Genomic DNA, 175,110 nt, shown 5'->3' on the forward strand with positions numbered 1-175,110 from the left:
GAGACAGACGACCCTAAATCAATACGACTCTAAAATATACGAAATGGTAACAGATCCACTTCCACTACAGATGGCCGCCGAGCTGTTCCCGAACGGGATCAGCCGCTACGCCGTCGGGGGATTCCTCGTCGGCCTCGGCGTGGTCGTCATCTACATCGGCACCGGCATCCCGGCCGGCGCGAGTACGTTCCTCGAGTCGACGCTGTCGTACTTCTCGGGCCAATCGCGGTTCCGGCAGTACGTCTCCTCGCGGAACTGGCGCGTCGTCTTCACGCTGGGCATCATCCTCGGCGCGCTGGCATTCGCCGCGACAGTTCAGTCCGGGCTCATCTCGACATCGCTCTACGAGCCCGGATCGACCGGGACACTGTACGAATTCGCCGGCATCACGCTCTGGACGACAGATGTCCAGCCGTGGCGGCTGTTCGTCGGCGGGATCTTCGTCGGGATCGGGACCCGAATCGGTAAGGGCTGTACGTCGGGTCACGGCGTCTGTGGCGTCGGCTCGGCGTCGAAGACGTCACTTGCCGGCGTGGGAACGTTCCTCCTCGTCGCGATCATAACGGCGCAGGTCGTCGCTGCGCTGGGGGTGAGCCCATGAGCGACCGTCATCCGCTGTTCATCCCGCTGATCCTCGTCGGCGGGCTGATCTTCGGCTTCGGGCTCGGGTTCAGCCATATGGCGCGGCCGGAAGTCGTGCTGAACTTCCTCCAGTTCGACGACCTCGGACTGCCGTTCGTGATGTTCGGCGCGGCGATCGTCTCGGGAATCGCCTTCTGGGCGATGCCTCGGATCCGCGACAGCGCGCCGCTCACCGGGAGTCGGTACGAGCGCCGGCTGAAGCCGTTCGACAAGAACGTCTTGATCGGCGGCGCGGTCTTCGGCGTCGGCTGGGGACTGTCCGGTATCTGCCCGGGCGCGGCCTACGCCAGCCTCGGCGTCGGTAACGTCACGATCCTCTGGGCGCTCGCCGGGATGTTCATCGGTGCGTACATCCAGGGCTACGCGCGCAGCTAAGACGCGCTGTTCTTCCGCGTTCGCGTCCGCTTCGGCCCCGAAGTCGCGTCGAAACTGCCGTTCTACGATCCGAGATCCAGCGGAGCGAGTACGACGACTCTGTCGCCGCATTCGGGCGTCAGACGCCACAAGTCTGCCTGTCGTCTGACGCGGTTTTAAGTGTGGTACGAAAGAGCACACGGTTGGGCGCGCACTGACGGCCAAATCAGTTCCCATCCTCCCACCGCGCGCCCAACACGCGGACGTTGCACCCCGGTACACGGCGTCGTCGTCCCCCGCGACGACGCATACAGTTCTCGGTTCCGAGTGTCGACTACGCAGTTGCGCTGTCCGGTCCGAGAAGCGCCGATTTCATCCGTTCGAGGCCGTCCTCCTCGACTACGAGCGCCAACTGGTCACCGGGCTCGATGACCGTCCCCGGGAGCGGAATCGTCATCGGCTCCCGGTCGCGGCCGTGTGCGTAGACGCGGCCGAAGTCGTCGAGGTCGACGTCGTTGACTTTCTGTCCGACCACCGGCGCGTCCTCGGGAATCGTCACCGTCGTCAGCCGCAACTGCTCGGTCAGTTCGCCGATGGCGTTGAAGCTCCCGCCGAGTAGCGCCGTCTTCGCGCCGGCCGCACCGAGGCGTTCCGGGTAGATGACCTCGTCGACGTCTTCGGCGTACCGCTCGTAGATCTCCTCTCTGTAGTCCTCGCTGATCCGCATCGCGACCCGGCACCCGAACTGCTTGCCGATCATACAGGCGGCGAAGTTCGCGTTCGGGTCGCCGGTGAGGCCGCCGAGCGCCGCTGCGTTCTCGACGCCGGCGCGCTTCAACACCGACTCGTTGCTGCCGTCGCCCTCGACGACCTCGAATCCGGCCTCGCGGGCCCGGTCGGCCTTGTCGGGGTCGTTCTCGACGACTACGACCGGGTGGCCCTCCTCGTGGAGAATCCGGGCCGTCCGCGCGCCCACTCGTCCGTACCCAACGATAATGAACGTCATATGACAACGTAACACACTCGGAGTACAAAAGCGTAGACCCGGTCACACCGCGAGCCGCTCTCGGAGCTGTTCGGTCAGTTCGGTGAGACGTTCGGTTCCGAACAGCGCGACGAGGATCGCGCCGACGGTATCGAAGACGAGATCGAGGATCGTATCTTCGAGTCCGTACTGGACGAGGACGTCCTCGATCCCGAGCGTCGCTGTGGCCTGTCGTGCCGCGAACTCCAGCACTTCCCAGAACACGCCGAGTGCGAGCGTGAACAGCAGCAAGAACAACGAGAGAAACCGCGGCGGGAACGAGACCTCCTCGGAGTGGAGGTCGATCGCCCGCGTCGCAGCGTAGCCCACGGCCGCGACGAGCATCGCCGAGAGCGTGTGCGTCAGGTGGTCGTACCACCAGACCTCCTCGTAGAGACCGACCATTCCCAGCGTGTGCAACGACACGGCGAGCGTCACGACGAACGTCAGTTCCGGGGAGAGGCGAACGTCCCAGTCGCGCTCTAACAGCGCTGGGAGGTACGTGACCGCAAGTGCGACGACGGCGTTGATGATGACGCTGAGGTTCCGCGTCGCGATGCCGTATCCGAGGATGATGGCGACGCTCATCCGCATTCCGCTGGCTGCCTGTCTCGCCGCCTCCGAACGGGATGGCAGCCACATACCCCTCCTAGACGTTCCGTAGTAAAAAGCCCGGCAGGTATTCTGACCTTCCTGCACCAACAGATATGGTATCGAGATACACGCAACGGTCTTAGGGCTCATCGCCCTATGCACCGATGATGATGGCTACCACGCACGCGCTCGCAGGCGTCGTGCTCGCCGTTCTCGTCGGCGTGCTCTTCCCTGAGAGCGCCGCTGGAACCTCGTCGATCCCCATCGCTGCCGCCGCCCTCGGTGGGCTGTTCCCCGACTTCGACCTCTATGCGGGTCACCGTCGGACGCTGCACTTCCCGGTGTACTTCACGGCCGCGGCAGCCGTCGCCGGAGCCGTCGCTGTCGCCGTTCCCACGACGCTCACCGTCGCTGCCGCGCTGTTCCTCGCTGCAGCGGCGCTGCACTCGGGGATGGACGCGCTCGGCGGCGGACTGGAGCTGAAACCGTGGCTCGGGACCTCCGAACGGGCGGTCTACAGCCACTACCACGGCCGCTGGATCCGTCCGCGGCGCTGGATCCGCTACGACGGCGCGCCCGAGGATCTGCTGGCCGCCGCCGTGTTCGCGGTCCCGGCGGTGTACGCCTTCGACGGCGTCGTCGAGACCGCCGTCTTCGTCGCTGTCGGTATCTCTGCAGTGTACGTCCTCCTACGCAAGCCGATGGTGACCGTCGCCCAGATCGCCGTCGACGCGCTCCCTCCGCACTTCGTCGACCGGCTCCCGGCCCGGTTCGTCGAGGACTTCCAGTAATTCGCTCTCGATCTGTTCCGTCCACTTTTTCGGCAACTTCTTTCGATTATTCGAAACGCGACCGCTCCCGTTCGCTCTGTCCCCAACCGATATTAGGAGTATGTATGTGTATGTCCAGAAGTATTTTGAGATAGTGTGTTGTTTACGGGAGTATGTCCTCGAAAAGTGGACTAACGCCGATCGAATCCCATACCGAGTACACGCACACCCGGTTTCGGTGTCCCCGCTGCGGGACCGTGGTACCGGAGGAAGACGAGAGCGCGCTGTGTGTAAAGTGCGAACGGGCGACGAGCGCGTGATCGGTCGGTCAACTCGACTCGTTTTGTCTGACGCCGCTCGATCGGTAGCGACGGGTACGGAGAGCACACGGCCGCAATTCACGGTCGCTGCCGGACACGACGGCTACAGACTCGAATAGCCCGAAAAATCCGAAGAAGCCTAGGCCGGGATTTGAACCCGGGGTCTCGTCCTTACCAAGGACGCGCTTTACCGCTAAGCTACCCAGGCGCGTTTCTCCGTAGCGCGGATTCGTCTTTAGGCGTTTCGATTCCCGGCGGTGACGTGTGCGATACGAACTCACGCGACAGGTCGGACTTCGGGCGTCAGGAGTCGGTCGCAGAAGAGGGTACGCGGTCGTCCGAACCGCCGCCGACGGTCGACAGCGACGCGATGCGCTCGGTCGTCGACTCCGAGAATGCGGCGTCGGCTGACTGGAGCCGTCCACCGCGGTCGCACTCGCGGCCCAACTCCGAGGCGTATTCGAGTACGGCGGGCGAGGGCGTCTCCCCGACGGCCGTCATCCCGGCGACGACGGCGAGCGCGAAGACGTCGGCTTCGAGGTTCCGGTCTAAGGAGTCGACGTCGGCGCCTTCGCCACGTCTGAGCGTCTGATCCCGCCCGAAGGCGCGGACGACGTCGACCGCGCGGTCTGCGGCGTCGGTCCGGGCCAGCAGGTAGAACCCACGCGAGACGAGCACGTCTGCGGCGAGCACGTCGAGGTCGGCGTCGATGTCGCCGCTGACGTCGCTCTCGTCGGTCAGCGTCCAGGGCTCGTCGTGTGCGAGCGACCGTGTGAGCCGTAGCCCCTCGTAGATCAACTGCACGCCGGCGGCGCGCTCTGCGAGCCCATCGGTATCGGTGTCTACTCCGGTTTCGGGTGCGCGAGCGCTCACCAGCGCCAGGACGGCTGGCGTCATCGGCGCAACAGAGAGGCGATCGAACAGCACCTCGCGGAGTCGGTCGGGCTCGATGTCGTCGACCGCCTCGTGCGCGGCGTCACGGACCCGCACGGCGTCGTCCATCGACCACTCCTAGCGGCGGGAACGGCAAAGACCTTTGGAAACCCACCGATCCGCTGGCGGCGCCGGGATGGACGGTGCCGCCCGCCGGTCGTCTGCACGGTCGCGAGACGGCTCAACGCCTGATGGTATGGTATCTCTTAGGTCGGTCGTTTGAACCCCGGGCCGGCACCCGGATTTGCGGCGCGGAACGCTCGCCACAGTTACTGCCGGTAGTCGGCCTCGACGTCGACCGCACCACCGTTCCGAGACGCTTTTCGGAACTGAACCCAACAGAGCAGTATGTTCACCGGCATCGTCGAGACGACGGGCACCGTCGTCGAGGCAACCGACGACGAGGGCGGCCGCCGCATCCGCATCGAACCGGACGAGGGGGCCGAGTACTCGGATCTCCACCACGGCCAGTCGATCGCCGTCAGCGGCGTCTGTCTGACCGTCGAAGCGTTCCAGACCGATCCCGCCCAGTTCGAGGTGTTTCTCGCCGCGGAGACCGTCGCAAAGACCTATCTGGGAACGGTCGCGGCGGGCGATCGCGTGAACCTCGAACGCGCCCTCGCCGCCGACGGACGGTTCGACGGCCACCTCGTACAGGGTCACGTCGACACGACGACCGAAGTCACGGGTATCGAGCGCGTCGGCGACGACTGGGTGTTCGAGTTCGACCTTCCAGAATCGATCGCGCGCTACGTCGTCGCGAAGGGGTCGATCGCACTCGACGGTATCAGCCTCACCGTCGCCGAGCGCGGTCCCGAGCGCTTCGGCGTCGCGATCATCCCGACGACGTACGAGTTGACGACGCTCTCGGAGAAGTCGGTCGGCGATCCGATCCACGTCGAGGTCGACGTGGTCGCGAAGTACGTCGAACAGATGGTGTCTGGGTACGCCGACGCCCTCAGCGACGACTGACGCCGTTCGGATTTCCCTACTCGAATTCGGTCAACTCAGAGTCGAAGTCCGACTCGGTCGTTTTCGGCGCGTGCGCCCGCTTGTAGCTGTCCCGATACCGCCGGATCTTCCGCAGCAGAAACAGCCCGAAGATGCCGTCGTAAATGATGACGTAGACCAGGTACGGCGCCAGCCCCGTGAAGCCGGTCGCGATCGAGATAGCCGCCGTGCCGATTCCGACGGTCGTGTTGTACGTCGCGTGGACGAACGACGCGAGTAAGATTCCCTTGACGACGATCGGGCCGCGCTTTCCGGGGTTGAACTTCGCGAGCCCGAGGTAGTAGCCGGCGATCGCCGAGTAGATCACGTGTCCCGGCCCCGCGAGCGCCCGGACGGCGGTGATCCCACCACCGGCGCCGATGAGCCCGAGCCCGAGGTCGAGGCCCTGATTCGGGAGTTGGCGAGTGATGTAGAGCGCGTTCTCGATGACGGCGAAGCCGAGGCCGGCCATCGCGCCGTAGACCGTCCCGTCGAGGACGGCGTCGAAGCGGGCGTCGGTGTAGGCGTACAGCCGCACGGCCAGGAGCTTCACGGTCTCTTCGACCGGCCCGACGACGAGGAAGAAGAACAGCGCCGAACCCAAGAATCCGAGGACGCGGAAGTACGGCTGGAGGACGGTGTTGAGCACGGCGGCGAAGTTCGCCGTCAACACGCCGAGGAGGAACGTCGCGACCAGGAGCGACAGCGGCTCGCTGGAGGTCACGTCCGTCGAGTAGACGTACGCCGCCAGTCCGATCGCGGGGATCGCCGAGAGGACCGTGAGCAGCCCCGTCTGCGGATCGGTCAAGGCCGCGAACCCGCCGATCCCGAGCAGAAGGAGAAACGCGAACAACACCACGGCGAGGCGGGCGGATCCGGCGACGACCCGCCAGATCAGCGCTGCGGCTCTGTCGACCAGCGTTCGCTCCTCCCACGTCGCGACGTCGTAGAGGTCCTGCGAGCCGTCGGACGCCTCCTCGACCGGATCCCGTCGCCTCGTCATCGACGGCGGCTTCACACCCCGCTACCTAAGGTCTTCGGCCCCTGGCAGCTCACAGCGAGTCTCACTCACCTGCGCGGCCGACAGGCTGGATTCAAAACCCGCCCGCTCCTAGCGACGCGTACCGATGCACTTCGACCAGCGGACACAGGCTGCGCTACAGGACGTCGGACTCTCTCGCGAAGACATCCGCGAGGCGTCACAGCTCGTCTCGGCGGCCGTCGAGCGCGACGCCGCCGACCTCCGCGAGTTCTTCGAGTGCGACGTCGTCCACTCCGATATGGAGAAGGCACACAGCACCGACGACATCCACGAACACGACGTCGAGTTCCTCGACCTCTTCACGCACGGGGGCGACCTCCGTGGCTACCTCCGTTTCGACACCTGGGGCGTCCCGGTCGAGGACGGGCGTATCCTCTCCGAGGAGGTCGTCGAGCTCTCGCTCGGTCCGACCGTCCACGACCGCGTCCGGTTCGCCCACGACGAGGACGCGTTGCGATGAGCCGGCCGGAGGATCTGCGCCGATGAGCGACGACGAGCACGGGGGCGAGCGTGCCGACGCGGCCGCCAACGATGCCACTGCCGACGCGGCCGCCAACGACGCCACCGACGTGGCGAACGTCCGCGTCCGCGGCATATACACCACCGCCGTCACGCATCTGCTCCTCGACGCGGGCCACGCGGTCGTCCAGGCCTCCGAGCCGATCCGCGAGCGGTTCGACGCCGACTTCGACGACGCGAGCCACGAGGTGACGGTCGCGACGACGAGCGACCGGCAAGGAGTGGGTGTCCACGGCGACGCCGACGCCGTCGCGACCGTCGACGGCGAACTCCGGGCGGTCGGCCGCGACACGTTCACGTGGGACGATCCGACGCCGCCGGGCGCGGTCTTCGACGCCCGCGTCACGGACACGCTCGGTTCCGGTGCGATCTGTGATCTCGGAGACGCCGAGGGATTCCTCCCGTACAGCGACACCGACGAGTACGTCGACGAGGGTGACACCGTCCGCGTGCAGGTCCGCGAGAGCGCGCCGCCGTGGGTCGACCACCGCGCGCAACTCGGCACCGAGATCCGGGCCGACGGCGGCCTCGCGTCGCTCGTTCGCGGCCGCGACGGCGTCACGGTCGACACCCGCGACGACGCCGCCGGGCGCGAACTCGCCGGGATGACCGAGTTCCTCTCGGTCGAGATACCCGACGGCTGGGGCATCGAGTGGTCCCACGCCGCCACCCGCGCCGATATGGACGCGCTCGAAGTCGCACTCGAACGCGCCGTCGACCGGACGGACGCACTCACCGCGGCGCTCGACGAGCCGTCCCAGTCCGACGGAACGGAGGTCGGCCTCCACGCCGCACCGACAACCGGCCGCTGGCTGTGGTTCGGCCGCGAGTCGCGCTTCGCGCTCGACGACGCCCGTCGCGCGGTCGCCGCGACGATGCCGGGCCACCATCGGACGAAGGCAGCGAGCGAATCCGCCAGCGCCGGCGTCGATCTCGCGGAGGCCCTGTGCGGCCCCGGTGAGGGAAGCGAGTTCCCGTTCGAGGTCGTGACCCGGCAGTTCGGCCCCGTCGAGGGTGACTTCGTCGAGATCGAGCACGGGAAACCCGATGGCCGGGCGTTCTCGCTCGGCCGGGGCGAAGTCACCGACTGGGACGCAGACGGGACGATCGCTGTGACGCGGACGCTCTCGGGCGGCGGCACCTACGACGCGCTCGGAACGACGCGCGAGGACGGCGACACCGCGCTGACGAAATTCCGCGAGGGCCGCTGGTGGTACCCGACCGTCTACCGGAGCGCCGACGGCCACGCGAAAGGCACCTACGTCAACGTCTGTACGCCCGTCGAGTGCTTCCCCGACGAGATCCGGTACGTCGACCTCCACGTCGACGTCGTGAAACACCCCGACGGCACGGTCGAGCGCGTCGACGACGACGAACTCGACGCGGCGGTCGACGCGGGGCTGGTCCCGGACGCGGCCGCGGAGAAAGCGCGGTCGGTAGCGATGAGTCTGGAACGCGCGCTCTCGGATTGAACTGGCGCGCGGATGCTACCTGATGCGGTGCGGGGATGCTATCTGATGTGGCGCGCGGATGCTACCCCGGTCGTCGCGGGTGGAAGCCGACCCATTGGTTCGGTTCCACATCACACGATCGACCCCTCTGACGGCCGTTTCTCCCCGTTCACGGACGATTTATGCTCTCACAGCGAGTAGAGAACAGCAACTTTATCAGTCGCTCGCGGCGAATTGCTCCCAAGATTACTCTCTAGGAGGTCAATGGTGACACAACAAACACAACAACCGGAGGTGAACATCGGGCTCGTCGGTCACGTCGACCACGGGAAGACGACGCTCGTGCAGGCGCTGTCCGGATCGTGGACGGACCAGCACTCCGAGGAGATGAAGCGCGGCATCTCCATCCGACTTGGGTACGCTGACGCCACGTTCCGGCAGATTCCCGGCGTCGACGCGCCGGAGTGCTACACGGTCGACGAGACCGGCCCAGACGGCGAGGAGACAGAGGTACTCAGAACGGTCTCGTTCGTCGACGCGCCGGGCCACGAGACGCTGATGGCGACGATGCTCTCGGGCGCGGCCATTATGGACGGGGCCGTGCTCGTCGTGAGCGCGACCGAGGACGTCCCGCAGGCCCAGACCGAAGAGCACCTGATGGCGCTCGACATCATCGGGATCGAGAACATCGTCATCGCACAGAACAAGATCGACCTCGTCGACCGCGAGCGCGCGGTCGAGTCCTACGAGCAGATCAAGGAGTTCGTCTCCGGCACCGTCGCCGAGGACGCGCCGATCGTCCCCGTCAGCGCGCAACAGGAAGTGAACATCGACCTCCTCATCGACGCCATCGAGCGGGAGATCCCGACTCCCGAGCGCGACGAGACGGAGTCCCCGCGGCTCTTCGCCGCGCGCTCGTTCGACATCAACCGCCCGGGCACGACCTGGGAGGACCTCTCCGGCGGCGTCGTCGGCGGGTCGGTCGTGCAGGGCAAACTCGCCACGGGCGAGGAACTCGAACTGCGCCCCGGCCGCGAGGTCGAGGAGGGCGGCTCCTCGGAGTGGCAGCCGATCACGACCGAGATTCGCTCGCTGCAGGCCGGCGGCCGCTCCGTCGAGGAGGTCCGCCCCGGCGGTCTCTGCGGCATCGGGACCGGACTCGACCCGAGCCTCACGAAGGGCGACGCACTGGCCGGCCAGGTCGCGGGCGAGCCCGGGACGCTACCGCCGACGCGCGAGAAGTTCACGATGGACGTCGAACTGCTCGACCGGATCGTCGGCGAGGACGAGGGCAGCGTCGAGGAGATCTCGACCGGCGAACCGCTGATGCTCACCGTCGGGACCGCGACGACCGTCGGCTCGGTCACGAGCGCTCGCTCCGGCGAGGCCGAGGTGGCGCTGAAGCGCCCCGTCTGCGCCGAATCCGGCTCGAAGATCGCCATCAACCGCCGCGTCGGCGCTCGCTGGCGACTCATCGGAATCGGAACGCTGCAGTGATCACCGCGAGCGACGCCGCGCGCCGGACGACGAACTGACGCGGAGAGCCACGAGATGACGCCGGGACCCCACGAGACGATGACGACGGTAATACTCGACACGAACGCGCTGATGATGCCGGTCGAACTCGACGTCCGGATCTTCGACGAGCTCGACCGCCTCGTCGGCGCGGACGCGGATCTGGTCACCACCAGATCGGTCGTCGCCGAGCTGGAGAAGCTCAGCGAGTCGGGCAACGGCGCCGAGGCGACGGCCGCGAGCGTCGGTCGGGACCTCGTCTCGCGGTGTCGCATCGTCGAGACCGGCGAATCGTACGCCGACGACGCAGTGGTCGAACTGGCGGAAGCCGAGGGCGATTACGTCCTCACGAACGACAGGCCGCTCCGGGACCGATTGCTCGAACGCGGAATTCGCGTAATCGGTTTAAGGGGCCGAAACACATTGGAAATAACAGAACCATAACGTATGTACAAACGGGTACGACTCAAAGACACAGTCGAGGTGCCGCCAGCGCACCTCGCGGACGTGACGCCACAGCGGGTCAAGCGGCTCCTGCAGGACAAACTCGAAGGACGGATGGACGAAGACGTCGGCAGCGTCGTCAGCGTCATCGACGTCCACGACATCGGCGAGGGGACGGTGCTCCCCGGCCGCGCCGGCGTCTACTACGAGGCGGAGTTCGACGCGATCACCTTCGATCCCTCGATGCAGGAGGTCGTCGACGGCGAGGTCGTCGAGGTCGTCGAGTTCGGCGCCTTCGTCGGCATCGGGCCGGTCGACGGGCTACTCCACGTCTCGCAGATCTCCGACGAGTATCTCGCCTACGACGGTGAGAACCAACAGCTCGCGTCCACCGAATCGAACCGGACGCTCAGCGTCGGCGACTCCGTCCGCGTGCGGGTAGTCACGAAGAGCATCGACGAGCGCAACCCGCGCGACTCGAAGATCGGCCTCACCGCGAAACAGCCCGGTCTCGGCAAGCACGGGTGGCTCGAAGCCGACCGACAGGCCAACACCGCCACGACCGAGGCGGAGGGAACGTAGATGGCGGAGTCCCGTCTCGCCTGCCGGGAGTGCCACTACATCAACCACGCCGACGCGCAGGCGTGTGAAAACTGCGGATCCAGCAGCCTCACCGAGGACTGGGCGGGCTACGTCGTCATCACGCATCCCGAGCAATCGGAGATCGCCGAGGAGATGAACGTCAGGGAACCGGGCGGCTACGCGCTGAAGGTCCGCTGAACGGATGCTCACCCTGCCAGCGGAGCTGCGTGGCGCGTTCAAAGAGCCGTTCGGCCCCGTCTACGAGGACGCCGAGGCGTTGCTGGCTGACGCCGGACGCCCGGTGATCGCCGTCGGCGACGTCGTCACCTACCACCTCCGGCAGGCCGGCCATATCCCCGCCGTCGCGCTCGTCGATGGCCGGACTGAACGCGAGGCGGTCGACGAGGAGATCAGCGACGCGCTCTCGGACCCCGAGCACCGTCGGGCGGTCGAAAACGCCCCCGGCGTCATCTCCGAAGACCTGCTCGTTGCGCTCGTCGACGCCCTCGACGCCGACGCCCCCATCACAATCGTCGTCGACGGTGAGGAGGACCTCGCGGCGCTTCCAGCCGTTCTCGCCGCCCCGACGGGCGCGACAGTCGTCTACGGCCAGCCCGGAGAGGGGATGGTCCGCGTCGAGGTGACGGCCGACGCGAAAGCCGAGATGCGCTCGCTGTTCGAGCGGATGGAAGGCGACGTCGACGCCGCGCTGGCGACGCTCGGCGTCGAGGACTGACCCGACTCCGACGCCGTGACTGTCGCGGCGCTGACAACAGCCGGTGGTCTGAGCTACTGACTCCGATTGCCAGTTCCGGCACTGGATCGGAAACGCGTCGTGAAAACGGCCTCTCGACCGATTTTCTCACCGCTCTACCCCTTCGAAATCCTTTTACTCCTTTCGGATGGATGGTAGAACAACTGAACCATGGAAATCGACATTATCTCCGAGGACGAGAACCCGATGTTGCATCGGTCCGACGTCCGGTTCGAGATCGTTCACGAGGATGCGACGCCGTCTCGACTCTCCGTTCGCGACAGTCTCGCGGCGAAACTCAACAAGGACTCCGACGAGGTCGTCGTCCACGAACTCGATACGAAGTTCGGAATGCGAAAGACCGTCGGCTACGCGAAGGTCTACGACTCCCCGGATTTCGCCCGCGACATCGAGCAGGATTATATGCTCGACCGGAACAAGATCGAGGCCGAGGAAGGCGGCGAAGCGGAAGCCGAAGAAGCCTGATTCGGCCCTAACGAGTACTTTTTTCGATGCGAATCGTCGGAATCGAAGGAACCGCGTGGGCCGCTAGCGCCGCGCTCTACGACACCGAGACCGACGAGGTCGTCATCGAATCCGATCCCTACCAGCCCGACAGCGGCGGTATTCACCCGCGCGAGGCGGCCGAACATATGGGCACGGCCATCCCCGACGTCGTCGCGACGGTTCTCGATCAGGCCGCCGAAACCGCCGATGGCGACGGTCTCGACGTCGACGCCGTGGCGTTCTCCCGCGGACCCGGTCTCGGCCCGTGTCTCCGCATCGTCGGGACTGCGGCGCGTGCCCTCGCCCAGACGCTCTCGGTCCCGCTGGTCGGCGTCAACCATATGGTCGCCCACCTGGAGATCGGTCGGCACCAGTCCGGCTTCGACTCGCCGGTCTGTCTGAACGCTTCGGGGGCGAACGCACACTTGCTCGGCTATCACAACGGCCGGTACCGCATCCTCGGCGAGACGATGGACACCGGCGTCGGCAACGCCATCGACAAATTCACGCGCCATCTCGATTGGTCCCATCCCGGCGGGCCGAAGGTCGAACAGCGGGCGAAAGACGGCGACTACTACGACCTCCCGTACGTCGTCAAGGGGATGGACTTCTCGTTTTCGGGCATTATGTCCGCGGCGAAAGACGCCGTCGACGACGGCGTCCCGGTCGAAGACGTCTGCGCCGGCCTCCAGGAGACGATCTTCGGGATGCTGACGGAGGTCGCAGAGCGGGCGCTGTCGCTGACGGGGACGGACGAACTCGTCCTCGGCGGCGGCGTCGGGCAGAATGCGCGGCTCAGAGCGATGCTCGCGTCGATGTGCGAACAGCGCGGCGCGGACTTCTACGCGCCGGAACCGCGGTTCCTGCGGGACAACGCGGGGATGATCGCGGTGCTCGGCGCGAAGATGTATGCCGCCGGCGACACCCTCGACGTCGCCGATTCCTCCGTCGACCCCAACTTCCGACCCGACGAGGTGCCCGTCACGTGGCGCGGCGAGGAGGAGTCGGTCGTCAGAGACCCCAGCGCGTCGGGGACGATCCGCGGCGCGGAGGCGACAGTCACCTTCGAGGACGACCGGGTGATCAAACGCCGCGTACCCAAAGCGTACCGCCACCCGGCGCTCGACGAACGTCTCCGTGCCGAGCGGACCCGCGCGGAGGCGCGCCTGACCAGCGCTGCCCGCCGCGTCGGCGTCCCGACGCCAGTCGTGTACGACATCGACCCGCAGGACGGCACGCTCGTCTTCGAGTACGTCGGCCACGACGACCTCGCGGCGGCGCTCACGGTCGATCGGTGCCGCGCCGTCGGCCGCCACCTCGCGGCGATCCACGACGCGGGCTTCGTCCACGGCGATCCTACGACCCGAAACGTCCGCGTCGGCGAGGAGCGGACGTACCTCGTCGATTTCGGTCTCGGCTACCACACCGGGCACGTCGAGGATCACGCGATGGATCTCCACGTGTTCAAACAGAGCGTCGCGGGGACGGCGGCCGAGTCCGCACCCCTGCTCGACGCCTTCGAGGCGGGCTACGCCGCTGCGGGCGACGCAGAGGTCCGTACCCGGCTTCGAGCGATCGAAGGACGCGGCCGGTATCAGTAACGGCCTCGATGGCGGGTCGACCGCCCTCGAGGCGCGAAGCGGAAATCGCCCAACGCGGCAACACGATGCCAAAACGATTTATTAGAGCCCGGCGTATGCTGTCGTATGGTAGACAAACCGAAACAGGGTGAGATTCTCGGGATCCCGTACAACTTCGAGCGCCCCTCGCTCGGCCGGATGCTGTCGTCGTACTGGCGGCCCGGCAAGGGAATGCTCGTGAAGAAGCCGTTCGGCATCGGCTACACGCTCAACCTCGCGAACTGGCGCTCGTGGGTCGCACTCGTCGTCGTCGGCGGACTGCTCTGGCAGGAGCAGAAGTCCCGCAGCGACGCCGAGGAAGCCGACGAGGACGAGGGCGGCCCGGTCGAAGTCATCGTCGACTGACCGTTCCACTTTCGACGCCGCCGTCGCCGCGTCGTCGCACCGCAGCGGACGGACGCGACGCGGAACCGACGACGCTTTCTCCCGACCCACCCGACCTCGGAGCGAATGCTCCGATACGTCACTACCAACGCGGGCAAGGTGCGCGAGGCCCGCGAGTATCTCGACGGCGTCGAGCAACTGAACTACGACTACACCGAGGTCCAGGCCTCGGATCTCGGCCCCATCGCGGCCCGCGGCGCCCGGGAAGCGTACCGCTACGCGGGCGAGCCGGTCCTCGTCGACGACGCCGGTCTGTTCGTCGAAGGCTTCGAGGGCTTCCCCGGTCCGTACTCCTCGTACGTCGAGGAGACGCTCGGCATCGACGCCGTCCAGCGACTCGTCGCTACCGAGATCGACGCGCCGCGCCGGGCCTCCTTCCAGTGCGTGCTGGCGTACTGCGACGGCGACGACTTCGCGGCATCGCCCGACCCAGTCGACCGCGCGGACCGCAGCGCCGCCGCGGCCGCTGGGGCGGCATCTGTCGACGAAGACGGCAATGGCGACGCCGCCGCGGACGCCGACGCACTCCCCGTGAAACTGTTCCGTGGCTCCGTCCGCGGCCGGATCGTCGAACCGCGCGGTGAGGGCGGCTTCGGCTACGATCCGATCTTCGAACACGACGGGACGACGTTCGCAGAGATGACCGCCGACGAGAAGAACGCCGTCTCACACCGCGGCCGCGCCTTCGCGAAGTTCGCCGAGTGGTTCGAAGACCGCGCGCCCTGACGCCGCCGCTGTCTCGGCTGTCGCCGGCTGACCGATTCTGTTCGAGGCAGCTGTCCACGTCACGTATCGAATCTGATAGCGAGAGGCAAACGTTGATTTAGACAGCTATCTCTCGGCAAATTCTGTTTTCATCTGATGAGAACGCAATGATAGGCTTATGGGATGCGTCCAGAGACGGTAGGGTATGTATCTGCTCGAATCGTACGAACGGCTCCTGTGGGGGACGATGGACGTCCTCGGCGTCTCCCGCTCGGTCGCCCGGAAGGTGCACGTCGCGGTCGGGATCCAGTTCGCGATCTCGGTCGCACAGGCGGCGCTTCCGTGGATTGCCAGCGGGGAGACGCAGACGCTCTTGTCGGCGCTGCTCCTCGTCGGCGCGGTCGTCGCGTTCCTCAATACGGTCCTGATCGTCCGGCGCGACGTCGTCACGCCGATCGATCAGCTCTCGACGTCCGCGTCCGCCGTCGCGGCCGGTGATCTCTCGACGCCGCCACCGACGACCGACGGCGACGACGAGGTCGCCCAACTGGTCGAAGACTTCGGAGATATGCACGAGCACCTCCAACTCGTGTCCGCGCAGGCGACGGCGATGGCGGATCGAGAGTTCGACGATCCGGTGCTCGAAGAACGACTTCCGGGCGAGTTCGGCGACTCGCTCGGCCGGATGGCCTCAGACCTCACGACGCACACGCGGGCGCTCCAGCAGTTGGTCGACGCCTTCGGCGACGCGACCGAGCGCGCCCGCGAGGGTGACCTCACGGCGCTGATGCCCGCCGAGGAACTCGCCGCTGAGGACGACCGCTACGGCGAAGTCGCCCGCTCGTACAACGAGTTCCTCCGGACGCTCTCGGCGACGCTCGGCGACGTCCAGACGTTCGCCGATCAGGTCGCAGAGATGAGTTCGGACGCTCAAACGCACGTCCGGCGTGCGACCGAAGCGAGCGAGGCCGTCGCGGCCGCGGTCGACGAGATCGAAGCCGGCGCCGACGAACAGACCGAACACCTCCAGACGGTCGCCTCGGAACTCTCGACGCTCTCGGCGACCGTCGAGGAGATCGCCGCTTCTGCGGACGAGGTCGCGGGGACCGCAGAGCGCGCCGCCGAACGCGGACGCGCCGGCCGCGACGTCGCCACGACCGCGATGGAAGAACTCGACGCCGCCGAGGCCCGAATCGAAGAGACGGCGGCAGCGATGGAGGAACTAGCGGCACACATCGAGGAGATCGACGAGATCGCCGAGTTCATCGACTCGGTCGGCTCCCAGACCGATCTGCTCGCGATCAACGCCTCGATCGAGGCGGCCCACGCCGGCTCCGCCGGTGACGGCTTCGGCGTCGTCGCCGAGGAGGTCAAATCGCTGGCCGAGGAGACCCGCGAGTCCGCCGACGAGGTCTCGACGCTCATCGAAGACGTCACCGAGCGCTCCGAGGAGACGCTCGCGACCGTTCACGAGACCGACCAGCAGGTGAAATCCAGCGTCGAGACCGTCGCGGAGGCCATCGAGGAGTTCGAGTCGATCGTCGACGACGTCGAGGGAATCGACGCGAGCATCCGTGAAGTGAGCAACGCGACCGACCAGCAGGCGGACTCCTCGCAGGACGTCGCCGCCCGCGTCGACGAGGTCGCGAACATTTCCGAGGAGACGACCGCACAGACCGCCGCGGCCGTCGAGGACGCGACCCAGCAGTCCGAGTCGCTCACCGAACTCGAAACGCAGGCAGATCAGCTCTGCGAACGCGCGAACAACCTCGACGACCTCGTCGACTCCTTCGAGATCCTCGAGGAACACCGCGACGAAGGGTTCGAGTGGACGGAGCAACCTGTCAGCGACGCCGACGGCTCCGTGGATGCCGGAGGCCCCGCCGCTAGCGCGGCCTCTGATGACTGACTTCTACGACCCCGTTTTGTCTCGCCGCTGATTGGTCCGCCAGCAGTCTATACCCTTATTTGTCCGCCGGTCGAATCCGGAGATATGAAGATAGTGCCGGACACGAGCGCGGTCATCGACGGTCGCGTGTCCGAGCGAGTCGAGTCGGACGGCGAGGTCACGGTTCTGGTCCCCGAAGCCGTCGTCGGAGAACTCGAATCCCAGGCCAACGACGGCCTCGACACGGGCTGGGCGGGCCTCGAAGAGCTCCAGCGCCTCGCGGAACTCGCCGACGAGGGCGACGTCGACGTCCGGTACGTCGGCCGCCGGACGAAACCCAGCGAGGCCACCGGCGCGCACGAGGGCGACATCGACGCGCTCATCCGCGACATCGCAGAAGAGGAGCAGGCGACGCTTCTCACGAGCGACGTCGTCCAGTCGGAGGTCGCGAAGGCGAAAGGGATCGACGTCGAGTACGTCGAACCGCGCGTCCGCGGTTCCGGCGAACTCGTCATCGAGGAGTTCTTCGACGACCAGACGATGTCGGTCCACCTCAAGACCGGGACGAAGCCGAAAGCCAAGCGCGGCGCCATCGGCGAGATGCACTACCAGACGATCGACGACGAGGTCTCCGACGAGGCGCAGATGAAAGAGTGGGCCGACGACATCGAGGAGACGGCCCGCACCAGTTCCGAGGGCTTTCTCGAACTCTCCGAACCGGGGATGAGCATCGTGCAGTTCCGCGACTACCGCATCGCGGTCGCGCGCCCGCCCTTCGCCGACGGCATCGAGATCACCGCCGTCCGGCCGATCGTCAAGACCGACCTGGATGACTACGAGTTCGCCGACGAACTCCGGGATCGGCTGAAAGAGCGCCAGCGCGGCGTCCTCATCTCCGGGTCTCCCGGAGCCGGGAAATCGACGTTCGCGCAGGCCGTCGCGGAGTTCCTCACTGAGAGCGACTACGCGGTCAAGACGATGGAGAAGCCCCGCGACCTCCAGGTCGGTCCGGACATCACCCAGTACACCGCGCTCGGCGGCGATATGGAGAAGACGGCCGATTCGCTCCTCCTCGTCCGCCCGGACTACACGATCTACGACGAGGTGCGGAAGACGAAGGACTTCGGCGTCTTCGCGGATATGCGCCTCGCGGGCGTCGGGATGGTCGGCGTCGTCCACGCCACGCGCGCCATCGACGCGCTCCAGCGTCTCGTCGGCCGCGTCGAACTCGGGATGATCCCGCAGGTCGTCGACACCGTCGTCTACATCGAAGACGGGCGCGTCGACACCGTCTACGACGTCAAGACGGAGGTGAAAGTCCCCGAAGGACTCACCGCGGAGGACCTCGCACGCCCGGTCATCCAGGTCACGAACTTCGAGACCGGAAAACCGGAGTACGAGATCTACACGTTCAACCGGCAGGTCATCACCGTCCCGCTCACCGGCGACGGAGAGAGCGAGGAGAGCGGCGTCGGCCGCCTCGCCCGCCAGGAGATCGAACGCGAGATCCGCTCGATCGCCCGCGGGCACGTCGACGTCGAACTCAAGGGCCAGAACAAGGCGGTCGTCTACGTCGAAGAGGACGACATCTCCTACGTGATCGGCAAGGGCGGCGGCCGTATCTCCGACGTCGAAGACCGCCTCGGCATCGAGATCGACGTTCGGACGCACGACGAGAAACCGGGTCGCGGCGGCGCGAGTGGAAGCGCCGGCGGCTCCGGGGGTGCAGGCGGCGGCGCCCAGTCCTCCGAGGGCATCGTCGTCACGCCCGAAGTCACCTCCCGGCACGTCGTCGTCCGGATGGACGAACACGTCGGCGAGACCGTCGAGATCCGCGCCGACGGCGAGTACCTCTTCACCGCGACGGTCGGTCGCGGCGGCGACATCCAGGTCTCCCGCGGCAGCGCCATCGCGGACGAACTCGAACAGGCGATCGACCGGAAACAGCGGATCACGGTCCACCCGGCCTGATTCACGGCGTTCGTCGGATCCGCTCAGTCGCGCCGGCCCTCGCTGAATCGGACGATTCTTCCCCCGACCGGTGTACTCTCGGGTATGGAATCGGACACGCCGCCGGCGGAGGTGCTCGACGAACTGTTCGCGACGATCGAGGACCGCAAGGAGACGCTACCCGAGGGCTCCTACACGACGTCGCTTTTCACCCACGAGAAGGGGAAAAACGCCGTCTTAGAGAAGATCGGCGAGGAGGCCACCGAGACGATTCTCGCCGCGAAAGACGAAAACGAGGAGGAACTGCTGGCCGAGAGCGCCGACCTCGTCTATCACCTGCTCGTCGTGCTCGCGATGGAGGACGTCACGCTCGACGATCTCCGAACGGAACTCCGCGATCGGTTCTGAGGCGGACCGCAGACCGGGAAAAGAACGCTATCGGAACGAAACGCCTAGGTCGTGCAGGCCGTCGTTGTTCTGGGCGACGTTGATCAACAGCGGCGTCAGCGACTCGACCTCTGCGGCGTTCGCGATGCCGCCGGCGTCGAGCGCGCGGAGGCCGTCGATGTCCTCTGCGATTCCGGCGACGGTGTCTTTCGCGCCCTCGTCCTCGCCAACGAGGAGCGTGTCGATGCCGAGGTCGGCGTCGAGGTTCGCGAGCCGACCGGCCGCGAGGTTGTGGAACGCGCCGACGACGGGCACGTCCTCGGGGGCGGCGTCGGCGACGAGTGCGGTCACGCTGCCCGCGCCCGGGGGGTGGTAGTGGAAGCCGTCCTCGTCGCGCTGCATCCCCGCGGCGGGGGTGACCAGCACGTCGTCCGCATCGAGGCTGTCGGTGACGGCGTCGACCGTGTCCGCGACGTGGTACGGCGGGACGCTGAGGACGACGACGTCAGCCCGATCGGCCGCCATCGCGTTCTCGAAGCCGGTGATCTTCGTCTCGCGGCCGTGTTCTGCAACGGTCTCTTGATACGCGGCGGCGGCGTCGTGTGCGGCGTCGGGGTCCCGAGAGCCGATTACGACGTCGTGGTCCGTGTGGTAGGCCCAGCGGAGCGCGAGGCCCTCGCCGACGTCGCCGGTACCGCCGAGAAGTGCAATTCGCATAGGTGGCCGTGAGGAGGCGGTCGGGTAAAGGGTTGCGTGACCGGGGATGGCTGCCGGTGTTCGCCCCTGTGTCGCGGTGTCGCTGGCCGTCTCGCTCACTCCCAGTCGTTCGCTCTCTCCTGTGCCGCCGTCGCCATCGGGAGGTACACGACGAGGAACCCCACGAGGGGAGCGACGATCAGCGTCCCGAGAAGCAGGCCCGTTCGGATCGAGGTCTCCGGAGGCAGCAGTCGCCACACGCCGAGTCCGAGGACGTCGACGACGATCACCACTGCGGCGAACCGGAGGAAGTTCGAGCGGACGTCGCTCATACCGTCTCACTCCCGTTCCAGCGCCGCGGATTCAGTCCTTTCGCCTGGGTCGCGACCAGCCAGCCGACTGCGAGCGGGACGAGGCCGCCGACCGGGCCGCCGACGCCGAGCGCACCAAGTGCGAGACGACCGCCGAGCGCGACGCCGAAGAAGACGAGATACTGGACGGTCTGATCGCCCGCTTCCGCCTCCGGCGAGATCGAATCGAGTGCGAACCAGGCGGCCAGCGGGGCGACGACGACGAAGGTGCCGAGGGCGACGCCGAGCGGCAGGAGGCCGGTCGGGTCGGGCGCGAGGACGGTCGTCACGACGACGGCGACGACCGCGGCGAAGATGCCGGCCCAGGCGAGTCGTTCGATGCGAAGCGCGTCCATCGCGTGAGGGTTAGACGGGGACGCAAAAAGCGTGCTCGTTAGGTGCTCGTAGCGCACCTGCCGAGGCGCGCTGCCGCCGCCGGACCTACTCGAAGAGCAATGTCGGGAGGTCGTTCACGGAGTCGACGACGGCGGCCGCGCCGGCGGCCTCGTACGCCCGTCGCCCCGATTCGCCGGTCAGCCCGCCGGTCAGGACGCCGATGCCGTAGTACTCCCGCTCGGGATCGCTCTCGGCGGCGTTGACCGCGGTCTTCACGTCGTCGAGGGTGTCGCCGGCGAAGGCGACGCTGTCGGCGTCGAAGCGCTCTGCGAGCGTCACGAGCGCGTGGGGGTGCGGCTTGCCCTCCTCCCAGTCGTCCATCGTGAAACGGTGCTCGTCGGGAACCGAGAGTCCGACGCGGTCGAGCGCGATGTCGGCCTCCGCCGCGGGGCGTCCCGTGAGGACGCCCACGTCGGCGCGCTGCCGCAGTCGGTCGATCGTCTCGGGTTCGAGAATGATCGGCTCGTCGTGGATGTATCCCGCGGTCTCGAACGGCGGCTCGCCGCCCTCTAGTTCTCGATACAGGTCCGCGCCGAGATACAGCGCCTGGAACGCCTCGCGGAGCCCCTCACGGTCCCACTCGTCGCGGACGGCCGCGAGCGCGTCGGCGTCGAGATGAGCGCTCGCGACCGCTTCGGCGGCGTCGAGACCGCCACCCTGGGATTCTATCTGGTCGGTGAACGCCGAGAGCCCGATCGGCGCGCGCGCGTCGACGAGGACGTACAGCGCCGCCGCGTAGGTCACGTCCCAGTCGTTGTTGAAGCCGCCGGCGTCCTTGAACAACTGAACGTCGTCGCGGTCGATCGTCCGGTCGTACAGGCGCTCGACGGACTCCACGATAGCGCGACGATACGAGTCGGCCACGTCGAGGAGCACGCCGTCGATGTCGAGGACGACCGCGTCTGCGTGCATACTCGTAGGCGGCCGGGCGGCGGCCTTAGCGTTGTCCCTTCCCTGTGCGGTCGCGCTTCGTGGGGACCCTCGACCGTGCGAACCAACTTACACCTCCCGACCGTGCGAACCAACTCACGCCCCGCGGCATCGAGTTAGGAGATATTTTACCGTGGGGTCGCCAGAGAGGAGATATGGACTACGACCCGCAGGAACTCGAAGCGCGGTGGCGCGAGCGGTGGGCCGAGGAGGGTCGCTACGAGGCCGACCCCGTCGGTGCCGACGACCCCGACACCGCCGCCGACGAGGACGCGACGTTCATTACCGTCCCGTATCCGTACCCCAGCGGCGGGATGCACATCGGCCACGCCCGGACGTACACCGTCCCCGACGTCTACGCCCGCTACCGACGTCAGCAGGGCGACAACGTCCTGTTCCCGATCGCCTGGCACGTCACCGGCACGCCGATCATCGGCGCGGTCGAACGGCTGAAGAAGGGGGAAGAAGAGCAACTGTCGGTTCTCCGCGACACCTACAACGTCTCCGAAGACACGCTCGCGGACCTGGAGACGCCGATGGGCTACGCCCGCCACTTCATCGAGCAGCACTACAAGAAGGGGATGAAGAACCTCGGGCTCTCGATCGACTGGCGGCGGGAGTTCACCACCAACGACGACCGCTACTCGCAGTTTATCACCTGGCAGTACGAGACGCTGCGGGACCGCGGCCTCCTGGAGAAGGGGCTACACCCCGTCAAGTACTGCACAAACGAGAAACAGCCGGTCACGACGCACGACTTACTGGAAGGCGAGGAGGCCGAGTTCCAGGAGTACACGCTCGTCCGGTTCGGTCACGGCGACACCGTCGTCCCGATGGCGACGCTCCGCCCCGAGACCGTCCGCGGAGTCACGAACGCCTACATCGACCCCGACGCCGACTACGTGATCGCCGACGTCGACGGCGAGGAGTGGTTCGTCTCCGCGCCCGCCGTCGAGAAACTCCAACTGCAGGGTCACGACGTCACGCCGAAACGCACCGTCGCCGGCGAGCACCTGGTCGGCGAGCGCGTCACGAACCCCATCACGGGTGAGGAGGTCCTCGTCCTGCCTGCGGACTTCGTCGACGCCGAGAACGCCACCGGGGTCGTGATGTCGGTGCCGGCGCACTCGCCGGACGACTACGTCGCACTCCAGGAGGCGAAAGCCGGCGACGAGCGGATGCGCGAGTACGGCATCGATCCCGCCGACGTCAAGGAGATCGAACCGATTCCGATTCTCTCGATCGAGGGCTACGGCGACATCCCAGCGAAGACCGCCGTCGAGGAGGCCGGCATCGAGTCCAGCGCTGACCCTGCACTCGAAGAGGCCACGAAAGAGCTGTACAACAGCGAGTTCCACAGCGGCCGCCTGAACGACGAGTACGGGGAGTTTGCGGGCGATATCGTCGAAGACGTCCGCGGCCGGTTCAGGGACGCCTACCGCGACGAGGGCGCGTTCGGCACGATGCAGGAGTTCTCCGAGGAGGTCGTCTGCCGCTGCGGCGGCGACGTCGTCGTCGCCGAGCAGGACACGTGGTTCCTGCGCTACAACGACGAGGCGTGGAAGCAGAAAGCCCACGACGTGGTTTCGCGGATGGAGGCGATCCCGGAGAACACCCGCGGTGAGTACGATCACACGATCGACTGGCTGAACGAGTGGCCCTGCATCCGGAACTACGGGCTGGGCACGCGCCTGCCGTGGGACGACGAGTTCGTCATCGAACCGCTGTCGGACTCGACGATCTATATGGCGTACTACACGATCGCCCACCGGCTGGACGAGATCCCCGTCGAGGACCTCGATCGGGAGTTCTTCGACGCGCTGTTCTACGGTGCCGACGCGGTCGACGACCCCGACGAGCGCGCGCTGGAACTGCGTGCGGAGTGGCTCTACTGGTACCCCGTCACCTACCGCTTCTCGGCGAACGACCTCATCTCGAATCACCTGACGTTCTATCTGTTCCACCACGCCGAACTGTTCGACGAGGCCCAGTGGCCCGCGGGCATCGTCATTATGGGGATGGGTCTGCTCGAAGGCGAGAAGATGTCGTCCTCGAAGGGGCACGTCGTCCTCCCCGGTGCGGCGATCGACGAGTACGGCGCGGACACGGTGCGCTTCTTCCTGCTCAACTCCGCGGAGCCGTGGCAGGACTACGACTGGCGCGCCGAACAGGTCGAGTCCGTGCAGACGCAACTGGAGCGCTTCTGGAACCGCGCCCAAGACGTCGTTGACGACCCCGGCCCGGAGGAACGCCCCGATCTGGCGACGGCGGACCGCTGGCTGCTGTCGCGCCTCCAGCGGACCGTCGCTACGGTCACCGAGGCGATGGAAGGCTCCGAGACCCGGACTGCGAGTCAGGCCGCCTTCTACGACTTCGAGGAGGACCTGCGCTGGTACCGCCGCCGGACGGACCGCTCGCGCCCCGCGGCGCGCTGGACGCTTCGGGAGGTCCTGGAGACGCGACTGCGCCTGCTCGCGCCGTTCGTGCCGTTCCTGACGAACGAACTCCACGAACAGTTGACGGGCACGCCTGCGGAGGACGCGCCGTGGCCCGAAGTCGACGACGACCTGCTCGACCGCGGCATCGAGGCCGCGGAAACGCAGATCGAACGGCTCGTCGACGACATCCAGGGCATCCGCCAGTCCCTGCAGAACGCCGACGAGGACGTTCCCGAGGCGGACCCCGACCGCATTCGGGTCACCGTCGCGGCCGACTGGAAGCACGACGTGTTCGGCACGGTCGCCGACCTCGGTGCGGACCAGGGCGCAGTGATGGGCGAAGTGATGCAGGACCCCGATCTCCGCGAGCGCGGCAACGCCGTCAACGACCTCGTCGGTGAACTGATCGAGTTCGCCCGCGGTCGCGACGACGACGAACTCGACGCGCTCGCCGGTCTCGACGAACAGGACGCCTACGAGCGCGCGGCCGACTTCCTCGGCCGGGAGTTCGACGCCGAGATCGTCGTCCAGAAGGAAGGCGAAGACGTCGAAGCGCGCAAGCAGGCGGTCCCGTTCCGGCCCGCGATCGAACTCGAAGCCGAGTAGGGTACATACTGTCGGACAGACGTTCGTGAATTATGTTGGCACCCACGGGGTGCCGATGATTTTCACATCGTTCCGTCCGACAGTATCAATCGTCGCTGCCGTCGCCGTGACAGTCCAAGTGATTACACGGGCGTAACCTGCTGTAGCACCGTAATCTGGCCGTTCTCTCCGTCCCGACTCGCGAAGGTTTATGACCGTTCGACTGCTCGAATTGTAACAATGGCAGAGGCAGAAGAGGAGAGTCTCGACGACCTCCCTCCGAGCGCGAAGTTGGTCTTCAAAGTACTCGAGTACAACGGCCCGCTAACCCAGAAAGGAATCGTCCAGGAATCGATGCTCTCGGCCCGGACGGTCCGCTACGCACTCGAACGACTCGAGGGAATCGACGTCGTCGACGAGGACGTCTACTTCGCCGACGCGCGACAGAATCTCTATCAGCTCACCGACGACGCACCGGAGACCCACCCCGCCGAGGGCGACGGCGACGAAGCGGAAGCCTGCTGCGCGGAGTAACCGCTCCCGTTTGGGGTTGGACTAATTTTCCACGAGAAGTTATCCCTCCCCACTCCCGAGTACGACTATGTCGCTCTCACTCGACGCTACGCAACTGGATCGCTACTCCAGACACATCATTATGGACGAGGTCGGTCCCGAGGGACAAAAGCGCCTGCTCGACGCCCGGGTGCTCGTCGTCGGCGCGGGCGGCCTGGGCGCGCCGGTGATTCAGTACCTCGCCGCCGCGGGGGTCGGCACGCTCGGCATCGTCGACGACGACGTCGTCGAGCGGAGCAATCTCCAGCGCCAGGTCATCCACCACGATGCCGACGTCGGCCGACCGAAAGTCGACAGCGCAGCGGCGTTCGTCGAGGGCCTCAATCCGGATGTCGACGTCGAGACCTACGAGACCAGACTGGAGAAATCGAACGTCGAGGAGGTGGTCCCCGGCTACGACCTCGTCGTCGACGCCTCGGACAACTTCCCGACGCGGTACCTCCTGAACGACTTCTGTCGGCTCCGGGAGATCCCGATCGCCCACGGCGCGATCTACAAGTTCGAGGGACAGCTGACGACGCTCGTTCCCGGCGGACCGTGTTACCGCTGTCTGTTCCCCGAAGCGCCCGAGCCCGGAACAGTCCCGGACTGTGCGACAACCGGCGTCCTCGGCGTCCTGCCCGGAACCGTCGGCTGTATCCAGGCCACGGAAGCAGTGAAACTCATCCTCGACGCCGGCGATCTGCTGACAGGACAACTGCTTTTTTACGACGCGATGGAACTCTCCTTCGAGAAGGTTCCGTACCGCGAGAACCCCGACTGTCCGGTCTGCGGCGACGACCCGATCGACTCGATCGACGAGGTGGAGTACACGGCGGCCTGTGCGGTCGGCGGCGACTGAATCCGTCGCTGCGAGGGCGTTCGAGCCCGCGCTTACGTTCTCCCGCCCGGAATCGCGTCGACGACGCGTTCCAGTACCGTCGCCTCCGCCTTTCGGAGGTGTTCGGCTGCGGTTCCGACGGCGCAGTCGAGTTCCTCGGCCACCGCTTCGAGCGTCGCATCCCGGGGATCGGCGTAGTATCCACACGCGACTGCGACGCGGAGCGCTTCACGTTGTCGAGACGAGAGCGCGGCGGTCGGGTCCGAGAGGCGGCCGTCGTACGGTTGGATCTGCTGGACGGTTACTCCGATTTCGCTCGGGAGTCCGTCGAGTGCGGTCTCCACTTCGCTCGCCGTCCCGACGAGCGAGACGTCGATACAGCGATCCTCGCGGTAGATGACCGGTGGAACGACCACGACGCCGGTTCCCAGGAACGCCGCGGTCAATCTGGCATCGGCGGCGCGTTGATCTTCGGTGACGGCGAGGTGGAACCCCCGCTGTGTCGGTTCAGTGGCGACTTCGTAATCCAGAATCGACGGCTGGTCGGCCAGCGCCGCCGTGTACGACGCGGGATCGTCGCCGTCGACGAAGAACACGAGCGTGTTTCGATCGCCGACTGCGGGATTCCAGTGCCGGAGGCGCGTCTCCCGGAACCCGGGTGTGTCGGCCACGAACGCGTGCATCGGATGAACGTACGGTTCGGGGAGGTCGAGCCGCAACCGCAGCGAGCGCATCGGAGGAGATTGGGTCTGTCGAAGGTAAAAGTATACCTCAGACGTGAGGCAGCAGTCCCAGGTGAGAGTCTTCCGAACACTGCGGTATGCAACACCCGTGCGAACCCTCCGCCGAGCCGACGCCGGTCGATACGCCGACCAACTCGACCGCCGAACGCGCTCTCGCGTCGCTGGAGCAGTCGTTTCACGTCCGCCGGGAATCCCACCAGCACGCGCCCGGCGTCGTGATCCGCCCGGATGCGGTGCAGGACGTGCTTCGACACCTACGCGAGGTGGCCGGGTTCGACCACCTCTCGTGTGTGACCGCTCAGGAGTATCCCGACCGCTACGAGACGATTTACCACCTGAAGCAGTACGCCGATCCGACCACGGAACTGAGCGTGATCGTCCCGGCGCCCAGCGACGCGCCCACGAGCCAGTCGGCGGCGCCCGTCTTGCCGACCGCTGGCTGGCACGAACGCGAGGCGTACGATCTGATCGGCATCGAGTACGACGACCATCCGGATCTGCGCCGCCTGCTCCTCCCCGAGACGTGGCAGGGACACCCGCTCTCGCTGGATTACGATCAGCATCGGCCACAGATCGTCCCCTACACCGAGAACGTCAATCCCGTCCAGGACGACGAGCGCGACGGCGACACGCTGCTTTTGAACATCGGGCCGCATCACCCGGCCACGCACGGTGTCCTCCACCTGCAAGTCACGCTCGACGGCGAGCAGATCGTCGACGTCGACCCCGACATCGGCTACATCCACCGCTGTGAGGAGCAGATGTGCCAGTCGAAGACTTACCGTCACCAGATTATGCCCTACCCCGATCGTTGGGACTGGGGCGGCGCGGGCTTGCTGAACGAGTGGGCCTACGCGCGGACGGCAGAGCACCTTGCCGACATCGAAGTCCCCGAGTACGCCCAGGTCGTCCGGACGATGGCAGCGGAGCTCTCGCGGATGCTCTCGCACTTTCTCGCCGTCGGCGCGTACGCGCTCGACGTCATCGGCGACTTCACGGCCACGTTTATGTACGCGATCAAGGACCGCGAGACGGTCCAGAACATCCTCGAAGACCTCACCGGCCAGCGGCTGATGTTCAACTACTTCCGCCTGGGCGGCGTCGTCTGGGACCTCCCCGATCCACGTGAGGAGTTTCTCGCGAAGATCTACGACTTCGTCGACGACCTCCCGGAGCGACTGGCAGAGTATCACGACCTGCTCACCGGCAACGAGGTCATCCAGCTTCGAACCGTCGACACCGGAGTGCTCTCGACGGAGACGGCGAAGGCCTACGGCTGCACCGGCCCCGTCGCACGCGGCTCGGGAATCGACTACGACCTGCGTCGCGACGACCCCTACGGCTACTACGACAAGCTCGAGTGGGATGTCGTCACCGAACCAGACGGTGACAATTTCGCTCGTCTCCTGGTCCGATTACAGGAACTCGAACAGTCCGCGAAGATCGTCGAACAGTGTGCTGACCGCTTGGCGGAGTGGCCGGCCGACGAGCGAACGATCCAGGCCAACGTCCCGCGGACGATCAAGCCCGACCCAGACGCCGAAGTGTATCGAGCCGTCGAGGCCGCGAAGGGCGAACTCGGGATCTACATCCGTTCGGACGGCACCGACACGCCCGCGCGGTTCAAGATCCGCGGCCCGTCGTTCTCGCACCTCCAGGCCCTCCCCGAAATGACCGAGGGCGAGTACATCCCGGACCTGATTGCGACGCTCGGCAGCCTCGACACGATTATGGGCGAAGTCGACCGGTAGCGTCGCCGACGAAACGGCGTCGCTCACTGAGGGTGAAGGCAAACAGTCGGCACACGCGTCACTGCCCGCGTCGACGTGCCGAACGACCGCTGCCCGACGCGGGACGGATGCTACGTCACGGAGACGCTGGCCTCTTCATGCGGTATAAACCCAGGGTCGCGCCGTGCTCATCTGCGCGCGCCGCCCGCCGGTAGTGTTCAGATTAGCTGGTTCTATGCGAAGGCGAACGCTTGAAGCCAATTTTCGACAGTGTCTGCTTCGGCGTGGCTAAAACAATTTGAGAACTGATTTGTTCGGCGTTTTAGTTCTCGGAAGACACGTTCGACGCTATTCCGATTACCATGTTTTTCATATCTGTAATCGAGGCCGTGTCGATGGAGTGCCGCTTGCAGCCACGGTGCAGAATCGACGAGAAAGAGCGCATCATCGACGAGATGTTTCTCGCGGAGTTCCGCAAGGAACATCTCGGTAATCGCTTGATTTCTCGTCGGAGAAAGCTTAATATGCAGCAAGCGGTTCGTTTCGGGATCGACCGCAGCGTACAGCCAGAACCGTTCGTCATTGAGTTGGATCACGGTCTCGTCGACCGCAACGTGATCCGGGTCGGCACCATCTGTGGGCTGTAGATCGGCCTTCTGCACCCAGTTATGAACGGTGGAGCGACAACGATCGACACCCAAACTATCAAGGATAGAGATGGTATTCGAAAGTGATAGTCCAGCCAAGTGAAGTCGAATACCGAGCTTCATCGCTGGCTCGGGTGTCGACTCTCGCTCCACAAATCCTAACTCGAAGCGGTTGCTACCACCGTTGAGGCGTGCGATTTCGAGCATTGATCACTCAAAAATCGCACCGCCTCATCCTTCATCCTTATCTGAACACCGCCGGTTTTCACTGGGCTGAACACTAAGAGTAGTAGGTAGTGTGACGACGATATCACCGCCGCTTGTGATGAGTTCAAGGACGTGGTCATGCGATGGGAGTTCGTATTGTCGCCAGTATTCCCTAGGGACATCTGTGTGAAGGAATTCGTCTTTGCGTTGTTCGAGGTCTCGGAGATTAACGAAGAGGAGATCGTAATCCCGTATATTAGCCGTCTCGTCCCAGTCAGCGTAGTCTGCAAAATCGAGTTCGGATCCTTTTGAGAGAATACGTGTCACTGTTGTTTTTGTCTGGGAGCGTCGGATTATTGGACTTATCGGTCGTTTACTGCAATCAGAAGAATTGAAGAAGTGCGTCGGCGACTGGAAGAAGACTTCGGGTTAAACTCGGGCGGACCGCAAGCGAACGCGGGCATCAGGTCGGGATTCACCAGAAAGTACGGAAAAGGATTCAGTATCGACGAACGATACTGGATGGGTGACCAGAATCAGTACCGTCTAAATGAGCAGTACCGCAGTGAGATTGAAGAGCGCTGGACCTGATTCACGCTCTCGCATAGCTCAATCTAATCAAAAGTAGTTGACTCACTGGTTTGCGTTTATTTTCCCCTCAAGGGGTGAGGGGTTCGCCGTGCTGGCGAATCTCCAGAAACTGGTGACAAAACATGGCGACGAGAGACATCTACGAGACGAGCTTCGACGAAGACGTCCAGACAAACTCCAGCACGAACCCATGTCCGGAGTGCGATGGCCGGGTGACTACCAACTCGGTCGAAACTATCTGTGAAGACTGTGGACTCGTTATTGACGAGCAGCGAATCGACCACGGGCCCGAATGGAGAAGTCACGACCAACACGAGCGAAAGCGGACGGGTGCTCCACTGACTGCAGCACGTCATGACCGGGGGCTTTCGACCGATATCGGTCGCTGGAAAGATGCAAACGGGAACGAACTCTCTGGACGAAAGCGCCAGCGACTGTCCCGAATACGGCGGGAACAGACTCGTGGTCGGTTCCAGTCGAAAGCCGAGCGAAATCTCGCACACGGCCTGGGTGAAGTTCGAAGAATCGCGAGCGTCCTCGAGCTCTCAGATTCGATTCGGGATCAGGCGTGCCAACTGTTCCGGAGCGCCCAGAACGAGGATCTGCTTCGAGGCCGATCAATCGAGGCGATAGCGGCAGCAAGCATCTACGGAGCCTGTCGCTGTAACGGTCACTCGCGGTTACTCGACGACGTCGTCGACGCAGCACGCGTCGAACAATCGAGAGTCGCGAATGCGTACAAGACGCTGAATACAGAACTTGGACTGCCGACCCAGCCTGTTCGACCGAGCGAATTCATCCCCCGTCTCGCGTCAGAACTTAACATTTCAGACGCCACCCGACGTCGAGCAGTGGCACTCTCGAAGCACCATCAAGAAACTGCTATTTCAAACGGGTGTCGTCCGAGTGGCGTCGCGGCGGCCTGCATATACAAAGCTGCACAGGAACACGGAAGACCACTCACACAGCAGAGAGTTGCGGATGCTGCAGGGATGTCAGCTGTAACAGTTCGTGCCAGGAGAGACGAACTCAACGCGGCATGAGCCGATTTGCATCGGCATCAACTTCATACGCTGCGAGATGAGTTACCCAATTATGACGCTCACAGAGACGGTCGATTATCTCGCCGAGGAGTTAGACTTGGAGCGGAGTGAACACGTCCGGCAGGTCGGAAAGGCAGTCGCAAGACTACGCGATTGACCAAGTCTGGTCCTGCCCTCCCAGTAACCCAGCACAGCACCCTTTGCATATATTTGAAGAATCCAAAGATATATTGAGAGTGGCCGCCTACAGGTACGTATGACCGAGTTCGATCCGGCCCCAACGTCCGACGATACGCAGCGCCGGTGGCAGACGGGGACAGACACGTTTGGTCGTGTCTACGACGTCGTCCTCGGCGTTACCGCTCCGACTGCCTACACCGAGATCGCTGAGCTTGCGGACTGCTCTCCGAATGCCGCGAAAAAGCACCTCGACCGCTTGACGGAGATGGGCATCGCCCGAGCCGAGAGAGACAGCCGTCCAGCAACATACGAACGTAACGAGGGGTATCTCGAATGGCAGGACGCCAGTCGAATCGCAACTGAGCTCTCTATCGAAGCGATCATCGACCGCGTGGAGGCGCTTGAAGCCCAGCGAACGGAATACGAAGCCCAATTCGAAACGTCAGACCCAGCGGCTGTCAACGTGTTTGATCACGATAGTCACGAAACCATCCACGAGCGGATGACCGCAGTCAGCGAGTGGCAGGGCGTGATTCGAGATATCCGGCTATACGAACTTGCTCGCCAGCTCTCCCAGAATGATGGGCATCTGATTCCGGCCTAAATGAGTCAGCCACCGGAGGATCCGGCCCCACACTCGACGGGCCCGCCGGATCGACAGACGCTGCGCCTGCTGGAGCGACACCTCTCGTCGGATTCACTCGTCGCCGAGACTGCGTTCGATCCGGATTCATACGAACCTCGACTGCTTCGTGGACTGCTCGACGCTGGACGATATCCTGACACAGTAACAGCGGCCCGTCTCGACATCCGATGGTTCACGACTGGCGATTTCTCGGTCCACTACGTCGAAGAGCACGAGGACAGGGAACGCTGGGAGTGTCGCTGGGACCGGCACCCGAACGCGCACAACACCCGGTTGCACTTCCACAAGCCACCGTCTGCCACCGAAATTACCGACCTCGAACTCCCGTCGCTCCATCCACTCGAAGTCTACTCCACTGTCCTCACGGCGATCGAACGGCGCATCGAGACACTGTGGTCGGCACAGTGATCCCGTGATGAAGGGAGCGTGAGTTCAAGTACGATAACGAGGGAAGCCATTCACAAGAGATGACGGACCACTACTCTGATTTTGAGGAACTACGACCACTTGGTGAAACGACCCACGTTCCCGACGACGAGCTTTCCAGACGGGGGAACCCTGGACGAGCAGAGCGAAAGGAAGGGCTCGGATCGTATCCTGATCGAGTGAGATCAACACCGATCGAATGTTCCTCGTGCGGTGCGTCGATTCCTGCGAACCGTACCAAGTGTCGGTTCTGCCTCTCAAATCATCTGGATGGGACCAGCGACGATAGTTGCACTCCGGATACTGAGTGGACACTGCTCCACGTGGACCATCTACTCGTCGAGGCGTCGACGTTCTACGCTGCCGTCGCGAAGGGTGCTGCTGCGGCCACGCTCCTCACGAAGGCCGATAGAGATCCAGCGATCGATGACTGCCAGCTGATCTACGACCTCAATGCAGAGCCCGCCGCACAGCTAACCGAGCAGTGGCCCTCGCTACCCGAAGCAGTTCGAGTCACCTCCGAAAGTGGCGAACAGCTTCTCGCAGCCGCTCGTGAACGGACGGGACGGACAAAGCCGAACCAGTCGCGGAGTGATGGGGCGCATACGACGTTCCTCTACAATGAGGGAGGCCACAACGTTCGTGAGGAAGATCGGCTTACAGCCCTACTGGAGAGCGCCGAGGACGATGTCTGGTTGGTGCCAGCGATTGCACTCCAGCGTTCCGTCGACGGCGACCACTCCGAGAATCAGCAACCCAGCGTTCCCTCAAAAACACGTCTTGGATGTCGCAGTTGCGACCGAACGACTGAGCATCAGTTCCAGGAGTTCGAGTCCATCCCAGTTGACGAGTGGGCTGGCCAGGCGATGTGGGAGTGCCAAGTGTGTCAGTCGCCTCGTCACGGACCAGATCCCGAGTAGGATACTCGGTTGAACAAGGGTTAACCAACGTAGGCTGCCTACACGAAATTGCTCTGTTGAATCCACCAAAGGTGTGGATCTCTGGGAAATATCCTCAGCAGAATGTTTCGGCCTAAAAAGCCGAGCAAAAGAGCGTCAGTTTCGGGTGATCTGGGAGCCAATCTACCGAGAATCCCCGTGCTGTCAGCGGATTCAACAGAATAGAGTGTGTCTCACGGAGTACACTTGGAAGCGTTGTAAGTGGTTACTGTATGAGTCGGAAACTCCTGATTTACCTTCCGTGAGTCCCAAAGTTTTCAAGTATAGTTCATTGGTTATCGCTATTAATGGTCGACAGTTTCGTCATTTCGCTCAGTAGTCTCGTGTTCGTGGTTGTTGGGCTGATCACGTTGAACAAGGGCCGTACGGAGCGGGCTGAAAGCACCCGGATGGAGGAAACCGAGACAACGGCGATTCGCGACCTGGAACCAGGGCCGGTCGAGGTTAAGGGGACTGTACACGGGACCGACGACGCGACCCTTCAGCAGTCGCCCATCGACGGGACAGAGGCGTTAGCTGTCCACGTCGAGGTCAAGGAATTGCACTCGGACGGCAATGGCCCGGGCAACTGGCAGACCATCTTCGAGAACCAGACAGCCGAACCCATGTTTATCGACGACGGGACCAGCGAGGTATTGGTCAACCTCCCGGAAGACGGCGGGTTGAACCTCGAGCAGTCGGAATGGAAAGTCGAAGCCGGCGACGAACCGCCGGAAGAGATCCGAACGTACGTCGAAAACGAGCCCGCACTCGACCTCCCGGATGGCGTCGACATCGGCCCATTGAGCACCGGCGAGCGCCGTCGCTACCTCGAAGGCACACTCGAACCGGGCGAGGAGGCCTATCTCCTCGGAACCGCTAGGGAGACCGAGGCGGGTTGGGACAATCGCGATTACGTAATCGACGAGCCGACGTCCGACGGTGACTTCGTTCTCTCGGACAAGTCGGAGGCCGAGCTGATAGAGGAGGGACGGAGTAGTGGCCTCGTCTTCCTGACCGCTGGCGCGCTCATGATAGTAATTGGACTGGCTTCACTCCTCTCGCCATTCCTACCAATATAGGAGTAGTTGGCACACCTGTTACTTTTATTTAATTATATCCGCCTTGTCGAATCCGGTGACGGTGTCGAGGGCACCATTTGAGGGTATCGAGGATTTTTCCCACCCTAGCCAGCATCGTCAGTACTATTTTTTGAGCGCCGGCGATGGCTGCCGGCGCATCACGTAGTGACGCAGTGTGCAGCCGCGTGCGTCGGCAGACAACGGTGAAAACCGATGCATATGGTCATTTACACTCTGGTAGAGGCATCGACGCGAGACGACGCAGTGGCCACCGGCAAAGCAGTGTTCGATCGATTGGTTGGAGCCGATCCGCACGCTGGCGCCGTATTTGACTACTTCGTCACGTTCGATCAAGAAGGCACGACGGTGGCAGGGAAAGCCCGTTGGGGCGACCTCCCAGTTGCAGCGCGCGTAGACTCTGACAAAGGCCAGGAACTCCTGGAGCGCGGTTGGGACGCGACGAAGAGCGAGTTCCAGCGGAATCTCAATCGAGTACAGGAGGCGCTCGACGAGCTTAGCGATGATGAGATAATGCGTGATGAGAACCTCGCCCGGCATGCCTTCCATCAAGTCGGTGCCTACGACGGTCCCTCGATTTTCCTGTACGACGAACACGGTTGCGGGATTCGCAACCGAGGCCAGCTGGATCGCATCGTCGACGAGAGTGACGACCTCTGGGTCGTTCCGGCGGACGTCCATTTCTAAACAATGTCCAGAATCACAAACTGGCGACGCGAGAGCCGCTCGCCAACGTTGGCGTATCGGAACACCGAGACTGGCGTTCGAGCTGTCCTGCACAGAGCGCCAGACTCCTACCGCTACAAGTGGCGTGGCGCAATCCTCGTCGACGGCTACCCAGTATGGTCGCGGGGGTACGAGACGAAGGACGCAAAATCGTTCCGTGACGAGCTCCGGAAGCGGCCAGCGCCCGAATTGAGTTGTCCCGAGTGTCTGAACAGCGGCGTGGCAATCGGTGGAAAAGCGGCTGATGGGGCGAAGGTCCAGCGCTGGTTCGACTGTCCCGACTGCGGGTGCGAAGCGCCCTCGCGAATCGTGTACGGCGCCGAGCGCTGATTGATGGGAACATATCTTCGGTGGCGTTTATTTTGGGCCGGAATGGGTGGCCCGTCTCAATCGGGCCAGATCCACAGATGAGTCTGGAAGTCATCGACCGCCACAGTGAAGCACTGTTCGAGTTCCTCTGGTGTCCCGTCTGTGGACACGAGATATTCAGTCACATTCCGTTCGAAGGTGTGTTCTGCAAGCACTGCAACACGCAGGTCGAACTCCAAGAATCCCGAGAGACACGCGGCTACGAGGAGGCTGTCCTCGCCTGCTTCGACACCGCCACGACCTAGAACCTCCACGTTGACGAGAAGCTCCGTCGCGATCTTCCGGATGGATCGGCGCGGGTGAAGGTCTTCGGCGCACCGGGCGCCTACGAGGTCGACTGGTGGAGTCCAGAGCCGAGTGAGGACTGGGAACCGGTCGAGCGCGGTGAGTTCGACGACATCGAAGAACCTGCTGAGGTGTCTCACTTGGCGTAAGGAGAGAGGTTCGGTGGAAGCCCTCAGATTTTGATAGATGTGGCGTGCTGAATATAGAGGGTGAGTTCAGCAGTCGTAGCGTCCGATCGGGCTGGAGGCGATAGGCGTTGGAACGTGGTTCTAGCGAGTGGAGTCGGGAGCTGGAACCGCTCAGTTGACCGCTTTCGACAGCTCCGCCCCTGCTTTGAACTTCACGTCGTTCGATGCGTCGGCAGCCCCGACAAGGTGCAGTACCGGTGCATCGAGCGCCGTTATAACGGCCGACGGGTGGATGTCGCCGCCCTCGTCGTCGCAGTCACCTGTGTCGTGCCTGGCAAGCGTTTCCCGGGACTGGACCCCCCAGCAGTACACCTCGCCGTCGTCCCTGCACGCCTTGTGAGCACCCGCGGGCAGGTACTCGGCGTTCGGGTCGTACTGGCTCTGTAGCGTGATGTTCGAGTATTTCGTCCGCCCGGGCTTTTTCCGAACGACTCCGTCGTCGTTTCCCATCCTCTCGAGGTCGATACCGCCGTCCTCGATGTCCGAGCGCGTGACGCCGGCGACGAGGTTCGGGCCGTCGGTCGTCAGGAGCGTCGCGCTGTTCTCGTAGAGCGCGCCGTCGTCGATCTGCCAGCCGCCGACGAACAGCAGCTGGTCGTCGTGGACGATCCGTCGCACGTAGAACAGGGCGGGCATCGGGACGGGACTGTCCGGCGGGGTCGCCGCAGCGGGGACGACGAACGTCTCGGACACGGCGCCCTTCCCGGAGGTGGTCTCCCCACCCCAGGCTTCCAACTCTTGGATGATTAGCGGACTCGTCTGCCCATCGTAGCAGCATCTGCCCGTGACGCGTGCCATCGGCTCGGAGCCGTCGAAATCCGGCGACGCACCGGTGACGACCACACCGCCCGAGGTTCCGAAGGCGGCGACGTTGCGAGCCGTCATTCCCCGCCGGATATCCTTCTTGTCGATGCCAGGGAGCTGTGACCCGACGGCGTCACCGACTTCGAGCGTCGACGTGAGGAGGTTCCGACACGCGAGGTCTCGATGGACCGCGACAGTCCGGTCGGTCTCGCCACAGCTATCGGCGTCCCGTTCGCCGAAGAAGTACGTGAGGACGCGCTCGGGCGTGAGTTCGTCGGCCAGTGCCGGCCCGCCGCCCCGGACGCGGGCGTCGGGGAGACTGACGACGAAGTGCTCGCCGATCGTCGGCTCCCCGCTGAGGTATTGGTAGAGGGGGTTGTTGCCGGTGTTGTCTGTCCCCTCGTAGAGGGGATTGTTGGCGAGTTCCTCGTCGATCCGCTCGATGTCACCCTGAACGATGCGGCGGGCCTGCTGTATGGACCGCCGCGCGCTGTCCCACTCGCCCGCGTCGACGGCGTCGGCCGCGTCTCCCGCCCGCTGTTGTACCGTTTCCACGTTCTCCTGGATCGTCCCGCAAACGTCGGTGGAGCAGCGCTCGAGCCGATCACCTTTCTTCAGCGCCTTCGTCGTCGCGTTGATGAACGCCTCGAGCGTGGCCGTCGCGTCGTCGTCAGACCGGTCGTCGATGGCCTCCATGGCGGCGTCGGCGTAGACCAATAGCGACCGCTCGATGTCGAGCAAGTCGACGAGGTCCCCGATACCGTCGGCGTCGGAGTCCACGTCGCCCGGGCCGGGCCACCAGATGCTGGTCGGTTTGTTCGACCGCGTGGCGTTGTAGTCCTGTGCCTTGGTGGGCGCGCTGGTACTCCAGCCGTCGATCTCGATGCGTTGTGAGTCGGCACGCAGCGTCGGTGGGACGAATCGCACGTCGACCGGGCCGCTTCTGTACGCCGTCACGTCGCCTGTCTCCCCGCCACTGTAGAAGCCGGCCGGCGAGGCCGTCTTGGTCCCGACAGCTTCCTCGCTGGCTCGGTCCATGAGTCCGTCGACGGCAGTACAGCCAGCGAGACTCCCGAGTGCAACAGTGCCAACCCCTGCGAGAACCCCTCGGCGCGTCCTCAGAGCGGAACTCCCGGTACTATCACCCGCATCGATATTCGTACGAAGTTCTGATTTCATTATGACTATTATATGCAATGCTTATATATAAAGTAGCAATAACATACCTCCCCCGGAATCATCGGATCGAGGACCTGCCGGATTTCGACCCGGTAAACTAAGGCTTCCCGATATTCGCGTTTCGAACGCGAGACACTCTGCAAGATACGCGCTCTGTATTCAGCACAGCCTCAATAACCCATCAGTAATTGAGGATTTCAACAGAGCCGGATAGCTGTTCGTTGGGCAGTTTTTCACCCCCAGAGGGGTGCGGGGTGCTCAAACGAGCATCTCGCGAACTGAACTATGACGAACACGGAAACACCGTGGAGAGATGAATCGCTCCTTTACGAACTCTACTGGGAACAGCATCTGAGTACGAACGAAATCGCCGACGAGTTGGGATGTGAGCAAGCGACCATCTGGAGTTGGATGGACTGCTTCGACATTCCCCGTCGCAGTGCGTACGAGGCAGCCACGAATAGACGTCTTCATCCAGCTGTTTTCACCGACCGCGGGTACGTGGTCTGCGCGTCGAATTACCGTGGATCGACCAAATCAGTCGGCATCCACCGGCTGGTTATGGTTGCCGAGTACGGATTCGACGCCGTCGTCGGGAAAGACGTCCACCACCGAAACGGGATTCGGTTTGATAACCGTCCGGAGAATCTCGAACTCCTCACCCGAGGCGAGCACGCCCAGCGACACGGCTTTGGGACGGATATTCGCCCCTCAAAAAAGGAATTAGGGGATCTTCAACGAGAACGCGATGAACGGGGGCGGTTCAAATGACACCAGAAGCCTACGCCGGCGAACGACGCCGAGGACAGCTGATTGTCACGCGAGTGCCTGAAGGAACACGGCTGACACCAGAGAGAAGCCTCGAACTCGCCGATCACAGTCCGAGTGGGTTCGAGTCAGGATACTGTGGCAGTGGCCCAGCGCAACTCGCGCTCGCTCTTTTACTCGATTACACCGACGACGAGGAGGTCGCTCTCGCGGAGTACATGTCCTTCAAGACCGAGGTCGTGAGCCAGCTGGAGTGTACAGGAGCCGACGGCTGCTGGCGGCTTACCGAGCGCGAGATAGATGCAGCCCTTCGCGAGACAGTCGACGAAGCAGTCGCACCGTCCACCTGAAATCGTTTACAGAGAGCAATTCATGACAGAACACTCGCAGCAGTCACGCACGAACGCTGAATCGCCACAGAACAACAAGCGACAGACATCGACCGAGTACGTCGAGCGAAGCGACGTTGGCGTCTCCCTCACGGTGAAACTCAAACGGGGGACCGGGACTCGAGACCAGGACGAGGTGATCGCGAAGGCAAAGGGCAAGACGCTCGAAGACGCCCGCGAGGACATGGAGACGCTTCGGGAGTACATCCACGACCTCGCCGAGGACGCTCGCCAGATCCAACCAGGAGACGACGAGTAGCGGGTCGACGCTGTTTTTCGTCGCCTCAGGAGGCGCGGAAGCGACCAGGAGTGAGCGATACAGGAGAGCACGATCCAGATTCAAGCGAACTGTCCCCTGAACAGCGTCTCGACCCACCGAATACGCGACTCATCAACGCCGGCATCGCGACGATCAATGACATGGAGACGCTGCGAGCGTGCGTTGCCTACGAGAACACCCACCAGAGCCGGACCCAGATTCTACGACGGCTCAAGTGGAAGGCTGAAGAGTTGCGTGAGGACGCGGAGTAAGCACCCATCTTAACCAACAATTTGCGAGCCACATCACTGATTGTTGGTTAACGTGGAGCAGTCCGGTTTTTCGACCCCCTGAATGGGCGCGGGGCGGCCAGCAGCGGCCTCGCAAACCCAGTCATGTCCCTCGATCTGAGTTCGAACACCAGCACAGCTAGCGAAATCGCCGTCGCCAGACAAACAGACTACGTGGCGTTCCTTCATCGAGCGCCGTTCGTCGCCGACGCGTTGACCCTCGGCTTCCTTCCCGGCTTCCGGGAGGACTGCGGGTATCAGGAGACCCAATATCAGAACCTAAGTCTCCCCGTCGGGATGCTCGACAACGACTTCCGAAACCCCGATCTGGATCGATTCGTCGATCGGTTCTACGAGCACGAGCCACAGGTCGGCGTCATCGGCGACATCTACGAACCCACCGACATCGACGACCACGTCGCTGCCGCTCGCGAGATTCAGGGTATCCACCCCGAGGCCGAGCTCATCGTCGTCCCGAAGTGCCAAGCAGTGATCGACGAGATTCCCGAGGACCTCGTGCTCGGATATTCGCGTGGCTACGCCGACCGGCTAGCGCACGAGTTTTCAGACCCGGCCGATTGGAGAGGTCGACGCGTCCACATCCTCGGCGGGAGTCCGCCCAAGCAGCTCGACGCCATTCGACAGCTGACCCGACCGACACTCACGGACGAGCCACCAGCCGACATCGTCGGCGTCGACTGGAACGGGCTGCATCGTGGCGCACAGTTCGGTGAGTTCTGGACGGCCGACGGCTGGGACGACAGCGGTCGTGACGCCGACCACGTCACCGTGCGAAAGACGGTGCGCCACAGCCTCGCTCGCGTCCGTGAGTTCTGGAGGACCCACGGAATCTGGCCCGAGACGACACCCCCAGACGAGGGGCTGGACGTCGAGTACGAAGGGCCGACCCCAGCTGATATCGAACAAGCTGCCTGTACCGAATGCAGGGCGAACGTCTGGCGAACACGTCGCGGCCCTTTCGTCGTTGAATACGATACCGGTGCAGTCTGTGGGTACTGCAGTTACGAATGCTACTTCACCCATCGCCATCGGAACAACCTCGAGGAGATCGCTGGCGAGCAGAGCGTCTACATCCCCTCGGCGTGATACAGCGTGTGCTGTTTTTCGAGCCCCGGGAGAGGGCGGAGGCTCGTTCGTGAGTCTTCAGCCAGAGGTGATTTTCCGTGAGTCAGCAACAAACTGCAGACGACGTTTCAGTGGATGAGATTCCGATCGATATCTCGAACACCCAGTCCGGGGAGATAGAGCCAGCCGATGTGCCCGGAGAAATCGAGTCGATTACCCGTGGTTTAGCAAGCGAACAGCCACCGACGAACCCACTGGTCGTCCTCAAAGGGGCTCGCTGGTGGTACATCCATGGCAAGGGCGGCACGGATCCCGCCTTCCAGTGGGCTATCGAGTGGACGCGGCACCTCGCAACCGATGTACCGACCGACGTCGAGCAGTTCGACGATTTTCTCGAATATCTCACCTCGCTCGGCTTCGCAGACGAGAAACAAGACCTCCGCTAGATAGCGTGTTTTTTTGCGCCCCAAAGGGTGCGGCGCGGTCTGAATCGGCGCAGTTGCGATAATTAAGTCCTGAAACCATGGCTACGACCAGTGACTCGTCGGTCTCCTTCGAGGAAACCGATACACGACACGACGAAATGCACAGTACCATCGAAGAGTGGATCGACGACCTCGTCAACCACGTCGACGATGCACAAGCGAGTGAGGAGTTCCAGGAGTGGTTGGACGTCCAGAGTTGTTTCCACGACTATTCACACCGAAATACACTCCTCATCAAATTGCAGTATCCAGAGGCAACGAAGGTTGCTGGCTACAACACATGGCGGAACGACTTCGATCGGCATGTCCAGGAAGGAGAACAAGCCATCTGGATCTGGGCACCGATCATCACCACACGCTGTCCCGAGTGTGAGAATTCGCCCAGCTACCACGAGAAAATCGGTTGTGAGTACGACGAGACATCGCCGGATGAGTGGTCGAAAGGCCTCGTCGGGTTCAAACCAGCATCAGTCTTCGACGTCTCCCAGACGGAAGGAGAACCGCTTCCCGAACTGGAGACGGCAGCGATGGGCGACACCGACGACCTGGTGCCAGCGCTCAAAGGAACAGCTGATGACCTCGGGGTGACGGTACGCATCGTCGATGCTGACGACTGGGACCATGGCGACGCGAAGGGAGTCTGTAAGTACCGGAGCCTACACGACCTCCAGCCAGTCGTCGAAGCGAAAGCCCGAGCGAACCAGGCAGATCTCGCTGTCACGCTAATCCACGAGTACGCCCACGCGTTGCTCCACTTCGACATCGAGGATGAACCCGAACGGGCAAAACGCGAGGTCGAAGCAGAAGCCGTCGCGTACATCGTCGGTCGGTATTTCGGACTCGACACGAGCGGATCTGCATTCTATCTCGCTGCGTGGCAGGGCGATGACTCGGAGGTAATTCAAGAGCGACTCGGTCGAATCAGTTCCACCGCTCAGGAGATAATTGGGTCACTCGAGGAGTGACGGTTCCGACACCTTCGGGTGCAATACACAGAGTCGCAACTAATCGAGTAATGTTCCAGGTGCGTTAGAAAACGGTTTTTCACGCCGTCGAAGGGCGACGGCGTGCGCGAACTCGTCACGTCGATTCAGCCGAAATCATGACCGAACGAACTGACGACGTCGAGACACGGAGCGAAGATGAAACAGAACACGAAGAGCGAGTGTACTCTCCTGATGGTGGAGTTGTAACATCGACTCCTGCAGCTTCGCCACCTACTGAAGCGATCCAACAACCCACCATTGGCGAAGACCCGTCTCAGGAGGAACTCGAGCCTCGCACAAAGCGAGCTCGAAACGAAGAGATGGACGTCTCGCTACTCCAGAAGGGAGGAATCTACGAGGTGCGATCGGCGTCAGGGAACATCTACGAGGTCGACATCGCGAGTGAGACGTGTACGTGTCCAGATTTCAAAAAGCGGAATCCAAGCGGTGGGTGTAAGCATCTACGACGAGCCGATCTCGAAATTCGGGGAGGGAACGCCCCTCGTCCAGATGGCCGTCTCCCGGAAACGACGGACGTGGTCGAACAACTTGCAACGGAGATTCGCGAGCTGGACCAAGAGATCGAAGAACGCGAGGACCGTCGGCAGAAACTCGAAGCCACGGTGGCGGTTATCGAGGAAGTCTCGTTGAGTAGACGAGAAAATTAACCAACAATTCTAAGATATTGCCCAACAACGTTGGTTAACAGAACCTGTCCAATGTCCTATTCTCCACCAGACCCACCTCGAGAAGTCCCAGCAGACATCGCTTCGAAGCTGGATGAGCAATCCCCGGAGGTACTCCGACAAGTCGCTCGATTCGCAGAGGAGCTTGCTGAGCATCGCGAGCGGGAGGCACGACTAGCTGAGAACGAGGAGGATAAGGAGGTCGAAGAGCGACCAGAGGATCTTCCTGATGACGTTCCGGCGAAGGCGACGATCACAATCAAGGAGATCAACGACAACCGCTACTACTACTGGCAGTGGCGGGAAGGAGATTCGGTGACGTCGAAGTACAAAGGGCCGGTGAATCCCGACGAGTAGACGAGATTGAATGTAGCCTGAAGTTTGTTACAGCACGATTCCTAGCGTAGCAGATGACACCCCCCAGAGTGTGAATGGGATCGGTTCACCCCACACCCCTCGGTGTGAATGGGCTATCAACCGCCACTCTCTAACGAGACTTCACGCCGAGAGAAGGCAGAGCAACACGTGGATAGATTACGCCTCGTCTACCCCCACACCCCTCAGTGTGAATGGTCCACCACCCAGAGTACCGCGATTAAGAAGTCCTTAACAACAGAAGCCCTCACGCCGTAGAGAGGGTTCTCGCCTCAGTGTCGAAGCTTCGGCTTCGGCATAAGGCCTCGCCTTTCAGAATACGTCTACTCGGAGGGCTGTTTAGACTGTAGTATAATAAAGATAACTACAATTGCGGTGCGGTGTAGTAGCGGACCGGGTCAGCTACCATGGCAGAACGTGTAAGCCGCTCTCCGTGCCATAATAGGTTCTTCAGACGAACGAGACAGCTTCTACAGATCGAGTCCGTCTCTGTCTCTACAACCGTCGTAGCCTATGGGGGACCATTCACACCGAGGGGTGTGGGTGTCACCATCCCATCAACGTCTGGAGCTCCGGTGTTGAGTTGATCAGTCCAGTTCGTGTGCTCTCTACGTCTCCTTGGAGCGAATACGACCTGAACTTCCCCTGATCTCCGCCTTCCTTCTTTTTCGATTCGAGAACTCCAGTCGTCACGTGCTTGTTCAGAAGTTCGAGCGCGCGATTGTACCCCTTGGGCTCTACTTCGACATCCCGTGCTACTGTTTGGTAGACCTCGTGAATCTCTGACGTCCGGAACCATTCTTTCTCCGGGTTATTCCGGTCAAGACGTGTGAGAGCAAACAGGAGTAACTTCCCGGACAACGGAGTCCCTTTCACCATCTCCATAAAGAGCTCCACTTCAACGAGTTCGTCAGCTTCGAAAACGTGCTCCGCTGTCACGACGTCGTCGCCTTCTTCGTCAGCGATCTCGCCTGCATTCCGGAACAATCGGACCGCGCGTCGAGCGTCACCGTGTTCTTCAGCTGCGAGTTCAGCTGTTGTTGGAATCACTTCGTCATCGAGGACACCGTCGTAAAATGCGTCTCGTCGATTTTCGAGGATTGCAATAAGCTGATCTTCTTCGTACGGTGTGAACGTTCGGTGTTCTGGCTGGAGAGTCGATTGAACCCGTGACTCGATTTCTCCTTTGAATTCGATGTCGTTCGAAATTCCGATTGTAACGACTGGGAAGTCAACGTCGTCTTTTGACTGTGCCCGTGAAAGCGTGTAGAGTACTTCGTTGACTTCTCCATGCTTGTCGATCTCATCGATAATGACGACGAGACCGCCAGAGAACTCCCTCTGAACAACGGGCCACAACTTCTGATCCCGATAATGTTCTGCTGAGAGGCCCTGATAGGGGACGTCGAGCGGGTTCTCTGCTTTCGCGTTCACCTGCTCTGCGATCTTTCGGAAGGTGGAGGTATACGTGGAGATGGGATCCGGATTAATGTACGCGGTAACAATCGGGGACTCCGTTCCTTCAGTTGCTGCCTCGAGTCGCTCACAGACGTGTCTGGCAACTAGTGTCTTCCCCGTCCCGGTTTCACCCCACTCCAGGACGTTATCCGGGACGCTATTTGTCCGCATTTTCCGGAGATTTTTCGCCAAGAACGTGATGTGACCGTCCCGACCGACGATTCGATTGGCGTCAGGAACGTTATCGATTTCGAGCAACCACGGTTTCTCAAAAATGTCCGATCCGTCTTCGTTATCTCCTTCATCGACGTTTAAGATCTCGTCGACGGTTGTTTGCGTGGAATCGTTGTTTGGCATGGACGGAACAATTCGCCCCATTCACATATAGGTTATCCACCCTCGGTGTGATTGATTCCCCCCATTCACACTCCGGGGGGTCTTGCTGAAACGGAGCACCCCCCAGAGTGTGAATGGGATTGACCCCGACGCCAACCCGTGTTATTGCCCACCTCAGGTGATATGACCTTTGATCGAGGTTCCGTCGTCGACGACCCAGTACTCGATCCCCTGTCTGGAGTGGACGGCGAGGTTCTAGCCGCGGGTCCGCTCGAACGTCACCACGTTCTGTGTATTCCGTCTATAACCCTCGAGCGGTTTGGAGAGATGCTATATCGTTTGGCAGCTGTTCGACCCGCACTGGTTTCAGTGAAGTCGCTCAATCGCGTACTGGAGATACGCGAGGCCGCCTTCGCCGACTATCCCAAATGAGTGGAGGCTCAGCTGGTGGATATCCCTTAGACTTTTTTGATGTATGACCGATGTTTGAGAGGTATGGATGTTTCCGAGGAGCAAGTGGAGGCTATCGATGAATACGGGACTTGGTACGAGAAACTGAGCTCTGAGGCGGCAACGATTACAAATGGGGCAAGTGACGATGTCGATAAGCTGAAGAACAACGGTAATACTGAGCGTCTCTTAGCCGAAAATCACACTGGACGGGAACTCCTCGAACTCATCCAAAATGCCCGTGACGAGATCGTCGCCGCCAAGGATGAAGCCGATGACTCACTGGCGGGCGAGATCTACATCGGTGTCCACGACAAAGGACTTGTCGTAGCGAATACCGGGGACTCGTTCGATCTCCTGGATGAGGAAGTCGAACGGGCCGTCCGTATGGTTGGTGAGTCGAATAAGACCGACGATGACGAGGAACTAGAGCCGACGACGAACACCGTTGGCCACATCGGCGTCGGTCTCAAATCCATCCTCTCCATCGGCGACACGTTCGAGGTCTGGTCGAACGTCGACAAACTGGCCGAGCCGCTCCGCGTTAGATACAGTCGCTCCTATCTCTCTGCTGCTATCGCCCGCAACTGCGGCCGCTCGGTCGATTCCCAAGGGCTCAAATCAAATTTCCACGGCTCCTTCCAGGGCGATAGCGAAACTGAACTTTTCCCTAAGCCGAACACAGTCGATGAACAGAACGTCCCAGATGTCGTTGGTGGTATTCCGTTATTTTGGTATCCCGTTGCGCTCGATCCGAGAACAGCCGATAGTGAGCTCGCCCGGCGCTGTCGAAGCCTCGTCTCCAATGGTGAATCTAATTTCGGAGTGTTCGATGACCCGCCCACAAAATCGTTTACAACGGCGCTATTCATCGAGTTTCGAGACGACCAGTGGCGTGATCTCCTCTCTGAGTTAGGGATTGAGCCCGAGAAGGACCTCGATGAGAAACCACGGGGGGACCGCCAATCGGTCTGGGAGACACTCTCGATAGACAGCGAACGATCGTCGTCACTCGATGTTGAGACGCTGATCCACTTCCAAGGAATTGACGACTTCTACATCGAAAATATCGGGGACGAGGGCGTAGAGGCGGCGGAACACTGGTCCATCCGCCGGGACGGGAGTGAATCGGTTCCCCACGAGATGCTAAACTATGAACGAGTCTTCGTAGAAGCCCAGATCGAAGGCGAATCTCCGACTTACCGGTGTTTCGACGAGTTCGAACACCAGAACGCTCCGGAAACGGACGTTAGTGTGCTCGTCGATCGGACGCCGGAGTTGCCCGTCCTCGCAGATGCTGTGGAGACTCCGTTGTCGAGTGACCCCTCTCCAGACGACGAGCTTGAACGGCGAGTTGAGTATCCACTGCATCTATACTATCCAATTGATGCCACTAGCGAGGGGCGTTTCCCGTTTTGTCTCCATGGTCGCTTCCGAGTGGCGACGAACAGGCAGGATTTCAGTGACGACGAAAAGAATTGTCGGGTACTCGAGAGGGGAAGCGATCTCATCCGGTATATTGGCGAGACAACGGCGGAACTTTCTCGAGACAGCCCATGGTGGGAGGTGTACCCTTGGCTATTGCTCCCACCGGACCCCCCAGAATCGGAGCCGACATCGGATCCCATCGATGCGCCGGAACTCCTGGCGTATTGTAAGGCCCGGATCTATGATGGACTCTCAGATTCGGCGTGTATCTCCACTGGAGTGTCCCCTGCCTTACCGACCGATGTCTTCATCGGGACGTCGGATACGATCAGGAAAGGGGTCGAAGCGGCTGTTGCCATTCGAGCGAATCTCGAATCGCGTCACCAGTCAAATAACCACACAGGAGTGGGCTCAGAGACGAAAACTCTACCAACGCGAACATCGTTACAGGCGCTGACGCAGGCACTCGACAGCGTATCCGATTGGAACATACGGATTGGGGAACTGCTGGGTCATCCCGCACCGGAGTCAGAGTTCGAAGCGTGGGTAGACTGGCTCGCTGAGCATCTTGACTCAGAACAGTGGGGTGACGATGTCGTGACCGTCACTGCCTCGAATGCACAGCGGTTGTTCTATGGGACGATTCGTATCTTCGAGGACTATCGGGAGGAGACCGACAGGGGTATGAAGGCAATTCTGCGCAATGACGAGAACGAACAGCGCCTCGACGGCGTATACCTCCTCCCATGCCTGGCTGAAAGCGACGAAAATTCACAGCTCGTCGCCACAGAATCCCGTCGCAAGGGTGAGGGAGGTACGTGGGAGAGTGGCCGCCGATCCTCCCGGACGGTCATTTGGGATTACGAGACCGAATCCCGTGACTACAGTTTCCCGCCCGAGTACGGCGATTTCGACGTTTACTTCCTGAATCCGGAGTGCACCAACGGGGATACCCGTAATACGCTGGCAAACGCCGGTCAGGCTTGGGGCGTGCGGAAGGGTGATAGCCCCGCAGAACTGTATAAATCTCTTCTAGAACCCCTACCGGACAGGGAAGATGCACGTATTGGAGAAGCGGAGATAGCTGGACTTGCCGATCTAGTAACCTGCTACAACGAGAATCGCGCGGAGACACTGAATTCGGGCGAACTAGCCTTCCTTGATACTGACAATCTTTTTGAGAAAGTCCGAAGCAGTGGGCAAGATAGGCGTGACGAACGATTGCGGACGAACCTCCGTGGAATCGAGCTCGAAATTGACGGTAAGAGCGAGTGTGTCGCCGATATCGCCCTCTCACCAACGTGGGATGCAATACGAGAACAAGCGCGGGCTACGGACGCCAATACTGCCGAAGCCGACTCTGTGCTTGACAGTTGTACCACTCCACCGACGGACTACTGGCTTCCTGAGCCCGATGCACTGGTGAATGGGAAGATAGACACCTTACTAGCTGATCAAGACGTGCCTGTTGGGAACGTCGCCAGAGTCCTTTCGTTGCTTGGTTCGAGCCGGCTACCCGGACTCCGGTACGGCTGGTTGCTGGATCGCCGTCTCCACCCGGATCCCGACATGGATTACGATACAACCGGCGATACCGGAGAGAATCCCCACTGGTGGCCCACCGAGTGGGAGCGAGAGAAGATTCCGACAGATGTCGGGCGGGAGCTACATGAGACACTGGCCACGGTTCTCGAAGGGCGTGATGAGTACAAGGCCTGGATCACGAACGGTCGATACCAGACTAGTGCCGTCATCGATCACAACAAGACCTGTAACGTCGATCCGGTCTCTGCGGCAGGCAGCAGCGGCTCGTACGTTGCCACATGGGTCTGGTTCACCGACGACGGACTTGAATGGATAGCATCTCATCCAGACGTAGTACTCGACGCGTTGCTGAATCACCCTGAAGCCTATCAATCGGGGCTTCTGCGGACGTACTGGTACTGTCAGGGCGGGAAAGGGTGTTCTCACCAGAAGGAACGCACGATTCCGACACTTGCTAACTGGCAACTTCGAACCCAACCAATCTGGAGCGAGATCCTCCAGTTGTCAGACTCCGCGGACTCTGCAAACCGCGGCTGGGAAAGTGACACCCTAGACAGCGCTATCATCAGGGGGGCAGACCAAGCGCTAGGCTGGCGGCTCTTCCCGTACATCGATCCCGATAGCGATCGGGTTCCTGACGAAGCCTTGCTGGATGATCTGGGCGTGAAACGATTGGGAGAGTTGAACGCCTCCCAGGCAGCACAGAAACTCCAGCAAGTGCAGGAAGCGTTCGCCGACGAACCCACTGGACTCGGGGACGGTGCACCCACACAACTGGACATCCCGAATCAGAGATACTGGGATAGTGCTCGGACGAAACTCTTCGAACCGATTCTCGAATATGTCGACGAGCACTCCGACGCTGATTCCTGGGAGGATGTCGACCTCCCCATGCTCACTCATCTTCCGCTCCGTCGGGGAACGACGTGGTTCAGCGCTCCGATCAACTGGATTGCGGGCGACGACCGCGATGCCTTAGTCAAGTATCTCTCGTCCACCCCGACTCCCTGGGAAAAACGGGCTCTAACTGATCCAGACAGTGATGTGTACTCGAAGCGGGTATACGAACTCAGACGCCAGGAACACAGAGGCTTCGACGAGTTCACGACGATCCTCGGTGTCGGATTAGTCAAGGCACCGGACCCTACACTTGATGCGGCCCAGTTCAAGACACGACAATGCGACGCGGATGGACTCAATGCATGTTTGCGGAATATCCGTCGTGAACTTCAGAACCGGCTGGATTTACTGATCGCGATTCAGGAACTCGAAACGCAGGACTCGATTGATGAGAGTCGGGCGGAACTCGAGATCGCAATCGAAAATCTTGCAGTCGTTGAGTCTCTCCCGGATGAGACGACTAACCCACTCTCGAAAACCGGATCGGGAACTTACTACTTGCAGGAGGGAGGAGACAGCGAGGAGACTAAAGGGCTCGTACTGAATCTGGAGGGCATCGACGAAGTCTCCTCTGCTAGTAACTTGAGCGAGCTATCGTGGCCCGAGCTGAAACGATGTGGTATCGTCCCTGAACTGGGAATGGGATTCGCGCTCGTGACCGAGAATTACCGCGCACGTAATGACTTCGAGTCTATTCTTGACCTCACGGAGGACAAAGCGGACCTGATCAAACGGCTCAAGAAGGACACCTTCCCCATCGAAGAAGTCCGGAGCCACTTAGAGAGTGATTTCGAGCACTCGGTCCGACAGCGGGTGCGAGCATCGAGTGACCTCGTCGAAAATATCGTGCCTGGAGACCTGTCACTCCCCGATCTCGAGAACATCGTTCAGGCACTAGATAGCCGAGAGAGTGATGCACGAATCGTCGGTGGACTCGAAGAAGTGTTCAACATCAACGACTCCAATAATAACCCCGAACCGATCGTTGAATACGTTCGGACTGTCCAGAGCCTTCCGGACTCCTATCGAAAACTGGTCGAGGGACTCTACGTAGATACGTTGGACCGCGACTGGCGGACGCTTTTACAGCGTTTTGAGCGAGACCGAGTCGGGCGCGTCATCGAATGGTGGGTCACCAACGAACGATTCCTCCCGGCGAATCTCACTGCCGATCTCGATCGGACTACAGCTCGACGGTTGGTCGAAGTCTCAGAGGTGAATGACTCCCTTTCTATGGCATCTGCGGATCCGATCGACTGGAAGACGGAGCTGGATTCCGTCACTGCGAATGTCCAGTGGCAGGACGTGGCACCGGTCGAACTCCAAACTGATTCCAGCACTGATACCCGGTGGCTAGAGCTTAGTTCGGCGAGCTTCGAGGATGGACTATCGTTATGGCTGGATCGAATCCAGCGTGAAGCCAGTAATGATGACCTCCCCCCGTTTCTGGAGGAGTACATCCGAACGGGGTCACTCCAAACCAAAACCGATCGTGAGTTCCGAGCAGATTCGATGAGTCGTGCCGGCGACGTGTCGAAAGACGCAGGGCGTGACTTCTCAATCCTTCAGACGTCGTCAGCGTCTGGCGGATCCTCACAGAGGTCGTCGATTCAGGAGAAGGGCCACAATGTGTCGGGGAGTGTTCATCAAAATAGCGGCGGCTATCCGACTAAGGGGCGTGGCGAAGACGCTGAAATCGCGACAGCGATAAAGATCCTCGACGATCTGACTGAGTGGATAAAACGTGACCCAGAAACGCACTACGACAGGCTCGTCGAGCACATGTACAGTCTTCACGACGAGCAAAGCGAACGCGACTACGCTTGGCACAAGAGCGACGTCTGGGGGGAACAGATTCTTGACCTGTTAGAGTCGAGCTTGACATCTGGCGATATCGAGGCACGGTTCCTGAGCTGGCGTACCGACCTCGAACAGGGGTCTCTTGACGATTCTCCCCTTTTCCGAATGCTCGATGTGTCGCAGGAGGACGGACCCGGCTTCGATATGATCGATCCACTGGGCCCAACGCCACAGGACGAAACGGCCGACCGTGAGCTCTCTTCCTCCCCGATCGAAGTCAAGGCTGTTGGGCGTGATCCTCCCTACAGCATTCGGCTTACCACCAACGAGTACCAACAATGCCTGAAATTCGTTACGACACCCGGCCGGGATTATGTCCTCCGATTGGTCTACGTCCCTGAATCGGACAACCGTGTGGCTAATGCGACGCTACAGCAGGATATCGTTTTAGAGTCAAAAGCCGACCTTCGGGAGCTGATCCCCCTACGCGAGTTCGAGCGGAACGTTCGGCAAGGAACGATCAGCCTTGATATCGAGTGATCTCTCAGGCGTGCGCACCTGAGAGCTGCCGGAATTAGTAGCCTCTTTGGTTACTAAGAGTTCGCTGAATGCTTCACAATTGGATATCGGGGAGTCTTTTGAGGGCTTCGTTCAGGATGTATGCCTCAATGAGCTTGGCGGGCAACTTCATTGCCCACTCTTTGGCCACCTCCGCTGAATTGAAGGCCAGATTGACCGTTTGCCAAAGGTACGGGTGATGAGTTCGAAGAAACCATCCCCAGATGACCGCCGTGAGAGCAACCTGATGTTCCTGGGTCAGCTCTAATTTGTCGACGTTGATGGTAGCCATCTATTAGGAACACGTTCGTGTCAGGCGTGTAAATAACTTGACTCTGGACACGTAGCAGATGAGGCCTTCTTGGGTCTCTCGACCACACAATATCCGAATTTCACTGATTCACTGATTCACTGATCGACGTCTTCCTTAGCCAATTCGCGAATCTTCTCTTTTGTCTCTTCTCGGTGCTCGCCAAACGCTACCTCGAAAATCCCACGGTAGAAGTGCTTGTTCTTCTCGAGCGTGACGCTCTCCCGCTTCAATTGCTTTTTCAGCCGCGTGAATGTGACCTCAATGTCCTCACTCTGTTCCGGTTCGACATATATCGTGGCCGAATCCCAATCTTCCCGGATGTTCAACGGCTCGTCGTCTGTTTTCTCTGCCTTCTCACTCGAGGCTTCAGTATCCGCTGTGTCAGTAGCCCCCTGCTGCCCTGATTGCTCCTCAGTAGCAGCCGCAGGTTCGTGGTCTTGACTCTCTGCTTCCGATGTCGTCTCCATCGTCTCGTCATCGGCCGCGGCTTCCTCGTCGTCTGCTTCCTCAGACGGATCCTCAAATCGCTCGTCCATTCCCCGGGGCATTCTTACGCCTCCACCTGCGTTTTGTCGAACGCTCGCTCCATCGTCTCTGCAACCTCCAGAAAGAGGTCGCGCTCTACTTGCTGGTCGTTCGCGTCTTCCCACCCGAAAATATCTCGTCCGTTGTCCCACGCACGCTGGATCGCTACTCGCATCGGGAGTTTGAAAATCGGTGCCATCGACGCGAAGGACTCGTCGAAGGAGTTGAGGAATTTCTGTGACTGACCGTCGTCCCGGTACATATTCGCCAGGAGTCCGACGATTGCGATCTCGATCTGCTGGTTGTCCTCGATGGACTCCAGTTGGTCCCACAGATCGTCAAGTGCATCCCGTGATGTTGCTTGGGTCTGTGCAGCCAGGAAGACGTTCTGAGCCGCGATGAAGGCCGCGTCCGTTAGGACTGAGAGGTCGGGGGGGCAATCGACTACGATAAAATCGTAGTTGTATCCGTCGTCAACCATCTCTTCGAGGGCGAGTTTCAGTGAGAGGCGGGCATTCGCATCGTCCATCCAATCTCGAGCAAGGCCCATGTCCTTGTGACTGGGAATAAGGTCGAAGTTCAGATGGTCGTACTCGTCGGCTTCGATCACGATCTCTGAAAGACTAGTATCGTGCGTGCGCGGGTTGTCGACGAGTACGTCGAGCAGGTTCTCGTCATCGGTAACTAGTGTGTTGGGGAGTTCATTCTTCGGGCTTGCTGGATCGTTGTCGTCGCCCGGACCCAGTCCAAGCCCTTTCGTCATGTCGGCTTGTGGGTCCATATCGATTGCAAGGACATCATGGTCGCGAGTGGCCAGCGCCGCGGCACTGTTGATCGTCGCGGTTGTCTTTCCTGTCCCGCCTTTCTGGTTGCCGAAGGCGATCGTGGGGATGCCAGTCGATGGTGTGACGCCCCATCCACGAGGTGACTCGGTCATAACTCGATCATTGAATCAATGACTCATAAATCCACGTCAGACATCCAATGCCGCTCTAGAACTTCTAAAGTGCTGAATTCCGTGGTATGATCTCTAATAGACCCAGATTCTACCTCTCTTGATTAGAAATCAGTGAATCAGTGAATCAATGAATCACTGATTCAATGCATTTTGGACTCCTCGCCATGCCTGAGGGCTTGAAGGATGGGGTCTGCTACTGGCAGTCACTGAATCAGTGATTCAACACGTCCTGTAGTAGCAGATTTCTTGATTCATTAACTCATGGATTCACTGATTCTTTGATTCAGAACTTCCGACATTCACTGACCCCACGACTCCTCACCTCCTATTGGGTTCCAGGAATCGGGCACTCTCTGACTCTTTGACTCTTTGATTCAGTGATTCGGTGATTCATTGATTTACTGAATCACAGACTCATTGACTATTCCATCTCAAACGTTCGCGTGGAGAACTGACACGGATGAGACTACTCTGGCGCTCAGTACACCCTCAATCCGCCTCGAAGGCGTCAGCTAGCTGGTCATGCATATACTCTCGACGGAGCTTCCGGGCCCGCGAATCTGAGAGATAATTTTGCAGTACGACGTCGGCACTCGCGCTTCCCTGTTCGGCCGCAATCTCGTCGAGGCTTCCGAGGACGACGTCGAGTGACGAGGAATAGGCGTCATACCAGAAGCGTCGTCCCATCTTTGGCGAGGGAGATACACCACCAATCTCGTCAGGAAGGTCCGCTTGCTCAGCGAGCTGGGTAAAGCGATTCCAGACTGTCCACCGGGAAATCGGGCCGCTTGAGGCGTGTGGCGACGGAAACAGATAGCCATCCCAGTCCTCGTGATCGGCGAACATTGCAAGGCGGTCTTCGAGTACCTCTTTACCGTAGAGTAGCGATACCTCGCCGGGCCCGTTCTTCCGCTCCTCGAACGTAATATACGGAACTTCGTCGGTAGAGATGTCGAGAACGAATTGACGCGCTCGTAGGCTAGCCACCTCATTCGGACGCAGACCCCATGCACACAGAGCGAGTACCAGGAGGCGCTCCTCCTGGTCGTCTGCCGCCTTGTAGAGTGCGCGAATGTGCTCGGTGGCGAGACATGGTGTGTCCGTATCGTCGTCGTTGCCGTTCGACCAATCGAACTCATCGTCAAGGCCGTCAGCGGGGTTCACTGCAGCCCATTTTCGACGCACTAGATGCGCATACCAGTTCGAGACCGCGAGATGGATCCGGCGTTTGGTTTGTCCACCGTCGAGCTCCGCGTGTAGGCGGTCGAACGCTGCCCAACACGCATCGACTGCTTTGTAGGCCGGGATATCGCCGTCCCGGGCAACGGGTGTCACGAGGTCATCGGTGTCATTCTCCTCGCAGTAGGCGGCGACGTAGCGGTTCAATCGGTAGCGGAGGGTATCTATCGACGAGTTCGCGAGCCCCTTCCGCTCCCGCCGTGACGTGAGGAAGGACTCGAGTGCCTCGATAGTCCGTTCGTGGTCGGTCGCCCAGTCGTAACCCGATTCTACGGCCTCGGCCCCGAGATCCTCACGCCAAAACTCTGCGAAGGTCCTGTCGTGATACTCCCGCAGGGCGTAGAGGAGCGGTCGGAAGCCATGGTCGCGGAGCCAGCTGTGTGTCGGTTTCTCTTGTTTTGGATCGAGCCCGTCTGTCTCCATCACCGGGGCGACGATAGCCCAGTACGCGTCGACGAGTTCGTCGAGATCGAGGAGGGTCCACGAGACGTCGTCGACGTCCTCCCAGTCTCGGTCACTCCCTGGTGTCGTTACGTCGTTCACAGTGCTATCCTCCACGGTGTCCGCTGTTCGAGGTTAGGAATCAGGGATAGACGCCTCGCTGAGTCGGTTTCCAATTCTAAGCCCGGCATATTTGGCTGGTAGCGAGTTTCTCACAAATAGGATATAGGTTTTGGGGACAAACAGACTGTTGGAGTCTGTGTGAAATACGAAAATAAGCGCTGAAATCCCTCGATACTGTATAAATCACATACCGCTATACAAATAATATTGCGTCGACCCGATTCGACCGGTCGTTGTTCATACGGGGATTCTCCCGTCCCCACTGAACAATCACCTGCACTCACTCAAAGACTGTATCCCGACCCGATCCGTGTATAGCTTCTCTCGTTCGCAACTCCAGGGACTGGGTCCAAAAGAAGATGTATCCAGAGTATTGAGTGTAGATTCAACGTATAATCACTTCTTCACCTTCCTTTTGCCAAGTGTTCTGGTTGATTCTCCAAGCCTGTTCGACTGTGTATTCTCGACTCGCGGGGTCAGATAGTCGCCAAAGGCGGACGGAGTCACTTTTCTCATCAAAGACCACAACGTAGAGGTGGTACTGCCTGCCCAGCTCTTCCGCTCTGAGAGGCTCTTGTCCGATAAGGTCGATCGTCGTCCGCGCGCTCGTTCGTGCTTTGATTTCAATATACTGCGGATCAGTTCCCCCGTGGGGTATCGCGAGAATATCACAGCCACGGACGTCTTCCCCCTCGTACTTCTCCAAATGGCGTACATCGATTACTTTCCTGAACCGGTCGTCCTCTTGTTGGCGAACGATGTCGACGGCTCGATCCTCCAAATCACCTGATGCCTTCCGGAGTAATGATGCGATATGCTCCGCACTTCCCCCATGCGCCTCAGAGAGTTCTTTCGCAAGTGCCTCCCAGTCTACCACGAAATCCGATGTTAGGTACACCTGCCCCTCGCTTTGATCGTACTTACAACTTGCCGCATCAGTAAACGTGGAATTCTCTATCTCGTACTGGACTCCAGTCTCAGCCACCCATGTGACGACAGGACAGTCAATACTGCCGAACGTCTTGGTGAATTCGTTGTCTATCGAATCCCATGCATCGTTCAAACGCTCACGGGGAACCGAGTCCTGTTCATCGACTTCCTCGACACCTTTTGTGTAGATGGATTCTTCAACTGCCTCAGACAGGTAAGTTGCGCCAAGCCTCTCAAACAACTCGAACAATTCATTCTCATTGAAATCGAATCGATCGCAGTCAGGGACTTCGACATATGTTATTGCGTCCGTGTTTCGGAATCCCGCTGCGAGGTTTTCTTTGTCTGGGATGTAAAGGCCTGAGGCATCGGAATACCGGCGGTTCTCGTTCAGGAGCGGAAACGAGTTCACTTCCAAAGCATCCAGATCGTTCTCCGTAGGAAGAGTATCGAGATCGAGTAGCAGCTCGTAGAGTTCAAAAATGCGTTCAGCATCCGGATTGCCCCCATCATCTATTGGCTGAGATGTAAGTTCTTCAAGTAACTCTTCGATACCCTCGTTCGGTTCCACTCTCTCTTTGATTTTCTGTGCTGTCTTCGTGCCGACACCGCTTATGCGACGCAACTGATATTTGGATGCATCGCGAAGATCGTCAAGGCTGATGTATCCGCTATCGACAACGTTCTGGACCACCGAGTTCCCGACATTCGGAATTGAGCGTAGCGTTTTGCGGAGTTCGTTCACGTCGTCGAATATCTCTTTGCCTTCCTCAGGACTGATTGGCTGTAACTCGTCATCTGAAAGCTCGAATACTAGTTTCATATAGGCAGGAATCTCTTTCTCACTAAACAGGTCTCTCTCTTCCGGGCTGTGATCGTCGTAGTCGACATACACCCCTCGAGTGACGTGGTATCCTGTTCGCTTTCGGAGACGGGTTACCTCTCGGAGACTTGAGTGAGGTCGTTCTGGTCGATTAGTGGAACTTACGTCCACGTGCTTTACCGTTCCATCGTTCGCCGCCCACTCACTCGCGCTATCGTATGGGTGGGCAATCGCATCCGAAACCAGATCGGAGTCCGCCTTGAAATACGGCCTGACGAGCTTCTTGACCTCCGCATACATCTCGCTCGAGATGCGGCTCGTCCGGTCGATATTCTTCTTCTGCGTATCCCACGGTAGATCGCTCGCGTCGCCCTCTGTGACCAGTTCGAGTTTCACCTTGAGACGTTCATTCTCAGCGGTGAAGCGACCGATTGAGTTCTCCTCCGCACCAAATCCTCCTTCTTCTGCGGTGCTGTTACCAACGACCAGCCGGTCTTGGAAGAAGATGTCTGTCCCCGCTTCCGATGGATCTTCGTCCAGCATCAACCCCACTTCCAGCTCCATCTGAATGGGAGTCGAGAGATAATCTGCCTCGATTTTGATATCCGTATACCGACGCGGATAGAGGTCGTCAATAGGTAGATACGTCCATTCGATTGCTTCTAGCGGGTCGATCTCTTCGTCGTTGACTATAATCGAAATCTCTGCAGACTGCCCCTCAGCTTTTCCGGAGAGGAACTTCACATACGTCTTGCTCAGTTCTTGCTTGAGTTCCGAGACGCTCTCCTCTTGCCAGAGGCTCTCCGTGGCTCCGACCACGATCTCTGTACATCCCTCGTCCAAACTATCGAAGGTGCGGCGCTCCACGTTCCAGTCATCTTTCTCGAACCAAGGCCGGTCGATGTTGTAGCCGTATGCGGTTTCGGCACCCACAGCACGGCTCTTGATGTGCGCGATATCGAACGTGCCTTCTCCCAATCCTCCGAGTCTGGATATCGCCTTCTTCGCTCCAAGTGCATAACCGCCAATTGACCACTCGGGAGGCTCTTCTCTTGATTCCCCCGGAGCGAAAAGTGCCTGAACCTCGTCCGAAGGAACTCCACCGGTGTCGTCCCAAACGTAGGTGGTCCCTCCGTCGACATTGATTCGAATTGTCGCGGGCGTGTTTCGGTTCGTCGCTCGTGTCCAGTTATCGATAGCGTTGTCCACCAACTCCTTCACGGCATCAATAAGAGAGAGATCGCCCGACTGTGATTTGAACATCTCCACCTTGTTTGGGCTTAAATCATAGGTGTCCCGTGGCATGTTATGTTATCTGAGGCAGACCGAGGCATCAGTTTTGGGCAGGCCAGAGATCAAAATCTGCAGGACTCATGAAAAGCGGATTGATTCTCAACCCCTACTTTGCCCTCTATGCAGGATGGATTTAATACCAAATGACTGTCTCGAATATGACGAACTTACGACACAAGGTTGTCTCGCAGGTCGCGTTATCGTGAATTCGCTTCTACCGGTGGCCGTGGCCCACATTCGATCGCCGTAAGGTCTCTCGTGCTATCGAGTAGTCGGTGTACCTCGCCATCGCTCTCCCAGACTGTCCCTCTGGCCTCACGCAGGATATACCAGGTATCGACTTCCCACTCAATCTCGAGCTCGTGTTTTTGCCAGACTTTGAGCTCGAACTCTTTGCCGTTGAGATCGGCGACCAGATACCGGCCATCTACACGATCTGACCGCGTCCGTTTCTTTTCTTTCACCTGGACTGCAATCGAAGACGGAAGCCGACTGTTCCCGGGGATGTCCTCCCAGGTGAGAATGGAATCCCTGTCACCATTCAATACGGGCGATGAATTCGATTCTTCTCTTGTATCGGGAGATGGATCGGACTCAGCCGTCTCGTTCGTCGACTCTTCGCTCGCACCAATCAGAGAGGTTGCTTCCGTCCACGATCCAAAGAAGTTGGAGTACATTCCCGCGGAGACTCGCCCGTGATGGTTCATCTCCGTCGTTTTCGGCATATGTCCGAGTTCGTCACGAACACGTCGGAGTTCCTCAAGGAGTCGCTCTCGCTTGTCGATCCCCGCAGCTTCCAGCGCTCCATCCCACGAGCCGAATTCTTGGAGACAGTCATACGATTTGTACGCACCGTCAGAATCCATCTCCGACGCGTACGGCACGAGGTGCTCACCGTCATCAAGACGCTGAATCTCGTCGATGAGTGCCTGCCGGGATGGTCCAGAATCTGGGGTGGGCGTAGTGGCGCTGTCGTCAGGCTGATCGTGGGGTTCATCGGTCGAATCGTGGGCTTGCGATTCCGGTTCGGAATCTTCCCCGCTGGCGAAGTCAGCGGCTTCGCGCGCTGCAGTTATCGTCCCAAACTCGTCGGCATACATTCCGGAGCTGTATCGACTGTGTTCGTCGATCTGAGTGGTCGACGGGACCTCTCCGATTTCAGCAGCAACACGCTCCAGTTCAGTGAGAAGCGACTCCCCGCGATCGATACCGGCAGCGTCCAGTGCATCGTTCCACGATCCGAACTCTCGATAATACTCGTGAGTCGAGTACGATCCTTGATCGTCCATCTCGGGTGCCTTTGGGGCGCCACCGAGGTCCTCTGTCAAGGTCTGGAGCTCGTCGATGAGATCGTCCCGCGTGGGTCGTTGGCTATCACTTCTCGAGGATTGCTCAGTGGTCGCTGTCTCGGTCTCAGTACTCGATTTCTCCTCTGTCCCACTGCTGTCGCGTTCCGCCGCAAGAGCCTCCTCAAGTTTCGCATGGAGTTGTTTGGCTTCCACCACCGAGGAACTCCATTTCTCATCTGAGGCGGACAGCACCGCCTCAAGCTTCGACTTCGCCTCACGGTACTGCTGCTGTGCTCGATCTTCTTCGCCGTTTATCGAGGCTGTCCGCGCATCACTGACGAGTCGCTGTGCCTCTGTGAGCGATTCCTCGAATCGCACCTGCCGGTCAGCTCTCTCGAGACAGGTGTTGGTGAACTCCACACCGGCTTCCGCCCTGGCTGTGTCAAGATCGTACCGCTCGCCCCAGTCCACAGCGGATTCGAACCGCGCCTTGGTTGCGTCCAACACGGTCTCAACTGTAGTGAACCCATTACTGGTCGCGACGACGTCGCAGCATTCGAGGAGCCGCTCGCCTGCGGCACACCGTTCCTCGTACGCAGCGATGCGAACGTATCTCGCAGCATCTTCGAGATCGGTATTGGTACCGTCGGGGATTGTGAGCGTCTGGTCCTCCGTCTGGATTCGGATTGTGCGATGCTTCCAGAAGAGTTGGCCGGCCTGCTGAACATCGACACTCGTGACGTCCTCGTGGCGGATCTGGATCGCTTGATTCTCAGGATCATTCCCGACGACGCAGAGCACCCGCGTGGGGGTGATTACAGTAATCGCCCGATACCCGTTTAGATCTGGCAACTGCTGGCCGGTGTAGTCCGGAGCTTGGCGCTTCGATGCCAGCAGGAAGATTACCTCTTCGCCATTCAGCAGGTAGGTTTGGAGCGATCGCTGGTGTAGATAGCCTGTCGAGAAGAGGCCACCGTCGCCCGTGCTCGTCAGGAGGGTTTCGTCGAGGGATGCGTCTGTGTCAGGGTCGACTTGCAGCCGTCTCGAAATAGCGCTGGGCGGCTCACCCACTCCCAGCACGTCAAACACGCTGGCACTCCCAACCGCCTCATCGCTGCCGGCCTCCTCCTCGATCTCAGGAACCTGTGGATCCGACTCGGTTTCTGTCGATTCAGAACTGGGTGGCTCCGGCGAATCAGGGCCTTGAGACGAAGTTGTCTCTTCATGTGATTCGTCGTCTTCTGACGTCGACGATGGTGACTTCTGCTCCGATGTATCGCTCTCCCCACTTATGCTCTCATCAGCTGACTTGCCGTCGGTCGGTGTTTCTTCTTGATTGGTGGTAGCTCCTTCTTGTGACTGCTGGCCCGACGACGCCTCCTCAGAGAGCGCGCTTAACGATGCTGTCAATAGCTCATCCAACTCCGTCGGTCGCTCTCGATAGATGGGGAAAAGCCACCAGACGCGCTGGAGGCCTTCGACGGAGAGGGCTTCCGAGTCACGGAGTGTTTCCATCGCGGCTTCCCAGTCATCCTGCGCCACTCGTTCCCCCTCCAGCCATAACTCATCCAGCAGAATTTCTGTCGCTTCGACGGTCAGTTCATCAAGCAACTGTTCCAGATTGACGTTCCCCTGAACGGTCTCTACCTCGAGATCCTCAAGCAGATCTCGGGCCCAGAGTTCGTGTCCCCGCTGTTCGGCGCGTTCCAGCAATTCGGCGTCGACGCCGGCCTCTTCGATGATCGGCTGTACCCCAATCGTCTCCCCCAGCTCCCGCACCCAGTTGAGCTCCTGCACATACTCCTTCGAGTCCAGCCCCTCAATGTAGTTCTCGTCGGGCATGGCGATGAAATGGTGGAAGTGGGGCCGCTGATCGCCGTGTTTGCGGAGGACCCGTCCCATCCGCTGTACGAGCTGAAGCTTCGTTTTGGTCCCCGCGACGTTGATGCCGACTTCCGCATCCGGGACGTCAATCCCCTCGTCCAGCATCTTAGGAGAGACGAGTACGCCATTCTCGCATTTCCCGAACTTGTTGATGTTACGTTGGACCGTCTCGTTGTTCTTCTTGGAGGAGGTCTCAAGCTGGCTGTGTGCCCGATAGACGTGATCGGACACCTCCCCGAGTTGGTCTGCGATTTCGTCAGCCGTGTCGATGTCCATCGCGAAGATGACGAGCTTGACAGGCTGGTCTGGGTCTTCGAGATAGTCCTTCGCCAGTTCGATCGCCTCTTCGATCTTCGGCTGTGATCGGTGGCGGATCCAGGTTCGCGAATGAATCGTCGCCTGGAGGTTCGACCATTCATCGGGTATGTCCTCGTCGTCGAAGACCATCGACGCAGCCTCGTGTGCGCGAATGAAGTCCCCGAGGTCTTCGAGTTCGGTAAACGGGACAGGAATCTGTTTGAGAATCCGCTTGGTTGCTGTCGACCGCCGGATATGCTTGAATTGGTCGGAGATCGACTCTGTTGCCTCATCCCACTCTTCCCGTTCGTAAGGGTCGAGCGGCGTTGGGTGTACAGTCCAGTCGAATTCGGGTATGATTCCGTCGCGACGAGCGTCCTCGACCCCATACGTGTGGACGACATCACCCAACAGCTCGGTAAGCTGCTCTCGTTTCAGCTCACCGTCGTCGCCGATCGTTGCTGAAAGGCCCATCGCAGCCCGATAGTTTGGTCTGTCGATGGCAGCCCCGTACCCATCTAAATTAGAGTAGTGGTGTACTTCGTCGTAGATGACGAGATCATACTGGTCGGCGAGATCACGGTCGTATCGTGGCAGGAGGGACTGTGCAGTATAGAACTCCACTTCTCCACTACTAAACGATACGCGGTCTGCCTGTTCACCCGTCTGTCCGGCAGGCATCGGGAGGCCAAGCTTCTCCTGTATCTCCTGCTCCCACTGCTTGAGGATCGCATTCGAATGGGCGACGATCATGATTTTCGCATCGTCAGTTCGTGGTTCGTGGTCGGGGTCCTCTGGAAGGACGCCGCAGCATTCGGCGATGGCGGCGATTCCAGCCACAGTTTTCCCTGTGGCCGTTGCCATCTCGAGAATTCCGTGTCGGCCGTTGTCCAGCCACTTGTTGAGGCCTTCCTCTTGGTTATCCCAGAGGGAGACCATCAGGACAGGCCGATGCAGGCGGGACATGGCCGCATCTTTACTCATGCTGCCCAGCGAATCGGCTTCGTCAAGGAGGGCTGTCAGGAGTTCTGAATCTGACAGTGCTTCTTGCTGGGCGGCGGTCACGAACAGCTCCAACAGATAGAGACCGCCACCACTCCCAATATGAGAGACGTCTAGCGCACTCGGATCGAAGCCAAGCTGTCGCAGTCGTTTGAGAAGGACCGTTTCTGCAGGCTTCGAAATCACACCTGTTTGCGCTGACCGCTGTGCGGGGAGGTTCTGATTTAACGATACAATGTCCTCTCGGAATCCGTGGAATCTGTCTCGATTCGTCTCGATGGGTTCCGTATCGACGATGCCCTGAATGCGGTCCGTAATGAATCCTGCAAATAAGCTGCTGTAATATTTTTCTAAGAATTTCCATTCGATCGGATCAACAGGCCCCTCATATCGGGGCATCGTGACCTTATTTGCGACCTCATCATCTAATCGAATGAGTTGCTCTATGGACGGTAGATCAGCGAGGACGTCGGACTGGTATTCGTCGAAAAAGTCGTAGTCGTAATCAACCAGTCCACCCATTCGTCTCACCTATTCCCTATCAATCGTATGAATGTTTTCGTGAGGAACACGCTTTGTCGTCTCCCGGTACCTCGCCCCATCACGACTTCCATCAGGGGCGGCAACCGACAGGTCCCTCGTTCCGTTCTCACAACCGATTAGGTAGCGACCTAGCATAGGAGCAAGTACAACCAGTACGGAAGTTGGATGATTCCCTCTCCGAGATCCTCAATAGGTTGTCTGCCTCGAACCGTATCACCAGCGAGGATGAATCCAAGTGGCACGTCGTACGCTTCTTTGAATTCTCGAACGGCTTCGAGTGACTCCTCACGCTCGCGTGACTGATACGCTAGCCCGATCGGGACGGGGGTTCCGTCCACCTCGAAGACGAAGTCGACCTCACCCTCTCGCCCACGCCAGTACTGGACGGTGGGCGTCTCGTCATTGCCCTGGATGGCGTTGATCCCATAGGCGAACCGCATCGTGTGGTCGAACGCCGCGACGCGGGCTAGGTCGGCCTCGCGGTCAAAATCGTTGCGGACGGTCGAGGCGTCGCCGTCGGCGAGCGCGGTCACCAGCCCTGTGTCACGGAGGTAGAGTCGCACCGACCGGGGGCGGCTATTGTCGTACTCGGTAACGCCGGTCAACAGGTACAGCTCTGCCAGCGCGGGAAGATAGCTATCGGCGATCGTCCGCCGGTCGACGTCGAACAGTTCGACGAGGTCCTGATACCGGAACGGCTCAGCCCCCCGGTTTCGGGCGGCGAGCGCGCAGAGGCGTTCAAGATCTGCGATCGTCTGAATCGATTCGAAGCCGGGGACCTCCTGGTAGAGGGCATCGCGAACGTCCTCGCGCAGCTGCGCGTAGTCATCTACCGTCAGGTCTGCTGCCGACTCGGCGGCGCCGTCAAGGTCGTAGCTGATGGTCCCGCCCATTGCGAGGTAGTCGACGACCTGTGACTGGATGCGTCGTTCGACGTCTGCAACCTTTTCGTACTTCTGCCGAAGCTCTGCGACGAGTGACCCGATCTCGCCACTCTGGAGAGCCGCTGGCAGGCTGTTCTCCCCGGTTCGCAGAGAGGTGGGGCTCACGCGAGTGTCTTCTTCCTCAAGATCTGGATACAGCGTGAAGAGGTAGTCCCGGAACTTCTCGGGGAGAATGGGCTGGATATCGTAGTCTTCGGCCGGCATCGCGACGCTTTCGAGTTCCCGTTCGACTTGAATGCCGGCGCTGGCGGTCACGACGACGTGTCGTCCCGGGACGTCCTCGAGCAATTCTGCGACGGGGACGCCCCACCCGTCGATGGTCGGCTTGTTCGGATGCTCGATCTGGTGGGCGTCGTCGATCAGGATGAAATGTGGGTGGTCCGCCTTGATGCGGCCGAGAACCCTGCTCTCGTAGTACCGAACTGCGCGTCGCAGCTGTTCGTCCGATTGGAGTTGGTAGAGCGGGTCGGCGTCGAAGGGAAGATAGAGGAATCGTTCCGGATCGTCGCCAGCCTCGATGCGATGGTGAATGAACTGGTGGAGGAGCGTGGTTTTCCCGACGCCCCGCCGTCCAACGAGGGCGAGAAGTGGTTGGTCCTCGAACTGGCTGCCGGACTCGTCGGGACGGGCGAGATGATAGAAATCGCTCTTTTGCCGTGCCGGGAGTGAGAATGCTTCTGTCCCGTGTTCCCACCACGGATTATGGTCGTGAAGCGCCCGGACGAGAGCGTCACCAGCGTCGATAGGCATGGGTTTGTTGACTAACCCACGAATCCCTTCGCAATGATTGTTTCGACTCAATACTCGACAGTATAGAGACGGTTACTTACTAATAATCCATCTTCCAGAGTATAGTACCCTACCAAACACGCTACAAAGGACACTATGGTGGGTCTTTTCTCTCTAATATCTGCTCTACCTTGCTCATTGGCGAAGCATTTATCACATCTTGGCGCACACTGATGAGTGTGAAGGTGGATAAAGACGCATCGTAATGATGGTTACTCCCCCTTCGTTTCCGGGGCGAGCGCACACACTGTCGTCAACCACCCGTTGGCTGTCCGGGGAATGGCAAGCCACACAGACACCATGGATACGATGTACGCGGACATAGAGGACGGGAAGCGTCACGATATCGCAGTCGAATTCATAACTCGGCGAACCATCGACTGCGACGGAGAACACGTCCACCGCTTGCTGGTCGCCGATCAATCGGGGAAGCAGTTCACGGTACTCGCCACGCCTGACAGCGAGGCACTCCTGGGCCTGAAAACCGGGGATACCCACCGTATCTCGGGACTGCTGGGGGCCGCCCCTGTCACCACAGCGGACGACATCGGGGCTGAGTGCCCTGACTGCGGGGGACGGCTTCGACCGGGACAGGTCGTCGACGCAGCTGGAGCAGCCGTCACGCAAGTCGCGTCACAGCTCTCCCTCGACGAACCGTTCGGGATCATCGATGCCAGAGCGAACGTCCGTCGCGTTCGTGAGGGCCGCTCGCTCGTCGACGACTGGACGCCGATGGACGACGACAGGTCGGTCACCCCTCCCGATTACGTCTGTGAGTCCTGTGGGCGCCACGTCGACGCGTACGAACTTCGGGAGACTGCCGAGGCCGATCAGATGCTCGAAAATCAGGTGATGGAGAGTGCATCACCGGCGCCAGCAAGTGCGGACATGGCGAGCCCGGAGACGGTCGGACTCGCCGCTGGCGGGGCGAAAGACGTGGCCAACTTTCGGGAAAACGTCGCGAACGGGTATACGCCACAGCCGGAGGCGATCAGCGACGAGGGGCTGTTCTACGACTATCACTTTGAGACGGGCACGCGGACCGAATCGGAGGCCCTGTTCGCGCCGCGCTACGCGGCTGCCGTGAGCGACCACCCGATCAGTGGGGAGACCGAGCGCTACCTATCGGTGGGGCTGGATTCGACGCTCTCGGTCGACGAGTTCGAGCGGCCGCGGCTGGATCTCGTCGCTGTCCTCGACGTCTCCGGGTCGATGGACAGCTCCTTCGACGCGTACTACTACGACGAACACGGGCGCAAGCGCGAGGCCGAGGACGATGCGGCGACGAAACTCGAAGCGGCGACGCAGTCGCTGTGTGCGCTTACCGAGCAGCTCCACGACGAGGACCGCCTGGGTGTCGTCCTCTACAACCACCGCGCCCACGTCGCGAAACCTCTCCGTGATGTCGGAACGACGGACATGCCGGCGATCCGGCGCCACATTCGCGAGATCGCTGCTGGCGGCAGTACGAACCTCGCGGACGGGTTCGAGGCGGCCGTAGACATGTTGGTCGACGGGATACCCAGTCCTGACGTCGAGCGCCGTGTCGTCTTCATGACCGATATGATGCCAAATACGGGGACGACGGGGAACAGCGAACTCACGCAGCTGTTCGCGGACGCGGCCGCCGAGGGTGTCCACACGACGTTCATTGGCATGGGGCTGGACGCGAATGCGGAGCTGGCGGACACCTTGTCGGGCATCCGCGGGGCGAACCACTACTTCATCCACTCGGCCACGGAGTTCGAGCGTCGACTGGGCGAGGAGTTCGACTACATGGTCACCCCGCTGGTGTACGACCTGAACCTCGACCTCGACGCAGACGGCTACGATATCGAGGCCGTTCACGGGTCGCCGTCCGCGGACGCTGCGACCGACCGCCTGATGCACGTCGGGACGCTGTTTCCCTCCGCAAAGCAGGATGGCGAGGCTCGGGGCGGCGTCGTCCTCGTCCGCCTCGAGCAGACGAGCTCGGACGCCGATTTCGATCTGGTCGCCTCGTGGACGGAACGGGACGGTGGCGAGTACACCGAGCGCGTTACCGTCGACGTTCCCGACGAGTCCAGCACATACGCCCATGAGGGCGTCCGGAAGGCCGTCGCGCTGGCCAGGTACGCTCGCGAACTCCGGACGTGGGCAGCTGACCTCCACGACCGCGCTAACGCCGCGACTGGCGTCGACGACTGGTTGCTCCCCGACCAGCGCGGCCAGCACGAGCGCGAGTCCGTGCCGTTGGTCGTTCCTGATCGATATACCGAGGGGTTCGACCAGCTTCGCAGCTACCTCGCAGATGAGATGGAGGCTGTGGATGATGAGTCGATGCAGCAGGAGGTGGAACTCCTGGAAACACTGTGTCAGCAGGCGCCCGCGACGCCGCGCGAGGTGAGTGACTAATGCTCGTGTTCGCGTTCGACCGTGACTGGACTGTCGACGTGAATCCACATCCCCGCCACGACGCCGTCCCACTGGAGTGGGTGCGTCATCTCGCGCACGATACGCCGCACGCGGTCTACGCTATCGGGAATCAGACGCTGGCCGAGGAGGCCGCAATTCCGGGTGTCGTCGACATCGTCGGCCGCCACCCCGACGACTGGGACGAGTGGCTCGGCGAGAAACAGCCCGATGGTCGGTACGAGCAGTTCCCACTCCGGCGCGAGCGGCTATCACTCATCGCCGACCTGCACCCGGACGCGGACGGCTACGTCGTTGTCGACGACCTCGATCTGAGTGATGTCGACGGGTGGGAGCACTACCACGCTTGGGAGTTCGTTCCCGCGGTCGAACGGGGAGACATCCATCCCGACCTCCCATGGGTTCGTGACCTAATGACCGACGGTGGACTGCCGACGTCTGCCGGAATCATGCCTGCGAACGCGTCGATGCTGTCGTCGTTTCTCGACGACCACGCCGATGCGCCCGGATTCGAACTCACGTACATCGACGATGGGGCCGAACGAACGCAGCTGTGCCACGACGTCTCCATTCACGCGGTGACACTCGAACGCCCCTCGGCAGCGCCGGCGCTCCAGTGCACGCCGCTCGCCCCCGATAGTGACCAATTCACCGTTTCCGTCGACGCAATCGAGTTGCTCTCCTTGGTCGATCCCCCACCGAATCTGTACACGGCGGGCGCAGAGACGCCTGCCGAGGAGGCAACTGGGCTCCGCCGGCTCGCCGATGTGCATCCAGAGGCGGTCCGTATCTCATCGATCCTCGCGCTTCTGGACCGCGAAGACGTTGATCTGTTCCGGGAAAAGGACGCAGTCCAGGCACTCCGTCGGGTGGCGGCAGTGCGCCCAGAGGACTGTACGCCGGCGATTCCAATCCTTCGGTCACTATTGGCACGTGACGAGCTACCCGCTCGGGCCGACGTGCTGGCCACTCTCCGCGCCATTGGTGATGCCGATCCGAGGGCGATCGCTCCGCTCACCGACGAACTCGTACCGGATCTGCAGTCGAACATTGTCTCCGTCAGGCGTGAAGCGACCAGATGTATCGCCGCGATTGCTGAGGAAAACCCCGAGGATGCTGTGGACGCCGTACCGTCGCTTGCAACGATCATTGAGGACGACGCCGACGGCCTCCAGTACGCGGTGTACGCACTCTCGCGGATCACGCGCGAGTATCCGGAGGAAGTCAAACCGGTCGCCGAGACACTTGGAGAAGTCACCCTCCGTGACTCGTTGTCCGACAGCGTTCGGCTGAACGCGACCGCTGGGCTTGGACGGATCGTGGGCGAGTACCCGAGTATCGCCGTCGAGATCGTCGACGACGTTGCGACCCTGTTCGACGCCGACAACCCCAAGCTCCGGAACAACGCGATCGGACTAATCGGCGACGTGGCGATCGTTCACACCGACGTGGTTGAACCATACACCGAGGAGATCACCGCATTGCTGACGGTCGAGGACACCTACACGCGAATCAATGCGAGCGGTGCTCTTAGCCGCGTAGCCGAGGACTTCCCGGATTCGGTCGAACACGTCACGCCGACGTTCGTGGATTTGCTGTCGGACGAGAACCCGCTCGTCCGTGAGAACGCTTGCTGGGCACTTGGGCACCTCTGTGCTCGAGACGCGACCTCGGCCCTGGAAAACCGAGCACACGGTGATGACAATGCCGATGTCCGTACAAGGGCATCGTGGGCGCTCGCCCAGATCAACGAATGAGGCTGGTCTCGACATTCCGCTTGCTGACTCGGTTCGGAGAGTTCGCTAGTGCAGAATTATACGAGAGGGAGGATATCGTAATTCCATGACAATTGAACGTAACGCAGAGGGGTGTCTCCTAGGGCTGGCCTGTGGTGACGCACTAGGTCGACCGGTCGAATTCAAGAGCGCCGAGGAGATCGCATCCCAGCACGGCGAAGTAACGGAGATGCTCGGTCACGGCACACACGGCCAGCCACCGGGGACGATCACTGACGACACTGAGATGGCACTTTGTATCGCGGAGAGTCTCGTTGACCGCCGCGGGTTCGGTCCGGCCGATGTGGCGGATCGGTTCGTCGACTGGCTCGATTCTGACCCGTTCGATATTGGACTGATGACGCGCGATTCCCTGTCCCGGATCAGACAGGGAACGTCGTGGGACGACGCTGGCGCGGACGTCTGGGAATCGCGGCCCGAGGGATCCAACGCCGGCAACGGGAGCGTGATGCGGTGTGCGCCATATGCGATTGTGTTTCGGCACTTCGATGCGGAACTCACCCAGGTCAGTCAGCTTTCGTCGGCGATCACACATGCCGACCCGCGCTGCAGGTGGGGCTGTGTGATTCTCAACCGAACGCTCGCAAACCTGATTCGCGACGAACGCGACCCGCTCGGAACCGCGCTCAAGAATACCTATTCAGCTCCAGACGAACTTCGAACGGCACTCACGCAGGTGCAGGAAGTCGTTACTGGTGACCACGATTCGGCAGCGTTCGAAGCCCAGCTTGCGACCTCAGGATACGTCGTCGACTCGCTCCAGGCTGGGCTCTACTATGGTTTGACCGCTGAGTCCGCCGAAACAGCGATCGTTCAGGCGGTGAACAGCGGTGGCGACACGGACACTGTCGGTGCGATCGCCGGCGCTGTCGCTGGTGCTCGATTCGGATCGACTGACATACCGGATCGATGGACCGAAGAGATCGAGGAAGCTAGCCGCCTCAAGCGATTAGCACAGCGATTGCTGACGATCCGGATGCAGATTCCCGGCAGGGGATACACGACTATGGATGACGGGACGCTCGTTTTCAAGGAACGGACCATCGAGGGACCTGCGTACATTTCCGCTCGTGAATTTCAGGAGGCGACTATCGGACACCGTCCTCATCCCGCGCCACATCGCACTATCAGAACGGCGTACCATGAGCTGACGCCAGCGACGGCTGCGATGCTCGACTGGGAACGGCGAGCGTACGCGGTCGACAGTGGTCGATGTTCCACCTACGCTGGCCCACAGATCGACCTCGATGAGGAACCGGACTTCTCGCAGCCGACGCTCGTCCCTATGCCACAGTATCCGTTCGTCGACGCCTTCGATGAACTTCCCGAACAAGACCAGCAACGAATCAAGCGTGACGGGCAGGCAGCAGCGGACGCGTTCGTTCGGGCGTACGCGGCGTTCGCAGGAATTCGGCACTCGATAACCGAAACCGAGACCGAAACAGTCGGCATCGAACGCATGGATCCGATTGCCGGGGCGACGCGAGTGCTAGTCGGCACGTTCGCCGACGCCGGCGAAGCACTGTTGCGAAGCAACGAGAGCGGTGGCTACGACTCGCCAGCGGAGATCGAAGCAGCCTTCGATATCTCGGTCGCTGAGGGGGTCATTGCTGACCACCCACGCGCCGTCTACGATGTTGCCGAAATCTTCCCGCAATTAGCAAGCGGTACGGGTGCTATTCTGGATTACCTCACGCAGCTTCGCCCCCCGCAGCAGCAACAGACGTTGACGGACACCAGTCCAGAGGATCAACTTACGGACCTCCACGATACGGCCCACACGATGGTCGGAGAACTCCACGTCATGTACGAATCGCTTCGACGAGTAGCAGTCCGGCATCCGGAGATCGAGCACGAGCAATGGCAAGCCAGTACCGCTCAGTCGGGGGGTCGCTGAGCAATGGTCGATGCGTGGCTCACAACCATGAGCACGAACCTGGAGGCGGTCATTAATCCCCTGATCGCAGCCTGTGAAGAGGGATTCCTCCCTGACGAACTGTACGTGCTGGATAATCCTGGCGTCGGTGACCAGTTCGACGACATCACGTCTATGATGGAGCGTGTGGTCGTCGAATACGGCGGTGAGGACCCGGACCTTTCCGTGACGCACCTTGAGACGGAGACTGATTTTCAGGGTATCGTCGAGCACTTCCGTGAACCGATTGCCCAGATACAGGATGAGGGGGGTACGGCGGCGGTTGACGTCACTCCCGGTCGAAAGTTTATGTCGGCGATCGCGTTTCAGGCGGGGATTCAGTTCGAGGCCGACCACGTCTTCTATCTCTACGTCTCGAACAACCGCTTCTACGGTCGTTTGTACCCCGATGTCCCCAGACCTGTTGTCGAACTCGTCGACTTCCAGGAGGTCTTCTAATGCAGCTTGCTCGCCACCACATCACGCATCTCCTCAACGCGCTGTACACGGAGGGCATTACGTCGGTTAGTGTTCGGCACCCGTGTGAGGAGATCGGAGAACTCCTCGAAATCGACCTTTCCGATCCCGTCGCAACCACGGTCCGATTCACGCAGGGCGCGCTCACGTACCAGGATTCCCGCGAGGAAATCCACACGACGTACGGCGAACAGGCATACGACGACCTGCCTGACAAGGATACCTACATCCGAGCGCTCGTTGCTGGTGGCCTCGTCGACATCGCAAATCGCGAGGACGTGGAGACGTTCTTCCGTCGACAGGGACATCCTGACCTTGACGCCGGCCATCAGCCCGTGGCCCTGGGCATCGATACGAACCTCCTCGCCTGGCGGATGCCGGATGTGCTCCGACTGGATCCGGAGCGATACAGTGACGACAAGGGACGAAACCCAGTCAATGGCTTTGCCCTCGCGACGGGTATCTACGAGGAACTCAACTGGCATTACAATCACTACGAGACGCGAGCCCTCGAGGATGCGTTCGGCTCCGAGTTCGCGCGGCTGGACAATCAGCCGGCTGGGGCGAATCGTGAAGGGTTCCTCGGGCTCTATGAGTACCGCCGTCTCCGCGACCATCGGTATGCGGATACGATTGAGAGTGAAACGGGCGACGAAGCCATCGTGGATGCCTACGCGGAGTACGACCAAGATAGTCGAAAGCGAGTAATTCTCCTTAGCAACGACCACGGGTTCGTCGAGCTGGCCCGTGAGGAAGGGGTACTCGCGCAACATGTGAGCTTCCCAGTTGATATTCCACGGAAGGTGACCGTTACATGGGACGAACTGCAGGATGCGCTTTACACGCTCTCAGTGCTGTTCGGCGTTCTGCGACTCCCAAAGGTAACACTATACGGGGTGTGGAACGGCAAATCTGGGGAGGATTGGCAACGCCGGCGTCTGGATGTCGATTGTCGAAGCGAGAACGTTCGTGAGAAACTGCGACGTGATCGTGCAGTCACAGCTGAATACGAGGCGACGAAATGAGCTGTCAGTCGCAGAATTGTCGGCGGTCACTGTGATTTCCGGCGACGACCGCAGCGAGGAATACACTGGCTAGTAGCGTCGGGATGAAGAACACTCTCGAAAGCAATCTTTCGTTGGATGTATCCGAGGCTTCTCGCACACATGATCATCTTCAACGGCGACTGTCTTGAGATGTTGGTTACACTGCGCTGACGGATTTGTTAAACTGCTGCCACCCGGGGCGACACCAAGCTTGGCGCGGTATCACTATATTCTGAGCATCCTTTTGACAAGGAGATAGACTCTCCCCGGTTCTGAAGGGCTGAATCCGGATTATATGACTTCGTACTCGCTTTCGGAGATCGTTTGTACCTCATCGAAGTTGATTTGAATAGATCTATCCACATCCAATACGTTCTCTCCTTTAATCTCGACTAAACGTGGTCTACTCAACGTATTGCGTACGATGTATAGATAGTAATTATCCCGATCCGATTTCAGACGGGAGAACTGTTTAGTTGTTAGTCGAACTGATGGGGAGCTTGAGTCACTGCCTTTCACTTCAATAACTCGTCCATCTGACTCAAGATCGTAGCCTTCTACTTCCTCATGACGAGGTAGTGCTTTTGCCTCTCGACCTTGGGTTTCTTCGAACCGTAATGCTGTTTCGACTGCTATTTGTTCTACAAAGGTAGTCTTGTCAAGATTTGAGTCCACTCCGAGCTCTTCGAAGAAGCGTCGCCATTGACTGACTTGGTCAGATGAACGAAGATACTCTGCGGAGAGGAAATCTGGGTTTCCAGGGACCAATCCGTTGTCGTGGAGTTGTTCAATCCGGTGCTCTGGATTGTATTCGTGTGAGAAGATGGCCGATGAAGGAGAAAGCCATTCCCCATTTTTTGTAAGTATTTCTATGGCGTCCAGATCTGTAACATTAATCTCCTGTTGAAGATATAGTTCGAAGCACTCCCGCGTTTTGTCAATCTTCGATTCCTCATCCAGGTTGGGCCATTGACGCCCTAAATTGAGCGAATTTGAAGCTTGCAGCTTGTGTTCTATATCTTCCTGTGTTATCTCATCCACTCCTAAGGACGTTAGGGTGTTCAGAATGCCTGAGGTCCGGAGGTCAGGGTGAAGTATAGATATACTTCCCCGCAGCTGTTCTGGAATTGTAACGCTATCTGCAGGATATGAGACTTCTTTGGGCTGTTTTAATTCACACTCTTCGGTGAGAACAACAGGCTCTCGTCTGATTCTTGTTCCAGCAAGAGTACTGTCTGCCCACTCCCCAAATAGCTGGTAGAGACTCCTGAAAAAGGAGATATTTTCATTTGAGGATTTCAGCTCTAAGAGAGCCTCCATACTGTTTGAGAGCCCTTTAGATGAGGAGAATGAAGGGCCGTCACTCATCTCATTCTTCAACTGGAATACAGTCTCGCAGTCTGAGTGGATGTTTGCTTTGTCTGGGTATAGCTCAGAAAAGTCGGGGGCTGAAATTAGCTCCTTTAATGAATCCTGTATCGTCACGCAGTCTGACGGCTTAACAAAATCACCATCCGTAGTAAGGATAACCGGAGAATCTTTCAGGTATTCTTGAAGTGGCTGCTGTATCTCCTCGTTAAACAAACTATGACCGCCCTCCTTGGGATAGAGAACTTTGGTGAAATTCTGCTTCCACTTCTCATCCTGCTTGAACGTAGGGACAACATGGTCTTGGATTAGCTGAGAGACTTCTCGTGCTAGCCAGCGGTTCCATGGAGCGTCTCGATGTATTGTTTCGCGTCCAGGAGCTGTAAGGAAGTCGGCTTGTACTAAGAAATTCAAACCACTGGGAACTTCTTTCAAGGGCAGGAAACTAAACACTCCCATATGTGCGGTACCATCGTGTTTCTGTAACAAGCCATTCTCATCTAGTTTAAATGCGACTCGGACTTCTCTAGTGTCTAGATTATCACGTTCCCACCGCTGTGTCATAGGGTCGTCTTTGACCTGCTCAGGGACTGAAACAATATTGTCAAAGACAAGCCATTTGTTGGTCTTCTTTTCCCCGTCTTGTTCTACAGTTATTCGAATTATCTCATATTCTGAATTCGATTCGAGGAGTTCCTTTTCGATTGTTTTTGAGACGTTATTGATTCGATCGTGTATATTGACCGTCTCCAAGTTCTTTAGAAAGAGAACCGTGGTATCTGATATGTGCTCTGCACTCAGTTCTTGAACAAGCTTGTCGAAGGTCTCGCTTGTAATCGCATCGGAGATGGGAATGTCGAAAGCGGTGGAATACTGTTTGGGAATCTGTGGAGTACTGTGGTTCATCCATAATGGTGTAATCTGCCACGGAATTTGGCTGGGATCATCCCAGTGCTCCTTGTCAAATTTAAACTGATAGCCACCCGAATTGATACGGGGATTATCGGATATTAAAAAGACTGACTTGAAGCCTACTCCGAGATACCCAATATACTCTTCACCTTTCTCAGAATGTGCTTTGGAAGAGTGTCCGACATTACAGAGGCTCTCGATATCGTCATAATCGAACGGACGACCGTCATTATATATCTGGATGCGGTCCTCTGTCAATTCTAAAGAAAATGAAGAACTTTGGCAGTCATCGGCGTTCTGAAGGAACTCCATCAAAAAGTGCCATTGCTCTGGAAATGCTTTCTCCAGCCGATTGATCGCACCTGCAAGCGCTTTCAACAGACTTGGATCCGTATTTTCCTGCCGAGTACGAAGCTGCTTAATATGCTCTTTCGGATCAGTCATTCTTGGATAAAGATATCGCGTAGCTCAGGAACACCACTGACATCATGACTAGGAGCACTTGAAATATCAATCTCCACTTGTTCTGACTTCTGTAACGCATCCGGGTCTGAGGAATGCAATAATGACGTATGCTTAGCTTCGTAAGATATGAGTCCTAACTCTCCGTGGAAATCTTTAATGTATACAACATATCTATATTTCCGATTTGGCTGTAGCTTATCAAGATCTACGTACCATCCTCCGGGTATCAGTTGTTCCAGGTGGTAGTACTCTTCACTATCCTTTATTGAATATGCAAATCCATTGGCATCGACGATTTCAAACTCATCGCGATCCCAGTAACAAATGGAATTGCTGATGTTCTCAATCACAAGGCTGAGTAACAAGCCATCATAATGAAGAGTCTCTCCATAATCGGAGACGGTCTCGTCTATGTGTTCTGCTCCTACTAGTTCAATAGAAAGGTATTCTCCCTGACCGACGAAGGCTTCAGACACATGAACTCGGTTGGATGCCTTGTCTTACAAATTTTTCTTTTAGATTGACGCCACGATGGACACTTGCCACGTAGCCGAGTCTTGAGTCTTAGCAAAAATGAGATCTGGAACAGTATCTACATGTTGGATACGTCTCACCCTCTCATAGTGCAAGAATGGGTGGAATTTATCTATCCGTGACTTGTGCTTCTATATTACTGTCTAGCCGCACTCATGAACGACGCTCTGGAACTACTGTACACGGGGGATCTCCACCTCGGCCGTCACCCGAGTCGAATTCCGGATGATTTGGATGGTCCGGAGCTGTCGCCGAAAGCTGTCTGGCTGTCGACGGTCCAGGAAGCAATCGACCGGGACGTCGACGCGGTCGTGATTGCTGGTGACGTCGTCGATCAGGAAAATCGATATTTCGAGGCGTATGGCGCGTTCGAAGACGGAGTTGCACAACTCGACGAAGCGGGGATTCCAATCGTCGTGGTAGCCGGGAACCACGACTTCGATGCGCTCCCTGATATGGTCGATAACCTCGACGCTGACACGCTCCAGTTCCTCGGGAGAGACGGGCAGTGGGAACGCTGGACGCTCGAACGGGACGGCGAGCCCATCGCCCACTTCGAAGGCTGGTCGTTTTCGGCCGAACACGTCTACGATTCCCCGCTCGATGAGTACGACCTCCCGGCGACCGATGACGCTCCTCAGATTGGAGTACTTCACGCCGACCTCGATTCCCGAGGAAGCCGGTACGCACCAGTTCTGTCGAGCGAACTCCGCGACTCCGCCGCAGATGCCTGGTTGCTCGGTCATATTCACAGTCCAGGTATCCAAATCGACTCGCGTCCACTGGTTTTGTACTCCGGCTCGCCACAACCCCTTGACCCAGGAGAACAGCGGGCCCACGGCCCGTGGACGATTACGATACCCGAAAACAGAGACGTACAAGCTGAACAGGTTCCCCTGGCATCCGTTCGCTACGACCGGATTTCGGTCGATGTCTCCGGGGCAGACGACCCACAGGAAGCGACCGCCGTCATTTCGGACGAAATCAAGGAACACGTTCGCTCCGAACTCGATACGAGGTCGCTGAAACTCAGCCTCGTTCGCGTTCATCTAACTGGACGGACGGATGCGCATTCGGCGCTCGTCGATCAGCATCGGTCGATGGAGCGTGACCTCGGATTCCGGGAGGGGTCGGTTTCCGTCCGGATCGAATCGATTGACGTCGATACCCGGCCGGCAATCGATCTCGAAGACCTTGCGGAGGGAGACAATGCAGCTGCGTTCCTCGCGGGTCTCCTGCTCGAAATCGAGGATGGTGATCCTCGCGAAGCCTACGGTGACGTGGTCGATGACTCGCTAGGCGCTGTACGGCAGGCCCACAGTGCGAATGCGTACAACCCGCTTCGACGCGAGACTGAACTCGAGGACCCGGACGACGATGACGCAATCGAACATCTCGAACAGCAAGCACGGGTACTCCTCGATACCCTACTCAGCCAAAAGGAGGGTAAAGCGTGACCAGGGACCCGATTTGCTTCGAGGAAATCCAAATCGTCCAGGCTCCTGGGTTCGAGACCGGGGGCTTCTCGATCGACGACTTGTGCTCCGGGATCAATGTCGTTCATGGACCGAACGCGGCAGGAAAAACGACGCTCGCTGAGTCGCTCGAATGGCTTTGCTGGCCCGAGACCGCCGACGAACGTGCGTCCCTCGTGGGGCAGCTCTCACTGAATGGTGAAGCCTGGCGGGTCGAAGTCGACAATGGGCGCACGAGCTACCAACGTGACGGCCAGGAGGCGAACGGTCCGAGCCTCCCTCCGGCCGAACAACGCGACCGATACCGTCTCTCCCTCCACGACCTCCTCCAGCGAGACAACAACAACGAATCGTTCGCCGAGATAATCGAGCGAGAATCAGCTGGTGGCTACGATCTCTCCGCAGCATACGACGAGCTCGGATATTCAGATTCCCCGAGTCGGGCCAACAGGAACGTCGTCCAGAACGCCAAGGGAGCGATTCAGGAGTTGCGTGAGGCGCGGAACGACGTATCCGAACTGCGCCAAGAGCAAAGCGAGCTCTCCCGGTTACGTAGTGAACTGGAGGCAGCCCGTCGAGCACAGGAACGCTCCGAACTGCTCGAGCAGGCGATCGACTACGCACAGGCGAGAAACGAGCTGAAGCAGGCTGAATCGAGACTCGACGAGTTCCCCGATATCTTAGATCAGGTCGACGGGGACGAAATCGAGCGTGTTCGATCCCTCGAAGATGACATCGACGAATGGACCGACAAAAAAGACCAGGCCGAGAAAACGAAAACGGACGCTCAGGAACGGCTCGATGAGGCTGACCTTCCTGAAGAGGGCCTCCCGACAGGCCGTATCGACCATCTGAAAGAGCTTCGCGATGACCTCGATTCTGCGGAGGACCGGAAACGCGATCTCAAGGGAGAGTTGGCTGACGCAAAACGGCAGCGAGAAACTGCCCGAGAGGACATTCCTCTAGATGTCGATACCGAGGACCTCGTTGGCTTGGAACCCGTCACTTGGAAGACCGTCTCGAAGTTCGCACGAGAGGCCGAGGAACTCCAGTCCGAGCGTGAAACCCGGGAGGCCGTCCAGCGACTACTGGAGGATGGGGAGCATCCTGAGCCAGATCTACCCACGGTTCAACGTGCGAGTCAGTCGCTGGAGGAGTGGCTGGCTGCGTCCGTTTCTACGGAGTCGAACGACGGTTCAGAGGCATTCCGTATCGCCACGTTCTCGGCCATTTCCCTCGCCTCGACGGCCGTCGCGCTGGGTCTCCTGGTGCATCCACTGCTGTTCTCAATCCTGGTCGTCGCCGCTGGCATCTTCTGGTATGGGCTGCGCGCCCGCTCACAGGCTGCAGACGGAGGGAATCCACGAGAACCGCACCGTGAGTCGTTCGAGAAAACTGGTCTGAAGCCGCCAGAGACGTGGTCCGAGGATGCGGTTCGGTCTCGTCTGATCGGACTGTACGACGCAATCGCAGAGCACAAACTAGCCGAGCGACGGTCCGAATGGCGCGATAGCCTGGCGACGGATTCGGGCACGCTCGAACAGAAGGAGCAGGATCTAGAGGAAACACGTGCCAAACTTCAAGACCAGCTGGGCGCCGCGCCAGATGCGTCCGATGTCGAACTCGCCGTGATCTCCAAGCGAGTACTCGACTGGCAGGAAGCCCACGATGAGGTTGAAGGGAGTCAAGAGAGCATCGAAACCGTCGACGAGCAGATCGAAACCGCCCGTGAAGACCTCCAAGCGAAACTCGACCCCTACGGCTACGACGACGTCCAGAGTTCCGGCGAGGCGACCGAGGCAATCCGGAACCTCGAGAACCGCGAACAGAAACGCGAAACCGCACAGCGGGACCTCGACCAAGCTACCGGGACGATTCAGGAAGCGACCGAGAAGATAGATGCGCTGGAGGACGAACGCGACGAAATCTTTGCGGATCTGGAGCTCAACTCCGATGACCACGATCGGTTGGAGGAATTCTGTGAGCAGATTGAAGCATACGACTCGGCTGCGGAGGCTGTACGAGAGGCCGAAATCAGGGCGAACACGGAGGCCGAAGAACTCGAAAGCTACCCAGAATTCGAACCGGATCTCAAGGAGCAGGAGATTGCTGACCTCAGAGAGGACCTTCGTGAGGCGGAACGAACTGCCGAAGATTTCGACGACCTGCAGTCACGGATTGCCGATATCAAGGCGGAGATCAGGCAGGCGAAGTCCGACGACCAAGTTGAAACGGCGCTCGCAGAGCGTGACCGGGCGCTCGATGACCTGCAAGACCAACTCGAGGACGACTGTGCTGCGATGGTCGGCGACATCCTGGTGGACCACGTTCAGGAGGCGACCATGGAGACTAGTCGCCCGGACGTCTTCGAGCGTGCTCGTGAAATCCTGTCGACGATCACTCGTGGCCGGTATCGGTTGGACTTCGACGAGAATGAAGCCGAGTTCCGTGCGTTCGATGAATCGAAACAGAAGGGACTCGCGCTCGACGAGCTTTCGAGCGGTACTCGGGTGCAGGTTCTGCTCGCCGTTCGGATCGCCTTCGTCGAACAGCAGGAACAGGGCGTTCGGATCCCACTTTTCCTCGACGAGACCCTCGCCAATACCGACGACCGCAGGGCGAAGACCATTATCGAGTCGACGATCGAACTGGCCCGAAACGGTCGGCAGATCTTCTATTTTACTGCACAGGGCGACGAAGTAGCGAAGTGGACTGCTGCACTGGAGAGCACGAATGGCGTCAACCACGAAATCATCGACCTTGCAACGGTCCGCGATGCCGACGACTCCGTCTATATCCCTGATCTGGAATCTATCGAATCATTCACTCCGAAGCCCCCCAGTCCCGACGGGCATGACCACGCCACGTATGGTGACGAACTCAAGGTGGACTCGTTCAATCCGCACCGTGGCGCGGGGACGGCGCACCTGTGGTACCTGGTCGACGATGTCGAAACTCTCCATCAACTCCTGGAGCTCGGGATCGAGCACTGGGGGCAGTTGAATAACCTCCTTCAGTGGGGTAACGGAGACCTCTCCTCCGTTGATTCCGACAAGATAACGATAGTGAAGGAAAATGCTGCGGCGCTGAACGAGTTCGTCGACGCTTGGAACGTTGGTCGTGGCGAGCCCGTTGATCGAGAGGTTCTCGAAGCCTCTGGCGCCGTGAGCAGCAACTTCATCGACGAGGTTAGTGACCTTGCTGAGTCAGTCAATGGCGATGGCAGAAAGATCGTTGAGGGCTTGCACAACGAAATAAGCGGGTTCTACAGCAGTAAGGCGAATAAGCTGGAGACGTATCTTGAAGAAAACGGGTACATCGAACCTCGTGAGACATTGGGTCATGGCCAGATTCGTGTCCGTGTCATCGAGCGCTACGTCGACGAAGGCGTCTCTCGCGACGAGGCCAAAGATAGGACCGATGAACTGCTAGCACGCCTGGGTGAAACCTGAGTCTCTCGGACTGTTGGACCCTCATAACCTATCAGAATTGGTGTGCTACATAATCCGCTCGTAACATCAGAACTTCAGCTGAGGTAGTTGTTGATGGACTCTTCACTCAAGACGGGAACTCGCTTCGCCATCAGCGGGTTCAACTCACGCTTTAACGCTCAAACGATTCAAATTGCTCCCAGATCTCTTCACTGATCTGCTTCCTCACCGATTCAATCTCATCAGGTGACCACTCAACGGCCCATGCGTCATCGAGCGTCGTGAACATGAGTGAAACCCGGACGCTACGGCCAGTCTCCTGTTGGTTCAACGCAATCGCATAGGCTTTCATCTGATTCTCGTAATACTCCGCGTCAGCTTCCAGTTCCTCAGGTGTGACATCACCTGTCTTGTAGTCGATAATATGGTACGCGTCAGGCGTGATGATCAGGTGGTCTATGAACCCCGATATCTCCCCGCGCTCGAATTCCGCAGTAACATACAGCTCGTCGTACTGGTGCTCGACATCGACGTCCGTGGTTTGCTCGTCAACGTAGTCTATCCCGCGCTGGGCATGGGTACTCACGCGGTTCTGGAGTTCGGGTGAGAGTGAGACCGTAGCCCCCTCGTCAACAAGCGTCTGTTCCATCAGATGTGGCCAGTGAGTTTCCGGCGGCCGCAGTTCGCAGAGTCGATGCACCATCTCGCCGAATACGCTCGCGTCGACGCCGTCCGTTTCGACACCTGCTTCCTCTGTTGAGCGGCCGTCCGATTCGGCTTCTCCGGTTGTTGGGTCCTCTTCACCGTGTCGACTCTCCGGACTCCTCTCTCTATGGTCGGTCTCTTCGACATAGATGGTACCCGTGTCTTCGTCGAATTGGAGTTCGCCATACTCCCCGTAGAGTGACGCAAGGTCAGTCGCCGAAAACCGAAAGCTGACATCTGGCTTGGGCGGCCGCGGCGACAGTTCAACGTCGGGGTCGATATCGGGATCAGGTTGCACCTGTTCGGCTGGCGGTGTCGGGAGCGACACGGTGTACGCGCCGTCACCGTACGTACGCCGGACGTGGGTATCGGAATCGAGGGTAGTGCACACGTCCTCGGTGAGGAGTTCTGGCTGTACCCAGTCGCGCCAACTCGATGCTGACTCAGGGTCCGGTTCCTCGAGATCCGTCATCGTTGGTTCCTCGGTCTTTCCAGCTGCCTCGTGGAGGCCGCTCAGGAGCAGATGGTCTCGTGCTCGTGTGCAGGCCACGTAGAGCACGCGTTTCTCTTCAGCGCGTTCTTCGGCGCGACGGCGCTCACGAATCGTGTCACGGGCGATCGTATCCACCATCTCGAACGGGTCGTCCGGACTTGGTGCCTTCATCCCGACTGCGTGCTGGCCACCGACCTGTTCGAACTCGACCTTCCCGCCGCCCAGGGCCGCTTCATCCTTGAACTCGCGACCGATCCCCGGGACGACGACGAACGGGAATTCCATTCCCTTGGCGTCGTGGATCGTTAGAATCTGGACGCCCTCGCCGGTCGTGTCAGCTTCGCTCTCCCGGCCGCCGAGCTCAATGCGGCGTTCGATCCGACTCACGAGGGTGGTAAGACTCCGAACGCCATCGTCGCTCCATCCGCGAAGCTGTTCGCGGAACTTCTCAACGTTCGCCATGGCCTGCTGTGGACGCTCGTCGGCGCTGACACTCACCAAGTAGCCTGTATCCTCGAGGATCCGGGTTAGATACGCAGCCCACGACCCATCGAATCCAGCGGGTTCCTCGTCGCCAAGCCCCGCTAAGTGACGCCACTCTTTGAGATACTCGTAGGCATCTTGGAGTTCCTGATGCTCACTCGTCGCGAGTGCGTCCCACATGGAGTCGTCATGGAGTTTCAACTGTGCGAGCGTGTCGTCGGTGAGCCCGAATAGCGGCGACCGAAGCGCTGCGTAGAGTGCGCGTTCGTCACTTGGATCAGCGAGCGCCCGGAAGAGGTTCAACAGCGCGGTGATTTCCGCCGATTCGTAGAAGCCGATCCCGGACGCGACCGAATAGGGGACGTCCTCCTCTTCTAACGCTCGTTCGTACTTTTTGAGGTGGGTGCGGCTGCGGATGAGGATAGCAATATCGCTCGGTTCGATATCCCGTGGCTCCGGCGGTTCATCACTCTCCTCTGTCTCCTCTCGGTCACTCAGTCTGCTTTCGGTAGTAAGTTCACTCTCGCTACTATCGTCGTCCGTTTCGTCCTCCTCGGGGTAGACCTGAAGTGGTTCAGCCAGTATCTGGGAGAGACGGGCGGCGAGCGCCATCGCCTCCAACTCTGTGTCGTGTTCCGGCTCGGCTGTCGCAAAGTCCGCGTAGTGATTGCAGTGGTGTTCTCGGAGATCGGCATCGGTCGGCACCGTAATGTACTCCACAGTACCGAGATCCGCTGGATCGTCGCGATCGGCGGTCAGGGATTGGGGAGTCGCCTCGTAGGGCTCACCGTCTTCGTCAAAGATGGCTTCGAAGAGTTCGTTGATCGACTCCAGCACCGTCGGCAGCGTTCGGAAGTTCGTCGAAAGTTGGTCGTCATCCTCGCTTTCTGTATCCGTGCTTCGAGCGTCTTGGGACACCTGCTCAAGAGTGGTAGCCGTTTCGCGGAACTGCGTGACGTCGGCGTTTCGGAAACGATAGATGCTCTGTTTGACGTCGCCGACGACGAACACGTTCTGGGCATCGAACGTTTCCCCGTCGCTGGCCGTCAGGAGCTTGATGAGGTCCCACTGGCGTGGGTCAGTATCCTGGAACTCGTCGACCATCACGTACTCGAACTGCTCCCGTAACTCCTCGCGAATGTCGGCATTCCCCGGTGCTTGGAGGAAGTCGACGGTATAGGAAATCTGATCGGTGAAATCGACAGCGTTCTGCCGATCTTTCCGTTCCTCATACTCGGCAGCGGCGATTTGGCTCAGCTCTGCGAGCGCTTGGACGAACGGGAAGCTGTTCGATTCGATCTCTAGATCCACGTTGACGGCGTACTCCTCGGGCTGGAGAGTTTCGACCAGTGTCTCGAACGCGCTGTCGAACTCCGCCTTTCGGGGATGGTCTCCCCACCGCGTGTTGGCCCCCGTATAGCCTGCGTAGCGTTCCCCACTACCCTTGGTGAGATGCATACTGAGTTCCGCAATCGTCGACTGCTTGGCTCGGGATGGGACCCCATCGTCGAACTCGGCGTCAAGTCGATCCACGACCCCTTCCGCACGCTGCCAGGTCTGTCCACCGGTCTCGATATCTGGGGGGTTCTCAACGAACTCTCGCAGGGTAGCCGCAGCCGCGACGAAGTCGGGGTGGGCCAGCCGCTCGGCGGCTTCATCTGGATCGATCGGATGCAGGGCCGACTCGACGAACGAGATGTATTCCTCCTCCGTGGCCTCCACCCACCGGTCCGCCCACTCAAGACTCTCCGGTCGCTCGCCCAGCAGATCGGTCAGGACGTCCTGGAGCTGGCTTCGAGAGAACCGCCGGGCCAGCGTTTGCGTTGCCTCGTGGTTCTCGTAGTCTTCGAGGACGGCACCAACGGTATCGTGGATTAATGCGGTCGTCTCGTTTTCGTCTAGCGTATCGAAGCCAGGATCCACAGCGTCGATCGTCAGTGCGTGTTCGCGCAGGAGCCGAGCACAGAACCCGTGGAGCGTGTGGATATACCCCTGCTCGAGTTCATCCGCAACCGTACGCCAGGCATCGAATTCCTCGACATCGAGTGTATCGATGCGGTCCGTGATTTCCGTTCGGACGCTCTCCTCGAGATCGTTCGCTGCCCGCTCCGTGAACGTCGTCGTGAGGATGTGCTCCGGAAGCAGCTGGGCATCACCAGCACCGCCATCGGTTCGTTCCCTGAGCGACTGTTCGATCATCTCTATATACCGTGCGGTCAGCGTCGTAGTCTTCCCCGTTCCGGCACCCGCTGTGAGCGTCACATTCCGGCCGAGGGCGTCGACAGCACGCTGCTGCTCGTCAGTCAGGTCCTCGTAGGAGACCATCGTCATTCCACCTCCACGACGTCTTCTAGGTCGTGACCCCTCGCTTTCAGCGGGACGTACGCTGACGCACCTGTGTCGTCGATTGCTTCGATAACGTCCTTCCGCTGGTGCGAGCGGACGTCACAGACGTGTGCGTAGTCACAGTAGCGACATCCGGCGTCCGATGGATCGAGGACTGTCGGATGGAATTGACCTTCTGCGATGCCGGAGGCGAGATTCCCGAGGCGTTGTGGGGTCGTTTCCTCGATAAAGCGACGGAACGCCTCGTGTGTCTCGAAGTACGGGTAGGAGTGACGGAGCAGCGGTGTGTCGACGTCGTCGCTTCCATGGTAAACTGCCATCTCCTGTGAGGTGAGGAGCCCACTGCGAGAATTGACCGAACTCGGGGGCGAGACCTGGTAGTACGCGCCACCCACCACTTCAACATCGTCGAGCGCCTCTTCAGCCATCAGCGCATACAGTTGAAGCTGGAATTTCAGTCCGTTCAGGGCATCAGTTTCGCTGGGGATAGAGCTTCCAGTTTTGTAATCTCGGACGACAACCTGTGTCGGGTCTGTTCCCGGGACCGTCTCGACGCGGTCGATGAGTCCATGAATGGGGACCGAACCGTGTGGTGTCTCGATCTCTGCGGGGTCGTCGCTGAGTGGTGTGCCTGCGTCGTAGGGATTACCGATCCGGCCTTCGAACCACGTTGGTCGGGCGGTCGTCTTTGCGGGCTCGTCCGCCTCGTGGTCGAGGAACCGATAGAATAGCCCTTGCGCAACAGGACGACCGTCCTGCGTCTTATGTGGTCCATAGTATGGATTGGTGTCCGGAGTTCCGAGTCCCGCGAGTACGGAGGTCAGCCATTCCTTCTGGAACGCTGTCTGGGCGCGGTCGTCGAATGCTTCGTCAAGCCGCTCGAGGGCAATGTCGAGGAGCTGTTGTTGCCGCGTTTCGAAGTCGCCACCTGGGTGAACTGGACCGCTTCCCCCCGACTGTAACGACAGGTAGTAGTGTTCGAGCACGTCGTGGATGTACGAACCACGGTCGCTCGCGTCGGGTTCCCGCGTTAAGCGATCCGGTGCTTCGATACCGAGGACGCGGCGCATGTAGTACTTGAACCCACAAGCAGCATATGTCTCCAACCGACTCGGACTGTACGGCTCGCGGTCGAGCGTATCGTGAATCTGGGAGACGGTTTCTTCTGTGAGCTGTCCATCGTAGGGCGTCAGTCCGGGACTTGCTCGTGCCGCGGCACAAGCAATACCAGCCTGAACACGGGCCTGTTGGGTGGTGCTAAACGAACCGGCTTCGACTGCTTCAGTGAGTAGGTCGTGGACTCGTGCTTCGGATGTCTCGGGAAGTACGTCGCCGACTGCCCGCTGCACGTCTTCTTGGCAGCCTGGCTCGCTGTCAGCTGGCTCAATCGTCACCTCCGAGAGATCGACAAGCCGCCGAAGTTCGGTCAGGATGTCTGCTTCGACGTGCGGTTCACCACTAGCACTCTGCTGGGGGATGGAGAGATGAATTGATGCTGTACTCCCGAGGAGTACGCTCAAGTGATACCGTGCCTCTGCAGAGACATCTGTCTGCTCGAAGTCGGGATGTGACTCGTAGATGGGTCGTGTGAAAGCGGTTCGCTCCGGATCTGAGGGGAAATGTGTCGTCGTCACCCCGAGAACGTATACCTGTTCGAACTCCCGAAGGGTGGCTTCGGCGAGACTACAGACAACGACGCTCTCCTCGGATGGCCGTGTGCTCTGCTGGATCGAGACGCCATGGAGCGCGCGCTCAAGCCGCTCAACGCTGTCACCGATTTCGGGGTCCGCCAACGGTGTTGTAAGGGCGAGGGTCTCAAGGATCCGGTCGAGACGGTCACGAGCACGCAGTTCACGGTCCCGAAGTGGAGATGAGAGCTCTTGTTCACCTTCTAGTGCCGCTGAGACGCCGAGACGCTCAAGGAGGGCATCAAGTTGGCCGGGGAGTTCCTCTAGTGACACCTCTGATAGAGCGGCTGCATCCCGCGTCAGGGAGGTAACCGTTGCCGCGAGACTGTCGTCAACGTGTTCGAGAGTCGATTCAAGCCGATTTGTCTCTGCCCTAGCTGCCACTCGGGCGAGTTCGTGGTAATCGAGGTTCTCCCCGGTTTCCGTAATGGTGACTAGTGGGTTCGTGAGGAGATCGAGGTGCGTGTCGATGCTCCGAGGTTCCTGTGCGAGTTGGCAGACTATCTGGACGACATCGCCTAGGGCTGTTTCCGAAAGGGGAATCTCGGTTTGTAGATTGAACGGGAGTTCGTACATCTCGAAAGCTTCCCGTACTTGGTCAGCGTATTGAACCGGACTCGTGAGGACGACACCGATATCGTCGGCCGACGTTCCTGTCGCGATTCGACTCCGGATATCTCGGGCGACGGTTCGGATCTCGTCGGGGACAGTTTCCGGTTCGGTGAGCGTCAGATCCAGCGCTGCCGCGTTGATGTCGCTGGTTGACGGCGACTGGCGGGGATGCCGATAGAGACTGCGAGTGATGCGCCGTCGCGCTTCGAGAGTTGACGAGACAGGCTCATTCTGGTGCTGTCGAACGAAGTCCAGGTCGGAATACGTCTCTAGCGCTTGTTTGGCGCCTGTATCAACACCCGGGGCCGAGTCTTCGTCTATCTGCTTGGGGAGGAGAGCGATCGCCGGCCAGGTGTCGACGATTCGTTCGAGGAAGTCTACTTCTAGAGCGTCGAATCGCGTGAACCCACTGAGAACAACGGCCTCGACTGAGGGGAATACGTTTGTGAGCGATGTTTCTGCCGTCGTGGCGTGGTGCATTCGCTCGGTACGGTATGTTTCCGGGAGTTCATCAGCAAGGAGTGTCTGTCGGGCAGATTCGATCTCTTCCGCCAGTTCGGCGACGTAGTCCGCGCGGTCGCCCACGCCCTCCTGTTCGAGACGCTGCCGCATTGCGTCCGGTGAGAGCAGTCCAGCGAACTCCAGTTCGGTGAAAAGGGTCTCGGCTTCCTGGACGAGCCCTGCTCGGGGGAACTGGTCGCCGGTGTTGAGTGGATTCGTAGACGATGAGATCTCTTCGACACCAAGCTCGACGAGCCGGAAGAGGAGCGGTCGGTCAACGTGAGTTACCCGGCCCTTGTACTGGTCCTGTTCGTAGCACTGTGAAGCAAGATTGTCCAACGTGTCGACACGGAGTCCTGCTGAGGGGCCAAACTCCATCCAGCGATCTTTTGTCGCGTCCTCAGGGTGTTCCGGCTGACCCACGTAGAGAATACTTTCAGGCTGTGTTCCCACGCTCTCACTAAGAATATCGAACGCTTGTGATTCAAGCTCAGGTAAATCAGGTCCAGTAAGTAACAGCCGGCGAGACATACTCCATCCGTTACCCGAGCGAGGCATTAATGTTCGGGAGTAACTGGAAACGACTAAAATAATGAAAATCTGCGATAGGCAGGAATCAGATATCCACTTGCAACGACTTACGGCAAGATCATCTCCAGACTTAATCCACGCCGGAAGCTCGATCTATCTTCGAGTCTGTTAACCAACATTGCGCTCGAACCCCTCTCACTGTTGGTTAATCGACTCAATTTCTCGCGATCATCCCTACCGGTCTTTGATCTCTACGCCACGGCCGTGATCGGGTGATACTGGAATCCCGTCTGCAGATCGGAGAGACTGTAGCGATTACCGAGCGAACACACGTCTCACCAACGTCATTGACAGCTTTGACACCCAAGCCTTCCAGCAACCAAACTAATCGGATTCTCCGCTGAGAGTTGCGTGTTACAGCTCTCACAGTGGACTTCGTCGGTTACACCCGCACCGATAGCATACGGAGCACGCATCACGGCGGTTCGACCGTTGTCGGCCACAGTGAATTCGATTTCTCCGCGCTCATACGTCACAAGCGTGAACGCAGTGGGCTTGGTGTTCACCTCTAATGAGTGACGGTGATAGATTTCCTGTCGCTTCTGAGCGTACCCCTGTTCCTTCTCCAGCAGGAGCTCTTCTAACTCCGCTTCGAGATCTTCTTTTTCGGCTTTGAGCTCTTGGCGTTTCTCAAGTGCCTCTACACGTTGTTGCTGTGAGTCTGCACCGTCGACATCCGACGATAACTTCTGGAGACGGTTCGAGAGAGAATCTATCTCTGTTCGGTGGTCGTTAATTCGCTGTTCCTGAAGCTGCCGGTACTCTTCAAACTCTGAATCAGCAGCACGAGATGCTGACTGGCGAATCTCGTCGATCTCCTCCTGGACCCCTCCCACAGCAGCTTCCTGTCCGGCAACGATTGCGTCTGCCAGCTTCTCGGGAGCAACTGTCACGTCGCTCTGGTCACTCCCTACAGTTACCTCGTCACGCCAGCCGGATTTTGGGCTGAAAAACTCCTCAACAAGTATCTCTGTTACACCGGGGAGTTGGTCCTTCGATTCAACGTCGATCGTCACTGCTTCCAAGAACTGGGTCTGGTACTCGCTGACGGTCTCGACGTCAATGCGTACGAACACGCAGATGGCTGTCCGGTCATAGTACGGACTGAATGCTGCATCTTCGACTTCTACATCACTTTCTACAATCCATGGCGGATCCCGATAGTCGCCGTCAGTCATCGAGTCCGTCAGGGCGAGTTGCCCGACAGTCGCCATCGCTGCCGCCTCATCGAGCAGCTGTTGTGTGAATTCGCTCTCCGGCGTGAGTACGTAAACAGAGTCCTCTGTCCCGTCTCGACGTTCACCATCCAGGGCAATCTCGAACTCGTGACGGTCGCTAAAATCGACGTCCACGTGGCTGGGTAATCGTACCTCCCACCGGCTCCCGTTCTCACGTATTGCTGCACCGAGATCGTTCAGATACTCCCGAGTGAATGCTTCTAGCGCGGATTGCGTCACCGCGTGGGTCACATCAGTCATCGTCCGCCCCCAGATCGAAACTCTCGAAGACGCCGCTGTTGAATTCTTCCACCTTCTGTGAGAGGTTCTGCTGCTCCTCAAGGTCGATCGCCATCGAGTCGAAGTCGTTCTCGAGTTCAACCTCAGAGTCGGCATTGGTGAGCCGTTCGAAAATCTCGTCTTCGAAGCTCTTCCCGGAGTCCTCGAGTCGGGTAAGAATCGTACTCAGTTCTCCGACCGTCTGTTGGAAGAGATCGATCTTGTGGTAGAGACGTTCCAGCACGTATTCCTCGATAGTGCCTTTCAGGCCCATATTGAAGACGTAGACCTTGCGCTTCTGGCCGATCCGGTGAATCCGCCCGATTCGCTGCTCGACCTTCATCGGGTTCCACGGCAGATCGTAGTTCACCATAATATTGCAGAACTGGAGGTTGCGTCCCTCGTTCATCGCGTCAGTAGACACGAGGACACCACCTTCTTCGCGGAACTGATCCACGATGTCCTCCTTTTCTTGGCTTGAGTGGCCGCCATGGAACGCGTGAGTGGTATATCCCCGATCGTCCAACGCTTGCAGGACCTGACGCTGGGTCGCCCGGAACTGCGTGAACACGATAACGCGACCCATATCGACCGTTTCACGGACCTCCTCGACGATGTCGAACAGTCGCTCCTGTTTTGTGACGGTGTCAATCGCGTCGATCTTGTCGAGGATCGTTTCGAGTTCGTTTCGGTGCGTTAGCTCGTTCTGCTCCTCGAGCTGTTTGAGGATCGTTTGTTCCAGCGCTGCCGGGCTGCTGACAACCTCCTTCTGGAGCAGCATCAGCACCAGCTTCTGGCCGCTGTCCTGGCTGTACGCGCTTCGCACGTACTCCGTTACCGCTTCGTAGAGTTCTTTCTCCGCTGCGCTCGGCTCGAAGGTCCGCGTGTCGATGATACGGTCCGTGAAGTCGATGTCCGTTTCCTCACGGCGATTTCGGATCATCACCTGCCCCAACCGTCGCTGTAGCTCGTCCCGATTCACGAGCGTCTCCTGGCCATTGTCGACGAAGTAGTGGTGGAAGGTGTCTCGACTGCCGAACAAGCCGGGCCGTAGCAAGGAGACGATATTGTAGAGGTCGGTGAGCTCGTTCTGGATGGGCGTGGCTGTGAGGAAAAACGCGTAGTCGTACGTGAGCTTGTCGATGAGGTCGTAGCGATCGGTCTCCTCGTTTTTCACGTAGTGGGCTTCGTCCATGACGAGGACGTCCCAGTCGCGAGCGAGCACGGTCGCGCGGTGTCGGTCGCTCTTGGCGGTGTCGATGCTGGCGATGATGTAGTTGTGGGCATCGAACCCCTGGAATTCGTCGTCATAGTTGCAGACGAACTCGAGCCCGAACTTCTCGAGGAGTTCCCCTTGCCACTGTTTGGCCAGCTGTGCCGGGGTGAGGATCAGCACCGAGTCGTCGGTCTCGCGATAGTGCATCTCCTTCAGGATCATACCGACCTCGATCGTCTTTCCGAGGCCGACCTCATCTGCGAGGAGTGCCTTCCCATCCATCTCGAAGAGGGCCCTGTGAGCAGCGTCGACCTGATGTTCGAGGAGTTTGACTTCCTCCTCGTCGACGCGGGAGAGAGAACGGAGTTCTGTGTCGGGCTGTCCCGCAAGAAGACGATTTGCGACGACAGTCTGCCGGTGGAAGGGAAAATCTGCAATTCCTGAGGAGTAGGAGTCTACAAGATTGTCCGGGTCATCGTGCGTGACCTCGATGTCGACGAGGTCCTGCTCTTCCATGGTCCAACGAAACAGGTATGTGGCCAAATAGGTTGTGTAGATGGAGATGGTAGCAATCTTTGGACTGAGGTAGGTGGGAAATAGGTTAGACAGAGGATTCAGCTAAGTGATTATTCTTTGAAGTTCGGAAGCGGGCCACCAAGATATACCCTCACGAACCCATAGATAACCCGGTAGCTCTTCGCCGACATTAGGGCTCAATACCCACGGAGTTCAGTGAGGCGCTCTTCGCCATCTGGTGTAATTGTATAACTCTCATCCGACGCTGGTTCAAGATAACCGTCCTCAACCAGGCTCACACATCGGTCAACTGCATGAGCCCTGTTGGATCGGAAGCGCGTTGCGATCTCTGAAGCGTCTTTTGGGGAGCTGACCGAGAGGTAGTCCAGTAATTTCTCCTCCCGGATGAAAAGGTCCGAATAGACCTTGTCGGCCGCAGAGAACGACTTCATTGCCAGCCAGATCATCTTCGTAGAGAGGGCTTCGTCATCTACGAAATCAGTTCGAATACCATGGAGAATCTTGGACCGGGGGGACCCACGGCCCATCAATCGCGGATAGAGGTCTCTGAATGGGTCACGGAACTCCGAGATGTGTTGGTGGCTGCCCTCTCCCTTGGCGACGACCCGTGTCCCAGTGACCTCGTTATCCAGCTCCCAGATTCCTAAATCAGTCGCCGCCTCAATGATCGCGCCGTCGATCTGCGTCAACGCAGTCGGTATCGATAGACCATATCGTCCCTCGTTGTGAGCTGAGATTGCGTCCTTGAGGAGTTTTTCGCGCTCTCCTTTGAGGTACCGGCTATCGACCTGACTGAGAATAGCATCTAGCGTATCCTCATCGTCGAGAAGTTCGGAAAGTACTGAGACAACTTGCTCCTCACCCTTCTCCTGGTAGATCTCATAGAGTTCGTCCCGGAGTCCAGCCACGAGGAAGTCGACCCACTTGAACTCGAAATCGGACGCCTCCAGTTCGTTGACGGACTCGACAATCTCGTCGAAGTTGATATCACCTAACGTGCTCGCGGCCTGTGGGTAGGCCTCGCGTTGAGATTCGAATAGTATCTCTGAATCTGGAGGCTCCGATGGAAGGTCCACTTCTTGGAGATCGGTTTCCTTCAGATGGACGCCAACATATTCACGAATCCATCGCTCGATTTCGCCTTGAGAGAACCGCGATTCTTCAACCAAGTCTTCGACACTGTCCCCATCGAAGAACTGCGAACCGAAGCGTTCCGCCCAGTGAGGGTTTTCTGGGTTATTGTAGAAGATAGTGGCATACTGTTTGAGTCGTCGTTCAGCTTCCGCTTCTTCTAGACCCTGCTCAGTAACCAGAATCTGCGTGGCTTCATCAACGTCCCAGATGTCGTGAAAGACTCTCCCAGCGTCCCTGATTTCGGTGCACAGATCGAAGGGGGTCTCCTGAATTATCTCGTGACGCTCACGCTTGACTTCTCGTATCTTTTCGAAGGCAGTTAGCAAATCGGACATCTGGATTCATTCCTCCCGATCTCGGCTTTAATCGTCGCCGAACTCTGCTAGCGACGTATCCACACCGACCATCTTCAGATACGTCTCGTCCCGAGTGACCTCTGCCAGCCCTTCACAGAGTTCCCGCAGTTCATCCTCGTCCCATCTTTCGAGATAGTTACTAGTGGATTTCCCCTGTTCGAAGCGGTAGCGGAGGAAGTGCGCCTTGTCGAGATTCGTGAGGTCTCCGTTGTCCTCTTCGACCTTACTCTGTACGTACGCCTGGCGTTTTTCATCATCCCACTGGCAGAGGATGAAGTCGTTACCCTCCATACGGAACAATTGCATTTCCCTCATCTGTGCCTCCGACGCGTCCGAACGCTTGAGATGCTTGTTCAGATCGTCATACGTCGGCTTCCACTCTTCTAGCAAGTCCCGGTAGACATCTTGCTCACCACGGTCGTTGTCTTGGATGATTCCATAAATCTCGTCGACGACCTCCTTCGCGGACATCACCTCGCCCGCTCGATGAACCTCGCCGTGATGCTTGGAGTATTCTTGGAAAGATTTCCCCATCTCGATGACACCGATGTCTCCACTTGCAAGCTCTCGATGTTCCTCGAGTGTTTCTCGGGTTTCTCTGGCCGTTCGAACAATGCGCCGTCGGAGTGAGTCCCAGGAGATAGGCCTGCGGTCTTCTGTTGGTCGGGCGACAATAACTATATCGAAAGAGACAGCCTCTCCTCCAAAGAACTTGTTAAGGTCAGAGTTAATCGGATAGGTAGCAGTCACTTCAAAGTCGTTCTTACATAAGGATTCTAGCAGTTCTCCCCAAGATTCCTCATCGCTGTGGTGATAGGTAAATGCTAGTGTGCCGTTTTCTTTTAATGCATCATTTATAACATCAAGTGCTTCGCCCATTTCGTGTTCGAAGTCCTCGACCGTTTTATTCTGAGCGGGGTTTGCGACGATTGATTCGGCACGGGGCGTATGATTATCGTCAAATCCGGAGTAGATATCCTGTAGAACTATTTTCAGCCATACATAGAAGTAGTCAGATAGCTCAGCATACATAACATTGTCATAGTATGGGGGGTCTGTTAGGATTGCATCATATTCGTTCTTAACCGATATATTTCGCATATCACCTTGGTGGATCTCTGAGTTTTCGCCAATTGGTTGCGCGAATTTAGGTGACTCGATCATTTCGCCATCTTTCATATATCGATCAGTCGGTTCACGCGCATACCGGACACCCTCCATCAATTTATCCCAAGTATTTTGGAAGTTGCCTCGTCCAAATTCTGCCCCCCACACGTTATTTTCCACAAAGTCGGATTGAGGGACGTAAGAATTCATCCTAAATATACCCTCCATGTTATTCCGAAGTTGATTATAGATTGAAAATGTACTCTGGAACATTAGCGAATCCGAGAAAGCCAGTAGTAGATATTCTTTAGCATCCTGTGACTGCACAGAATCAATTGATTTCAGCAGCTTTGCCAGCAGTAGTAATTGACGCTCATTAAAGAGATCTGTCCATTGTTCATAACCATGCGGGCGTACGTCGCCAGCCCCAGGAGCAGAGCCAGAAAATTTCCCCGAAGTAGTTTTCCATCCATCAGGTATTGACTCTGAAGGAACGTATTGGTGTAAGTCTGATCGGGTGTTCCATTCTTTTTTTGCTTCCGCGAAAAGCTGCTTATCTAAGGTCCCCGCTTGTTTATACCCCTTATGTATGGCCTTATCATATCCTGCTTCATCGCATTCCTTGCAGTAGAATTCAACTGCATATAGTGTAGCGTCAGGTTTTCCTTGCTCTTCAGAGGCATCCGCAATAGACTCTTTCTGCCCACACTCCGGGCAAGTGTAGTACCCTCCTCGTGAAACGTTCCCGTTCTTGGGAATCCAAGAATGGGAGCACAGATCGCATTCACTCTCCTCCTGCCAATTATCTACGACTGTTACTCCCTCACACCCAGGGCAAAATACATGATAACCTGGGTCATCACTATATCGTTCTTTGGCAACTCGGTAGTCTTTGAAAAGAGAAACAGAATACCCACAGGATACGCAGTCTAATTCTTTTACCCAGAAGTTGTACATCGCTTCTGCTTCATGATCTCCGTTCGGACAAGAGGTACGATAATACTCAAGAATGTCTTCAGCGACCTCATCTTTAACCTCATCAAAGGCGCTTTCTAGTTCATCGATATCGGCCTGTCCAGCATCCATCTCCTTTTTGGTAACAAACCAGGCGACAGGATTTAGATCAACACCAGATGACTCGACTCCAAATCTAGATGCTTCTACCAAGGATGTCCCTCCACCCATGAAAGGATCGAGAATTTTTTTATCTTTTATTCTGACATCCTTGGCATAAAATTCCCAGAGTGGTTCTGGATTGTCAAGATCGACTTCATTAATCGCACCGATTAAGTCCGATGAACTTAGACCGTTATCTCCCAATGTCTGGTTTTCACCTGGGTCGTACACATTCACCTCATCAGCCGTAGTTGACTCATCCACTAGCGAATACAGTGAAATGGCACGGAAGAGACATCCCGGGCGACGTGCCCACCACTTATGCATCGTGTAGATCGGACGGTACCATTGCTTTCCCCGGCTTTCTTTCTCAGCGATTTCGTTTACTCGTTCGATGGGGAAGCCACGTTCAATAGGGAGATCAGGACGGCTTTCCTCTTGTGGTTGCTGCTCAGACATCTGATGTCCATCCATTTCCACGAGGGACATATAAAACTGGTACTACGCTCGTCGATAGTCCTCTCTCCCGAAGAGGCATTTGCCCGATTAGCTACATCTCCTGCTGGCTTCATTCAGTTATCTCCGCTATAGCAGCCGAAGATGCGTCCAAAGCGGAACTTGGATGATCGGCTTCGAGCCGTCAGTATTGACGGTGACCCCTTCATCCAGCGCTGACCGCGCATTTGTAAGCACAACCCCGAATGCTGGTTCGGCGTCGAAGGCAGCTTTCTCGTCATCACTGAACTCACCTCCGTAGCCGTCTTGCTCGACGTATGCTCGCCTCTGCTTGGTGAAGGTGTCCGTCACAGGACTGTACATCTGCTCATCGACTCGGTCTCGTTCGCTCTCGTAGGCATCGCTCTCGAGGAACTCCTGTAACGCATCGAAATCAGGTGTGTCCTGACTCACCTGGAGTTCGTCCAGAGCCCGGTTGTGAGACCACAGTATCGGAACGGGAGTACCGCGTATTTTCGGGACGAAGTCGACGGTGCCCTTTGATCCCACCCAGAACTTGACTACTCCACGCTTCGGATCGTGGGGATGGTTGAGTTCGTTCGACAATCGTATCGTGTGATCGAACGCGACTGCTTTCGCCAGCGCCTCGTCTAGGCCGGGCTCACGTCGAAGAACGTCATTGAGATCGTTCCGACAGAACGCGTTCGTGAGCCCTGGATCCCGCAGGTAAAATCGGAGCCTCCGTGGACGTTGATTGTCGTATTCCTGTGCTGCCGATAGCAAGTGGAGTCGTGAGAGGGCGCTGAGATACTTATCTCGGAGGGTCCGGCGGTCGACATCGAGCACCTCGGTCAGATCGTCGAAGCGCACGTCACCGGTCGGATGTTCGTGAGCAGCGAGGCCACAAAACCGCTCCAAGCCGAGCGCGTCCTTCACCCCGCCGAGGCTCGTCGCGGCGTGCAGGAGATCGTCTCTGAAGTCGGAGAGCAGCTCCCGTTGGTGGGCTTCGAGGTCGACATCGTTACGTCCACGGAGCACGTCGACAAATCGCTCCTCGTCAATCGAGATGCCGTCACCGGCGATTCTGAGCGTCAGCATCCCCCCGCTCGTGCAGTAATTCGCGATCTCCCGCCGCACCGTCGACGGGTCAGCAATTGCGTCGCTGTTCTGAGCTTCGATCTCGGCTACGAATCGGTTAGTGTCTCCCGCCTCGACAGCCTCCAGTAACGCCTTTCGAACCGCGCCCTCATCGAACCGCTCGGCCGCTGGTGCGAGTTCGATATCCCGGTATCGCATCTTGAGGAAATCGGCGAAGCCCATGGGATACAGCTCGCGCGTCTCCCCGCGGACCCCTTCATGCACTTCTGCAAGGTCGGTCTCCTCGAATCGTGCCCGTACGGCACCTCTCGAAAGCGCCGTGAACACGATCCGGCGGTCATCGTGTTCGGCGATCAAGTCCGTAAGGAGGCGCTCCCAGCGACCGACATCTTGATTCCCGCGTTTGTTTGGGCGCTCAACCGTATGGAGATCATCTAACAGGATGTAATGCGGGGATGACTGGGAGTGCCCCAGGACGTGCGTCTCGAAGTGATCCACGGCTGCTCTGAGCTGGGCTTCCGGCTGAAGTTGGAAGACCGGATCGTCTCGAAGAGGGATGTACAGCACGTCCGATGGAGATACGAGGTGCTCTTGAGCCTGCTCACGCCTGTCTGCGTCTCGAACGAATTTCTCTACGAAATTCGGGTCAATATGTGCAGAGGCCAGTTGCTCGAGAAGGGCGGTTTTTCCAGCCCCGTCAGGGCCGGTTATGGGAATCAACCGCCGTTGTTGTTGGTGCAGCTCGTCGTATGTTTGATAGAAGATGTCCTGGAGCGAGGAATAGTCGCCAGTTTGACTCGCCTCTCGACCGCGCTCCCACCACGGGTTGTATTCCTCAAGTTGCTGAATGAGGGTGTGCCCAGAAGAGAATGACTCTGAGTCGAATGCCATAGGATCTGTCTCAATTCCACAATTAATCTACATAGGTATGTTTCTTTGTATCCCCCTAGCTCACGTTCTTCCATCTATACACGTTGTTTTATGGTAGCCCCCCGATATTTCCCAATTAATGAGTAGCGGGAAGCCGAGTTTCGAGAACTACGACCGCGAGGAGGCGGAGGAATTCAGCGGTATTATTCGAAATAATGCGACCTACGCCACCGATTTCATCAATCGCACCTCTGACCCGGATGCAGTTCGATATCTGGTAAACGAATTGGAGATCGACGGCCGGCGGTCCGGTAATCGGGAACAGGTCAAGCAGGCAGTCCTAACGTCCACCGTCACACCGTTCGAGGTCAAACAGACCGTCGCCCAACGGAATTACAATCTGGGCGAGACGCTCGTCCCAGACACAGTCAAGAAGAACGCCCTCACCGCTACCGAAGTCGGGAAGCCAATCGTTCTCTACGGGCCGACCGGCACCGGAAAGACCTATTTCGCAAAGCAGCTCGCACTGGAGGCGTGCATCGACTACTCGATCCACACCGCGACGCCAACATGGACACCTGCGGACATCACCGGTAGTATCCAGCCGGAGACGAAAGACGGCGAGATTGAGTATCATCGGCGAGCAGGCTGCGTCTCACAGGGCATCCAGAAGGCAAACGAGTATCAGGACAACTGGGGCGTCATTATCGACGAAATCACCCGGGCAGACATCTCTCAGGTATTCGGGCCACTATACACCGCTATCGAGGACGAAGATCAGGTTATCTTTCGCAATGACGACGGGGATCCGCTCACGCTCAACGACAACGTCAAGATCATCTGTACGATGAATATGTCGGACCGGACAGTGAACGAACTCGACAATGCGATCACTCGTCGCTTCGCGATGATAGAACTCAGTCGCTACGGTGATGAGGAGCGGGCCTCGCTGTTCGACCGCTGGATCGGAGAACTCGGCTCTGATGTGGATATCGACCGCGACAAGCTTCAGGAACTCCTCGAGAGCCACCACCAGGGGATCAACGAGGGGACAACTACCAGCGGTGAGGATGGAATAATGGAGTTCGGGCCGATGCACTACGAGGACGTCACCCAGTTCCTCAAGCACGCCTGTGGAGACGGCGGTCAGTACAGAGGTGAGGAAGATGTCGCAGTCGGGCAGGCCTTCGCCACGTACATTGCGCCTCGTATCCTGAACACAGCGGCACTGCCCCAGATCAATCGCCTCGCGAGTCACTACGAGACGCTCGACAATCAGTTCGAAGCGTTCGACCTTAGCCCTGCTATGGACCTCGCGAACCAGCAGGCGGAGGCTGAGGAACGTGAGATGGGCGTCAGCGCCTATGAGTAACGCTGTCCGCTACGACTACGGTACATCCCTCTGCTCCGTCCAGGAGAATCGAAAGCTCATCATCGAGGACTGCGATCCGGATACGATCAATAACGAACTTCGGGCGGCGAACTTCGTTCGAGAGGGGAGCAAATTTGTCAAGAAGCGACCCCGACTACGGACTCGATCCGGGCGAAATCCCGAGTCTGATGCGCTACAGGTCCTTTCAGTACGCCTCGTGGATGACACACTCCACGTCGAGCCCTCAGACGTCGTCGGCATTGTGAGGCTCGTCCCGGGGATGAGTGTTCAGGTCGAACCCAAGGTCGACTGGGAGCACGTCATCCAGATGCTCCTTACGGTCTACGACATCGACAGGACGCAGTCTCATTACGGAGTACCGCTCGACGAGCTGGTGTCAAGCGGCGTTGAATCCGCTCGCATTATCGCCATCCTGGCGATCAACTACGTTCATGGTGTCCGAACGATCCGCCGCAAGGGATTCATTCGGGATCTCAATATTCGTCGCCGGGACGGGTTCGAAGGACTAGGTTCAATCGACGTCGAGCAGACGCTGATGAATCACGCAACGGGGAACCTGGCTCCGACCTGGATTGAAACACAGGTCGAGTACGCTAACCCTGTGAATTCGGCAATCCATATGGCTGGGAAGTTGCTCCTCAGGCTGCTCCAGCAGGATCAGAACGGCCATCAGCACCCCCGTCAGGATGTGCTCCTCTCCATGGTTCATCAGGAGGTTGAACGAATAGAGGAGCTGGGTATCCAGAGTAGCCAGAAGGAAATCGGGGGATATCGTCGCCTCTCCCTCCAGGATCTCCCTCGACAACGTCATTACTACCGTCGAGCGTTCCACACTAGTCAATCGATTCTTTCGTCGACGTTGCTTGGACAGGCTGGGGGTGGCCCGGAGGAACTCCTCGTCGACTATGCGCTGAGTATGAATAAACTGTTCCAGGATTACTCCAACCGGGTTCTTAACCGGAAAGTGGACTCCCTACGCCAGATTGACTACCTGGAACAGCTATCGGAGGTCAAATGCAAGCCTGAGCCGCCGATCTATCCCTTCGCTGGAAACTCTGAAGCTCGCCACCAACCCGACCATCTCCTCACAGACGGGGACCAAACGCTCGCGGTACTGGACTCCAAGTACTATCAAGCGGGCAAGAATCCAGCTAACGAGTCTGCATCCCGGTCGAGGATGTTCGCGTACGCCTATCTCACGGAGACCGACCGGATGGCATTCCTCTGCCCGCAGTATCGCAACGTTCGACTTCCCATACAACACACTGGGGCAGAAATAGAGGTCGTCTCACCTGACGGGGACTTCACTTGCGAGGGCTACGAGGAGGTCATCCGAAAGTACATCTTGGAGACGCTCGCGATTACCTATCCTGAACTTCACGTTTTCGAGGCGACTTCCGATGCACACCTCAGTCTCAGCGGCGTCTCAGAGGAGGCCCTCTCGGAGGTTCACGATACGAACGGCCCCTTCAGCATCAGCAATCCCGCTACGTTTGCTGACCGGGTCATCGCGGCGATTGCATTCGCATCCTACGGACCAAACAAACCGGAACTAGAAAATCAGGGGCAGTGGACGAAGTCCCGAATCAAAGAGGCGTGCACAAAGAGCGATGAAGAAGACCATCCAAAATACCCACAACACGAGACAACGTGCATCCCGATATACGATCCTGACGGGAACGACGACCACGGGACTGTGACCCTGCACTTCCTCAGATCGGATCCGGAGGGCACCTCAGTAAGCACAGAAGGGCCATTCCCCCTGATGTGAACGTTGACGGGTGCTACACGCGAAACGGCGCAACGAGCCATCCGGAATCCCGCTTCTTGATTTGCCGACCAAAAATTGGCTCCAAGGAGTGGAACTCATCATCGATCTCTACGTCGAACGAGTCACCAGCACCTTGGATACCACCGTCGACGACGAACTGAATCGCTGGTAACGGGCGCTGGCTGTTGAGATAATCCATCTCTTGCCGCATCGCAGAAACCAACTGATCGCGGAGGTCCTCATCTTCGGTAAGGACTTCTTCGAGACCTGCTACGCAGATCTCGTCAGGGAGATCTCGGTTCTTGAGCTTCGTCACAAACTCCTCGACGGGAACCCGATACTCAGCGGACTCTCGTTCACCGCTCACGATGATGTTGTACATGCCCGCCACTGCGTCGATATCACTCATGTCATTACGAACGTCTCACAGGAGTGTGAAATACGTTAGTCCCTGAGGATCTGACGGAACGTCTCGTCCCCAGTGATGTCCGCAAGTTCGGATGCTACGTCCATCATTTCTCCTGTGACCTCCAATTCGCGGTTCTCTTCCCTGGGTTTGGTCTCCTCATCAGCAGCGTATCGGAGGAGCTGTACCCGTTCGAGAGCAGAGAGTTCGTCAGGGGCTTTTGCTTGGAGGTAAGCCATCCGCTGCTCATCGTGCCACCGCAATAACGTGAAGCCATCTGTGGTGTCGAAAAACGCCCGTTCCTGGAGGTCCTTTGGGCTGACTCCAGTTCCTCGACACAAACGGTTCACATCGTTAAACGTGGGCTCCCCCATCGACAGGAGGCTCAGATAGATTTCGTCGGGGGAGACACCATCATCACCAGCGATGATGTCGTACATCCCGGCGACAACGTCAGTCGCGGACATAACGGACCCCTCACGATGGACCTTGCCGTGGTGTTTGGAATATTCTCGGAAACACCGTCCGAGTTTGACGACGCTGATATCGCCTTCGGAGATGGTTTGTCCCTCCTGAATCTCCTCCTCCGTTCGCTGCGCGGTCCTGTACATCTGTCGTCGAAGCGCAGCCCAGCTGATCGGGTCGCGATCCGTCATCGGTCGTGCGACCACGATCACGCTGAAGGAGAGTTCGTCGCCCATTACGAACTCGCTGAGATTGGCCGAGATCGGATACGTCGCAGTCACGTCAAATCCTTCGTCGCACAGAGACTCGAGGAGCGCCCCCCAGGACTCGATTCCACTGTGCCGATACGTGAACGTGAGTACGCCGTCGTCCTTCAGCACGTTCCGCATCCTGGAGAACGATTGCTTGAGCTCCCTCTCGAAGGTAGCTCCGTCCTTGTCGATAGCCGGGTTCGAGACGATGCTCTCTTCGCGAGGCGTCGTTTCGGGGGTAAAGCAGGAGTATTCATCCGAGAGAAGCAGCCGTTGCCAGACGTAGAAGAAGTCTGAGACCTCCGAATAGACGACGTTGTCGTAGTACGGGGGATCAGTGATGATGGCGTCATACTCCGATTCAAGCTCAACGTCCCGGACATCGCCCTGGTGGAGTGTGTATTCGCCACCGACCGGGTTCTCAAACGAATCCGTCTGTTTGAGTTCTCCATCTTCGAGGTACCGCTCCGTGGGCTGATGGGCAAACTCGACGCCGTTGACGATTTTCTCCCACGTATTCTTGAACGTGCCTCGCCCAGCTCTCGTTCCCCAGACGTTGTTTTCCGCATATTCGACCTGGGGTTGGTAGGAGTTCTGTCTGAAGATCCCCTCTATTTTCGTCCCGGAGATATTGTAGAGGGCGAAGTTATTCTGGAACATCAGAGAGTCGCTGAAAGCGAGGAGGAGATACTCCTTGACGGTCTGGTCTTCGACGTCATCGATGGCAGAGAGCAGCGTCGAAAGACAGTAGAGCTGGCGATCGTTGAACATGTCCGACCACGTCTCGTAGCCGTGGCGGAAGACATCGTTTCCATTTATGCCGGACGCTGCCGTAATCGCACCTTCAGGGATTTCACTCTGAGGGATATACGCATCTAACTCCTCTGCAGAGTGCCACTCCTCGCTAGCACGATCGAACTGAGTACGGTCTTTGTCAGTTGCCGCAGTGAAGCCCTTGAAGGTCGCTCGATCCTTGCCTTCGTCCTCACACTCCGTACAGTAGTACTCGATCGCGTAGAGATCCTCGGCGTACGACTGCCCGTCGGCAATCGCATCGACGATTGGATACTGCAGACCGCACGACGGACATCCGTAGTTACCGCCTCGAGAGACTGGACCGTTCGCCGGGATGTACTCGTAGCCACACTCCGTACAAACGGACTCGGTTTGGTAGTCGTCAGTCAGAAAGACGGATTCACAGTCCGGGCAGTAGACGTTGTATTTGTTGTCGTCCTCGTAGCGACCGTTCGCGACGCGGTAATCTTTGAACAGTGGGACCGTCTCGCCACAGGAAGTGCAGTCTAGCTTCCGTACCCAGAGCGCATACACGACGTCAGCAACGTGGTTCTCGTCGTGAGGACAGGTAGTCTCATAGTGAGACTGGAGTTCGTCTGCGACGGTCGCTCGGACATCGTTGAAGGCCTGTTGCAGCTCGTCGGCATCGACCTCGTGAGCTTCAAGGCTCTTTTTTGAGATGAACCACGCGACAGGATTCAAGTCGACACCGGTTACGGCTGCCCCGAATCGGATGGCCTCCATGAGACTCGTTCCACCACCCATGAACGGGTCAAGGACGGTCTTCCCGTCAACGCGAACGTCCTTCGGATACAGCTCCCAGAGCGCGTCTGGTTCGGTGAGACTGACCGACTCGATGAGTTGAGCGAGATCCTCGGTGGTGGTGTCTTCTGTATCGCTGTCGCCGAAATCGGAAAGGTTCAGATTTTCTTGGTCTGCACTATGGATTTCGACAGCGCTAGGATCATCGACTAACGAGTACAGCGAGATCGCCCTGAACACGCTCCCGAGCCGTCTAGCCCACCACTTGTGCATCGTGGACAGCGGTCGGTAGTACATCTTAGCGCGGCCCTCGCGGTCAGCGAGGTCGTTCACCTGCTCGATGGGAAACCCCCGCTCGATAGGGAGCGTATCCCGCGAGTTCGCGTCCGGGTCAGACATGATAGCTGGTGGTTCCGTCTTCGTATTTGAAGCTGCGCGTCATTCGAACTGGATGGTGATGTCGATGCTTGTGGCAGACTCAGGGATGTTCTCCAGAATGTCGGCGACGATCTCGTGAGATTGTCCGAGTTCGAGTTGCAGATCCGTATGTGCCTGCTGGAACTCAGCAACCCCTTGGAGACCGCCAGGCACTGCGCCCTCACCATCGGTATTGAATGAAAGCGATCCGTAGGAGACGGAGCCAGATTCGTGTGATTCGTTCCACTCTTGGCGCATCTCCGCCGGGCTGTCGCCTTGGTATTCGAAAGTCCAGCCCTCCTCCGGCGGGATGCGGAACCCAGCGCCGGGGAACCAGTCTGCAGGATCCTCTGAGCCAGTCGCGCCGACAACGTAGTGTGGGTCCTCCTTTCCGAGGTTTGCGAGCAGGAAGTGTTTGACCGCCGCCTCGGGCTGTCCCGCAGCGCATTCAACCTGAATCGACTGCACCTGGAAGGTGGCTTCCTCATCGAGGTCGCCAATATAGTTCAGAATCCGGTCGCCGATGTCCTCGGGAACCATCGGCGCGAGGACGACGGACGTGGGGTCACGATCACCGAGGGTACTGACGTAGTCGCCTCCAGTTTTGAGCTTGTATCCATCCGCCAGGAGCGCACTTACCGCGCTTCGGAATGCGGACTCGGTATCGTCTTGCGGGAGGTAGACCTCAGCGTCATTCCGGATGGTCGTAAGAACCTGACTGGTATCGGCTTCGCCGGCGGCATCAACCGTCTCCTCGATACGGTCACGAATCTCGTTTGCCCCGAGTGTCTTAGCGTCCGAGACGTCTCTGAGCGTCGCGTCAGAGCGAACTTTGTCGAGGATTTCACTGCCGCTGACGAGGACGTAGTGGTCCTCGTTTGCCAGCCGCCCGGCAGCCATCTTGACGGCGTCTTCCGGGTCTTGGTCGTGAATCCACACGTCGGTCCGCTGGCGAAGATCGAGTTCGAACGATCCCAGATCGACTTCCTTCGTTCCGGCGCCGAAGCGCCCCCGAAGTTCGGATTCGACCTCCTCAGTCGACCACTTCTCGACGTCGCTCTCCAGAACGAGCACCGTATCCTGATTCAGCCCGCGGAGTTCGTCCTTGAACCCGCTACCATCGTGGGCGAGGATCGGCTTGTCTCCGAGCCCGTCCTCGACGGCGTTGACGACCGCCTGCGCGCTCCCCGGAATGGGATACGTCGGGTCCATCAGGAACTGCTCGTAGATATCGTCGATGGTCGTCTCGGAGCGGTTGTCGAGGCGATCGCGGACGATGTCCCAGACGTGACGCTGGAGGTCGAAGGGATCCGCCTCCGCTGCTGCGGCGATGTTGCTGGCGTTCAGGACGGGTTCGGTGGCGACGAAGTTCTCCAGCGACATCTCGGCCGCGTAGTCGAACTCGTTGAGGAGGTCGTCGCCGTCGATGATCTCCCCGTAGGCGCTCTCCAAGCGTTCGAGGAGATCGTCTTCGTACTCATCGTGGAGCTTTGCGATCTCTTCACGAATCTCCTCTGCAAGGTTCTCGTCCGCCTTGCGGATCTCTGCGCCGATGACCTCCTTGGCCTTCCCGAGGAACTTCTCCTGCTGCGAGGTGGGCGAGATGGTCTTGCCGTTCTTGGGCTGGACGAACACCAGCGTGTTCCGCCATTGTCGACCAGCAGGCTGATTCTTGATGATCTCACCAACGCTGTCCGCATCCCAGGGGCCGTTTTTCACGACGGTTTTGATGTTCTGACTATCGGGGACGTTCTCGAGTTCCCCGTCGACGTTGAAGCCGACCGCGTGTGCACCTGAACCGAATAGCGTTTCGACGGTATCGCCGACGAGCTCGATCGCGTCTTCATCTTCGACGTCGCGAGCGGCGTTCTTCACGAGCGAGCGTGGGTTCTCGTCCTCGCGAATGACGTAGCGGTCGTCGGAGCGCCAGAGGTGGTAGACTTCGCCTTGGAGACGTTCGAGGTCGACGATGATGTCGTTGATGCGGTCGCCGGCGTGGTAGGTTCCGATAACGATGTCGGAGGTGGTCGCGCCCTCAGCGAGCCCCGGCGTGAGCGAGTAGATGAGAACAGTGCTGAGGATGGGTCGGCCGTAGGTGATATCGGCGTCGGCGAGACGTTCCCGGATGTCGTCGTAACACCGGTCCGGGCGGGAGTGTTCGACGTTGATGCGGGTGAGTTCGTCGTTGTACTCGACGGCGTCGACCTCGCCGTGCGTGAGAAGGTCAGTATCTTGGTACTGATCGACGAGTACCTTCGCGAACAGATACAGCATCCCCCGAGTCGCCCCCGACTCAGTCTCCGCGAAGTAGCGGGTTTTCAGCGAATCGATGAGGATCGGGTGGAACGGGTAGGTGTCGTACATCTCCTCCCGGAGGCCATCCGGAAGATCGACGTAATCAGTGTCCGCGTAGGCTTCGATGTACTGGTCGACGAGCGTGCGCATCGCCGAGCGGTCGTTGATGGAGTCGACGAGCCGGTGACGGAGGACATCCCGAATGTCGACCTGGTTGGACATGTTGACCTGCACGCGCTCGGGCTCGCGGGACAGGATATCATGAACGTCGGATCCCTCACGGAGCACGGAGACGAACGCGAACAGTTCCGTGTTGGGACGGGACGTCGTCTCGAAGAGCGCTTGCAGGAACCCGCGGTTCGCGTCTTTCCGGCGACCGCTGAGCGAGCCGAACCAGTCCTCGAGTTCGTCCATGAAGAACGCGACGGTGCGGTCGCCGACCGCGTCCTGGATGACGTCGATGCTCGGGTAGCCACCCTCCTCGTCGTACTCTTCCTCATCCGGTTCGTAATCCAGCTGTTCGAACAGTGGCTCCCAGAGGTACTCGTACTGCTCCTTCTGGAGGGAGACGACGACCGGGAGCGCGTCGTCAGGGAGCGCTTCTCCAAGCCCTTCGATACGGCCATCGGCCCACTCGCCCACCACGTCGGGCGAGTTGAAGCAGTGGTACAGCGCGACCATCTGGTGGGACTTCCCGGTCCCGTACGGCCCATACATCTCGTGGAGGCGGTTGTTGTCCTCGCCCCGACGAGTGTCTCGGAGTCGCTTCAGGGAGTCCTCCAGCCCACCGGTCAGTAGCGTACGGTTGAAGAATCGCTCTGCGTCGGATTCCAGCGTATCGGCCTCGCTGTCAACATCGTAGAGGCGGATCTGGCCCTTGATGAGGCTATCCCCCTCGGTGAGCTCCGGACTGAGCGTCAGCACGTCGTCGATTGTGGTATCGAGAGTTCCTTCCGCGCTCATGTATACCCGACACGATGGCCGACCATCTTATTAAAGTATGTATCGTAAGATGCTATTAGATTTGATTAGACTTCATCAGGTAGAACTGACCTGGTTTATAGTCTATTAGAAACAAGGTAATGTATTTTATTCTGCTACGGTGGGTATTGGAACCCGATCTAATGACTCAGCTGGCGAAGAAAGGAACTCTACAAAAGATCTACTCGTCGGTGAATTCGTCCCAGTTGGTGTTGTGGACACCAAGCATATTCAGATATGTCTCGTCTCCCGTCGCCTCGGCGAGACCCTCACAGAGTTCCTGAAGATCGTCGGAATTCCAGCGCTCTAAGTACTCCTTGGTCGATTTGTCCTCTTCGTAACGGTAACGCAGGAAGTGAGCTTTGTCTAAGACAGTCAGATCACCATTCTCGCCGGTGACCTTATCTTGGACGTAGGCCTGACGCTTTTGATCCCTCCAGTCGCCGATGATGAAGTCGTTACCCTCCATCCGGAAGAGGGCCTTCTCACGCATCTCTTCTTCTGAGGCCTCACTCCGCCGGAGAAGTTTGTTGAAGTCGTTATAGCTAGGCGAACGATTCCGTTGTAACGCCAGGAAGATGTCCTGCTCGCCGAGGGCGTTGTCTTGGATGATCCCGTAAATTTCCTGAACAGCTTCCTTGGCAGTCATGATGTCACCACTTCGGCGGACCTCTCCGTGATGTTTGGAGTATTCCGAGAAGCAAGCACCCATCTCAACGACACCGATGTCACCTTCAGAAAGATCCCGGTGTTCCTCAAGGCTCTCTTGAATCTCCTCAAGACGATTAAGAATTTCAATACGGAGACGACGCCAACTGATTGGTGTCCGTTCCTCGGTCGGCCGGGCTACAATAACAATGTCGAACGAGACGGCTTCGCCACCGATGAATTTCATCAAGTCCGAATTGATTGGATAAGTCGCCGTCACTTCGAAATCATTGTTACAGAGTGATTCAAGGAGTTCACCCCAAGATTCTTCGTCACTATGATGATACGTGAACGCGAGTGTTCCATCATCTTTGAGTGCTCGGTTGATAACCTCTAACGCTTGCCCCATCTCGTGCTCGAAGTCCTCTGCAGTCTTGTCGAGGTAGGGGTTTGTGACAATAGATTCTGCTCGTGGCGTCTTTTCACGGTCGAAACCGGGGTATTTGTCTTCCAAAAGGACTTTCTGCCAGACGTAAAAGTAATCCGCGACTTCCGAGTAGATGATATTGTCGTAGTACGGCGGGTCAGTAATGACCGCGTCATATTCGTTTTCTGTAGTGATATTCCGCATGTCATCTTGATAAACATCAGAGTTCAGACCAATAGGCTGGGCAAATTCGGATGTTTCTTTAGTCTCATTATCTACGATATGGCGTTCCGTTGGATTATTGGCATACTCGACACCTTTTTTCACCATATCATATATGGCAGTGAATGTTCCCCGTCCGAATTTCGTACCCCAGACGTTATTTTCTGTTGGGTATGTTGGAGGAGCAAACGCGTTGATTTTGAAAATATGGTCTATCTTATTGTAACCATGGTCGTAAGAGACCATCATCGAATTAGTTTCCAATACATCGGAAAAAGCCAAAAGTAAAAACTCTGCAACATTCTGATCTTCTAACTCATCAATAGATTTGAGTATTTTTGAAAATGAGAGGAGCTGCCGCTCATTATACATATCCGTCCACTTTTCGTACCCATGATCAAACACTGGATTGCGTTCAGAAGTCATATGCCCAGGTGGGATATTCTCCTCGGGCACATACTCATGCAAATCCGTCCGAGTGTTCCACTCCCGTTTAGCTTCCTCAAAAAGCTGTTTGTCTACCCCCTCAGCCTGCTTATATCCCTTGTGCGTACTCTTATCTAGCCCCTGTTGATCGCATTCCTCACAATAGTATTCTACAGCGTAAAGCTGTAGATCATATCCATCTTGTCCCTGAATCGCATCGATTATCGCTTCTTTCTGTCCACATTTGGGACAATTATAATACCCTCCTCGGGTGACAGGGCCCTCTTTGGGATTGAATTCGTGAGCACAATCGTTGCACTCGCTTTTTTCCTGCCAATCGTCAACTATCGTGATCGCTCCGCAGTCCGGACAAAGAACGTTGTATCCTGGATCGTCGCTGTATCGCTCTTTCGCGACCCGATAGTCCTTGAACAATGGAACTGTGTGACCACAGGAGACGCAATCGAGTTCCTTTACCCAGAAGTTGTACATGACGTCCGCATCGTGGTCACCATTTGGACAAGGTGTCCGATAATACTGAAGAATATCATCTGCCACATCTTCTTTCAACTGCTCGAATGCGGCTTCCAGCTCCTCAACGTCAGTTTGGCCAGCATCAAGTTGCTTCTTAGTAACGAACCATGCAACTGGGTTTAGATCTACACCAACTGATTCAACACCAAAACGGGAAGCCTCAACAAGTGAAGTCCCCCCACCCATAAACGGGTCCAGTATTTTCTTGTTCTTGATTCGGACATCCTTCGGATAGAATTCCCACAGTGATTCAGGGTTTTCCATCGAAACGTTACCGATCGCTTCTACGAGATCTTCTTTGTCTAGACCATTTTCACCCAGGGTCTGATTCTCGCCTGGTTCATACACATCGACATCATCAAGCGTAGTATCCTCATCAAGAAGCGAATAGAGAGTGATCGCACGGAAAAGACAGCCCGGCCTCCGTGCCCACCATTTATGCATGGTATAGATTGGACGATACCATTGTTTTGCTCGGCCCTCCTTCTCGGCGATCTCGTTTACTCGTTCAATCGGGAAGCCACGCTCAATAGGAAGCTCAGGGCGACCCTCCGCCCGCTTAGATTGTTCCTGCTCAGACATGAGTCAGCCTTACGAAGGCTTTCCGCAGGAGCCATATAAAAATACGTAACTGCCGTCTCAGAGTTCCTCTCCGAAATACCTATTTCACCAAACTGAGGATTACGTTCACGGACAGGTGTTCGCATTACGTGGAGTTACCAATTGATCCGACGCAAAACGACGCGTCACCACAAGAACTCATTCGCGATCTCCCCTCGAAAGCTGCCCGTCGTCGCGTACTCCAAGCGGCTGATATCTCCATCGATGTCGACGACAGGAGCTTCGCCGACACACTCGACGAACTCTCTCAGATCGAACTCCGACGGGCGGCGTCACAGCTCCGCTTTGCAGGTGACCGGACAGTCTACTACTACAAGATCGACGGTCTGCGCCAGGTTTCACCCGACGGAGCGACCGGCCAAGTCGGAGACGTGGGTTCCCCGGGTGCGTATGGACCCGAAGTCCAGACAGCCATCAGAGACCACGACCGCATCTACGTCGTCTGCAACGTCCCCGACACCGGGTCACAGACGCAACTGACGATCTCGAAGGAAACCAGGCCGACGACGGTCGCGACGTTCAAACCGAGGACCCAACTCCTCGCCGTTCGGGCTTCCGACGACAGTACCGCAGACGCGACCCTACAGGCTGTGCTGAGTTACCTTGGCCTGGATGATGCAACCCGAATTTCCTTCCTCGACACCGGATTCCGTGGACGGTTCGAAGACGCCTGCGTTAATGGGTATTCGACGCTTCGATTGAGGAATACGAACCCACGAGACACCTCGCGGGAGATCGAGGTCCGGTCAAAGGATCCAGAAGCTGGAAACGTAGCCGACGTTCGCACTGACGCGATTGTCGAGGACCTTCTCCGGCGTGGTGACACGGAACTCAACGCGGCAACGGGACTCGTCACCGTCTCGACTGACGTCCGCTCGATGGAACACGGCGAACCGCTGCATCCGCGAGTAACAATTGGATTTCCGGATGGATGGGTGGCCTTCGAACAGTTTGTTCCTGAGCAGATCCTAATCGAGTTCGACGATTTGGTGCGAGATTCGCTCTGAGAGCGATTCAGGCACTTAGTCGAAATCCCAGATCTTTCCCGCGAGTTCTGCTTTCGAGACCCTTGGCGTCTCTTTTAGATCCGAGTGGTCGGTGCATTCGATAGCCCCCTCAACGAACGAAACCCAAATATCCTCGTGCTTCCGCACCGACGGCGACCCGCTATCGGAATATAGACGTTGATCTCGAAGATGGAACTGGGGTTATCCTTGAAGATCATATCGACTACAGGGTTGAAGATGGGAAAATTGGCATCAGGCTCTGGAAGATCATCGTCGTCGAGTGAGATGAATTAACCAACAAATATCCACTATCCAACCACGCTGTTGGTTAATAATCTACGCTCTTATGCAAAGCTGCGGAAAAACGATCTGACATGAATTAGACCAAGCCGCTGTCCGGCGAATCTCTCGTTACCAGGAACCGCTAGCTCTTAGTCAGTTATAAGCTAACACACTCATTCCGTAGCTCTACATAAGAGCGATAATCTATATCCCAGAACATTCTACAGTCTCAACTAAGATCGGAAATCACGCCAATCTGCCCGTTAGGAGCGGATCAACCCTCTGTATCGTTGAGTTCGTCGTATTCTGCTTCACCGTTGAGGATTTGCTCGCCGAACTCAGTGAGGCGGTACGCGGGCTCCTCTTCGTGGCGCTCCGCGAGTTCATGATCAACAAATACTGGACAACGCTGAGAGATCCATTGGCGACTGAAGTCCGTATTGATCTCGAGGTTCTTTGCCGTGTGCCAGCCATCGTACTCGCCTAGTTCTTCGAGAATGTATGGGTCGGCAGGTACTGCCCAAGTAACTTCCCGATACATGTGGATACCTGCACTGTCGTCCGAAAAGATGTATATAACCCCCGATGCGTTTCTAACCTATTCTATCAGATGCTAGGAGATACAAAGGGTTTCTCAAGAATACGTTCGGATGTTCAGATTCATATACCCGGTCTGTTTGTGATAGAACTGAACGCTGATTCCACGCATCCGCTACGAGCTCGTGATCTATCGGACGATGGAACAGCTAACCATAGACACGTATGCAAGGATCAGATACCGATTCCCCGCAAGAAAAGCCAAAAACCACTGCACGGAATACTGTTAGACTGAAGCTCCCCCTCACCATCGCAGCCCTCTCCCTCATCGCAGTTGAACCAGCGCTCGCTCAACAAACATCACAGAGCGCGGTATGCAGCGCTGACAATCTCCCCGGAATGATTGAGGGCTTCTTTCAGTTAACCACTGGGCTGGGCATTGTCGGTCTCGCTGTTGTCTGGCAAGCTGACTCTCTCATCGAGATGTTCACGCTCAATCCAGACCAGAAGAAGGGACTCAAGCGCCACAAGCGCTCGGCAATGAAGTCCGCTGTGGTTCTCGTTATCCTCGGCCCGCTGTACACTGTCGCCGGATCGATGATGGGCCTCCCACTGGCGCAGTGTGTTGATCTCGTCCCCTGGTAAGCCATTCACTCCCCTCTCATCGTGAGACCCCTACAACAACGAGAACTAACCGTACTCATCGCAGCCCTCTGCGTGGCTAGCCTAGTCACGGGTATCGTCTCGGCGAATCCGCCGCGACCAGGTACGGAAGATAACGGACTCACTGAGAACGAGTCAGCGACACTCTGGTCTCGCGATGCGGACAATTACATCAGTCAGGAGGAGTACCACCAGCGCTACGGTGACGAGCGGACGTCGATCCACCAGCTTGCGAACGGGACGGATATCACGTTCAAACGCCCGCCCGAGACGGCCGCGACGTGGACTCGAAACGATTTCACAGACCTCGAAGCCGGTGGGTCGGATACGTCCGTCCATCCACCCCACGCATCCCTTGAGGACGGTCTATTCATCGAGGACGCTCACGCAACAGTGTTCGCGGTTCAGCCGTCGACTCGGGGCCACCTCGAATCCGGTGAAACGCCACTGTACATCGCCCCGAATGGCACGATGCGTGGGTTCGTCGATTACCGCGTCCGTATCCCAAACGGGAGCTCTTCGGGTAACAGCACTATCCAGTGGTCGCTTACGGATCACGAGATCGAGGAAGTTCGGCTGCAAAAGGACGGGGAGACCATCGCGAAGAGTGATGGATCACACACGCCGGCCATCGACTACCAGATCGACGACGACTGGAGCGCAACCCTCACCCTCGAAGCAGAGCTCCACGTCCGACTGAAGAAGACGACCCGGACCGACGTTGTCAACGGAACCAATGTTGATGTCGTCTACCGTGAGGAGACGCGAAATGTCTCGGACTCAATTGACGTTGAGGTCTACGACCTCTCCGCGTACCCCTATTACGCCGAATATCCGAACGGGGATTCCGGCGTTGCCATCTTCCAATCCCGTCCCTGGCAGGGGTACACGCTTACTGAGGACGGTGACACGAGAGTTCGTGGTGTCTGGCGATTCTACACTGCCCGAGACACCAGCTGGGACGGGCTCGTGCGGTCCAACCGAACCGCTAGTACCGACGTGAAATCGGAGGCAATCCCTGTGTACGTCCACGCGTATCCCTCCCGGATTGGACCGCGTGCAGAGCCAGTTCGGGATGGCCCAGAGATTGTCGACACGTGGGGGACTGACCGACCTTCTCCGGCGGGAACCATCGGTGAGAACGTCAACATCGAGGTCGTAAATCAGTCCTATTCGACGACGTACGGTGTCGCCGTTCGAGCCGAGACTGTCGATCGGGAAGCCATCTACGTTGCAGGTATCGTTCGAGGAGTCAACGCGTCGATCGTCGAGCCTGCCGCGGGTTCTGAACGACACCTCCGTCGGAGTACCCTTACTGCGGAGGTTCTGCAACAGAACCAGTCACAGGCCACACTCCGAATTGAACTCCGTGATAACGAAACTGGCGCACCGATCATCCTCGACGACAGCAGTCGCTGGTATCCGATTGGGGGAACCACCCGCAACGGATACATCACCATCGCCGGCCAGCAGGTCGAGACCAATGCGTCCGGGGTAGCCATTGTAACCGTCGACGATCCTGGGATCTACACGGCCCGATATCACCCAGGCTCGTGGCTTGGGCATAATCCAGCCTACGTGAGTGATACGGCGACTGCCCGCTGGCATCCACTCGGAACCATCGACGGCTGGTTCGCGTTCCTATTCGAGATCTTCTGGCAGTTCATCCCGTTCTTCGTGATGTTCTACGCTGGACATCGTCTCCTCCGAATGCTCGGTCCAGAAGACCTCTTCCAACGAGACCCATGACACGAAACAACCCAATCATCAGCAGACGAAACGTCCTCCGAACAGCCGCAGGTGCAGCGCTTGTAAGCGTTGCAGGATGCCTGACCGACGATGGAGACTCTGGCACGCCCGGTGACGGGACTGGTTCTCCAGACGGGGAAGGGCCACTGCAACGAGTCGCTGTCGAAGGGACCACGCTCGTTGTCGAACTCTCCCCTGACGCTGATGTCGACCAGATCAACCTCATTCAGCCGAACGGAGAGCTCTTCGGAACCCGTGACGTGGCCGCAGGGGTCCAACAGGTCACGTTCGAGATTGGAACCGCATATGAGCCTGGTGAGTATCGCGTAGTCGCACTGAAAGGCGAGGAGACGGTCACAGAGAGTACGACGGATATCGTACCGGAGATTCAGATTCAGGACGTTGGACTCTACCGGAATAATCCTGACAAGCCGTGGGACGAGGTCTATGGTGACACTGAGACAGACCGAAAAAAGAACGGAGAGGCATTCGTTACCGTCGCGAACGTTGGTAGTGGGCCGGATGCTGTCGTAGAACTTCTGTTCTCTGGTGATGTTCCAAATCCGATCGAGGACCCAAGAGGGGGTGGAATCTACGATGCTGAACAAGTTGTAATCGCTCCAGGTGAGACAACTGATCTGTACAGTAGCTCGTTCCCATTCGGCACAGAAACCGAGAATGGAATGGGTTGTTCGCCAGACGGGAATAGTGGCCAATTCACCGTCACTGTTGAGACACGAGTCGCAGGCAATCGAATCTCAAAATCCTACGAAGTCCAGTACTCAGGGTCCGACGACATGACGGACTGTGAGGTCACAATTACGGAGGCGTAACGGTGGTTGACCTAATTGACGTCGTACTCGAGGGAATCAAAGGCGTCGTTGATTGGTTCATCGGGCTGTTCATGGACGGCCTCGTCACGGGATATGAGACTCTGACTGAGGGGATGTTTGGAACTCCTACTCCAGAGACGAACGGGGCCTTTGTTTTCGGGCAGCCGACCAATGCACCCTGGCCAGCACTTCAAGATGCTCTTGTCGGTGGCGAGATCATGCTTCTCGCGCTCCTGCTCCTCGTGATGAGTGTTCAGGGGCGCCACACAGTTCGGATTTTCAATATTGGCAGTGCCTATGAAGCTCGGAAAGCTAAGAAGACAGCGTGGGTCGGGGCTTTTCTAATCATCACGTGGTACTGGGTTGGGACTCTGGCGCTCTACTTAGTCGACGGATTCACAATCGCACTGATGCCAGAACTCTCCTCAGTTGCCGAAGCTATGCTCGGGTTTCTAGAAGTGACGATCACAAATCCCGGCTTGGGATTCTTGTTCGCGTTCATCGGCGGAATTTCGATGTGGGCTTTGGAGGCTCTGTTCTACATTCGCAGGGTCTTACTCTACGTATACTTGTACGGGATGCCGATTGCGTTCGCACTCGCCTACGGCAATATCCCTATCATCTCTAGCATTGCGACGGGATTCTCAAAACGGTTCGTTCCACTGGCCGTACTTCCATTGCCCGCAGCAATAGTCCTCAAAGGATATGACCTCATATACGCTGGCGGGTCACTAACACCCGGAACAGCGTTTCTCAAATATCTAGTCGCCGCTTCCCTCCCGCTGGTTGCGCTCTACATCACTTGGAAGACGTTCAAGTACGCGACTCCGCTGACAGCTAGGGTTGTCGGAGGGGCGACGAAAAGTGCTGCTCTCATCGGCGGTGTCGCGGCTGGCGCCTACGTTGGTGGTGCGGGTGTCGCGACGACAGCAGCGCGGTGGGGGCCGAAAGCAGCAGCTGGCCATGCGGTTGCACAGAAAGCTGCTGCTCGAGGCGGACACGGAACTGAGGACGGAGCCCCATCGTACCGTCGAACCGAGAATGACCCCGGTGGGGCCACAGCAGACGCATCGAGTGACAAACGCGGAATGGAGTACGATCGAGGTATTCACTAATGTCTACAGATCCAGACGCGGCAGCGCGGCGTATCATGAACCAGTTTGGCGAGGAGAGTCGCATCCCCTACCTCAACATCGAGGAGGGAGACGTCGGCGTGCTCATCGCCTTCCCCATCATCGGGCTCTTCATCGCGAGTCTCACTGGCGTCGAATCGCTCGCTCTCCCGTTCGTAGCCGGTGGACTCGGGTTCGGTGTTGCTGTCATCTACGTCTCTCCCGATCACCTGAACGCGTGGACGTGGACAAAGGACGTCTATCGATACGCCAAGCGCCCGCGGGTCACGTTCAGTGCCCCAGAAGCAGCCGACAGTACCACGAACGAGACAGAGCGAAACGAGGGCGGGCTCGCAAACTACACACCGTTCAAACCGGACGAGCGAACACAGGATCTGACGAACATCAAGCGGGCGTGGCCCGGTGCTGGGGCGATCCAACGGACGGACGGCACGATGGAGGCCTTTATCGAGATCGACCCGGGGAACATGGACTTCGCGATGTCCAACGACTGGGCCCAGCTCCAGAAGGCGGGCGAAGACTTCGCCAACAAGGAACTCGACTCAAAGCTCAAATTCCACGCAACGACCCGTTCATTCCCGGTCGAGCAAATCACGGAGACCATCGAGGAACGGCTTACCGACGAAGACGTCACGGAGAATCCGATCTTCCGGGAACTCCTCGAGGAATATCGAGAAACACGCCCCAGGGAGATGCGTGACCGTGGCATCCAACAGATGCGATACTACCTTGGCGTCGAGGTTACTCCGCTCGAAGTCTACGACAGATACCGAGACGAAGGCACACCTGCGGAGAAACTGACCAAGTTCCCCGTCATCGGGTTCCTGTTCAATCCCTTCGTGACGCGACGTGAGGACCTCACCGATGTCGAACGTCGCGCCCAAATGTTCGAGAAACTCGATAGCCGCGTCAACGACGTTCGCGCCGAGTTCATTCAGCAAGCGTCTGGCTGGTCTGCTCGTCGGCTCAGTACGGTCGAACTGTTCGTTCTGAACATGGACTTCTGGAACGGACGAGAGCACGACTACGACGAAGCAGACCGCGTCATTCGCGAGCAACCGATCATCGGCCACTCACGCCGGGAGGATGAGACCAATGCGTAGTGTCACTCTCCAAGCGAGCGGCGGACCTCTCGCCCAGCTCACAGAGTGGCTACTGAACCCAACGTCACCCGAAGGTGTGGCAGTTTACCTTCTATTGGTTGTGGCCCTCGGAGTCGCCGGTAAACTCCTCTGGAACCGGCATACCGCCGACGACGAACCCGAAGTCGATTTCTCGGATGTCCTCGACGAGGAGACGCTCGAAGAGGGGCAGGCAGAGGGACAGCTCCTCGACGACATCTCCGAGTCCCACAAGACGGTGACTGCGCCGGCAGCCATCGAGTGGGGAACACGGGCAGCTCACGTCGGCGAGCAGTGGACGACGACGCTCTACATCGCTGACTACGCCGACTACCCGAACGACGGCTATCTGAGCGATCTCTTCGAGCTGACCGACGTCGAATTCGACCTCACAGCGCACATCACGCCGAAGAACCAACAGCGGGCGCGGAACGAACTGCAGGACATCGCTGACGACCTCCAGGTTGACGCCGATCTGGAACAGAGCGTCCGCAGTGCGTACCTTCAGGAGCGAGCAAACGAAGCCGCTGCGACCTACAAAGCCGTCGAGAGCGGCGCGAACGTCTTCGATCAGGGGATGTTCGTCACGGTTCGCGCCGACGATAAGGACGACCTCAGGGACTCAGTCCAGAAGGTCAAGAGCGCACTCCGCGACGATCCAGCGAACCTCACGCCGAAGACCGCAATCTGTCGGCAGGACCTCGCGCTGCAGTCGGCTGCTCCCATAGGAGACAACGTGTTTGGCCGCGAATCCATCGCCCTCGGTGGGGCCGTTGGCGCGCTCCTCTCGTCGCCGCATAACGCGACTATCCTCGAAGAGGGCGGGGTTGAGTTCGGTATTCACAAGGACAACCAGAGCCCCGTCGTCATCGACCCGTTCGCCCGTGACAACGGGTATGCGATGTTCACCGTCGGCGATACTGGGTCTGGGAAGTCGTTCGGCTCGAAACAGAACTTCATCCGCTCTATCGAGCAGAGCAAGGACCGCATCGGTATCATCCTCGAACCGCTCAACAACTGGGCAGGCGTCTCCGAAGCACTCGGAGCGAAACGAATCACCGTCGGTGGGACGCTCGGTCTGAACCCCCTGGAAATCCGCCAGACGCCAGACCACGTCCAGCGGGCGATGGGTGAGGACGCGAGCCCGTTCAACGAGAAGCTCGACGACGCTATGAGCTTCCTGACGAACTTCTTCGCACTGCGAGGCATCTCACTTGGGGATCGTCGGACAACGCTCGAACTCGGCCTCAAGCGCGCCTACAAGCGCAACGACATCACCGACGATATCTCGACGCACAGCAACCCCAGCCCGACCATCCGGGAGATGATGGACGTTTTCGAGGACATGGTCGACGACCCCGAGGAGTTTGTCGTTCGTTCCGACGAGGAGGCAGGGAAGATTCGCGAGGACGCGACGTGGCTGCTGGACCAGCTTCGGCCCTTCGAGGAGGAGGGTCGCCACGCCAATCTCGGGAAGTCCTCGGAGTTCGACATCCGCAACGAGAAGGTCATCTACCTCGATCTCGCACAACAGGAGGGCAGCGTCGACAGCAGCACGGCGCTGACGATGCAGTTGCTCATCTCGCTCGTGTACGAGCGGGCGAAAGAGACGGACAAGGAAGTCGTGTTCGTCATCGACGAAGCGCGGTACATCATGCAGGACGCCGCGAGTCTGGCATTCTTAGAGACGGTGTTCCGCCATCACCGCCACCATGACCTCTCAATTCGGCTCGTCACCCAGACCGTCGACGAGTTCTTCGAACACGCTGAGTCCGAAGCCATTCTCGATCAGTGTGCCGTCAAGCAGTTCCATCGCCTGGACGGGATGGACGACCAGTGGGCCGACGAGTTCGGCCTGAATTACGCCCAGATGCGCTACGTGCAAGACGCGGTCCCCGGGAACGAGGATGCCGGCTTCTCCGAGGCACTCGTCGGCGTCGACGGTGAGTGGCGCGGGATAAAGGTTGAGGCAATGCCCAAGGAGAAGCAGGTCATCGACTTCGATCCCACCGAGCGACGGCGCTCGTCGCTCCCTGGTGCTGGCGAGGAAGCTGTCGATACCGACGTACAGGAGTTCCGTGAGGAACTCGAGAAGCAGACGACAAACGGGGAAGAAAAATCGACGGAACCAGCGACAGTGGAACCTGATGGCGGTTCAGAGGTGAGCGACGATGATGCGTGAGTATCTTCGGGTCACGCCGACCTCCGAATCTCTTCCCGTGACGGAGATCCCGCAAGTTCTTGCCAGTCTTCACAAACTGACGACAACGGCTTCGCCGAGTCTCGCACAGAAATTGAATCCGCTACACAGTACGCGTCCGCTTCACTTCGAGTTTCTCGCGCTGAGCGAGGGGGCAGACGAGCCAGTTGAGTTCCTCTACGGGGCTGACGAACACCTCGATACACTCGCGAAGCGACTGCAGTCCATCTACCCATCTACATTCGATATCGAACGCGTCGAGATAGATCTCACGTCGAAACTGATCCAGCCAGTCGAATACACGCAGGAGGAATTCGTCGATCGTGTCCATAAGGACAGCATCCACTACGAATTCGCCCCCGACGAACAGCGAGAGTCACCTGCAGGCCCAGCAGATGAACGCACGGCGGACGAGGAAGCGCCTGAGGGGGAGGATTCAGTCGCGGATGGTGGCACAGTATCTGAGTCGAACGAGCAGTACCTCATCGAGCATGAGGATGGTACCATCTCGGTCGCGCCTCCGAACACTCTGCCTGCTGATCAACCGCTGACGACGCTCACGAAGCCGACCGCGACGGGAAACGGAACGGTACTCGCCCGGCCAGCCCTCGAGATGGTCTCACCGGTCGGCGTCCGATGGTACGGGAACGCCACCAGGAAGGAAGACTGGATGACGTTGCTGACACCATTCGTGGAGGATGCGACTGACTCCTTGTCGACGCCCGACCAGCCGGGGGACTCTCTTGCCTCGCTCGTCGACCATCTGATCGAAGCCGAGCATCCGATTGCCTTCCAGGTCGTCTTCCAGCGGAAGTCGGACTGGACGTCCGATGCAGAGATTCGCAAAGAGAACCTGATCGACGGGCGAGACACACTCTTTCAGGAGTGGGTTGGGCCGTTTCTGGAGGTTGAGGAACAACCAAGCGACCGAAGCGAACGCCAGCTGAGCGAGCCAGTCAAGCAACGAGTCGAGCGCATCACAGCCAAGACCCCGAAGCGGACGTTCACCGTGAATATTCGGGCGATCGCTGTCCCAACGGACGATGATGCTGCCGACAATCTCGACGCCCGAATGGATGCTCTCCGCCCGGTGTTCGATCCGCTCGACGGCCCATTTTATGGAATTGAAGGCCAGCGACTCCAGAGCAAGGGCTTTCGCCAGACAAGCAAAGAGAAGAACGCACGAAAGTCGCTAACCCGGCTGTTACATCGGGACCTCGATACTGGCCGCGGAAAGAAGCGACCGGGGTTAGTCCTGAATGGAAACGAACTCGCGCACTTCGTGATTGCACCATCCTCCGAGCAGTTGACCGTCGAGGGGACGAGAGGGACGCGTGCCGAACAACAGAGCCGGAATCCACTCCCTCGCCCGCATCAAGACCTGATGCGCCAGTTCCGTGGAGGTATGGACATCGGCTTCGCGCTCGACGAGAACGGTGAGCCTGAAGAGCAGCCAACCGCGCTCCCACCGAGTGTACTCCCAACGCACTACGGCCGGTTCGGCACGACCGGCTCAGGGAAGTCGAAAGCGCTCATCAACGACATCCTCTCGCTCTATGAGAATACTGACGGACCAGTCATTCTCATCGATCCGAAGGGTGACGGTATGAGCCAGAACTACATGCGTGCCCACGCTCGCCGGTTCGGAACAACCGACCTCGAGGAGAACGTCGTTCACTTCCCGCTGCCGGATGTGCTGCCCGGCTTCTCGTTCTTCGATCTCGAACCCTCGGTGGAGAACGGACGACGCCGTGAGGATGCCGTCCAGCGGAAGGCCGACCACTACGAGGAGATTCTGAAACTCGTGATGGGTACAGATCGCTACGAACGAGCTACCGTTTCTCCGACCCTGATCAAGACACTCATCAAGGCCCTGTTCGACGAGGAACACGGCCGCGAGAACGGTCTGTATCGGGAGTCGACCGACTACTTCGCTCATCGACAGCTAGAACACATCGTTGACCAACTCTGGGAGGCCGGGCCACCGCAGGCGAATCTTGGCGAAGCCCCGCAGTCAAGTGACGAGGAGGTCGTCCGGACGATTCGGCGGCAGCTCCAGCTTGACTCGAACACCTTCGCGAACGTGATGGGCGGTGTCGGGAACCGTCTCGCCTACATCTCACAGGATACCCATCTACGGCGGATTTTCAATAACACTGAGAACCAGTTCGACTTCCGCGACATCCTCGACGAGAACAAAGTCATTCTGTTCGACCTCGGCGATCTTCGGGACGAGGCCGCCCGCATCATGACGGGCGTGATCTTGACCAACCTCGATGATGCCCTCAAGGAACGTAAACGCGACCTCGAACAGTACCCGGATGACTACGTCGTGAACTTGCTCATCGACGAGGCAGCATCGGTCGTGGTTTCGGACATTATGAACGACCTCCTCGAAAAGGGTCGGAGCTTCGGCCTTTCGGTAGGATTGTCGATGCAGTTCCCCGAGCAGATGGAGGTCGAAGGCGGGCGGAAGGTGTACCTGAACGCGCTGAACAATATCGGGAGCTCCCTCGTCGGAAAGATCAATGTTGACCGAGAGCTCGCTCAGGCGATGGCCCACGAGGAGATGGACCCGGTCGACTTCGCCAATCGCATTCGGTCACTGCCTCGAGGTGAGTGGATTGCGAGTCTCCCGAGCCCGACGTTCGGCGAAACGGGCCCGTACCCGTTTAGCGTAAAACCGTTGCCGATTCCCGCAGGTCATCCCGAGAGCGAGTCTCCGCTTGATAACCGGGAAGAGGACCGTTTTGAGAACTCGCTATCGACCATTCACGAGCGAGCAAGCGACGATTTCGGCGTACCCGAAACGGGGGTTGCGTCTTCGGAACGGTCCCCAGAAGCAGTACAGGAGATCCTCGGCACGGCAAACCAGGATCTCGATCAGGCGCTCGCGAAGACGATTCGGATCATCCAGCTCCGAGAGGGCGTTCGTGATGAGAATGGGTGGGTAGCCGTCGAAGATGTCGACGCCGAACTACGGTCGTGCTTCGATGAGATAGATAACGACCCGCCGGATTACGATGCGCTTGCGGACATCCGCGAGCGGTCGCGGCTGCTCGATGTCGATCTTGATGCAGCCGCCGACGAACTCCTGGTCTGCCTGACTGACGTTGGAGAGACAGCAGCAGCACCAGATACTGGTGACACGAGAGCCGCTGGAAGTGACGCGCACGATGCGGTACTACTGGAGGTCGAGGCTGCACTCACGGCGCTCGGATTTCGCGTCACGATTCTCACACAGGACGGCAACGAACAGCCAGACGCGAAAGCGACACATCCCGACCTCGACGAGACGTTTGCTATCGAAGCCGAAACTACGACGCCAGAGAACCCGGTGAAGGTCCTCACCAACCTCAGAAAAGCACAGGACGCTGAACACATCCCGTTGTTCGTCGTCCGCCCCGGTGAGACGGAAACCTACTGGGCTGAACGGGTCGAGCGAATTCTGTCACCGCCGGTTCAGCAGCTTACCAACGGCGAAACCCGATTCTACACCCACGATGGGCACATCACCTTTCGCGGAGGGGCGACCGAACAAGGTGGCGTAACGGCTGTCAGGCCCACCGCTGGTGAGACAGATTCCGGGCGAACCGTTTGGTCGCACGAAGATAACGAACTCGTACTCAAAGATAGCGATGGAGCCGAGTACGTCCGTCTCTCGTCACTCGCGGATGCATCCAAAGACCGCGTCCCTGCCACCTACAGCTACGACCATGCAGCTGACGAGTACGTGGTGTACGAGCAGGGTGAGCAGCATGTCTACGACACGAAGGCGGCGTTCGAGGCCGAGTGGGTACGCATCAAGAAACCATTTGTCCCTGAAGCCGAACTCCCGACGCCTGAATACGGCCCTGAGTCGTACGCGATTGTCATCCTCCCCGACGACGGTAAGCCTGTCGTATACGATAACGGAGAAACGCGCTCCGTAGAGACACTATTCGAGATAGTAACGCCGAGTGGAGATGGGGGAGCTGCGGACCAGAAGAGTGGGACTGCCCAGCAAACTGAAACGCCGCAAATCGAAGAGATTGCCGATGATCCGGATGCGGTCGTCAAGCGGTTCGCGGACATCTACCTCATCGAGGATGCTGAAAGCACGGTGGCCGCGGGGGAGGTATACGAGCGATACGACCACTGGGCTGAACGGAATAATATCGAGCCAGACACCAAATCCTGGTTTGCTCGCCGGCTCAGTAATCACGTCACATTCGAGCGGACGACCCAACGCGAAAATGGCGATCCTGTTCGATACTACGTGGGACTTGCATTCGGACAGTGTGGGAGCGTGAATGAGTAATGGTGGCGTACAGCCTCACCTGCGATTCTGGCGTGGACGGCAGTTTTAGCCTGCGTAATGGAAGGATCAGTTCGCGTTACGGCCTCAGCAGCAACCACGGGCCCAGAATCTATAAAATCGACAGACGGAAGCGTGTTACGCCAACCACCGAGATTGCCGTAACGCGAACGCAATGGTGGACCGTTGCCGTGCGTCCGCATTGGCCGTTCTCGATCCATTCTTCCTCAAAGACGGCGTCCGTGTTACGGCAAAAACCAACTAGTATTGGAGGGGGGTTCCCCGTTGGAACCAAGGCATTGGATCGGCGGCCACTGGCCGGTGGCAGTTTCTCGTCGACCCCGAAGGGGACCGAGGTCGCTGGAGGAGACACTATAGAATCATGACTACTCAGATTACGCTTGACGGGTCGGTACTCCCGACGGCGCTCATCGAATACGACCAGTGGATCTGCTGGGACGAACAGGAGCGTAACGGAAAGCCGACGAAGGTTCCGATCACGCCGGGGAGTGGGGAGTTCGCCTCGTCGACGGATGAGCAGACGTGGACTTCCTTCGACGACGCCCTCGAGTACGCCGAGTTGGGAGACGCTACTGGCATCGGCTTCGTCTTTACTGACGATGATCCGTTCGTCGGCGTTGACCTAGACGACTGTCGGGACCCGGACTCCGGCACTGCCGATGAGGCAGCAGAGGACATCATTGACCGGCTCGATTCCTACACTGAACGCTCGCCATCGGGAACAGGGTATCACGTTCTGGTACAAGGAGAACTCCCTGACGGGCGAAACCGGAAGGGAACGATCGAGATGTACGACTCGGGGCGTTTCTTTACGGTTACGGGAGATCACGTCGCCGAGACGCCGACGGCGGTCGCCACTCGACAGGACGCGCTCGCAGCGGTTCATCGTGAGTACGTCCAGGACGATATCGGTGAACCGAGGGACAAGGATAGCTCTGGTGAGACAGCAAGAGAGCCCAGCACGGAAATCGACCTCGATAATCAGGAACTCCTTGAGAAGGCACAGAACGCGTCGAATGGGGAGAAGTTCGAGCGACTCTGGAATGGAAACATGCTCGGCTACGAAAGCCAGTCCGAGGCGGATATGGCGCTCTGTTTCCTGCTCGCGTTCTGGACCGGCGGCGACGCCACGCGGGTGGATCAGCTCTTCCAGCAGTCCGGGCTCATGCGCGAGAAATGGGACGAGGTCCATTACGCCGACGGCTCGACCTACGGCGAGAAGACCATCGAGCGGGCGATCGCCGGCACCTCGGAGTTCTACGACCCCGATGCAACAAGTGTCCGAGAGACGGAAGACGACATCCAAGGCCACGACGTAGCACCATCGGCGGGACAGCGGAAGCAGACGTACCTGACTGAGAAGAACCGACTCCTCAAAGAGCGCGTCAGCGAACTCGAGGCTGCGCTTGAGGAGAAGAACGACCGCATCAACACGCTGGAAGCGACCGTTCGTGACCTTCAGGAGGCGCTTGCCGAGCGCGAGTCCGAGATCGAGCAACTCGGTGATCAGGACGACGTCGACGACGCTAGCGACGACGTTGAGGAGAGCGGATCAGTTAAACAGACGATGTGGATGCGCGCAAAACGCTTCCTCGCAGACGACAAGTAACGCTCTGGGGAGTTTTTCTCCCCGACTAGGGGTGACGGGGGCAGAACAGCTCCCGAGTACCCATGTACCAAGGTCGTCAGCAACAGCCAGCACGGAGCACCGAGACCCAGATTACGAACGACACACGTGGTTCACCGTGGTCAGATCTTCGTCTGACGATCCCGAACACGCGAAGCGGTGAATCGATCGTCTCGTTCGTTGAGTGCACTCTTGTCGAACTTACCCACGAAGACGTCGGTGCCGAATACGTCTCCTCGAACGTCTGGGGCGTGAAGCGGACGCAGTTCATGGCAGTCGACGACGTCGGCGAGACGTTCCAAAAGCGCCACTATGACGAACGACTCGGGTGGCATGAGCAGACGATCAGTCGTCAAGTGCTTCGCGAGGAGCTAGTGAATCGCCTCTCCCGGTCACCTTCGTTCGCGACGAAACGGAGCCACGATGCGCCCGTCGACGAGTCCGATACGTTCGCGGTGAAGGCCCGCCACCAGTTGCAGTGTGAGATGCGAAGACGGTGAGTCCTTAACCAACATCCGGCCCTTGTTGCGTAGAGTGTTGGTTAACAACTGAGTAGCGTCATTTCCCGTCTCCCTCGGCACCGCCCTCACCGAGGATCGCTCCACAAGGGGTTTTATCAGCGCCATGGGGACCGAGGCGCGTAGGTGAGCGTGCCGGAGTTGATATCACATGACGGGTCCGGACAGGTACGACGATGCATCGCGCGATCACGAACGGTTCGAGAACGAGCAGGTAGCCCACGATCGGGACGCTGCCCGGATCGAGACCGCCGACATCGACGAGGCCCATGCATGGATGGTCGTCGAGGAACTCATCGGCCAGGACGTGGTCACGCCAGTCGCGGAGTCACAATCCTTGGTCCATGAGCCATCGGGCGAATCATTCCGTTCAGAGAAGGCGCTCGCCCTCTTTCACAAGGGTTGGAAGGCGGGGTACGATGCCGCAGCGGAGAGACGAGATGAGGAGCCGCGGTAAACGTGCAGCAGACACTCTCCGGCTGTGCATTCTGCGATGCGTTGCCCGGCTCTGAATTAGGCGAAGCGCGTACTTGGGGGAAGGACGACCTCGTTACACACCTGATCTGCGTCGACTGCGCAATCCAAGAGCGGCCAGATCCCGAAGATACCGACCACCATGCCTGCGACGGGTGTGGGCTTATCGTCGACGCCCTCCCAGCGCTCACGTCGTTCCGCGTGGCAATCGGCCATCTCGTGGGGACGTTGCACCTCTGTGCGCGGTGTAGTCCCGGTGGGCCCGCGACGTACTGGACGCGGGATCTCGATGAGCATCTCGTCGCTCGCTCCCAGTCCGGATAGACTGACCACAACACTCTTTACTGATTCGCTGTAAACTGTAAACACTCAATTGCCCATGTCACGGACTTCAAACCGAGCCAACGGCGACGTCATCCGCGACTTCCTCTCAGTCGCGGACCTCCTCGAGGAGCCACAGCTCGCCCAACTGTACGCGTATGTCGCTCGAGAGGAGGAAGCAACCGTCCAAGAGGTGATGGACGCCCTCGACCTTGCGCAGGGAACTGCCTATACCTACGTGAACCGGCTCGTCGACGCCGGCGTCCTCGAGACGACGACTGACGAGCAACCCCGGACGTACGTCGCCCGCGACATCGAACTAACCGTCACGGCCGCCGACGGCGGTCGCGAGTACACAATCACGCCGGCACTCATCGACGCCGTCGGGCGGCGAGCCACTGACGCCGACATCGACACGTACATCGATCGGCATGGAATCGCTGGCCTCGCGACGGCGCTCACCTACACCGTCGACCGAGAACGTGGCGAGATCACGCATCGCTTGATGGCCCGCGATCTCGATATCTCGCCGCTCGCCGCCGAGATCATCCTCCAGGCGCTCCGCCCCGTCGTTCACGAGCACTTCGACGTCGAGGAGTCGGGCGCGTCGGTCGCGGATATCGAAGGTGTCGACCGGGATGTCGTCGGCGACGACGCGTGAGCGCCATCCACATCGCTGATACCGGTTTGTTCGTCGCGATGGGCCAACCGTCGAACCGTCGGTATCAGGTCGTCCGGACGTTTGCACGCCGGAACGACATGGCGTTCGTGCTCCCGGAACGCGTCTACGACGAATTGACCGTCAATGCGCCCGACGTCAAGACACCGCCGATCGACACGGCGATCGACGAAGGGTGGGCGCACGTCGCAGAGCCATTGGAATACTCACATAGACTGGTTTCGAGGACGATGGACGGTGTGCAGCGATACATCGCGAACGCGGATGATCGTCCAGCTGACGAAATCGAACGTGCAGATCCAGCGCTGTCAGGGGTCGCCGCCCAGGCGTTCGTCAACGGGACCGCAGATCACGCCTACATATATACGACGGATACACTTGCTGGCGAGGGAGCCGAAACCGTCTTCGCCAGAGAGGGCTACGGCGATTCAGTCACGTACGTGAACGGCTTCCGCTTCGTCGAAGATCTTCTGGAGTAGTCCGCCCCTCGGCGAGTCCTCATACTGGTTACTGTGGATCAAAATTCGATAGCAGCCCGTCAGCGATGGCCGTTACCGACTCGAAAGCCCTCGGCCGCTCAGCATCCCGCGACCCACGCTGCGCGCCTCGTGCCTGCGGTGCTTACGGAGTCGGGGGAGGACCGAGACGACCTCGCCCTTTCTGAGCCCACCAGGATGTCGGCTGTGTGACTGAGCGTCGAGCCCGGTTGAACAGGTTCTTTGTTACGGCACGCCCCGCGCGCCGCTGCCGCCCTCCGCGTCGCTCGCGACCGACCATTCCGGGCGTTCGGGCGCTCTCCGCACCGCGAGCGCCCGTTCCGGGCTAAAATGAATGTGCCCTCGACGCCAGCGGGTATCCCCGTCGGTTGCGCCCCTCGCGGGCTTTCGCGTTCCATGGCTTTGTGCCGCCTGCGCTGTCGCGCGCCACACCGCGGCGCGCGTGCTCGGCGACAGTCGCCCTGGACACGATCCCGCAGTCCGGGCCGGACACGAGCGGGCATATCCCGCTGGACGCTTGCTCCGGGCGGGTCGGCGCGCGGTTCTGGTTGGGTGACCTTCCTTTGGCGCTCTCGCTCGCGCCCCAGGGGGCGCTCACGAAGGCGCGAGCGAGAGCGCGTAGATGGTTCTGTCGGGCGTTGTCGTCGAAGAACCGCGATGTAGCAGCATCGCGGTGTCGGGCGCTGAGCGCCTTCGGAATTTTGGAGAATTCCAATGTCAAGTAAGAACGTTACCAGTGAAGTAGTTTCGGTCGATGAACAGGCATTCGAAAAAGCGGATGAAGTGGCGGTCGATGAAGAGGGCTTCGAGGTCGTCGATGAGACCCCAGAGTTCCAGGCGACGGTGCAGATGGAGGTGCAGGCAAAGGTCGATGCGAACCACCCGGATGGGATGGTCGACACCAGTGAAGAGCGGATCTACGGTGCGACCCTCGAACAGGAAGAGCGCATTCGGGCGCGGGAGGCTGAACTGGATCGCATCAGTGCCAAGGCAGAGATGGGGACGCAAGAAGGTCGGGAGAAGCGGACGCGAGACATCGCAGCGAAGCGGAGCGCTGAGCGGCGTGCTGAGTTCCAGAAGCGGGCGACGAGCGTGGACCCGTGGGCGGACCCAGAGCGGGACGACCCTCGTGCAGAACTGACGCAAGAGCAGTTGGCGGCGGTGAACAAGCAGTCGATGCGGCTGGCGGAGAAGCTGGATGGCTGGTCGCGAGCAGCGATTGGTCGGCGGCTGGGTGAAGCCGTAGTTGGTGGGAAAGACCTGACGAGTGCAGTCGTCGGGGTGTTCGAGGAGTTGCAGACGGCTCCTGGGACGGTGGTTCCCATCGGGATGCTCGAGGACGTCAATCGCAAAGAGGTGAGCATCGAAGGTACTGTGACGGTACTCTGGGAGAGCAACTCTCCGGCCATTCAACAAGTCGGTCTCATCGAAGACGACAGTGGGCGGACGAAGTTCACCAGCTGGAAAGCGTCAGATGCCCCCTGGATCGAAGAGGGCGAGCGCGTGCGGATTCACGGGGCGGCGAAGAACTGGTATAACGGGCGCGTCTCAGTGGCCCTCACTGGGTGGAGCACCGTGATGTTCCCAGAACGCGGTCGGTGGTGGGAATAGCCGATCATCGCGACTCTCTTTTTTGCTACGTGCCGGACCGACCCAGACCCCACCTCCCCACCCTCCGCTCCGTGCTCGCTTCGCTGCGCGCGCAGCCACGACCTCACCTCTAAATCAAGGCCAGTAGAGAGTTTTTGGATGAAGTAGCAGAATCACACGGTCAGACGGTGTATTCAGGTGGGTGAAATTAAGCGAGGAATCAGCGAGTTTGCAGATATACCAGCAGGTGTTCAGGACAACTCCTCGGTCTCGTTGAAGACAATAATGCCCTCGTCGGATCGCAGTTTAGCTTGGACATCATCCTCTGAAATGTCTCCCATTGAAATTCCGGTGACCATTTTGAATAATTCCGGTGTCGTAATCAGCTGCAGGCCACGAGAATCAAGATAGGCTTCCCGCTGCTCGTCTAATTGGACTCGCCGTTCGGATGGGTTACGGTCACGCTGATGATTGATGACTAACAGCCCAGTAATCTCCTCGTCGTAATCATTCTGGTTGTTATCCACCCAAGTCTGCAGCTGTCTGAGTTTGCTTTCTTTTATACCACCAGTCGTCCCTGTGATCTCCAGCATGACCTTTCTATCCGCCAAATCAATTGCGCCATCACGCCGACCGGGGACTTCCTCCTCGATTGTAAGACCAGCGTCCTGAAGTGCGATGTAAACAATTTCTTCAAGTTCGTCGCCCTGCTCCCACAAGAGTTGCTTATACGCTTGAGCATGAGCTAGCTCGCGTTGAAGCCGTTCGATCTCGGCTTCAAGCTCCTCTTCCCTCGGCGCTTGATAGTCACCTAGCCAATCTGGTTGACGGCCGACTGTGTTGAGATCAACATCAGGGTAAAGCTCGTCCATTACCTGATAGCTGAAATCTTGAAAACCTCGCCCATCGAGAAGTGGGATCAAGTAGATCGTTCCCCATTCCGGAGCAAGACCCGTTGTTCGCGCCCCCCTCGCCTGATTGGCTGTAAATTTGAGGGCTAAAGCCTGCCGATAGCCGTTATCCACAAGCGACTCGAATCTGAACCGTACGCCCTCTGCGTCTCCTCCACCGCTCAAGAACGACAAATCCCAGTCAAACTGATCTTGAAAGTACCAGCTCCACTCATCCGTGACCGAGTCCGCATCAACTGATTGCCCACCCGAATCTTCGGCTTCAATCTCGAACGGCAGCCAGTTTAAGAAGTTCAGCACTGGCGTACCTGCGAACATCGAGTCATCGCTTATTGGTTCGGGAGGAACCCAGTCTTGGTTTTCACGGTAGTGTTCAGATTAGCTGGTTCCATGCGAAGGCGAACGCTTGAAGCCAATTTTCGACAGTGTCTGCTTCGGCGTGGCTAAAACAATTTGAGAACTGATTTGTTCGGCGTTTTAGTTCTCGGAAGACACGTTCGACGCTATTCCGATTACCATGTTTTTCATATCTGTAATCGAGGCCGTGTCGATGGAGTGCCGCTTGCAGCCACGGTGCAGAATCGACGAGAAAGAGCGCATCATCGACGAGATGTTTCTCGCGGAGTTCCGCAAGGAACATCTCGGTAATCGCTTGATTTCTCGTCGGAGAAAGCTTAATATGCAGCAAGCGGTTCGTTTCGGGATCGACCGCAGCGTACAGCCAGAACCGTTCGTCATTGAGTTGGATCACGGTCTCGTCGACCGCAACGTGATCCGGGTCGGCACCATCTGTGGGCTGTAGATCGGCCTTCTGCACCCAGTTATGAACGGTGGAGCGACAACGATCGACACCCAAACTATCAAGGATAGAGATGGTATTCGAAAGTGATAGTCCAGCCAAGTGAAGTCGAATACCGAGCTTCATCGCTGGCTCGGGTGTCGACTCTCGCTCCACAAATCCTAACTCGAAGCGGTTGCTACCACCGTTGAGGCGTGCGATTTCGAGCATTGATCACTCAAAAATCGCACCGCCTCATCCTTCATCCTTATCTGAACACCGCCCACAAACAGTCCATACTATCGTAGCAGTTGCAACTGATTGCGCACCCGATCGCACGACAGCGTCTGATCGGGTGAGTGAAGACTTGTAAATGCTACTATCGGCACTCACGGCATTGTTCAGATTAGCTGATTGAAGCAGACGGCGAATGCTTGGAGCCACGTTTCTGCTGTGTTCGGATTAGCGTGTCTGAAGTGATTTGCGAAGGCTTCAGTTCGGCGTTTCAGCTCTTTAAACACGCGCTCGACGGCATTCCGATTCCCGTGGGTGACGTGTTGGAATCGGAGCGAGTGGCGATGGCAGGCCGCCTGCAGCCAGGGCGCGCCATCGACCAGAAAGATCGCGTCGTCGACGAGATGTTTCTCGCGCAGTTCCGCGAGGAACATCTCGGTCAGCGCTTGGGTCCTGGTCGGGAAGAGCCGCACGTGCAGCAGGCGGTTCGTGTCAGGATCGACTGCTGCAAACAGCCAGTAGCGCTGGTCATTCACTCGAATTACGGTCTCATCAACCGCAACGTAATTCGGGTCGTGACCCCCTGTTGGCTGTAGATCGGCCTTCTGAATCCAGTTGTGAACTGTAGAGCGACATCGTTCGACACCCAGGCCAGCGAGGACTGAGACGGTATCCGACAGCGATAACCCCGCCAGATGCAGTTGGATACCCAGCTTCATCGCGGGCTCGGGTGTCGCCTCTCGCTCCACAAACTCTAACTCCGGAAAGTCGCTACATTCGATGAGGCGGTCTGGTTCTTGCATAGGCACCAACGAACTACGACCGCCTCACTTTTCGATCTTATCTGAACAGTGCCGCCCGCCCACACCGCAGCGTTTTATCCGCGCGCAGCCCAGGTGCGCGTATGGCCTCGCAGGGAATCGTCGAGGAGTTTCTCTCTCTAAAATCCGACACCGACGCGGATGTCCTGACGATGCAGTGTGGCGACTTCTACGAGTTCTTCGCCGACGACGCCGAACTGGTCGGTGACGAACTCGATCTGAAGATCTCCGAGAAGTCCTCGCACGGGTCGTCGTATCCGATGGCTGGCGTCCCCGTCGACGACCTCACACCATATTTAAAAGCACTCGTCGAACGCGGCTACCGAGTCGCCGTCGCCGACCAGTTCGAAGACGACAGCGGCGACCATTACCGAAGCGTCACGCGGATCGTCACGCCCGGCACGCTCTTAGAGACCGACGACGCCGACGCGCGCTATATCGCCGCAGTCGTCGGCGAGACGAGCGGAACGAGTGACGAGCGCCGATCCACCGGCGGCGTCTCGGGTTCCGACGACGACGGCATCGGCCTCGCTTTCGCCGACGCGACGACCGGACAGTTCCTCGTGACGGTCGCCGACGACGCCGACGACGCGCTCTCGGAACTCTATCGGTTTGGGCCGGTCGAGATCCTTCCGGGCCCTGACGTCCGCGGCGACGACGCGCTCACCCGCCGGCTTCGCGAGGAGACCGACGCGACCGTCTCGCTCTTCGAGGCCGACGCCTTCGCACCGGGACGCGCGAAACACCGCCTCCGCGAGCACTTCGGCCGCGAGACGCTCGACAGCGTCGGCCTCCAGCGCGACTCGGCGATCCGCGCGGCGGGCGCGGCCCTCCGCTACGTCGAGGAGACCGGCGCGGGCGTCCTGCCGTCGATGACGCGCCTGCGCTCGTTCGAGACGAACGAGCACCTCGAACTCGATTCGACGACGCAGCGGAACCTCGAACTCACGGAGACGATGCAGGGCGACCGCGACGGCACCCTCGTCGACACGATCGACCACACGGTGACGAGTCCGGGCGGGCGACTCCTCCGCGAGTGGGTGACCCGTCCGCGACGCGACCGCGCGGAACTGACGCGCCGACTCGACGCGGTTGAGGCGCTCACCGCGGCCGCACTCGCCCGCGAACGCGTCCGCGAGGCGCTCGACGGCGGCTACGACCTCGAACGGCTGGCTGCCCGGGCGGCGTCCGGCAGCGCCGACGCTAGCGACTTGCTGGCCGTCCGCGATACGCTCGGAATCCTGCCGGACGTCGCCGACGCTATCGAGGGGTCACGCCTCGAATCGTCGCCGCTCGCCGCAGTCGCCGACCGGCCCGACCGTGATGCGGCCGGCCGTCTCCGCGAAGAACTGGCGGCGGCGCTCGCCGACGACCCACCGAAGACGGTGACGCAGGGCGGCCTGTTCCGCCGCGGCTACGACGACGAACTCGACGACTTGCTGGACCGCAACGAGGACGCACAGGAGTGGATCGACACGCTCGCCGAACGCGAGAAGCGCCAGCACGGCCTCACCCACGTCACCGTTGATCGGAACAAGACCGACGGGCACTACATCCAGGTCGGCAAGTCGGTCGCCGATCAGGTGCCCGAGCACTATCGGGAGATCAAGACGCTGAAGAACTCCAAGCGGTTCGTCACCGACGAACTGGAGGAGCGCGAGCGGGAGATTCTCAGATTAGAGGAGGCCCGCGGCGATCTGGAGTACGACCTCTTCTGTGACCTTCGCGAGCGGGTCGCCGACCACGCCGAACTCCTGCAGGACGTCGGTCGCGCTCTCGCCGAGGTCGACGCGTTGGCGTCGCTCGCGACGCACGCCGCCGGTAACGACTGGACCCGTCCGGAACTGACCGAGCCGGGACCGCTGCAGATCGACGCCGGTCGCCACCCCGTCGTCGAGCAGACGACCGAGTTCGTCCCCAACGGCGTCCGAATGGACGGAGATCGGGAGTTCCTGATCGTCACCGGGCCGAATATGAGCGGGAAGTCGACGTATATGCGGCAGGTCGCGCTCGTCACGCTGCTCGCACAGGTCGGGAGCTTCGTCCCGGCGCGCTCGGCGACGATCGGCGTCGTCGACGGCATCTACACCCGTGTCGGCGCGCTCGACGAACTCGCGCAGGGCCGCTCGACGTTCATGGTCGAGATGCAGGAACTCTCGAACATCCTGCACTCGGCGTCGGAAGATTCGCTGGTCATCCTCGACGAAGTCGGGCGCGGCACCGCGACCTACGACGGCATCTCGATCGCGTGGGCCGCGACGGAGTATCTCCACAACGAGGTCCGCGCGAAGACGCTCTTTGCGACGCACTACCACGAGCTCACGTCGCTGGCGGACCACCTCGATCGCGTCGCGAACGTCCACGTCGCCGTCGACGATGCGGGTGACGACGTGACGTTCCTCCGGACGATCGAGGACGGTCCGACAGATCGCTCCTACGGCGTCCACGTCGCGGAGTTGGCCGGCGTCCCCGACCCGGTCGTCTCCCGCGCGGACGCGGTGCTCGCGCGCCTCCGCGCCGAGGAGGCGATCGAGGCCCGCGGAAGCGGTGGCGGCGATAGTGAGCCGATGCAGGCCGTCTTCGACCTCTCGGCCGGCCAGTTCGTCGACGAGACGGCGAGCGCGGAGGCGACCGACGGCGGTCGGACGGGCGAGGAGAACGCGGCGGCCGATGCGTCGACCACCTCTGCCGCAGACCCCGACGCCGACCCGTCGCGGCCGGCCGCAGTCGACCCGGAACTGGACGATATCGCCGCCGAACTGACGGAACTGGATCTGAACGATATGTCCCCGATCGACCTGATGACGACCGTTCAGGAGTGGAAGCAGCGGCTGGACGAGTAGAGCGCGCCCGACGGGCCGGCCGTCGCTATCGCCACGACCGGTAACGATTAGGGCGCATACGACCAGTACCCGGATAGCAAATGTGTTGGGACGAGCGACCGCGCTGTCTGCTGTCGGGCCGAATCGGCCGTTCGACGCGGTGCGAGGCGACCACCTCACGGCAGGGAGTGCCGACGTGACCGACGCCGACGACCACCTGGAGGCGACGATCAGTCAGCGAGGCGTCCTCTTCGCCGCCTCGGGCGACGTGCTCGTCGTCCGCCGGAGCACCGACGGCGGGTGGGAACTCCCCGGCGGCCGGCTCGAACCGTACGAGGACGCGCCCGACGGGATCCACCGCGAGATCGTCGAGGAGACGGCGCTCGACGTTCACGTCGGCCGGCCCATCCACACGGCGTCGTGGCGAAACGACACCGACCAGGGACGCTTCGCGGTCTACTACTGGTGTGCGGTCCCCGCCGGACTCGACGTCGTCGCCGACGATCCAGTCCAGCTCAGCCACGAACACTCGACGCACGCGTGGCTGTCGCCGGAAGCGGCCGCCGACCGACTGAGCGCGGTACAGTCCGAGGCAGTTTTGACGGCGACGGAGGTCTACGACCCGTGAGCGGAGACGACGCCGCGGGCGATGCCGCAGACGCCGATCCGACGCCGACGATCCGCGCGCTCGACGAGCAGACCGTGCGACAGATCGCGGCCGGCGAGGTCGTCGAACGGCCCGCGTCGGTCGTGAAAGAACTCCTCGAAAACAGCCTCGACGCCGGCGCAGATCGCATCTCCGTCGCGGTCGACGCGGGCGGCACCGAGGGCGTTCGCGTCCGCGACGACGGCGTCGGGATGGACCGCGAGGCGGTCCAGCGCGCGGTCGAAGAACACACCACGAGCAAGATCGACGACATCGACGACCTCGAAGCCGGCGTCGGAACGCTCGGGTTCCGCGGCGAGGCGCTCCACACGATCGGCGCGGTCTCGCGGGTGACGATCCGGACGAAGCCCCGCGGTGGCGACGGCGTCGGCACGGAACTCCGCGTCGAGGGCGGCGAAGTAACGGACGTGAGCGCCGCGGGCTGCCCCGAGGGGACTGTCGTCGAGGTCGACGACCTGTTCTACAACACCCCCGCCCGCCGGAAGTTCCTGAAGACGACCGCGACGGAGTTCGATCACGTCAACACCGTCGTCACGCACTACGCGCTCGCGAACCCGGACGTCGCCATCTCCTTAGAACACGACGACCGCGAGGTGTTCGCGACCGAGGGCCGCGGGAGCCTCCAGTCGGCGGTCCTCTCGGTGTACGGCCGCGAGGTCGCCGAGTCGATGATCCGCGTCGAACACGGCCCCGATGCGGGGCCGATCGAGCGCGTCACGGGACTGGTCAGCCATCCGGAGACGACCCGAAGCACTCGTGAGTACCTCTCGACGTTCGTCAACGACCGGTACGTCACCGCCCGCGTCCTCCGGGAGTCGGTCCTCGACGCCTACGGCGGCCAGTTGGCCACCGACCGCTACCCCTTCGCGGTCCTGTTCGTCGACGTCCCCGCCGACGCGGTCGACGTGAACGTCCACCCGCGGAAGATGGAGGTCCGCTTCGGCGACGAGGCGGGCGTCCGCGAGGCCGTCACCGACGCCGTGCGGACCGCGTTGCTCGACGAGGGGCTGATCAGGTCGACGGCGCCTAGAGGCCGTTCAGCACCCGCGGAGACCGCGATCGAGCCCGAATCGCCCGACTCGGAGGTGCGCGGCGGCGCGGGACACAGCCCGCAGCCGAGCAGTGGAGACGACGCCGGGGACGCGGTAGCCGACAGCACCACCGCTAGCGACGAGGCGCTGCGGTCCTCCGAGGTCGGGCGAGCGCGCGACAGCAGCTCCGAAACAGGTGATCTGGACACCACCTCGGACGAGCGTCTCGACGCCGACCGCTTCGCGGATCGCGGCGACGACCGCTCGGGGGACACCGGAGACGGCACCGACAGCTTCGACACCGACAGCGACGGCTTCGATCGCGACCGTGACAGCGGCGACGGCGACGACCGCGCTCAGACGGTCGATCCGACGGACGAGGACGCCTGGACTGTCACCGACGCTGGCAGCGAACGAGAGCGCGGCCGCGACGATCGTCCGCCCGCCCGCGACTCCCGGACCTCGACGTCGGATCAATCGACGTTCGGCGAGTCGGAGGCTGATTCGATCGGGGAGTCGTCGCGGACCGCTACGCCACCGGGAACGGCTGCTGATCCGACGGAGACGGCGCGGAGCGCAGACACGGACTCCCGATCGAGCGGTGATTTCGACGTCGACGACGCCCGCGGCACGGCCCGCGACGAGCGCTCGGACGCCTCACAGCCGCGCCTGACGGGCATCGTCGGGCCGACGACCCAGCGCGACCTCCACGGTGAGGCGGCGACGCTCGAACCCGACTTCGACTCGTTGCCGTCGATGCGGATCCTCGGCCAACTCCACGATACCTACGTCGTCGCCGAGACCGACTCGGGGATGGTGCTCGTCGACCAGCACGCGGCCGACGAGCGGGTGAACTACGAGCGCCTCCAGTCCGAACTCGACGGCGACGTCGCCACACAGGCGCTCGCGGACCCCGTCGAACTCGAACTCACCGCGCGCGAGGCGGCGCTGTTCGAGGAGTACCGCGAGGCGCTGGAGTCGCTTGGCTTCCGCGCCGAACGCGCCGACCAGCGCACCGTCGCAGTCGAGGCTGTCCCCGCGGTGTTCGCGGAGGCGCTCGATCCCGAACTCCTGCGCGATACGCTCACGGCGTTCGTCGCCGAGGACGGCGACGGCGGCGCGGAGACGGTCGAGGCAGTCGCCGACGACCTGCTTGCGGACCTGGCGTGTTACCCTTCCGTGACCGGCAACACCTCGCTCACCGAGGGCTCAGTCGTGGATCTGCTGGAAGCGCTCGACGACTGCGAGAACCCCTACGCGTGTCCCCACGGCCGCCCAGTCGTCGTCGCGATCGACGGCGACGAGATCGGCGATCGCTTCGAGCGCGACTACCCGGGACACGGCGGCCGGCGGGACGCCTGATCTTCCGTCTTCGGTTCCTACTCTCCTGAGCGCGGAGACTGTTCATCTCCGGAACTTATGTATCCCCTCGGAGAACGAGCGGGTATGGCGGATATCGTGACTTTCGGCGAGACGATGCTCAGACTCTCGCCGCCGCGGGGCGAGCGCCTCGAACGGACCCGCGAACTCGACGCGCGAACGGGCGGGGCAGAGAGCAACGTCGCCGTCGCGGCCTCACGGCTGGGCTGTGACGCGGCGTGGGTCTCGAAACTCCCCGACTCGCCGCTCGGCCGACGGATCGTCTCCGAACTGCGCAGCCACGGCGTCCAGACGGACATCGCGTGGGACGACTCCGAGGACGCGCGCCTCGGGACGTACTACCTCGAACACGGGGGCGAACCCCGCGGCACCGACGTGATCTACGATCGGACGGACGCATCGGTGACGACTGCGACGCCGGACGAACTGCCGGCGACCGCACTCGACGGCGCGGCGTTCTTCTACACGAGCGGGATCACGCCGGCGCTCTCGTCGACGCTCACGAAGACGACCGACGCGCTGCTCCGGGCGGCCGGACGAGCGGGCGTAACCACCGCCTTCGACCTGAACTACCGCTCGAAGCTGTGGACGCCCGAGGAGGCGAAAGCGGGCTACGAATCGTTGTTTCCGCACATCGACGTGCTCGTCGCGGCCGAGCGCGACGCGGCCACCTGCCTCGGTCGGGACGGCGATCCCGTCGAGGTGGCAAACGGCCTCCTGCACGACTTCGACTTCGAGACGGTCGTCCTCACTCGCGGCGAAAACGGCTCGCTCGCCGTCCACGAGGGAGAGGTGTTCGAACAGGCAGTCTACGACGCGGACACTTTCGACGCCATCGGCACCGGCGACGCCTTCGTCGGCGGCTATCTCGCCGAGCGCGTCGCCGGTGGCGACGTTCCCGACGCGCTCGCACACGGGGCGGCGACGGCGTCGCTGAAGCGCACCGTCGACGGCGACCTGGCAGTCGTCACGCCCGCCGAAGTCGAACGCGTCGTCGCCGAACAGGGTGGCGGCATCTCGCGGTGATGAGTGCGTGATGGATCTGAAGACGAGCGACCGATACCGCGTTCTCGGCCGCCCTCGCGACCCCGACGAACTCCTGCTCGTCGAGGCCGACGACTTCGACGACGCCGCCGCAGTGGCTGCCGATTCCGACGATGCAGACGCCGCAACTGTCGACTCCGAGGAGGAGGCAGCGCGGGCAGACTCCGGCCCCGACGAAGCGTTCGCCCCGACGTACGTCGACACCACCGGCTACGACGGTGCACTCGCTGATGCCGTCGCGTCGCTCCGCGCGGGCACGCTCGTCGACGCGACGCTCGCGTGGTCCGACGGCGACCCGCGGTTCGAATCGATCGACGTCGTCGCCGACTCCGTCTTCGAGTTCTACGACGGCGTCACCGGGATCTTCGAGGCGGCCAAACAGACGTGGATGGTCGCCGAGGCCGACAACGCGGCGATGAACGGCCGCGTGACCAAGAACACCGACGGCGAACCCAACGGCGCGCTCTACGTCTTCGCTAAGCAGGCCGGCGCTCGCGACCTTTTCGAGGAGTTTCGCACCGGTGTCACGCCGCTGGACCCGCTCGTGCGCCGCGCCGATCGCGGCGAGTCGATCCCGCCCGAGACGGAGCAAGCCCGAGCGGTGTTCGTCCTTCGGCCCGCGGACGAACCGTTCCTCGTCGTCTACGTGGTCTTTCGTCGCGACGGGGTGTTGGCTGAGACTCTCCGATCGACGTACGGCGCCCCCGATTCCTAGGAATTAATATCCGACGGCCTCTGAGTTAATATATGACCGTCGTCAGCGTCTCGATGCCCGAAGCGTTGGTCGAGCGAATCGACGCCTTCGCCGAAGAGCACGGCTACACCGGCCGGAGCGAGGTCGTCCGCGAGGCCTCGCGGAATCTGCTCGGAGAGTTCGAGGACAAACGACTGGAAGATAGAGAACTGATGGCCGTGGTGACGGTCGTCTTCGAGTACGAGACGACGAACGTCGAAGAGCGGATGATGAAACTCCGCCACGAGTACGAGAACCTCGTCGCCTCGAACTTCCACAGTCACGTCGGCGAGCACCGCTGTATGGAACTGTTCGTCCTGGAAGGGGGTCTCGAAGACATCTCCACGTTCGTCGGCAAGATCCGCGCGACGAAAGACACGCTCAGCGTCGATTACTCGGTGATGCCAGTCGACGAGTTCAGCGGCATTCCGACCGAAGAGTAATAGCGATTATCGTACGTCTCGATAGATTTCTCGCCGGACGATACGGCGAGAATCTCCGAACAGTTACGTAATCCCTATAAGAACCGGCCGCGGTACGCTCCTCACTCGGTGCGCCGCGGTCCGTCGGCCAACCGCGTCGTACACCACGGACAGAAGTCCAGATCCGGGTCCAACTCCTTCCCGCAGTGAGGACACGTCTCCTCGGCGTCCGCCGTCACCGTCTCGCCCGTCGACGTCGGGGTGTCAGCCGCCGCCCCGTCGACGTCGTCGCGGCCGTACTCGCCACCCGTCGCCGCCCGACGAGCGTCAGCAACCCGCGATCGGTGCTGTCGGCTCCGGGCGAGGACGTACGCGTCGGCGACGCTCGCGACGCCGACTATCAGGACGGGCGCGAGCGTCGCCGGATCGCCGCCGCCGTCGAGAAGCGTCCGTGCGGCCTCAGGTGGCACGAACAGCACCGACGTGGCAACCGCGGCGGCGAACCATCCGAGCCCACGCTTCCACCGTCTGAGGTAGAAGTGTCCGAGCCCGGTGGCGAGCGTGCCGAGGAACGCCGCGAGCCACGGCCGCTTCTCCCGCTGGCTACTCATACGTACACTTTCGGACCCGACCGATTAGGTCTTGTGGGTTTTCGATCTCTCTCATACGATCCACCGCCGGGAGCGACGCTCCCACGTGGAAGCCGATGATATAAGCCCCTCGCCGACGAGTCGTCTGCTATGGCTTCCTGTCGGACGGCTCTCACGACTCCTGCTCGTCTCCCTAGACGGCAGCGACACCACGGCGCTACGGGACTGATTCGACCCGGCGTGGGGAGCTGACATGCTCGCTGATACGTTCGTCGAGCTGTTCGGCTCGAACCCGATCGTTCACGGCCTCGTCGGCGGCCTCGTGATCGCGGGGATGAATCTCCTCGGCGCGTCGCTCGTGTTCGTCTGGCGGGACCCGTCCGAACGGGCGCTCGATGGGGCGCTCGGATTCGCCGCCGGGGTGATGCTCGCAGCCAGTTTCACGAGCCTCATCATTCCGGGGATAGAGACGTACTCGAACGGCAATCCGATTCCGGTCCTCGTCGGTCTCCTCCTCGGCGCGCTGTTTCTCGACCGTTCCGACGGCCTCGTTCCGCACGCGCACTTCCTCCTGACGGGACGTCGCCGAGCAGACGCGGCGGACCCGGGCGAGTCGCTACCGCTTACCGACGACCGACTCGCGCCCGTGGTCCTGTTCATCCTTGCTATCACGCTGCACAATATGCCCGAGGGGCTCGCTGTCGGTGTCGGATTCGGCAGCGGCGACGTCGCGGGCGCGATCCCCCTGATGCTCGCGATCGGCATCCAGAACATCCCCGAGGGACTGGCCGTGTCCGTCGCCGCCGTCAACGCGGGACTCAATCGGCGTACATACGCCGTCTTCACCGGCATTCGATCGGGTCTCGTGGAGATCCCGCTGGCGGTTCTCGGTGCCTACGCCGTCCAGACAGTCTCGGTCTTGCTCCCCTACGCGATGGGCTTCGCTGCCGGTGCGATGCTGTTCGTCATCAGTGACGAGATCGTCCCGGAGACACACGTCAGCGGCCACGAGCGCGTCGCGACGCTCGGGACGATCATCGGTATCGTCGTGATGCTGTATCTCGATGTCTCGCTCGGCTGAGCGGGCTCGGTGGTAATAAAAGATGGGCCCTGACGGATTCGAACTTCGGTCGCAGCAAAGCTGCTCCCTGATTCGATTCCGTCAGCGTTGCAGGCTCGGTCCTCGCTTCCGCTCGGACACTCGTATGGGCCCTGACGGATTCGAACTTCGGTCGCAGCAAAGCTGCTCCCTGATTCGATTCCGTCAGCGTTGCAGGCTCGGTCCTCGCTTCCGCTCGGACACTCGTATGGGCCCTGACGGATTCGAACCATCGACCACTCGGTTATGAGCCGAGCGCTCTAACCAGACTGAGCTAAGGGCCCGACGGTCTACCGTTCCGCGGTCTCCCTCTTAGACGTTATCGTTGTCGCGGCGCGGTTCTGCACAGTAGCAGTGACACTACCGGCTCACACGTCGACGTCGAGAGGAAGAAGCGCCGTCGCCAGGGCTCGAACCTGGGACCACCTCGTTAACAGCGAGGTGCTCTACCAACTGAGCTACGACGGCTCGTGCCTGCACACGAACGTACACCGAGGTAGTATGATAGGGCTTTCGTTTTCACCGCACGGATGCGAGGTACCGGCACAGTCGAGACGCCACACGGCGACTGTCCTGGGCGCATCGACACTCTTTCGCCGAGCCCACCCGAAGCGGTGACAACGATGGTCGATGCCGACGAGAGACGCCAGGTGATCGAACGCGTCCGCGAGCGGATCACGCCCGACGCCGCGGAGCGCGAGGCGATGCGGGCCGCAGTGGCGTCGCTCACCGAGCGCGTCGAAGCCGAACTCGCCGAGCTCCCGGTCGAGGGCGACGTCGTTCAGGTGGGATCGACGGCTCGCGGGACGTGGCTCGCCGGCGACCGTGACATCGACCTGTTCGTCCGGTTCCCGCCGTCGCTCGACCGCGAGACGCTGGAGCGCTACGGCCTCGAAATCGGCAACGCAGTTCTCCCCGGAGGACACGAGGAGTACGCCGAACACCCCTACGTCACCGGCGAGTTCGAGGGCTTCGACGTCGATCTCGTTCCCTGCTACGACGTCGGCGAGGGGTCCGCGTTACAGTCGGCTGTCGACCGTACGCCACACCACAACGCCTATCTCCGGGCGCGCATCGACGACGACCTCGCGAGCGAGATGCGCGTGTTCAAACAGTTCCTGAAGGGCATCGGCGTCTACGGGAGCAATCTCCGGACCGAGGGCTTCTCGGGGTATCTCTCTGAACTGCTCGTTCTCGAACACGGCGACTTCGCATCGCTGCTTGAGGCGGCCGCAGACTGGCACCCGCCGGTCGTTTTCGACCCCGAGGATCACGGCTCGCAGTCTCACGACGACCCGCTCGTGATGGTCGACCCGACGGACCCGACGCGGAACGTCGCCGCGGTCTGCTCGGCCGCGAATCTCGCGCGTCTTCAGCACTACGCCCGCGACTTTCTCGACGACCCGCGCGCGGAACTGTTCGAGTCCGCGACACCGGCTCCGCTCGCCCCCGAGGCAGTTCGTACCCACGTCGACCGCCGCGGGACGACGCCCGTCGCGATCGTCTTCGACGCACCGGACATCGTCGACGATCAGCTGTACCCCCAGCTCAGAAAGTCACTGTCGGGAGTCCGCGACGAACTCGATCGCCGTGGGTTCGAGCCGATCCGCGCCGCGACGTTCGCCGACGAGCGCGCGGTGCTGTTCGTCGAACTCGCCCACCGGACGCTCCCGGCGATCGAACGCCACGACGGCCCGCCCGTGCACGTTCGCCAGCACGCTGAGGGCTTCTACGAGGCGTATGCGGACGACGGCGATGCGTACGCGGACGACGAGGAGGGACACGACGAGCCCGACTCGGACTCTGCTCCCGACGTCTACGGGCCGTTCGTCGACGGCGACCGATACGTCGTCGAACGGGCCCGCGAGTTCACTGACGCCGCCGAACTCCTCGCCTCCGAAGAACTGTTTACGGTCGGCCTCGGCGCGCGGATCCAGACCACACTGGAAGACGACTACGACGTGCTCGTCGACGACGCGGTCGCGACGCTCTGTGACGAATTCGGCTCGGAGTTAGCGGCGTATTTCGACCCGCAGCCATAGCGGTGGGCTGATCGCTGGCGTCGGGTTCGTCTCTTTACTCGTCGAGGCCGTGGGCCTTCCGGACGTCTTCGACCAACCGCTCGGTCTGTTCGTCGGGGTCGTCGTCGGGATCCATCGGCGAGCGGCCGTCGAAGGTCTCGTGGACGATCGCGACGCCCTCTGAGAGGGTGTCGAGGCCGTAGCCACCTTCGAGCACGAACGCAAGTCCTGCGTCGACGTCGTCGGTGAGCGAGCGGATCCGATCGGTTAGGAGAGCGTACCCTTCCGTCGAGACGCGCATTCGCGAGATCGGATCGTGCCGATGGGCGTCGAAGCCGGCGCTCACGATGAACAGATCCGGATCGTACCGCTCGATGGCGGGTCTGAGCACTTCCTCGACGACCAGAAGGTAGTCCTCGTCGCCTGCGCCCGCAGCGAGCGGAATGTTCAACGTCGTCCCGTCGCCGTCGCCAGTTCCCGTCTCGTCGACCTCACCGGTCCCCGGATAGAGTCCTTCCTCGTGGGCGGAGGCATAGAGGACGTCGCCCTGATCGTAGAAGATGTCCTGGGTGCCGTTGCCGTGGTGGACGTCCCAATCGAAGATGACTGCGCGGTCGACGTCCGCGTCCGGATCGTCGAGTACCGTCTGGGCGGCGACCGCCGCGTTGTTGATGAAGCAGAACCCCATCGCGTCGTCGGCGACGGCGTGGTGCCCGGGCGGGCGGCCGATCGCGAACGGCGTGTCGCGGCCGTCCGCGCCGTCGGCAGCCTCCCGGGCGGCCCACTGTGAGAGCCCCGCCGACGCGAGAGCGGCGTCCCAGGTGTCTTCGGACGCGACGGTGTCGGGATCCCAGTTGCCGCCGCCGTCGTCGCAGAACGAACTGATCTCGTCGACGTAGTCGGCGCCGTGGACGGCCGTCACCGACGACTCGTCGGCGGCGTCGGCTTCGACGTAGGACACGCCGTGTCGCTTCGCGAGCGCGCGGCGGATCGCGCGGAGTCTGTCGGCGGTCTCCGGGTGCCGGTCGCCGGTGTCGTGTGCGAGACAAGTCTCGCTGTAGCCGAACTGCATCGCTACTCGAAGAGGGCGAAGTACGTCTCGATGTCTTCGGCCTGAACCGTTCGCCGGTCCGCGTGCTGAGCCAGCGTCGCGGCCGCGCTCGCGACGTTGTCGGCGTAGTCTTCGAGGATGTCCGCGAGGGCGATCCGGGCATCCATCGAGACGCGGTACCGGTCGTCGATTTCGAGGCGGGCGATACGGTCGATCGGCGCGATCGGCAGTTCGAGTTCGCGACGACTGACGACCTGCTGGACGTCGAAGTCCTCGGCCATCAACGTCTTGCGGCCGTCTTCGGCCGCTTTCTCGGCGGCCTCGACGGCGAGCGCCGCCCCGTGTTCTTGGACGCGACGAGCGAGTTCCTCGGCTGCCCCGGAACTGACCCGGAGGTCGCCGGCTCTCCGTCGAATGATAGTGTCCACGGGGGCGAACGGCAACTCGACACTCATTACCAACATATGCGGTTCGACCGGCGTATAATCCTTTCCGTAGCGACCCCTGTGCCGCTCGCTGTCTGTCCGACGCCGTCGCTCGGCGGTTCTGCGCGGCGCGACTGGCGAACGTCGTCTCCGCTCCGTCGCGGCTTACTCCGTCCGCTCGACGTCGGCCGCGGTGATCGTTCCGTCGCTGACGGGGCCGGTAACGGTCACTTCCTCGCCCAGGCGGAGCGACTCGTCGGTTTCGACGCTTCGCGTCTCGGTCCCGTCGTCGAGGACGACCGGGCTTCCGGCCTGTACGACCGTGCCGGTGAACGTCTCGGTGCCGCCCGTCTCCGCGTCCGTGGTCGTCGTCTCCGCCGACTGGTCCGTGACTGTCGCGGCGACTGCGCCTGACCCCGACCCGTCGACGCTGGCCGCTCCGTCGCTCGCTGTGGTGTCGTCCGTATCGTTGCTACCGCTCGCCTCGAACGCGCCCAGTCCGGTCGACTGCGCTGCTTCGGCGGTAGTGTCGGCGGCGTCTTCCGGCGCGTCGTCCATCACGCTGATCGTCGATTGCCACCCGGCGGAGGCTTCGAGGTCGTCCTGCCAGCCGTCCTGAATCTCGACGTCCGTGAAGACGACGTAGTCCGCGAGGTCGATGTCGAGGTCGGCCTTCTCGCCCCAGAGTGCGACCCGGATGTCGCCGGTCTCGTCTTTGATTCGGACGTTCCGGACCTGTCCCTCGGAGCCGTCGTCGCGGTCGAACGTTCGCTTGGGATCGGTCTCGATGACGCCGCCCGCGATATCGGTGGTCTCGCCGAGTTCGAGCGCGTCGATGTCCGTCGTGTCGGGGACGTACTCGATCGCCTCGTCGAGGGCTTCGACCGCGCCGCGGTTCCCGACGTGGAGTTCGAGCGTGCCGTCGCGCTCTCTGACGTAGCCGTCGACGACTTCGACGGAGTCGCCGGTGTCGAACTCGGTCGCCAGATCGGCCTTCTCGTCCCAGAGCGTGACGCGCACGCGACCGGTCGGACCGCCGAGCGTCAGGTTCGCGACGCGGCCCTCCGAGCCGTCGTCGCGGTCGAACGTCCGGACGCTGTCGGTACTGAGTACGCGACCCTTCAGATTCACGTCCGAGAGCCCGAGCGCGAGGTCCTCGACGCGGTAGGTGTCGAGCGCCTCCACGTCGACTTCGGCGTCCGGGGCGGGTTCGACCTTGTCGACGTCGACTTCGACGCCGTTGTAGCCCTCTTTCGGACGCCCCGCCACGCGGAGCACCTGCCCGACTTCGAGCCTCTCGACGGCGTCTTCGGCCATACCGTCCCACATCGTGATCCGGATGCGGCCGGATTCGTCGGCGACTTCGACGTTGACGACGCTCCCGTCGTCGTCGTCGCCGTCGCGCTCGAACGTCCGGAGGTCGCCGACGCTCATCACCTTCGCGAGGAACTTCACGTCGTCCATCCCCGGTGCGACGTCGGCGACGCCCTCGACCTCCTCGTCGCGGAGTTCGTGGGCGATGAGCATCGCGGCGGTCTCCTCGTCGGCGAGGCCCCCCATCTGTTCGACCTTGTCCTCGACGGCGGCCTCGAACTCCTCGAAGTCGACGTCGGTGTCGAGGTCGTCGTACACGTCTTCGATTGCTCCCATCTACGCGACACCCCCATCGCGGCGACGGCCGTCGGGTTCGAGCGCGAAACCCGCGGGTCGAGCGGATACGGCCACAGGCATATCCACAGCCAGGGTAGGCCGCCGCTTAAGCGTTGTCTTGTCGGTGGTTCTGCGCCGTGTGCGGGCCGTCTCGCCGTCTCGCGGTTCCCCGATTTGCCCCCGTGATACGCGCTGTCTCCCCCGGTCGATCTCTGGCACGCGAGGTGTGGTTCCGTCCTCCTATATGAACGTTCGCTGGACCTGAACGTTCGATGCGCCCGTCGGTGCCGGTGCGCCATCTGTTCGCCACGTCGCCGGCGCGCCGTCTCCTCTCTGCCGGAACGCGGTCACTTCGTCACGTCCGCCACAGTCCGTCGCCCGTCGACGTCGTCGTGGACGACCTCCACACCGGTCGGCGCTGTGCCGCTCGTCTCGATATCGACCTCGTAGCCGAGATTCGTGAGCACTTCCGCGCACGCCTCTTTTTCTCCCTTCTCTTCGACGGCTGCGACGACGACGGTGACGACGCCCGTGTCGGCGTCGTAAGTGGTGTCCTGCAACCGCGGGACGGTACAGGCGTTCTTGCCGACGACGCAGCCGACGACCGAGATTTCGCCGTCGTCGCCGAACGAGACGGTCGCCGTGCCGGGCTCGGAGCACTCTTTTCGCGGTACCAACGTCGCTGTGATGTGATTCGTCGTCACGGTGGAACTGGGTGGCGTGTCTGTCTCGGTGGCTCCGTTCGCGGTGTCCGTCCCCGGTGTCGCCTGCTCTGAGCTGGTACAGCCGGCGACGGCGGTCGGGAGGGCGACTGCGAGGCCCGAGAGGACCGTTCGGCGCAGCATACTTTGTGATAGCACGTACCACCCAAAAGCGGTGTCGGAGGCTCAAACGGTCTCTTGTGTCACTCCTCGATCAGGCTTCGGGTTCGATTTGCCGGCCGACCGCAACCGTGTGTGTCGGTGCCGTAGTACCGTCGCATCGTAACCCTCATAAGTGAATGCGGAGTACGAAGAGATGAGTCCTGATAGGGTAGTGGACTATCCTCTTGGCTTGCGGAGCCAGGGACCGGAGTTCAAATCTCCGTCAGGACGTTTCTGCGAGACGCAACGCGACGAGCGGAGCGAGTCGTCTGCGCCGGTTCATACGACTATCGGAGGCTTGAGCAGCGAGCATCGCGAAGCGATGCGAGTGAGTTCAAATCTCCGTCAGGACGCTACATTTCACCGGCGCCACACGACGAGCACACGAGACGCCGCCTCTGAGAAAAAAGCTCGCCAGCGCCGCTCACTCGTCGTCGTAGCGCGACGGCGCGTCGGCGTCATCGTCGTCGAGTCGCCGCACGGAGGGCGTCGTCCGACGCCGGAGCCGGCGGGGGCCCGTCTCCTCGGACTCGCGCTCGTCGGCGTCGGCCGCCCACGACTCGTGACACGAGAGGCAGTAGTTCCCTCCGTAGCCGTTCGGGCGGACGAACTCGGTACCGCAGTCGAGACAGGTGACGTGCGCGCGGGTCATTGGCTTCGCCTCCGGGGCGGGGATGTGGGCTGTGTAGTCATATGCTGTTCACCTGTACGATAGTCCTGCAAGCGGATAAGTTCGTCACCCACTGTCACACTCCTGCTGGCACACTCTCGCTGGCATCGAGGAGGGCGGAATCCTGCCGAACGCCGAGTATTTACTCGCGCGACGACAACTTCCGACTGTGCAAGATGCGCTCCGGATCGGTATCGCGGTGTTCAACGCCGGCGACCATCGCGCCGCACACGACGCCTGGGAGGACCCGTGGCTCGACCTCGACGACGGGACGCCCGAGGAGCGACTGCTCCACGGGCTGATCCAGTACGCGGCGGCGGTACATCACTCTCGCCGGCGCAACTGGAGCGGGGCGCGCGGACTGGCCGAGAGCGCGGCGCAGTACCTCGCCGACGTCGACGCAGCGTCCCGGGACGTGAACGTCGCGGACGTGCGTGCGTATCTCCGGCGACTCGCCGCCGACCCGGAACTCGCCGAACGTCGTCGGCCGCCCGCGCTCCGTTACGACGGCGACGCGCTGGAGCCGACGGATCTCTCCTTCGAGCACGTCGCTGCCGCGGCAGCACTCCTGGCGCGCGAGTACGAGGCGTTCGAGGAATCGGTCGTCGACGACGCGATTCGGTACGCGCGATCAGAGGCGGACGAGAGCGACAGCCCCGACGGCGATTCGCCCGATACGGCGCTCGCGGCCTCGCGCTCGCGGGGTTTCGTCGGGATGCTGTTCGACTTCGCGGCCGACCGCGAGCGACGCGCGCTCGTCTACGATCGACTCCAGCGGCACGTCGAACGGCAGCGGAGCGAAGAGCGCGACGTCGCCGGGCTGTTCGACTGAACGCCCGAATCAGTCAAAAAATTGAACGACTGTCGGCGCGTACGACTCTCTGGTATGGTAATCCAAGACGATATCAAAGACGCCATCGGTGACGGGCGAGACGAGCTCGTTCGCGTGCTGGCGGCGCACGGCGTTCTCCCAACGATCGTCGAATCGGGTGGATCGAGCCTCGGCGGGCTCTCGTCGTCGCCGACGTTCAGACTGGAAACGTCAGACGGGACCAGCGTCGCCGACAGACAGACGCGCTCGAAGGTGGTCGACGCGCTCGGGATGTCCTCTGCGGACGACTGCGAGACGGTCCGCGAGGAGATACAGAGCCACGACGCCTGGGAGAACTGATCGTCTCGGTTCGACCGCGAGCGTGCCTCACTCCTCGACGACGCGTTCGTCCTCGCGCCACTCCGCGGAGTTGTCCTGCGGGTCGTAGCCGAGGACCTCCTTCGCGCGCTCGATGGAGTAGTACTTCCGGTCGTTGTCGGAGATGCCGTAGACGATCTCGTAGTCGTAGTCCGCCAGGATACAGCGCTCGAAGAGGTGCGCACAGTCGCGGTAGGAGAGCCACATCGCCTGCCCGCGCTCGTAGTCGATCGGGGGATGGCCCTCGGTGAGGTTGCCGATGCGGACGTTGACGACCGAGAGGTCGTGATGGTCGTGGTAGTACCGCCCGAGCACCTCGCCGGTCGCTTTGCTCACGCCGTAGAGGTTGCTGGGGCGGGGCAGCTCCGTCCCGTCCAAGCGGAACTCGTCTTCGGGTCGATACAATTCCGGCGTCCGCGCGTCCGTCTCGTACGCGCCGACGGCGTGATTCGATGAGGCGAAAGCGAACTTCTCGACGCCCGTCTCGACGGCCGCCTCGAACATCGTCTGCGTCCCGTCGATGTTGTTCTGCAGGACGCTGTCCCACGGCGCCTCTGGGCGCGGATCGCCCGCGAGGTGGACCACGGCGCGGCAGCCTTCGAGCGCCTCGTGAACCGCCTCGTCGTCGGTGACGTCCGCGACGAACACGTCGTCGTCGTCGACGCTCTCGGGACGCTTCGCGTCCGGCAGCGGCTCTCGGTCGAGCAGTCGCCAGTCGAACTCGGAACCGACGTGGCGGAGGATGGCCTGCCCGACGCGTCCGCCCGCCCCTGTCAGGAGAACCGGGTCGTCCATTCGAACGACCATCCGGGCAGGGAGGCCAAGAAACGTCCGATTCGCGCCCGTGACGGCGAGCCGACAGGTCTCGCTTCGGTTTTCTACGTCTCGGGGGTCGGCTGCCCCGCCCGGAGCCCATCCTGACTGGGCCGATCCGTCGCCGTAGCCGATAGTCCCTTAGCCCACGGCGACGGAGACCGGATATGACCGACGCGGGGCAGGCAGGGACGGATGCAGAGCGCGCGTGCTTCGAGGCGGGTATCAAGTTCGGCACGCTCTATCACCAGTTCGCGGGCACGCCCGTGAGCCCCCAGAGCGCCGAAAGCCTCGGCCGGGCGATGGAGGAAGCGATCGAGAACCAACCGTACTGCGTCGACGTCGACGTCGACGTCCGAACGGACCGCATCGCCGCAGAGTTGGAGGCGCAGTCGGCCGAGTACACGGAGCTGACCGGTCGCTTCGTCGACGTCGAGATGCGGATCGAGTACGAGGGCGTGACCGTCCGCACGCGGATGGAGATGGAAGGCGACTATCCGCTTATGAAACTCGTCGCGGTCGAGGAGTGACCGCGCCCGAGCGCGCATCAGCCGCACGATTTCACTTTCACTTTCGGGCGTGTTTTTAACCCCTCCCGCGTCGAAGCCGATGGTATGAGTAGCCAGAGCACACTCGGTGACGACGACCTGTTCGGAGAGGCTGCTGCAGAGATGCGCGAGGAGGTCGAGAGCCACCTCGCCGACGCGCGAGCGGAACTCCCCGATTCCGACGCGGTGTGGGACGCGGAGGCAGACAACGTCCTCGGGGTTCTCAACGCGCTCCGTTCGGCACTGGACGTCGGCGAGGCGGAAGAGCACCTCCGCCAGGCGAAGAAGACCTTCATCGTGGGCCAACGCGCGGAAGCCTTCGACGACCCCGACGCGATCGAAGCGCAGGTCGAGTCAGTCGAGGAACTCCTTGTGTCGCTCGCCGAGGCCGAAGACCTCGTCGGCGACCTCACCGGCACGATGCCGCAGGTCCGGAGCCAACTGCAGGAAGCGGCCGAAGCCGCCGAGAGTTCTGCGGCGGACGACGCGGCCGACAGCGACGAGGAGGCCGCAGACGAGGCCGACGCAGCGGACGCGAGTGCGGACGAGGCGGACGCATAGCGACCGCAATCCGGGCAGCCGCTCGGTGACACCGACGCGGCGCAACGGTTTTTAAATACTCGACGGCCATATCATCAACGTAATGAGTATCTTCGACACGATCTTGTCGTCGCTGCGCTCGCTCGTCGGCGGCGGGAGCACGAACGAGTCTGAATCGTCGCCGGGATCGACGCGGGCGGGCGGGCAGGTCTCTGTCGAACACGAGACGGAACGTGCGGACGCGGACGCGTCGACGGAGGCGACGATCAAAGGCGCCGACGACGCCGAGACCTCGACCGAATCCGAAGACGCGACTGAGCCCGGGGATACGGCCGACTCAGAGACGTCGATCGAGGATGCGACCGCAGAGCCAGCAGCGGCCGAGACCGACGCCGCGGCGTCGACTGAGACGCTCCTCGACGATGAGACCGGCAAAGAGCCCGCAGAGGCCGTCGAAACGGCCGGGGAAGGTGAGGAAGCTGTCTCCCCCGACCCCGACGCCGAGGATATCGAGACGGCCGACGACGCGGTCGCGGCAGACACCGACGCTGCGGCCTCGACCGAGACGCTCGTCGACGAGGCGACGGGTCAAGAGCCCGCCGAGGCCGTCACGCCGACGGAAGCGCCCGAAGACGGGAGCGAAGACGAGGATGCGAGTGCGGAAGATGACGACGCTGCGTCTGCTGACGACGAAGCGGACGCGACAGCGGTGGAAGCAGATACGACAGCGGACGAAGCGGACGCGACAGCGGACGACGAAGCCGCCGGTGCAGAGACCGGCGAAGACGAGAGCGAACCGGTCGAGACGCTCAAAGGCATCGGTCCTGCCTACGCCGAGCGACTCGGGACCGTCGACATCGAGACTGTCGCGGACCTCGCGGCTGCTGACGCCGACGACGTCGCCGACGATATCGGCGTCTCATCGAAGCGCGTCTCCGGTTGGGTCGAGCGCGCTCGCGAGCAGTCTTAGCGCTCTCGTGATCTCCGACCGGATGGCCGACCTCCGCTACCACGTCGACGGCGAACTGGTTCCGGCAGAAGCGGCGGCTGTGAGCGTCCGCGACCGGGGATTTGTGTACGGCGACGCGATCTTCGAGACGCTCCGCGCGTACGGCGGCGACGCGTTCCGCTGGGACGCACACGCCGACCGCCTCGCGGATTCTGCGGAGGCGCTCTCGCTCGATCACGGCCTCTCGGACCCGGAGCTGAAACGGCGTGTCGACGAGACGTTGCGGGCGAACGACCTCGAAGACGCCTCTGTGAAGCTCTCTGTCACCCGTGGGGTCCAGTCGGACGCGCTCACGCCCGACCCGGCGGTCGACCCGACGGTTGTCGTCCAAGTGACCCCGCGCCCCCGGGGCGGCGTCGATTCGACCTCCGTCTGGGACGAGCCGGCGACGCTCCAGACGGTTCGGACGCGTCGCATCCCCGACGAGTCGCTCCCGTCGCGAGCGCAGACGCACAACTACCTGAACGGCGTCCTCGCCCGTATCGAACTCCGCGTTTCGGACGCCGACGAGGCCGTGATGCTCGACGGCGACGGTCGCCTCGCGGCGGGCGCGACGTCCACTCTCTTCTTCGTCGACGGCGAGGCGCTCTGCACGCCGAGTCTCGACGGTCCCGTCCGCCCGGGGATCGCGCGCAGAGAGGTCCTCGACATCGCCCGCGACGAAGGCATTCCGGTCCGCGAGGGTGCGTTCACGCCCGACGACCTCCGCGGGGCCGAAGAAGCGTTCGTGACGAACACGACCTGGGAGGTCCGCCCCGTCGAAACGGTCGACGGCATCGACGTCGGCGGCGGCCCGCTCACGACGCTGTTCCAGCGCGTCTACGACGCTCGCGTCGAGCGCGACCACTATGGCGGGGGCGACAGCGGCGTCCGGGAGTGACTCCGCCCACGTCTCCCACCGCGTCGACGCCAAACCGTCACGCTTGAATCGCCGTACCCCAAACGCGCGGCTATGGACGAGGAACGCCGCATCGCTGCGGCCGACGAGGTCTCCGCGGACGAGACGGTCGTCTTCACCGCGAAATCCGGATTCGAGACGACCGAAGGACTCCTCACTCGACGCGACGACGGTTCTGTCATTGCCTTCACGAACTACTGTCCGCACTGGCGCGACGTCCGATTAGACAAGGGTTCGAGCGCATTGGTGCGCAACGGCGAACTCGTCTGTCAGAAACACGGTGCGACGTTCGAAAAGCAGAGCGGAAACTGCAACTTCGGTCCGTGTGAGGGTGCGGTCCTCGACACTTTCGAGGTGACCGTCGACGACGGCGCGGTCTATCTCACCGACGACGAGTGGGACGCCGCCGAACCCGGCCTCTCCGAGGAGCGCGACCTCTCCTCGGGCGGTCGGATCGACTTCTGATACTGTCGGACAGCAGTTCGTGAATGGTGTTGGCATCCACCGGCTGACGATAATTTTCACATAGTTCTGTCGACAGTATGTACTGTCAGATTCGGTTGATGAATATCGTTTCACGCGAAAGAGACGTCGGACTCTTCGGGACGTGGTCCAGTTCGAGCAGCCCTCAGAATCGGTGCGATCGGCTCGAAAGTGCTGTAGCTTCGATGGTGAGCCTCTGGAGAATAGCGGGAGTAGATTTGAACGACGCCTGCGTCGGTCGCGGCGCTCCCTCGCAGTCTCGTTCAAATCTACTCGTGCTATGACTGCCGAACGCAGGGGTTACTCGGCGATACGACGCCTCGCTGTGTTACGTTCGGCAGAACCATAGCGGGAGGTAGATTTGAACTACCGATCTCCGGGTTATGAGCCCGGCGGAATCTCCTGGCTATCCCATCCCGCTACTGAAACGAAACCGTGGGTTACGGTTAAGGGTTGTGTTTCGCCCGCAGTGTGGCAATTTCCCTCGCGGTCAGGACTGCGTTACGCGCCACGTGAGCAGGCTCTCTGCGACGTAATTCAGGAACATCGATCCCGCGATGGCGATCGGGATCGGAATCAACTGCCAGAGGTCGAAGCCGAAGACGACGACCGACAGATCGAGCTGTCGGAGCCCCCGGACGATCAGAAACTGGACGGCGAGACCGCCGCTGCGGACGAGGTTCGACCGGACGAACCGACTCAGCGTCGGGAGCGGCCCCGACGCACCCAGCTCCGAGAAGGTCCAGCGCTCGTTGATCGCGAACATCACGACGATCGCGACCTCCGCGCCAACGAGCTTCGCGTACTCGCCGAGAATCCCGAAACCGACGATTAGCGCCGTCGTGGTTGTCATATCGAAGACCGCGCCGACCGCTCCGACGGAGACGAACTTGCCGAACCGGACGCCCGAGGCGAGCGCGTCGACCGTCTCACGGACCATTCAGTCGGCCTCGACGGCGTCTGCGGCGTCCGTTGCAGCGAGGCGCTCGATCAGCGACGGCTCGGCCTCGCGGCGCGCGTCCAGCAGTTCGTGCAGCCGGTCCTCCCGCAGGAGACGCGCACGGTGTCGCGCCGTCACGAGCGCTCGGCCGAGCCGAAGCGTCGTTCGGACGGGCGAGACGGTCGATCCGGGGCGGTCCTCCCAGCGCACCGGGACCTCCGCGATCCGGTGATCCAGCGCGCCTGCGACGGCGACGAGTTCGATGTCCCAGGCGAAGCCGGGCTCGTAGAGGTGTCCGCGGACCTCGCGCCAGGCATCGGCAGTGATCGCCTTCGCGCCGCACTGGTAATCGTAGAGCCGTTCGTCGAGGAAGCGGCGCGCGAGCCACGCGAAGCCGTCGCCGAGGCGGCGACGGGCGAACGTCTGATGCGAGGCGACGTCGGCGTCGGGGTGCCGACGGGAGCCGGTCGCGACGTCGGCGTCTCCAGACGTGACGGCGTCGACGACATCCGCGAACGACGCTGCCGGCGTACTCCCGTCGGCGTCGGCGAAAGAGAGCACGTCGACCGAGTCGACGAGCGCCTCGAACCCAGCCGTGATCGCAGCCCCCTTGCCGCGTCTGGCGTCGACGGCAGCGATCTCGACACAGTCGGGGAGGGCGCCGAGTTGACTGCGGGGATCGGACCGCGGCGCGTCGAGTTCGACTCGGACCACCGCGGGATCGAGTCGCTCCGCGAGCGCACGGAGATACGCGCCGAGACGTTCGGGATCGGGCCGGTAGGCGGGGACGACGATCCCGACGGAACGAGTCATCACCCCCAGATACCGGCTTCTGTGTGAAAAACGAACCGCTAGCGGTCGGCGGAGAGTCACTTCCTCCGGTATCCGCCCGGCGCATCACAAAACGTATGTCTCGGCGTCTCGGTCCGTGCGATACGGAGAATGGAGTACGCCCTCGTCGCCCGCTGGCTGGTCCTCTACGCCGCGCTCTTCGCTCTCGGTCTCCCGCTCGTCGCCAGGCTCCTCCCTCGCGCGAGCGGCCGGGGCGCGGGCCTCGCCGTCCCCGCCGCGCTCGTCGTTCTCAGCGTCCCCGCCTACTGGGTCGGTCAGTTGACGTGGGGTCCGCTCGCGCTCGCAGCGGGTGCTCTGACGCTGCTCGTCGCGAGTGCGACTGCCGCACTCGACCTCACAGCCCTCCGTGACGGTCGGGTTCGCCTCGGCGTGGACATCGACCGCAACGCCGCGAGCGACGCGGCGGCTATCTTCCTCCTCGGCTTCGTCTTCGTCGTCGCGCTCCGCGCGTTCGACCCGGCCGTCCACCCCGGCGGCGGCGAGAAGTTCCTCGATTTCGGGCTCCTGAAGACGCTCCAGCGCTCGGCGGTCCTCCCGCCGGAGGACTTCTGGTTCGCGAACGCGCCGGTGAAGTACTACTACGGCGGCCACCTGACGACGACGCTGCTCGCGTGGCTGACGGGCACGCCGCCGCGGTTCGCCTACAACCTCGCGCTCGCGGGCTTCTACGCCGCGTTCGTCACTGCCGCGTTCGAACTCGCGGCTTCGATCGGCGCCGATCGGGGACTCCCGCGCCGCCTCGCCGGGGGCGTCGCAGTCTTCTTTGTCGGCCTCGCGAGCAACCTCGTCACGGCCGGTCGGTTCGCGCTGCTCGCGCTCCCCGAGTCGCTCCGGCGGTCGGCGGCCACCTATGTCGCGGCGCGAACGGACTACACGGCCGAGCGAATCCTCGCCGGAGCGGACTCGTTCAGCTACTGGAACGCCTCGCGCGTCATCCCCGGGACGATAAACGAATTTCCGCTGTTCGCGTGGCTGAACGGCGATCTGCACGCACATATGATGGGGACGCCGACGCTCCTTTTGGCGGCGGCCGTCGGTTACGCGTACTACCGAACGCCCGCGCGCGAGCGGGGTCGCAGGCGCGCGCTCGCCTTCCTCGTCGTCCCCCTGCTCGCGGCCTGGCAGGCGGTCCAGAACACCTGGAGTTTCCCGAGCGTGCTCGCGCTCGGGTGGCTCGCGGTGACCTTCGCGCCCGCGGATCCGTGGACGCTCCTTCCCGGCACGGCGGGGCTTCGCTCGCGACTCCGCCGCTTCTCCGGGCGAATCGCACCCGCTGACGGCGACGGGCCGACCGCCGCAGCGACGGCCGAGAGCAGCCGCATCTTCGGTTCGCTCGTCGTCGCTGGCGTCGCCGCGGTCGTCGCCGGCGTGCTCGCTGCACCCTTCCTCCTGGGCACGGCGACGGGCGGCGGCGAACGGTCGATCGAACTCCTCGGTCCCGAGATGCGAAGCGGACTCGGCGCGCTCTTGCTCGTCCACGGCGCGTTCGTCGTCGGCCTCGGCGGCTACCTCCTCTCGCGCCTGCGCGTCGCCCGCCCGTGGCTCCTCGCGGCCGGACTCCTCGCTGCAGGCTACGTCGGCCACTCGATCGGCTTCGCCGCGCTCGCGGTCTCGGTGCCGCTCCTCGTCGTCGCTTGGGTCGGCCTCCGCACGTCGCGGTCGATCGGCTACGAGGCCGTGCTCGTCGTCGCGGGTGCCGGTCTGGTCACCCTCGTCGAACTCGTGTACGTCAACGAGCAGGCTGGCCCTGGCCGGATGAACACCGTCTTCAAGACGTACGCGCAGATCTGGGCGTTCTGGGGCACCGCGATGGGCGTCGCGCTCCCCGGGCTCGTGCTCGGGCCGTGGGCAACGGGTGACCGAGACGCCGCACGCGACGGCGGTGGCGACGGCGACACCTCTGGATCGACGTTGTGGTCGCAGATCCCTTGGCGACGCGTCGGTACGATCGGTCTCGCTGTCGCCCTCGTCACCTCGACGAGCGTCTACGGCGTGCTCGCGGTCGGCGCGCACGTCGAGCGTGCCCCCGCTGGCGGACCGACGCTCGACGCCACGCAGTTCGTCGAGACCGACCACCCCGAACAAGCGGCGGCGATCGACTGGGTCGACGACTTGGAAGGCCGACCGACGATCCTCGAAGCGCCCGGAACGACTACCTACCCCGGCGGGACTGACGGCCGCGAGCGCGCGATGTACAGTTGGAACGCAAACCCCGCGTCGAGTTTAACTGGCGTGCCGACCGTGGCCGGCTGGCGACACGAGATCGGCTACCGCGGGCGCGAAGCGTACTTTGACCGCGTGCGCGACGTCGACACGATCTACACCGGCAACGCCTCGGCGCGGGCGGCGCTCCTCTACGAGTATCAGGTGCAGTACATCTGGGTCGGACCGAACGAGCGCGCGCGCTACGGCTCGGTGTCGTTCGGATCCGAAGCCATCGAGGCGGTCCACCGCTCGGGCGACGTGACGATCTACGAGGTCGCGCTCGGGGAACTCCGGCGCGAATCGTCTGACGCCGCGTAGCCACTCGCGACACCCGCAGAAACAGCGACCGATCGCCCGGCGAGCGGCCGATCGACCCGTGATCGAGCCGACTTATGCGCCGCGTTTGGAGATCACGTTCACGGCCTCGGCGTCGACGGCGACGACGTCGAGGAAGTGCGGGACGAACTCGCGTTTCTCGAAGGCCTCACGCTCGTCTTCGGCCCCGACCGTACACCACAGCTGCGGCCGTTCGGCACCGTGGTAGTCGCTTTGGCGGTCGATCGAGAAGCAGACGACCTCCTCGCCGTCGACCTCGATGGTCGCGCCGCGATTGATGTCCGGATCCCCGCGGATGATGACCTTCTTCATACGACGACGTTTGCTCAGTCGGGGCTTAATCGCTTCGGAGACGCCTCGGGGGCGCTCCCGGCGTCTCTCAGCGGCCACCGCGGCGGATCTCCCCCTCCGCGTCCGCTCGTCGTTGTCTCACACGCGACCGGCCTCCCGAAGCCGTCTGGCGGGCGTCGCGAGCGTCGATCCGAACCAAACGGGTTTTAACTGGCCACATCGAAAAGCGCACAAGGTCGATATCTATGGAGATGCCACGCCGATTCAACACGTACTGCCCGAACTGTGACGGGCACCACGAGCACGAGGTCGAGAAGGTCCGAACGGGCCGGTCGACCGGAATGAAGTGGAACGCGCGGCAGACCCGCCGCGGAAAAGCGACGATCGGAAACGCCGGTAAGTTCTCGAAAGTGCCCGGTGGGGACAAGCCGACGAAGAAGACCCACCTGAAGTACATCTGCTCGGACTGCGGCAAAGCCCACATGCGAGAAGGGTGGCGCGCAGGCCGTCTCACATTCCAGGAGTAACGATGGCAGGAAACTTCTACCGCGTTCAGTGTCCGGACTGTGACAACGAACAGGTCGTCTTCGGCAAGGCGTCCACGACCGTCAACTGTGCCGTCTGCGGGACGACGCTCGCGACGCCGACCGGCGGCGACGCCGAGATCCACGGCGAAGTCATCGAGACGGTCGAGCGACGCTCGGCCGAGGCGTAAGTCTCCGCTCGGAGGTTCCAATATATGAAGTACAGCGGTTGGCCTGAATCCGGTGAACTCGTCGTCGGCGAAGTCGACGAGATCACGGACTTCGGGGTCTTCGTCGACCTCGACGAGTACGAGAACAAACGCGGCCTCTGTCACATCAGCGAGGTCGCCAGCGGCTGGATCAAGAACGTCCGCGACCACGTCCGCGAGGGACAGACCGTCGTGGCGAAGGTCATCGACGTCGACGAGAGCTCACAGCAGATCGATCTCTCGATCAAGGACGTCAACGAGCACCAGCGGAAAGAGAAGATCCAGGAGTGGAAGAACGAGCAGAAGGCCGACAACTGGATGGAGATCGCGTTCGGCGACGACGTCGACGACGAGCGCTACAGCGCCGTCGCGAACGCGCTGCTGGCGGAGTTCGAGTCTCTCTACGACAGTTTCGAGTCGGCCGCGATCCACGGCACCAGCGCGCTCGAAGACGTCGACCTCGACGACGACGAGATCGAGGCGATCGTCGACACCGCACGCCAGAACGTCTCCGTCCCGTACGTGAACGTCACGGGCTACGTCGACCTCCGGTGTCCGACCGGCGACGGCGTCGATCGGATCAAGGAGGCGCTCAAGGCGGCCGAGGGCGACGAGGACGAGATCCCCGAGGAGATCGAACTCGAAGTCACCTACGTCGGCTCGCCGGAGTACCGCATCCGCGTCCGCGCGCCGGACTACAAGACGGCCGAGGACGCCCTCGAGGCGGCGGCCGGCCGGGCCAGCGAGTCGATCGAGGCCGACGGCGGCACCGCCAACTACCACCGCGACCGGCACGAAGAAGACGAATAACGCCCCCGACTGACCGACTGCGACCACGACTCACCTTCCGCTCGTGAAATCCGACATCCGCGTGTGTTCCGCCTGGCGCGACGTCCACGAGCGCCCGGTCTACACGCTCTCTTCTACCTGTCCCGAGTGCGGCGCCGAGACGGAAAACTCCGCGCCCGCGCCGTTCGACCCCGAGGACGCCTACGGCGAGTACCGACGCGCTCTTAAACGCCGCGTCCGCGAGTGAGGGTATGGACGACATCGAAATCGAGACGCTCGCAGAGCCTGAGCTCCGCGAGCCGGCTCTCGTCGAGGGACTACCCGGCGTCGGTCACGTCGGAAAACTGGCTGTAGAGCACCTACTGGAGGAGTTCGATTCGGACCTCGTCGCCCGCGTCTACTCCGACGAGTTCCCCCCGCAGGTCGGCGTCGACGACGACGGCGTCGCCTCGCTGGCCTGCGCCGAGTTCCACGCGGTCGACGCCGGCGAACGCGACCTCCTGGTTCTCACCGGCGACCACCAGGCACAGTCACATTCGGGACACTACCACGTCACCGACGCCTTCCTCGACGTCGCGACGTCGTTCGGCGTCGACGAGATCTACGCGCTCGGCGGCGTCCCGACGGGCGAACTCGTCGAGGAGCCGGACGTACTCGGTGCCGTCAGCGACGCCGACGCCATCGACGCGCTGGCCGAGGCCGGCGTCGAGTTCCGTGAGGGCGAACCCGCCGGCGGCATCGTCGGCGTCAGCGGTCTGCTCCTCGGGCTCGGCGGCCGCCGCGACTTCTCGGCCGCGTGCCTGATGGGCGAGACGAGCGGCTATCTGGTCGATCCCACGAGCGCGCAAGTGGTTCTCGAAGTTCTCGAGGACGTCATCGGCTTCGAGGTCGGCTACGACTCCCTCGAAGAGCGCGCCGAGGAGATGAAAGAGGTCGCAGAGAAGATCCAGGAGATGCAGAGCCAACAGCAGGGGATGCCGACCGACGACGACCTGCGGTACATCGGCTGAGTCGGATCCTGTAATAGAGACTGCGGCCGATCCAGGTTGGCTCGGATCGGTTCGCCTCCCGAATACGCGGTCTGCGGTACGCCCGTCGGCGTCGAGTGCTCACGCCTCGACGATGTCGTCTTCTTCTGCCGGCGGGACCGCGAGCCGGCCGTCGAGCGACGTCACCGCGCGCCCGCCCACGCGAACGTCTCCCGCGACGCGCACGCGGACTTCGCTGGGCCGGTCGACGAAGTGCCCCTGCTCGAAGACCATCTCCTCGGGGAAGTCCTCGAAGGCGCCGACCTCGCGCAGGTACGCGCCGCAGGCGCCGCTCGCGGTTCCCGTCGCCGGATCCTCGGCGATGCCGACCGACGGCGCGAACGCCCGCGCGTGCAGCGTCGAATCAGCGCCCAGCGCGTCGAAGGTGAACGCGTAGATGCCAGCGACGTCGTGCTCGTCGGCGATCGCTTCGACCGCCCCGTCGTTTGGATCGGCCGACCCGAGGTTCTGAAGGAAGTTCACCGGAACGATCAGGAAGGGGAGCCCCGTCGAGGCGACCGCAACGGGAGCGTCCGCGCCGACATCGCGAAGCGCCGCGGGGTCGATTCCGAGCGCGTTCCCCAGCCGCTCGTAGTCGACCTCGACGCGTTCGACCCGCGGCATCTCCTGGGTCATCCAGATGCTCCCGTCAGATTCGACCTCGACGTCGAGGACGCCGACGTTCGTCTCGATAGTGTGCTCGCCCTCGTCTATCGCCCCGGCCTCGCGGAGATGTGCGTGCGCGGCGACAGTCGCGTGCCCGCAGAGGTCGACTTCCTGCTCCGGCGAGAAGTAGCGGAGTCGGCGGTCGGCCGTCTCCGAGGGGAGCAGAAACGCCGTCTCGCTGACGGCGAGTTCGCGGGCGATCGCTCGCATCTGATCCGCTGTGAGGCCGTCCGCCTCCGGGACGACGCCGGCCGCGTTGCCGGCGAGCGGTTCGGCGGCGAAGGCGTCTACGAGCAGTGTGCGGCGGGTATCCATACCCGCCCGAACGAGGTCGCGGGTGAAAAGTCCCCGTCCCTCCGTGTGTGGTTCGTCCTGCGCCTCGGATTATTGGCGAATGGTGGCGACTCTCACGCGTACCGATAGAATGACCAGTCAGGGGGAAGGAGTGCAGTTCGAATGCCGTCAGCGCAGTTCTTCGAATCGGTTCTCGAATCGCTCTCGGCGGGGATCGTGACGGTCGACGCTGATGGCTGCATCAGGTACGTCGACGATACGTTCTGTGACGCCGTCAACACCGATAGCGAAACACTTCGCGATGCGGATCTGTTCGACGCGCTGGTTCCCGCCCACAGCCGTGCAGACGCTCGAGAGGCGTTTCGCGAGCGACTCGAGTCAGACTCCAGCGACCCCGAGGACCCGAGCGTCGACGAGCAACCGATCGTGATCGGCGGTGCCTCCGCGGCCGGTGAGAGACGCTCCCACCTCCTCGTCTGGGAATCGACGATCCAGTCGGCGGAGCAGCGCTTCGTCGTCGGTCGTCTCGATGGGGCGACGAACGGCGCGCTGCAGTCCGATGCGGCAGCCGACCCCTACCGTGCGCTCGTCGAAAACGCACCGGTTCCGATTCTCGTGAGCGACGAGACGGGACATCTCCGCGAACTGAACGACAAAGCCGAGCAATTGACTGGGCGATCGCGATCCGAACTGATCGGCGAGAAGATAACGACATTGCACCCTGGTGATGAATCGGACCGATACGAGGAAGTCTTCGAGAGACACCTCGAAGTGGGTGGTACGCTGCGGTATCGGCCTGACGGCGAGCAGATCCACGTCGTCGATGCGGATGGCGACACCGTCCCCGTGGAGATCAGCGTCGCCGCCGTCGAGGCGCCAGACGATGCGCCGACAGACGAGACGCTGATCCACGGTATCTTTCGCGATATCTCCGATCAAGTCTGGTACGAGCAGACGCTCGAAGAACTCCACGAGAACGCGCGCGACTTGGTTCGCGCCGAGACCGACGTCGAAATCGCGGAGTCGATCGTCGAGACGGCGGTCGAGACCATCAATCGGGACTTCGTCGCAGTCTATCTCTTCGATCCCGACGACGAACGACTGCATCCGATCGCGCACTCGGACGGCGTCCCGGAGGCGTTCGGTGATCTCCTGCCGCTGTCGCTCGGCGAGAGTATCATCGGTGAGGCATATCTGACGAGCGAGTCGGTTCGACTCGCCGACGCCCGCACGGACGAGTGCATCCAAAGCTCGGATACGCCGATCCGGAGCGTCCTCGTTGCCCCGATCGATGGGTTCGGAGCGATCGTCTGCGGCCACACCTCTGTCGACGAGTTCGAAGTCACGGATCAGCGGCTACTCGAACTGCTTTCGCGAAACGCGGAGGCCGTCTTTGCCCGCACGGAGCGCGAACAGGAGATGCGACGACAGCGCCGCGAACTCGAAGCGCAGACAGAGACGCTCCAGCAGATCGAACAACTGAACGCGGACATCCGTGAGATCGTTCGGATCGCTATTACGGCAGACACGCGCGCGGAACTCGAGCAGAAAGCGTGTGAACTCTTTAGCACCACCGACCCGTTCACGTTCGCGTGGGTTGGGAGCCTGAGTCCAGAACGCGACGAACTCGTCCCCGAAGCGTGGGCTGGCCAGGACCAGGGGTACCTCGACACTGACGCGTTCACTCTCGACGAGACCGTCGCGGAGCCCGCAGTTCGGACTGCTCGCACCGTTGAGACGACTGTCGTCCAGAACACGGCGACAGATATCCAACACCAACCCTGGCGTCGGGACGCAGTACGCCGTGGCTTTCGATCGGCTGTCGCGATCCCGCTCCAGTACCAGGGCGTTCTCTACGGCGTCCTCACGGTCTTCGCGAGCGAGCGTGGCGCGGTGTCGGAGTGGACCACCGCCGTACTCGAAGAGTGTGGTGAACTCCTGGGCTGTATGATGAGTATGATGGAGTGGGAGGATGCTGTTCTCTCGGAGCAGGGTCAAAAACTCGACTTCGAGATCCGCTCGCAGTCGTGTCCGCTCATCCGGATCGCACTGGAACATCAGTGTTCTGTCTCGTTCGACGGACTCCACCAGAAGGAAAGCGGCGAGACGACGGTCTTCGTACGACTGCTCGCGGGTTCGGCCGAACGGGTTGTCCAGACGGCGGTGGAGTCGACTGGAATCACGTCCATCCGACAGCTCGGTGACGGCGGCGACCACGTGTTGTTCCAGGTGACGTTCTCAGACCCGTTTATCGCGACCATCTTAGCCAAGCACGGCATCCGGCTCCAGCAGATCGTCGGCGAAGACGAAACCAATGCCCGGATCCGTGTTACGACTCCGTCGACGATGCCCGTCCATCGCGCTGTCGACATCGTCTCGGCGACGTATCCGGACGCAGAACTCCTCGCGGTGACGGAACCGGAGGACCCGCCTGTCGTCTCAGAGCACTCTTCGGGGTCCATCCTCGACGGACTCACCGACCGTCAGCGAGAGACCATCGAGCTTGCGTATTACGGCGGATACTTCGAGTCTCCGAAGGGGCTTTCCGGCACCGAACTCGCCGCGAAGATGGACATTTCTTCCTCGTCGTTCCACAACCGCCTTCGGGCAGCACAGCGGCACCTCCTCAGCAGCCTCCTCGATGGTCGATCTGCTGACACTGGCCGCTGAGTGGAAATATCCAATATAAATAAAAGTTCATATGTACATATGATCACAGTGATTTTTCTATCGTAAACACTGCCATACGCACAACCAAATGGTAGTGGGGAACCCGGACGCTATTTCAGGGAACACAACGAGTGCCGTGTGCTCCCCTGTCGGTCATACGGGCTGTGGGGGGACACGCTGTGACTGATCGTCGACTCTCGACGGGCGTCGACGGACTCGACTCGGTGTTGCAGGGTGGTCTGATCCCCGGTCGTAGTTATCTTGTTCGCGGTGACCCGGGGACCGGAAAGACAATTCTTGGCTGTCATTTCTTACTCGAAGGCGTCCGACAAGCCGAGACGACGCTGTTCATCAACCTCGAGGAATCCGCCGAAGATATCAAACAGAACGCCACGGCGCTGGATTTCGATCTCGACGCCGTCGAGTTCCTGGATCTGAGCCCGAGTGCGGACGTGTTCTTCGAGGACAAATCGTACACTGTCTTCGAGGCGAGCGATGTCGAACGGGAGCCGTTCGCCGAGAGCGTCACCGACGCGGTCGAAGCGATCGATCCCGACCGCATTTTCGTCGACCCGATCACTCGGCTGCGGCATCTGACCCGCGACGACCGCGGGTTCCGAAAACAGGCGATTGGCTTCCTCGAGTATCTCACCCGAGACGACGCGACTGTGCTGTTCACCTCTCAACATACTGCGAGTTCATCCGACGAGGACCTGCAGTTCCTCAGCGACGGGACGATCGAACTCGGCGACGCTGATCGGGGTCAATCGATCTCGGTTCCGAAATTCCGCGGATCGGCGGCCCAGAGCGGAACGCACGCGATGGAGATATCGGACGAAGGAATGGTCGTCTATCCGGAATTACAGCCCGACGAGCACACTCAGCAGTTCGTCGCCGAACCGCTCTCTTCGGGCGTTCCTGGTCTCGACGAACTGCTTCACGGCGGTATCGAACGGGGAACGGTCACGGTGATCAGCGGGCCTACGGGCGTCGGCAAGACCACCCTCGGGACGCATTTTATGAAGGAAGCCGCAGCGCGCGGCGAGCGTTCAGTGATCTACCTTTTCGAGGAGAATATGGCGACGTTCCACGAGCGCTCTGAGTCGGTCGACGTCCCCGTGGCGGAGATGTGCGAGCAGGGATCGCTGTACGTCGAGGAGATGGAACCGCTGCAACTGTCACCGCAACAGTTCGCTGGGTGCGTCCGACAGGAGGTCGAAGAGCAAGGCGCCGATATCGTGATGACCGACGGTATCGACGGCTACCGGGTTTCCGTCCGCGGTCCCGAAGACGAACTCACCAGACGTCTGCACGCGCTGAGCCGGTATCTGAAGAATATGGGTGTGACGGTCATCCTCGTCGACGAGACATACACTGTCACCGGCGATTTCTCGGCGACGGGGGCCAAACTGAGCTATCTCGCGGACAACATCGTCGTTCTCCAGCACATCGAGCACCAAGGGACGCTCCGGAAGATCGGCGGAGTTCTCAAGAAACGCACCAGCAACTTCGAACGTTCACTCCGGGAGTTCGAGATTACCGAAGATGGGCTCTCAGTTGGTGAACCGCTGACGGGGCTCCGCGGTATCCTCTCGGGCACGCCCGAGTGGGAGTCGCCCCGTACCGATGACTGACGGCCGCCTCGACCCGCGCGATCCCCAATCACCGACCGTACAGCGCGACAGGCGAATCCTCCTCCTGTTGGAGCACGAGGAGAATCGACGACACCTCAAACGGTGGCTCCGGGATGACTCGCCGTACACCCCCGTCGTCGTCTCCGATCCCGAAGACGCGGTCGATGGCGACCTCTGTCTCGTCGACCCTGCTGCACTCGCACGCCACCACGAGTGGGTTGAAGCGTGCAAAGAACGCGAACGTCCGCGATTCTTCCCCGTATTGCTCGCGACGGCCGACGGCGGTGAGACGCTTACTGACGCTCTCCGATCGGTCGTCGACGAGACGATCACGACGCCGCTTGAGGTCTCAGAGTTTCGACGACGACTCGAAAACCTCCTCGAACGACGGCGGCTCTCTGCAGACCTCACGACCCGGCTCGAACGGAACAAAGAGCGCTACGAGACGATCTTCGCCGCTGTCGACGATGCTCTTTTGATTATCGACCCAGCGGCCGACCGGATCGCGGAGTGCAATCCCCGCGCGACGGAACTACTTGGCTACGCTGAGTCTGAGTTGGTGTCGCTGTCGCCGTCCGCTGACCTCCACCGCGAGGACCAAGACGCGTACGAGGCGTTCGTCCAGCGCGTACTCGAGGATGGCCGAGCGCGGACCGGGGCGCTTTCGTGTATCCGGAAGGACGGAACCGTCATCGAGACTGAGGTCTCGGCGAGCGTCCTCGAAGGCCACGCCGACGCGCATCCGAACATCGTGTTGAGCATCCGTGATGTCACTGCGCGGCGTGAGCGCGAGCGGACGGTCGAACGCCAGCGAGACAGGCTCGAAGAACTCACCCGAATCACTCAAACGCTGCAAGAGACGACGGAGGCAGTCGTTCAGGCGACCGATCGGGACGAACTCGAAGCCACCGTCTGCCGGCGACTCGCCGAATCCGAGTCCTATCAGTTCGCCTGGATCGGCGAGCGGCAGTTCGAGACGGGCGGCGATCCGGTCGTGCCGCGGGCGACGGGTGGCGGCGCGGCGGCGTATCTCGACCAGGTCGAAATCACCGCCGGCGAAGCCCCGACCGGGCAGGGGCCGACGGGCCGCGCGCTTCGGTCTCGTGAGGTCGAAACCGCCCAGCGTGCCACGGCTGACCCAGAGATGACCCCGTGGCACGACGCGTTATCGGAATTCGATGTCCGCGCGACGGCCGCCGTCCCCATCCAGCACGACGACAAACTGTTCGGTGTCCTCAATCTCTACACCTCGCGGGAAGACGCCTTTGGCGGGGAGGAACGAGAGACCCTGGCGAACCTCGGACGCGCTATCGGTCGCGAGATCACGGGAATCCGCGCACGCGAAGAGGCGGAACTCTTCGAGAAGGCGATCGAACACACCGGACACGCGATCTATATTACCGACGTCGAGGGCACGATCCAGTACGTAAATCGGGCGTTCGAGAAGGCAACTGGCTACGGTCGAGAGGAAGCGTTGGGGCGGACACCGCGCATCCTCCGCTCCGGCGAGCACGACCGGCGGTTCTACCGCGACCTCTGGGAGACGATCACGTCGGGCGAGATATGGGAGAACGAGGTTATCAACCGCCGCAAAGACGGCCGGCGCCAGTACATCGACCAGACGATCGCACCTCTCTTCGGCGACGACGGAGCCGTCGAACGGTTCGTCGCGGTCAATACCGAGATCACGGAGCGACGGCGGCGCAGACAACAGCTCCAGGTGCTCTATCGAGTGCTCCGACACAACCTCCGCAACGAGTTGAACATCATCAGCGGCTACGCCGACCTGCTCTCCGATCACGGGACCGACGCCGGGGGTGCCGTCTCGAGGATCATCGATTCGGCGGACGAACTCCTCCGGATCAGCGACCAGGTACAGCAGATCGAACGCACGTTCAGCGACGACAACGAGCGCAACGTCGTCCGGTCCCTCGAAACAGTGATCCGGCGGGCAAAGCAGGACGTCCTCGACACTACTGCCGGCGTCGATGAATCGGTCGAGATCCCGCAGACGCAGCACCGCGTCAACGCCGAACTCGAAACCGCGCTCACGGAACTGCTTCGGAATGCGGTCCAGCACAACGATGCCGACACTCCGAAAGTGCGGCTGACTGTCGACGTCTCCGAGTCTGCTGCGCATCCCCACGCGACGATCACTGTCACCGATAACGGGCCGGGGATCCCCGAGAACGAACGGCTCGTGCTCGAAGAGGGCGAAGAGACGCCGCTCCTCCACGGCAGCGGGCTCGGCCTGTGGCTTGTCAACTGGGTCGTGACCGAACTCGGCGGGCGGATCCGGATCACCGACAACGACCCCCGTGGCACGGTCGTTTCGATCACACTCCCGGTCACGAGCTGAGGCTGGTCGTTCGCGTGACGCTTCCGAAGCCGGCCCAGACGAACAGATTAAGGGTCCAGCCGCACCCTTCACCGAACGGTGACCGAAATCTATGGGCGACCTGCCCGACCAGTTCAACTGCACGATCACTAATTGGGAGTACATCTACGGGCTCTGTCGCGACGTCAGCGACCAGGTGAAGACCGCCGATTTCGAACCGGACGTCGTCGTCGCGCTCGCTCGCGGCGGCTGGTTCGCAGGTCGGTGCATCTGCGACTTCCTCGGACTCGACGATCTGACGAGCCTGAAGATGGAGCACTACGTCGGCACCGCCGAGAAGGCCGACGAGCCGGAGGTGCGCTACCCGATGCCGAAAGGCAGCGTCGAAGGCAAAGACGTGCTCATCATCGACGACATCGCCGACACCGGCGGGTCGATCGAGCGCGCCTACGAGTACGTGACCGACCGCGACGCGGGCGAGGTCCGGACCGCGACGCTGCAACTCCTGCAGACGAGCGAGTTCGAGCCCGACTTCGTCGGCGAGCGCTTAGAGGAGTGGACGTGGATCGTCTACCCCTGGAACTTCATCGAGGATATGATCGACCTCATCTCCGGCGTGATGGAGAAGGCCGACGAGGAGACCTTCGAGGTCGAGGACATCCGCCATTACCTCTCGGAGTTCCACTCGGTCGACCGGATCGAGATGGAGATCGCCCAGCCCGATCGGATGAGCGAAGTGATGGCCGAGATGGAGCGGCGCGGCTACGTCGAATCGGCTCACACCGACGCCTGGCGACTCGTCGACAACGAAGGTATCGGCGCGTAGGGTCGGTCGGGGCGGATCCGAGCCTCCGATACGGACGCTCCCGTCACGCCGGCGACCGAAGCGTTTGAATAGCGACTTCGTGTGCCCTCTGACGTGGTCTCTCTGGTCTCCGTCTTCGCGACCGCGATCCTCCCGATCGTCGCCGTCGGCGGCGTCGGATACCTGCTGGGGCGCGTCCGCGACATCGAGACGGACGCGCTCAACACCGTCGTCGTCTACGTGCTCGCGCCGGCCCTCGTCTTTCATAGCCTCGCGACGACGACGCTCGCACAGTCCACGCTGGCGCGCATCACCGTCGCGATTCTCGTCTTTCACGTTCTCGCGATCGCGCTCGCAGAGGCCGCCGGTCGTCTCTTCGGCGCGTCGGAGACGGCGCTGGCGGCGCTGACGCTCGTCATCGCCTTTCCGAACACCGGCAACTACGGCGTCCCCGTCTCCAGTTTCGCCTTCGGCGACACCGGCCGCGCGACGGCCGTCGTCTATCTCTCCGTGCAGGCCGCGCTCATCTACACCGTGGGCGTCTTCCTCGCCTCACGTGGAAGCGCCGAGAGCCGCTTTGCGGGCGTCCGGCAGGTCTTCCGCGTGCCGCTCGTGTACGCCGTCGCCGCCGCGCTCCTCGCTCGCGCGCTCGGCGTCGTCCCGCCGGTCGACTCGACCGCGATGTCGACGCTCCAACTCGTCGGCGACTCGGCGATTCCGGTGATGCTGCTCCTCTTGGGAATCCAACTCGCGCGGACGAACGTCGCATCGACGCTGTCGTCTGTCAGCGGCGTCGTCGGCCTGAAGATGGTCGTCGCGCCGGTGATCGCAGTCGGCGTCGCGCTCCTGGTTGGCTTTTCGGATCCCGCCGTCGCGCGGACGTTCGTCCTCGAATCCGCGATGCCGTCGGCGGTCACGCCGCTGATCCTCGTCGGCGAGTTCGCCGAGGGCGAGGTCGCGGGTGTCCCCGTTACCGAGTTCGTCTCGACGGCGATCTTCGCTACCACGGTGGTCTCCGTGCTCACGCTGACGGTCCTCATCGCCGTTCTAGAGAGCGGCGTGGTGCTCTGATAGGGAGTATCGTCACTGTTCGGAGGTTCTCGCCGTACCGTCCGGCGAGACATCTATGGGGACGTACGATACTCCCTACGAGGCCGCTGCGACGCCGGCGCTGCGGCCCGCGCCGATCGCGTGCGAACGATCACCGAACCGACGCCGACCCATCACGCTTTAGCGCCGTCGCTCGAAGCCACGACTATGGCTATCGGATTCATCGGCGGGAGCGGAATCTACGACGCGCTACCGCTGCGAGACACGCGGGAGGTCGACGTCGACACGCCGTTCGGGAAACCCTCGGCACCCCTGACGGTCGGCGAGTTCGGCGACACCGGCCGCGAAGTCGTGTTCGTGCCGCGACACGGCCCCGACCACCAGCGCTCGCCGACGACGCTGCCGTATCGAGCGAACGTCTTCGCGCTGAAGAAACTCGGCGTCACGCACGTCCTCGCCTCGAACGCGGTCGGGAGCCTCCGCGAGGACCTCCCACCGCAGACGCTCGTGATCCCCGATCAGATCTACGACCGGACGAAACACCGCGACCTGACGTTCTTCGACGAGGACGTCGTCGTCCACCAACCGTTCGCCGATCCGTACTGTGGGGACCTCAACGAGATCCTCGCGGACACCGCCGAATCGGCGACCGACGCTGACGTCGTCCGCGGCGGCACCTACGTCTGCATCGAGGGACCGCAGTACTCCACGCGCGCCGAGAGCGAGTTCTACCGCGACCAGGGCTGGGACGTCATCGGGATGACGACCATCCCCGAGGCGAAACTCGCCCGCGAGGCCGAGATGGCCTACGCCACCGTCACCGGCGTCACCGACTACGACGTCTGGAAGGAAGACAGCGAGGTCACGCTGGACGAAGTGCTCGAAAACGCCGCGAAGAACGAGACGGCGATCAAAGAGACCGTCGAGGCGGCGATCGAGGCGATCCCCGAAGACCACGCCTGCGACTGCCACACGGCGCTCGACGGCACGATCAACACGCCCGACGACGCGATTCCGGACGCGACGAAAGACGACCTCGAACCGCTCATCGGCGCGTACGTCGAGTAAGTCCGGTCGTCGCGAACGACCCCGCCAGTTCCCGGGAGGTCACGAACGACTCGCCGGCTCCTGTGGGTCACGAACGACCTGACCCGCCAGCCGACGCGGACCGCGCCTCAGTCGTCGTCCGCGGCGGGCGCGACGGCCTCGTCCGCTGTTTTTTCGCTTTCCGCGTCGGTGTCGCCGTCCGTCCTAGTGTCGGCTCCCGATCCGCTCACGTCCTCGTCGCCGTCGGCGTCCGGGTCCGCGAACTCCGCGTCGGGATTCCGAATCCAGAGGTCTCCGAAGAGGTCGTCCTGCTGGAGTCGGACGTCCCCGCGGTGCGAGAGAAAGAGCAGCGCGAGGTAGGACGTCACCGGCGTCTCGGCGGCGTCGGCGACTTCTTTGAACAGGACCTCCTCGCGGCCGTTGTCGTAGTGGACGTCGATGGACTCCTGGACGGCCGCGATCGACGTCTCGATGTCCTCGGTGTGGGCCGTGTCGGTCACGTCGGCCGCGGTCGGCTCGTCGGCCTCGCGGAACTCGTCGGCCGAGCGGTAATCGAGCGTTTGGGTCCCGCGGCGGTGGCCGTGCGGCGACTCGGAGGTGTCGTACTCGCGGCGGCGCTTCCACCACGACTGCCGCTCGGCCTCCCGAAGTTCGCGGACGAGTTCGTCGAGCGTCTCTGGCGATCCACGCGCCTGTTTGCGTTCGAGACGCCGGTCCATCTCCGCCTCCAGCGCGTCGACCGGATCGAACCCCGGTGCGCCCGCGCCGTCGCCCTCGCTGTCTGCGATCGGCCCGCCGCTCTCCAGTGCGGCCTCCCACGGCTCGATCTCGTCTTCGGGCTCCTCGTCGTCCGGTTCCAGCAGCGCGTCGCTCTTCATCCGCAGGAGGACGGCCGCATAAAACAGCGCCCGCCCCGAGGTCCGCAGATCGGTCTCGTCGAGACGTTCGAGGAACGCGTCCGTCGCCTCGACGAGGTCGACGTCCCAGGGGTCGATTTCGCCCTCCTCGGCCAACTGGACGAGCAGTTCGACGGGCTCGACTTCGTCGTCGTCGGTCGACGGGTCGCGCTCTGGGCCGCGGTCGGCGCGGAGGCCATCGGTGAGAGCGCCGGTTCCCGGTGTCGACCCGGCTGAGTCAGTCATCCGCCGGCACCTCCGCCTCCTCCTCGTCGCCGTCGTCGCTCAACTGAATCCCGGTGACGGCGCTGACGTTGTCGCCCTGCATCGTCACGCCGATGGCGCGCTCGGAGCGCTCCAGGAGCGCCGAGCGGTGCGAGACGACGACGAACTGAGCGTCCGCCGAGAGGTCGTCGACCATCTCACCCACGCGCTCGGCGTTGGCGGCGTCGAGGAAGGCGTCGACCTCGTCGAGCGCGTAGAACGGCGCGGGGTTGTGCCGCTGGATGGCGAAGATGAACGCCAGGGCGGTGAGAGACTTCTCGCCGCCGGACATCGCGTTCAGCCGCTGAATCGGCTTGTCGCCCGGCTGGGCTTTCATCGTCAATCCGCCCTCGAACGGATCGTCGGCGTCTTCGAGGTGGAGTTCGCCCGTCCCGTCGGAGAGGCGCTCGAAGATCTCGGTGAAGTTCTCGTTGATCGCGTCGAACGCCCGCATAAACGTCTCTTTCTTCTGTGCCTCGAAGCGGTCGATCCGCTCTTCGATGGCCTCGCGCTCGTCGACGAGGATGTCCCGGCGCTCCTGGAGGTCTTCGAGATCAGCCTTCACGTCGTCGTACTCGTCGATCGCGAGCATATTCACCGGTTCGAGCGCCTCCATCGCAGATGAAAGTCGCTCGATCTCGGATTCGACTTCCTCGTGGTCCGGAATGCTCTCGGGGTCGTAGTCGCCGACTTCCCCCTCCAACTCGTCGATCTCCCACGACAACCGCTCGACGCTATCTCGGAGCGAGTCCAGTTTCGACTCGACGCGGTCGACGTCGTCACGCTTCTCGTCGCGCTCGCTCTTTGCTTCCCGAAGCGTCGCCTGCAAGTCCGAGCGGTCCGATTTGAGCTCTTTGAGCTCTTCTTCGAGCGCCTCGACGGCCTCGCGCTTCGCCTCGAGCGCCTCCTCGCGGTCTTCGATTCCGGCCTCTTTCTCGCGGATGACGTCGCGGGCGTCGGCCTTCTGCTCTTGGGCGTTCTCGATCGTCTCTTCGAGGTCTGCGACGGCGTCTTCGGCGTACTCCTTCTCTAACTGGAGTTCGTTGAGCCGGCCGTCGAGGTCGTCCATTCGCTCTTCTTTCTCGTCGATGGACGCGCGGATACCGTCGGCTTCGGCCGTGAGTTCGGGGATCTTCGAGTCTTCGAGTTCGGATTCGAGGTCGTCGATCTCGGCTTCGACGTCGGCGATTTCGGCGTCGAGGTCGTCGATCTCTGCGTCTATCGTCCGCATCTCCTCGTCGACCTCGGCGCGCTTCTCGCGGAGGCGTTCGATCTCGGCTTCGAGGTCGTCGATCTCACGTTCGGCCTCCTCGACGTCGGCTTCGGCGGCCTCGATTTCGGCCTCGATCGAGCGGACGCGTTCGCGGGCGTCGGCCGCGCGGCTCCGGGCGTCCTCGATGTCTTCGTCGAGTTCGCGGATCTCCGCTTGTAGGCTCCGACGCCGGTCTTCTAACTCCTCGATCTCTTCTGCGAGCCGTTCGAGCCGGCCGCTGCCGGACTTCGAGAAGGAGTAGCGCGAGCCGCCGCCGGACCCGCCGGTCATCGCGCCGGAGCGCTCGACGAGGTCGCCGTCGAGCGTCACCATCCGGTAGTCGCCCATCAGGTCGCGGGCGGTCTGCATATCCTCGACGACGAGCGTCGAGCCCAGCACGTACGAGAAGACGGACTCGTACTCGGCGTCGTAGTCGACGAGGTTGCGGGCGAAGTCGACGACGCCGGGGTGATCCGGGAGTTGCGGCAGCCCCCGGTCGTCCATCTTCGTGATCGGCAGGAACGTCGCCCGGCCGGCGTTTCGGGACTTGAG

138 protein-coding genes, 5 tRNA genes and 4 pseudogenes are annotated in these 175,110 nt (G+C 60.7%); 93 read left to right on the forward strand and 54 right to left on the reverse strand.

What is annotated here, in order from left to right; translation table 11 throughout:
• The first annotated feature begins 43 nt into the window (after positions 1-43).
• Both RBH22_RS11265 and RBH22_RS11270 read left to right on the forward strand, forming a co-directional pair.
• Positions 44-601: a YeeE/YedE family protein gene (locus tag RBH22_RS11265; protein ID WP_256287711.1), complete on the forward strand. Its 558-nt coding sequence runs from the start codon at positions 44-46 to the stop codon at positions 599-601.
• Positions 598-1,017 (forward strand): DUF6691 family protein, encoded by a 420-nt coding sequence (locus RBH22_RS11270; protein ID WP_256287712.1) that lies wholly within the window; start codon positions 598-600, stop codon positions 1,015-1,017. The genes RBH22_RS11265 and RBH22_RS11270 overlap by 4 nt, the downstream gene beginning before the upstream one ends.
• Before the next feature lie 313 nt (positions 1,018-1,330).
• Here RBH22_RS11270 and RBH22_RS11275 read toward each other — a convergent pair whose 3' ends face one another.
• Together RBH22_RS11275 and RBH22_RS11280 are read right to left on the reverse strand one after the other, a co-directional pair.
• Positions 1,331-2,002: a TrkA family potassium uptake protein gene (locus tag RBH22_RS11275; RefSeq protein WP_256546327.1), complete on the reverse strand. Its 672-nt coding sequence runs from the start codon at positions 2,000-2,002 to the stop codon at positions 1,331-1,333.
• A 42-nt stretch (positions 2,003-2,044) separates the two neighbouring features.
• Complete coding sequence (locus tag RBH22_RS11280) at positions 2,045-2,662, reverse strand: hypothetical protein (protein WP_256546328.1); 618 nt, start codon at positions 2,660-2,662, stop codon at positions 2,045-2,047.
• Positions 2,663-2,781: 119 nt separating this feature from the next.
• On the opposite strand from RBH22_RS11280, the gene RBH22_RS11285 reads away from it, so the two are divergent.
• Positions 2,782-3,405 carry a metal-dependent hydrolase gene (locus tag RBH22_RS11285; RefSeq protein ID WP_256546329.1) on the forward strand — a complete coding sequence of 208 codons (624 nt, stop codon included), beginning with the start codon at positions 2,782-2,784 and terminating at the stop codon, positions 3,403-3,405.
• 435 nt (positions 3,406-3,840) lie between these two features.
• Here RBH22_RS11285 and RBH22_RS11290 read toward each other — a convergent pair.
• Both RBH22_RS11290 and RBH22_RS11295 read right to left on the reverse strand, forming a co-directional pair.
• A tRNA-Thr gene (locus RBH22_RS11290) sits at positions 3,841-3,912 on the reverse strand.
• 95 nt (positions 3,913-4,007) lie between these two features.
• Entirely contained in the window at positions 4,008-4,706 is a 699-nt protein-coding gene (locus RBH22_RS11295; RefSeq protein ID WP_306677524.1) for a hypothetical protein, read from the reverse strand.
• A gap of 279 nt (positions 4,707-4,985) precedes the next feature.
• On the opposite strand from RBH22_RS11295, the gene RBH22_RS11300 reads away from it, so the two are divergent.
• Positions 4,986-5,609: a riboflavin synthase gene (locus RBH22_RS11300; RefSeq protein WP_256287717.1), complete on the forward strand. Its 624-nt coding sequence runs from the start codon at positions 4,986-4,988 to the stop codon at positions 5,607-5,609.
• A 16-nt stretch (positions 5,610-5,625) separates the two neighbouring features.
• Here RBH22_RS11300 and RBH22_RS11305 read toward each other — a convergent pair whose 3' ends face one another.
• On the reverse strand, positions 5,626-6,630 hold the full coding sequence (locus tag RBH22_RS11305) for a PrsW family intramembrane metalloprotease (RefSeq protein ID WP_256287718.1): 1,005 nt from the start codon (positions 6,628-6,630) through the stop codon (positions 5,626-5,628).
• A gap of 124 nt (positions 6,631-6,754) precedes the next feature.
• Here RBH22_RS11305 and RBH22_RS11310 point away from each other — a divergent pair, with 124 nt between their 5' ends.
• The 14 genes from RBH22_RS11310 to hisE all read left to right on the forward strand — a co-directional run bounded on the left by RBH22_RS11310 (position 6,755) and on the right by hisE (position 19,416).
• Positions 6,755-7,129, forward strand: coding sequence for a hypothetical protein (locus RBH22_RS11310; RefSeq protein ID WP_306677525.1), 375 nt, complete (start codon positions 6,755-6,757; stop codon positions 7,127-7,129).
• Positions 7,130-7,151: 22 nt separating this feature from the next.
• A complete protein-coding gene (locus tag RBH22_RS11315; RefSeq protein WP_306677526.1) occupies positions 7,152-8,660 on the forward strand; it encodes a DUF402 domain-containing protein in 1,509 nt (502 codons plus the stop codon).
• Between the two features lie 246 nt (positions 8,661-8,906).
• On the forward strand, positions 8,907-10,136 hold the full coding sequence (locus RBH22_RS11320) for a translation initiation factor IF-2 subunit gamma (protein WP_256287720.1): 1,230 nt from the start codon (positions 8,907-8,909) through the stop codon (positions 10,134-10,136).
• Between the two features lie 54 nt (positions 10,137-10,190).
• The gene (locus RBH22_RS11325; RefSeq protein WP_121569036.1) at positions 10,191-10,598 is read left to right on the forward strand and encodes a PIN domain-containing protein; all 408 of its coding nucleotides are present in this window, start codon (positions 10,191-10,193) and stop codon (positions 10,596-10,598) included.
• Between the two features lie 3 nt (positions 10,599-10,601).
• On the forward strand, positions 10,602-11,180 hold the full coding sequence (locus RBH22_RS11330; RefSeq protein ID WP_121569035.1) for a DNA-directed RNA polymerase: 579 nt from the start codon (positions 10,602-10,604) through the stop codon (positions 11,178-11,180).
• Entirely contained in the window at positions 11,181-11,378 is a 198-nt protein-coding gene (spt4, locus tag RBH22_RS11335; protein WP_121569034.1) for a transcription elongation factor subunit Spt4, read from the forward strand.
• Positions 11,379-11,382: 4 nt separating this feature from the next.
• Positions 11,383-11,916, forward strand: coding sequence for a GTP-dependent dephospho-CoA kinase family protein (locus tag RBH22_RS11340; protein ID WP_256287722.1), 534 nt, complete (start codon positions 11,383-11,385; stop codon positions 11,914-11,916).
• A gap of 189 nt (positions 11,917-12,105) precedes the next feature.
• A complete protein-coding gene (locus RBH22_RS11345) occupies positions 12,106-12,420 on the forward strand; it encodes a 30S ribosomal protein S24e (RefSeq protein WP_121569032.1) in 315 nt (104 codons plus the stop codon).
• Positions 12,421-12,446: 26 nt separating this feature from the next.
• A complete protein-coding gene (locus RBH22_RS11350; RefSeq protein WP_306677527.1) occupies positions 12,447-14,042 on the forward strand; it encodes a bifunctional N(6)-L-threonylcarbamoyladenine synthase/serine/threonine protein kinase in 1,596 nt (531 codons plus the stop codon).
• 105 nt (positions 14,043-14,147) lie between these two features.
• The gene (locus RBH22_RS11355; RefSeq protein ID WP_256287724.1) at positions 14,148-14,426 is read left to right on the forward strand and encodes a DUF5808 domain-containing protein; all 279 of its coding nucleotides are present in this window, start codon (positions 14,148-14,150) and stop codon (positions 14,424-14,426) included.
• Positions 14,427-14,531: 105 nt separating this feature from the next.
• Positions 14,532-15,191 carry a non-canonical purine NTP pyrophosphatase gene (locus tag RBH22_RS11360; RefSeq protein ID WP_256546339.1) on the forward strand — a complete coding sequence of 220 codons (660 nt, stop codon included), beginning with the start codon at positions 14,532-14,534 and terminating at the stop codon, positions 15,189-15,191.
• 184 nt (positions 15,192-15,375) lie between these two features.
• Positions 15,376-17,079: a HAMP domain-containing methyl-accepting chemotaxis protein gene (locus tag RBH22_RS11365; RefSeq protein ID WP_306677528.1), complete on the forward strand. Its 1,704-nt coding sequence runs from the start codon at positions 15,376-15,378 to the stop codon at positions 17,077-17,079.
• Between the two features lie 84 nt (positions 17,080-17,163).
• Entirely contained in the window at positions 17,164-19,029 is a 1,866-nt protein-coding gene (locus RBH22_RS11370) for a PINc/VapC family ATPase (RefSeq protein ID WP_256546341.1), read from the forward strand.
• Between the two features lie 84 nt (positions 19,030-19,113).
• Positions 19,114-19,416, forward strand: coding sequence for a phosphoribosyl-ATP diphosphatase (gene hisE / locus RBH22_RS11375; protein WP_121569026.1), 303 nt, complete (start codon positions 19,114-19,116; stop codon positions 19,414-19,416).
• Positions 19,417-19,443: 27 nt separating this feature from the next.
• Here hisE and npdG read toward each other — a convergent pair whose 3' ends face one another.
• The 4 genes from npdG to RBH22_RS11395 all read right to left on the reverse strand — a co-directional run bounded on the left by npdG (position 19,444) and on the right by RBH22_RS11395 (position 21,749).
• The gene (gene npdG, locus RBH22_RS11380) at positions 19,444-20,112 is read right to left on the reverse strand and encodes an NADPH-dependent F420 reductase (RefSeq protein ID WP_306677529.1); all 669 of its coding nucleotides are present in this window, start codon (positions 20,110-20,112) and stop codon (positions 19,444-19,446) included.
• Positions 20,113-20,207: 95 nt separating this feature from the next.
• On the reverse strand, positions 20,208-20,423 hold the full coding sequence (locus tag RBH22_RS11385; RefSeq protein WP_256546343.1) for a hypothetical protein: 216 nt from the start codon (positions 20,421-20,423) through the stop codon (positions 20,208-20,210).
• The gene (locus RBH22_RS11390; RefSeq protein WP_256546344.1) at positions 20,420-20,797 is read right to left on the reverse strand and encodes a hypothetical protein; all 378 of its coding nucleotides are present in this window, start codon (positions 20,795-20,797) and stop codon (positions 20,420-20,422) included. The genes RBH22_RS11385 and RBH22_RS11390 overlap by 4 nt, the downstream gene beginning before the upstream one ends.
• Before the next feature lie 85 nt (positions 20,798-20,882).
• Positions 20,883-21,749 (reverse strand): TIGR01548 family HAD-type hydrolase, encoded by an 867-nt coding sequence (locus RBH22_RS11395; RefSeq protein WP_306677530.1) that lies wholly within the window; start codon positions 21,747-21,749, stop codon positions 20,883-20,885.
• Between the two features lie 173 nt (positions 21,750-21,922).
• Between RBH22_RS11395 and leuS the strand changes: the two genes are divergently transcribed.
• From leuS to moeB, 3 genes are all read left to right on the forward strand, one after another.
• Positions 21,923-24,811 (forward strand): leucine--tRNA ligase, encoded by a 2,889-nt coding sequence (gene leuS / locus RBH22_RS11400; protein WP_306677531.1) that lies wholly within the window; start codon positions 21,923-21,925, stop codon positions 24,809-24,811.
• A gap of 219 nt (positions 24,812-25,030) precedes the next feature.
• Positions 25,031-25,324, forward strand: a complete 294-nt coding sequence (locus RBH22_RS11405) for a helix-turn-helix domain-containing protein (protein WP_121569020.1) — start codon at positions 25,031-25,033, stop codon at positions 25,322-25,324.
• 67 nt (positions 25,325-25,391) lie between these two features.
• Complete coding sequence (gene moeB, locus RBH22_RS11410; RefSeq protein ID WP_256287733.1) at positions 25,392-26,204, forward strand: molybdopterin-synthase adenylyltransferase MoeB; 813 nt, start codon at positions 25,392-25,394, stop codon at positions 26,202-26,204.
• A 32-nt stretch (positions 26,205-26,236) separates the two neighbouring features.
• On the opposite strand, the gene RBH22_RS11415 is transcribed toward moeB, so the two are convergent.
• Positions 26,237-26,917 (reverse strand): helix-turn-helix domain-containing protein, encoded by a 681-nt coding sequence (locus RBH22_RS11415; protein ID WP_306677532.1) that lies wholly within the window; start codon positions 26,915-26,917, stop codon positions 26,237-26,239.
• A gap of 86 nt (positions 26,918-27,003) precedes the next feature.
• Between RBH22_RS11415 and RBH22_RS11420 the strand changes: the two genes are divergently transcribed.
• Complete coding sequence (locus RBH22_RS11420) at positions 27,004-28,677, forward strand: NADH-quinone oxidoreductase subunit D (RefSeq protein ID WP_306677533.1); 1,674 nt, start codon at positions 27,004-27,006, stop codon at positions 28,675-28,677.
• A gap of 212 nt (positions 28,678-28,889) precedes the next feature.
• On the opposite strand, the gene RBH22_RS11425 is transcribed toward RBH22_RS11420, so the two are convergent.
• Both RBH22_RS11425 and RBH22_RS11430 read right to left on the reverse strand, forming a co-directional pair.
• Positions 28,890-29,510 (reverse strand): IS6 family transposase, encoded by a 621-nt coding sequence (locus RBH22_RS11425; RefSeq protein WP_306677534.1) that lies wholly within the window; start codon positions 29,508-29,510, stop codon positions 28,890-28,892.
• Between the two features lie 24 nt (positions 29,511-29,534).
• Complete coding sequence (locus tag RBH22_RS11430; protein WP_306677535.1) at positions 29,535-29,837, reverse strand: hypothetical protein; 303 nt, start codon at positions 29,835-29,837, stop codon at positions 29,535-29,537.
• Positions 29,838-30,223: 386 nt separating this feature from the next.
• On the opposite strand from RBH22_RS11430, the gene RBH22_RS11435 reads away from it, so the two are divergent.
• From RBH22_RS11435 to RBH22_RS11470, 8 genes and pseudogenes are all read left to right on the forward strand, one after another.
• Positions 30,224-31,144, forward strand: coding sequence for a transcription initiation factor IIB family protein (locus RBH22_RS11435; protein WP_306677536.1), 921 nt, complete (start codon positions 30,224-30,226; stop codon positions 31,142-31,144).
• A 256-nt stretch (positions 31,145-31,400) separates the two neighbouring features.
• Complete coding sequence (locus tag RBH22_RS11440) at positions 31,401-31,928, forward strand: sugar-specific transcriptional regulator TrmB (RefSeq protein ID WP_256546841.1); 528 nt, start codon at positions 31,401-31,403, stop codon at positions 31,926-31,928.
• On the forward strand, positions 31,929-32,378 hold the full coding sequence (locus RBH22_RS11445; protein WP_306677537.1) for a hypothetical protein: 450 nt from the start codon (positions 31,929-31,931) through the stop codon (positions 32,376-32,378).
• A gap of 59 nt (positions 32,379-32,437) precedes the next feature.
• The gene (locus tag RBH22_RS11450) at positions 32,438-33,316 is read left to right on the forward strand and encodes a hypothetical protein (protein ID WP_306677538.1); all 879 of its coding nucleotides are present in this window, start codon (positions 32,438-32,440) and stop codon (positions 33,314-33,316) included.
• A gap of 326 nt (positions 33,317-33,642) precedes the next feature.
• On the forward strand, positions 33,643-34,416 hold the full coding sequence (locus tag RBH22_RS11455; protein ID WP_306677539.1) for a GIDE domain-containing protein: 774 nt from the start codon (positions 33,643-33,645) through the stop codon (positions 34,414-34,416).
• A 213-nt stretch (positions 34,417-34,629) separates the two neighbouring features.
• Positions 34,630-35,121 carry a hypothetical protein gene (locus RBH22_RS11460; protein ID WP_306677540.1) on the forward strand — a complete coding sequence of 164 codons (492 nt, stop codon included), beginning with the start codon at positions 34,630-34,632 and terminating at the stop codon, positions 35,119-35,121.
• Positions 35,122-35,124: 3 nt separating this feature from the next.
• Positions 35,125-35,490: a hypothetical protein gene (locus RBH22_RS11465; RefSeq protein WP_306677541.1), complete on the forward strand. Its 366-nt coding sequence runs from the start codon at positions 35,125-35,127 to the stop codon at positions 35,488-35,490.
• A gap of 77 nt (positions 35,491-35,567) precedes the next feature.
• Positions 35,568-35,963, forward strand: a pseudogene (locus RBH22_RS11470) (hypothetical protein).
• A 150-nt stretch (positions 35,964-36,113) separates the two neighbouring features.
• On the opposite strand, the gene RBH22_RS11475 reads toward RBH22_RS11470, so the two are convergent.
• Positions 36,114-37,844 (reverse strand): hypothetical protein, encoded by a 1,731-nt coding sequence (locus RBH22_RS11475; protein ID WP_306677543.1) that lies wholly within the window; start codon positions 37,842-37,844, stop codon positions 36,114-36,116.
• Positions 37,845-38,546: 702 nt separating this feature from the next.
• Between RBH22_RS11475 and RBH22_RS11480 the strand changes: the two genes are divergently transcribed.
• From RBH22_RS11480 to RBH22_RS11520, 9 genes and pseudogenes are all read left to right on the forward strand, one after another.
• Positions 38,547-38,756: an HNH endonuclease gene (locus RBH22_RS11480; protein ID WP_306677544.1), complete on the forward strand. Its 210-nt coding sequence runs from the start codon at positions 38,547-38,549 to the stop codon at positions 38,754-38,756.
• On the forward strand, positions 38,753-39,103 hold the full coding sequence (locus RBH22_RS11485) for a DUF6166 domain-containing protein (protein ID WP_306677545.1): 351 nt from the start codon (positions 38,753-38,755) through the stop codon (positions 39,101-39,103). Before RBH22_RS11480 ends, RBH22_RS11485 begins: the two co-directional genes overlap by 4 nt.
• A 22-nt stretch (positions 39,104-39,125) precedes the next feature.
• Positions 39,126-39,401 (forward strand): hypothetical protein, encoded by a 276-nt coding sequence (locus tag RBH22_RS11490; RefSeq protein ID WP_112079806.1) that lies wholly within the window; start codon positions 39,126-39,128, stop codon positions 39,399-39,401.
• Between the two features lie 50 nt (positions 39,402-39,451).
• Positions 39,452-39,673, forward strand: coding sequence for a hypothetical protein (locus RBH22_RS11495; protein ID WP_306677546.1), 222 nt, complete (start codon positions 39,452-39,454; stop codon positions 39,671-39,673).
• 123 nt (positions 39,674-39,796) lie between these two features.
• The gene (locus RBH22_RS11500; RefSeq protein ID WP_306677547.1) at positions 39,797-40,798 is read left to right on the forward strand and encodes a DUF6610 family protein; all 1,002 of its coding nucleotides are present in this window, start codon (positions 39,797-39,799) and stop codon (positions 40,796-40,798) included.
• A gap of 77 nt (positions 40,799-40,875) precedes the next feature.
• The gene (locus RBH22_RS11505; protein ID WP_306677548.1) at positions 40,876-41,223 is read left to right on the forward strand and encodes a hypothetical protein; all 348 of its coding nucleotides are present in this window, start codon (positions 40,876-40,878) and stop codon (positions 41,221-41,223) included.
• A 77-nt stretch (positions 41,224-41,300) separates the two neighbouring features.
• Entirely contained in the window at positions 41,301-42,227 is a 927-nt protein-coding gene (locus tag RBH22_RS11510; protein WP_306677549.1) for an ArdC-like ssDNA-binding domain-containing protein, read from the forward strand.
• A gap of 278 nt (positions 42,228-42,505) precedes the next feature.
• Positions 42,506-42,772 (forward strand): annotated as a pseudogene (locus RBH22_RS11515) (hypothetical protein); the annotation flags it as partial.
• 195 nt (positions 42,773-42,967) lie between these two features.
• Positions 42,968-43,291 (forward strand): hypothetical protein, encoded by a 324-nt coding sequence (locus tag RBH22_RS11520; protein ID WP_306677550.1) that lies wholly within the window; start codon positions 42,968-42,970, stop codon positions 43,289-43,291.
• Positions 43,292-43,855: 564 nt separating this feature from the next.
• Here RBH22_RS11520 and RBH22_RS11525 read toward each other — a convergent pair.
• Positions 43,856-45,124, reverse strand: coding sequence for an orc1/cdc6 family replication initiation protein (locus RBH22_RS11525; RefSeq protein WP_306677551.1), 1,269 nt, complete (start codon positions 45,122-45,124; stop codon positions 43,856-43,858).
• A gap of 474 nt (positions 45,125-45,598) precedes the next feature.
• On the opposite strand from RBH22_RS11525, the gene RBH22_RS11530 reads away from it, so the two are divergent.
• Positions 45,599-51,766: a hypothetical protein gene (locus RBH22_RS11530; protein ID WP_306677552.1), complete on the forward strand. Its 6,168-nt coding sequence runs from the start codon at positions 45,599-45,601 to the stop codon at positions 51,764-51,766.
• A 73-nt stretch (positions 51,767-51,839) separates the two neighbouring features.
• Here RBH22_RS11530 and RBH22_RS11535 read toward each other — a convergent pair whose 3' ends face one another.
• From RBH22_RS11535 to RBH22_RS11565, 7 genes are all read right to left on the reverse strand, one after another.
• On the reverse strand, positions 51,840-52,076 hold the full coding sequence (locus RBH22_RS11535) for a hypothetical protein (protein WP_306677553.1): 237 nt from the start codon (positions 52,074-52,076) through the stop codon (positions 51,840-51,842).
• Between the two features lie 116 nt (positions 52,077-52,192).
• Positions 52,193-52,645 carry a hypothetical protein gene (locus RBH22_RS11540; RefSeq protein ID WP_306677554.1) on the reverse strand — a complete coding sequence of 151 codons (453 nt, stop codon included), beginning with the start codon at positions 52,643-52,645 and terminating at the stop codon, positions 52,193-52,195.
• 2 nt (positions 52,646-52,647) lie between these two features.
• On the reverse strand, positions 52,648-53,559 hold the full coding sequence (locus RBH22_RS11545; protein WP_306677555.1) for a ParA family protein: 912 nt from the start codon (positions 53,557-53,559) through the stop codon (positions 52,648-52,650).
• A 510-nt stretch (positions 53,560-54,069) separates the two neighbouring features.
• Positions 54,070-55,362, reverse strand: a complete 1,293-nt coding sequence (locus tag RBH22_RS11550) for a hypothetical protein (RefSeq protein WP_306677556.1) — start codon at positions 55,360-55,362, stop codon at positions 54,070-54,072.
• 406 nt (positions 55,363-55,768) lie between these two features.
• Complete coding sequence (locus tag RBH22_RS11555) at positions 55,769-58,441, reverse strand: helix-hairpin-helix domain-containing protein (RefSeq protein WP_306677557.1); 2,673 nt, start codon at positions 58,439-58,441, stop codon at positions 55,769-55,771.
• A 185-nt stretch (positions 58,442-58,626) separates the two neighbouring features.
• A complete protein-coding gene (locus RBH22_RS11560; protein ID WP_306677558.1) occupies positions 58,627-63,423 on the reverse strand; it encodes a DEAD/DEAH box helicase family protein in 4,797 nt (1,598 codons plus the stop codon).
• Positions 63,424-63,572: 149 nt separating this feature from the next.
• On the reverse strand, positions 63,573-65,138 hold the full coding sequence (locus RBH22_RS11565; protein ID WP_306677559.1) for an AAA family ATPase: 1,566 nt from the start codon (positions 65,136-65,138) through the stop codon (positions 63,573-63,575).
• Positions 65,139-65,456: 318 nt separating this feature from the next.
• Between RBH22_RS11565 and RBH22_RS11570 the strand changes: the two genes are divergently transcribed.
• The 5 genes from RBH22_RS11570 to RBH22_RS11590 all read left to right on the forward strand — a co-directional run bounded on the left by RBH22_RS11570 (position 65,457) and on the right by RBH22_RS11590 (position 72,802).
• The gene (locus tag RBH22_RS11570; RefSeq protein WP_306677560.1) at positions 65,457-67,571 is read left to right on the forward strand and encodes a VWA domain-containing protein; all 2,115 of its coding nucleotides are present in this window, start codon (positions 65,457-65,459) and stop codon (positions 67,569-67,571) included.
• On the forward strand, positions 67,571-69,346 hold the full coding sequence (locus RBH22_RS11575; protein WP_306677561.1) for a HEAT repeat domain-containing protein: 1,776 nt from the start codon (positions 67,571-67,573) through the stop codon (positions 69,344-69,346). Before RBH22_RS11570 ends, RBH22_RS11575 begins: the two co-directional genes overlap by 1 nt.
• Before the next feature lie 85 nt (positions 69,347-69,431).
• The gene (locus RBH22_RS11580) at positions 69,432-71,282 is read left to right on the forward strand and encodes an ADP-ribosylglycohydrolase family protein (RefSeq protein ID WP_306677562.1); all 1,851 of its coding nucleotides are present in this window, start codon (positions 69,432-69,434) and stop codon (positions 71,280-71,282) included.
• 3 nt (positions 71,283-71,285) lie between these two features.
• Complete coding sequence (locus tag RBH22_RS11585; protein ID WP_211611397.1) at positions 71,286-71,759, forward strand: hypothetical protein; 474 nt, start codon at positions 71,286-71,288, stop codon at positions 71,757-71,759.
• On the forward strand, positions 71,759-72,802 hold the full coding sequence (locus RBH22_RS11590; protein ID WP_306677563.1) for a hypothetical protein: 1,044 nt from the start codon (positions 71,759-71,761) through the stop codon (positions 72,800-72,802). The genes RBH22_RS11585 and RBH22_RS11590 overlap by 1 nt, the downstream gene beginning before the upstream one ends.
• A gap of 312 nt (positions 72,803-73,114) precedes the next feature.
• Here RBH22_RS11590 and RBH22_RS11595 read toward each other — a convergent pair whose 3' ends face one another.
• Complete coding sequence (locus RBH22_RS11595; protein WP_306677564.1) at positions 73,115-75,547, reverse strand: DUF3883 domain-containing protein; 2,433 nt, start codon at positions 75,545-75,547, stop codon at positions 73,115-73,117.
• Positions 75,544-76,044: a hypothetical protein gene (locus RBH22_RS11600; RefSeq protein ID WP_285265988.1), complete on the reverse strand. Its 501-nt coding sequence runs from the start codon at positions 76,042-76,044 to the stop codon at positions 75,544-75,546. The genes RBH22_RS11595 and RBH22_RS11600 overlap by 4 nt, the downstream gene beginning before the upstream one ends.
• A 213-nt stretch (positions 76,045-76,257) precedes the next feature.
• Here RBH22_RS11600 and RBH22_RS11605 point away from each other — a divergent pair, with 213 nt between their 5' ends.
• The 3 genes and pseudogenes from RBH22_RS11605 to RBH22_RS11615 all read left to right on the forward strand — a co-directional run bounded on the left by RBH22_RS11605 (position 76,258) and on the right by RBH22_RS11615 (position 81,029).
• Positions 76,258-77,559, forward strand: a complete 1,302-nt coding sequence (locus RBH22_RS11605; protein WP_306677565.1) for a DNA repair exonuclease — start codon at positions 76,258-76,260, stop codon at positions 77,557-77,559.
• Positions 77,556-78,392 (forward strand): annotated as a pseudogene (locus tag RBH22_RS11610) (AAA family ATPase); the annotation flags it as partial. The gene RBH22_RS11605 and the pseudogene RBH22_RS11610, both read left to right, overlap by 4 nt.
• 99 nt (positions 78,393-78,491) lie before the next feature.
• Positions 78,492-81,029 carry an SMC family ATPase gene (locus RBH22_RS11615; RefSeq protein ID WP_306677617.1) on the forward strand — a complete coding sequence of 846 codons (2,538 nt, stop codon included), beginning with the start codon at positions 78,492-78,494 and terminating at the stop codon, positions 81,027-81,029.
• A 151-nt stretch (positions 81,030-81,180) separates the two neighbouring features.
• Here the strand turns inward: RBH22_RS11615 and RBH22_RS11620 are convergent, their stop codons facing one another.
• The 7 genes from RBH22_RS11620 to RBH22_RS11650 all read right to left on the reverse strand — a co-directional run bounded on the left by RBH22_RS11620 (position 81,181) and on the right by RBH22_RS11650 (position 97,834).
• Positions 81,181-85,014 carry a UvrD-helicase domain-containing protein gene (locus tag RBH22_RS11620; RefSeq protein WP_306677566.1) on the reverse strand — a complete coding sequence of 1,278 codons (3,834 nt, stop codon included), beginning with the start codon at positions 85,012-85,014 and terminating at the stop codon, positions 81,181-81,183.
• A gap of 2 nt (positions 85,015-85,016) precedes the next feature.
• Positions 85,017-88,175, reverse strand: coding sequence for a PD-(D/E)XK nuclease family protein (locus tag RBH22_RS11625; protein WP_306677567.1), 3,159 nt, complete (start codon positions 88,173-88,175; stop codon positions 85,017-85,019).
• 536 nt (positions 88,176-88,711) lie between these two features.
• The gene (locus RBH22_RS11630; protein ID WP_306677568.1) at positions 88,712-89,905 is read right to left on the reverse strand and encodes a hypothetical protein; all 1,194 of its coding nucleotides are present in this window, start codon (positions 89,903-89,905) and stop codon (positions 88,712-88,714) included.
• A complete protein-coding gene (locus RBH22_RS11635) occupies positions 89,898-91,655 on the reverse strand; it encodes an SNF2-related protein (protein ID WP_306677569.1) in 1,758 nt (585 codons plus the stop codon). Before RBH22_RS11635 ends, RBH22_RS11630 begins: the two co-directional genes overlap by 8 nt.
• 197 nt (positions 91,656-91,852) lie before the next feature.
• The gene (locus RBH22_RS11640) at positions 91,853-93,145 is read right to left on the reverse strand and encodes a hypothetical protein (protein WP_306677570.1); all 1,293 of its coding nucleotides are present in this window, start codon (positions 93,143-93,145) and stop codon (positions 91,853-91,855) included.
• Positions 93,146-93,172: 27 nt separating this feature from the next.
• The gene (locus RBH22_RS11645) at positions 93,173-95,848 is read right to left on the reverse strand and encodes a DUF1156 domain-containing protein (protein WP_306677571.1); all 2,676 of its coding nucleotides are present in this window, start codon (positions 95,846-95,848) and stop codon (positions 93,173-93,175) included.
• Between the two features lie 126 nt (positions 95,849-95,974).
• A complete protein-coding gene (locus RBH22_RS11650) occupies positions 95,975-97,834 on the reverse strand; it encodes an AAA family ATPase (RefSeq protein WP_306677572.1) in 1,860 nt (619 codons plus the stop codon).
• 118 nt (positions 97,835-97,952) lie between these two features.
• On the opposite strand from RBH22_RS11650, the gene RBH22_RS11655 reads away from it, so the two are divergent.
• Both RBH22_RS11655 and RBH22_RS11660 read left to right on the forward strand, forming a co-directional pair.
• On the forward strand, positions 97,953-99,185 hold the full coding sequence (locus RBH22_RS11655) for an AAA family ATPase (protein ID WP_306677573.1): 1,233 nt from the start codon (positions 97,953-97,955) through the stop codon (positions 99,183-99,185).
• Positions 99,178-100,977, forward strand: coding sequence for a hypothetical protein (locus tag RBH22_RS11660; protein WP_306677574.1), 1,800 nt, complete (start codon positions 99,178-99,180; stop codon positions 100,975-100,977). The genes RBH22_RS11655 and RBH22_RS11660 overlap by 8 nt, the downstream gene beginning before the upstream one ends.
• Positions 100,978-100,990: 13 nt before the next feature.
• Here the strand turns inward: RBH22_RS11660 and RBH22_RS11665 are convergent, their stop codons facing one another.
• The 4 genes from RBH22_RS11665 to RBH22_RS11680 form a co-directional block, all read right to left on the reverse strand.
• Complete coding sequence (locus tag RBH22_RS11665; protein ID WP_306677575.1) at positions 100,991-101,386, reverse strand: hypothetical protein; 396 nt, start codon at positions 101,384-101,386, stop codon at positions 100,991-100,993.
• A gap of 35 nt (positions 101,387-101,421) precedes the next feature.
• The gene (locus RBH22_RS11670; protein WP_306677576.1) at positions 101,422-104,055 is read right to left on the reverse strand and encodes a DUF1156 domain-containing protein; all 2,634 of its coding nucleotides are present in this window, start codon (positions 104,053-104,055) and stop codon (positions 101,422-101,424) included.
• Between the two features lie 39 nt (positions 104,056-104,094).
• Positions 104,095-107,331: a DUF499 domain-containing protein gene (locus tag RBH22_RS11675; protein ID WP_306677577.1), complete on the reverse strand. Its 3,237-nt coding sequence runs from the start codon at positions 107,329-107,331 to the stop codon at positions 104,095-104,097.
• 199 nt (positions 107,332-107,530) lie between these two features.
• The gene (locus tag RBH22_RS11680; protein ID WP_306677578.1) at positions 107,531-110,188 is read right to left on the reverse strand and encodes a DUF1156 domain-containing protein; all 2,658 of its coding nucleotides are present in this window, start codon (positions 110,186-110,188) and stop codon (positions 107,531-107,533) included.
• 128 nt (positions 110,189-110,316) lie between these two features.
• Between RBH22_RS11680 and RBH22_RS11685 the strand changes: the two genes are divergently transcribed.
• A complete protein-coding gene (locus RBH22_RS11685) occupies positions 110,317-111,234 on the forward strand; it encodes a hypothetical protein (RefSeq protein ID WP_306677579.1) in 918 nt (305 codons plus the stop codon).
• Positions 111,235-111,790: 556 nt separating this feature from the next.
• Here the strand turns inward: RBH22_RS11685 and RBH22_RS11690 are convergent.
• On the reverse strand, positions 111,791-112,057 hold the full coding sequence (locus RBH22_RS11690; protein ID WP_306677580.1) for a hypothetical protein: 267 nt from the start codon (positions 112,055-112,057) through the stop codon (positions 111,791-111,793).
• 221 nt (positions 112,058-112,278) lie between these two features.
• Between RBH22_RS11690 and RBH22_RS11695 the strand changes: the two genes are divergently transcribed.
• The 14 genes from RBH22_RS11695 (at position 112,279) to RBH22_RS11760 (ending at position 129,797) form a co-directional block, all read left to right on the forward strand.
• The gene (locus RBH22_RS11695) at positions 112,279-112,698 is read left to right on the forward strand and encodes a hypothetical protein (RefSeq protein WP_306677581.1); all 420 of its coding nucleotides are present in this window, start codon (positions 112,279-112,281) and stop codon (positions 112,696-112,698) included.
• A 72-nt stretch (positions 112,699-112,770) separates the two neighbouring features.
• The gene (locus RBH22_RS11700; RefSeq protein ID WP_306677582.1) at positions 112,771-114,465 is read left to right on the forward strand and encodes a hypothetical protein; all 1,695 of its coding nucleotides are present in this window, start codon (positions 112,771-112,773) and stop codon (positions 114,463-114,465) included.
• Positions 114,462-115,298 carry a hypothetical protein gene (locus RBH22_RS11705; protein WP_306677583.1) on the forward strand — a complete coding sequence of 279 codons (837 nt, stop codon included), beginning with the start codon at positions 114,462-114,464 and terminating at the stop codon, positions 115,296-115,298. The genes RBH22_RS11700 and RBH22_RS11705 overlap by 4 nt, the downstream gene beginning before the upstream one ends.
• A gap of 2 nt (positions 115,299-115,300) precedes the next feature.
• The gene (locus RBH22_RS11710; protein WP_306677584.1) at positions 115,301-116,413 is read left to right on the forward strand and encodes a hypothetical protein; all 1,113 of its coding nucleotides are present in this window, start codon (positions 115,301-115,303) and stop codon (positions 116,411-116,413) included.
• Positions 116,413-117,534, forward strand: coding sequence for a hypothetical protein (locus RBH22_RS11715; protein ID WP_306677585.1), 1,122 nt, complete (start codon positions 116,413-116,415; stop codon positions 117,532-117,534). Before RBH22_RS11710 ends, RBH22_RS11715 begins: the two co-directional genes overlap by 1 nt.
• A complete protein-coding gene (locus RBH22_RS11720) occupies positions 117,527-119,734 on the forward strand; it encodes a transferase (RefSeq protein ID WP_306677586.1) in 2,208 nt (735 codons plus the stop codon). Before RBH22_RS11715 ends, RBH22_RS11720 begins: the two co-directional genes overlap by 8 nt.
• Entirely contained in the window at positions 119,724-124,052 is a 4,329-nt protein-coding gene (locus RBH22_RS11725; RefSeq protein WP_306677587.1) for an ATP-binding protein, read from the forward strand. The genes RBH22_RS11720 and RBH22_RS11725 overlap by 11 nt, the downstream gene beginning before the upstream one ends.
• A gap of 379 nt (positions 124,053-124,431) precedes the next feature.
• Positions 124,432-125,679 (forward strand): hypothetical protein, encoded by a 1,248-nt coding sequence (locus RBH22_RS11730; protein ID WP_306677588.1) that lies wholly within the window; start codon positions 124,432-124,434, stop codon positions 125,677-125,679.
• A 62-nt stretch (positions 125,680-125,741) separates the two neighbouring features.
• Entirely contained in the window at positions 125,742-126,197 is a 456-nt protein-coding gene (locus RBH22_RS11735; RefSeq protein WP_306677589.1) for a hypothetical protein, read from the forward strand.
• A gap of 169 nt (positions 126,198-126,366) precedes the next feature.
• Positions 126,367-126,672 carry a hypothetical protein gene (locus tag RBH22_RS11740; RefSeq protein WP_306677590.1) on the forward strand — a complete coding sequence of 102 codons (306 nt, stop codon included), beginning with the start codon at positions 126,367-126,369 and terminating at the stop codon, positions 126,670-126,672.
• Between the two features lie 2 nt (positions 126,673-126,674).
• The gene (locus RBH22_RS11745; protein WP_306677591.1) at positions 126,675-127,013 is read left to right on the forward strand and encodes a hypothetical protein; all 339 of its coding nucleotides are present in this window, start codon (positions 126,675-126,677) and stop codon (positions 127,011-127,013) included.
• A gap of 55 nt (positions 127,014-127,068) precedes the next feature.
• The gene (locus tag RBH22_RS11750; protein ID WP_306677592.1) at positions 127,069-127,671 is read left to right on the forward strand and encodes a helix-turn-helix domain-containing protein; all 603 of its coding nucleotides are present in this window, start codon (positions 127,069-127,071) and stop codon (positions 127,669-127,671) included.
• Entirely contained in the window at positions 127,668-128,168 is a 501-nt protein-coding gene (locus RBH22_RS11755) for a hypothetical protein (protein ID WP_306677594.1), read from the forward strand. Before RBH22_RS11750 ends, RBH22_RS11755 begins: the two co-directional genes overlap by 4 nt.
• A 732-nt stretch (positions 128,169-128,900) precedes the next feature.
• On the forward strand, positions 128,901-129,797 hold the full coding sequence (locus tag RBH22_RS11760) for a DNA-binding protein (protein ID WP_306677595.1): 897 nt from the start codon (positions 128,901-128,903) through the stop codon (positions 129,795-129,797).
• Positions 129,798-130,027: 230 nt separating this feature from the next.
• On the opposite strand, the gene RBH22_RS11765 is transcribed toward RBH22_RS11760, so the two are convergent.
• The 3 genes from RBH22_RS11765 to RBH22_RS11775 form a co-directional block, all read right to left on the reverse strand.
• Positions 130,028-131,005 carry a hypothetical protein gene (locus RBH22_RS11765; protein ID WP_306677596.1) on the reverse strand — a complete coding sequence of 326 codons (978 nt, stop codon included), beginning with the start codon at positions 131,003-131,005 and terminating at the stop codon, positions 130,028-130,030.
• A gap of 55 nt (positions 131,006-131,060) precedes the next feature.
• The gene (locus tag RBH22_RS11770; protein WP_306677597.1) at positions 131,061-131,696 is read right to left on the reverse strand and encodes an IS6 family transposase; all 636 of its coding nucleotides are present in this window, start codon (positions 131,694-131,696) and stop codon (positions 131,061-131,063) included.
• Positions 131,697-131,866: 170 nt separating this feature from the next.
• Complete coding sequence (locus RBH22_RS11775) at positions 131,867-132,502, reverse strand: IS6 family transposase (RefSeq protein WP_306677598.1); 636 nt, start codon at positions 132,500-132,502, stop codon at positions 131,867-131,869.
• 101 nt (positions 132,503-132,603) lie between these two features.
• Between RBH22_RS11775 and mutS the strand changes: the two genes are divergently transcribed.
• The 6 genes from mutS (at position 132,604) to RBH22_RS11805 (ending at position 140,640) form a co-directional block, all read left to right on the forward strand.
• On the forward strand, positions 132,604-135,363 hold the full coding sequence (mutS, locus tag RBH22_RS11780) for a DNA mismatch repair protein MutS (RefSeq protein ID WP_306677599.1): 2,760 nt from the start codon (positions 132,604-132,606) through the stop codon (positions 135,361-135,363).
• Positions 135,364-135,448: 85 nt separating this feature from the next.
• Positions 135,449-135,970: an NUDIX hydrolase gene (locus RBH22_RS11785; RefSeq protein ID WP_306677600.1), complete on the forward strand. Its 522-nt coding sequence runs from the start codon at positions 135,449-135,451 to the stop codon at positions 135,968-135,970.
• The gene (gene mutL, locus RBH22_RS11790) at positions 135,967-138,402 is read left to right on the forward strand and encodes a DNA mismatch repair endonuclease MutL (protein ID WP_306677601.1); all 2,436 of its coding nucleotides are present in this window, start codon (positions 135,967-135,969) and stop codon (positions 138,400-138,402) included. The genes RBH22_RS11785 and mutL overlap by 4 nt, the downstream gene beginning before the upstream one ends.
• An 84-nt stretch (positions 138,403-138,486) precedes the next feature.
• Positions 138,487-139,446, forward strand: a complete 960-nt coding sequence (gene kdgK1 / locus RBH22_RS11795) for a bifunctional 2-dehydro-3-deoxygluconokinase/2-dehydro-3-deoxygalactonokinase (RefSeq protein ID WP_306677603.1) — start codon at positions 138,487-138,489, stop codon at positions 139,444-139,446.
• 10 nt (positions 139,447-139,456) lie between these two features.
• Positions 139,457-140,179 carry a DUF6663 family protein gene (locus tag RBH22_RS11800; protein ID WP_306677604.1) on the forward strand — a complete coding sequence of 241 codons (723 nt, stop codon included), beginning with the start codon at positions 139,457-139,459 and terminating at the stop codon, positions 140,177-140,179.
• A gap of 32 nt (positions 140,180-140,211) precedes the next feature.
• Positions 140,212-140,640: a CopG family ribbon-helix-helix protein gene (locus RBH22_RS11805; RefSeq protein WP_121569013.1), complete on the forward strand. Its 429-nt coding sequence runs from the start codon at positions 140,212-140,214 to the stop codon at positions 140,638-140,640.
• 101 nt (positions 140,641-140,741) lie between these two features.
• On the opposite strand, the gene RBH22_RS11810 is transcribed toward RBH22_RS11805, so the two are convergent.
• On the reverse strand, positions 140,742-141,230 hold the full coding sequence (locus RBH22_RS11810) for a zinc ribbon domain-containing protein (protein ID WP_306677605.1): 489 nt from the start codon (positions 141,228-141,230) through the stop codon (positions 140,742-140,744).
• 232 nt (positions 141,231-141,462) lie between these two features.
• Between RBH22_RS11810 and RBH22_RS11815 the strand changes: the two genes are divergently transcribed.
• Positions 141,463-142,290: a ZIP family metal transporter gene (locus tag RBH22_RS11815; RefSeq protein WP_256546354.1), complete on the forward strand. Its 828-nt coding sequence runs from the start codon at positions 141,463-141,465 to the stop codon at positions 142,288-142,290.
• Between the two features lie 227 nt (positions 142,291-142,517).
• On the opposite strand, the gene RBH22_RS11820 is transcribed toward RBH22_RS11815, so the two are convergent.
• A tRNA-Ile gene (locus RBH22_RS11820) sits at positions 142,518-142,592 on the reverse strand.
• Positions 142,593-142,703: 111 nt separating this feature from the next.
• Positions 142,704-142,776, reverse strand: a tRNA-Asn gene (locus RBH22_RS11825).
• Between the two features lie 155 nt (positions 142,777-142,931).
• Here RBH22_RS11825 and cca point away from each other — a divergent pair.
• Positions 142,932-144,350, forward strand: a complete 1,419-nt coding sequence (gene cca, locus RBH22_RS11830) for a CCA tRNA nucleotidyltransferase (RefSeq protein WP_306677606.1) — start codon at positions 142,932-142,934, stop codon at positions 144,348-144,350.
• Positions 144,351-144,384: 34 nt separating this feature from the next.
• On the opposite strand, the gene RBH22_RS11835 is transcribed toward cca, so the two are convergent.
• From RBH22_RS11835 to RBH22_RS11850, 4 genes are all read right to left on the reverse strand, one after another.
• Complete coding sequence (locus RBH22_RS11835; RefSeq protein WP_256546356.1) at positions 144,385-145,401, reverse strand: histone deacetylase; 1,017 nt, start codon at positions 145,399-145,401, stop codon at positions 144,385-144,387.
• Between the two features lie 2 nt (positions 145,402-145,403).
• On the reverse strand, positions 145,404-145,835 hold the full coding sequence (locus RBH22_RS11840) for a histone (RefSeq protein ID WP_121569007.1): 432 nt from the start codon (positions 145,833-145,835) through the stop codon (positions 145,404-145,406).
• A 135-nt stretch (positions 145,836-145,970) separates the two neighbouring features.
• Complete coding sequence (locus RBH22_RS11845) at positions 145,971-147,455, reverse strand: single-stranded DNA binding protein (RefSeq protein WP_256287745.1); 1,485 nt, start codon at positions 147,453-147,455, stop codon at positions 145,971-145,973.
• Positions 147,456-147,802: 347 nt separating this feature from the next.
• Positions 147,803-148,300 (reverse strand): hypothetical protein, encoded by a 498-nt coding sequence (locus RBH22_RS11850; RefSeq protein WP_306677607.1) that lies wholly within the window; start codon positions 148,298-148,300, stop codon positions 147,803-147,805.
• Positions 148,301-148,476: 176 nt separating this feature from the next.
• On the opposite strand from RBH22_RS11850, the gene RBH22_RS11855 reads away from it, so the two are divergent.
• Positions 148,477-148,549 (forward strand) — tRNA-Arg (locus tag RBH22_RS11855).
• A gap of 193 nt (positions 148,550-148,742) precedes the next feature.
• Here RBH22_RS11855 and RBH22_RS11860 read toward each other — a convergent pair.
• Positions 148,743-148,970: a hypothetical protein gene (locus tag RBH22_RS11860; RefSeq protein ID WP_121569004.1), complete on the reverse strand. Its 228-nt coding sequence runs from the start codon at positions 148,968-148,970 to the stop codon at positions 148,743-148,745.
• Between the two features lie 187 nt (positions 148,971-149,157).
• On the opposite strand from RBH22_RS11860, the gene RBH22_RS11865 reads away from it, so the two are divergent.
• Positions 149,158-149,820, forward strand: coding sequence for a DUF309 domain-containing protein (locus RBH22_RS11865; RefSeq protein ID WP_256287747.1), 663 nt, complete (start codon positions 149,158-149,160; stop codon positions 149,818-149,820).
• A gap of 54 nt (positions 149,821-149,874) precedes the next feature.
• On the forward strand, positions 149,875-150,159 hold the full coding sequence (locus tag RBH22_RS11870) for a hypothetical protein (protein ID WP_256287748.1): 285 nt from the start codon (positions 149,875-149,877) through the stop codon (positions 150,157-150,159).
• Between the two features lie 27 nt (positions 150,160-150,186).
• Here RBH22_RS11870 and azf read toward each other — a convergent pair whose 3' ends face one another.
• The gene (gene azf / locus RBH22_RS11875) at positions 150,187-150,972 is read right to left on the reverse strand and encodes an NAD-dependent glucose-6-phosphate dehydrogenase Azf (RefSeq protein WP_256287749.1); all 786 of its coding nucleotides are present in this window, start codon (positions 150,970-150,972) and stop codon (positions 150,187-150,189) included.
• A gap of 185 nt (positions 150,973-151,157) precedes the next feature.
• Between azf and RBH22_RS11880 the strand changes: the two genes are divergently transcribed.
• The 5 genes from RBH22_RS11880 to RBH22_RS11900 all read left to right on the forward strand — a co-directional run bounded on the left by RBH22_RS11880 (position 151,158) and on the right by RBH22_RS11900 (position 154,450).
• Entirely contained in the window at positions 151,158-151,520 is a 363-nt protein-coding gene (locus RBH22_RS11880) for a dihydroneopterin aldolase family protein (RefSeq protein ID WP_121569001.1), read from the forward strand.
• Between the two features lie 84 nt (positions 151,521-151,604).
• Positions 151,605-152,099, forward strand: coding sequence for a DUF5790 family protein (locus RBH22_RS11885; protein WP_256287750.1), 495 nt, complete (start codon positions 151,605-151,607; stop codon positions 152,097-152,099).
• A gap of 82 nt (positions 152,100-152,181) precedes the next feature.
• Positions 152,182-153,048: a helix-hairpin-helix domain-containing protein gene (locus tag RBH22_RS11890; RefSeq protein WP_306677608.1), complete on the forward strand. Its 867-nt coding sequence runs from the start codon at positions 152,182-152,184 to the stop codon at positions 153,046-153,048.
• Between the two features lie 22 nt (positions 153,049-153,070).
• Positions 153,071-153,967 (forward strand): aminotransferase class IV, encoded by an 897-nt coding sequence (locus RBH22_RS11895; protein ID WP_256546363.1) that lies wholly within the window; start codon positions 153,071-153,073, stop codon positions 153,965-153,967.
• Positions 153,968-154,039: 72 nt separating this feature from the next.
• Positions 154,040-154,450 (forward strand): Rieske 2Fe-2S domain-containing protein, encoded by a 411-nt coding sequence (locus tag RBH22_RS11900; RefSeq protein WP_256287753.1) that lies wholly within the window; start codon positions 154,040-154,042, stop codon positions 154,448-154,450.
• 364 nt (positions 154,451-154,814) lie between these two features.
• Here the strand turns inward: RBH22_RS11900 and RBH22_RS11905 are convergent.
• From RBH22_RS11905 to RBH22_RS11915, 3 genes are all read right to left on the reverse strand, one after another.
• Positions 154,815-154,889: transfer RNA gene (locus tag RBH22_RS11905), tRNA-Met, on the reverse strand.
• 69 nt (positions 154,890-154,958) lie between these two features.
• Positions 154,959-155,408 (reverse strand): GtrA family protein, encoded by a 450-nt coding sequence (locus RBH22_RS11910; protein WP_306677609.1) that lies wholly within the window; start codon positions 155,406-155,408, stop codon positions 154,959-154,961.
• A complete protein-coding gene (locus RBH22_RS11915) occupies positions 155,409-156,221 on the reverse strand; it encodes a dolichol-P-glucose transferase (RefSeq protein WP_306677610.1) in 813 nt (270 codons plus the stop codon). It lies immediately after the preceding gene.
• Between the two features lie 129 nt (positions 156,222-156,350).
• Between RBH22_RS11915 and RBH22_RS11920 the strand changes: the two genes are divergently transcribed.
• Positions 156,351-158,783 carry a DUF2298 domain-containing protein gene (locus RBH22_RS11920; RefSeq protein WP_306677611.1) on the forward strand — a complete coding sequence of 811 codons (2,433 nt, stop codon included), beginning with the start codon at positions 156,351-156,353 and terminating at the stop codon, positions 158,781-158,783.
• Between the two features lie 72 nt (positions 158,784-158,855).
• On the opposite strand, the gene RBH22_RS11925 is transcribed toward RBH22_RS11920, so the two are convergent.
• Positions 158,856-159,113: an HAH_0734 family protein gene (locus RBH22_RS11925; protein ID WP_121568993.1), complete on the reverse strand. Its 258-nt coding sequence runs from the start codon at positions 159,111-159,113 to the stop codon at positions 158,856-158,858.
• 224 nt (positions 159,114-159,337) lie between these two features.
• Here RBH22_RS11925 and RBH22_RS11930 point away from each other — a divergent pair, with 224 nt between their 5' ends.
• The 5 genes from RBH22_RS11930 to RBH22_RS11950 are packed head-to-tail and all read left to right on the forward strand — an operon-like array spanning position 159,338 to position 161,624.
• Entirely contained in the window at positions 159,338-159,619 is a 282-nt protein-coding gene (locus tag RBH22_RS11930) for a 50S ribosomal protein L44e (protein WP_121568992.1), read from the forward strand.
• A 2-nt stretch (positions 159,620-159,621) separates the two neighbouring features.
• The gene (locus tag RBH22_RS11935) at positions 159,622-159,807 is read left to right on the forward strand and encodes a 30S ribosomal protein S27e (RefSeq protein WP_121558855.1); all 186 of its coding nucleotides are present in this window, start codon (positions 159,622-159,624) and stop codon (positions 159,805-159,807) included.
• A 24-nt stretch (positions 159,808-159,831) separates the two neighbouring features.
• Entirely contained in the window at positions 159,832-160,635 is an 804-nt protein-coding gene (locus tag RBH22_RS11940; protein ID WP_256546367.1) for a translation initiation factor IF-2 subunit alpha, read from the forward strand.
• 43 nt (positions 160,636-160,678) lie between these two features.
• Entirely contained in the window at positions 160,679-160,861 is a 183-nt protein-coding gene (locus tag RBH22_RS11945) for an RNA-protein complex protein Nop10 (RefSeq protein WP_256546368.1), read from the forward strand.
• 4 nt (positions 160,862-160,865) lie between these two features.
• Positions 160,866-161,624 (forward strand): proteasome assembly chaperone family protein, encoded by a 759-nt coding sequence (locus tag RBH22_RS11950; RefSeq protein ID WP_256287759.1) that lies wholly within the window; start codon positions 160,866-160,868, stop codon positions 161,622-161,624.
• Positions 161,625-161,723: 99 nt separating this feature from the next.
• Here the strand turns inward: RBH22_RS11950 and RBH22_RS11955 are convergent, their stop codons facing one another.
• Complete coding sequence (locus tag RBH22_RS11955) at positions 161,724-162,623, reverse strand: PhzF family phenazine biosynthesis protein (protein ID WP_256287760.1); 900 nt, start codon at positions 162,621-162,623, stop codon at positions 161,724-161,726.
• A gap of 141 nt (positions 162,624-162,764) precedes the next feature.
• On the opposite strand from RBH22_RS11955, the gene RBH22_RS11960 reads away from it, so the two are divergent.
• From RBH22_RS11960 to mtnP, 6 genes are all read left to right on the forward strand, one after another.
• A complete protein-coding gene (locus RBH22_RS11960; RefSeq protein ID WP_306677612.1) occupies positions 162,765-165,272 on the forward strand; it encodes a bacterio-opsin activator domain-containing protein in 2,508 nt (835 codons plus the stop codon).
• 179 nt (positions 165,273-165,451) lie between these two features.
• A complete protein-coding gene (locus RBH22_RS11965) occupies positions 165,452-166,906 on the forward strand; it encodes an ATPase domain-containing protein (protein ID WP_306677613.1) in 1,455 nt (484 codons plus the stop codon).
• On the forward strand, positions 166,899-169,265 hold the full coding sequence (locus RBH22_RS11970; protein ID WP_306677614.1) for a PAS domain S-box protein: 2,367 nt from the start codon (positions 166,899-166,901) through the stop codon (positions 169,263-169,265). The genes RBH22_RS11965 and RBH22_RS11970 overlap by 8 nt, the downstream gene beginning before the upstream one ends.
• Positions 169,266-169,356: 91 nt before the next feature.
• Positions 169,357-170,070: a phosphoribosyltransferase gene (locus RBH22_RS11975; protein ID WP_121568984.1), complete on the forward strand. Its 714-nt coding sequence runs from the start codon at positions 169,357-169,359 to the stop codon at positions 170,068-170,070.
• A 93-nt stretch (positions 170,071-170,163) separates the two neighbouring features.
• Positions 170,164-171,120: an AEC family transporter gene (locus RBH22_RS11980; RefSeq protein ID WP_121568983.1), complete on the forward strand. Its 957-nt coding sequence runs from the start codon at positions 170,164-170,166 to the stop codon at positions 171,118-171,120.
• A 186-nt stretch (positions 171,121-171,306) separates the two neighbouring features.
• Positions 171,307-172,167: an S-methyl-5'-thioadenosine phosphorylase gene (gene mtnP / locus RBH22_RS11985; RefSeq protein WP_306677615.1), complete on the forward strand. Its 861-nt coding sequence runs from the start codon at positions 171,307-171,309 to the stop codon at positions 172,165-172,167.
• A gap of 107 nt (positions 172,168-172,274) precedes the next feature.
• On the opposite strand, the gene RBH22_RS11990 is transcribed toward mtnP, so the two are convergent.
• Positions 172,275-173,288, reverse strand: a complete 1,014-nt coding sequence (locus RBH22_RS11990; protein ID WP_306677616.1) for a ScpA family protein — start codon at positions 173,286-173,288, stop codon at positions 172,275-172,277.
• A pseudogene (locus RBH22_RS11995) lies at positions 173,281-175,110 on the reverse strand (chromosome segregation protein SMC); the annotation flags it as partial. The gene RBH22_RS11990 and the pseudogene RBH22_RS11995, both read right to left, overlap by 8 nt.

The organism is Halobellus sp. H-GB7, from assembly GCF_030848585.1.
GTDB classification, from domain to species: Archaea; Halobacteriota; Halobacteria; order Halobacteriales; family Haloferacaceae; genus Haloquadratum; species Haloquadratum inordinatus.

Bases quoted from the DNA above. Each gene is read 5' to 3' on its own strand.
- RBH22_RS11265 (WP_256287711.1), top strand. From the start codon at position 44: ATGGTAACAGATCCACTTCCACTACAGATGGCCGCCGAGCTGTTCCCG.
- RBH22_RS11595 (WP_306677564.1), bottom strand. From the start codon at position 75,547: ATGACTGATCCGAAAGAGCATATTAAGCAGCTTCGTACTCGGCAGGAA.
- spt4 (WP_121569034.1), top strand. From the start codon at position 11,181: ATGGCGGAGTCCCGTCTCGCCTGCCGGGAGTGCCACTACATCAACCAC.
- RBH22_RS11880 (WP_121569001.1), top strand. From the start codon at position 151,158: ATGACCGACGCGGGGCAGGCAGGGACGGATGCAGAGCGCGCGTGCTTC.
- RBH22_RS11545 (WP_306677555.1), bottom strand. From the start codon at position 53,559: ATGACCGAGTCACCTCGTGGATGGGGCGTCACACCATCGACTGGCATC.
- RBH22_RS11365 (WP_306677528.1), top strand. From the start codon at position 15,376: ATGTATCTGCTCGAATCGTACGAACGGCTCCTGTGGGGGACGATGGAC.
- RBH22_RS11650 (WP_306677572.1), bottom strand. From the start codon at position 97,834: ATGGCATTCGACTCAGAGTCATTCTCTTCTGGGCACACCCTCATTCAG.
- RBH22_RS11350 (WP_306677527.1), top strand. From the start codon at position 12,447: ATGCGAATCGTCGGAATCGAAGGAACCGCGTGGGCCGCTAGCGCCGCG.
- RBH22_RS11810 (WP_306677605.1), bottom strand. From the start codon at position 141,230: ATGAGTAGCCAGCGGGAGAAGCGGCCGTGGCTCGCGGCGTTCCTCGGC.
- RBH22_RS11455 (WP_306677539.1), top strand. From the start codon at position 33,643: ATGGTCGACAGTTTCGTCATTTCGCTCAGTAGTCTCGTGTTCGTGGTT.
- RBH22_RS11475 (WP_306677543.1), bottom strand. From the start codon at position 37,844: ATGGACCGAGCCAGCGAGGAAGCTGTCGGGACCAAGACGGCCTCGCCG.
- RBH22_RS11915 (WP_306677610.1), bottom strand. From the start codon at position 156,221: ATGACTCGTTCCGTCGGGATCGTCGTCCCCGCCTACCGGCCCGATCCC.
- RBH22_RS11525 (WP_306677551.1), bottom strand. From the start codon at position 45,124: ATGCCAAACAACGATTCCACGCAAACAACCGTCGACGAGATCTTAAAC.
- RBH22_RS11360 (WP_256546339.1), top strand. From the start codon at position 14,532: ATGCTCCGATACGTCACTACCAACGCGGGCAAGGTGCGCGAGGCCCGC.
- RBH22_RS11970 (WP_306677614.1), top strand. From the start codon at position 166,899: ATGACTGACGGCCGCCTCGACCCGCGCGATCCCCAATCACCGACCGTA.
- RBH22_RS11805 (WP_121569013.1), top strand. From the start codon at position 140,212: ATGACCGTCGTCAGCGTCTCGATGCCCGAAGCGTTGGTCGAGCGAATC.
- RBH22_RS11715 (WP_306677585.1), top strand. From the start codon at position 116,413: ATGTCTACAGATCCAGACGCGGCAGCGCGGCGTATCATGAACCAGTTT.
- RBH22_RS11670 (WP_306677576.1), bottom strand. From the start codon at position 104,055: ATGTCTGACCCGGACGCGAACTCGCGGGATACGCTCCCTATCGAGCGG.
- RBH22_RS11340 (WP_256287722.1), top strand. From the start codon at position 11,383: ATGCTCACCCTGCCAGCGGAGCTGCGTGGCGCGTTCAAAGAGCCGTTC.
- RBH22_RS11680 (WP_306677578.1), bottom strand. From the start codon at position 110,188: ATGTCTGAGCAGGAACAATCTAAGCGGGCGGAGGGTCGCCCTGAGCTT.
- RBH22_RS11665 (WP_306677575.1), bottom strand. From the start codon at position 101,386: ATGAGTGATATCGACGCAGTGGCGGGCATGTACAACATCATCGTGAGC.
- RBH22_RS11565 (WP_306677559.1), bottom strand. From the start codon at position 65,138: ATGCCTATCGACGCTGGTGACGCTCTCGTCCGGGCGCTTCACGACCAT.
- RBH22_RS11845 (WP_256287745.1), bottom strand. From the start codon at position 147,455: ATGGGAGCAATCGAAGACGTGTACGACGACCTCGACACCGACGTCGAC.
- RBH22_RS11440 (WP_256546841.1), top strand. From the start codon at position 31,401: ATGACCGAGTTCGATCCGGCCCCAACGTCCGACGATACGCAGCGCCGG.
- RBH22_RS11975 (WP_121568984.1), top strand. From the start codon at position 169,357: ATGGGCGACCTGCCCGACCAGTTCAACTGCACGATCACTAATTGGGAG.
- RBH22_RS11725 (WP_306677587.1), top strand. From the start codon at position 119,724: ATGATGCGTGAGTATCTTCGGGTCACGCCGACCTCCGAATCTCTTCCC.
- RBH22_RS11660 (WP_306677574.1), top strand. From the start codon at position 99,178: ATGAGTAACGCTGTCCGCTACGACTACGGTACATCCCTCTGCTCCGTC.
- RBH22_RS11990 (WP_306677616.1), bottom strand. From the start codon at position 173,288: ATGACTGACTCAGCCGGGTCGACACCGGGAACCGGCGCTCTCACCGAT.
- RBH22_RS11890 (WP_306677608.1), top strand. From the start codon at position 152,182: ATGAGTATCTTCGACACGATCTTGTCGTCGCTGCGCTCGCTCGTCGGC.
- RBH22_RS11860 (WP_121569004.1), bottom strand. From the start codon at position 148,970: ATGACCCGCGCGCACGTCACCTGTCTCGACTGCGGTACCGAGTTCGTC.
- RBH22_RS11325 (WP_121569036.1), top strand. From the start codon at position 10,191: ATGACGCCGGGACCCCACGAGACGATGACGACGGTAATACTCGACACG.
- RBH22_RS11575 (WP_306677561.1), top strand. From the start codon at position 67,571: ATGCTCGTGTTCGCGTTCGACCGTGACTGGACTGTCGACGTGAATCCA.
- mutS (WP_306677599.1), top strand. From the start codon at position 132,604: ATGGCCTCGCAGGGAATCGTCGAGGAGTTTCTCTCTCTAAAATCCGAC.
- RBH22_RS11425 (WP_306677534.1), bottom strand. From the start codon at position 29,510: ATGCTCGAAATCGCACGCCTCAACGGTGGTAGCAACCGCTTCGAGTTA.
- RBH22_RS11760 (WP_306677595.1), top strand. From the start codon at position 128,901: ATGTCAAGTAAGAACGTTACCAGTGAAGTAGTTTCGGTCGATGAACAG.
- RBH22_RS11420 (WP_306677533.1), top strand. From the start codon at position 27,004: ATGCAACACCCGTGCGAACCCTCCGCCGAGCCGACGCCGGTCGATACG.
- RBH22_RS11275 (WP_256546327.1), bottom strand. From the start codon at position 2,002: ATGACGTTCATTATCGTTGGGTACGGACGAGTGGGCGCGCGGACGGCC.
- RBH22_RS11415 (WP_306677532.1), bottom strand. From the start codon at position 26,917: ATGCGCTCGCTGCGGTTGCGGCTCGACCTCCCCGAACCGTACGTTCAT.
- RBH22_RS11530 (WP_306677552.1), top strand. From the start codon at position 45,599: ATGGATGTTTCCGAGGAGCAAGTGGAGGCTATCGATGAATACGGGACT.
- RBH22_RS11690 (WP_306677580.1), bottom strand. From the start codon at position 112,057: ATGTATCGGGAAGTTACTTGGGCAGTACCTGCCGACCCATACATTCTC.
- RBH22_RS11815 (WP_256546354.1), top strand. From the start codon at position 141,463: ATGCTCGCTGATACGTTCGTCGAGCTGTTCGGCTCGAACCCGATCGTT.
- RBH22_RS11910 (WP_306677609.1), bottom strand. From the start codon at position 155,408: ATGGTCCGTGAGACGGTCGACGCGCTCGCCTCGGGCGTCCGGTTCGGC.
- cca (WP_306677606.1), top strand. From the start codon at position 142,932: ATGGTCGATGCCGACGAGAGACGCCAGGTGATCGAACGCGTCCGCGAG.
- RBH22_RS11940 (WP_256546367.1), top strand. From the start codon at position 159,832: ATGAAGTACAGCGGTTGGCCTGAATCCGGTGAACTCGTCGTCGGCGAA.
- RBH22_RS11695 (WP_306677581.1), top strand. From the start codon at position 112,279: ATGCAAGGATCAGATACCGATTCCCCGCAAGAAAAGCCAAAAACCACT.
- RBH22_RS11620 (WP_306677566.1), bottom strand. From the start codon at position 85,014: ATGGTCTCCTACGAGGACCTGACTGACGAGCAGCAGCGTGCTGTCGAC.
- RBH22_RS11895 (WP_256546363.1), top strand. From the start codon at position 153,071: ATGGCCGACCTCCGCTACCACGTCGACGGCGAACTGGTTCCGGCAGAA.
- RBH22_RS11460 (WP_306677540.1), top strand. From the start codon at position 34,630: ATGCATATGGTCATTTACACTCTGGTAGAGGCATCGACGCGAGACGAC.
- RBH22_RS11500 (WP_306677547.1), top strand. From the start codon at position 39,797: ATGTCCCTCGATCTGAGTTCGAACACCAGCACAGCTAGCGAAATCGCC.
- hisE (WP_121569026.1), top strand. From the start codon at position 19,114: ATGGAATCGGACACGCCGCCGGCGGAGGTGCTCGACGAACTGTTCGCG.
- RBH22_RS11480 (WP_306677544.1), top strand. From the start codon at position 38,547: ATGGTTGCCGAGTACGGATTCGACGCCGTCGTCGGGAAAGACGTCCAC.
- RBH22_RS11835 (WP_256546356.1), bottom strand. From the start codon at position 145,401: ATGCAGTTCGGCTACAGCGAGACTTGTCTCGCACACGACACCGGCGAC.
- RBH22_RS11585 (WP_211611397.1), top strand. From the start codon at position 71,286: ATGGTCGATGCGTGGCTCACAACCATGAGCACGAACCTGGAGGCGGTC.
- RBH22_RS11345 (WP_121569032.1), top strand. From the start codon at position 12,106: ATGGAAATCGACATTATCTCCGAGGACGAGAACCCGATGTTGCATCGG.
- RBH22_RS11645 (WP_306677571.1), bottom strand. From the start codon at position 95,848: ATGTCTGAGCAGCAACCACAAGAGGAAAGCCGTCCTGATCTCCCTATT.
- RBH22_RS11640 (WP_306677570.1), bottom strand. From the start codon at position 93,145: ATGTCCGATTTGCTAACTGCCTTCGAAAAGATACGAGAAGTCAAGCGT.
- RBH22_RS11920 (WP_306677611.1), top strand. From the start codon at position 156,351: ATGGAGTACGCCCTCGTCGCCCGCTGGCTGGTCCTCTACGCCGCGCTC.
- RBH22_RS11580 (WP_306677562.1), top strand. From the start codon at position 69,432: ATGACAATTGAACGTAACGCAGAGGGGTGTCTCCTAGGGCTGGCCTGT.
- moeB (WP_256287733.1), top strand. From the start codon at position 25,392: ATGTCGCTCTCACTCGACGCTACGCAACTGGATCGCTACTCCAGACAC.
- RBH22_RS11840 (WP_121569007.1), bottom strand. From the start codon at position 145,835: ATGAGTGTCGAGTTGCCGTTCGCCCCCGTGGACACTATCATTCGACGG.
- RBH22_RS11705 (WP_306677583.1), top strand. From the start codon at position 114,462: ATGACACGAAACAACCCAATCATCAGCAGACGAAACGTCCTCCGAACA.
- RBH22_RS11285 (WP_256546329.1), top strand. From the start codon at position 2,782: ATGATGGCTACCACGCACGCGCTCGCAGGCGTCGTGCTCGCCGTTCTC.
- RBH22_RS11900 (WP_256287753.1), top strand. From the start codon at position 154,040: ATGGACGAGGAACGCCGCATCGCTGCGGCCGACGAGGTCTCCGCGGAC.
- RBH22_RS11655 (WP_306677573.1), top strand. From the start codon at position 97,953: ATGAGTAGCGGGAAGCCGAGTTTCGAGAACTACGACCGCGAGGAGGCG.
- RBH22_RS11315 (WP_306677526.1), top strand. From the start codon at position 7,152: ATGAGCGACGACGAGCACGGGGGCGAGCGTGCCGACGCGGCCGCCAAC.
- RBH22_RS11635 (WP_306677569.1), bottom strand. From the start codon at position 91,655: ATGGAAGAGCAGGACCTCGTCGACATCGAGGTCACGCACGATGACCCG.
- RBH22_RS11730 (WP_306677588.1), top strand. From the start codon at position 124,432: ATGACTACTCAGATTACGCTTGACGGGTCGGTACTCCCGACGGCGCTC.
- RBH22_RS11445 (WP_306677537.1), top strand. From the start codon at position 31,929: ATGAGTCAGCCACCGGAGGATCCGGCCCCACACTCGACGGGCCCGCCG.
- RBH22_RS11775 (WP_306677598.1), bottom strand. From the start codon at position 132,502: ATGCAAGAACCAGACCGCCTCATCGAATGTAGCGACTTTCCGGAGTTA.
- mtnP (WP_306677615.1), top strand. From the start codon at position 171,307: ATGGCTATCGGATTCATCGGCGGGAGCGGAATCTACGACGCGCTACCG.
- RBH22_RS11605 (WP_306677565.1), top strand. From the start codon at position 76,258: ATGAACGACGCTCTGGAACTACTGTACACGGGGGATCTCCACCTCGGC.
- RBH22_RS11955 (WP_256287760.1), bottom strand. From the start codon at position 162,623: ATGGATACCCGCCGCACACTGCTCGTAGACGCCTTCGCCGCCGAACCG.
- RBH22_RS11435 (WP_306677536.1), top strand. From the start codon at position 30,224: ATGGCGACGAGAGACATCTACGAGACGAGCTTCGACGAAGACGTCCAG.
- RBH22_RS11405 (WP_121569020.1), top strand. From the start codon at position 25,031: ATGGCAGAGGCAGAAGAGGAGAGTCTCGACGACCTCCCTCCGAGCGCG.
- RBH22_RS11720 (WP_306677586.1), top strand. From the start codon at position 117,527: ATGCGTAGTGTCACTCTCCAAGCGAGCGGCGGACCTCTCGCCCAGCTC.
- RBH22_RS11925 (WP_121568993.1), bottom strand. From the start codon at position 159,113: ATGAAGAAGGTCATCATCCGCGGGGATCCGGACATCAATCGCGGCGCG.
- RBH22_RS11485 (WP_306677545.1), top strand. From the start codon at position 38,753: ATGACACCAGAAGCCTACGCCGGCGAACGACGCCGAGGACAGCTGATT.
- RBH22_RS11395 (WP_306677530.1), bottom strand. From the start codon at position 21,749: ATGCACGCAGACGCGGTCGTCCTCGACATCGACGGCGTGCTCCTCGAC.
- RBH22_RS11560 (WP_306677558.1), bottom strand. From the start codon at position 63,423: ATGGGTGGACTGGTTGATTACGACTACGACTTTTTCGACGAATACCAG.
- RBH22_RS11555 (WP_306677557.1), bottom strand. From the start codon at position 58,441: ATGCCACGGGACACCTATGATTTAAGCCCAAACAAGGTGGAGATGTTC.
- RBH22_RS11490 (WP_112079806.1), top strand. From the start codon at position 39,126: ATGACAGAACACTCGCAGCAGTCACGCACGAACGCTGAATCGCCACAG.
- RBH22_RS11270 (WP_256287712.1), top strand. From the start codon at position 598: ATGAGCGACCGTCATCCGCTGTTCATCCCGCTGATCCTCGTCGGCGGG.
- RBH22_RS11535 (WP_306677553.1), bottom strand. From the start codon at position 52,076: ATGGCTACCATCAACGTCGACAAATTAGAGCTGACCCAGGAACATCAG.
- kdgK1 (WP_306677603.1), top strand. From the start codon at position 138,487: ATGGCGGATATCGTGACTTTCGGCGAGACGATGCTCAGACTCTCGCCG.
- RBH22_RS11540 (WP_306677554.1), bottom strand. From the start codon at position 52,645: ATGCCCCGGGGAATGGACGAGCGATTTGAGGATCCGTCTGAGGAAGCA.
- RBH22_RS11800 (WP_306677604.1), top strand. From the start codon at position 139,457: ATGGATCTGAAGACGAGCGACCGATACCGCGTTCTCGGCCGCCCTCGC.
- azf (WP_256287749.1), bottom strand. From the start codon at position 150,972: ATGGACGACCCGGTTCTCCTGACAGGGGCGGGCGGACGCGTCGGGCAG.
- RBH22_RS11735 (WP_306677589.1), top strand. From the start codon at position 125,742: ATGTACCAAGGTCGTCAGCAACAGCCAGCACGGAGCACCGAGACCCAG.
- RBH22_RS11935 (WP_121558855.1), top strand. From the start codon at position 159,622: ATGGCAGGAAACTTCTACCGCGTTCAGTGTCCGGACTGTGACAACGAA.
- RBH22_RS11750 (WP_306677592.1), top strand. From the start codon at position 127,069: ATGTCACGGACTTCAAACCGAGCCAACGGCGACGTCATCCGCGACTTC.
- RBH22_RS11390 (WP_256546344.1), bottom strand. From the start codon at position 20,797: ATGGACGCGCTTCGCATCGAACGACTCGCCTGGGCCGGCATCTTCGCC.
- RBH22_RS11590 (WP_306677563.1), top strand. From the start codon at position 71,759: ATGCAGCTTGCTCGCCACCACATCACGCATCTCCTCAACGCGCTGTAC.
- RBH22_RS11330 (WP_121569035.1), top strand. From the start codon at position 10,602: ATGTACAAACGGGTACGACTCAAAGACACAGTCGAGGTGCCGCCAGCG.
- RBH22_RS11450 (WP_306677538.1), top strand. From the start codon at position 32,438: ATGACGGACCACTACTCTGATTTTGAGGAACTACGACCACTTGGTGAA.
- RBH22_RS11310 (WP_306677525.1), top strand. From the start codon at position 6,755: ATGCACTTCGACCAGCGGACACAGGCTGCGCTACAGGACGTCGGACTC.
- RBH22_RS11570 (WP_306677560.1), top strand. From the start codon at position 65,457: ATGGCAAGCCACACAGACACCATGGATACGATGTACGCGGACATAGAG.
- RBH22_RS11930 (WP_121568992.1), top strand. From the start codon at position 159,338: ATGGAGATGCCACGCCGATTCAACACGTACTGCCCGAACTGTGACGGG.
- RBH22_RS11850 (WP_306677607.1), bottom strand. From the start codon at position 148,300: ATGCTGCGCCGAACGGTCCTCTCGGGCCTCGCAGTCGCCCTCCCGACC.
- RBH22_RS11765 (WP_306677596.1), bottom strand. From the start codon at position 131,005: ATGTTCGCAGGTACGCCAGTGCTGAACTTCTTAAACTGGCTGCCGTTC.
- RBH22_RS11630 (WP_306677568.1), bottom strand. From the start codon at position 89,905: ATGACTGATGTGACCCACGCGGTGACGCAATCCGCGCTAGAAGCATTC.
- RBH22_RS11870 (WP_256287748.1), top strand. From the start codon at position 149,875: ATGGTAATCCAAGACGATATCAAAGACGCCATCGGTGACGGGCGAGAC.
- RBH22_RS11385 (WP_256546343.1), bottom strand. From the start codon at position 20,423: ATGAGCGACGTCCGCTCGAACTTCCTCCGGTTCGCCGCAGTGGTGATC.
- RBH22_RS11370 (WP_256546341.1), top strand. From the start codon at position 17,164: ATGAAGATAGTGCCGGACACGAGCGCGGTCATCGACGGTCGCGTGTCC.
- npdG (WP_306677529.1), bottom strand. From the start codon at position 20,112: ATGCGAATTGCACTTCTCGGCGGTACCGGCGACGTCGGCGAGGGCCTC.
- RBH22_RS11740 (WP_306677590.1), top strand. From the start codon at position 126,367: ATGACGGGTCCGGACAGGTACGACGATGCATCGCGCGATCACGAACGG.
- RBH22_RS11295 (WP_306677524.1), bottom strand. From the start codon at position 4,706: ATGGACGACGCCGTGCGGGTCCGTGACGCCGCGCACGAGGCGGTCGAC.
- leuS (WP_306677531.1), top strand. From the start codon at position 21,923: ATGGACTACGACCCGCAGGAACTCGAAGCGCGGTGGCGCGAGCGGTGG.
- RBH22_RS11280 (WP_256546328.1), bottom strand. From the start codon at position 2,662: ATGTGGCTGCCATCCCGTTCGGAGGCGGCGAGACAGGCAGCCAGCGGA.
- RBH22_RS11510 (WP_306677549.1), top strand. From the start codon at position 41,301: ATGGCTACGACCAGTGACTCGTCGGTCTCCTTCGAGGAAACCGATACA.
- RBH22_RS11465 (WP_306677541.1), top strand. From the start codon at position 35,125: ATGTCCAGAATCACAAACTGGCGACGCGAGAGCCGCTCGCCAACGTTG.
- RBH22_RS11675 (WP_306677577.1), bottom strand. From the start codon at position 107,331: ATGAGCGCGGAAGGAACTCTCGATACCACAATCGACGACGTGCTGACG.
- RBH22_RS11960 (WP_306677612.1), top strand. From the start codon at position 162,765: ATGCCGTCAGCGCAGTTCTTCGAATCGGTTCTCGAATCGCTCTCGGCG.
- RBH22_RS11355 (WP_256287724.1), top strand. From the start codon at position 14,148: ATGGTAGACAAACCGAAACAGGGTGAGATTCTCGGGATCCCGTACAAC.
- RBH22_RS11770 (WP_306677597.1), bottom strand. From the start codon at position 131,696: ATGCTCGAAATCGCACGCCTCAACGGTGGTAGCAACCGCTTCGAGTTA.
- RBH22_RS11520 (WP_306677550.1), top strand. From the start codon at position 42,968: ATGTCCTATTCTCCACCAGACCCACCTCGAGAAGTCCCAGCAGACATC.
- RBH22_RS11305 (WP_256287718.1), bottom strand. From the start codon at position 6,630: ATGACGAGGCGACGGGATCCGGTCGAGGAGGCGTCCGACGGCTCGCAG.
- RBH22_RS11950 (WP_256287759.1), top strand. From the start codon at position 160,866: ATGGACGACATCGAAATCGAGACGCTCGCAGAGCCTGAGCTCCGCGAG.
- RBH22_RS11885 (WP_256287750.1), top strand. From the start codon at position 151,605: ATGAGTAGCCAGAGCACACTCGGTGACGACGACCTGTTCGGAGAGGCT.
- RBH22_RS11300 (WP_256287717.1), top strand. From the start codon at position 4,986: ATGTTCACCGGCATCGTCGAGACGACGGGCACCGTCGTCGAGGCAACC.